Annotated in this window: 207 protein-coding genes and 2 riboswitches (1 of these 209 running past the window's edge); of the genes, 112 read left to right on the forward strand and 95 right to left on the reverse strand. The window is 62.7% G+C overall.

The annotated features are described in order from the left end of the window. The first annotated feature begins 131 nt into the window (after positions 1–131). Positions 132–1,646, forward strand: coding sequence for a CoA-acylating methylmalonate-semialdehyde dehydrogenase (locus KO538_RS11180; RefSeq protein WP_219328353.1), 1,515 nt, complete (start codon positions 132–134; stop codon positions 1,644–1,646). A gap of 9 nt (positions 1,647–1,655) precedes the next feature. Beyond that, positions 1,656–2,549, forward strand: a complete 894-nt coding sequence (gene mmsB, locus KO538_RS11185) for a 3-hydroxyisobutyrate dehydrogenase (protein WP_219328354.1) — start codon at positions 1,656–1,658, stop codon at positions 2,547–2,549. Here the strand turns inward: mmsB and KO538_RS11190 are convergent. Further along, positions 2,546–2,938 carry a DUF1090 family protein gene (locus KO538_RS11190; RefSeq protein ID WP_219328355.1) on the reverse strand — a complete coding sequence of 131 codons (393 nt, stop codon included), beginning with the start codon at positions 2,936–2,938 and terminating at the stop codon, positions 2,546–2,548. The two genes, mmsB and KO538_RS11190, sit on opposite strands and share 4 nt — an antisense overlap. A 134-nt stretch (positions 2,939–3,072) precedes the next feature. Here KO538_RS11190 and KO538_RS11195 point away from each other — a divergent pair, with 134 nt between their 5' ends. From KO538_RS11195 to KO538_RS11215, 5 genes are all read left to right on the forward strand, one after another. Then, a complete protein-coding gene (locus KO538_RS11195) occupies positions 3,073–3,699 on the forward strand; it encodes a tetratricopeptide repeat protein (protein WP_219328356.1) in 627 nt (208 codons plus the stop codon). Beyond that, the gene (locus tag KO538_RS11200) at positions 3,696–4,697 is read left to right on the forward strand and encodes a tetratricopeptide repeat protein (protein ID WP_219328357.1); all 1,002 of its coding nucleotides are present in this window, start codon (positions 3,696–3,698) and stop codon (positions 4,695–4,697) included. The genes KO538_RS11195 and KO538_RS11200 overlap by 4 nt, the downstream gene beginning before the upstream one ends. A 68-nt stretch (positions 4,698–4,765) precedes the next feature. Next, positions 4,766–5,980, forward strand: a complete 1,215-nt coding sequence (locus KO538_RS11205) for an AGE family epimerase/isomerase (protein ID WP_219328358.1) — start codon at positions 4,766–4,768, stop codon at positions 5,978–5,980. Beyond that, entirely contained in the window at positions 5,977–6,897 is a 921-nt protein-coding gene (locus KO538_RS11210) for a carbohydrate kinase (RefSeq protein ID WP_034757596.1), read from the forward strand. Before KO538_RS11205 ends, KO538_RS11210 begins: the two co-directional genes overlap by 4 nt. Before the next feature lie 199 nt (positions 6,898–7,096). Beyond that, entirely contained in the window at positions 7,097–7,549 is a 453-nt protein-coding gene (locus KO538_RS11215) for a hemerythrin domain-containing protein (RefSeq protein WP_235502044.1), read from the forward strand. Positions 7,550–7,568: 19 nt separating this feature from the next. Here KO538_RS11215 and KO538_RS11220 read toward each other — a convergent pair whose 3' ends face one another. Both KO538_RS11220 and KO538_RS11225 read right to left on the reverse strand, forming a co-directional pair. Next, the gene (locus KO538_RS11220; RefSeq protein WP_219328359.1) at positions 7,569–8,627 is read right to left on the reverse strand and encodes a LacI family DNA-binding transcriptional regulator; all 1,059 of its coding nucleotides are present in this window, start codon (positions 8,625–8,627) and stop codon (positions 7,569–7,571) included. After that, positions 8,611–10,524: a glucokinase gene (locus KO538_RS11225; protein ID WP_070304396.1), complete on the reverse strand. Its 1,914-nt coding sequence runs from the start codon at positions 10,522–10,524 to the stop codon at positions 8,611–8,613. Before KO538_RS11225 ends, KO538_RS11220 begins: the two co-directional genes overlap by 17 nt. Positions 10,525–10,869: 345 nt before the next feature. On the opposite strand from KO538_RS11225, the gene KO538_RS11230 reads away from it, so the two are divergent. The 5 genes from KO538_RS11230 to KO538_RS11250 all read left to right on the forward strand — a co-directional run bounded on the left by KO538_RS11230 (position 10,870) and on the right by KO538_RS11250 (position 16,675). Beyond that, entirely contained in the window at positions 10,870–12,189 is a 1,320-nt protein-coding gene (locus tag KO538_RS11230) for a carbohydrate porin (RefSeq protein ID WP_080698777.1), read from the forward strand. Between the two features lie 244 nt (positions 12,190–12,433). Beyond that, positions 12,434–13,687, forward strand: coding sequence for an ABC transporter substrate-binding protein (locus KO538_RS11235; protein ID WP_034757604.1), 1,254 nt, complete (start codon positions 12,434–12,436; stop codon positions 13,685–13,687). 112 nt (positions 13,688–13,799) lie between these two features. Continuing rightward, entirely contained in the window at positions 13,800–14,684 is an 885-nt protein-coding gene (locus KO538_RS11240; RefSeq protein ID WP_010397323.1) for a carbohydrate ABC transporter permease, read from the forward strand. Further along, complete coding sequence (locus KO538_RS11245; RefSeq protein ID WP_034757607.1) at positions 14,681–15,556, forward strand: carbohydrate ABC transporter permease; 876 nt, start codon at positions 14,681–14,683, stop codon at positions 15,554–15,556. The genes KO538_RS11240 and KO538_RS11245 overlap by 4 nt, the downstream gene beginning before the upstream one ends. Positions 15,557–15,565: 9 nt before the next feature. Further along, entirely contained in the window at positions 15,566–16,675 is a 1,110-nt protein-coding gene (locus KO538_RS11250) for an ABC transporter ATP-binding protein (protein ID WP_219328360.1), read from the forward strand. A 69-nt stretch (positions 16,676–16,744) separates the two neighbouring features. Here the strand turns inward: KO538_RS11250 and KO538_RS11255 are convergent, their stop codons facing one another. The 6 genes from KO538_RS11255 to KO538_RS11280 all read right to left on the reverse strand — a co-directional run bounded on the left by KO538_RS11255 (position 16,745) and on the right by KO538_RS11280 (position 23,483). Beyond that, positions 16,745–17,773, reverse strand: a complete 1,029-nt coding sequence (locus KO538_RS11255) for a ParB/Srx family N-terminal domain-containing protein (RefSeq protein WP_219328361.1) — start codon at positions 17,771–17,773, stop codon at positions 16,745–16,747. A gap of 99 nt (positions 17,774–17,872) precedes the next feature. Continuing rightward, on the reverse strand, positions 17,873–19,108 hold the full coding sequence (locus tag KO538_RS11260; protein ID WP_070303051.1) for a carbohydrate porin: 1,236 nt from the start codon (positions 19,106–19,108) through the stop codon (positions 17,873–17,875). Between the two features lie 91 nt (positions 19,109–19,199). Next, positions 19,200–20,333: an ABC transporter ATP-binding protein gene (locus KO538_RS11265; RefSeq protein WP_219328362.1), complete on the reverse strand. Its 1,134-nt coding sequence runs from the start codon at positions 20,331–20,333 to the stop codon at positions 19,200–19,202. A gap of 10 nt (positions 20,334–20,343) precedes the next feature. Further along, positions 20,344–21,183, reverse strand: a complete 840-nt coding sequence (locus tag KO538_RS11270; protein WP_046684851.1) for a carbohydrate ABC transporter permease — start codon at positions 21,181–21,183, stop codon at positions 20,344–20,346. An 8-nt stretch (positions 21,184–21,191) separates the two neighbouring features. Further along, positions 21,192–22,106, reverse strand: coding sequence for a carbohydrate ABC transporter permease (locus KO538_RS11275; protein ID WP_046685503.1), 915 nt, complete (start codon positions 22,104–22,106; stop codon positions 21,192–21,194). Between the two features lie 114 nt (positions 22,107–22,220). Continuing rightward, positions 22,221–23,483 (reverse strand): ABC transporter substrate-binding protein, encoded by a 1,263-nt coding sequence (locus tag KO538_RS11280; RefSeq protein ID WP_219328363.1) that lies wholly within the window; start codon positions 23,481–23,483, stop codon positions 22,221–22,223. A gap of 355 nt (positions 23,484–23,838) precedes the next feature. Here KO538_RS11280 and KO538_RS11285 point away from each other — a divergent pair, with 355 nt between their 5' ends. Genes KO538_RS11285 through KO538_RS11295 form a run of 3 tightly spaced genes read left to right on the forward strand, consistent with a single transcriptional unit; the run spans position 23,839 to position 27,311 of the window. Then, positions 23,839–25,167 (forward strand): ABC transporter substrate-binding protein, encoded by a 1,329-nt coding sequence (locus tag KO538_RS11285; protein ID WP_257620294.1) that lies wholly within the window; start codon positions 23,839–23,841, stop codon positions 25,165–25,167. Further along, on the forward strand, positions 25,142–25,855 hold the full coding sequence (locus tag KO538_RS11290; protein WP_034757625.1) for a response regulator: 714 nt from the start codon (positions 25,142–25,144) through the stop codon (positions 25,853–25,855). The genes KO538_RS11285 and KO538_RS11290 overlap by 26 nt, the downstream gene beginning before the upstream one ends. Continuing rightward, on the forward strand, positions 25,848–27,311 hold the full coding sequence (locus KO538_RS11295; RefSeq protein WP_219328364.1) for an ATP-binding protein: 1,464 nt from the start codon (positions 25,848–25,850) through the stop codon (positions 27,309–27,311). The genes KO538_RS11290 and KO538_RS11295 overlap by 8 nt, the downstream gene beginning before the upstream one ends. 12 nt (positions 27,312–27,323) lie before the next feature. On the opposite strand, the gene KO538_RS11300 is transcribed toward KO538_RS11295, so the two are convergent. After that, positions 27,324–28,544 (reverse strand): hypothetical protein, encoded by a 1,221-nt coding sequence (locus KO538_RS11300; RefSeq protein WP_219328365.1) that lies wholly within the window; start codon positions 28,542–28,544, stop codon positions 27,324–27,326. A 252-nt stretch (positions 28,545–28,796) separates the two neighbouring features. Between KO538_RS11300 and KO538_RS11305 the strand changes: the two genes are divergently transcribed. Beyond that, positions 28,797–29,171 (forward strand): type II toxin-antitoxin system RelE/ParE family toxin, encoded by a 375-nt coding sequence (locus KO538_RS11305; protein WP_219328467.1) that lies wholly within the window; start codon positions 28,797–28,799, stop codon positions 29,169–29,171. Next, entirely contained in the window at positions 29,140–29,475 is a 336-nt protein-coding gene (locus KO538_RS11310; RefSeq protein WP_257620297.1) for a DNA-binding protein, read from the forward strand. Before KO538_RS11305 ends, KO538_RS11310 begins: the two co-directional genes overlap by 32 nt. A gap of 15 nt (positions 29,476–29,490) precedes the next feature. On the opposite strand, the gene KO538_RS11315 is transcribed toward KO538_RS11310, so the two are convergent. Genes KO538_RS11315 through KO538_RS11325 form a run of 3 tightly spaced genes read right to left on the reverse strand, consistent with a single transcriptional unit; the run spans position 29,491 to position 32,399 of the window. Continuing rightward, entirely contained in the window at positions 29,491–30,513 is a 1,023-nt protein-coding gene (locus tag KO538_RS11315) for a Gfo/Idh/MocA family oxidoreductase (protein ID WP_070303056.1), read from the reverse strand. Between the two features lie 34 nt (positions 30,514–30,547). Next, positions 30,548–31,540, reverse strand: coding sequence for an inositol 2-dehydrogenase (gene iolG, locus KO538_RS11320; RefSeq protein ID WP_219328468.1), 993 nt, complete (start codon positions 31,538–31,540; stop codon positions 30,548–30,550). Then, entirely contained in the window at positions 31,533–32,399 is an 867-nt protein-coding gene (locus KO538_RS11325; RefSeq protein ID WP_034757651.1) for a MurR/RpiR family transcriptional regulator, read from the reverse strand. Before KO538_RS11325 ends, iolG begins: the two co-directional genes overlap by 8 nt. 248 nt (positions 32,400–32,647) lie before the next feature. Between KO538_RS11325 and KO538_RS11330 the strand changes: the two genes are divergently transcribed. The 16 genes from KO538_RS11330 (at position 32,648) to KO538_RS11405 (ending at position 60,004) form a co-directional block, all read left to right on the forward strand. Further along, positions 32,648–33,697, forward strand: a complete 1,050-nt coding sequence (locus KO538_RS11330) for a sugar ABC transporter substrate-binding protein (RefSeq protein ID WP_034757655.1) — start codon at positions 32,648–32,650, stop codon at positions 33,695–33,697. Between the two features lie 174 nt (positions 33,698–33,871). Beyond that, on the forward strand, positions 33,872–35,005 hold the full coding sequence (locus tag KO538_RS11335) for an ABC transporter permease (RefSeq protein WP_051991939.1): 1,134 nt from the start codon (positions 33,872–33,874) through the stop codon (positions 35,003–35,005). 3 nt (positions 35,006–35,008) lie between these two features. Continuing rightward, positions 35,009–35,794 carry an ATP-binding cassette domain-containing protein gene (locus tag KO538_RS11340; protein WP_034757661.1) on the forward strand — a complete coding sequence of 262 codons (786 nt, stop codon included), beginning with the start codon at positions 35,009–35,011 and terminating at the stop codon, positions 35,792–35,794. 8 nt (positions 35,795–35,802) lie between these two features. Beyond that, positions 35,803–37,749: a 5-dehydro-2-deoxygluconokinase gene (iolC, locus tag KO538_RS11345; RefSeq protein ID WP_072454590.1), complete on the forward strand. Its 1,947-nt coding sequence runs from the start codon at positions 35,803–35,805 to the stop codon at positions 37,747–37,749. Further along, positions 37,710–39,572, forward strand: coding sequence for a 3D-(3,5/4)-trihydroxycyclohexane-1,2-dione acylhydrolase (decyclizing) (gene iolD, locus KO538_RS11350; RefSeq protein WP_374106845.1), 1,863 nt, complete (start codon positions 37,710–37,712; stop codon positions 39,570–39,572). The genes iolC and iolD overlap by 40 nt, the downstream gene beginning before the upstream one ends. Then, positions 39,569–40,489 (forward strand): myo-inosose-2 dehydratase, encoded by a 921-nt coding sequence (iolE, locus tag KO538_RS11355; RefSeq protein WP_219328367.1) that lies wholly within the window; start codon positions 39,569–39,571, stop codon positions 40,487–40,489. The genes iolD and iolE overlap by 4 nt, the downstream gene beginning before the upstream one ends. Then, on the forward strand, positions 40,486–41,283 hold the full coding sequence (gene iolB / locus KO538_RS11360; RefSeq protein ID WP_072454587.1) for a 5-deoxy-glucuronate isomerase: 798 nt from the start codon (positions 40,486–40,488) through the stop codon (positions 41,281–41,283). The genes iolE and iolB overlap by 4 nt, the downstream gene beginning before the upstream one ends. Before the next feature lie 13 nt (positions 41,284–41,296). After that, a complete protein-coding gene (locus tag KO538_RS11365) occupies positions 41,297–42,796 on the forward strand; it encodes a CoA-acylating methylmalonate-semialdehyde dehydrogenase (RefSeq protein ID WP_219328368.1) in 1,500 nt (499 codons plus the stop codon). A 74-nt stretch (positions 42,797–42,870) separates the two neighbouring features. Then, the gene (locus KO538_RS11370; protein WP_070303064.1) at positions 42,871–43,509 is read left to right on the forward strand and encodes an ANTAR domain-containing response regulator; all 639 of its coding nucleotides are present in this window, start codon (positions 42,871–42,873) and stop codon (positions 43,507–43,509) included. Between the two features lie 157 nt (positions 43,510–43,666). Further along, the gene (locus KO538_RS11375) at positions 43,667–44,845 is read left to right on the forward strand and encodes a CmpA/NrtA family ABC transporter substrate-binding protein (RefSeq protein WP_219328369.1); all 1,179 of its coding nucleotides are present in this window, start codon (positions 43,667–43,669) and stop codon (positions 44,843–44,845) included. Between the two features lie 14 nt (positions 44,846–44,859). Continuing rightward, a complete protein-coding gene (gene cobA, locus KO538_RS11380) occupies positions 44,860–45,639 on the forward strand; it encodes a uroporphyrinogen-III C-methyltransferase (protein WP_219328370.1) in 780 nt (259 codons plus the stop codon). Positions 45,640–45,781: 142 nt separating this feature from the next. Further along, positions 45,782–48,820, forward strand: a complete 3,039-nt coding sequence (locus KO538_RS11385) for a CHASE domain-containing protein (protein WP_219328371.1) — start codon at positions 45,782–45,784, stop codon at positions 48,818–48,820. Positions 48,821–48,895: 75 nt separating this feature from the next. Further along, positions 48,896–52,315 (forward strand): exodeoxyribonuclease V subunit gamma, encoded by a 3,420-nt coding sequence (gene recC, locus KO538_RS11390; RefSeq protein ID WP_219328372.1) that lies wholly within the window; start codon positions 48,896–48,898, stop codon positions 52,313–52,315. Further along, positions 52,312–55,971, forward strand: a complete 3,660-nt coding sequence (gene recB, locus KO538_RS11395; protein ID WP_219328373.1) for an exodeoxyribonuclease V subunit beta — start codon at positions 52,312–52,314, stop codon at positions 55,969–55,971. The genes recC and recB overlap by 4 nt, the downstream gene beginning before the upstream one ends. Further along, on the forward strand, positions 55,961–57,937 hold the full coding sequence (recD, locus tag KO538_RS11400) for an exodeoxyribonuclease V subunit alpha (RefSeq protein ID WP_257620298.1): 1,977 nt from the start codon (positions 55,961–55,963) through the stop codon (positions 57,935–57,937). Before recB ends, recD begins: the two co-directional genes overlap by 11 nt. A 147-nt stretch (positions 57,938–58,084) precedes the next feature. After that, the gene (locus KO538_RS11405) at positions 58,085–60,004 is read left to right on the forward strand and encodes a methyl-accepting chemotaxis protein (RefSeq protein ID WP_219328374.1); all 1,920 of its coding nucleotides are present in this window, start codon (positions 58,085–58,087) and stop codon (positions 60,002–60,004) included. A 7-nt stretch (positions 60,005–60,011) separates the two neighbouring features. On the opposite strand, the gene KO538_RS11410 is transcribed toward KO538_RS11405, so the two are convergent. Continuing rightward, the gene (locus KO538_RS11410) at positions 60,012–60,911 is read right to left on the reverse strand and encodes a LysR family transcriptional regulator (protein WP_219328375.1); all 900 of its coding nucleotides are present in this window, start codon (positions 60,909–60,911) and stop codon (positions 60,012–60,014) included. A gap of 109 nt (positions 60,912–61,020) precedes the next feature. Between KO538_RS11410 and KO538_RS11415 the strand changes: the two genes are divergently transcribed. Continuing rightward, entirely contained in the window at positions 61,021–61,953 is a 933-nt protein-coding gene (locus tag KO538_RS11415; protein WP_219328376.1) for a DMT family transporter, read from the forward strand. A gap of 46 nt (positions 61,954–61,999) precedes the next feature. Here KO538_RS11415 and KO538_RS11420 read toward each other — a convergent pair whose 3' ends face one another. After that, positions 62,000–62,878, reverse strand: a complete 879-nt coding sequence (locus KO538_RS11420; RefSeq protein ID WP_034758101.1) for a serine hydrolase — start codon at positions 62,876–62,878, stop codon at positions 62,000–62,002. A gap of 416 nt (positions 62,879–63,294) precedes the next feature. On the opposite strand from KO538_RS11420, the gene KO538_RS29750 reads away from it, so the two are divergent. Together KO538_RS29750 and KO538_RS11430 are read left to right on the forward strand one after the other, a co-directional pair. Next, the gene (locus KO538_RS29750) at positions 63,295–64,557 is read left to right on the forward strand and encodes a histidine kinase (protein ID WP_219328377.1); all 1,263 of its coding nucleotides are present in this window, start codon (positions 63,295–63,297) and stop codon (positions 64,555–64,557) included. Beyond that, positions 64,554–65,303, forward strand: coding sequence for a LytTR family DNA-binding domain-containing protein (locus tag KO538_RS11430; RefSeq protein WP_034757697.1), 750 nt, complete (start codon positions 64,554–64,556; stop codon positions 65,301–65,303). Before KO538_RS29750 ends, KO538_RS11430 begins: the two co-directional genes overlap by 4 nt. 30 nt (positions 65,304–65,333) lie before the next feature. On the opposite strand, the gene KO538_RS11435 is transcribed toward KO538_RS11430, so the two are convergent. Beyond that, positions 65,334–65,552 (reverse strand): molybdopterin-binding protein, encoded by a 219-nt coding sequence (locus KO538_RS11435; protein WP_034757699.1) that lies wholly within the window; start codon positions 65,550–65,552, stop codon positions 65,334–65,336. A gap of 173 nt (positions 65,553–65,725) precedes the next feature. On the opposite strand from KO538_RS11435, the gene KO538_RS11440 reads away from it, so the two are divergent. Further along, the gene (locus tag KO538_RS11440; protein ID WP_219328378.1) at positions 65,726–66,211 is read left to right on the forward strand and encodes a hypothetical protein; all 486 of its coding nucleotides are present in this window, start codon (positions 65,726–65,728) and stop codon (positions 66,209–66,211) included. Positions 66,212–66,224: 13 nt separating this feature from the next. Here the strand turns inward: KO538_RS11440 and KO538_RS11445 are convergent, their stop codons facing one another. Continuing rightward, positions 66,225–67,343 carry a hypothetical protein gene (locus tag KO538_RS11445; protein ID WP_219328379.1) on the reverse strand — a complete coding sequence of 373 codons (1,119 nt, stop codon included), beginning with the start codon at positions 67,341–67,343 and terminating at the stop codon, positions 66,225–66,227. Between KO538_RS11445 and KO538_RS11450 the strand changes: the two genes are divergently transcribed. Both KO538_RS11450 and KO538_RS11455 read left to right on the forward strand, forming a co-directional pair. Continuing rightward, positions 67,342–67,497, forward strand: coding sequence for a hypothetical protein (locus KO538_RS11450; RefSeq protein WP_219328380.1), 156 nt, complete (start codon positions 67,342–67,344; stop codon positions 67,495–67,497). The genes KO538_RS11445 and KO538_RS11450 overlap by 2 nt on opposite strands. Positions 67,498–67,501: 4 nt before the next feature. Next, positions 67,502–68,650, forward strand: coding sequence for a LuxR family transcriptional regulator (locus KO538_RS11455; protein ID WP_219328381.1), 1,149 nt, complete (start codon positions 67,502–67,504; stop codon positions 68,648–68,650). 43 nt (positions 68,651–68,693) lie between these two features. Here the strand turns inward: KO538_RS11455 and KO538_RS11460 are convergent, their stop codons facing one another. Then, the gene (locus tag KO538_RS11460) at positions 68,694–69,749 is read right to left on the reverse strand and encodes a sulfate ABC transporter substrate-binding protein (protein ID WP_034757720.1); all 1,056 of its coding nucleotides are present in this window, start codon (positions 69,747–69,749) and stop codon (positions 68,694–68,696) included. A 301-nt stretch (positions 69,750–70,050) separates the two neighbouring features. Between KO538_RS11460 and KO538_RS11465 the strand changes: the two genes are divergently transcribed. Continuing rightward, positions 70,051–70,581: a GNAT family N-acetyltransferase gene (locus KO538_RS11465; protein WP_219328382.1), complete on the forward strand. Its 531-nt coding sequence runs from the start codon at positions 70,051–70,053 to the stop codon at positions 70,579–70,581. 65 nt (positions 70,582–70,646) lie between these two features. Here the strand turns inward: KO538_RS11465 and KO538_RS11470 are convergent, their stop codons facing one another. Next, a complete protein-coding gene (locus tag KO538_RS11470) occupies positions 70,647–71,459 on the reverse strand; it encodes a class II glutamine amidotransferase (protein ID WP_219328383.1) in 813 nt (270 codons plus the stop codon). A gap of 232 nt (positions 71,460–71,691) precedes the next feature. Between KO538_RS11470 and KO538_RS11475 the strand changes: the two genes are divergently transcribed. Further along, positions 71,692–72,528, forward strand: a complete 837-nt coding sequence (locus KO538_RS11475; RefSeq protein ID WP_070303075.1) for an EAL domain-containing protein — start codon at positions 71,692–71,694, stop codon at positions 72,526–72,528. 100 nt (positions 72,529–72,628) lie between these two features. Further along, entirely contained in the window at positions 72,629–73,378 is a 750-nt protein-coding gene (locus KO538_RS11480; protein WP_374106846.1) for a YcbK family protein, read from the forward strand. Between the two features lie 132 nt (positions 73,379–73,510). Here the strand turns inward: KO538_RS11480 and KO538_RS11485 are convergent, their stop codons facing one another. After that, positions 73,511–73,714 carry a DUF3460 family protein gene (locus KO538_RS11485; protein WP_070303076.1) on the reverse strand — a complete coding sequence of 68 codons (204 nt, stop codon included), beginning with the start codon at positions 73,712–73,714 and terminating at the stop codon, positions 73,511–73,513. Positions 73,715–73,796: 82 nt separating this feature from the next. Here KO538_RS11485 and KO538_RS11490 point away from each other — a divergent pair, with 82 nt between their 5' ends. Further along, the gene (locus KO538_RS11490; RefSeq protein ID WP_034757741.1) at positions 73,797–74,678 is read left to right on the forward strand and encodes a LysR family transcriptional regulator; all 882 of its coding nucleotides are present in this window, start codon (positions 73,797–73,799) and stop codon (positions 74,676–74,678) included. On the opposite strand, the gene KO538_RS11495 is transcribed toward KO538_RS11490, so the two are convergent. Next, positions 74,654–75,121, reverse strand: coding sequence for a PACE efflux transporter (locus KO538_RS11495; protein ID WP_070303078.1), 468 nt, complete (start codon positions 75,119–75,121; stop codon positions 74,654–74,656). The genes KO538_RS11490 and KO538_RS11495 overlap by 25 nt on opposite strands. Positions 75,122–75,303: 182 nt before the next feature. Here KO538_RS11495 and KO538_RS11500 point away from each other — a divergent pair, with 182 nt between their 5' ends. Together KO538_RS11500 and KO538_RS11505 are read left to right on the forward strand one after the other, a co-directional pair. Next, positions 75,304–75,762: a hypothetical protein gene (locus tag KO538_RS11500; protein WP_034757746.1), complete on the forward strand. Its 459-nt coding sequence runs from the start codon at positions 75,304–75,306 to the stop codon at positions 75,760–75,762. Positions 75,763–75,870: 108 nt separating this feature from the next. After that, positions 75,871–78,045, forward strand: a complete 2,175-nt coding sequence (locus KO538_RS11505; protein ID WP_307788882.1) for an EAL domain-containing protein — start codon at positions 75,871–75,873, stop codon at positions 78,043–78,045. Here KO538_RS11505 and KO538_RS11510 read toward each other — a convergent pair. The 13 genes from KO538_RS11510 to flgB form a co-directional block, all read right to left on the reverse strand. Further along, positions 78,030–79,130, reverse strand: coding sequence for a glycosyltransferase family 9 protein (locus KO538_RS11510; RefSeq protein ID WP_219328384.1), 1,101 nt, complete (start codon positions 79,128–79,130; stop codon positions 78,030–78,032). The two genes, KO538_RS11505 and KO538_RS11510, sit on opposite strands and share 16 nt — an antisense overlap. 150 nt (positions 79,131–79,280) lie before the next feature. Further along, on the reverse strand, positions 79,281–80,324 hold the full coding sequence (locus tag KO538_RS11515) for a hypothetical protein (RefSeq protein ID WP_070303082.1): 1,044 nt from the start codon (positions 80,322–80,324) through the stop codon (positions 79,281–79,283). Positions 80,325–80,329: 5 nt separating this feature from the next. Continuing rightward, entirely contained in the window at positions 80,330–81,241 is a 912-nt protein-coding gene (flgL, locus tag KO538_RS11520; protein WP_034757761.1) for a flagellar hook-associated protein FlgL, read from the reverse strand. A 10-nt stretch (positions 81,242–81,251) separates the two neighbouring features. Further along, entirely contained in the window at positions 81,252–82,613 is a 1,362-nt protein-coding gene (gene flgK / locus KO538_RS11525; RefSeq protein WP_219328385.1) for a flagellar hook-associated protein FlgK, read from the reverse strand. Between the two features lie 81 nt (positions 82,614–82,694). Beyond that, complete coding sequence (locus KO538_RS11530) at positions 82,695–83,087, reverse strand: rod-binding protein (RefSeq protein WP_034757766.1); 393 nt, start codon at positions 83,085–83,087, stop codon at positions 82,695–82,697. After that, positions 83,087–84,199, reverse strand: coding sequence for a flagellar basal body P-ring protein FlgI (locus tag KO538_RS11535; RefSeq protein WP_034757769.1), 1,113 nt, complete (start codon positions 84,197–84,199; stop codon positions 83,087–83,089). Before KO538_RS11535 ends, KO538_RS11530 begins: the two co-directional genes overlap by 1 nt. 9 nt (positions 84,200–84,208) lie before the next feature. Then, positions 84,209–84,871 (reverse strand): flagellar basal body L-ring protein FlgH, encoded by a 663-nt coding sequence (gene flgH, locus KO538_RS11540; protein WP_235194328.1) that lies wholly within the window; start codon positions 84,869–84,871, stop codon positions 84,209–84,211. Positions 84,872–84,882: 11 nt separating this feature from the next. Beyond that, complete coding sequence (flgG, locus tag KO538_RS11545) at positions 84,883–85,671, reverse strand: flagellar basal-body rod protein FlgG (RefSeq protein ID WP_167468652.1); 789 nt, start codon at positions 85,669–85,671, stop codon at positions 84,883–84,885. Between the two features lie 32 nt (positions 85,672–85,703). Next, positions 85,704–86,432 carry a flagellar basal body rod protein FlgF gene (locus KO538_RS11550; RefSeq protein WP_034757782.1) on the reverse strand — a complete coding sequence of 243 codons (729 nt, stop codon included), beginning with the start codon at positions 86,430–86,432 and terminating at the stop codon, positions 85,704–85,706. 26 nt (positions 86,433–86,458) lie between these two features. Further along, complete coding sequence (locus KO538_RS11555; protein WP_034757786.1) at positions 86,459–87,637, reverse strand: flagellar hook protein FlgE; 1,179 nt, start codon at positions 87,635–87,637, stop codon at positions 86,459–86,461. A 58-nt stretch (positions 87,638–87,695) separates the two neighbouring features. Next, entirely contained in the window at positions 87,696–88,349 is a 654-nt protein-coding gene (locus KO538_RS11560; protein ID WP_034757790.1) for a flagellar hook capping FlgD N-terminal domain-containing protein, read from the reverse strand. A gap of 3 nt (positions 88,350–88,352) precedes the next feature. Further along, complete coding sequence (flgC, locus tag KO538_RS11565; RefSeq protein ID WP_034757795.1) at positions 88,353–88,769, reverse strand: flagellar basal body rod protein FlgC; 417 nt, start codon at positions 88,767–88,769, stop codon at positions 88,353–88,355. Positions 88,770–88,777: 8 nt separating this feature from the next. Continuing rightward, positions 88,778–89,140 carry a flagellar basal body rod protein FlgB gene (gene flgB, locus KO538_RS11570; protein ID WP_034758109.1) on the reverse strand — a complete coding sequence of 121 codons (363 nt, stop codon included), beginning with the start codon at positions 89,138–89,140 and terminating at the stop codon, positions 88,778–88,780. A 281-nt stretch (positions 89,141–89,421) separates the two neighbouring features. Between flgB and flgA the strand changes: the two genes are divergently transcribed. Beyond that, positions 89,422–90,042 carry a flagellar basal body P-ring formation chaperone FlgA gene (gene flgA / locus KO538_RS11575; RefSeq protein WP_254671603.1) on the forward strand — a complete coding sequence of 207 codons (621 nt, stop codon included), beginning with the start codon at positions 89,422–89,424 and terminating at the stop codon, positions 90,040–90,042. A gap of 5 nt (positions 90,043–90,047) precedes the next feature. Here flgA and KO538_RS11580 read toward each other — a convergent pair whose 3' ends face one another. The 17 genes from KO538_RS11580 to KO538_RS11660 form a co-directional block, all read right to left on the reverse strand. Further along, on the reverse strand, positions 90,048–90,800 hold the full coding sequence (locus tag KO538_RS11580; protein ID WP_072454563.1) for a glycoside hydrolase family 73 protein: 753 nt from the start codon (positions 90,798–90,800) through the stop codon (positions 90,048–90,050). After that, positions 90,787–91,227 carry a flagellar export chaperone FlgN gene (gene flgN / locus KO538_RS11585; protein ID WP_034757807.1) on the reverse strand — a complete coding sequence of 147 codons (441 nt, stop codon included), beginning with the start codon at positions 91,225–91,227 and terminating at the stop codon, positions 90,787–90,789. Before flgN ends, KO538_RS11580 begins: the two co-directional genes overlap by 14 nt. Then, complete coding sequence (gene flgM, locus KO538_RS11590) at positions 91,224–91,514, reverse strand: flagellar biosynthesis anti-sigma factor FlgM (protein WP_034757812.1); 291 nt, start codon at positions 91,512–91,514, stop codon at positions 91,224–91,226. Before flgM ends, flgN begins: the two co-directional genes overlap by 4 nt. A gap of 16 nt (positions 91,515–91,530) precedes the next feature. Then, positions 91,531–92,592, reverse strand: coding sequence for a flagellar motor protein MotB (locus KO538_RS11595; RefSeq protein WP_051991897.1), 1,062 nt, complete (start codon positions 92,590–92,592; stop codon positions 91,531–91,533). Beyond that, the gene (gene motA, locus KO538_RS11600; protein ID WP_034757817.1) at positions 92,519–93,433 is read right to left on the reverse strand and encodes a flagellar motor stator protein MotA; all 915 of its coding nucleotides are present in this window, start codon (positions 93,431–93,433) and stop codon (positions 92,519–92,521) included. Before motA ends, KO538_RS11595 begins: the two co-directional genes overlap by 74 nt. Before the next feature lie 56 nt (positions 93,434–93,489). Beyond that, on the reverse strand, positions 93,490–94,233 hold the full coding sequence (locus tag KO538_RS11605) for a FliA/WhiG family RNA polymerase sigma factor (protein WP_046684903.1): 744 nt from the start codon (positions 94,231–94,233) through the stop codon (positions 93,490–93,492). A gap of 33 nt (positions 94,234–94,266) precedes the next feature. Further along, positions 94,267–94,731 carry a flagellar basal body-associated FliL family protein gene (locus KO538_RS11610; RefSeq protein WP_307788883.1) on the reverse strand — a complete coding sequence of 155 codons (465 nt, stop codon included), beginning with the start codon at positions 94,729–94,731 and terminating at the stop codon, positions 94,267–94,269. An 11-nt stretch (positions 94,732–94,742) separates the two neighbouring features. Continuing rightward, the gene (locus tag KO538_RS11615) at positions 94,743–95,906 is read right to left on the reverse strand and encodes a flagellar hook-length control protein FliK (protein ID WP_219328386.1); all 1,164 of its coding nucleotides are present in this window, start codon (positions 95,904–95,906) and stop codon (positions 94,743–94,745) included. Continuing rightward, a complete protein-coding gene (locus KO538_RS11620; protein WP_235194329.1) occupies positions 95,903–96,145 on the reverse strand; it encodes a hypothetical protein in 243 nt (80 codons plus the stop codon). The genes KO538_RS11615 and KO538_RS11620 overlap by 4 nt, the downstream gene beginning before the upstream one ends. Before the next feature lie 67 nt (positions 96,146–96,212). After that, on the reverse strand, positions 96,213–96,602 hold the full coding sequence (fliS, locus tag KO538_RS11625; protein WP_034757830.1) for a flagellar export chaperone FliS: 390 nt from the start codon (positions 96,600–96,602) through the stop codon (positions 96,213–96,215). Between the two features lie 51 nt (positions 96,603–96,653). After that, positions 96,654–98,066: a flagellar filament capping protein FliD gene (fliD, locus tag KO538_RS11630; protein ID WP_034757833.1), complete on the reverse strand. Its 1,413-nt coding sequence runs from the start codon at positions 98,064–98,066 to the stop codon at positions 96,654–96,656. An 88-nt stretch (positions 98,067–98,154) separates the two neighbouring features. After that, positions 98,155–98,592, reverse strand: coding sequence for a flagellar export protein FliJ (locus tag KO538_RS11635; RefSeq protein ID WP_051991901.1), 438 nt, complete (start codon positions 98,590–98,592; stop codon positions 98,155–98,157). 8 nt (positions 98,593–98,600) lie between these two features. Continuing rightward, on the reverse strand, positions 98,601–99,911 hold the full coding sequence (fliI, locus tag KO538_RS11640; RefSeq protein ID WP_034757837.1) for a flagellar protein export ATPase FliI: 1,311 nt from the start codon (positions 99,909–99,911) through the stop codon (positions 98,601–98,603). Beyond that, positions 99,908–100,597 (reverse strand): flagellar assembly protein FliH, encoded by a 690-nt coding sequence (gene fliH, locus KO538_RS11645; protein ID WP_034757841.1) that lies wholly within the window; start codon positions 100,595–100,597, stop codon positions 99,908–99,910. The genes fliI and fliH overlap by 4 nt, the downstream gene beginning before the upstream one ends. Further along, a complete protein-coding gene (locus tag KO538_RS11650) occupies positions 100,594–101,634 on the reverse strand; it encodes a flagellar motor switch protein FliG (RefSeq protein WP_034757846.1) in 1,041 nt (346 codons plus the stop codon). Before KO538_RS11650 ends, fliH begins: the two co-directional genes overlap by 4 nt. Next, complete coding sequence (fliF, locus tag KO538_RS11655; RefSeq protein ID WP_219328387.1) at positions 101,612–103,342, reverse strand: flagellar basal-body MS-ring/collar protein FliF; 1,731 nt, start codon at positions 103,340–103,342, stop codon at positions 101,612–101,614. Before fliF ends, KO538_RS11650 begins: the two co-directional genes overlap by 23 nt. A gap of 60 nt (positions 103,343–103,402) precedes the next feature. Further along, positions 103,403–103,741 (reverse strand): flagellar hook-basal body complex protein FliE, encoded by a 339-nt coding sequence (locus KO538_RS11660; RefSeq protein ID WP_034757853.1) that lies wholly within the window; start codon positions 103,739–103,741, stop codon positions 103,403–103,405. Between the two features lie 552 nt (positions 103,742–104,293). Between KO538_RS11660 and KO538_RS11665 the strand changes: the two genes are divergently transcribed. Genes KO538_RS11665 through KO538_RS11695 form a run of 7 tightly spaced genes read left to right on the forward strand, consistent with a single transcriptional unit; the run spans position 104,294 to position 110,605 of the window. Continuing rightward, the gene (locus tag KO538_RS11665) at positions 104,294–105,172 is read left to right on the forward strand and encodes a FliM/FliN family flagellar motor switch protein (protein WP_070303089.1); all 879 of its coding nucleotides are present in this window, start codon (positions 104,294–104,296) and stop codon (positions 105,170–105,172) included. 1 nt (position 105,173) lies between these two features. Then, a complete protein-coding gene (locus KO538_RS11670; RefSeq protein WP_034757866.1) occupies positions 105,174–105,539 on the forward strand; it encodes a FliM/FliN family flagellar motor switch protein in 366 nt (121 codons plus the stop codon). Then, the gene (gene fliP, locus KO538_RS11675; RefSeq protein ID WP_219328388.1) at positions 105,536–106,306 is read left to right on the forward strand and encodes a flagellar type III secretion system pore protein FliP; all 771 of its coding nucleotides are present in this window, start codon (positions 105,536–105,538) and stop codon (positions 106,304–106,306) included. Before KO538_RS11670 ends, fliP begins: the two co-directional genes overlap by 4 nt. Positions 106,307–106,309: 3 nt before the next feature. Then, a complete protein-coding gene (locus tag KO538_RS11680; RefSeq protein WP_034757874.1) occupies positions 106,310–106,582 on the forward strand; it encodes a flagellar biosynthetic protein FliQ in 273 nt (90 codons plus the stop codon). Positions 106,583–106,591: 9 nt separating this feature from the next. Next, positions 106,592–107,392, forward strand: coding sequence for a flagellar biosynthetic protein FliR (locus KO538_RS11685; RefSeq protein WP_034757878.1), 801 nt, complete (start codon positions 106,592–106,594; stop codon positions 107,390–107,392). Beyond that, on the forward strand, positions 107,382–108,521 hold the full coding sequence (locus tag KO538_RS11690) for a flagellar biosynthesis protein FlhB (RefSeq protein ID WP_034757880.1): 1,140 nt from the start codon (positions 107,382–107,384) through the stop codon (positions 108,519–108,521). The genes KO538_RS11685 and KO538_RS11690 overlap by 11 nt, the downstream gene beginning before the upstream one ends. After that, positions 108,518–110,605 carry a flagellar biosynthesis protein FlhA gene (locus KO538_RS11695; RefSeq protein ID WP_046684918.1) on the forward strand — a complete coding sequence of 696 codons (2,088 nt, stop codon included), beginning with the start codon at positions 108,518–108,520 and terminating at the stop codon, positions 110,603–110,605. Before KO538_RS11690 ends, KO538_RS11695 begins: the two co-directional genes overlap by 4 nt. 52 nt (positions 110,606–110,657) lie before the next feature. On the opposite strand, the gene KO538_RS11700 is transcribed toward KO538_RS11695, so the two are convergent. From KO538_RS11700 to KO538_RS11730, 7 genes are all read right to left on the reverse strand, one after another. Then, positions 110,658–111,758: a hypothetical protein gene (locus tag KO538_RS11700; protein WP_219328389.1), complete on the reverse strand. Its 1,101-nt coding sequence runs from the start codon at positions 111,756–111,758 to the stop codon at positions 110,658–110,660. A gap of 57 nt (positions 111,759–111,815) precedes the next feature. Continuing rightward, positions 111,816–112,691 (reverse strand): flagellin, encoded by an 876-nt coding sequence (locus tag KO538_RS11705; RefSeq protein ID WP_219328390.1) that lies wholly within the window; start codon positions 112,689–112,691, stop codon positions 111,816–111,818. A 181-nt stretch (positions 112,692–112,872) separates the two neighbouring features. Beyond that, on the reverse strand, positions 112,873–113,748 hold the full coding sequence (locus tag KO538_RS11710; protein WP_070303092.1) for a flagellin: 876 nt from the start codon (positions 113,746–113,748) through the stop codon (positions 112,873–112,875). A 243-nt stretch (positions 113,749–113,991) separates the two neighbouring features. After that, positions 113,992–114,867 carry a flagellin gene (locus KO538_RS11715; protein WP_070303093.1) on the reverse strand — a complete coding sequence of 292 codons (876 nt, stop codon included), beginning with the start codon at positions 114,865–114,867 and terminating at the stop codon, positions 113,992–113,994. Positions 114,868–115,008: 141 nt separating this feature from the next. Next, positions 115,009–115,737 (reverse strand): acetyltransferase, encoded by a 729-nt coding sequence (locus KO538_RS11720; protein ID WP_219328391.1) that lies wholly within the window; start codon positions 115,735–115,737, stop codon positions 115,009–115,011. Beyond that, positions 115,737–116,888: a DegT/DnrJ/EryC1/StrS aminotransferase family protein gene (locus KO538_RS11725; protein WP_175444536.1), complete on the reverse strand. Its 1,152-nt coding sequence runs from the start codon at positions 116,886–116,888 to the stop codon at positions 115,737–115,739. Before KO538_RS11725 ends, KO538_RS11720 begins: the two co-directional genes overlap by 1 nt. Beyond that, a complete protein-coding gene (locus tag KO538_RS11730) occupies positions 116,888–120,097 on the reverse strand; it encodes a tetratricopeptide repeat protein (protein WP_219328392.1) in 3,210 nt (1,069 codons plus the stop codon). Before KO538_RS11730 ends, KO538_RS11725 begins: the two co-directional genes overlap by 1 nt. A 274-nt stretch (positions 120,098–120,371) precedes the next feature. Between KO538_RS11730 and KO538_RS11735 the strand changes: the two genes are divergently transcribed. Further along, positions 120,372–121,034: an acetyltransferase gene (locus KO538_RS11735; protein ID WP_219328393.1), complete on the forward strand. Its 663-nt coding sequence runs from the start codon at positions 120,372–120,374 to the stop codon at positions 121,032–121,034. Positions 121,035–121,105: 71 nt separating this feature from the next. Here KO538_RS11735 and KO538_RS11740 read toward each other — a convergent pair whose 3' ends face one another. Further along, positions 121,106–122,782: an electron transfer flavoprotein-ubiquinone oxidoreductase gene (locus tag KO538_RS11740; protein ID WP_175444538.1), complete on the reverse strand. Its 1,677-nt coding sequence runs from the start codon at positions 122,780–122,782 to the stop codon at positions 121,106–121,108. A 264-nt stretch (positions 122,783–123,046) separates the two neighbouring features. Between KO538_RS11740 and KO538_RS11745 the strand changes: the two genes are divergently transcribed. Next, complete coding sequence (locus KO538_RS11745; protein ID WP_034752351.1) at positions 123,047–123,823, forward strand: SDR family oxidoreductase; 777 nt, start codon at positions 123,047–123,049, stop codon at positions 123,821–123,823. Here KO538_RS11745 and KO538_RS11750 read toward each other — a convergent pair. Continuing rightward, positions 123,820–124,386, reverse strand: coding sequence for a PAS and helix-turn-helix domain-containing protein (locus tag KO538_RS11750; protein WP_034752350.1), 567 nt, complete (start codon positions 124,384–124,386; stop codon positions 123,820–123,822). The genes KO538_RS11745 and KO538_RS11750 overlap by 4 nt on opposite strands. Before the next feature lie 147 nt (positions 124,387–124,533). Between KO538_RS11750 and KO538_RS11755 the strand changes: the two genes are divergently transcribed. Beyond that, the gene (locus KO538_RS11755; protein ID WP_219328394.1) at positions 124,534–125,235 is read left to right on the forward strand and encodes a CoA transferase subunit A; all 702 of its coding nucleotides are present in this window, start codon (positions 124,534–124,536) and stop codon (positions 125,233–125,235) included. Positions 125,236–125,255: 20 nt separating this feature from the next. Further along, the gene (locus KO538_RS11760) at positions 125,256–125,906 is read left to right on the forward strand and encodes a CoA transferase subunit B (RefSeq protein ID WP_072454554.1); all 651 of its coding nucleotides are present in this window, start codon (positions 125,256–125,258) and stop codon (positions 125,904–125,906) included. Positions 125,907–125,958: 52 nt separating this feature from the next. Here KO538_RS11760 and KO538_RS11765 read toward each other — a convergent pair whose 3' ends face one another. Both KO538_RS11765 and KO538_RS11770 read right to left on the reverse strand, forming a co-directional pair. Then, the gene (locus KO538_RS11765) at positions 125,959–126,369 is read right to left on the reverse strand and encodes a DoxX family protein (protein WP_219328395.1); all 411 of its coding nucleotides are present in this window, start codon (positions 126,367–126,369) and stop codon (positions 125,959–125,961) included. Between the two features lie 236 nt (positions 126,370–126,605). Next, positions 126,606–127,943, reverse strand: coding sequence for a dicarboxylate/amino acid:cation symporter (locus KO538_RS11770; protein ID WP_235194238.1), 1,338 nt, complete (start codon positions 127,941–127,943; stop codon positions 126,606–126,608). Between the two features lie 259 nt (positions 127,944–128,202). On the opposite strand from KO538_RS11770, the gene KO538_RS11775 reads away from it, so the two are divergent. Genes KO538_RS11775 through KO538_RS11785 form a run of 3 tightly spaced genes read left to right on the forward strand, consistent with a single transcriptional unit; the run spans position 128,203 to position 131,774 of the window. Then, complete coding sequence (locus KO538_RS11775; protein WP_219328396.1) at positions 128,203–129,084, forward strand: alpha/beta fold hydrolase; 882 nt, start codon at positions 128,203–128,205, stop codon at positions 129,082–129,084. A gap of 47 nt (positions 129,085–129,131) precedes the next feature. Further along, positions 129,132–129,482: a RidA family protein gene (locus KO538_RS11780; RefSeq protein ID WP_034752339.1), complete on the forward strand. Its 351-nt coding sequence runs from the start codon at positions 129,132–129,134 to the stop codon at positions 129,480–129,482. Between the two features lie 39 nt (positions 129,483–129,521). Next, complete coding sequence (locus KO538_RS11785; protein WP_034752338.1) at positions 129,522–131,774, forward strand: bifunctional (p)ppGpp synthetase/guanosine-3',5'-bis(diphosphate) 3'-pyrophosphohydrolase; 2,253 nt, start codon at positions 129,522–129,524, stop codon at positions 131,772–131,774. 60 nt (positions 131,775–131,834) lie between these two features. Here KO538_RS11785 and KO538_RS11790 read toward each other — a convergent pair whose 3' ends face one another. The 3 genes from KO538_RS11790 to KO538_RS11800 form a co-directional block, all read right to left on the reverse strand. Beyond that, complete coding sequence (locus KO538_RS11790) at positions 131,835–132,791, reverse strand: cation diffusion facilitator family transporter (RefSeq protein ID WP_219328397.1); 957 nt, start codon at positions 132,789–132,791, stop codon at positions 131,835–131,837. A gap of 118 nt (positions 132,792–132,909) precedes the next feature. After that, entirely contained in the window at positions 132,910–133,785 is an 876-nt protein-coding gene (locus KO538_RS11795; protein WP_219328398.1) for a pirin family protein, read from the reverse strand. Between the two features lie 75 nt (positions 133,786–133,860). Beyond that, a complete protein-coding gene (locus KO538_RS11800) occupies positions 133,861–134,460 on the reverse strand; it encodes an FMN-dependent NADH-azoreductase (protein WP_034752334.1) in 600 nt (199 codons plus the stop codon). A 126-nt stretch (positions 134,461–134,586) separates the two neighbouring features. Between KO538_RS11800 and KO538_RS11805 the strand changes: the two genes are divergently transcribed. Beyond that, positions 134,587–135,492: a LysR family transcriptional regulator gene (locus KO538_RS11805; RefSeq protein WP_219328399.1), complete on the forward strand. Its 906-nt coding sequence runs from the start codon at positions 134,587–134,589 to the stop codon at positions 135,490–135,492. A gap of 17 nt (positions 135,493–135,509) precedes the next feature. Here the strand turns inward: KO538_RS11805 and asd are convergent, their stop codons facing one another. Continuing rightward, positions 135,510–136,358 carry an archaetidylserine decarboxylase gene (asd, locus tag KO538_RS11810; protein ID WP_219328400.1) on the reverse strand — a complete coding sequence of 283 codons (849 nt, stop codon included), beginning with the start codon at positions 136,356–136,358 and terminating at the stop codon, positions 135,510–135,512. A 394-nt stretch (positions 136,359–136,752) separates the two neighbouring features. On the opposite strand from asd, the gene KO538_RS11815 reads away from it, so the two are divergent. The 6 genes from KO538_RS11815 to KO538_RS11840 all read left to right on the forward strand — a co-directional run bounded on the left by KO538_RS11815 (position 136,753) and on the right by KO538_RS11840 (position 143,883). Beyond that, positions 136,753–138,834, forward strand: a complete 2,082-nt coding sequence (locus KO538_RS11815) for a TonB-dependent siderophore receptor (RefSeq protein ID WP_257620305.1) — start codon at positions 136,753–136,755, stop codon at positions 138,832–138,834. A gap of 119 nt (positions 138,835–138,953) precedes the next feature. Continuing rightward, positions 138,954–140,192, forward strand: a complete 1,239-nt coding sequence (locus KO538_RS11820) for a DEAD/DEAH box helicase (protein ID WP_219328401.1) — start codon at positions 138,954–138,956, stop codon at positions 140,190–140,192. Between the two features lie 66 nt (positions 140,193–140,258). Continuing rightward, the gene (locus KO538_RS11825) at positions 140,259–140,876 is read left to right on the forward strand and encodes an LON peptidase substrate-binding domain-containing protein (RefSeq protein WP_219328402.1); all 618 of its coding nucleotides are present in this window, start codon (positions 140,259–140,261) and stop codon (positions 140,874–140,876) included. A 142-nt stretch (positions 140,877–141,018) separates the two neighbouring features. Further along, the gene (locus tag KO538_RS11830) at positions 141,019–141,762 is read left to right on the forward strand and encodes a DNA-binding protein (RefSeq protein WP_034752328.1); all 744 of its coding nucleotides are present in this window, start codon (positions 141,019–141,021) and stop codon (positions 141,760–141,762) included. Between the two features lie 128 nt (positions 141,763–141,890). Beyond that, entirely contained in the window at positions 141,891–142,883 is a 993-nt protein-coding gene (locus KO538_RS11835) for a chemotaxis protein CheB (RefSeq protein ID WP_219328403.1), read from the forward strand. A 52-nt stretch (positions 142,884–142,935) separates the two neighbouring features. After that, entirely contained in the window at positions 142,936–143,883 is a 948-nt protein-coding gene (locus tag KO538_RS11840; protein ID WP_219328404.1) for a cupin-like domain-containing protein, read from the forward strand. Here KO538_RS11840 and KO538_RS11845 read toward each other — a convergent pair. Next, positions 143,880–144,791, reverse strand: a complete 912-nt coding sequence (locus tag KO538_RS11845; RefSeq protein ID WP_219328405.1) for a DMT family transporter — start codon at positions 144,789–144,791, stop codon at positions 143,880–143,882. The two genes, KO538_RS11840 and KO538_RS11845, sit on opposite strands and share 4 nt — an antisense overlap. A gap of 51 nt (positions 144,792–144,842) precedes the next feature. Here KO538_RS11845 and KO538_RS11850 point away from each other — a divergent pair, with 51 nt between their 5' ends. After that, positions 144,843–145,400: a helix-turn-helix domain-containing protein gene (locus KO538_RS11850; protein ID WP_219328406.1), complete on the forward strand. Its 558-nt coding sequence runs from the start codon at positions 144,843–144,845 to the stop codon at positions 145,398–145,400. An 8-nt stretch (positions 145,401–145,408) separates the two neighbouring features. Here the strand turns inward: KO538_RS11850 and KO538_RS11855 are convergent, their stop codons facing one another. From KO538_RS11855 to trpS, 4 genes are all read right to left on the reverse strand, one after another. Beyond that, positions 145,409–146,140, reverse strand: a complete 732-nt coding sequence (locus tag KO538_RS11855; protein ID WP_219328407.1) for a bifunctional 2-polyprenyl-6-hydroxyphenol methylase/3-demethylubiquinol 3-O-methyltransferase UbiG — start codon at positions 146,138–146,140, stop codon at positions 145,409–145,411. Continuing rightward, entirely contained in the window at positions 146,137–147,378 is a 1,242-nt protein-coding gene (locus KO538_RS11860; RefSeq protein WP_219328408.1) for a voltage-gated chloride channel family protein, read from the reverse strand. The genes KO538_RS11855 and KO538_RS11860 overlap by 4 nt, the downstream gene beginning before the upstream one ends. 36 nt (positions 147,379–147,414) lie before the next feature. Continuing rightward, on the reverse strand, positions 147,415–149,004 hold the full coding sequence (locus tag KO538_RS11865; protein ID WP_219328409.1) for a pyridoxal-dependent decarboxylase: 1,590 nt from the start codon (positions 149,002–149,004) through the stop codon (positions 147,415–147,417). A gap of 119 nt (positions 149,005–149,123) precedes the next feature. Further along, entirely contained in the window at positions 149,124–150,200 is a 1,077-nt protein-coding gene (trpS, locus tag KO538_RS11870; RefSeq protein WP_217494627.1) for a tryptophan--tRNA ligase, read from the reverse strand. Positions 150,201–150,518: 318 nt separating this feature from the next. Between trpS and KO538_RS11875 the strand changes: the two genes are divergently transcribed. Next, positions 150,519–152,462, forward strand: coding sequence for a CocE/NonD family hydrolase (locus tag KO538_RS11875; RefSeq protein WP_219328410.1), 1,944 nt, complete (start codon positions 150,519–150,521; stop codon positions 152,460–152,462). On the opposite strand, the gene KO538_RS11880 is transcribed toward KO538_RS11875, so the two are convergent. From KO538_RS11880 to KO538_RS11895, 4 genes are all read right to left on the reverse strand, one after another. Continuing rightward, entirely contained in the window at positions 152,459–153,316 is an 858-nt protein-coding gene (locus KO538_RS11880) for a DMT family transporter (RefSeq protein ID WP_219328411.1), read from the reverse strand. The genes KO538_RS11875 and KO538_RS11880 overlap by 4 nt on opposite strands. A 7-nt stretch (positions 153,317–153,323) precedes the next feature. Then, positions 153,324–154,145: an ABC transporter substrate-binding protein gene (locus KO538_RS11885; protein ID WP_072454011.1), complete on the reverse strand. Its 822-nt coding sequence runs from the start codon at positions 154,143–154,145 to the stop codon at positions 153,324–153,326. A 100-nt stretch (positions 154,146–154,245) separates the two neighbouring features. Continuing rightward, positions 154,246–155,667, reverse strand: a complete 1,422-nt coding sequence (locus KO538_RS11890; RefSeq protein WP_083292700.1) for a TCR/Tet family MFS transporter — start codon at positions 155,665–155,667, stop codon at positions 154,246–154,248. Further along, positions 155,649–156,299, reverse strand: a complete 651-nt coding sequence (locus tag KO538_RS11895) for an HD domain-containing protein (protein ID WP_070303118.1) — start codon at positions 156,297–156,299, stop codon at positions 155,649–155,651. Before KO538_RS11895 ends, KO538_RS11890 begins: the two co-directional genes overlap by 19 nt. 330 nt (positions 156,300–156,629) lie before the next feature. Between KO538_RS11895 and KO538_RS11900 the strand changes: the two genes are divergently transcribed. From KO538_RS11900 to KO538_RS11910, 3 genes are all read left to right on the forward strand, one after another. Beyond that, on the forward strand, positions 156,630–157,121 hold the full coding sequence (locus KO538_RS11900; protein ID WP_034752308.1) for a chemotaxis protein CheW: 492 nt from the start codon (positions 156,630–156,632) through the stop codon (positions 157,119–157,121). Positions 157,122–157,359: 238 nt separating this feature from the next. Then, on the forward strand, positions 157,360–158,967 hold the full coding sequence (locus KO538_RS11905) for a methyl-accepting chemotaxis protein (protein ID WP_219328412.1): 1,608 nt from the start codon (positions 157,360–157,362) through the stop codon (positions 158,965–158,967). 81 nt (positions 158,968–159,048) lie between these two features. Further along, positions 159,049–160,686, forward strand: coding sequence for a methyl-accepting chemotaxis protein (locus KO538_RS11910; protein WP_219328413.1), 1,638 nt, complete (start codon positions 159,049–159,051; stop codon positions 160,684–160,686). A 54-nt stretch (positions 160,687–160,740) separates the two neighbouring features. On the opposite strand, the gene KO538_RS11915 is transcribed toward KO538_RS11910, so the two are convergent. From KO538_RS11915 to KO538_RS11940, 6 genes are all read right to left on the reverse strand, one after another. Continuing rightward, on the reverse strand, positions 160,741–161,253 hold the full coding sequence (locus KO538_RS11915; RefSeq protein ID WP_219328414.1) for a ribonuclease HI family protein: 513 nt from the start codon (positions 161,251–161,253) through the stop codon (positions 160,741–160,743). After that, positions 161,250–161,591, reverse strand: a complete 342-nt coding sequence (locus KO538_RS11920) for a hypothetical protein (RefSeq protein WP_072454006.1) — start codon at positions 161,589–161,591, stop codon at positions 161,250–161,252. The genes KO538_RS11915 and KO538_RS11920 overlap by 4 nt, the downstream gene beginning before the upstream one ends. A gap of 36 nt (positions 161,592–161,627) precedes the next feature. Then, a complete protein-coding gene (gene mgtA, locus KO538_RS11925) occupies positions 161,628–164,312 on the reverse strand; it encodes a magnesium-translocating P-type ATPase (protein ID WP_219328415.1) in 2,685 nt (894 codons plus the stop codon). Between the two features lie 379 nt (positions 164,313–164,691). After that, entirely contained in the window at positions 164,692–165,351 is a 660-nt protein-coding gene (locus KO538_RS11930) for an Asp/Glu/hydantoin racemase (RefSeq protein WP_070304002.1), read from the reverse strand. Next, a complete protein-coding gene (locus tag KO538_RS11935; protein WP_219328416.1) occupies positions 165,348–165,965 on the reverse strand; it encodes a TetR/AcrR family transcriptional regulator in 618 nt (205 codons plus the stop codon). The genes KO538_RS11930 and KO538_RS11935 overlap by 4 nt, the downstream gene beginning before the upstream one ends. Positions 165,966–165,990: 25 nt before the next feature. Beyond that, positions 165,991–167,208 (reverse strand): Bcr/CflA family efflux MFS transporter, encoded by a 1,218-nt coding sequence (locus tag KO538_RS11940; protein WP_219328417.1) that lies wholly within the window; start codon positions 167,206–167,208, stop codon positions 165,991–165,993. Positions 167,209–167,352: 144 nt separating this feature from the next. On the opposite strand from KO538_RS11940, the gene KO538_RS11945 reads away from it, so the two are divergent. Next, positions 167,353–167,520 carry a hypothetical protein gene (locus tag KO538_RS11945; RefSeq protein ID WP_175444571.1) on the forward strand — a complete coding sequence of 56 codons (168 nt, stop codon included), beginning with the start codon at positions 167,353–167,355 and terminating at the stop codon, positions 167,518–167,520. A 157-nt stretch (positions 167,521–167,677) separates the two neighbouring features. Here KO538_RS11945 and gcvP read toward each other — a convergent pair whose 3' ends face one another. The 3 genes from gcvP to gcvT form a co-directional block, all read right to left on the reverse strand. After that, positions 167,678–170,578: an aminomethyl-transferring glycine dehydrogenase gene (gcvP, locus tag KO538_RS11950; RefSeq protein ID WP_219328418.1), complete on the reverse strand. Its 2,901-nt coding sequence runs from the start codon at positions 170,576–170,578 to the stop codon at positions 167,678–167,680. A gap of 118 nt (positions 170,579–170,696) precedes the next feature. Continuing rightward, a complete protein-coding gene (gcvH, locus tag KO538_RS11955) occupies positions 170,697–171,077 on the reverse strand; it encodes a glycine cleavage system protein GcvH (protein ID WP_034752282.1) in 381 nt (126 codons plus the stop codon). Between the two features lie 73 nt (positions 171,078–171,150). Then, complete coding sequence (gcvT, locus tag KO538_RS11960) at positions 171,151–172,272, reverse strand: glycine cleavage system aminomethyltransferase GcvT (protein WP_219328419.1); 1,122 nt, start codon at positions 172,270–172,272, stop codon at positions 171,151–171,153. A 74-nt stretch (positions 172,273–172,346) separates the two neighbouring features. Further along, positions 172,347–172,452: riboswitch (glycine riboswitch) on the reverse strand. Between the two features lie 27 nt (positions 172,453–172,479). Next, positions 172,480–172,566: riboswitch (glycine riboswitch) on the reverse strand. Positions 172,567–172,735: 169 nt separating this feature from the next. Here gcvT and KO538_RS11965 point away from each other — a divergent pair. The 7 genes from KO538_RS11965 to def all read left to right on the forward strand — a co-directional run bounded on the left by KO538_RS11965 (position 172,736) and on the right by def (position 182,773). Beyond that, positions 172,736–173,308: an ATP-dependent Clp protease proteolytic subunit gene (locus KO538_RS11965; protein ID WP_219328420.1), complete on the forward strand. Its 573-nt coding sequence runs from the start codon at positions 172,736–172,738 to the stop codon at positions 173,306–173,308. Positions 173,309–173,442: 134 nt separating this feature from the next. Further along, positions 173,443–174,078, forward strand: coding sequence for a phosphatase PAP2 family protein (locus tag KO538_RS11970; RefSeq protein ID WP_235194236.1), 636 nt, complete (start codon positions 173,443–173,445; stop codon positions 174,076–174,078). A gap of 184 nt (positions 174,079–174,262) precedes the next feature. Further along, entirely contained in the window at positions 174,263–177,790 is a 3,528-nt protein-coding gene (gene smc / locus KO538_RS11975) for a chromosome segregation protein SMC (RefSeq protein ID WP_219328421.1), read from the forward strand. Further along, on the forward strand, positions 177,787–178,956 hold the full coding sequence (locus KO538_RS11980) for a cell division protein ZipA C-terminal FtsZ-binding domain-containing protein (protein ID WP_219328422.1): 1,170 nt from the start codon (positions 177,787–177,789) through the stop codon (positions 178,954–178,956). The genes smc and KO538_RS11980 overlap by 4 nt, the downstream gene beginning before the upstream one ends. Before the next feature lie 14 nt (positions 178,957–178,970). Beyond that, complete coding sequence (gene ligA / locus KO538_RS11985) at positions 178,971–181,322, forward strand: NAD-dependent DNA ligase LigA (RefSeq protein ID WP_219328423.1); 2,352 nt, start codon at positions 178,971–178,973, stop codon at positions 181,320–181,322. 24 nt (positions 181,323–181,346) lie between these two features. Continuing rightward, entirely contained in the window at positions 181,347–182,240 is an 894-nt protein-coding gene (gene galU, locus KO538_RS11990) for a UTP--glucose-1-phosphate uridylyltransferase GalU (protein ID WP_034752268.1), read from the forward strand. Further along, complete coding sequence (def, locus tag KO538_RS11995) at positions 182,237–182,773, forward strand: peptide deformylase (protein WP_219328424.1); 537 nt, start codon at positions 182,237–182,239, stop codon at positions 182,771–182,773. Before galU ends, def begins: the two co-directional genes overlap by 4 nt. Before the next feature lie 78 nt (positions 182,774–182,851). Here the strand turns inward: def and KO538_RS12000 are convergent, their stop codons facing one another. The 4 genes from KO538_RS12000 to map form a co-directional block, all read right to left on the reverse strand. After that, positions 182,852–183,616 (reverse strand): PilZ domain-containing protein, encoded by a 765-nt coding sequence (locus KO538_RS12000; RefSeq protein WP_219328425.1) that lies wholly within the window; start codon positions 183,614–183,616, stop codon positions 182,852–182,854. Positions 183,617–183,750: 134 nt separating this feature from the next. After that, the gene (locus tag KO538_RS12005; RefSeq protein ID WP_034752263.1) at positions 183,751–184,500 is read right to left on the reverse strand and encodes a pseudouridine synthase; all 750 of its coding nucleotides are present in this window, start codon (positions 184,498–184,500) and stop codon (positions 183,751–183,753) included. Positions 184,501–184,541: 41 nt separating this feature from the next. Continuing rightward, complete coding sequence (locus KO538_RS12010; RefSeq protein ID WP_219328426.1) at positions 184,542–187,109, reverse strand: [protein-PII] uridylyltransferase; 2,568 nt, start codon at positions 187,107–187,109, stop codon at positions 184,542–184,544. Positions 187,110–187,143: 34 nt separating this feature from the next. Further along, positions 187,144–187,956, reverse strand: coding sequence for a type I methionyl aminopeptidase (gene map / locus KO538_RS12015; RefSeq protein WP_035826955.1), 813 nt, complete (start codon positions 187,954–187,956; stop codon positions 187,144–187,146). A gap of 399 nt (positions 187,957–188,355) precedes the next feature. Here map and rpsB point away from each other — a divergent pair, with 399 nt between their 5' ends. The 17 genes from rpsB (at position 188,356) to KO538_RS12100 (ending at position 205,477) form a co-directional block, all read left to right on the forward strand. Beyond that, positions 188,356–189,108 carry a 30S ribosomal protein S2 gene (rpsB, locus tag KO538_RS12020; RefSeq protein WP_010397614.1) on the forward strand — a complete coding sequence of 251 codons (753 nt, stop codon included), beginning with the start codon at positions 188,356–188,358 and terminating at the stop codon, positions 189,106–189,108. Between the two features lie 158 nt (positions 189,109–189,266). Beyond that, on the forward strand, positions 189,267–190,178 hold the full coding sequence (gene tsf / locus KO538_RS12025; protein WP_034752260.1) for a translation elongation factor Ts: 912 nt from the start codon (positions 189,267–189,269) through the stop codon (positions 190,176–190,178). Positions 190,179–190,326: 148 nt separating this feature from the next. Then, positions 190,327–191,043, forward strand: coding sequence for a UMP kinase (gene pyrH / locus KO538_RS12030; protein WP_034752258.1), 717 nt, complete (start codon positions 190,327–190,329; stop codon positions 191,041–191,043). A gap of 302 nt (positions 191,044–191,345) precedes the next feature. Continuing rightward, entirely contained in the window at positions 191,346–191,906 is a 561-nt protein-coding gene (frr, locus tag KO538_RS12035; RefSeq protein WP_034752256.1) for a ribosome recycling factor, read from the forward strand. Between the two features lie 99 nt (positions 191,907–192,005). Then, complete coding sequence (gene uppS / locus KO538_RS12040; protein WP_034752255.1) at positions 192,006–192,773, forward strand: polyprenyl diphosphate synthase; 768 nt, start codon at positions 192,006–192,008, stop codon at positions 192,771–192,773. Beyond that, on the forward strand, positions 192,773–193,606 hold the full coding sequence (locus tag KO538_RS12045) for a phosphatidate cytidylyltransferase (RefSeq protein WP_034752252.1): 834 nt from the start codon (positions 192,773–192,775) through the stop codon (positions 193,604–193,606). Before uppS ends, KO538_RS12045 begins: the two co-directional genes overlap by 1 nt. An 8-nt stretch (positions 193,607–193,614) precedes the next feature. Continuing rightward, complete coding sequence (gene ispC / locus KO538_RS12050; protein WP_219328427.1) at positions 193,615–194,799, forward strand: 1-deoxy-D-xylulose-5-phosphate reductoisomerase; 1,185 nt, start codon at positions 193,615–193,617, stop codon at positions 194,797–194,799. Then, the gene (gene rseP, locus KO538_RS12055; RefSeq protein ID WP_219328428.1) at positions 194,796–196,157 is read left to right on the forward strand and encodes an RIP metalloprotease RseP; all 1,362 of its coding nucleotides are present in this window, start codon (positions 194,796–194,798) and stop codon (positions 196,155–196,157) included. The genes ispC and rseP overlap by 4 nt, the downstream gene beginning before the upstream one ends. Before the next feature lie 83 nt (positions 196,158–196,240). Further along, a complete protein-coding gene (gene bamA / locus KO538_RS12060; protein WP_219328429.1) occupies positions 196,241–198,577 on the forward strand; it encodes an outer membrane protein assembly factor BamA in 2,337 nt (778 codons plus the stop codon). 52 nt (positions 198,578–198,629) lie between these two features. After that, positions 198,630–199,148 (forward strand): OmpH family outer membrane protein, encoded by a 519-nt coding sequence (locus KO538_RS12065; RefSeq protein WP_051991282.1) that lies wholly within the window; start codon positions 198,630–198,632, stop codon positions 199,146–199,148. A 149-nt stretch (positions 199,149–199,297) separates the two neighbouring features. Then, a complete protein-coding gene (gene lpxD / locus KO538_RS12070) occupies positions 199,298–200,353 on the forward strand; it encodes a UDP-3-O-(3-hydroxymyristoyl)glucosamine N-acyltransferase (protein ID WP_219328430.1) in 1,056 nt (351 codons plus the stop codon). Further along, complete coding sequence (gene fabZ / locus KO538_RS12075; protein WP_034752234.1) at positions 200,350–200,844, forward strand: 3-hydroxyacyl-ACP dehydratase FabZ; 495 nt, start codon at positions 200,350–200,352, stop codon at positions 200,842–200,844. Before lpxD ends, fabZ begins: the two co-directional genes overlap by 4 nt. 1 nt (position 200,845) lies before the next feature. Continuing rightward, positions 200,846–201,637: an acyl-ACP--UDP-N-acetylglucosamine O-acyltransferase gene (gene lpxA, locus KO538_RS12080; protein ID WP_219328431.1), complete on the forward strand. Its 792-nt coding sequence runs from the start codon at positions 200,846–200,848 to the stop codon at positions 201,635–201,637. Then, positions 201,621–202,805, forward strand: coding sequence for a lipid-A-disaccharide synthase (lpxB, locus tag KO538_RS12085; protein ID WP_219328432.1), 1,185 nt, complete (start codon positions 201,621–201,623; stop codon positions 202,803–202,805). The genes lpxA and lpxB overlap by 17 nt, the downstream gene beginning before the upstream one ends. Before the next feature lie 37 nt (positions 202,806–202,842). Beyond that, positions 202,843–203,481, forward strand: coding sequence for a ribonuclease HII (gene rnhB / locus KO538_RS12090; RefSeq protein WP_070304017.1), 639 nt, complete (start codon positions 202,843–202,845; stop codon positions 203,479–203,481). Continuing rightward, positions 203,478–204,263, forward strand: coding sequence for an RNA methyltransferase (locus KO538_RS12095; RefSeq protein WP_058049460.1), 786 nt, complete (start codon positions 203,478–203,480; stop codon positions 204,261–204,263). Before rnhB ends, KO538_RS12095 begins: the two co-directional genes overlap by 4 nt. An 11-nt stretch (positions 204,264–204,274) precedes the next feature. Next, positions 204,275–205,477, forward strand: a complete 1,203-nt coding sequence (locus tag KO538_RS12100) for an aminotransferase class V-fold PLP-dependent enzyme (protein WP_219328433.1) — start codon at positions 204,275–204,277, stop codon at positions 205,475–205,477. A 35-nt stretch (positions 205,478–205,512) separates the two neighbouring features. Here the strand turns inward: KO538_RS12100 and KO538_RS12105 are convergent, their stop codons facing one another. Further along, a complete protein-coding gene (locus KO538_RS12105) occupies positions 205,513–206,361 on the reverse strand; it encodes a pyruvate, water dikinase regulatory protein (RefSeq protein WP_034752226.1) in 849 nt (282 codons plus the stop codon). Positions 206,362–206,513: 152 nt separating this feature from the next. Here KO538_RS12105 and ppsA point away from each other — a divergent pair, with 152 nt between their 5' ends. After that, complete coding sequence (gene ppsA / locus KO538_RS12110) at positions 206,514–208,946, forward strand: phosphoenolpyruvate synthase (RefSeq protein WP_219328434.1); 2,433 nt, start codon at positions 206,514–206,516, stop codon at positions 208,944–208,946. Positions 208,947–209,006: 60 nt separating this feature from the next. Here the strand turns inward: ppsA and KO538_RS12115 are convergent, their stop codons facing one another. Beyond that, positions 209,007–209,975 (reverse strand): IS1595 family transposase, encoded by a 969-nt coding sequence (locus tag KO538_RS12115; RefSeq protein WP_219328435.1) that lies wholly within the window; start codon positions 209,973–209,975, stop codon positions 209,007–209,009. Positions 209,976–210,159: 184 nt separating this feature from the next. On the opposite strand from KO538_RS12115, the gene KO538_RS12120 reads away from it, so the two are divergent. The 4 genes from KO538_RS12120 (at position 210,160) to KO538_RS12135 (ending at position 213,131) form a co-directional block, all read left to right on the forward strand. Further along, positions 210,160–210,657, forward strand: coding sequence for a Dps family protein (locus KO538_RS12120; RefSeq protein WP_034752224.1), 498 nt, complete (start codon positions 210,160–210,162; stop codon positions 210,655–210,657). 177 nt (positions 210,658–210,834) lie between these two features. Further along, positions 210,835–211,251 (forward strand): NfeD family protein, encoded by a 417-nt coding sequence (locus KO538_RS12125; RefSeq protein ID WP_219328436.1) that lies wholly within the window; start codon positions 210,835–210,837, stop codon positions 211,249–211,251. A 15-nt stretch (positions 211,252–211,266) separates the two neighbouring features. After that, positions 211,267–212,211 (forward strand): SPFH domain-containing protein, encoded by a 945-nt coding sequence (locus KO538_RS12130; protein WP_034752220.1) that lies wholly within the window; start codon positions 211,267–211,269, stop codon positions 212,209–212,211. A 611-nt stretch (positions 212,212–212,822) separates the two neighbouring features. Continuing rightward, a complete protein-coding gene (locus tag KO538_RS12135; RefSeq protein ID WP_010397665.1) occupies positions 212,823–213,131 on the forward strand; it encodes an H-NS family nucleoid-associated regulatory protein in 309 nt (102 codons plus the stop codon). A 305-nt stretch (positions 213,132–213,436) separates the two neighbouring features. Here KO538_RS12135 and smpB read toward each other — a convergent pair whose 3' ends face one another. Beyond that, positions 213,437–213,886, reverse strand: coding sequence for an SsrA-binding protein SmpB (smpB, locus tag KO538_RS12140; protein ID WP_034752217.1), 450 nt, complete (start codon positions 213,884–213,886; stop codon positions 213,437–213,439). A 93-nt stretch (positions 213,887–213,979) separates the two neighbouring features. Between smpB and KO538_RS12145 the strand changes: the two genes are divergently transcribed. From KO538_RS12145 to guaA, 4 genes are all read left to right on the forward strand, one after another. After that, complete coding sequence (locus tag KO538_RS12145; protein ID WP_034752216.1) at positions 213,980–214,411, forward strand: type II toxin-antitoxin system RatA family toxin; 432 nt, start codon at positions 213,980–213,982, stop codon at positions 214,409–214,411. Beyond that, positions 214,404–214,700, forward strand: coding sequence for an RnfH family protein (locus KO538_RS12150; protein ID WP_219328437.1), 297 nt, complete (start codon positions 214,404–214,406; stop codon positions 214,698–214,700). Before KO538_RS12145 ends, KO538_RS12150 begins: the two co-directional genes overlap by 8 nt. A gap of 124 nt (positions 214,701–214,824) precedes the next feature. Continuing rightward, positions 214,825–216,285 carry an IMP dehydrogenase gene (gene guaB / locus KO538_RS12155; protein WP_034752206.1) on the forward strand — a complete coding sequence of 487 codons (1,461 nt, stop codon included), beginning with the start codon at positions 214,825–214,827 and terminating at the stop codon, positions 216,283–216,285. A 66-nt stretch (positions 216,286–216,351) separates the two neighbouring features. After that, the gene (guaA, locus tag KO538_RS12160; RefSeq protein WP_035818203.1) at positions 216,352–217,962 is read left to right on the forward strand and encodes a glutamine-hydrolyzing GMP synthase; all 1,611 of its coding nucleotides are present in this window, start codon (positions 216,352–216,354) and stop codon (positions 217,960–217,962) included. 167 nt (positions 217,963–218,129) lie between these two features. Here the strand turns inward: guaA and KO538_RS12165 are convergent, their stop codons facing one another. The 4 genes from KO538_RS12165 to tssK are packed head-to-tail and all read right to left on the reverse strand — an operon-like array spanning position 218,130 to position 224,571. Continuing rightward, positions 218,130–218,567, reverse strand: a complete 438-nt coding sequence (locus KO538_RS12165) for a hypothetical protein (protein ID WP_034752203.1) — start codon at positions 218,565–218,567, stop codon at positions 218,130–218,132. A gap of 50 nt (positions 218,568–218,617) precedes the next feature. Then, positions 218,618–222,436, reverse strand: coding sequence for a type VI secretion system Vgr family protein (locus KO538_RS12170; protein WP_219328438.1), 3,819 nt, complete (start codon positions 222,434–222,436; stop codon positions 218,618–218,620). Further along, complete coding sequence (icmH, locus tag KO538_RS12175; RefSeq protein ID WP_219328439.1) at positions 222,436–223,215, reverse strand: type IVB secretion system protein IcmH/DotU; 780 nt, start codon at positions 223,213–223,215, stop codon at positions 222,436–222,438. The genes KO538_RS12170 and icmH overlap by 1 nt, the downstream gene beginning before the upstream one ends. 9 nt (positions 223,216–223,224) lie before the next feature. Further along, a complete protein-coding gene (gene tssK / locus KO538_RS12180) occupies positions 223,225–224,571 on the reverse strand; it encodes a type VI secretion system baseplate subunit TssK (RefSeq protein WP_219328440.1) in 1,347 nt (448 codons plus the stop codon). Positions 224,572–224,930: 359 nt separating this feature from the next. Between tssK and KO538_RS12185 the strand changes: the two genes are divergently transcribed. The 6 genes from KO538_RS12185 to tssF form a co-directional block, all read left to right on the forward strand. Continuing rightward, positions 224,931–225,512 (forward strand): M48 family metallopeptidase, encoded by a 582-nt coding sequence (locus tag KO538_RS12185; protein ID WP_257620308.1) that lies wholly within the window; start codon positions 224,931–224,933, stop codon positions 225,510–225,512. A 69-nt stretch (positions 225,513–225,581) separates the two neighbouring features. Continuing rightward, complete coding sequence (gene tssB, locus KO538_RS12190) at positions 225,582–226,091, forward strand: type VI secretion system contractile sheath small subunit (RefSeq protein ID WP_034752195.1); 510 nt, start codon at positions 225,582–225,584, stop codon at positions 226,089–226,091. Between the two features lie 4 nt (positions 226,092–226,095). Beyond that, complete coding sequence (gene tssC, locus KO538_RS12195; RefSeq protein ID WP_128139552.1) at positions 226,096–227,580, forward strand: type VI secretion system contractile sheath large subunit; 1,485 nt, start codon at positions 226,096–226,098, stop codon at positions 227,578–227,580. A 29-nt stretch (positions 227,581–227,609) separates the two neighbouring features. Further along, a complete protein-coding gene (locus KO538_RS12200) occupies positions 227,610–228,101 on the forward strand; it encodes a type VI secretion system tube protein Hcp (RefSeq protein ID WP_034752191.1) in 492 nt (163 codons plus the stop codon). 146 nt (positions 228,102–228,247) lie between these two features. Then, a complete protein-coding gene (tssE, locus tag KO538_RS12205; RefSeq protein ID WP_034752188.1) occupies positions 228,248–228,736 on the forward strand; it encodes a type VI secretion system baseplate subunit TssE in 489 nt (162 codons plus the stop codon). A gap of 2 nt (positions 228,737–228,738) precedes the next feature. Further along, positions 228,739–229,940, forward strand: partial view of a type VI secretion system baseplate subunit TssF gene (tssF, locus tag KO538_RS12210; RefSeq protein ID WP_219328441.1) — the 5' portion only. It continues 643 nt past the right edge of the window; the window shows 1,202 of its 1,845 coding nt (coding positions 1–1,202); the start codon lies at positions 228,739–228,741; its stop codon lies beyond the right edge, outside the window.

Consider the following 229,940-nt stretch of genomic DNA (forward strand, 5'->3'; position numbering starts at 1 on the left):
GCATAAGGCCGGGGTCAGTTCCTTCGGAATCGGAATTTCCCCCACTGGGGGAAATTCCCCCGCCGGGTCTGACCCCAGTACTCCGCTGCTCCGTCGAGTCCTATGAACATCGCACACCCGGAGCCTCAACCATGAACCAAGCCCTCACCCAAATCCCCGCCATCTCCCTGCACATCGCCGGCAAGCACCACGCTTCGACCAGCACCGAATGGCGTGACGTCATCAATCCGGCGACGCAGGAAATCGTCGCCAAGGTGCCGTTTTCCACGCCCGACGAAGTCAACCTGGCCGTCGCCACTGCCAAGGAAGCGTTCAAGACCTGGCGCAATACGCCGCTGGCGGCGCGCATGCGCATCATGCTCAAGTACCAGCACCTGATCCGCGAAAACATCGGTACTTTGGCCGAACTGATCACGCGCGAACACGGCAAGACCTTGCCCGACGCGGAAGGGGAAGTGATGCGGGGCCTGGAAGTGGTGGAGCACGCGTGCTCGATCGCCACCCTGCAGTTGGGCGAGATCGCGGAAAACGCGGCCACCGGCGTCGACGTGTATAACATCTACCAGCCGCTGGGCGTGGGCGCCGGCATCACGGCCTTCAACTTCCCCGTCATGCTGCCATGCTTCATGTTCCCGATCGCCATCGCCTGCGGCAATACCTTTGTATTGAAACCATCGGAGCAGGACCCGTCATCGTCGATGTACCTGGTCGAACTGATGTACCAGGCGGGCTTGCCGGCCGGCGTGCTGAATGTCGTGCATGGCGGCGCGGACGTCGTCAACATGCTGTGCGACCATCCCGACATCAAGGCCGTGTCCTTCATCGGTTCCACCCATGTGGGCACGCATGTGTACCGCCGCGCCAGCGAATCGGGCAAGCGCGCGCAGTCGATGATGGGCGCGAAAAACCATTGCGTGGTGCTGGCCGACGCCAACAAGGAACAGGCGATCAATAACCTGATCGGCGCCGCATTCGGCGCGGCCGGCCAGCGCTGCATGGCCAATTCCGTCGTGGTGCTGGTGGGCGAGGCCCGCTCCTGGCTGCCGGAAATCGTCACCCGCTCGCAAGCGCTGAAAGTGGGACCGGGCAGCGACCGCACGGCGGACCTGGGACCGATGGTGTCGAAAGCGGCCATGCAGCGGGCGGAAAAACTGATACAGGCGGGCGTGGACGAAGGCGCGCAACTGCTGCTCGATGGCCGCGGTCACAAGGTGGCCGGCTACGAAGGCGGCAACTTCATGGGGCCGACGATTTTCTCGAAGGTGGCCGCATCGAACTCCGTCTACACGCAGGAGATTTTCGGCCCCGCCATGTGCGTCGTCGAAACGGACACGCTGGACCAGGCCATCGCCTTCATCAACGCCAACCCGAATGGCAACGGCACCTCGATCTTCACCTCGTCCGGCTGGGCGGGGCGCAAGTTCCAGAACGAGATCGACGTGGGACAGGTGGGCATCAACGTGGCCATTCCCGTGCCCGTCGCCTACTTCAGTTTCACGGGCTCGCGCGCATCGAAACTGGGCGACCTGGGCCCGAACGGCAAGCAAGCCTTGTACTTCTGGACGCAGACCAAGACCGTCACGGCACGCTGGTTCGCCCCGGACGACGGCGGCAGCGGCGTCAATACCACCATCTCGATGAAATAAGGGGCCGCCATGGGCACCAATATCGTTTTCATCGGCCTGGGGAACATGGGACTGCCCATGGCGCAAAACCTCGTGCGGGCCGGCCATGCGGTGACGGGTTTTGACTTGGTGCCGGCCAGCGTGCGGCAGTTTGCCGATGGCGGCGGCCTGGTCTCCGATGACCAGGCGGCGGCGATCCAGGCCGCCGATATCGTCATCACCATGCTGCCGGCCAGCCGCCACGTGCTGGGCGCCTATCTTGGCGACGCGGGCATCCTGGCGCAGGCGCGGCCCGGCACCCTGCTGATCGACTGTTCGACGATTTCCACCGAGGCGGCACGCCAGGTGGGCCGCGCGGCGCAGGAGAAGGGCTTGCCCATGCTGGACGCGCCTGTTTCCGGCGGCACGGCGGGCGCCACCAACGGCACCTTGACCTTCATGGTGGGCGGCGAAGAGTCCGCGCTGGCGGCGGCGCGGCCCTATCTGGACGTCATGGGCAAGGCCATCTTCCATGCGGGCGGCTCGGGCTGCGGCCAGACGGTCAAGATCTGCAACAACATGCTGCTGGGGATACTCATGATCGGCACCAGCGAAGCGATCCGCCTGGGCGTGGCCAATGGGCTCGATCCCAAAGTGGTGTCGGACGTGATGGCGAAAAGCTCGGGTCGCAACTGGACCCTGGACGTGTACAACCCGTGTCCCGGCGTGGCCGAAAACGTGCCCGCATCGCGAGGCTACACGGGCGGCTTTGGTGTCGACCTGATGCTGAAAGACCTGGGCCTGGCCGTGGAAAGCGCGCTGGCCAGCGGAGCGAGCGTACCGCTGGGCGCCTTGTCGCGCAATTTGTACAGTTTGCACAGCAAGGCGGGATCTGGCGCGCTGGACTTTTCCAGCATTTATCAGCTATTGGGCGATAAAGCTTAAGGTTGCTGTGCCTGTAGGGCGGCCAGTTCCGCCTTGGCTTTTTCCAGCTTGCCTTCCAGCTTGGCGATCTTCTTCGGCTGTTTATTCGCTTCCTGGGCCAGGCGTAGCGAACGCTCCGTCTGGTTCACCTTGGCCTGCGCCTTGACGATTTTCTTGTTGTGGCGTTCGACCAGGCTGCTGTCGCGGCAGTGGGCATTGACTTCGTCGAGCGCGCGCGTGAGGCCCGCGACCTTGTCGGACAAGCCCTGTTCCTGCGCCTGGCGCAATTCGCTGCGGATGCTTTCGCGCTTGGCGGCGCAGCCGGCTAGCTGGGTGTCGGCGGCGCTGGCGGCTCCGCTTGCGGCGATGGCAAGGAGCAAGGCCAGGGCGGTTTTCGATAGATGGTTCATAGTGTTCCTGTATCAGTGGCGGGCCCGTGCAATGTAAGCCCGCCGGGGTGCCCTGTCAAACTTCCCGTACCGTGCGCGCCTTCCTGGCGAGCCATCGGCTACCATGCGTGTTTTCTTCTTTCCGACACCGCCGCATGCCCAAGAAATTACTCTGTCTGATTCCTTTTCTGCTGCCGCTGCCCATCCTGGCGCAAACCTCGCCCACCTTGCTCGACCTGCAGCTGCTCGCCATCAAGGCCAGGGCGGATGTGGCCAGCCATAGCCCGCAAAGTATCGCCGAATTTGCCGAGACCCGGCGGCTGGCGGAAACGGGCGACGTGGAGGCACAGCTGGACCTGGCGCGCATGCTGCAGCTGGGCGTGGGCGCGCCGCAAGACACGGCGCAGTCGATGGCCTGGGTACGCAAGTCGGCCGAGGGCGGCTATGCGCCGGCGCAATCGGCTTTGGGCCTCGCCTATACCGTGGGTGGCAAGGTGCCCATCGACCGCGTGCAGGGTGAATACTGGCTGCGCCAGGGAGTGGCGCAGGGCGACGCACTGGCGCAAACCATCCTGGCGCTGGAATTCATCAATGGCCGCAGCAGTGCCGAAGAACAGGCGCTGGCCATCACCTGGCTGAAGGCGGCGGCGAACGAGCAGCACTTTGTGCCCGCCATGCGGCGCATGGTCGATGTGTACGTCAACGGTGAACTGGGACAACAGGCGAATGCCGAAGACGCCGCCGAATGGCGCGGCAAATTGGCTGAAAAGGAAAACAAATGAAGACCATGCTGTTCATCTTGTGCCTGGCCTTGGCGCAGAGCGTGCTGGCGCAGCCAGCGTCCCTGCAAAAGCCGCGCCAGCATCCGGCGCTCGTGGAATTCGATATGTCCGGCCAGGACGCCATGCGCGCAAAGGTGCGGGCCGTGATCGACCGCCCGGCCGACCTGTCGCCGGACAAGGTCGCCGCCTTCGAGAAAGCGCGTATCGCTGCGGAAGGGGGCGATGCCGCTGCCCAGCTGGAACTGGCGCAGATGCTGCACGAGGGCGAGGGCACGCCGCGCAACCTTGACGCCGGCCTGGCGTGGATGAAGAAATCGGCCGAAGGCGGCTATGGTCCGGCGCAGGCCTTCCTGGGCGTGGCCTATACCTTGGGCCAGGGCATGGCCATCGACCGCAAGCTGGGCGAATACTGGTCGCGCAAAGGCGCCGCGCAAGGCGTCGAGCTGGCCAACTTCATGGTGGCGCAGCACTTTGAAAATATCCACAGCAGCCCGGAAGAGCAGGCGCACGCGCTGCACTGGCTGAAGTTTTACGCCGAGAATGGCTTCATCCCCGCCTACAATGAAATCGGCTACCGGTTGATGATGACGGCGAAGGACGACGCGCAGCGCAAGGAGGCGTTCGGCTGGTACATGAAGTCGGCCAAGGCGCTCGATCCGTCGGGCTTGAACAACGTGGCCTACTCGTATGAAGTGGGACAGGGCGTGCCGCAGAGCGACGAGGCGGCCCTGGGCTGGTACGAGATGGCAGCCATCGCCAAAAGCCCGCCGGGTCAGATGGGTTTTGCGCGGCTGCTGGAGCAGGGGCGTGGCGGCCCGACCCGGCAAGGGCCGGCTCCTGAACCGTTCGAGTTGTATCTGCTGGCCGCGAAGCAGGGCGACCTGGACGCCATCGAACGGCTGGTCAAGGTGTACGATAAGGGCGAGCTGGGACAGGCGGCCGACCCCGCGCAGGCCGCACTGTGGCGTGAAAAGCTCAAGCTGGCGAAGACTCCCTGAGGGTGCATGACGGCGCGGAAACGGCATGCTATCATCATTGTTATCGATAACAATATCATGAGAGAACCATGAATCCCGATTTCCGCTCCAAGGCGATGCTCGAAGCGCATATCCTGCACACGATGCACTTTTATCACCCGCGCGCCATTGACCCCAGCGGCGGCTTTTATCACTTCTTCCTCGACGATGGCACCGTGTACGACGCCAGCACGCGCCACCTGGTCAGCAGCACGCGCTTCATCTTCAATTACGCCATGGCGTACTGCCGTTTCGGCGGCGACGAATACCAGGCGGCCCTGCGCCACGGCGTGGCCTTTTTGCGCGACGCGCACCGCGACCCGGCCACGGGCGGCTACGCCTGGCAACTGTCGTGGAAAGACGGCGTCAAGACGGTGGAAGACGGCGCCAACCACTGCTACGGCCTGGCTTTCGTGCTGCTCGCCTATGCCCACGCCTTGCAGGCGGGGATGCCGGAAGCGCGCGCCTACCTGGACGAAACGTTCGAATTGATGGAACAGCGCTTCTGGCTGTCCGAACACGGCCTGTACGCGGACGTGGCCAGCGCCGACTGGTCTACTCTGGATGGCTACCGTGGCCAGAACGCGAACATGCATGCGTGCGAAGCGATGCTGGCCGCGTTCGAAGCGACGGGCGAGGCGCGCTATCTGCACCGTGCGGAAACCTTGGCGCACAACATCACCGTGCGCCAGGCGGGTCTGGCGAACGGCATGATCTGGGAACACTACACGCCCGACTGGGCTATCGACTGGGATTACAACCTGCACGACAAGAGCAATATCTTCCGTCCGTGGGGCTACCAGCCCGGCCACTTCACGGAATGGGCCAAGCTGCTGCTGATCATGGAGCGCCACGCCAAGTTCATGGCGGGTCCGTCCGACTGGCTGCTGCCGCGCGCGCGCGAACTGTACGACACGGCCCTGGCCAAGGCCTGGGATGGCACGCATGGCGGCATCCATTACGGTTTCGGCCCGCACGATGAAATCTGCGATGGCGACAAATACTTCTGGGTGCAGGCGGAAAGCTTCGCCGCCGCCGCCGTGCTGGCCGCGCGCACGGGCGACGAGGCCTACTGGCAAAGCTATGACAAGATCTGGGACTACAGCTGGAAGCACTTCATCGACCATGAACACGGCGCCTGGTACCGCATCCTGACGCCCGAGAACCAAAAAATCAGCAACAAGAAAAGCCCGGCCGGCAAGACCGATTACCATACCATGGGCGCCTGCTATGAAGTGCTGAACGCGATTGGCGGTGCGGCATGAGCACCTCTTTTCCAACTTTTGTGTCGGCTGGCGAAGCGCTGACGGACATGTTGCGCACGGGCCCTGACACGTGGAGCAGCCAGGTGGGCGGCTCGACCTGGAACGTGGCGCGCGTGATGGCGCGCCTGGGCGTGCCCAGCGCGTTTGCGGGCGCCGTCAGCCGCGACGTCTTCGGCGACGCGCTTGCCGCTGCCACCGACGTGGCGGGGCTGGACATGCGCTTCCTGCAGCGCCATGCGAAGTCGCCGCTGCTGGCCATCGTGCATGAACTGCATCCGCCCACGTATTACTTCATCGGCGACGATAGCGCCGACCTGCATTTCGACGCGGCGCGCTTGCCGGCCGGCTGGATGCAGGGCGCGCAATGGGTGCATTTCGGCGGCATCAGCCTGGCGCGCGAACCGCTGGCGGGCAAGCTGGTGGCCCTGGCGCAGGAGTTGAAGGCGGCTGGCGTGAAGATCAGCTACGACCCGAATTTCCGCATCATGATGGATGAACGCTACGACGCCACCCTGCGCCGCATGACGGAGCTGGCCGACGTGATCAAGGTGTCCGATGAAGACCTGGCCGGGCTGTTCCGCCACGGCGACATCGATGGCGCGTTTGCCATGCTGCGCAGCTGGAATCCGCACGCCACGTATTTATATACGCGCGGCGCGCAGGGCGCGGCCCTGTATCAGGGCGAACGGACGTGGCAGGCGGCGCCACCCGTCATCGAGGTAGTCGACTCGGTGGGGGCGGGCGACGCCAGCATCGGCGGCTTGTTGTACAGCCTGATGTACCGCCCGGATGCCGACGGCGGCCAGCACTTGCGCTTTGCCGTCGCGGCCGGCGCGGGTGCCTGCCTGGCGGCCGGCGCCGCGCCGCCTTCGGTGGAGCTGGTGCAGTCGCTCGAGACACGCACGGTCGTCAGTTAAGTCAGGGTTAGCCTGATCTGCATCAACAAGGTAGCCGCATTTACGCTTGGCCTACCTTGTTGTAAGCAATGCTCCTACATGGCTACCGCAGGGTGCTGCCTACAATGTCTATTTCGTGCTGACACTTGGAGACAACATCATGGCCACCCAATCACCTCAGGCAGCTTCCGTTTCCCAAACACAGGCAGGCATGCCGGACATGGACGCGATCGAACTGCTGACGCAAGACCATCAAACCGTAAAAGAACTGTTCGAACAGTATGAGGGCCTCAGCGACCGTTCGCTCGTCAGCAAGCGCAAGCTGGCCCTGAAAATCTGTGAGGAACTGAGCAAGCATGCGATGGTGGAAGAAGAAATCTTCTATCCCGCCGTGCGCGACGCCAGCCGTTCGAACGAAGACTTGATCGATGAAGCCACCGTTGAGCACGCATCAGCCAAGGAGCTGATCGCGCAAATCGTCGCCATGGCGCCCGGCGAAGACTTGTATGACGCCAAGGTCAAGGTACTGTCCGAGCAAATCGATCACCACGTGCTGGAAGAGGAGGGCGAGATTTTCCCGCGCGCGCGCGACGCGGAAATCGACCTGGAAGCCATGGGCAGCCAGATCGCGGCGCGCAAGGCGGAAATCGAGCTGCCCGACATGCAGGCGTGAGCGTCATGGATGCGCTTGGCTAGCGCGGGCGTCCCGTCGACGCGCGTTCCATCAAGGTAAACGCCATCAAATGATGTGTGGCCGTCGCCGTTTCCCCGGCGCGGCGCTGGCGGATTTCGTCGATGACGAGACTGACGGCGGCGCGCGCCATGTCGGCGATGGGCTGGTGGATGGTGGTCAGCTCGGGCCAGACCGTGGTGGCGACGGGCGTGTCGTCGAAACCGCACACGCTCAATTCCGCCGGCACCTGCAAGCCCATGCCGTGCGCCACGGCCAGGGTGGCGGCGGCCATGTCGTCGTTGCTGGCGAAGATGGCGCTCGGGTGCGGTGCTTGCGCCAGCAACTGGCGCGCCGCATCGAGCCCCGAACGATACGTAAAGTAGCCTTGCGCCACCCTGTGCGGCGCCACTGGCAAGCCCGCTTCCCGCATGGCGTCCTCGAAGGCCTGGCGGCGCAGCAGGGCGGGCGTGTGCGCCGGGTCGCCTTCGATGAAGCCGATGTCGCGGTGGCCCAGCGCGATCAAATGGTGCGTCATGGCCAGCGCGCCTTCGTAGTCGTCGATGCGCACGGCCGAGACGCCGGGCGAGGGGCGCGCCGTGGCCACGGCGATGGCGGGGATGCCCATCTGGTTCAGTTGCGCCAGTACCGCGGGCGAATCGCACAGGGGCGGCGGCACGAGGATGCCGTCCACGCCGGCGGCCACCAGGCAATCGATGCCGGCGCGCTGGCTGCCCTGGTCTTCGCAGCGTTCGAGCAGCAGCTGGCCGCCGCCCTGGCGGCACTGGTCCATGGCGCCGACGAGGAATTCGCTGAGGAAGGCGGCGCTGGGGTTGCTGTACAGGAGACCGATGCGCAGGGTGCCCGTGCGGGCGGCTCTAGCCGCCAGGTTGGGCTGGTAGCGCAGGCTGGCGATCGCCGCCTCGACCTTGTCGCGCGTGGCCGTGCTGACGCTGGCGCGCCCGTTGATCACGCGCGATACCGTCATGGCCGACACGCCGGCCACGCGCGCCACGTCGTGCACAGTGGCCCCGCTGGCGGTGTCTGGTGCGGCGTGCGCCGCCTTATTCGAGGTGGCCACCGAATTTCAGCTTGCCGCTGATGCGCATGCCGTGCAACTGACCTTCTTCCAGCTCGGCGGCGCTGGTGCGCTGCGCCGTGTCGCGCCGCGCCAGTCCCACCGACAGGATATCGAGCATCATCAACTGCAGCAGGCGCACGATCATGGGCACGAAATTGAGGTTGCCTTCCGGGTGGTTCAAGGTCAGCAGCACGTCGGCCAGCTTGGCCAGCGGCGAACCGCTGGCCGTGATCGCCAGCACGCGCGCGCCGCAGCCCTGCGCCACCTTGACGGTGCGCAGCAGGTCGGGCAGGGCGCCCGAGCGGGAAATGACCAGCGCCACATCGCCCGGTTTGAGCATGGCGGCGCTCATTTCCTGCGCCTGCGGGTCGGCAAAGAAGCTGCTGACGATGCCCAGGTTGAGCAGCTTGTGCTGCATGTCGTCGGCCACCACGCGGGCGCTTCCCACGGCCAGCAGTTCCACGCGCTGCGCGCCGCGCAGCAGTTCGATGGCCGCCGTCAGCGCTTTCACGTCGAGCATGTCGCGCATGGCCAGCGCGGCCGAGGCATTATTGCCCAGCACCTTGCGCGCCAATTCGGCGTCGGAGTCCGAGATCTCCACGTGGCAGTGGGCCACCGTGATGGCGCCGCCCGTCAGGCCGGACGCCAGCTTCAATTTGAAGTCGGCCAGGCCCTGTACGCCGATCGATCGGCAAAAGCGCATTACGGTCGGCTGGCTCACGCCCACCCGCTGGGCGATTTCGGCGATCGGCAGCGTGAGCATGGCGTTTGGTTCCTTCAGCACCCAGTCGGCCACCTTGCATTCCGATGGGCTCATGCGTCCGCGCGCCTGGCGCACGGATTCGAGCACGGGCGCGCCGGTATGGGCGCGCTTGAGCTTTTGCGCCAGGATGGCGGCGATGCCGAGAAACGTCGGCAGTTCGGCCGTGATCAGGAAGGTGGGAATCTGCGCCAGGTATTCGTTCAGGCGGCCCTTTTGCTCGAAGCGGGCGCGGAACTGCGACTGTTCGAACAGGGGACCCAGGCGCGGCACGATGCCCCCGCCTATATAGATGCCGCCCAGCGCGCCCAGGGTCATGGCCACGTTGCCGGCGATGGAGCCGAGGATGGCGCAAAAGCAGTCCACCGCTTCGAGGCACACGTCACATTCATTGTTCAGGGCGCGGCTGGTGATGTCGGCTGCCAGCAGCAGCGGCGCATCGGGCTTGCCGGCGCGCTCGGACAGGGCGCGGTAGATCAGTTCCAGCCCCCGTCCGGAAGCGAGGCGCTCGGCCGAGACGTGCGACAGCTCGCGCCAGGCGAAGGACAGCACGTCCATCTCGCGCTGGTCGCACGGAGCGAAGCTGACGTGGCCCCCTTCGCTGCCCAGCGCGATCCAGCGGTCTTCGGCGGGGATCATGCCCGACACGCCCAGGCCCGTGCCCGAACCGAGCAAGCCGATGACACTGTCGGCGCGCGCCATGCCGCCGCCGATCTGCTGGCGCTGGTCGGGCCGCAGATAGGGCAGGGCCATGGCCAGCGCCGTGAAGTCGTTCACCACCAGCAGGGTGTCGAGGCCCAGCGCGGCGCGCATCGCCTCGATCGAGAAGAACCAGTGATGGTTCATCATGCGGATATTGTCGTCGTCGATGGGATTGGCGATGGCGATGGCCGCATGGCGCACGCGCGCCGAACCGGCGGCGCGCGCCTCGTCGCTGTCAATATATGCGGTGATGGCGTCGAGCAGCGAAGCGTAGTCGTCGCAGGGCAGCACGGCCACCGCTTCCAGGTGGCCCTGGCGCGTTTCCAGCACGAAGCGGGCATTGGTGCCGCCGATGTCCGCCAGCAGGCGCGGGCCTTCACTGAAACGCTCCGCCGGATCACTGCCTGCTACTTCCATTTTTTCATCAATTTTCATGGCGGTGCCTAGTCTCGTATGCGTGCACGGTCGTGGCCGCGCACTGTCGTTATGGCAAAAACCAAGGATTTTAATTCGTATACGTGCCGCGTGCCGAAAAATGCGGGGTGCTTGCGCAAATGCCCGCCCACAGTGCCGGATGCTGCGGTGTCGGCGGGAAAAAGCAGGGCAGTCAACCCGTATATCGGTACGCAAATAAAGTGTCGCAGAGTAGTCGTAGGATTACAACATAATATGTTGATATTTGTTCGTAGTATAGTTACTATGTCCCTGCTGGAAAGAATTCTGGCCAGTACATTCGGCCACGAATGACTAGATAAAAAATAACTACTGAGGAGACTTACCATGCTGCATCGCAACATGTTGAAGGCCGTGTTGAAGACACTGCCAGCTGCCATCGTCTTAGCCATCGCCAGCGGTTCCGCTGCCGCCGATCCAATGTACCCATCCGACTCCGAAGGCTTCCACGGCTACCTGCGCGCTGGCGCCGGCAGCAATACGTCGGGCGACGGCGGTTCGCAAGGCTGCTTCGGCCTCGGTGGCAACACCATGAAATATCGTCTGGGCAATGAGTGCGACGCCTACACGGAGTTCGGCTACACCAAGTCCGTTGCCCAATCCGGCGGCGTGAACTTCCTGGCCACGATCTGGGTCAACGCTTACGCGCCAAACTCGGATTTCGGCGACAACAAACTGGGCATCGTCAAAGCCTATGTCGAAGCGCAGGGACTCGATTTCCTGAACGGCGGCACGGCCTGGGTCGGTAAACGCTTCTACTACCGTCCTGACATCCACATGCTGGACTTGCAATACATCAACATGAACGGCACGGGCGCCGGCCTGGACCGCATTCCGATGGGTCCCGGTAAATTCTCGTACGCCTTCTTCAAGGACAACGACATCGCCCAGCGCGATGACGACAAAGGCTCGCGCAGCGGCGTACCTGGCGCCTACCTGGGCACGAAATCGGCCGTGCGCCAGAACTTCATCTACGGCGAAATCCCCGTCAATGAAAACGGTACCCTGGACCTGGCCGCGACCTACATCATCGGCGAAGGCAAGGATGACGCCATCCTGGGCAAGCGCAATAACGGCTGGCAGCTGTCGGCATTCCACCGTCAAGCGAAAGTCTTCGGCGGCGGCAATACCTTCGGCGTGCAGTACGGCGTCGGTCCTGGCGTCGGCGGTGCCGGCAACGGCCAGTTCGGCGCTTCGGGCGACACCGGTTTCGGTTCGGACCGCAAGCGTACGCGCGTCTTCAATGACATGGCGATCCAGCCGATGGCCAACTTCGGCATGGAATTTGTCGCCCTGTGGCAAAAAGACGAGTCGAATGCTACCGGTTCCTCGACCTGGACCTCGGTCGGCGTGCGTCCTGTGTACGCGTTCACCAACAACTTCAAGCTGGTGGGCGAACTGGGTACGGACCGCGTGACGCAATCGGGCGGCCAGCCAGCCAAGCGCCTGACCAAGCTGACCATCGCACCGACGATCTCCGCCGGTCCTGGCCTGTGGTCGCGTCCTGAACTGCGCGCTTTCGTGACCTACGGCAAATGGAACGATGCGGCCACCGCCTCGGTCAATGCGTCGAACAACGGCGGCCCGATCTATAACAACAATACCAGCGGCACTTCCTACGGTTTCCAGGTAGAAACCTGGTTCTAAGTTTGCAGGCGTCGTAAGTCTAGATCAACCTGGCGCATCCTTCGCGGATGCGTTTTTGGCGCCGTCCCGTGATATAAATGCAATGTAGTCATGTCATGGATCACGGCGCCGTCTTTACACCAAGATGATGCCCGTTTACAAGCGGGTCTGAGCACAAGAGCGTCGATACAGGCGCAGATTTCACCTTTTTCGGCCCCCGTATGCCGAAGCCCCCTAAAAGCTTGATCAAAAAAGGAATGTGGAGATGAAACTGAAATTCAAGATTACCCAACTGGCCGCATTGACCACCCTGGCATTCGCTGGCAGCGCCTTTGCGACCGACGTGGAAGTGTTGCACTACTGGACCTCCGGCGGCGAAGCGAAGTCCGTGGGCCAGTTGCAGCAAATCGTGAAAGAAAGCGGCTTCGGCTGGAAAGACTTCGCCGTGGCCGGCGGCGCTGGCGAAAACGCCGCGACCGCGCTGAAAACCCGCGTCATTTCCGGCAACCCGCCGACAGCCGCCCAGATCAAGGGCCCATCGATCCAGGAATGGGGCGCTGAAGGCGTGCTGGCCAATATCGATGATGCCGCCATTCCAGGCAAATGGGATGCCGTTCTGCCGAAAGTCGTCGCCGACATCATGAAGTACAAGGGCCACTACGTTGCCGCTCCCGTCAACGTCCACCGCGTCAACTGGATGTGGGTCAATCCGGAAGTGCTGAAAAAAGCCGGCGTGGCCACCACCCCGACGACCTGGGATGCGTTCTTCGACGCAGCCGAGAAAATCAAGAAATCGGGCGGCATCGCGATCGCCCACGGCGGCCAGCCTTGGCAGGACGCCACCGTGTTTGAATCCGTCGCGCTGGGCGTGGGCGGCACGGAGTTCTACAAGAAAGCCATCCTCAAGCTGGACCAGAAGGAATTGACCGGCCCGACCATGCTCAAAGTGTTCGACACCCTGGGCAAGGTGAAGACCTACATCGACAAGGATGCGGCTGGCCGCGACTGGAATCTGGCGACCGCCATGGTCATCAACAACAAGGCCGGCTTCCAGTTCATGGGCGACTGGGCCAAGGGCGAGTTCACGGCCGCTGGCAAAGTGCCGGGCAAGGACTATCTGTGCGTGGCAGCGCCTGGCACGGACAAGGCCTACACCTTCAACATCGATTCGTTTGCCATGTTCACGCAAAAGGATGCGAATGCGAAGAAAGGGCAGATCGCCCTGGCCAACGCCATCATGAATCCGAAGTTCCAGTCGATCTTCAACCTGAACAAGGGTTCGATTCCTGTGCGTTCCGGCGTTTCGAAGGACAAGTTTGACGCTTGCGCCCTGAAATCGATGGAAGACATGGACGCCACCAACAAGTCCGGCGGCCTGGTGCCATCGTTCGCCCACGGCATGGCGCTGCCATCGGCCACGCAAGGCGCCGTGACCGACGTCATCGCCAAGTTCATGAACACCAACATGAGCTCGAAAGACGCGGTTGCAGCTTTGGCCAAAGCGGCAAAAGTGAAGTAATCACGACGGCGCCGGCACGCTCGCCGGCGCCCGCTGCATTGCATGCATCGCAGGCGTCCGCCCTGGCTTCGACCAGGCCGGCGCCACACGCAGTTCTCTCTACGGCTCTCCTATGTCCATACGCAAGCAATTCGACCGATGGATACCGCAGATGGTGTTGGGCCCCACGCTCATCGCCAGCTTGGTATTCGTCTATGGTTTTATCTTTTTGACCGGTTGGCTGTCGCTGACCGAATCGCGGCTGATGCCGAACTACGAGTTCGCCGGCCTGGTGCAATACGTCGAGCTGTTCGACAACGAGCGCTGGTGGACCTCGCTCAAGAACCTCGGCATCTTCGGTGTCCTGTTCATCGGTTGCAGCATCGCCATCGGCCTGTTCCTGGCCATCCTGCTGGACCAGAAAATCCGCGCCGAAGGCGCGCTGCGCGCCATCTACCTGTATCCGATGGCGCTGTCCTTCATCGTCACCGGCACGGCCTGGAAATGGATGCTCAATCCCAGCCTGGGCCTGGAAAAGGTCATGCACGACTGGGGTTGGACCTCGTTTACCTTCGACTGGCTGGTGAACTCCGACATGGCCATCTACACGGTGGTGATCGCCGGCGTATGGCAGTCGTCGGGCTTTGTCATGGCACTGTTCCTGGCAGGCCTGCGCGGTATCGATGACGAGATCATCAAGGCGGCGCAAGTCGATGGCGCATCCCTGCCGACGATCTACTGGCGCATCGTGATTCCCGCCATGCGTCCCGTGTTCTTCAGCGTGCTGCTGATCCTCGCGCATATCGCCATCAAGAGCTTCGACCTGGTCATCGCACTGACGGCTGGCGGACCTGGCAACTCGTCGTCCGTGCCGGCCATCTTCATGTACCAGTTTTCCTTCACCCGTGGCCAGCTGGGCCTGGGCTCGGCATCGGCAATGATGATGCTGGCCACCATCGTGGCCGTGCTCGTGCCGCTGATGTATCTGGAAACGCGCAGCGCAAAGGCGATGAGATGACACACACTCCTACACGTAACAACAAACTCACCCTGGGACGGGTGGTGTTATACCTGCTGCTGATTTTGTTCGCGGTGTACTACATCGTGCCCCTGTACGTGACCCTGTCGACGTCGTTCAAGTCGCTCGACGAGATCCGCAGCGGCAACCTGCTGGCCTTGCCGCACGTGTGGCAATTTGATTCCTGGTCCAAGGCCTGGTCTTCGGCCTGCACGGGCGTCACCTGCGACGGTATGCAGCCGTTCTTCTGGAACTCGATCAAGATGGTCATTCCCGCCGTGCTGATCTCGACCTTCCTTGGGGCCTTCAACGGCTATGTGTTCGCGCACTGGCGCTTCCGCGGTTCGGAAATCCTGTTTGCCGCCTTGCTGGTGGGCTGCTTCATTCCGTTCCAGGTGGTGATCCTGCCGATGGCGCGCTTGCTGGGCGAATTCGGCCTGGCCAATACCACCACGGGGCTCGTCTTCGTGCACGTGGTGTACGGCACGGCGTTCACGACCCTGTTCTTCCGTAACTACTACATCGGCGTGCCGGAAGAACTGATCAAGGCGGCCCGCATCGACGGCGCCGGCTTCTTCCTGATCTTCCGCAAGATCGTGCTGCCGATTTCGGGTCCGATTTTCGTCGTCTGCATCATCTGGCAATTCACGCAGATCTGGAACGACTTCCTGTTCGGGATCGTGTTCGCCAGCGGCGATTCGCAGCCGATCACGGTGGGCTTGAACAATCTGGTCAACACGTCCACGGGCGTGAAGGAATACAACGTCAACATGGCCGCCGCGGTGATTGCCGCGCTGCCGACCCTGCTGGTCTATCTGGTCGCAGGCCGTTATTTTGTGCGCGGTCTGACCGCAGGCGCAGTCAAAGGTTAAGGAAAGAATATGTCCAGTTTATCGATACGCAGCATCCGCAAGGTGTACACGAATGGCGTCGAAGTCCTCAAGGGCATCGACATCGAGATCAAGGATGGCCAGTTCCTGATCCTCGTCGGCGGCTCCGGCTCCGGCAAGTCGACCTTGCTCAACATGGTGGCCGGCCTGGAAAGCGTCACGTCCGGCGAAATCCTCATCGACAGCAAGGTCGTCAACGACTTGCCGCCGAAGGACCGCGACATCGCCATGGTGTTCCAGTCCTACGCGCTGTACCCGTCGATGACGGTGCGCGAAAACATCGCGTTCGGCCTGAACGTGAAAAAGGTGCCGAAGGCGGAGCAGGAAGAAATCGTCGCCCGCGTCGCTGAAACCCTGCAGATCACGCACTTGCTGGACCGCCGTCCGGCGCAGTTGTCGGGTGGCCAGCGCCAGAGGGTCGCCATGGGCCGCGCCATTTCGCGCAAGCCGTCGCTGTTCCTGTTCGACGAACCGCTGTCGAACCTGGACGCCAAGCTGCGCGTGGAAATGCGCGCCGAGATCAAGCTGCTGCACCAGCGCCTGAAAGCCACCATCGTCTACGTCACGCATGACCAGATCGAGGCGATGACGATGGGCGACCTGATCGCCGTCATGAAGGATGGGGTGGTGCAGCAACTGGGCACGCCGCAGGAAATCTACGACAATCCGGCCAACCTGTTCGTGGCCGGCTTCATCGGCTCGCCGTCGATGAACTTCATCACCGTCAAGCCTGTCATCGAAGGCAACGAGGTGTTTGTCGCCATCGAGAACGCAGGCAAGAGCTTGCGCCTGGCCTTGCCGTTTGCCGCCGACAAGCTGCGCAGCTATGCGGGCCGCGACGTGATCCTGGGCGTGCGTCCGGAGCAGATCACGGACATGAGCAGCGCACACGGCGACGTGGGCCAGGAACTCGGTTGTTTGATCGACCTCGTCGAGCCAACCGGTCCCGACACCTTGCTGACGACGCGTTTGAACGGCGCGGCCGTGACTTGCCGCACGCACCCGCGCGAAGCCGTGCTGCCGGGGCAGACCATGCAGTTGTCGTTCAACCTGTCGAAAGCGGCCCTGTTCGATCCGGCCAACGGCGAACGCATCGCCTAAGCAGCACCTGCAATAGAAAACGGCCCGCTTGTCGCATGACAGGCGGGCCGTTGTCGTTTACGCCGCCGTCTATTGCGCCAGCGATTTTTTATAGGCGATGGCGTGGCGCAGCTTGCCCTTGTCGTCGATCAGTTCATCGAACGCTTCCCGGTTGACTTCCCGCAGGGCACCCAGCTCGCGCGCGCTCTTGCCGCCGCTGACGATATCGTCCGGTTGCAGCGCCACCATCGCCTGCGCGGCCAGCAGGACCGCATTCGCATACGCGGTGGCATCGCGCAGGTCGACGCGCGCCAGGTCCAGCGCCGGCATGCGGCGCAGCCAGCCGGCCCAGTAAAACTCGAGAAATTCCGTGGCGTGCTCCGGCGGCTCGTAGCCGATCCCGCGCGTAAAGTAGACGAGCGAGCGGTACGGGTCGTCGCCCAGGGACTGCAGGCCGATGGCGGACGGCAGCTGCCGCGGCGTGATGGCCTGGTGGCGGCCATTTTTCAGCCACACCTTGTTTTCCTCGCGCATGCGGGTCCAGAACGCCGCTTCGCCCAGCGCGCTGAAATTGTCGCTGACCTTGACCCAGACTTTCATTTGACGATTGCGCCCGCCGTCGGCCTCCCAAAATGTGGAAAACGTGTGGTGGCCATCGGTCAGATACACGATGCCGCGCGGGCCGATGACGACGGTCTTCATGTCGTCCGGACGGCTGCCTACGGCCGCCTTGCAGCGGTAGCCGGCCGGCGGTGCGCTGAGCGTGGCGCCGGGCACATTGGCCGTGTTGGGCAAGACGTCGCCCTGGCCATTGGCTTCGCACAGGTCGGCGAATTTCTTTGGCTTGGCGATGTCGGCGATGTGTTTTTCTTCGGCCGCATAGCGTCCCAGCTTGTAATACACCTGGTCGTAGCCGATGGCCGGCTGGGTCGGATGCAATTCATCGAGGCGTACTTGCAGGATGCGCGGATGGGTGGCACTGCCCACGACGGTGGCCATCAGCGCCTGCTGGCGCGCGCTGAAGACCGGTGCCGGCGCGACGGCGGCGTCGCGGGCCCAGGCCATGCTGGTGAAAACGAGGGCCAGCGTGGCGGCGGCCCGGGGGAATGCGGCGTGCATGCGGCCTCCGAAGTGAGCGGTATGGCGTGCAGCATAGCGCGGCACGCGATTTCGCGCAGTCCGACAGGCGCATGCACTGCGCCATATCAAGACAGCATCTTAAAACCACGTCTCCACTTGCAGGCCGAACGAGGTGCCGCTGGTGGCGTTGCCATACACGGGACCCGATTCATTGGCCTTGTTGACGGCGGCCGTGGCGGCGTCGTTCCATTTGCCGTACGTGACGAAGGCGCGCAGCTCGGGGCGCGACCAGTAACCCTTGCCCGCCGTCAGGGTGGGCGCGAAGGTCAGCTTGGTCAGGCGCTGCGCGGCGCCGCCCGTGGGCGAGGTCACGCGGTCGGTGCCCAGTTCGAACTGCAGCTTGAAGTTGTCGTTGACGGCATACACGGGGCGCACGCCCAGGGTGGTCCAGGTCGAGCTGCCGCCCGTGGCGTCGGATTTGTCGCGCTGCACGATGGCGATCATTTCCGCGCTCCATTCCGGCGTCGGCTGTATCCACAGCGAATTGAAGATGCGCAAGCGCGTGACGTCGCTGCCGTTGCGGATCGAGCCCGTCGTGCCCATGCGGTCGCAGCACTGGCCGCCGGCGCCCGTGCCCGGCCCGACGCCGTACTGGATGCCGAAGGTGTTGGCGCCGCCCCATACTTTATCCTGCTTGTGCAGCACGGTGGCTTGCCAGCCGCTGTGCGAGGTGCTGTCCTTCTTGTCGGGCGTGATCAGGGTGGTCAGCACTTCCAGCGTGCCATCCTGGTTGATGGGGATGCCCTGGTAGACGAGGTTTTGCCGGATGGCCGAGTTGCCGGGCTTGTCGTTATCCTTGAAGAAACCATAGCTGATGCGGCCCGGTCCCAGCTTGTACTGGTCGATGCCGCCGCCCGTGCCGTTCATATTGATGTATTGCAAGTCCAGCATGTGGATGTCGGGACGCATGTAGTAGCGCTTGCCGATCCAGGCCGTGCCGCCGTTGAGGATTTCGATGTTTTTCGCTTCCACGTACATCTTCGACATGCTCAGGTCCGAATCGCTGACGGCGGAGCTGGGCGTATAGGCGGCCACCATGATATGGCCGACGAAGCTGACGCCGTTGGGCGACTTGGCCATTTCCTTCTGGTATTCGAATTCGCCATAGGTGTCGCATTCGTTGCCGAGCCGGTAGCGCATGGTATTGCCGCCCAGGCCGTAGCAGCTTTGCGGGCCGCGGCTGTCCGTGCTCGAGCCGAGGCCGGCGCGGAAGTAGCCGTGGTATTCGCCTTCGGCATCGCTGGCGTGGGCGGCGCCGCAGGCCAGCAGCATGGCGCAGGCCAGCGCCAGCGAGGTCTTCATCGGGTGTTGCATGGAGTCTCCTTGTCGTTATCAAAATGCGTGCTTGAGCACGTCGTACCGGATCGCTGCCGATCCAATCGGGGAACTGCCTGGGCAGAAAGGCTCAGGCGGCCAATATCTGTTTCGATGAAATCAGGTTGCCGGGCTGGCGCCGCGTGCGCGCCACGCCTTGCGCGTCGAACAAATGGAAGGCGCTGCTGGCGGCCGAGACCGTGAATGGCTGGCCCAGCGGCACGCGGTTGTTGCCGTCGCCGCGTATCACCAGTTCCTGGCCGTTGTCCAGCGCCAGGTAAATGAAGTTGGCTTCGCCCAGGTGTTCCACCAGGCTGACGACGCCCTGGAAGCGGGCGCTGCCGTCGCCGTTTTCGAGGATGTGTTCCGCCCGCAGGCCCACCGTGACGGCGTCGCCCGCATGCAGGCCGGCCGGGTCGACGAGGGCCGTGATTTCCTGGCCGCTGGCCAGCGCCACGCGCACGCCATCGTCCTGTGCGGCGACGACCTTGCCTTCGAAGAAATTCATCATCGGCGCGCCGATGAAACCGGCCACGAAGCGGTTCGCCGGCTGCTGGTACAGCTCCAAAGGCGTACCCGCCTGCTGGATATGGCCGCCATGCATGACGACGATCTTGTCGCCCAGGGTCATCGCCTCGACCTGGTCGTGCGTCACATACACTATGGTGGCGTTCAACTGGCGGTGCAGCTTGGCAATTTCCAGCCGCGTCTGCACGCGCAGGGCCGCGTCGAGGTTCGACAGCGGCTCGTCGAACAGGAACAGCTGCGGTTCGCGCACGATGGCGCGGCCGATGGCCACCCTCTGGCGCTGGCCGCCCGACAGTTCGCGCGGCAGGCGTTCCAGCAGGTGGTCGATCTTCAGAATGGCGGCCGCGTGGCGCACGCGCTGGGCGATGGCGTCCTTGCTGGCGCCGGCGATCTTCAGGCCGAACGCCATGTTGCGATACACGCTCATGTGCGGATACAGCGCATAGCTCTGGAAGACCATGGCGATGCCCCGTTCGGCCGGCGCCAAGTCGTTGACAACCTTGCCGCCGATGGACAAGGTGCCTTGCGAAATGCTTTCCAGGCCGCACAGCATGCGCAGCAAGGTCGATTTGCCGCAGCCGGAAGGGCCCACCAGCACGACGAATTCACCGTCGCGGATGTCGAGGTCGATGCCGGCCAGCACATTGTGGCGGCCGTCGTAGGATTTGGTCAGTTGTTGCAGGCTTACATGGGCCATGGCGCACCTATTATTTGACCGCGCCGGACGTCAGGCCGCGGATCAGTTGACGAGAGAAAATGACGTACATGACGAGCACGGGAATGACGGCCAGCGACAGCGCCGCCAGCACGGAGTTCCAGTCCGTCACGTATTGCCCGATGAATTGCTGCACGCCCAGGGTGACGGTCTTGGTACGGTCCGATGGCGCCAGGATCAGCGGGAACCACAGGTCGTTCCAGGCCGGAATCATGGTGAACACGGCCACCGTGGCGATGGCGGGGCGGATCAGGGGCAGGATCACCTGGAAGAAGATGGCGAATTCGCCCACGCCGTCGCAGCGCGCCGCATCCTTCAGTTCGCGCGGCACCTGGCGCACGAATTCGGACAGGATCATCACGGCCAGCGGCAGGCCCTGCGCCGTGTATACGAGCACCAGCGCCGTCAAGGTGTTGATCAGGTCGAGCCGCACCACCAGTTCCAGGATGGACACCGTACCCAGGCGGATGGGGATCATGATGCCCAGCGCCAGGTACAGGGTCAGCAGGCGATTGCCCGTAAACGTGTATTCGGACAAGGCCCAGGCCGCCATGGCGCCGAACAGCACGATCAGCAGCAGCGACAGCAGGGTGACGAACAGGCTGTTGCCGAAGTACAGCAGGAAGTCGGAATTGGCCAGCACCTTGTGAAAGCCCACGAGCGAAAAGGTCGAGGGCGTGGGCAAGGCCAGCGGATTGTCGAAGATGGCGGCCCGCGTCTTGACTGAGTTGATCAGGATCAAGACGATGGGAAACAGGGCGATGATGGTGTAGCCGGCCAGGATCGCATGCACGGCGGCGCGGCCCAGGGGGCGGGTGGAAACGTTGCGCATGGCGGCCCTTACAGTTCGTAGCGTGTCAGCTTGCGCTGCACGAAAAAGAAATACACGCCCACGCCCACGAGGATCACGAGGAACATCATGGTGGCCACGGCGGCGCCCATGGTGGGGCTGCCCAGCTGGGCCTGGTAACCGAAGAAGGTGCGGTAAAAGAAGGTGCCGAGGATGTCGGTGGCGTAGTTCGGCCCCGCCAGCGCGCCTTTCACGGAATACACGAGGTCGAAGGCATTGAAGTTGGCGACAAAGGTGAGGATGGTCACCAGCCCCAGGGTGGGCCAGATCAGCGGCAGCTTGATTTGCCAGAAGATGCGCATGGCGCTGGCGCCTTCCGCGTGGGCTGCCTCGATGATTTCCTCGGGCACGGCCAGCAGGGCCGCATAGATCAGCATCATGGGGATGCCGATATATTGCCAAACAGAAATGAGGGCGATGGTCAGCAGGGCCGTCGATTCCTGGCCCAGCCATGGCGCGAAGTAAGTGCCGATGCCGACGCCATCCATCAGCGACTGGCCCACGCCCCACAGCGGCGACAAGATCAGCTGCCAGATGAAGCCGATGATGACGACGGACAGCAGGGTCGGCAGGAAGATCAGGGTACGGTAGCTGCGCTCGCCCTTCAAACCCTTGAGGCTGAAGAGGGTGGCCAGCAGCAGGCCGATGGGGTTTTGCAGCAGCATGTGGATGAGGAAAAACTTGCAGTTGTTCCACATCGCATTCCAGAAACTTTGCGACCATTGCGGGTCGAACAGGATGGTGGCGTAGTTGGCCAGGCCGGCAAAATGGTGCTGGCCGCTCTCATCGGTCGTGTACAGGCCCAGGCGCAGGGTATCGGCCAGGGGCAGGGCGCTGAACAGCGAGTAAATGACCAGCGCCGGGGCCAGGAACACGAGGACGTGCCATGGGAAAGCTTTTTTCACGGCGAAACTCCAGACGAAGAAAAGCACCGGCGGCGGGGCCGCCGGCAAAACCGTGCCACCGGCTGCCGCATCGCACTGCTCAGGCCGGTTGCTCGGGGAGGGTAGACGTGGTGATTACTGTTGCGGCTTGTACCACTTGGCAAAGCCGGACTGGATCTGGCGCGCCGCGTCCTTCGGCGCCAGTTTGCCGTTCAAGACCTGGGCGTTGACGTTCCACAGCTCGTTTTCCATGCTCGGCTCGCCACGGTTGAGGATTTGCGCGTTCAGGCGGATGGTCGAGGCGCAACTGGCGCGCCAGCCATTCATTTGCTTGGCCAGCGGGTCCTTGATGGAGATCAAATGGTTCGACAGCGAGAAGAAGCCCGTCACCTTGTTGGTGTAGATGTCGGCGAATTCCTGCGAGCCGAGCCAGGCGAGGAATTTGTAGGCGTCTTCCTTGTTCTTCGACTTCTTGTTGACGCTCATGCCGATGTCCGTGTGGTCCGAGATATAGCACTTGTCGCCGGCCTTGCGCACGGGCGGGTTGAAGGCGCCCAGTTCCAGTTCCGGGTCTTGCTTGAAGTAGGCGATGTCCCAGGAGCCGGACGGGTAGATGGCGGCCTTGCCCAGCGCGAACTGGTTCTGGCTGTCGCCATAGGTTTGCGCGCTGGCGCCCTTGGACAGGTAGCTGCCCAGGCGGGCCTCATATTCCCAGGCGGCGACGAATTGCGGATCGGTAAATTTGGCCTTGCCGGCGATCAGCGCCTTGCGGCCCTCTTCACCCTTCCAGTAATTGGCGCCGATGCTGGTGAAGACCACCTGGTTCGCTTCCCACTGGTCGGCCGTGCCCAGGGCCAAGGGCGCATATTTGCCGCTTTTCCTGACCGTTTCCAGCACCTTGAAGAATTCCTCCTCCGTGGCGGGCGGTTGCAGTTTCAGTTCGCGGAAGATTTTCTTGTTGTACAGGAAGCCATGCATGACGGACGCGATCGGCATGCAGAAGGTGTCCTTGCCATCGTCCGTCTGCCACGCCACCTTGGCCGAGGCGGGGAAGTTCTCCATGCCGGCCTTGCCGTCGAGCTTTTCCAGCTGGCCCCGCTTGTACAGGGCCAGCGAGACATCGAACGGGCGGCAGGCCAGCAAGTCGCCGGCCGTGCCGCCGCTCAGGCGCGCGTTCAGGGTGGAATCGTATTCGGTGGGGGCCGTGGGCGAGAACTTGATCTCGATGCCCGGATGTTTTTTCTGGAAGGCGGGGATGAGCACCGTTTCCCACAGGGTCTTGTCATCCACGCGCCAGCTTTCGATGGTGAGCGTGCCCGCCTGTGCCGTGCCGCTGGCCAGCAGCAGGGCCAGCAATGTATTGCGCGCGGCCACGCCGCCTTTTGCATGCAGTTGCATGTCGTCTCCTTGTTGGTGTTGGTCTTGTTTGGCTGCCTGTTACGCTGCAGTTGGCGGACAGTAGCATCGGGGGAAATGTGACGCCAGCGTCCGGCATTGTGCCGGCGATTATTTCTTATCTCGTTGATTTAAAAGAAAAATATTGAAATTCGCGGGGGTGTTTGCTTACCTTTCCTTACCGTCGTCCGCTGCCGTGGCGCACCGCGCGGGGCGTCGGGCGCGCGGGGCTCCTTGTGCGGTGCGCAAGGTAGCGCAACAAAAGCTCACGTTTCTTTACAAATCAGGGGACTAAATTACCAACCTGCTGTTTTGTAGTTGGGCTATAGTTTGTCGCGACAAGAACAAGGGGACAGGATTGAAGACGCCGCCGCACAGCACCGCCGACCGCCATGCCGGGGCCGCCCGCCGTCGCGGCGTGGCGGCGCTGGCGCTGCTGGCCTTCATGTGCAGCAGCGTGCCGGCGCGGGCCGAAGCGCTGCAGGTGCTGCACTGGTGGACCTCGGCCGGCGAACGCCGCGCCGCCGACGTGCTGGTGGCGCGTCTGGCGCAGGAAGGCGTCGAATGGCGCGATGCGGCCATCGCGGGCGGCGCGGGCGTCGGCGCGGGCAAGGTCTTGAAGAGCCGCGTGCTGGCCGGCAAATCGCCGGAAGTCATGCAGCTGATCGGCTATACCCTGGGCGAGTGGAGCGACCTGGGTCTGCTGCTGCAGCTCGACAGCGTCGCCGCCAGCAACAACTGGCGCGCCACCATGTATCCCACCGTATGGGGCTTGCTGCAAAACCGCGGCCATACGATGGGCGTGCCGGCCGGCATCCACCGCATCAATACCCTGTTTTACAACCGCAAGATCTTCCAGCGCCTGGGCCTGGCCGTGCCGCGCAGCTGGAGCGACTTCGAGCGCGTGGCGGGCAAGCTGCGCCAGGCCGGCATCACGCCGCTGGCGCAAAGCAGCGAAGCGTGGCAGGTGGCGACCTTGTTTGAAACGCTGGTGCTGGCTGAATCGGGGCCCGCGTATTACCGCGCCCTGTTTGTCGACAAGAAAGCCGAGGCGTATGCGGACCCGCGCCTGCGCCACGCCTTGCAGCGCTTGAGATCGCTGAAGCAATGGATGGGCACGCCGCTGCGCGAACAGGGCTGGCCCGAGATGGCGCGCCAGGTGGGCGACGGCGAGGCGGCCATGTACATCATGGGCGACTGGGTCAAGGGCGAGCTGAATGCCTGGGGCCGCGCCACGGACGAGGTATTCGGCTGCGCCGCCGCGCCCGACACGGGCGACTACCACCTGTACAGCATCGATACGCTGGCCATGTTCGCCTCCGACTACACGCACCAGGGCGCGCAGGAAAAGCTGGCGCAGGTGGTCGCTTCGCTGCCCGTGCAGCTCGAATACAGCCAGGTGAAGGGCTCGATTCCCGCCTTGCGCCAGGCCGACCTGTCGCGCCTGGACAGCTGCGCGCGCGCCTCGGCGCAGGCATTCGCGCGCGGCGCCGCGTTCCAGGCGCCCAGCCTCGTGCACCGCATGGCCACAGATGAAACCAGCAAGGATGCCATCATCGCCGAAGTGCACCGCTATTTCCTCGATGAGACGATCAGCGCGGCCGACGCGCAACGCCGCATCGGCAGCATGTTGCAAGCGCTGAATAAAAAAGGACGAGACCATGTCACGCAAAATCCTCGTCGTTGACGACGATCAAAAGACCCGCATGCTATTGAAGGCCTACCTGGAAAAGAACCAGTACGAGGTGGGCCTGGCGCACGATGGCGCCACCTTCCTGGCCGAATTCCACCGCCACGTCGACAGCCTGTCGCTGGTGATCCTCGACGTGATGCTGCCCGACACGGATGGCTTTGCCCTGTGCAAGGTGGTGCGCGCCCGCTCGAACGTGCCCATCATCATGCTGACGGCCAGCTCCGACGAGACGGACCGGGTGGTGGGGCTGGAACTGGGCGCCGACGACTACATCGCCAAGCCCTACAGTCCGCGCGAATTGCTGGCGCGCATCAAGGCCATCCACCGCCGCACGGGCATCGACGCGGCCGCGCCGCCCCGCTATTACCGCTTCGTCGGTTTCACGCTCGATACGCTCGAGCGCACGGTGACGGATGCCGACGGCGAAGCGCTGCAGCTGACGGGTCTCGATTTCCAGCTGCTGCGCTACTTTGTCGAGCATCCGGGCGATATCCTCGACCGCAGCGTGCTGTGCGAACAGACGCGGGGGCGCGACGCGGGGCCGCTCGACCGCTCGCTCGATGTGCAGGTGAGCCGGCTGCGGCTGCGCCTGAAGGACGATGGCAAGCAGCCCATGCTGATCAAGACGGTGCGCGGGGCCGGTTATGTGTTCTCGGCCGACGTGAGCAGTGGGCATGCCTGAGCGGGGTGCGCGCCGGCTGCTCGAGCGCCTGCTGCCGCCATCGCTGCTGGGCCGCCTGTCCGTGGTGATGGTGGCCGGCGTGCTGGCCACGCAACTGGTGGGCAACCTGATCTGGGCCACGCAGCTGCGCCGCGACTCGGCCGTGGAGGCGCGCATGGCGTCGCAGCACCTGGCCCGCAGCGCCGCCAGCACCATCCGTTTCTTCCTCAGCCTGCCGGCCAACTACCGCCCCATCCTGATCCAGCAATTTCGCGAGATGGGCGGCACGCGCTTCTTTGTCAACGTCAACCAGGGGCCGCTGGCCATCCGTGAAATCGCCCCACACGCGCTGGCCGATACGGTGGTGGCCACGGTGGGCGCTGCGCTGAAGAGCGACTTGCCGCAACTGGCCGGCTACCGCGTGGGCTTCGCCTGGCCGAGCGACCTGGTGGTGGCCGACAGCGGCGCGCACATCGGCGACTTGCCGGAAAACTGGGTCCAGCACATCTTGCTGCTGAAACCGAATCCCGCGCCCGTCCTCGTGATCCAGGCCGAGCTGGAGCCGGGCAACTGGCTGTACCTGGCGGCACTGATGCCCAACCCGTATTTCTTGCAGAGCAGTAATCCGTGGACACTCGACCGGGTATTGCTGCAAGCGTTGTCGCTGGCGGCCGTGCTGCTGCTGTCGATCCTCGTCGTACGCTGGACCACACGGCCGCTGGCGGCCCTGTCGGACGCGGCCGAAGCGTTTGGCCGTGGCGAGACGCCGCCACCCCTGCCGCAGACGGGCAGCCGCGAGTTTGTGCAGACGGCGCGCGCCTTCAGCGGCATGCGCGAACGCATCCAGCGCTACCTGGAAGACCGCGAACGGCTGTTCGTCTCGATTTCGCACGACTTGCGCACGCCCATCACGCGCCTGAAATTGCGCACGGAATTGCTCGACGACGATGTGCAGCGCAACGAATTCCACGATGACCTCGATGAGCTGGACATGATGGTCAAGGGGGCGCTGCAATGCGTGAAGGATAGCGATATCCATGAAAACGCCACCGAGGTGCGCCTGGACCCTTTGCTGCAGCGCATGGTGCGCGGGACCCAGCTGGCCGGCCATGTCGTGCATTACGTCGAGACGGACCTGAGCGTGAAGGCCAAGCCCCTGGCCCTGAAGCGCGCCATCGGCAACTTGCTCGACAATGCCCTGTTTTACGGCAAGACTGCCCATTTGTCGGCGTGCCGCGAGGGCGCCAACGTGGTCATCCGCATCCGCGATGACGGCCCCGGCGTGGCCGAAGAGGCGTTCGCCAGCCTGTTCCAGCCCTATGTGCGCCTGGAACATGGCCGCGAGCAAAACGCGCATGGCATGGGATTGGGACTCGGTATCGCGCGCAGCATCGTCCAGGCCCACGGCGGCGAGCTGACCCTGGCCAACCACCGCGATGGCGGCCTGGAAGCGACCATCCGCCTGCCGGCCCAGTAAGCGACGTCAGCTTTACCCGGCCAGCAGTGCGCTGGGCACGCGCGGCGAGGACATCAGGTCGCGGAAGGCGGTCCAGTGTGCTGCGCGCGTCGCGCCTTGGCGCTCGACATAGGCTTTCGCCATGTCCTGGCCCAGGTTGTAATTGATGACGTACGCACCCATGGCGTCATAGAACTGCAGGCGCTGCGCGGATTTCTCGGCCGGGTACAGGCGCACGTTGACCAGCCATTCCAGCGCTTCTTCGCGGCTCAGGCTGCCTTCGAGGTATTGGCGCGCGATGTCGTTGTCGGCATAGCCGAGTTTGGTCAGCAGCCGGTTCAGCTGGGCATAGCGTGGCGCCAGCGCCGGGTCGAGGCCGGCCAGCGGGTACAGCACCTGTTGTTCGAAAGCCAGCCGTTCTTCGTCCGTAAAACTCAGTTCGATGCCGTAATTGGCCGTGCCTTCGGCGATCAACGATTGCGGCGAATACAGCGGATAGATGCAGTATTCCATCCAGCCCTTGCCACGCACCAGGTCGCGCTCGAGCAGCACGTTGTAGACGTGGTGGCCCGGATACGCTTCATGGCAGCCGAGATCGACGGCGCGATCGATGTACACAGGCAAGTTCGTATTGATCTGGATCACGCTCTGGTAGTTGCCCTTGTACCAGTTGTAGCCGCTCCACGGCTTGTCGGTAACAAATTCCAATATGAAATCTTCGCCTTCGGGCAGGGCGATGTAGCGCAAGGTGCGTTCGCGGCCCGCGCGGATGGCCGCATCCATGACGGCGTGCAGCTTGTCGGCGGGAATGATGAGCTGTGCGCGCAAGGCGTTGACCCTGTCGCTGACCGTGCCGTCGCCAGGCAGCAGCGCGTCGATCTGCGCCACCAGTGCTGCATAGTATGCGCGGCTGTGATGGGGCGAGACGGCGTCGTACAGGCGCGCGCTTTCCGTATCGAAATCGAGGCGCGATCCCTGCAGCATCTCCGCGCGCGCCATGACGGCTTGCAGCTGCTTGCGCAGGTTGAGGGCGCGCAGGCAGGGGGCGTCGGCCAGCAGGGCCAGCGCATTGTCCGTCGCGGCCTTGATGTGGCTCAAACTCAGTTGCTGTTCTAGCGCCTCCTGTTGCCATGCGGGCGGGCCGTAATAGGCGTCCACATACGAGTCATCGTGCTGGCCCATGGCCAGGACCAGCTTGACGTAGCGTTCGGCCACGCCGGCGAGAGTAGGAGAGTTGCTGTCGTTGTTCATCATGGTGGCCTGGTTTGTGCGGTTGGGCAGGCGCTTATTGTATAGCGCAACAGGTTGGAGCGAGGCACGGACACGGAGCACGGACGGGCGGCCTCATTTCCCTATAACAATTAGAAAAATGCATCTTGATATAGCTCAGTGAACCCGGCGTTCGCGGCCTGCGCGTGCGGGTTTGGTAGCAAGATGGCGTGGTCTTCTTTTTTATGTGTACACATGATTTTCCCCTTGATTTTTCTTCGTTTATGGACGAATATGATGTACGAGATCCGGCACTACCTGACATCATCGGGCAGGGATTTATATACGGAATGGCTGAAGCGGCAGCGCGACAATACGGCCAGGGTGGCTATCGTGCGACGCGTGCTGCGTATGATGCCCGGTAATTTTGGCGATCATAAATTTTGCCACGACGGCGTGTGGGAATTGCGCATCGACGTGGGGCCTGGTTACCGTATTTACTATGCCATCGACGAGGGCCAGATTATTTTATTGCTGTGTGGCGGAGACAAGCGCACGCAGTCGAAAGACATCGAATACGCCTGTGCCTGCTGGCACGACTGGAAGGAGAGAGGACATGAAAGAGGACGTGAAACAGGTCATGAGCAAACCACCAAGAGACCGCTCGCATGACGAAGCGATGGCCGAACTGTACCGCGATGATCCCGCCTTCGCCCTTGAACTGATCAACAATATCCTCGTCGACGGCGACCATGGCGAACTGCTGGCCGTGCTGCGCCAGTTGACGCGCGCCTTTGGCGGCGTGCCCGCCGTGGCGCAGGCGGCCAAGCTCAATCCTACCCAGCTGTACCGCACGTTGTCTCCCGATGGCAATCCCTCCCTGAGTACCTTGACGGCCATCCTCGATGCCATGGGCTTGCGCCTGGCCGTGGAACCCAGGCAGCCCGAACGTCCATTTTCCGCACCGGCTGCCTGAGTTCTTGGCACGCGGCTAGAATTCCACCGGGCGCGCTTCGCGCATCGCTTGCGTCATGGCCAGGCCGATGCGCGTCGCTTCTGTTGCGTCGTGCAAGGTCAGCGACAAGGTGCGCCGGCCCAGTGCCGCATCCGTAAACTCCTGCGCCTCGATCAAGAAGGCGTCGGCGAAGCGAGCATAGAAGTCTGGCGTGCACTCATTGCGCACGCCATGCGCATCCGAAATTTCCACCCTGTTCAGACGTGGATTGCTGCCCACGGCCAGGCGGCCGCCCGTGCCGAACACTTCCGTCAGGGTTTCATGGCCATGCGCCATGGTGCGCGAGGCCATGAAGCTGGCCATGCTGCCATCGGAAAATTCGACCGTTGCCAGCCCGTTGTCGACGTCGCCGAACGCCTGCAAGCCCGTGTGGATGGCGTTGGTGCCGCTCGCATACACGCGCTTGGGTGCGGGGTTGCCCAGCAGCCAGCGCGCCAGGTCGATATCGTGCACGCTGCAATCGAGGAAGATGCCGCCGCTGGTGGGGGCGAAGCGCATGAAGGCGCCGCTGGGGTCGTTCTGGTCGCAGGTTTGCGAACGCACCAGATACGGCTTGCCGATGAGGCCCTGGGCGATCTTTTGCTGCGCGTCATGGTAGCTGGCGTCAAAACGGCGCACGAAACCGATCATGATCGTCAACTGCGGGTGGCGCGCCGCTTCCGCTTCCACCTTCAGGCAATCGGCCAGGTCCAGCGACAGCGGTTTTTCGCAAAACACGTGCTTGCCGGCGCGCAGGGCGGCGATGATCTGGTCCGCATGCAGCGAGGTGGGCGTGACGAGGAAGACGGCGTCCAGGCCCGGGTGGGCCAGCAGGGCGTCGTAATCGGCATAGCCGGTCGTGATGCCGAGCTGGCTGGCGGCCCAGTCCAGTTCGGCTGGCACGGGACTGCAGGCGGCCACGACTTCGGCATTCGGCACGCGCTGCGCCAGGTTGATGGCGTGGCGCTGGCCCAGCCGGCCCAGGCCGACGATGCCGACTTTTAATGTTGGGGATGACATGGTGTCTCCAGATTTTTTATTGTTGTTTATAAAGTTACGACGCCAGGGTCACGACACGACCCTCGCGCCACGACAGGGTCGCCGCCTCGGCCAGTTCCAGCGCCTTCAAGCCATCGTGGACGGTCGTGCGCAGCGGCGTGCCGTGGGTGAGGGCATCAAAGAAGTGCGCCATTTCCTGCGCGTAGGCCACGCGATAACGTTCCAGGAAGAAATCTTCCGGCCTGTCGACGCTGACGTTCACAGCACCATAGGCCGTCACTTCCGTCGGCTTGTGGTTGCCCGCCTGCAGCATGCCGGCGTTGCCCAGTACTTCGAAACGCTGGTCGTAGCCGTAGGCGGCGCGGCGCGAGGCATTGATCTGGCACAAGCGTCCCTTGGCAGTGCGGATGGTGACGACGGCCGTGTCCAGGTCGCCCGCCTCGCCGATGGCCGGATCGACGAGGCAGCTGCCCGTGGCATGCACGCTGACGGCTTCATCGTCGAGTATCCAGCGGAAGATGTCGAAATCGTGGATCAGCATATCCTTGAAGATGCCGCCCGACACCTTGATGTAGCTGACCGGTGGCGGACCCGGGTCGCGGCTGGTGACGATGAGTAACTCCGGCGTGCCGATCTCGCCCGCTTCAATGCGTGTCTTGACGGCATTGAAAGTGGGGTCGTAGCGGCGCTGGAAACCCAGCATGCACAGCACCTTGGCTTCCTTGACGGCGGCGGCGCAGGCGCGCGCCCGGTCGATGGTCAGGTCGACGGGTTTTTCGCAAAAGATGGCCTTGCCGGCGGCGGCCGAGCGCAGGATCAGGTCCGCGTGCGTGTCCGTGCTCGAGGCGATGACGACGGCCTTGATGGCCGGGTCGGCCAGTGCCGCCTCGACAGTGGCGCTGCTGCCGCCATGCAGGCCCGCCAGCGCTGCGGCCGCTTCCTGGTTGACGTCGACCACGTACTTGAACTGCACGCCGGGTTGGGCAGCCAGGTTGGCCGCGTGGATTTTGCCGATGCGTCCGGCGCCGAACAACGCTACTTCAATCATCATGTTCTCCTGGGGTGTGGATTTCTTCGATGTCGAGCTCTAATTTGTAGGCCAGCGCGATGAACAGCGCCTGGCACAGGCAGATGGTGCTGGTCAGCGAGCGGAAGGCGAAGGCGCTGCCCTCGGTGACGGTGAGCAGCGCGTCGGCGGCCCGCGCGAGCGGGGCCAGCTTGCTGTCGGTAATCACGAGGACCTTGGCGCCCTTGTCTTGCGCCGCCTTGATGCACTGCTGGGTTTCCTTGCCGTAAGGCGAGAAACTGATGGCGATCGCCACATCGCGTTCGCGCACGCTGCGCATCTGTTCGCGGTGCATGCCGCCCAGTCCGCTAATCAGGTGCACGCGCTTGTCCGTGTGTTCGAGCGCATAGGCGATGTAGGAGGCGATCGGAAAGGACCGGCGCACGCCGATCACATAGATATTTTCCGCTTTCAGCAGCAGGTTGACGGCCGCTTCCAGTTGGGCGTCGTCGAGTCCTGCCGCCAGGTCGTCGAGACCGGCGCGGCTGGCGCCGACGAATTCGCGCGTCAGGTCGCCTGCGCTCAGGGCGGCGTCGCGCGTGGAGATCAGCTTGCGGATGCGCTGCTGGTAGTCGGGCGTGGCGCCGGCCTGGTCCGTATAAGCCTGGCGGAACACGTCCTGCATTTCGGAAAAGCCCGTGTAGCCGAAGCGCTGCGCGAAACGCACGATGGCGGACGGCTGCACGTCGCAGGCGGCGGCGATGTCGCTGATGCGTTCGAGCATCAGGCTGGCCCGGTGCTTTTCAATGTACTGGGCGATGACTTTCAACTGGCGCGACAGGTTGTCGTACTCGGCGGCAATGTGCTGCATCAGTTGTTCGATGGGGGCGGTGGCTGCCATGATTTTTTCCTTGGTGTACTTGCTGGGCCGCTGTCTCCGTGCGGCTGGTTCTGGCGAGAATTATAGGAGGGAATCTTAAAAATAGAAACGAATTTCTATTTAAATTTATTTTGAAAATTTTATTGCATTTGTCTTTTTTGTGGCCTAAGCTGTGCGCAGTGCATCGGTTCGTGTGCCGCAAGGCCAGGCCGTTGACACCCTTCATAAAAGCTCGCAACTATAAAAATTAATCCGTCTAGGAGACATTCATGCATAGCAATAAAAGCAAGGGTTTGATGAAGTGCCTGGCCATCGCCAGCCTGGGCCTGAGCCTGGGTTTGAGCACGGGCGCCAGCCATGCTGCCGGCGAGAAATTCGTCATGGTCAGCCACGCGCCGGACTCCGATTCCTGGTGGAACACCATCAAGAACGCCATCAAGCAAGCCGGTGAAGACTTCAACGTGTCCGTCGACTACCGCAATCCGCCGAATGGCGACCTGGCCGACATGGCGCGCCTGATCGAGCAGTCGGCCGCGCGCAACTATGATGGCTTGATCGCCGACATCGCCGACTTCAGCGTGCTGCAAAAACCGCTGGGTACGGTAGTGGCCAAGAAAATCATGCTCGTGACCATCAATTCGGGCACCATCGCGCAAAGCGAACAGTTGAAAGCCATCATGCACGTGGGCCAGCCCGAATATGACGCGGGCCTGGGCGCCGGCAAGCGCGCCAAGGAAGCGGGCATCAAGTCGTTCGTGTGCGTGAATCACTATGCGATGAATGCGTCGTCGTTCGAACGCTGCCGCGGTTTTGCCGATGCGCTCGGCGTCGACTTCAAATCGTCCACGCTCGACACCAATGGCGTCGACCCTGGCGTCATCGAAAGCAAGGTCAGCGCCTATCTGCGCAGCAATCCGAAGACCCAGGCCGTGCTGGCGCTGGGACCGGATTCGGCGCCGGCCGCCATGCGCGCCGTCGAGAAGCTGGGCTTGAAAGGCAAGATGTACTTCGCCAGCTTCGACTTGTCGGAAGAAATCGCCAAGGGCATCAAGGATGGCAGCATCCAGTTCGCCATCGACCAGCAGCCCTACCTGCAAGGCTACATTCCTGTCGCCGTGATGGCCATCATGAAACAGCAAAAGATCACTGACCTGGCCAAGGTCAAGGAAATCCTGATCGCCAATCCGAAATACCAGGCACGCCTGGCGGAATACGGCCTGACCCCGATCTACGGCCCACGCCACATCAGCTCCGGCCCCGGTTTCGTGACCAAGGAAAACATTTCCAAGGTCGAAAAATACGCGGGCCAATACCGCTAATCCACACAGTCGCCCCCGGGTTTGCCTAGCGCCGCACCGCTTCCCGCGGGCGGCGCATGGGAGGAACACGCCTGGCGCCAGCGATGCTGGCAGGAAAGTAATTGAAATTGGTAACAAGTATCACTGAAAGGACATCGTATGACTGCGCTCAAAACCAGCCTGGCCAGCCCCGGCATGAATCCTCCTCCGCCTCCCGGCGCCGCCAGCAAGCCAGTTGCCGCCGCCGACGAGCGCGTGGGCACGACCAGCTGGGTCAAACGGTTTTTTGGCCGCCCCGAGTTCGCCTCGATTTCCGGCGCGGTGCTCGTGTTTGCCTTCTTCGTCATCACGGCCGGCGACTCCGGCATGTTCAACCTCGATGGCGTCGTCAACTGGATGCAAGTGGCGTCCTACCTGGGCATCATCGCCATCGGTGCCTGCCTGCTGATGATCGCCGGTGAATTCGACCTGTCGATTGGCTCCATGATCGGCTTTGCCGGCATGATGATCGCCATCCCGACCATCTATTTCCACTGGCCACTGTGGGCCGCCATTATTTTCGCCTTCGCCGGTTCCATGGCGCTGGGCTGGCTCAACGGCTACATCGTCATCAAGACGCGCCTGCCATCGTTCATCGTTACCCTGGCATTCCTGTTCATCCTGCGCGGCCTGACCCTGGCCCTGTCGATCATGTTCGCCAACCGCACCATCGTCAGTGGCGTGGGCGACCTGGCGGCGCAGGACTGGCTGGCCAGCCTGCTGTTCCACGGCAATGTGGCCACTGGCCTGTTCCAGTGGATGGGCGCGCATGGCTGGATCGCCGTGCTCGACGACGGCTCGCCGCTGGTCAAGGGCATTCCGAAAGTCATCGCCTGGTGGCTGGTGCTGGCCGCCGGCGCCGCGTTCGTGTTGTCGCGTACCCGCTTCGGCAACTGGATGTTCGCCGTGGGCGGCGACGCCAACGCGGCCAAGAATGTGGGCGTGCCCGTGCGCAAAGTGAAAATTTCGCTGTTCGTTTTCACGGCCTTCTGCGCCTGCCTGTTTGCCACCTTGCAAGTATGCGACGTGGGGTCGGCCGCCGCCGACCGCGGCATGCAAAAGGAATTCGAAGCCATCATCGCGGCCGTCATCGGCGGCGCCTTGCTGACGGGCGGCTACGGTTCCGTCGTCGGCGCCTGCTTCGGCGCGCTGATCTTCGGTGTGGTGCAGATCGGCATCACTTATACCAACATCAATTCGGACTGGTTCCGCGTGTTCCTCGGCGTGATGCTGCTGATCGCGGTGCTGTTCAATAACTTTGTACGCTCACGCGTCACGGAAGCGAGATAAATCATGAGCGAGCATATTCTTGCCCTGGAAAATGTCAGCAAGCGCTTCGGCTCCGTGCTGGCCCTGCAAAACATCACCATGCGCCTGAAGGAAGGCGAAGTCCACTGTTTGCTGGGCGACAACGGCGCCGGCAAGTCGACGTTGATCAAGACCCTGGCCGGCGTGCACAAGCCCACCGACGGCCAATACCTGGTCGATGGCAAGCCCGTCGTCTTCAATTCGCCCAGCGAAGCGCTGGACATGGGCGTGGCCACCGTCTACCAGGATCTGGCGCTGGTGCCGCTGCTGTCCGTGGCGCGCAATTTCTTCATGGGGCGCGAGCCGATGAAAAAGCTGCTGGGACTGGTGCCCGTGATGGATATCGACTATGCGGCCGAGACGGCGCGCGACAAGCTGGCCGAGATGGGCATCATGGTGCGCGACCCGCACCAGGCCATCGGCACCATGTCCGGCGGCGAAAAGCAGTGCCTGGCCATCGCCCGCGCCATCCACTTCGGCGCCAGGGTGCTGATCCTCGACGAGCCGACGGCAGCCCTGGGCGTAAAACAGTCGTTCAATGTGTTGAAACTGATTTACAAGGCGCGCGAGCGGGGCATTTCCGTGATCTTTATCACGCACAATGTGCACCATGCGTATCCGGTCGGCGACTCGTTCACGTTGTTGAACCGTGGCAAGTCGCTGGGTACTTTCACCAAAGATACGGTGAGCAAGGATGCCTTGCTGGACATGATGGCGGGCGGCGCGGAAATGCAAACGCTGATGAGTGAACTCGACGGTGTCACGATTTAAGGATAGCCATGAATAATTCCACACAATTTGCCCAGGGCCGGGCGCTGGACGTGATCTGCCTGGGCCGCCTGGCCGTGGACCTGTACGCGCAGCAGATCGGCAGCACGCTGGAAGACGCGACGAGCTTCGCCAAGTACCTGGGCGGCTCGTCGGCGAACATCGCCTTCGGCACGGCTCGGCTGGGCTTGAAGTCCGCCATGCTGTCGAAGGTGGGCGACGACCACATGGGCCGTTTCCTCACCGACACCCTGTCGAAAGAGGGCTGCGACGTCAGCCACGTGGGCATCGACCGCGACCGCCTCACGGCCCTCGTCATGCTGGGCATCAAGGACAAGAACACCTTTCCCCTGATTTTCTATCGTGAAAATTGCGCCGACATGGCCATCGACGCATCGTCGGTGGATGCGGCTTTCATTGCGTCGAGCAAAGCGCTGTTGATCACCGGCACGCATTTCTCCACGGCTGCCATGCACGCCGTCAGCACGCAGGCGCTCACATTGGCCCGCGCCAACAAGGTGCGTACCGTGCTCGACATCGATTACCGGCCCGTGCTGTGGGGTCTGTCGGGCAAGGCCGATGGCGAAACGCGTTTCGTTTCGAACGAAGGCGTGACCAAACATCTGCAAAGCATCCTGCCGCAATTCGACTTGATCGTCGGCACGGAAGAGGAATTCATGATCGCCGGCGGCGGCGCGGATATCATGGCCAGCTTGCGCGCCGTGAGGGCCGCCACCCTGGCCACCCTCGTTGTCAAGCGGGGCCCTTTGGGCAGCGCCGTCATCGACAATGTGGTGCCGCGCAGCCTCGATGATGCATATAACTACCGTGGCGTGCGCGTGGAAGTGCTCAATGTACTGGGCGCGGGCGACGCGTTTCTGTCGGGCTTCCTGAAAGGCTGGCTGCGCGGCGAGGATTACGAAGCGTGCTGCCGCTACGCGAATGGCTGCGGCGCCCTCGTCGTGTCGCGCCACGGCTGCGCGCCGGCCATGCCGTCACCCGTCGAGCTCGACTATTTCCTCGCCAATGCGGCCAAGCTGACGCAGCCGGATCAGGACGCCACCTTGTCGCGCCTGCACCGCACGACGGTGGCGCGCAAGGAATGGAGCGAGCTGTGCGTGTTTGCCTTTGACCACCGTACGCAATTCTTTGAGCTGGCGCAACAGACGGGCGCGCCCGAGTCCGCCATTGCGGCCTTGAAGCAATTGATGGTGCAAGCCGTGGCGCAGACGGAAACGGCCTTGCAGCTGGCCGGCAAGACGGGCGTGCTGATCGACGGCCGCTATGGCGTCGATGCGCTCAACGATGCGACCGGGCGCGGCTGGTGGATAGGCCGTCCCGTGGAATTGCCGGGATCGAACCCGCTGCAATTCGACTGGGGCCGTTCCATCGGCTCGCACCTGCTCAGCTGGCCCAAGGAACACGTGATCAAGTGCCTGGTGCAGCTGCACCCGGACGACGCCGTGGAAAACCGGCTGGAACAGGAAGCGCAAATCAAGGCCCTGTACGACGCGGCGCAAGTGAGCGGTCACGAACTGTTGCTCGAAGTCATACCGTCGGAAGCGTTGCCGCACAGCGACGACACGGTCTTGCGCGCCGTCAAGCGCCTGTACAACCTCGGTATTTATCCCGAATGGTGGAAGCTGGAAAGCATGTCAGCCCAGCAATGGCAAGCCATCGATGCCCTCGTGCACGAGCGCGATCCGTATTGCCGTGGCGTCGTATTGCTGGGTTTGAACGCGCCGATCGCCGCCCTGGCCGACAGTTTTGAGCAAGCCAGTGCCAGCACCACGTGCAAGGGTTTCATGGTGGGCCGCACCATCTTCCAGGAACCGAGCCGCCGCTGGCTGGCCGGCGAACTCGACGATGCGGGCCTGATCGCCGCCGTGCGCGCCAACTTCGAACAGCTCATTGCCCTTTGGCAGCGTACACGCAACCGTCTGGAGCGTGCAGCATGAGTACGATTCGTTTAACCATGGCCCAGGCGCTGGTGCGCTACCTGGCCGCCTTGCGGGTGGAGGGGGGCGAACCTTTGTTCGGCGGCGCTTTTGCCATCTTTGGCCACGGCAACGTGGCGGGACTGGGCGAGGCGCTGTATCAGTACAAGGATGTGTTCCCCACTTACCGCGCTCATAACGAACAGGCGATGGCGCACTCTGCCATCGCCTATGCGAAAGCCCACATGCGCCGGCGCATGATGGCCGTCACCAGTTCCATCGGCCCGGGCGCGACCAACTTGCTGACGGCCGCCGCCCTGGCCCACGTGAACCGCTTGCCCGTGCTCTTGCTGCCCGGCGACGTCTTCGTCTCGCGCGCGCCGGATCCCGTGCTGCAGCAGCTGGAAGATGGCACGGATGGCAGCGTGTCGGTGAACGATGCGTTCAAGCCGCTGTCGCGCTACTTTGACCGCATCGTCTATCCGGAACAGCTATTGACGGCCTTGCCGCGCGCCATTGCCGCCTTGACGGACCCGGCCGCCTGCGGCCCCGTCACCTTGTCTTTGCCGCAAGACGTGCAGACGATGGCGTATGACTATCCCGTGGATTTCTTTGAACCGCGCATCGTGCGTTTCCGCTCCTTGCCGCCTATTGAGCAGGAACTGGAAGAGGCGGCAGCGTTGTTGAAGCACGCGAAGCAGCCGCTGATACTGGCCGGTGGCGGCGTGCTGTACGGAAAAGGCAGCGCCGCCTTGCAGGCGTTTGCCGAGCGCCATGGCATTCCCGTGGCGGAAACCCAGGCCGGCAAGAGTTCCTTGCCGTGGGACCACCCCTTGCAGCTGGGCGCCATCGGCGTGACGGGCTCGCCTGCGGCCAACAGCTTGGCGGCGGACGCGGACGTGGTGCTGGCCATCGGCACGCGCCTGCAAGATTTCACGACGGGTTCGAACTCCCTGTTTGCGCAGGCGCAACTGGTCAGCCTGAACGTCAACAGTTTTGATGCGTTGAAACGCCGTGGCCTGGGCTTGCAGGCGGACGCGACGCTGGGCTTGCAAGGCCTGTCGCGGCTGCTGGGCAGCTGGAATAGCGCGGGCCAGTGGATGGACCGGGCGCAGCAGGCAGGGAACGCGTGGCGCGAGACGGTCAAAAGCATCACCGGCAAGCGCGACGTGGCCGGCTTGCCGTACGACGGCGAAGTCATCGGCGCCGTGCAACGTTCTTCAGCGGACTCGACCAGCAACGATATTGTCGTCTGCGCGGCGGGCACCTTGCCGGCCGAGCTGCATAAACTGTGGCGCACGTCGACGCCGGGCGGCTACCACATGGAATACGGCTACTCGTGCATGGGTTACGAGATCGCCGGCGGCCTCGGCGTCAAGATGGCCAAACCCGATGCCGAGGTCATCGTCATGGTGGGCGATGGCAGCTATCTGATGATGAATTCAGAAATCGCTACGTCCGTCATGCTCGATAAAAAACTCATCATTGTCGTGCTCGACAACCGCGGTTATGGCTGCATCAACCGCCTGCAGCAGGCCTGCGGTAATCCTTCGTTCAACAATATGTTGCCCGACAGCGCACCGCATATCGACTTTGCCCTGCATGCACAATCGCTGGGCGCGCTGTCTGAGCACGTGGCCAATATCGCCGAGCTGGAACAGGCCATGCTGCGCGCTCGCGCCGCGCCACGCACCTATTTGATTTGCATCGATACGGACGACACGCGCACGACCGAAGACGGTGGTTGCTGGTGGGAGGTGGCAGTGCCCGAGGTCTCCACGCAACCCGGCGTGCAGCTTGCCCGCGCCCGTTATGAACTTGACCGCCAAGGACAACAACAATGAACGCACCGACATGGAATGTGAAGATCGGCATCAACCCGATCTCGTGGATGAACGACGATTTACCGAGCCTGGGCGGTGAAACGCCTTTGGAAACGGCGTTGAAAGAGGGCGCCGAGATCGGCTACGTGGGTTTTGAGCTGGGCAACAAGTTTCCGAAAGATGCCCCGGCCCTGAACGCGGTGCTGGGCAAGTATGGCCTGGCGTGCGTTTCCGGCTGGTATTCGGGACGGCTGGCGCACCGCTCGGTCGAAGACGAGATCGCTGCCGTAGCGTCGCATTTGCGGCTGCTGGCCGACAGCGGCGCCACCGTTATGGTCTACGGCGAAGTGGCCGACGCCATCCAGGGCGAAGCGCGGCCTTTATATAAACGCCCGCGTTTCCAGTCGCAGCAGCAATGGCAGGACTACGCCAACAAATTGACGGCCTTTGCCGCCCATCTGCTCGCGCACGGCGTGCGCCTCGCGTATCACCACCACATGGGTGCCTACGTGGAAACGCCGGCCGACGTGGACCAATTGATGGCCTTGACGGGATCCGAAGTGGGCTTGCTGTTCGACACGGGCCACATCACGTTTGCCGGCGGCGATGCGCTGGCGGTGCTCAACAAGCATATCGACAGGATTTGCCATGTGCATTGCAAGGACGTGCGCCCCAACGTCGTGAAACTGGCGCGCAATGGCCACTGGAGTTTCCTGCAGGCAGTCATCAATGGCGCTTTCAGCGTGCCTGGCGACGGCAGCATCGACTTTCCGGCCATCCTCACGCGTTTATATCTGCACGGCTACGAAGGCTGGCTCGTGGTGGAAGCGGAGCAGGATCCGGCCGTGGCCCCCAGCTACGAATACGCGAAGATGGGCCATGACTACCTGGCCAAGCTCGTCGAGGCCATCCCGCGCCTGGGCCGGGAGGCGGCATGAGCCCGCTATTAGTCAAAGCGAACAAGGCCGGCGGCAAGATCGTCGAGGTGACGCCCGAGTCGGCCGGCTGGACGCATGTCGGGTTCGCCGCGCACCGCCTTCAGGCGGGCGAGTCCTTGCTACTGGAGACGGGCGGCCGCGAACTGTGCATCGTCGTGCTGACGGGTACGGTCACCGTACAGGCCGGTGAACAGCAGTGGCGCGAGATCGGTCAGCGCCAAAGCGTCTTTGAGGACCGTTCGCCGTACGCCGTGTATGTCCCGCTGGATACAACGGTCAACATCACGGCAGTGAGCAATGCCGAGGTCGGACTTTGCAGCGCGCCCGCCACGACCCGCCGTCCGGCGCGCCTGATCGACCCCGCCACCATGACGCGCTCCGTGCGCGGCAAGGGCGCGAATACCCGCTATGTGTGCGACATCCTGCCGCAAACGGCCGAGGCCGATGGCTTGCTGGTGGTCGAGGTGGTCACGCCATCGGGTCATTCGTCGAGCTATCCGCCGCACAAGCACGACAGCGACAACGTGCCGCTGGAAAGCTCGCTCGAAGAAACGTATTACCACCGCCTCAATCCCGAGCAGGGCTTTGCCTACCAACGGGTCTACACGGACGACCGTTCCATCGATGAAGCCATGGCCGTGGAAAACCACGACGTGGTGATGGTGCCCAGGGGCTACCACCCCGTGACCGTGCCGTATGGCTACGACGGCTATTACCTGAACGTGATGGCCGGCCCGAAACGCGTGTGGCACTTTAAAAATGACCCGGCCCATGACTGGCTGATGACGAAATAACCAAGGACAAAAGATGACGACCCCGATGATTGGCCACTTTATTGGTGGCAACCCGATGGCTTCGCGCTCAGAGCGCACGAGCGATGTGTTCAATCCCGCCACCGGTGCCGTGACGGCGAAAGTGGCGCTGGCCACGCCGTCCGAACTGAACGCGGCCGTGGCGGCAGCCCACGCGGCGTTTCCCGCCTGGTCGCAAACCTCGCCGCTGCGCCGCGCCCGGGTCATGTTCAAGTTCAAGGAATTGTTGGAAGAGCACTCGGATCAACTGGCCGCCCTGATCACGGCGGAGCACGGCAAAGTATTTACGGATGCCAAAGGGGAAGTGACGCGCGGCATCGAAGTGGTGGAGTTTGCCTGCGGCATCCCGCAAATGATGAAGGGAGAATACTCGGAACAGGTGGCCGGCGGCATCGATGCGTGGTCGATCCGCCAGGCGCTCGGTGTGTGCGTCGGCATCACGCCATTCAACTTTCCCGTGATGGTGCCCATGTGGATGTTCCCGATGGCGATTGCCTGCGGCAATACGTTCGTGCTGAAACCGTCGGAGCGCGATCCGTCGGCCAGCCTGCTGCTGGCGCAACTGTTGACGGACGCGGGCTTGCCCGATGGCGTCTTCAATGTGGTGCAGGGTGACAAGGAAGCCGTGGATGGGTTATTGCACCACCCGGACGTGCGCGCCGTCAGTTTCGTCGGTTCCACGCCGATTGCCGAGTACATCTACGCCACAGGATGTGCGCAGGGCAAGCGCGTGCAGGCCCTGGGTGGCGCGAAAAACCACATGGTCGTCATGCCGGACGCGGACATTCCCCAGACGGTGGATGCCCTGATGGGCGCGGCGTTCGGCTCGGCCGGCGAGCGCTGCATGGCCATTTCCGTCGTCGTCGCGGTGGGCAATGTGGCGGACCAGCTGGTCGAAGCCTTGGTGCCGCGTATTGCCGCCCTGAAAATCACGCAAGGCATGGATCTGTCGGCCGAGATGGGCCCCGTCGTCACGCAAGTGCACAAGGACAAGATCGCAGGCTACATCGCCAAAGGTGTGGAAGAGGGCGCCAAGCTGGTGGCCGACGGGCGCGGTTTCGTGCTGCCTGGCCACGAGCAAGGGTTCTTCCTTGGCGGCAGCCTGTTTGACCACGTCACGCCGGACATGACGATCTACAAGGAAGAAATCTTCGGCCCCGTGCTGTGCATCGTGCGCGTGCCGGACTTTACGACGGCGCTGGACCTGGTCAACGCGCATGAGTACGGCAATGGCACGGCCATCTACACGCGCGACGGCAACACGGCGCGCGAATACACGCACAGGGTGCAGGTGGGCATGGTGGGCGTGAACGTGCCGATTCCCGTGCCGATGGCCTTCCACAGTTTCGGCGGCTGGAAGCGCAGCCTGTTTGGCGACCACCACGCGCATGGCCCGGAATCCGTGCGTTTCTATACGAAACAGAAGGCCGTGACCCAACGCTGGCCCGCATCGACGGCGGCCGGCGCCGAGTTTGCCATGCCGACCCTGAAGTAAAGTACCGTGTAAACCCGGCTGGTTCGCTTCTTGCTTACTGCAATGGTTGTGTTTAGCCATTGCAGATCGTTCCCATGACGTCCAGCCGTACCCAGCCTTTGCGCATCGTTGTCGTCAACACCATTGTCGAGCACGGCGTGCACGAGAACGCGGCCTTGGCTGCCCAGGTGCAGCGCGGCAATGCCTTGCGCATCGGCTTGCTGGAATCGGGCTTCGACATCGTCGCCTCGCTGCCAGCCGACCTCTACCTCCCCGAGCGAATCGCGCAACTGCAGCCTGACCTCATCATCATCGATGCCGAATCGGACGCGCGCGACGTGCTCGAGCACATCGTCATCGCCACGCGCGACGAGCGCCGCCCCATTGTCCTGTTTACCGAAGACGGCGCCACGGCCAGCATCGATGCGGCCATGGCGGCCGGCGTGTCCGCGTATATCGTGGCCGGCCTGCATGCCGAGCGCATCTTGCCCGTGCTCAATGTGGCCCTGGCGCGCTTTCGCCAGGAAGAAAAACTGCGCGCCGAATTGCTCGACACGCGGCACAAGCTGCTCGAGCGCAAGGTAATCGAACGGGCCAAGGGTCTGTTGATGACGCATCACGGCTTGACGGAAGACCAGGCTTACCAGCGCTTGCGCAGCATGGCCATGAACAAGAAACTCAAACTGGCGGACATTGCCCAGCGTATCCTCGACGTGGAGGACTTGCTGGGATGAAGCGGGCATTTCCTGACACATGCTGGTGCAGCGCACCATTCCGGTGCATTTTCACCTGCCTGGGACCGGGCATGCACAGGCACGGTCCTTGCTGCTGGATGGCTATGGCCTTGCCCATGTCGGCGCGGCAAAACAGTACTTATCAGCAAGGAATGGTATGACACAGCAAGCGGGCACGAGTGCCCATGCGATGCGCTCCATGCATCCGGAAAAACAGACGATACGCATCGGCTACCTGCCGCTGACCGATTGCGCCTCGCTGGTGATGGCGTCAAAACTGGGCCTCGATGAAAAATACGGCATCAAGATTGAACTGAGCCGGGAGATGTCGTGGGCCGGCGTGCGCGACAAATTGAACAACGGCGAACTCGACGCTGCCCACGTGCTGTACGGTCTCGTGTATGGCGTGCAGATGGGCATCGGCGGGCAACAGCACGACATGGCCGTGCTGATGAACCTCAATCACAGCGGCCAGGCCGTGACCCTGTCGGCGGCGCTGGCGCGCGAGGGCGCCCACGATGGCACCACCTTGGCGCGGCACATGCGCGCCGTGGCGCGGCCATTTGCGTTTGCGCATACTTTCCCGACCGGCAACCACGCGATGCTGCTGCAATACTGGCTGGCCGCGCACGGTATCGATCCGCTGCGCGACGCGCGCGTGATGACGGTGCCGCCGTCGCAAATGGTGGCCGCCTTGCGCGCGGGCCAGATGGATGGCTTTTGCGCCGGGGAACCGTGGGGTTACAAGGCCATCGTCGATGGCGTGGGCGTGACGGCCACCACCAGCGGCGCCATTTGGCCCCACCATCCGGGCAAGGTGCTGGGCACCAGCGCCGCATTTGCGCAGCAGCATCCGAACAGCTGCCGCGCCCTGATCGCCGCCGTGCTCGAGGCGGGACGCTGGATCGACGCCAGCGACACCAACCGGCTGGCCATGGCGGCCACCCTGGCAGAGCCTGCTTATCTGCATACGCCGCAGGAAACCCTGGCGCCGCGCATCCTCGGCCATTACCAGGATGGCCTGGGCAAGACCTGGGACGAGGCGCACGGCTTGAAGTTTTACGGCGATGGCGCCGTCAATTTCCCGTATTTGTCGGACGGCATGTGGTTCATGACCCAGCACCGGCGCTGGGGCTTGCTGCGCGACGAACCCGATTATCTGGCGGTGGCGCGCCAGGTCAACCGCATCGACCTGTACCGTCAGGCGGCGGAGATGACGGCCACGCCCGTACCAAAATCCCCGATGCGCAGCTCGACCCTGTGCGACGGCGTCGTATGGGACGGCAGCGCGCCGGAAGCGTACGCGGCATCGTTTGCCATCGGCCACTTTTTCTGATTGGAGAGTTCATCATGGCGCAATGTGGTAGCGTGACCTTGGTCGGCGCCGGTCCCGGCGACCCGGACCTGCTGACCTTGAAAGCCGTGAAGGCCATCGCACGGGCCGACGTGGTGCTGATCGACGATCTCGTCAACCCGGCCATCCTCGCGCATGCGGCTCACGGCGTGCGCTTGGTCGAAGTGGGCAAGCGGGGCGGCTGCGCTTCCACGCCGCAAGCGTTCATCGAGCGCCTGATGCTGGCCGAGGCGCGCGCGGGCCTGCACGTGGTGCGCCTGAAGGGGGGCGACCCGTATCTGTTCGGACGGGGCGGCGAAGAGCGCGCCTACCTGCGCAGCCACGGCGTGGCCGTCGAAGTAATTCCCGGCATCAGCAGCGGCCTGGCCGCGCCATCGTCCATTGGCGTGCCGCTCACGCACCGCGGCTGGAGCCAGGGCGCCATCTTCGTCACGGGCCACGGCAAGGATGCCGCGTCCGAGCCGAACTGGTCGGCCCTGGCGCAAAGCGGCTTGACGCTCGTCATCTACATGGGCGTGGCCAGGGTGGCCGCCATCCAGGCCGGCTTGCTGGCTGGCGGCATGGCACCCGGCACGCCAGTGGCCGTGGTGCAATCGGCCAGCCTGGCCGCCCAGCGCCAGTTGCTGAGCACCTTGCAGCGCTTGCCGGACGATGTGCTGGCCAGCGGCCTGGGCAGTCCCAGCATCATCGTCGTGGGCGACGTGGTGCGCTGCGCCGATGCCTGGGATGACCATGGCGTCGGCGCCTTGCTGGCCGGGGCACTGCGGGAAGCTTAAGCACCCGGTGTTTCCAGTGCAACCATCGTACGCGCTTTTTTTCTTCCACAAGCGCGTCGGGCATGAGCTTTGATAGTATCCTCGTACTTGCTGGGCGGCCGCAGCGCCGTCCATTCGAGGAAACCGGAATAAGCGATCGACAATGCACACTTTGAGCAAGGGCGGGGCGGGATCAGGTATCAGGATATGGGCGGGTGGCCTGCTGCTGGCCCTGGCGGTGGGCGGCGCCTTGTATGCGGGCGCGGCGCGCACGGTCAATGACGACGCCGAACAGCGTTTCGACAATCTCACGCATAGTGCCCAGCACAGCCTGATCACGCGCGTAAAAAGCTATTCCGACCTGCTGCGGGGCCTCGAAGCCCTGTTCCGCACCAGCGAGCACCTGACGCGGCGCCAGTTCCACGATTACGTGGCCGGCCTCGATATCGTGCGCCAGTTCCCGGCCATCGAATCGGTCAACTATGCGGCGGCCGTGCCATCGGCGCAGCGCGCCGCCTTCATCGAGTCCGTGCGCAAAGACACCAGCCTGGCGCCGCGCGGCTATCCTGCCTTCACCATCCGGCCTGCGGGGGAGCGGCCGGAATACACGGTGCTCACCTACCTGGAACCCGATTCCCTGCTGGCCGAACGCATGGGCGTCGATATCGGCGCCAACCCGCTGGTGGCGCAGTCGCTGGCGCAAGCGCGCGACAGCGGCAAGGTCAGTGCGTCGGGGCAGGTGATCATGATCAAGGGGCCGCCCGCGCATGTAGGCCTGGGCATGCGCCTGCCCGTGTACCGCAATGGCATGCCGCAGGGCAGCGTGGCCGAGCGCCGCGCCGCCTACCAGGGTTCCGTCGGCATCGGCTTTGGCGTGGCGCGGCTGGTGCACAGCGCGCTCGAACGCAGCGCCCTGGAACCGCTGCACCTGACCCTGTACAGCGCGGCCGGTCCTTTGCCGGCCAGCGGGGCCCTGTCCATCACGCCGCAGGACCGCCTGCTGTTCAACGATGACGGCGACCTGGCGGCGGCGCCGCCGCAACCGGGCAGCGATGCCGGTTATTTCGACCGGGTGCTGCCCGTCGCCTACCAGGGGGGCCTGTGGAAAGCCCATTTCCGCGTGCGCAAGGCGGAGCTGTACAGCCCCTTCGACCGCTACTTTCCATGGCTGGCGCTGGGCGTCGGCGTGGCCGGCACCCTGCTCATCTATGGCTACATCTTTACCTTGTACCGCTCGCGCCGCAACGCGGTGGCGCAGCGCACCCTGCTCGATACGGTGCTCGACAGCGTCGATGCCTACGTCTACATGAAGGATGCCGACCTGCGCTACCGCTACGTGAATGCGCGCACGGCCACCATCCTGGGCCGTCCGGTGGAGCAGCTGATCGGCCGCCAGGATGGCGAATTGATGCTGGGCGATGCGGCCGCCGCCGCGCAGCTGACCGAGCGCCAGGTGTTCGACAGCGGCGCCAAGTTCGTCGGCGAGGAGCGCTTCGTCGATGCGCAAGGGCAGGTGCACCACCTGTGGAGCGTGAAGGTGCCGCTGGGCTTGCCCGGTCCCGTCACGGGCCTGATCGGCCTGTCCACCGACGTGACGGAACTGCACCGCCTGAAAGAGCAGGCCGACGCGGCCAGCCAGGCCAAGAGCGACTTCCTGTCGAACATGAGCCATGAAATCCGCACGCCGATGAACAGCATCATCGGCATGGCGCACCTGGCGCTGAAATCCGTGGCCGACGCGCGCCAGCGCGACTATCTGCAAAAAATCTATCATTCGGGCCAGCATTTGCTGGGCCTGATCAACGATATCCTCGATTTTTCCAAGATCGAGGCGGGCAAGCTGGAACTCGAGGTGCTGGACTTCCGTCTCGACACCCTGCTGGCGAACATCGCCAGCCAGCTGGGCGACGCCGCCGCCGTCAAGGGCCTGGCGCTGCAGTTCGATATCGCGCCGGAGCTGCCGCAGCGCTGGCGCGGCGACCCGCTGCGCCTGGAGCAGGTCTTGCTGAACCTGACCAGCAACGCCATCAAGTTTTCCGACAATGGCAGCATCTTCGTGCGCGTGCGCCAGTCCGAGGAGCGCGGCAGCTACGCCATGCTGCGCTTCGAAGTGCAGGACCGGGGCATCGGCATGAACCAGGAAGAGGTGGCGCAGCTGTTCCGCTCCTTCCACCAGGCCGACCCGTCGACCACGCGCAAGTATGGCGGCAGCGGCCTGGGACTGGTGATCAGCAAGCAGCTGGTGGAGCTCATGGGCGGCAAAGTGGGCGTGTACAGCCAGCCGGGCCTGGGCAGCACCTTCTGGTTCACGGCGCGGCTGGAGAAAAGCGCGCAGGCGTCCGACGAGCGCATCGCCGAAGTCGAGCCGGAAGTATTGGGCGTGATACGCGGCGCATCCATCCTGCTGGTCGAAGATAACGTCTTCAGCCAGCAGGTGGGCTGCGAATTGCTGGAAGACGCCGGCGCCACCGTCTGCGTCGCCGGCAATGGCCGCGAAGCGCTGGAATTGCTGGCCCGCCAGCGCTACGACTGCGTGCTGATGGACGTGCAGATGCCGGAGATGGATGGCTTCGAGACGACGCGCCGCATCCGCGCCGACCCGAAACTCACTGGCCTGCTGGTGATCGCCATGACGGCCAACGCGGGCAGCGAAGATCGCGCCCGCTGCCTGGCGGCGGGCATGGATGAATTCGTGACCAAGCCGATCGCCCCGAATCTGCTGTTTCACCTGCTGGCGAAATGGTTCCGTCTGCGCGGCGGCATCGGCAACATCGGCCGCATGCGTGCAAGCGACAGGCTGGCGGCGGCGCCGGCAGCGCCGTCATCGGCCGCCGCGCCGGAATTGCGCGACACGGCCATCCTCGACCTGGCCACCCTGGCTCTCACGTTCAGCAATGACGCCGTGAAGATGCGCAAATACACCCAGCTGTTTCTCGACACGGCACGCGACGGCATCGCCGAAATGGAGCAGGCCATGGCACTGGAAGACCTGGGGCGCCTGGCCGACCTGGGCCACCGCAGCAAATCGTCGGCGCTGGCCGTGGGCGCCCATGCCTTCGCGGGCCTGTGCACGTCGATCGAAGGCTTGCGCGTGGGCGGCGACCTGCAGCAGGCGCGCGTCTTGCTGACAGCCCTGGGACCGGCGCTGGTGCAGGTGGCGGAACAAATTTCAGTGGAATTTGCCGCCAGCGACACCCCCTGACGCAAGCAGCGGCGATAATAGGCGTTTGACGTCTCCGGCCACCGGGCCGGAGACGCGGCAACCCATCGGATCAGCATGCATACACCCGTCACGCCCGGCCTCCTCATCCTGCACGGCAACCAGCTGGAACAGCTGCGCGCCGCCGTCTTCCAGTGGCTGCGCCAGCATCCGCTGGCGCCGCTGGAAACGGACATCTTCCTGGTGCAGTCGAACGGCGTGGCCGAATGGCTGAAGATCGCCCTGGCCGAGGAAATGGGCGTGTGCGCCGCCACGCGCATCGCGCTGCCGGCGCGCCTGCTGTGGGAAAGCTACCGGGGCATGCTGGGGCGCGACAGAGTCCCGCGCGTGTCGCCGTTCGACAAGTCCCCGCTGACGTGGCGTTTGATGCGTCTGTTGCCGTCGCTGCTGGCCGACCCCGTGTTCGCACCGCTGCGCTACTTCCTGGCCGATGGCGATTGCGAACGCCGGCTGCAGCTTGCCGAGCGCCTGGCCGACCTGTTCGACCAGTACCAGGTCTACCGCGCCGACTGGCTGGCCGATTGGGCGGCGGGGCGCGACCAGTTGCGCACGGCGCGCGGTGAATCCATCGTTTTGAAGGACGACCAGCGCTGGCAGGCGCAGTTGTGGCGCGCCGTGGCGGCCGACGTCGAGGAGTTCGAGCGCGACACGGGCCGCGCCGACATCCACGACGCCTTTCTGGCGGCGATTGCCGCCGGCGCCGCGCCGGTAGGCAAGCTGCCGCGCAGGGTCGTGCTGTTTGGCGTGTCGGCCTTGCCGTACCAGACCTTGCAGGCGCTGGCCGCGCTGGCGCGCCACACGCAGGTGGTGCTGGCCGTGCCCAACCCGTGCCAGTTCTACTGGGGCGACATCATCGATGGGCGCGACTTGCTGCGCGCGGAAAACAAGCGCCAGCGCCAGCGCAACGGCACCGACCTGGCCGGGATTCCGCTCGAGGAACTGCATGCGCACAGCCACCCGCTGCTGGCCAGCTGGGGCAGGCAAGGGCGCGATTTCATCCGCATGCTCGACGAATTCGACGAACACGCGCAAGCGGAAGGGCGCGACGACAGCCTGCGCATCGACCTGTTTGGCGAGGAAACGGGCGAGACCCTGCTGCAGCAGGTGCAGGTGGCCATCCGCGAACTGCGTCCGCTGGCCGAGCACGAGCAAATACCGCCCGACGCCGGCGACCGCTCGATCGAATTTCACGTGGCGCACAGCGTGCAGCGCGAAGTGGAAGTGCTGCACGACCAGCTGCTGGCCATGTTCGCGCACAGCGCCGAAACGGGTTTGCGTCCGCGCGACGTGGTGGTGATGGTGCCCGACATCGATACCTTCACGGCCGCCATCCACGCCGTCTTCGGCCAGTACCGGCGCAACGACGAGCGTTTCATCCCGTTCGAGATCGGCGACGTGAAAGACCGCAGCGTCAACCCGCTGCTCGTCGCGCTCGAGTGGCTGCTGCAGTTGCCGCAGCAGCGCTGCCGCCAGAGCGAAGTGCGCGACCTGCTCGACGTGCCCGCACTGGCCACCCGCTTTGGCCTGCAGCCGGACGACCTGGTCACCCTGGGCGCCTGGATCGAAGGGGCGGGCGTGCGCTGGGGCCTGGACCAGCATCACCGCAGCGGCCTGGGTCTGGGCGCGGCCGGCGAGCAGAATGCGTGGATCTTCGGCGTGCGGCGCATGCTGCTCGGCTATGCCAGCGGCGGTGGCGCCAGCTTTGGCGGCATCGAACCGTATGCGGAGGTGGGCGGCCTCGATGCGGCGCTGGCGGGCTCGCTGGCGCAGCTGGTCGAGGCGCTGCTGCACTGGCGCACCGTGCTGGCCGACGCGCGCACGCCAGCCGAGTGGGGCTTGCAGGCGCGCGCGCTGCTGGGCGCCTTCTTTGACGCCGACGACGAGGGCGACCGCCTGACCCTGGCGCAGCTGGAAGGCGCCTTGCAGGGCTGGCTGGAAACGTGCGAGCATGCGGGCTTTGTCGAGCCGGTGCCGTTGTCCGTGCTGCGCGTGGCGTGGCTGGGCGCGCTGGACGAGCCGACCCTGAACCATCAATTCGTCTCCGGCGGCGTGACGTTTTGCACCCTGATGCCGATGCGCGCCGTGCCGTTCCGCGTCGTGTGCCTGCTGGGCATGAACGATGGCGACTTCCCGCGCCGCGCGCAAAAGGCCGATTTCGACTTGCTGGCGCTGCCCGGCATGGCGCGTCCGGGCGACCGCTCGCGCCGCGACGATGACCGCTACCTGATGCTCGAAGCCTTGCTGGCCGCGCGCGACAAACTGTATGTGAGCTGGGTGGGGCGCAATGTGCGCGACAATTCCGAGCAGCCGCCGTCCGTGCTCGTGTCGCAGCTGCGCGATTACCTGGCCGCCGGCTGGTCGCTGGACCGGCACCTGGTCTCGCTGACCACCGAGCACGCGCTGCAGCCGTTCAGCCGCCGCTATTTCGAGGCCGATGGCTTGCTGACGTACGCACGCGAATGGCGCGTCGCGCATGCCGATGTGGAGGCGCAGTCCGGGGAACTGGCGCTGGGCCCCTACGAGCTCGATCCCGGCACGCGTTTGAAACTGGGCGAGCTGGCCAGCTTCTTGCGCCAGCCCGTCAAGTACTTTTTCCGCCGCCGCTTGAGCGTGCATTTCGCCGATGCGGCCATGCTGGGCGAGGATGAAGAACCGTTCGGCCTGAATGCGCTCGAGCGCTATCTGCTGGAAGACACCATGCTGGACGACGGCGGCGCCGTGGAAGCGTTGGACGACGTGCGCGCCAGCCTGGAAGCGCGCGCGGAAAAGCTGGCGCGCGAAGGCGTGCTGCCGATCGGCCTGATCGGCCGGCAAGTACAGGCGCAGCTGGTCGAGGCGCTGGTGCCCGTGCGCAGCGCCTGGTTGTCCTTGCGCGCCTCGTTCCCGTACGCTGCCGACAAGCGCGCCATCAACCTGCCGTTTGGCGAGGTGCAGATCGACGACTGGCTCGACAAATTGTGCAGCAACGGGCAGGAAACGGCCTGGCTGATGCAGATTTCCTCGAAGGTGACGGACAAGAATGGCCTGGCGCGCGGCGACAAGCTGATGCTGATGTGGCTGCGCCAGCTGGCCGCCGCCGCCCTCGGCTTTCCCGTCACCGGCTACCTGGTGGCGCGCGACGCCATCGTCAGCATGGCGCCGCTCGATCCGGCAGCTTCGCGCGACGCGCTGGCCACCTTGCTGGCGCTGTGGCGCGAAGGCATGAACCATCCGCTGCCGACGGCGTGCAAGACGGGGCTGGCGCTGGTACGGCAGGGCGACCCGCGCGCCGTGTATGACGGCGGCTTCGACATGACTGGCGAGCGCGCGGAACTGTGTCTGGCGCGCCTGTGGCCCGAGTTTTCCGCGCTGGCCGCTGAGGAAGCGTGGGAAGACTGTACGCGCGAGCTGTATGGCCCGCTGGCCGACTGGCTGCAGGAACACATCACGATCGACCCGATCAGCGCGCCCGATGAAGGCGCGGGAGAAGAACAATGACGAGCCATCTGCTCAACCCCCTGGCGTTTCCGCTGCACGGCTCGCGCCTGATCGAAGCGTCGGCCGGTACGGGTAAAACCTGGACCATCGCCGCGCTGTACGTGCGCCTCGTGCTGGGGCATGGCGACGGCGACAGCCGCTTTACGCGGCCGCTGCTGCCGGCTGACATCCTCGTGATGACATTTACCCGCGCCGCCACGCGCGAATTGTCGAACCGCGTGCGCGAGCGCCTGATCGAGGCGGCCGCTTATTTTCGCCACGAATCCGGCGGCAGCGACCCGTTTCTCGACGCCTTGCTCGAATCCTATCCGGACGAGAGCGAGCGGCAAAAGGCCGCGCACCGGCTGATGCTGGCCGCCGAGACGATGGATGAAGCGGCCATTTTCACCATCGACGCCTGGTGCCAGCGCATGCTGCGCGAGCATGCGTTCGACAGCGGCAGCCTGTTCGACGAGGAACTGGTCAGCGACGAGCAAGCCTTGTTCGAGGATGCGGCACACGATTACTGGCGCCAGCAAGTCTATCCCTTGCCGCCGCAGGCGCTTGACGTGCTGCTGGCCTGCTGGCCCGACGTCGGCGCGCTGAAGAAAGGCGCGCGCGAGCTGGCGCGCCGCGCGGACATCATGCGCATGGCCGACGAAGAGCCGTTGTCGGCGTTGATCGCGCGCGAACAGCGGGCGCTGGCCGCGCAGCTGGCCACCCTGAAGGCGGGCTGGGTCGAGCGCGTGGACCAGATGGCGATGTGGATCAATGACCACCGCGCCGCCAATCCCAAGTGTTTTAATGGCGTCAAGATGAAGCCGGAGAACCTGGCGAAGTGGTTCGACGGCTTGCGTAAATGGGCGCAAGACCCGCTGTTGCTGCTGCCCGCCATCACGGCCAAGGCGTGGGAACGCTTGACGCCGTTCGGCATCGAGGATGCGTTTGCCAAGAGTTTCACGGCGCAGGTGCCCGAATGCTTCGAGCATACGGAGGCACTGGGGATCGCCCTGGCGGGTATCACGCCGCTGGCGCACAAGCTGCACCTGCATGCGGCGGCGGCCATCGCGCGGCGCATGGATCAGTTAAAACGCCAGTCGCGCCAGTTCGGTTTTGCCGACATGCTGCAGCGCCTGCACGACGCGCTGGCCGGCGAGAATGGCGCGGCCCTGCGCCAGCGCATCATCGACCAGTATCCGCTGGCCATGGTCGATGAATTCCAGGATACGGCGCCCGCCCAGTACCAGATTTTCAACCTGCTGTACCGGATTGCCGACAACGATCCGGCTCTGGGCCTGTTCCTGATCGGCGACCCGAAGCAGTCGATCTACGGCTTTCGCGGCGCCGACATCCAGAGCTACCTGGCGGCGCGCCGCGCGACCACGGGACGCCACTACCAGCTGGGCACCAACTACCGTTCGACGGCCCCGCTGGTGGCGGCCGTCAACCAGCTGTTCCTGCACGCGGAGCGCGACGAGGTGCCGGCCGGCGCCTTCCGCTACCGTAAAGGGGGCGAGAATCCGCTGCCGTTCGAGGCCGTCGACGCCAAGGGCCGCGCCGAACACCTGGTGAACGTCAGCGGTCCGCTGCCGGCCCTGCTGGCCGCCTGCGCCAGCGATGAAGCGCTGCGCGGCGACAGCTACCGCGAGTATTTCGCACAGCACTGCGCCGAACACATCGTCGCCATGCTGGGCGACCCGCAGGCCGGTTTTACGGGCCCCGATGGTTTTACGCGCTTGCAGCCGGCTGACGTGGCCATCCTCGTGCGCGACCGCAAGGAGGCGGCCGCCATCCGCCACGCACTGGCGCGCCGCCGTGTCGCCAGCGTCTACCTGTCCGACAAGGATTCCGTCATCGACAGCGAGGAAGCGCAGGACGTGCTGCGCTGGCTGGCGGCGCTGGCCAACCCGCTCGACGGGGGACTGGCGCGCGCCGCGTTTGCCACGCGCACGATCGGCCTGTCGCTGGGCGAGCTGGCGCGCCTGTCGAGCGATGAGCTGGAATGGGAACGCAGGATCGAGCAGCTGAAGGCTCTGCACCTGATCTGGCAGCGCCAGGGCGTGCTGGCCATGCTGCGCCGTTTTATCCATGAATTGCAGCTGCCGGCCATGCTGCTGCAGCAGACGGGCGGCGAGCGGCGCTTGACGAATCTGCTGCACCTGGCCGAATTGCTGCAATCGGCCAGCCGCCAGCTCGATGGCGAGCAGGCGCTGATACGTTGGCTGGCCGAGCAGATCGCCGGCGAAGGAGAAAACGGCGACGAGCGCGTGCTGCGCCTGGAAAGCGATGCGGAGCTGGTGAAGGTCATCACCGTGCACAAATCCAAGGGGCTCGAATATCCGCTCGTGTATCTGCCGTTCGCCGTCACGGCGCGCAAGGTGGATAAACGCAACCGCAGCTTCTTCGAGTATGCGGGCGACGATGGCGAACGCCGCCTCGACCTGTCCTTGTCCGACGAGGCCATGGCGTTTGTGGAAGAAGCGCGCATCGAGGAAGACTTGCGCCTGCTGTACGTGGCCCTGACGCGGGCGCGCCACTTCCTGTGGCTGGGCGTGGCCGCCCAGGCGGCGCGCAAGGCGGGCGAGAACACCTTGCACGAATCGGCGCTCGGCTACCTGCTGACGGGCGGCGACAAGCTGCCGTTCGACCAGCTGCTGCTGCGCTGGCAGCAGGTGGCGGGCAGCTGCGACGCCATCTATGTCAGCACCTTGGGGCAGCCCGACGCCTGCACGGTGCTGGACCGGGTGGAGCGGCGGCCCGAGTTGCGTCCCGCGCCCGTGTTCACGGGCGAATTCGAGCGCGACTGGTCGGTGGGCAGCTTCACGTCGCTGACGCGCCAGATCGGCGCCGTGGCGGCCGCGCACGTGCCGCAGCGGGCGCTGGAAGAAACCTTGCTGGAAGATGGCACGGCTGTCGCCGTGGTCACGCCGATGCACATGGGCGACGCGCCCTGGCACCGCTTCCCGCGCGGCTCCGTGCCCGGCAATTTCCTCCACGAGCAGCTTGAGTGGATGGGCAGCGAAGGGTTTGACAGCGTCCACGATGACAACTTCGACACGCGCCTGGCCGCGCGCTGCGAGCGCTCGGGCTGGGGCCACCGCCAGGACGACGCCATCGCCTGGCTCAGGGAAATCGCCATCACGCCGCTGCCGCTGCTCTATGCCTCGCTGTCGCAGTTGGACAGCACCCTGTCCGAGATGGAGTTCTGGTTCCCCAGCGAGCATCTGTCCACGGCGGCGCTCGACCAGCTGTGTACGCGTTTGCTGCTCGACGGCACACCGCGTCCCGTGCTGCCGCGGCGCCAGCTGCACGGCATGCTGAAAGGCTTTGCCGACCTGGTCATCGAACGGGATGGCCGCTACTGGGTGCTCGACTACAAGTCGAATGCGCTGGGCGCCAACGACGCGGCCTACCATAAGCAGGCGCTGGCGGCCGGCATGGCGCAGCACCGCTACGATATCCAGGGCGCCATCTACATGCTGGCCTTGCACCGGTTGCTGAAAAGCCGCTTGGGCGACGCCTACGATCCGGCCGAGCACCTGGGCGGTGCCATCTTCCTGTTTTTGCGCGGCATCGCGAATGCGGACACGCATGGCTGCTACTGGCTGGCGCCGCAGCTGGAACTGCTGGACGGCCTCGATCAACTGTTAGAAGAAACGGAACACCATGCAGCATAACGCGCAGTTGGATACCCTGCAGATGGATGCCTTGTTCAGCCATATCGACGGCGTTGCCGAGGCGGGGCACCTGCGCCGCCTGAGCGCCGCGTTTGCCCGCTTCATCGGCACGCTGGACGAGGGCGCGCCGAATGCGTCCGCCGTGGCCGTGGCCTGCGTCGTGCTGTCCGAGCTGGAAGGGCGGGGGCACAGCTGTCTGATGCTGTTTGAGCTGGCCAGCGAACCGTCGCAGCTGCTGGGCTGGAGCGAAGAGCTGTGGCATGGCGTGCTGGCCGTCTCCGGTCCGCTGCCAGGCAGCGTCGAGGGCTGGCGCGCGCTGCTGGCCGGCGCGCCGCAGGTGTGGACGGTGGGCGAGGACGACGTGCGCCAGCCGCTGGTGCTCGATGGCGACCGCCTGTATTTGCGCCGCTACTGGCGCGACGAAACCCTGGTGGGTGAAAAAATCGCCGCGCGTGCACAGGATTTGACGAATCCGCCGCTGGCGCAGGTGCGGCAATGGCTCGACATCCTGTTCGACCAGCCCACGCAGGACGGTGGGCCGGACTGGCAAAAAGTGGCATGCGCCATCGCCTTGCGCGGCAAGGTGGCCATCATCACGGGCGGCCCGGGGACGGGCAAGACCTACACGGTGGCCAGTTTGCTCACCTTGCTGTTTGCCGTGTCGCCGCAGCCGGAGCAGCTGCGCATCGCGCTGGCCGCGCCGACCGGCAAGGCGGCCGCGCGGCTGAAGCAGTCGATCGACAAGGCCCTGGAAGGCTTGGCTGCCAAGGCGGGCGATGCGCTGCCCCTGCTGGAACTGGCGCGGCGTATGGGCGCGGCGCGCACCCTGCATAGTTTGCTGGGCGCGCGACCCGATACGCGCGCCTTTGCCCACCACGCGGGCAATCCGCTCGACGTCGACGTGCTGATCGTCGATGAAGCGTCGATGGTGCACCTGGAAATGATGGCGTCCGTGCTCGACGCCTTGCCGCCCACGGCGATCCTGATACTGCTTGGCGACAAGGATCAATTGGCGTCCGTGGAAGCGGGCGCCGTGCTCGGTGACTTGTGCCACGACGCGCAGGCGGGCGGCTACACGCCGGCTACCATCGCGTATGCGCATGCGGCCAGCGGCGTGGCCATTCCGCCCGACTTCGCGGGGGCCGCTGGCGCGCTGGCGCAGCAGACGGTGATGCTGCGCCACAGCCACCGTTTCAGCGGTCCGATCGGCGAGCTGGCCTTGGCCGTGAATGGCGGCAGGCCCGATCTTGCCAGGGCCTGTTTCGCCAGCGACAGCGGCGGCCAGCTGGCGTGGGGCGTGAGCGCGCAGCCGGACGAGGTGCTGCGCCTGGCCTTGCGTGGCCGCGCGGACGCGCCGGGCGGCTACCAGCCCTACCTGGCACTGGTGAATGCGGGCGAAGCGGCGTACGCGCAGCATGACGACTGGGTGCGCGCCGTGCTGCATGCGTTTGAGTCGTTCCGCATCCTGTGCGCCGTGCGCGAGGGCGAGTGGGGCGTGGCCGGCTTGAACACGGCCATCGAACTGCGGCTGGAAAAGGAAGGCTTGATACGTCGCAGCGAATGGTATGTGGGCCGTCCCGTGATGGTCACGCGTAACGATTACGGTACGGGCGTGTTCAATGGCGACATCGGCTTGACCCTGCGCGATCCGGCGCGGCCCGGTTCATTGCGCGTGTACTTCCTGGAAGGCGAGAACGTGCGCAGCGTGCTGGCCACGCGCTTGCGCCATGTGGAGACGGCGTTCGCCATGACCGTGCATAAATCGCAGGGTTCGGAATTCCGCCACACGGTGCTGGTGCTGCCCCAGGAAGGCGGCGCCATGCTGGCGCGCGAACTGGTCTACACGGGCATCACGCGCGCGCGCGACTTCTTTACCCTCGTCTCGCCCACGCAAGCCGTGCTGTTCGACGCGATTCTGCGCCGTACGCAGCGGGCCAGCGGCTTGAGAGGGCTGATCGGCGGATAGGGTTTGACAGGTTTCCATGTGGAAATATATGTGTTGCATTCCGAATATTGATGATAATTGTTCCGATTTTTGTGTGAAAATGCTTTCATAGAGAAAGTAGTGCAAAGCACTGTTTCTCGTCACTCAAATCGAAACGAGGAGTCCATCATGTTGTCTTCCCTTCGCACGCGGCTGGTGCTCATCTGCGTGGCCATCGTCGTATTGTCCATGCTCGCCTTGTCGGTCGCCAATTACGTCACCACACGCAGCAGCATGCTGGCGTCATCGGACCAGCAGATGCAGCAGCTGCTGCAAAGCCAGTCGGCCGTGCTGGCGCAATGGGTCGATGGCAAGAAAAAGGTCATGGCGTCCGTCGTCATGTCGGCCGAGACGCCCGATCCGCTGCGCGCCTTCGAGATCGCGGAAAAGGCTGGCGATTTTGCGGAAGTGTTCATCGGCTACGCGGACAAGCGTTCCGTGTTTACCCATCCGGGCCGCCCGGCCGATTTCGACCCCACGGCGCGCGCCTGGTATACGGACACGGTCAAGGCGGGCGTGCCGATGCTCACGCCGCCGTATGTGGACGCGGCCAGCCACAAGCTCGTGGTGTCGTTTACGGCGCCCGTCGGGCCGAAACAGGCATTAGTGGGCGTGGCGGGCGCGGACGTGCTGCTCGATACGGTGATCGCCAACGTGGTGGCGATCAAGCCGACGCCGCACAGCTTTGCCTTCCTCGTCGACCAGAGCGGCATCATCATCGCCCACGCGAACAAGGACCTGAGCTTGCAGCCGGTGGCGAAACTCGATGCGTCGCTGTCGGCCGCACAGGTCAACCGGCTGGAAAGCGCGCGCACGAGCGAGGCCGTGCGATTGAACGAGCGCGACGGCAAGCTGTACGTCACGCGCGTGGCCGGCACCGACTGGCTGCTGGCCGTGGTGCTCGACCAGCAGGAAGCCATGCAAGCCTTGCAGACGATGCTGACGACGGCCACCGTCACGGCCGCGCTGCTGACCGGGCTGGCCGCGCTGCTGCTGTCGCTGCTGGTGTTCAAGATGCTCAAGCGCCTGGAACTGGTGCGCGACGCGCTCGACGATATCGCCTCGGGCGAGGGCGACCTGACTCTCCGCCTCGACGCTTCCGGCGTGGACGAACTGGCGCAGATCGCCGGCGCCTTCAACCGCTTCATCGACAAGATCGCCGCCGTGCTCGTAAAAATCCGCACGGCCAGCGAGTCGGTCAAGGTATCGTCGTCGGAAATCGCCGCCGGCAACCAGGACCTGTCGTCGCGCACGGAGCAGCAAGCGAGTTCGCTGGAAGAGACGGCCGCCTCGATGGAGGAGCTGACCAGCACCGTCAAGCAAAATGCCGACAATGCGCGCCAGGCCAACCAGATGGCGCAATCGGCATCCGGCGTGGCGAGCAAGGGCGGCCAAGTGGTGGCGCAGGTGGTCGATACCATGGCCTCGATCAACGATTCGTCGAAGAAGATTGTCGACATCATCAGCGTCATCGACGGCATCGCCTTCCAGACGAATATCCTCGCGCTCAATGCGGCCGTGGAAGCGGCACGCGCGGGCGAACAGGGACGGGGCTTTGCCGTGGTGGCGACGGAAGTGCGCAGTTTGGCCCAGCGTTCCGCAGGGGCGGCCAAGGAAATCAAGCTGCTGATCGACGATTCGGTGGGCAAGGTCGATTCTGGCGCGCGCCTCGTCGACGAGGCCGGCGCGACGATGCAGGAAATCGTCGACAGCGTGCGCCGCGTCACCGACATCATGGGCGAGATCACGGCCGCCAGCGTCGAGCAAAGTTCGGGCATCGAACAGGTGAACCAGGCGATCGCGCAGATGGACCAGGTGACGCAGCAGAACGCTGCCCTGGTGGAAGAGGCGGCCGCCGCAGCGGAAAGCCTGCAAGACCAGGCCAGTACCCTGGCGCAGGTGGTGGGCGTGTTCAAGCTCGATGAAGGGCAGGCGCCGGCGCCTGTCAAACCGGTGGCGCGGGCAGCCATCGCGCCGCGCATCGCCAGCCGGCCAGCACCGGCGCCCGCCGCCAAGCCGGAACGCAGCGAGGAGTGGGAAACTTTCTAAGTAGCGTTCAAGCGCGCCGTGGCGCCAGGGTCGGCGCCATCTGTTTCGCCACCTCGAAAAAAGCGTTGGTGGCCGGCGTGTTCTGGCGCCGGTCGCGCACGGCCAGGCCCACCTTGCGGCTGACGGGGGGATTCAAGGGCAGGGCGACCAGCTCCGGATACTGCTCGCGCAGCCGCTGGGGCAGGGCCAGTTCTGCCACGATGGACAGGCCGTCGCCGCGGCTGACCATGTCGAGGATGGTGATCACCTGGCTGATGCGGTAGGGCACCTGCGGCTGCAGCCCCGCGTTGGCGAACAGCGGCTCGATCAGGCAGGCGCAGCCCGCCTCGGACATGATGAACGGCCCTTCGCACAATTGGGCCAGGGTGATGGACGTTTCGCTGGACAGTGCATGGCTGCGCGGCACCAGCGCCATCATCTGGTCTTCCACCAGCGGCGCCGTATCGAAACGTTCGTCGGGCAGCACGACGAAGCCCACGTCGACCCGCCGCTCGCGTATCCACTGCACCACTTCATGGTCGGCGCCTTCGTCGATGCGCAGGTCGATGCCCGGATAGCGCAGGCGGAATTGCGCCGTGATGGCCGGCAGCAGATTCAGGGATGACGTGGGGCCGAATGAGCCGATACGTAGGCTGCCCTGGCGCTGGCCCAGCACGTCGGCCGCTTCCTGGCGCATGGCTTCGGATAGCCCGAGGATTTCGCGCGCGCGGACCAGCAGCTGGCGGCCCACGTCGGTCAGCTCGGCCGAGGCCTGGTGGCGCACGATCAGGTCCACGCCCATCTCCTTTTCCAGCGCCTTCAAGGCGTGCGAGACGGCCGACTGGCTGATGCCCAGCTGCGCGGCGGCGGCGGAAAAGCCGTGCAGTTCAGCCACCAAGGTAAAAATTTCCAGTTGCGTGAAGGTCATGGTGTGGTTTCTTTGTGCTATGAGTATTTACTCATTATTTCATGAGTTGATATTAGTATTAATATATATCTGCAGCATCCGCTGCACAAGCGACATCATAGGACTTTCCATGCGCACTACCGCCATACCTTCCGCCGCCTTGCCTTCCGTGCAATCGCCGCTCGTCTACCTGAAACTGATTTTCGTCGCCCTGTTCTGGGGCGGCACTTTTATCGCGGGGCGCGTGCTGGCGCAGCAGATGCCGCCCATGACGGCTGCCAGCGGACGCTTCGGCGTGGCCGTGCTGTTGCTCGTCGTGCTGGCCTGGAAACTGGAAGGGGGCTTGCCGAGCCTGGACCGCAAGCAGCTGATGACGACGGCGGCCCTGGGCCTGACGGGCATCTTCTTGTACAACCTGTGCTTCCTGGCCGCGCTGTCGCGCATGCCGGCGGGGCGCACGGCTTTATTTGTCGCGCTGAACCCCATCGTCACGGCGCTGGCCTCGGCCATGCTGTTCCGCGAACGGCTCGGATCGTTCAAGTGGCTGGGCATCATGCTGGCGTTCTGCGGCACGGCCATCGTCATCACGCGCGGCGACCTTGCCGGCGTGCTGCACGGTAACGGCGGCGGCATCGGCGCCGGTGAAATCTTCATGTTTTGCGGTATTTCCAGCTGGGCCGCCTACACCCTGATCGGCCGGGTCGCGCTGAAGGGCTTGTCGCCGATCGCCGCCACCACGTATGCATCGATGTGGGGCCTGGCCTTTTTGCTGGTGGGGGCGGCCGTGGAATTTCCGAGCGTGCCATGGCACAGCTTCGGCTGGCAAGTGTGGGCCGCCATTGGCTACCTGGGCGTGTTCGGCACGGTGATCGGCTTTGTCTGGTATTACGAGGGCGTCAAAGCGCTGGGGCCGTCGCGCACGGCCGTGTTCAACAACCTCGTGCCCGTGTTCGGCATCGTGCTGGCGGCGGCGCTGCTGGGCGAGCCGGTGCTCGCCTCGATGCTGGTGGGCGGGGCGGTGACGATTGCCGGCGTCATCATGACCAACCGGCAAGCGAAATAGTTCCGGGGGCAGACCCGTCGGGTCTGACCCCAGCATTCAGCCGTGCTTAACGGGCGCGGCGGCGCTTCGATGGCTTCGCCGGCGCTTTTTTATGCCGGCTGACCGAGGCGCGCATCACCTTCGGCTCTTCGATGCCGTTCTCGGCCGCCAGCATGCGGCGGATGTTGACGGCGTCCATGGCGCGCACGGAATTGGCGCGCGCGTTGAGCAGGATCATCGTGGCGAACTTGCCGGCCGACTTGATGCGCATGATCAGGCAGCGGCCCGCTTCATTCGTGTAGCCCGTCTTCGACAGGCCGATGTCCCAGCCCTTGGCGCCCACCAGGCGGTTCGTGTTGTGGTATTCCACGTCGCGGCCCTTGATCTGGATGACGTCCTTCGAATCCGTGGTGATGCGGCTGATTTCCGGGTAGCGCGAGGCGGCCACGGCCATCTTGACGAGGTCGGCCGCCGTCGACTGGTTGTTCGGCGACAAGCCCGTCGGTTCTTCGATCACGGTCTGGCGCATGCCCAGGGCCTTGATCTTGGCGTTGACGGCCACGGCAAACGCCGTCGGGCCGCCGGGGAAGGTACGCGCCAGCGAGGCGGCGGCGCGGTTGTCGGATGACATCAGCGCCAGTTGCAGCACGTCGTGGCGGCTCAGGGTGGCGCCCACGGGCACGCGCGAGGTGCTGTGCTTCAGGGTATCGACGTCCTCGCGGTCGATGCTGATCTCTTCCTCCATGTTCGCCTTGGAGTCGAGCACGACCATGGCTGTCATGAGTTTGGTCAGCGAGGCGATGGGCACCACCACGTTGGAGTTTTTTTCAAGCAAGACTTTGCCTGTACCGTCTTCGACCACCAGTATCGACTGGGAACCGAAGGGCACGGCGATGGCCGCTGTCGAAAGCGTCATCAGCACCGCGGCGAACATTTTTTTGAGCATGGGATTGTATGTGGAAAAGCAGTTTTGGGGCGCCATCGTGGGCGCTGCGCGCAAATCCGGAACGGGGTCGCGCGGGGACGCGGCGTGTATCTCGGATGCAATATTTGCCAAGCTTAGACAATACCATTAAAGATCAAGCGATGTCTACGGTACAGGCCCGTAACAGGCGGCGTTGCGGCCAATTTGGCAAATAAAAACGGCTATTCTTGCCGTAGTGAAAATTGTTACGCAATTATTGATTTCACCTTGGAAACTTCGTATGATTTGAGCAATATTGATGACGAGGGCCAGGCAGGCGCCGCACGCTTCGTCGTTGATGCCTGCCGCTTCGTGCTTCGTCGCCCCGCGCTATGCCCTGCAACAGGGGCGCCGTAGACTGCGTTCATGCCTGAATCACAGACCACGGAGAACGCATCGTGTTAAAAAAATATACGGACTGGTACCGCAGTGTCGATGAGGAATCGCTGCTGGTGCTGAAACACCCAGAGATGGCGGAGCAGGTCCAGGGACGGATGCGCCGCTACATCGCCATGAAGCTGGTCAAGCTGACGCCGATCGAGCGCCAGCAGTTGCACGATTTCCTGCTCAAGTACCGCGGCGCCGGTTTTTACATCGCCGCTTTCAAGCTGATGCTGTTGTTCAGCGCCATCGGCGTCGCACTGCACTTGCTGCTGCCAGCCAAGTTCGAATTGCTCAAGGCCCTGGTCTTCAGCAACGGCCTGGGGTTTGCGCTGGCGTGGGGCCTGGTGGGCGTCTGGTTCAATTACCGCAGTTCCGTGCGCAACAAGCTCAAGAAACTCTTGCTGATCGTGTCGACCTGCGTGGCCGGCGTGGCCGTTGGCGTGCTGATGGCCGGCCTCAGCGATACCGGTTCCATGGACATGGCCTTCGAGCGTTTGCTGCGCGTGGGCGGCACGGCCTTGCTCGTGGCTTGCCTGTTTTACATGGTGCCGCTGGCGATCGTGACCACCTGGCGCAACCGCCAGTACGAAGCGCTGACGGTGCAGCTGCAGCAGGATGCCGAGCGCGATCGTCTGGCACGCGAACTGAGCGAATCGCAGCTGCGCCTGCTGCGCGCGCAGATCGAGCCGCATTTCCTGTTCAATACCTTGGGCGCCGTGCAACAGCTGGCCGAACAGGGCGCGCAAGGCGCCGGCAAGGCCGCGGCATTGACGGCCGACCTGATCGCCTTCCTGCGCGCCAGCCTGGCGGAGATGCGCAGCGAGCAAGTGCCCTTGCAAAGCGAGTTCGACATGGTGGCGGCGTATTTGCGCGTGATGCAGGCACGCATGGGCTCGCGCCTGCGCTATGCGCTGGACCTGCCGGCCGAGTTTGCGCACGCGACGATACCCAGCATGATCTTGCTGACCTTGGCGGAAAACGCCATCAAGCACGGTATTGAACCATCGTTGCGCGGCGGCGAGATCCGCCTGTCGGCGCTGCGGGTGGACGGCATGCTGCGCCTGCGCGTGCAGGATACGGGCATGGGTTTGCCTGCCAGCGGCGCCGACAGCGCACAGGGCGGCGGACTGGGCCTGGAAAACGTGCGCAGCCGGCTATTGCTGTCCGATCCGTCCGCCAGCCTGAGCCTGCACGACGACGGCGAGGAGGGCGGCGTGACCGCTGAAATATTGCTACCCATCAAAATTGCATCGAGCCTGAAAGACCCTGCCGCATGAATCCCACCATCCTGATTGCCGAAGACGAACCCCTGATGCGCGAGCGCCTGCAAATGCTGCTGGCGCAAGCCTGGCCCGAAGCGCACGTCGTGCTGGTGGCGGAAAACGGCAACGATGCCTGGGACGGTTTCCTCGAGCATGAGCCGGACGTGGTCTTTCTCGACATCCGCATGCCGGGCCTGTCGGGCCTGGAAGTGGCCGAGCGCATCGGCAAGCGCGCCCATGTGGTGTTCGTCACGGCCTACGACCAGTACGCCGTCGACGCGTTCGACGCGGGCGCCGTCGACTACCTGCTCAAACCCGTGCAGGCCGAGCGCTTGCAGCGGGCGCTGGCACGGCTGCGCGACAAGCTCGGCGCCCAGCCTGCCGACATGGCCAATTTACTGCAGTCGCTGCGTGCGGCCTTGCCGGCGCCGCCGCGCGACAAGTTGAAATGGATCAAGGCCAGCGTGGGCAAGCAGATCCGCCTGATCGACATCGACGACGTGCTGTTCTTCCAGGCCGACACCAAGTACACGCGCGTGGTGCTGGCCGGTTCGGAAGCGCTGGTGCGCACGCCATTGAAGGATTTGCTGGGCGGCCTCGATCCGGAACAGTTCTGGCAAATCCACCGCGGCACCATGGTCAACGTGAAAGCCATCGAGGCGGCTGAACGCATCGACGCCGAGCGCATGCAGGTGCTGGTGCGCGGCAGCACGGAAAAGCTGCCCGTCAGCCGCACGTTTACGTATCTGTTCCGCGATTAGCGATTAGCTGGCAAGGCAAACGCCGCGCGCTTACTGGATCTTGGCGATCGACACTTCCGTCGATTTGACCAGCGCGATGACTTCGCTGCCCACTTTCAAGTCCAGGTCCTTGATCGAGCGCGAGGTGATCACCGACGTGACGATGCCGTGCGGCGTTTCCACGTCCACTTCCGAAACCACGGGTCCAAAGATGATTTCCTTGATCTTGCCGCGAAACTGGTTGCGTACATTCACTTCCGAGATAGCCATGATATTTCCTTTGTGCCCGTAATACGCCATGCGGCGCGACAAGGCCAGAGTACGGCCCGCGCACGCTTTTGACCACGAATCGATGCGCATATCGATATGCGCAAAGCGTGCGCCAGCACTGACGCTAGCACTTTATTCGCCTATACTTGGCTGCAACATCCTGGAGGTTTGCCATGCGTCCATTGCCCTTGCTGCTGCTCTTGCCCTCATTTGCCGTGCTGGCGCAACCGGTCGCGGCGCTGCAGCCGATGGCTTTCCTGGCCGGGCATTGCTGGAAGGGCGAGTTTGCCGGTGGCAAGCAAACGGATGAGCACTGTTTCCAGTGGCTGTACGGCGGGCAGATGCTGCGCGACGTGCACACGGTGCGCAGTCCCGACAAGCCCGACTACGTGGGCGAAACCACGTATTACCACGATCCCGCCGCAAACAAGGTCGCCTTCCTGTATCTGGAAAACAGCGGCGGCCATAGCCGCGGCACGATGCAGCCGGTAGACGACGGGCTCGACTTTCCCGCCACCGACTATGTGGGCGCCAAGGGCAAGACCTTGACCTACCGCGTGCGCTGGACACCATCGGGCGATGCCTATGAGGCCGCCAGCGAGATGCTGCTGGACGGGCGCTGGGTGCCGCAGTTCAAGCTGCTGCTGAAGAAGCAGTAAGGCTGGTTTCCCCTTATTCCAGTTCCGGCTTGGCCTGCGTGGCATCCCTGTGGCTGTATGGATAAGCAGTACCCGGGAGCAAATCCACCGCCAGTACCGACTTGCATTGGTCCATGACTTCCTTGTAGTGCTGCCACATTTCCACATACTTCTTCGGATGATTGATAAAGGTGATGCACATATCGGTCAAGTGCCCCTTGTTCAAGATCATCTTGACGATGTCGGTACTGGCCCTGGCAAGGTATTCTGCCGTTCCTGCATTGATGGTACTGGCACCGGGCTGGCTTTGCGCCAGCTTGTCGGCCAGTTCCTCTTCGAGCGCGACACGCTCGGCCTGTGCTTGCGCCAGCCCCGCGTTCGTCTCCACCTGCCCGGCCTTGCCGTCCGTGGCGCTGGCGGAACTTGCACCTTCCTGGGCGGTCTTAAGCATGACGACTTCCTTGTCCGTGGTGGCCAGGGCCGTTGGTTTGACTTGAACGGCGGCATCGGCATTGGCTTGCAGGGCTTGTTCTTTTTTGATGGCAAGATCCAGTTTCGCTTGCGTTGCCAGGGCATCCTGGGATGCCTTGAGGCGCCGTTGTGCCTCTGCGGTTATGTCGGTATGGTCTGCCAGCACCGGCTGGCGCGCCACCACGGCGCCAGTCAGTTGCTCGATGGCCAGGATACCCAAGGTCAGGTCTTGCGAACGCTCCATGAGCAGCATGACGTCAGCATCGTTGAGCCATTTGTTTTGCGCGTATTCGCAGATATTGAACAGTTGCTGACGCATCAGGGTGATGCTTTGGGAGTGCAGGCCCACGCTGGCTGCATTGGCGCGCAGGGCATTCGAGACGGCGGCGCTGTCGGGGCCGGCGCTGAGGGTGCCGCCGAAGGAGGAGGCATACGATTGCAGGGCATCGGGTGTCGGCTCGGCACAGGCTTTGCCATCTTGCGTGACATGAATGACGCGCTGGGCCGCATCGAGGTGGACGGCCATGCCAGCGCCTGGCAAGTCGGTCGTGCGGTGGATGGTGTGCAGGTTGGCACAGGCCGATAGCGCCAGCAGGAGGGAAGCGCTCGCGGCCATGCGCAAGGGCTTGTTGCCTGCATGGATCAACTGGAGAGTGTGGCGACCGGTATCGATTGAAGGCATGATGCTGCTCCTTGATGAGAACGAGGTTGGGGAGAACACTGGCGATGGCATGCGCATGGCGGCAGCCGTCGATGCCATGGTGCGTGCCGGCCCGTTGCCACGCATCCTTCAAGTGAAGGATGCGGTACTGGTTTGCCGTTTTTTTTACAGGTAGGGCAATGATGGACAAGGAAGGCGCGGATCCCGTTATCGCCGCCTTTTACCGGGCGGCATTGGAACCGCCGCAGTGGAGCGTGGCCATGCGCGCGTTCGCCCGGCTGGCGGGCGGCGATGTGGCTTGCTGTTTCCTGAAGGCGGAAACGGGCGAGGTGCCGTCGCGCGGCTATGTGACCGGGCTGGACCAAAGCGCCTGGGAGGACGGCTACCGGCGCTACTACCATGCGCTTGATCCCGGCTATGCGGTGCTCACGCGCGGGCCGCCCGGGCGCATGCATCTGATGCAGGATTATTTCAGCGAGCAGGCCGTGGCGCGCAGCGAGTATTTCCAGGATTTCTATTTGCGCGCGGGCGTGCGCTATTCGTGCAGCGGCGTCGTGCGCGACAACGGCGCGCTCACCATCCTGTCCGCGCACCGTGCTGCGGGCCAGGGCCCCTATGACGCGAACACGCGCGCCCAGCTGCAGCGCGTGCTTGACCATCTGCCGAATGTTTTTTGCCTGCGCGATACGGCGCAGCAAGCCCAGGCGCATGGCGCGCTGGCCTGGGAGGCGCTCGATGCCTTGCCGCGCGCCATCTTGCTGGCCGATGCCTGCCTGCGGCTGGTTTTCATGAACCTGGCGGCGGAGCGCTTGCTGGCCGCGACGTCACCGCTCGCCTCCGTGATCACCTTGCATGGCGGTAAGGTGGCTGTGCGCGTGAGCCAGCTGCAACAGCAACTGGCGCAGCGCGTGCGGCAGGCTTGCGTCGGACTGGCGTGCCACCGTCCCGCTCCCTTGTATGCGAGTGACGCAGACGGCCGGCCGGCGCTGGAAATCGGCATCCTGCCGCTGCCCGTGCGTATCGGCCCGGCAGACGGGGAGGGCGCCAGCCTGGCCATGCTGTCCTTGCGGCCACTGTTCAGGAGCGCGCGGCGGCATTGGCCCGGCGCGGCCGAGCGGCCATGCGGCTTGACGGGCGCGGAGTGGTCGCTGGCGCTGGCCCTGGCCGACGGCATGGAGCCAGCCGAGTACGCGCAGCGCCAGGGCGTGTGCATCAGTACCGTACGCAGCCAGATCCAGGCCATCCTGGCCAAGACAGGCACGCACCGCAGCAGCGAGATCGCCAGCCTGTTCAGCGCGCTTGAATGGCACGCTGGCGCGCAGCCATAAAAAAACCGGGACATGTCCCGGTTTTGTGCTGGTATGGCGAAGATTACTTCTGATAAATCTTGTCGAACTCGCCGCCATCGTCAAAGTGTTTCTTTTGCGCTTGTTTCCAGCCGCCAAACACGTCATCGATGGTGAACAGCGTGATCGGCTTGAAGCTGGCCGCGTATTTCTTGGCGACTGCGGCCGAACGGGGGCGCAGATAGTGCTTGGCGACCAGTTCCTGGCCGGCTTCCGAATACAGGTATTGCAGGTAGGCCGTGGCTTCCTTGCGGATGCCGCGGCGGTCGACGACCTTGTCGACGACGGCCACCGGGGACTCTGCCAGGATGGAGATGCTTGGATACACGACTTCGAAGTTGTCGCCGAATTCGGCGCGCACCAGTTGTACTTCATTTTCAAACGTCACCAGCACGTCGCCGATTTCACGCTGCGTGAAGGTAGTTGTGGCGCCACGGCCGCCGCCGTCCAGCACGGGTACGTTCTTGAACAGCTTGGTAACGAGGTCGCGCGCCTGCGCTTCGCTGCCGCCTTTTTTCACGGCATAGCCCCATGCCGCCAGGTAGGTGTAGCGGCCATTGCCCGAGGTTTTCGGGTTCGGCACGATGACCTTGATGCCGGGCTTGGCCAGGTCGTCCCAATCCTTGATGCGTTTCGGGTTGCCTTTGCGCACCAGGTACACCATGGTCGAATAAAACGGCGCCGCATTGTTCGGGAATTTCTTGGCCCAGTCGGCCACCACGAGTCCGCGGTCGACGAGGATATCGATGTCATTGGCCTGGTTCATGGTCACGACGGACGCTTCCAGGCCATCGGCGACGGAGCGCGCCTGCTTGCTTGAGCCGCCGTGCGACTGCTTGATGGTGATGGTTTCGCCCGTTTTGGCTTTCCAGTCAGCAATAAATGCGGGGTTCACATCCTTGAACAGTTCGCGCATCACGTCGTAAGAGGCGTTCAGCAAGACCACGGGTTCGGCGGCGCTGGCCGCCATGGGCAGGCTCATGGCGGCAGCGGACGCGGCCAGGGCGCTGGCCAGGAACCAGCGGCGCGAGCGTTGGGTGAGCGTCGCTGCGGTGGTCGATACGGCGTTGGAATGGGTCATGTTGAACTCTTGTTGTGAGAATAGATAGACATAGTCTAAAATTCCGGCCGGAAAAGAAACGAATTTTTCGTAATATGCTTAGATTTGATTCCCGTTTACGCTAAAAAACAGATATCGATTTTTGGAAACATTCGTGGGCAAGGCGCGCACCAGCACTTAGTCTGCAGGCATGGCGCCATAGGCAAAACCGGTCTGTGGCGTGCGGCAAAAAACCCGATTGCGCCGCTTGGTGTATAGTCGAATCGCACGATACAGGGGTAAAACCGCCTGCATCGGCAACTGGAATATTTTGTGAGCGTACATGAGTCTTGAAATTCGTATTGCAACACCGACCGACGCTTTCGAGGCGTGCAACGTATTACGACGCTCCATCGTCGAATGCTGCAGCCTCGATCATCGGGACGATCCGGCCATCCTGGAAGCCTGGCTGGGCAATAAAACACCGCAGATGGTGGCGTGCTGGTTCGCGTCGCCCACCAATTTTTCGCTGGTCGCAGTCGAGGCGGGCGCCGTGGTCGGCGTCGGCTTGCTGACGCGCGCCGGCAAGTTGGCTCTGTGCTACCTGCTGCCCGAGGCGCAAGGCCGCGGCGCGGGCAAGGCGCTGGTGGAGCAGCTGGAAGCGCAGGCGCGCGAGTGGGGCATCAAGGCCCTGCAGCTGCACAGCACTGCCAGCAGCCAGGCCTTTTTCGTCAAGCGGGGCTATGTCGAGGCGGGCAATGTGCGTTCGCCATATGGCGTGGAAACGATTTTTTGCTGGAAACAGATTGATCCCGCTGGCATTGCCAGTGGCGACCCCAAGCGCAAGCGCTTTTGCAACTGCAATTCGGCCTGACGGCTATCCTGCATTTCAGCCCGCCCATCCGGCGGCGGGCCTTTCCTTCCTTTGAATAGTTCCCCTCAATAACTGATCTGGATATACACGCCTGGTTGCGCGCGATCGTTTGCCGGTAGCAAGGTGCCGCCGGCAAACAGTTTCAGTTCGCCGGGCGCGAAGGCCAGCCAGTCCTCGTTTTGCGTCAGCGGATGCGTGGCGATGACGGCGATGCGGTCGTCCAGATGGTTGTGCTGGCGAAAGTCGATGCTGCGCTTGCAGTCGATCAGTTGCGCTACGGAAAAAGGGTATTCGCGTATTACATAGTGCAGATGCGTGGAGCAGTGGGCAAACAGCAGCTCGCCGTCCGACAGGATGAAATTGAAGCTGCCGTGCGCGGCGATGTCCTTGGCGACCTCGGCGATGGCGGCGCGCAAGTCGGCGCGCGCGGGTTCACCGAGGGGAAACTGCGTGCGCAGGCTGGCCAGCAGGTGGCAAAACGCCTGCTCGCTGTCCGTGTCGCCGCTGGCGCGGTAGTGTGCATTGGCGGGCGCGCGCCACGTTTTCAAGTCGCCATTGTGGGCAAATGACCAGGTCTTGCCCCACAGTTCGCGGGCGAACGGGTGGGTGTTTTCCGGCGCGATGCGGCCCTGCGTAGCCTTGCGGATGTGCGCGACGATGTTTTTCGCCTTCACGGGATGCTGCTTTACCTGGGCCGCCAGCGGCGAATCGATGGCGGCCAGGTGATCCGTCACCAGGGTGCAGCCGCTACTGGAATGGTAGGCGATGCCCCAGCCGTCGCGGTGCTCGTCCGTGCGTCCGCCCCGCTCGGCAAAGCCGGCAAAGGAAAATCCCAGCGCGGCCGGCTTGCTGCTGTTCATTGCGAGTAACTGGCACATGGCGGCCCTTCCTGATGGTATCGGTACATGCGCACAGTAAAGGCGGGCGCCGGGGGCGGGAACGAATGTTTCCGACTATCGTTATGCGCTGGCCGTCGCAATCCTTATGTGCTGGGCGCATATCAAATGGCGAAACCATTCGTTCTCCTTTGCTTGGCGCTGCCTTACTCTGCACACTTTGGCGCCGTCTTCCCCATGAGGGCAGCTGGCGCAGCCCGATGAAGGAGCACGTATGCCATTTCCCGTCCTGAAAAATTACCTGGCCCGCCTGTCGCACCAAACCCAGGCCGGCACCAGCGTCTGGCTCGACGGGGAGGGCAGGGCGCTGGGGCGCTTTTTCAATTGCACCATGACGAGCGCCTTCCAGCCGCTGCGCGAACTGGACAGCGGCAAGCTGGTGGCGTTCGAAGGGCTGGCGCGCAGCGTGTCGAAGGCGGACGAGGGCTTGTCGCTGTGGCGCTTGCTCGACCACGCGGCCAGCGACGACGAATCCGTGGAGCTGGACCGGTTGTGCCGCATGCTGCACGCGATCAATTTCTTTCGCCAGGGCGAAGCGGAGCAGTCGGACCTGTACCTGAACGTGCATGACCGCCTGCTGAGCGCCGTCAGCAGCAATCACGGCCACGCCTTCCAGCGCATCCTCGACGCGCTGGGCTTGCCCATCGAGCGCATCGTGCTGCAATTGCCGACGGTCACGACTAACCAGGGCTGGCTGCTCAATTACGTGGCCGACAATTATCGGCGCAACGGTTTCCGCCTGGCCATCAATGTGGCCAGCGTGCAGGAGGCGACCGGCATGCTGGAGCGCTTGCACCCGCATGCGTTCAAGCTCGACGCGGGCAATCTCAGCGACGAGCAGGCCGTCGCCAGCTTCGTTACTCTCTGCCATGCGGCGAAGATCCGCGTCATTTTCAAGCGCCTCGATACGCCGCCGGCGCTGGCCGCGCTGCAGCGGGTTGCCGCCATCACGGGCTTGCCCATCGTGGCCCAGGGATATTTATTGGACAAGCCGTTGACGGCGCTGGCGCAGGCAAGCCGCCACGTGGCGGCCAGCGCGGCCGCCGCATAGGGCACCGAATACCAAAAATGAGGGTGACACGATAGGCATTGAGGGTTTTTCTTCGCAGCACAATACGCTATAGTATTCCCATCGTTAAATTGGACTGACTATGGCATCGCGCAGAAATTTTCTACATCACGGTATGGGCCTGGCCGCGCTGGGCCTGGTAGCCACTCCTCTCATCGGCTGCGCCTCGCGCACGGCCGCTCCGGCCTCGGCTTCGGCCAGCGCCAAGCCGCGCGCACCGCGCACGGCCGTGCCGCCGCAGCCGACGCAACTGGCCAGCGTCGACCGCTCGATCACGTCGCAGTCGCGCCAGGCCATCACCGAGATGGAACCGCCGCCCGACATCTTCGACGCGCAGGCGCTGGACCTGGAATTCTGGCTCAAGCCCCGCACCCTGGAAGTGGTGCGCCCGGCGAGCAATGAAAAAGCCAAGCTGCTGTACTGGAAAGATGGCGAAGTCATCGATTCGGCTTACCAGGAACTGTGCCACTTGCTGCGCGACGTGAACGGCAAGAAGACGGCGCCGATCGACCCGAAACTGCTGGAAACCCTGTGGGGCACGCAAGCGTTCGTGGCTCGCTACGGCATCGAGCAGCCGCTGGAGATCCTGTCGGGCTACCGCACGGCCGAGTCGAACAGCCGCCTGCGCGAAGCGGGCGTGCCGGCCGCGCGCCAGTCGCTGCACATCTCGGGCCGCGCCGCCGACATCCGCGTGGCGAATCTGAACGCGGAAGTGCTCGGTTCGCTCGTGCGCAGCTTCAAGCAGGGCGGCGTGGGCTTCTATTACCGCAATGGCCCGCGCGGCGGCTGGATCCATGCGGATACGGGCCTCCAGCGCGTCTGGAAAGGTTAAACGAAAGATTAAACACCTGACAAAACCGTCGCGAGCGGTAGTGATTTGTGGCCGAGACGCGCAGCCGTACGAAGGTACGGCGAGCATCGCAGGCCGCAAGGCGCACCGCGCAGTAGGTTTGGTCAGGCGTTTTTAGTCGTAGTGGTAGGGCGGCTCCGGCACGCTGTCGGCGTGGATCAGTTCCAGTTCGCGCAGCTTGGCGGGGCGTTCCCACCAGATGCGCCAGCCACGCCGCTGGTTTTCCAGTACTTCCGGGTGCGTCTGCAGATAGCCGTCGATAAAGCGGGTAAAGTCCGAGACATAGCCGCTGCGGCGGTACGGTAGTCGATGGCGCATGCGCGTCCTCCCATGGTTTTTCCTTTTGACCGCCCTGGCGCGCAAAAGTGCCGCACTTTCCACCGCACTTTCCATATTCCCCATGAAACTGTCCAGCCATAACATCGAACTGTTCCTGGCCGTCGTCGATGGCGGTTCGTTCTCGGCCGCCGCGCGCGCCTTGCGGCGGGCGCCATCGGCCGTCAGCATGGCGATGGCCAATATCGAGGCGGAACTGGGTATCGCCCTGTTCGACCGGGGCGCGCGCGAAGCCGTGCCCACGCCGGCCGCCATGGCGCTGCTTCCCCACGCGCGCCTGATCGCCGAGCAGTTGAAGCAGTTGCACCTGCACGTGCAGGAATTGTCGCAGGGATTGGAAAGCCGCATTTCGCTGGGCATCGCGGCCGAGCTCGACCATACGCCCTTCCTGGCCGCCGTGCGCGCGCTGTCGCAGCGCCATCCGCTGCTCGACATCGAAGTGTTGACGGCGCCGCAGGACGATGTGCTCGACATGCTGCACCGGGGCCGCATCAGCGCCTGCATGGCTTTTGCTGGCGGGCGCATCAATCACGAGGAACAGTTCCAGCTGGTGGGCAGCGATGCCTTGCTGGCGATTATCTCCACCCAGCATCCGCCCGACGCGGCGGGCCGGCCCCTGTATATCGAGGAATTGGTGAATTTGCGCCAGATCATCGTGGCCAGCCGCGAACTCGACCTGGCCGACGCGCGCCCCGTGGTGGGACTGTCCTACTGGCGCACGGACAGCTTGCCGATGGCGCTGGCGATGGTGGAAGCGGGACTGGGATGGGGTAATTTTGCCGCCTCGGCCATCCAGGATTCGCTGGCGGCAGGGCGGGTGCGCTGCGTGGCATTCAAGAATACGGGCAATGGCCTCGTCGTGCCCATCCACCTCGTGTGGATGAAGGACCGGCCGCTGGGCATGGCGGCGCGGTCCTTTCTTCAGTTGCTCAGCGAAGCGGCCTGAATGTCGGCCGGCTCTTCCTTCGGCTGCTGCGCCGACAGGGGCACGCCGAACAGGCCGTCGAAGAAATAGTTAAAAATGAAGCTGTAGCACGGGATGATCAGCATCAGCGCGAAATCGAGCACGAACGCTTGCCACAGGCTGATGTCGAGCCACCAGGCGATCAGCGGAATCAGGTAGATGACCAAGGTGATCTGGAAGCCGATCGCGTGCAGGATACGGCGCCAGACGGTGCGCGTGCGCGACACCTGGCGGATTTCCCAGTATTCGAACGCCGTGTTGTAGAGCAGGTTCCAGATCACGGCGATGGTGGTGATCATGATCGCCAGCGGTCCCGTGCTGGTGGGCGATTCGCCCGAAAGCAGGGTCAGCCATGCCGTGGAAATAGCCATGCCGATGATTTCAAAGGCGGTGACGTAGACGATTTTGCGTTTGATGCCTTGCATGTAAAGCCTGTAAAGAAGAGATGGCGGCTATTTTAAGTCAGGTGTGCTGACGTTTAAAGTCGATAGCTGTCAGTTTTTCTGATTGATTCGGTGTGGGAATACCATGCGCGCCGTGAACGGTGGATAATGGCGGCTGGCGGGCAACCGGTTCCGCCGCATCACCGCAGAAAAGGTCAACGAGCATGCAAGGCGCAGCAGACAGCAACATCCCCGACGTTCCCGATACTCCCGCCAGCCCGGAAGAGCGTCCCCGTTTCCGTCCCCGTCCATGGGAGCACCTGGAAACGCCATACGACGTGGAAGTGTGGATCGAGGAACATAACCGCAGCATGCAGGACAATATCCGCGCCACGGAAACGGGCGTGGGTATCTGCTTTACCCTGGCCGAAGGGGGCGATATCTATATGCAGACGAGCGCCGACGGCGCCGTCGTGCTCGACGTGACGCCGGACGCGGCCTGGGTGTCGCCGCTGATCAGCGCGGCCACGGGCTGCGAGGCGCCGGATTCGTCCTTGTGGGTCTTGCCCGACGATAAGCTGATCCAGCTGATCGTGGGGCTGTCGAGCCTGGTGGCGAGCACCTTGCTGGTGGTCGGCCATGATTTCGGCTTGCGCCGGCACCGTATGGGCATGGGCCGCTGAGCGGCCCTGTTGCAGAAACGGCATCCATGGCTCGACACTGCGCGTGGCGCGTGCTAGTCTCGCTACTGCACCCACCTGTTTTTCAGGGCGGCCGTGCCAAGGACAGCCATGGATACACCACCGCAAGCGGTACCTGCTCTGGATTCCTCCCCGCCCGGCCACGACGGCGTGCCGCGGCACGTCGCGCCCCTGCTTGACGATGGCGTCTTCAGTCCGGAACGGATGAAGGCCGAACGCGAACAAGCGTATTTCAACGATTTATACCTGCTGGCGCCCGTCGCCTATTTCGTGCTGGGCCTCGATGGCGTGATCCTGCAGGTCAACCTGGTGGCGGCCGAACTGTTCGGCCTGGCGCGCGGGCGTCCCGGCCACGTGCTGTTCCGTTCTTTTGTGCACGAGGCGTTCCGCCGCGATTACGAACAGTTCGTGGAGCGCGTGCTCAATAGTAGCGAGCCCGAGCGCATCCAGCTGCAGGTGCAGCTGCCCCCGCCGCGTCCCGGCGTGCGCGAGGCGGGCTTGCCCGTCAGCCTGCTGGGCAGCGCCGATCCGAACGGCCAGGCGCTGCGGCTGGTGCTCGAGCAGGCCGAGGGCAAGCTGGCCGCGCTCGAACGCAGCGAAGAGCGCTTCCGGCGCATCGTGCACAGCGCCGAAGAGGGCATCTGGGAAATCGATGCGCAGGCGCTGACCAGCTTTGTCAATCCGAAGATGGCGCACATGCTCGATTGCCAGATCGAGGATATGCTGGGCCAGCCGCTGGCGGCCTTCATGGATGAGGAGGGGCGCGCCATCCTAGAGCGCAACATCGCGCGGCGCCAGGACGGCATCGTCGAGCGCCACGAATTCAAGTTCCTGCGGCGCGACGGCAGCACCTTGTGGGCCACCCTGGCCACCAATCCCATCTTCGACTCCAGCGGCACTTACCTGGGCGCGCTGGCGCTGGTCAGCGACATCACGGCGCAGCGCGCCGCGTCCGAGCGCATCTGGCGGCAAGCCAATTTCGACCAGCTGACGGGCTTGCCGAACCGCCACATGTTTCTCGACCGCTTGCAGCACGAGGCGGCCCACGCCAAACGCGAGGGCGCTTGCCTGGCCCTGCTGTTCATCGACCTCGACCATTTCAAGCAGGTGAATGACAGCCTCGGTCACGAGAAGGGCGACATGCTGCTGCGCCAGGCGGCGCGGCGCATCAGCGAACGCGTGCGCGCTACCGATACGGTCGCGCGCCTGGGCGGCGACGAGTTCACCGTCATCCTCGCCGGCGTGGGACAGCTGGGCGGCATCGAGCGCGTGCTGCAGGAATTGACGGCCGCGCTGGCCCTGCCGTTCGTGCTCGACGGCGACACGGCGCAAGTGTCGGCCAGCGTGGGCGTGGCCCTGTATCCGGCCGACGCCGAGTCGCCGGACACCTTGCTGCGGCACGCCGACCAGGCCATGTATGCGGCCAAGAGTGCGGGGCGCAACGGCTACAGTTATTTCACACCGGCATTGCAGCAGGCGGCCGAATTGCGCCGCAGCACGGTGCGCGAGATGCGGTTGGCGCTGGCGCAGGATCAGTTCGAAGTGCATTACCAGCCCATCATCCGCCTGTGCGACGGCAGCATCGAACGGGCCGAGGCGCTGCTGCGCTGGCGCCATCCGCTGCGCGGCTTGCTGGCACCGGCCGATTTCATCGGCTTTGCCGAGGCGAACGGCCTGATCATCGATATCGGCGAGTGGGTGTTTCGCCAGGTTGTGCGCCAGGCGCGGCAGTGGCAAGACGAGCATGGCACCGCGTTCCAGATCAGCATCAACAAGTCGGCGGTGGAATTTCGCTGCGACGCCGCGCTGTACCAGGACTGGGGCGGGCATCTGGCGCGCCAGGGCCTGGCGCCGGGCGCCATCGTCATCGAAACAACGGAAGCGGTGCTGCTCGACGAGGCGCGCCAGGTGGTCGACCGGCTGCGCCAGTTCCGCGCCATGGGTCTGGCGCTGGCGCTCGACGATTTCGGCAGCGGCCAGGTGTCGCTCGCGTGCATCCAGAAGGCCGATATCGATTTTCTCAAGATCGACCGTTCGCTGGTCGGCGAACTGGGAAGCGATGGCGCGGGGCAGGGCCTGTGCGAAGCGATCATTGCTCTGGCGCAGCGCCTGGGCCTGAAAGTCGTGGCCGAGGGCGTGGAGACGGCGTCGCAGCGCGATCTGCTGCGTGCCGCCGGCTGCGACTATGCGCAGGGGTATTTCTTTTCGCGCGCGCTGCCGGTGGGGCAGATGGACCGCCTGCTGGCGTCTCAGCCGGCGGCCTGAACTGTCTCCTGCGCCGGGCCGGCGCCTTCCATCAGGTCTTCCACGGCGGCCAGGGTCTCGGCATCGCTGACCGAGACCAGGGTCAGGCCTGGGGCCAGGATGACGCGGTAATGGCGGCTGGCCGGGTAAAACCAGCGGTAGTTGTCGGTGCGGATGTAGTAGCCGACGATTTTCTTGTCATACGCCGAGGCGATGTGGATCACCGACGTGTCGGGCGACAGCACCAGTTCGCAGCGGCGTATCAGGGCCGCCAGCTCCAGGATGTGGCCGGTGGGCGGCGCGCTCATCACGTTGGCATGGCCGGCGCCGCGCACGATCTCGGCGGCGCGCGTCTCGGTGCCCGGCGCGGCGATCACCAGCAACGCATGGCGCGGATAGCGTGCCGCCAGGGCGGCGCAGCAGCGCTGTGCATCGGCCACGCTGACCGTGCGTTGCGCATTGCTGCCCTGGAAATTGAGGCAGAACAATCCGTCATGCGTGCGCAGCAGGCTGTCGCAGGCGGCGTCGACCCGTGCCGCGTGCGCGTCCACACCGAACAGTTCATAGCGCATATCGATGTCTCGCAGGCCAAACTGCTCGAACGTGGCGAAAAAGCTGTGCAGGATGTGGCGGCTGCGGTCGCAGGGCACCGTATGGTCGAACATGCCCAGCTTCGCCGTCGAGGTGCCGTACTTGGGAATGGCAAAGCCCGTCAGATAGCGGGCGCCCAGCCATTTGATACGCAGCAGCAAGGGAATCGAAAAGCGGTTGTAGGGGTTGAAGATGACGTCGTAGCGGCGCCGGCGCAGGTCGGCGATGGTGGTGCGCACATCGCGCAGCAGCGGCTGCTTGTCCCAGATGAGGATCTCGTTCACATGCGGGTTGCCGGCGATGACATCGCGGTTGGCGCTGCTGGCGGCCACGTCGATCTGCCAGTGCGGATAGTTTTTCTTCAGCTCGCGCAGCAGGGCCGACGTGACGATCATGTCGCCGATCTTGTCGTTGCGCAAAATCAGCACCTTGCGCACCTTGGCGATGTCGAGGGGCTGCTTGCCGGATTTTCCCAGCAGGGCGTAGCTGATCAGCCGGGCGGCGGTTTTTATCAAGGGAACTCCGGAGGTGGATGATGAAATGCGCTGGCGTAGTGGTGAATCGGCCAGCGACAGCAGCATCTTACGGATTTCCACCGTCCTGAGCTAGGGGGCATGCCCCTTTTATTGCCGCGTGCGCCAGGGCGGCGCACGCACGGGAAGCGGTTATTCCAGGCCCAGCAGGGCGACAACGCGCTCGCGGCTGATGCCGACCAATGCCGAGCTGATCGCCAGCAGCGATTCATAGCCAGGTTCGCTGGCCTTTTGCGTGAAGTTTTCCGCCAGGGTATCCATGCTGACGTTCACTTGCACCGGTTGCGCGCGGGCAACCCGTCCCGTCGCTTGCGCCAGGGCCAGGCTGACGGAGCTGCGCGCCGCCTGCAACTGCGCCAGCGCCTGCACCACTTGCTGCAAGGTGGCGCGCAGGGCTTCCACGTCGCCCGTATTCCATTCTTCCGGGGCGATGGCGGCCGGTTCCGCATCCGTGCGCACGCGGCTCATCTGGCCGGTCGGGTAGCGGATGCCGCTGCCGCGCACGGACAGGCTGTCGCGTACGTTGGCCCAGGCCGCTTCCGATGTGCTGAACACCAGTTCGCCATTCTCGCCCAGCTTGACGCCGATGCCTGATGGCATCAAGGCACGGTCGAAGCGCGAGACGATTTCATTCGCGCTCAGGCCAGGTTCGATATTGACCGAACGCAAGGCCTGGTTCGCGCCGCCGACGGAAAACGCCAGCACTTCCTGCGGGCCTTCCTGCAGGCTGGCCATGGTCAGGCCGCGGATGCTGAAGTTCTGCTGCGCCGCCTGCGGGCTCGTATAGCCGAGCTGTGCGTCGAGCGTGCCGCCCGAGGCGCTGGCGCGCTGGCGCCAGGTATTGCTGAACTGGCGCACTCTGGCCTCGACTTGCCCTTCGCGGCCCTGGCGCGCGGCCAGCTTGGCTGCCAGTTCGCTTTTCAGCGCTTGCAGCTGGCTGCTGCTGCGTTCCAGGTAGTCGAGTGTTTGTTGCGCGTTGGAAATCTCCCCCTGCAGCTGGTGATCCCAGTTGCTCAGGCCCCGCTGCAGGCTCGCCGTCGACCTCTTCGCCGCTGGCGCCTCGCTGCGCGCACTGGCGCTGCCGTTGATGGCGGCGGATGCGTCATCGACGACGCGGGCTGTGCCAGCGCCTTTGGCATTGACGCCGGAAGAGGAGGAGGTCTGAACGATTTGCATGATGGTCAGAGAAGATCAAACAGGGAAAGGGTGCCCACCTTGGCGTATGCCTTGTATGTTGCCTGCAGGGCCGTCTGGTAGCCGGTCAGTTCAATGGCGGCCGCGCCCATGTCGGTCTTTTTCAGGTCCAGCAGTGCCGAATTGTTCGACAGCGAGACATTCGACAGGTTGCCCGACAGCGTGGTGAGGATGTTTTGCGCGCCGCCAAAAATGGCGATCTTGCCGGAGAGCAAATCCATGCCATCATCGGTGCCGCCGAGGCCATCGTTTACGATGGCGCGCACGGCCGGGTCGTTCGGGTTCACGCCCGGCGTGCCGAGGGTGGTGACGACCTTGTCGATTTTGTTGAGCCACACTTCCAGGTCCTTCACGTCGACGTTGGCAGCCTGCGTCACGCCATTGCCGACCACCACGGTCTGCGTGTCGGTATTGCCGACGTAGCTGTAGCGCGAACCGACAGCTGCCGCCGGGTCGTATTTGATCGCAGGCTGGTCGGTTGCCGTGCCGGAAAACATATAGCGGCCTTCCTGGTCCTTCAGGTTGGCCGTGTACAGCACGCTGTCGCGCATGGCTGTCAGCGATTGCGTCATCGCGTTCAGGTCGCCGGGTGTATTGCTGCCGTCGGCGGCCCACACGAGCAGGTCGCGCGCCTGGCCCATGTCGGTAACCATGCTCGACAGGTAGTTTTCGTTCTTCAGCAGGCGCACTTTTACCGTGGCGATATTGTCCTGGTACTGGGTGACCATGGCTTGCTCGCGCGTCAGGCGCGAAATGCGCACGTTGCCGATCGGATCGTCCGAAGGCAACTGGATGCGCAGGCCCGAAGACATCTGCTGGGTCAGGAAGTTGATGCGTTCCTGGTTTTGCTGAAGCGAAATATTGATCAGCGATTGGTACTGGCTACTGGCGACACGCATGATCTTCTCCTTAACCCATCATTTGCAAAGTGGCGTCAAACAGGCTATTCGCCACGGAAATGACTTTCATGTTTGCTTGATACATATTCTGGAATTCGACCAGGTTCATCGCTTCTTCGTCCTTGTTCACGCCGCTGGTGGACTTCCAGTCGTCGATCGCTTGCGAGCGCACCGTATTGGCCGTCTTCAGCAGGGCCTGGTTCTGCTGGCTGTAGATACCGAGCTTGCCGACCAGCTGCGTGTCCGCGTCGCTCATCAGGACGGAACCGACCCAGCTGACAGTGATCGGTTGATTCTTGATCTCGATTAATTTTTGCAAGTTGCCGCTATCGCCGGCCTGGCCCGTCAGCGACAGGGCCAGATCCTTGGCGTTGAAGCCGGGGGTAATGCTCAGCTTGCCATTCGCATACACCAGCAGGGGGCCGCCCGGCGCGCCGGCCATGGTTTTTCCCAGTGCCAGCTGCGCGTTGACCTTGTTGGTCAACTGGGTCGCCATGTCTTGCAGCGACTGCTGCAGCGGTTTCAGGGTATTTTGCTCGAACTCGCCCAGGCCGCCCATCTGGCCGCCGATGGTGACCGGGTCGAGCTTGTACGAGGACTTGGCGAAATCGAGGCTCAGGGTTTGCTCGCCCGTGTTCGTCATGTTGCTGCTCAGGGTACCTGCCATGCTGCCGATGACCAGCGGCTGGCCCGATTTCAGCGAGACATTGCGCGACCCGTCCGCCTGGTCGAGCACCTCGATGCCCATTTGCGCGGCCAGGCCATCGATCAGCTGGTCGCGCGCATCCATCAGCGACGACACATTCGTGCCCGCGGCCGTGGAGGTGCTGATACGCTGGTTCAGCGCGGCGATATTGGCCAGCGCGGTATTGGCCTGCGGCACGATCGCTGCCCGTTGCTGCTGCAACGACAGCAGCTGGTTGCCCATGACGGTGCTGATGCTGTTGAAGCGCTGCGCCATGGCGTCGGCGGAGGTGACGATCTGCTGGCGCAGCGGCGTCGACGTCGGGTCGACGGCCGAGGCATTGAGGGCGGCGAAAAAGCCGTCGATGCCGTTGCTGATGCTCGACGCATCGTCGCCCATCACGCGCTCGAGCTGGGTCAGATAAGGCTGGGTCTGCGAACGGGCGCCCTGGTCGGACGCGGCGCGCCACATTTGCTGGCTTTTATAAGCATCGGCAAAGCGCAGCAGGGCCGACACTTCCACGCCATTGCCGGCCGAGCGCACGCCCACGCCTGCGCCAAGCGAGGACAACAGTACGCCCTGGCGCGTGTAGCCCGCCGTTTGCAGGTTGGCGATGTTCTGGCTGGCCGCATTGAGTGCGGCCTGGGCGGCGATGCTGCCTGACAATGCATTGCTGATGATGCTCATTGGGCAAGTTTCTTTCGTGAAGAGTGTGGCGCGTGCGGGTGGGCAGGCATTGAATCGATATTACCTTGTACAGGCGACGCTTCAGACGGATTTATTAAGCGGCGCTGCAATATTGTCGGTCTTGACGGCGCTTTTGGCTGCCACGGGGGCGCCGGCCGCCGGCAGCAGCTGGCGCAGGATGGCGTCGGCGATGCCGAAGGCGCGCTGGCCGGCCATCTTGTCGGCCACCAGATTGTCGGCCATTTCCAGCATGTCGCTGTTGACGGGATCCTTGAAGACGCTGTCTTCGCCCGCCATCTCGCGCGTGCCCGAACGCATCTGGCGCAGCATGTGCGAGATGAAGAAGGCTTCGAACTTGACGGCCGCCTCGGTGGCCTTGGCCGCATAGCGGGGATCGGCCGGCGTGGCGGCGGCAGGGGACTTGTCGTCGAGCGCCGAAGGCAGGGCGCTGCTGCTGTCGTTGATATTAAGCATCAGATAACCACCAGTTCGCCTTCGATGGCCCCGGCTTGGTCCAGGGCTTGCAGAATTGCCATGATGTCGTCGGGCGAAGCGCCCAGGCTGTTGACGACGTCGATGATGGCCTGCAGCTTGGCGCCGGCCGGCCATTTGAACATATTGCCGTTGCCCTGGTCGACGGACACCTTCGATTGCGGCGTGACGGTGGTCTGGCCGCGGCCGAACGGCGCCGGCTGGCTCACTGCCGAGCTTTCGGAAATGACCACTTTCAGCGAGCCGTGCGTGACGGCGGCCGCTTTTACGCGCAAGCCTTCGGCGATGACCACGGTGCCGGTGCGCGAATTGAACACCACTTTCGGCGTATCGACGCCGACATCGACGGAGAGCGCTTCCAGCTTGGCCATGAAGGCCACGCGCTGGGTCGGGTTTTCCGGCGCCAGCACTTCCACGCTGGTGGCGTCGCGCGTGGTGGCGACGGCGCCAAAGCGGCGGTTGACGGCTTCGACGATATTGATGGCCGTCTCGAAATGCGGGTGGCGCAAGTTCAGGGTGACGGTCGGCTTGGTCGAAAAATCGCTGAGGATTTCGCGCTCGATGTTGGCGCCGTTGGGAATGCGGCCCGAGGTGGGCGTGTTGACGGTGACGGACGAGCCGCTCTTGCCGGTGGCGTTCAAGCCGCCGACGACGACGTTGCCTTGCGCCAGCGCATACGTTTCATTGTCGGCCGCGCGCAATTGCGTCAGCAACAAGGTGCCGCCGCGCAAGCTTTTCGCATCGCCCAGGGACGAGACGGTGACGTCGATGGCCTGGCCACGGCGGTATCCTGGGGGAAACACGGCGCTGACCATGACGGTGGCGACGTTCTTGCTTTTCGATTCGGCGCCGTCCGGCATCTTCACGCCGAACTGCTTGAGCATGTTGACCACGGACTGGCTGGAAAATTTTACTTGGGTGGTGTCGCCGCTGCCGTTCAGGCCCACGACGAGACCGTAGCCGACCAGCGGGTTGTCGCGCACGCCCTCGATGCTGACCAGGTTGCGCAGCACTTGCGCGGCGCTGGCGGGCAGGGCAAAGCCGGACAGCGCAGCGAGCATGGCTGCCAGGGGCAGGGCGGAACGAAATTTCATGAGCTCACCTTAAAACGGCATCCATGGGCCGACGAAGAAGCGCGTCAGCCAGCCTGGTTTGTTGGCTTCGGCCAGGGTGCCCTGGCCGGAATAGGCGATCTGCGCATTGGCGATGCGCAACGATGACACCTGGTTGTTCGAATCGATATCGGCCGCGCGCAGGTAGCCGCGCAGGCGCACGAATTCCTCGCCCTGGTTCAGGGTCAGGGTTTTCTCGCCTTGCACGCGCAGCAAGCCGTTCGGCAGCACTTCCTGCACGATCACGGTGATGGCGCCGGACAGCGCATTTTGCTGCGTGCTGGTCGAGTCGCCGGCGAAGTTGCGGTCGGCCGACAGGTCGATGCCCGTCTTGGGGAAGGTCTTGCCGAGGATGTTGGCCGCCTGCACGCCGACGGACGAGCCCTTGTTGAACGAGGTGCCGGCCTTCTTGCTGGCCTGCGTGGTTTCCTGCAGCGCCACCGTGACGACGTCGCCGACGCGGAAGGCGCGGCTGTCGGAAGTCAGGGCCAGGCCCGCGTCGGGATTGAAGACGCCGCCGCTCACGCCGCCTTGCGCAGCGCTGCGCGGCGCCACGGGCAGCGGCGTATCGGAAAAGCTGGGCGCCAGCGGCGCCATAGGCTGGCTGGCGCAACCGGCCATCAACACCAGCAGCATGGCGGCCGTGGCTTTCATGGCGGCTGTCATCAGCGTGCCGCTTGCGCCAGGTATTGCAGCATATTGTCGGCGGCCGACAGCACCTTGGTGTTCATTTCATAGGTGCGCTGGGCAGCGATCATGTCGACCATCTCTTCGACCACCTGCACGTTTGAGCCTTCCAGCGCGAACTGTTTCAGCTTGCCCAGGGCGCCTTCGCCGGGACGGCCTTCCGTCGGCGTGCCGCTCGATGCCGTTTCCTGGAACAGGTTTTCACCGAGTGCCAGCAGGCCCGTCGGGTTGACGAAACTGGAAAGGTTCAACTGGCCCAGTTCGGTACCGGCGACATTGCCCGGCACGGTGGCCGTGACCATGCCGTTTTCGCCGATGGTGATCGCCGTGGCATTGTTCGGCACGGTGATCTGCGGCACCAGGGGCAAGCCCTGGGCGTTGACCATCACGCCGTTTTCATTGATGCCCAGCTGGCCGGCGCGCGTGTAGGCCGCTTCGCCGTTCGGGCGCAGCACTTGCAAAAAGCCGTTGCCGGTGATGGCGACGTCGAATTCGCGGCTCGTCGTTTGCAGGCTGCCGGTGGTAAACACCTTTTGCGTGCCCACCATGTGGGTACCGTTACCCAGCTGTACGCCCGATGGCGAGAGGGTATTGTCGGCGCGCTGCGTGCCCGGCTGCTGCTCGACCTGGTAAAACAGGTCTTCGAAGACGACGCGGTCGCGCTTGAAACCAACGGTATTGACGTTGGCCAGGTTATTCGCGATGGCTTGCAGTTTGGCATCTTGTGCCTGCACGCCGGTCTTGCTGATCCACATTGCTGGATTCATGATTTACTCCTGGTAATTGGTTGGCGTTGGGCTTAGGCGCCCAGCAGGCGGTTGCCGGATTCAGTCATCGCGTCGCTGGCCTTGAAAATTTTCATCTGCATCTCGAAACTGCGATTCAGGCTCATGGTGGCGACCATTTCCTCGACGGCCGAGACGTTGCTGCCTTCCAGGTGGCGGTCGCGGATGCGTACCGCCGGGTCGGCCTGCAAGTCTTCGCCGCTGCGCGCCACGATCAGGCCCGCTTCGTTCTTCGTCAGCTCGCCCGATTCCGCATTGACCAGCTTGAGCTTGTCGACGGTCTGCATTTGCGCGGTGCCCGGCACCTGGATGGAAATCGTGCCATCGCCGCCGATCGACAGGCTGGTGTGCTCGGGAATCGTGATGGGTCCGCCTTCGCCCAGCACGGGCCGGCCGTTGATGGTCAGCGCGCCCGTTTCATCGAGGTCCATGGCGCCGGCGCGCGTGTAGGCTTCGCCGTTTTGCCATTGCACCGCGAGAAAGCCGGGGCCCGTGACGGCCACGTCGAGCTCGCGCCCGGTTTCCTTGATGGCGCCCGTGCGCGTGCCGATGGCGCTCGACTGCGTCTGCGTCATGTGACGGTCGTCGTAGCCATAGCCGTTTTGCAGCGGCTGGGCAGTGGACACTTCCAGGTTGGCGCGAAAGCCGCCCGTCTCGATATTGGCCAGGTTGTTGGCGTGTACCTGCTGTGCCCGCAGGGCACGGTCGGCCCCGCTCATGGCGGTATAAATCAGCGCATCCATTGCTCTTTACCTTTGCGTATCGTGGATTACAGCGCTTGCATCAGCGATTGCAGCATGGCGTTCTCGGTCGAGATGACCTTCGAGTTGGCCTGGTAGTTACGCTGCGACGTCATCAGGCCCACCAGTTCGGAGGTGATGTCGACGTTCGACTGTTCCAGCGAGCTCGTTACCAGTTTGCCGGCCATGCCGACGCCCGGACGGTCATAGATGGGGGTGCCGGACGTGGTCGAGGCGACCCAGCTGGTATCGTTGACGGCCGTCAACGCGCCTTCGTCGGGGAAGGTGGCCAAGGCGATCACGCCGATGCTCTGCTTCTGGCCATTCGTGTATTTCGCCACGACGGAGCCGTCATCGGCCAGTTCCACGCCCGTGTAGGTGCCCGAGGAATAGCCGTCGGCGCGGTCGGTCGAGGTCGTCGCTTCGCCGGCGTACTGGGTGGTGCCCGTGTAGTCGATGGCGATCGCCAGTGCCGCGGCGCCAGCCGGCGTCGGCAGCGCTGGCGCGGCGGCCGTGCCGGTCACCAGCTTGCCGTTCGTGTCGAAGGTCATGCTCGTCACCGGTGTCACATCGGCGTTGTCGAAGGTGTAGTGCACGTCCACGCCCGTTGTCGTCTTGACGAAGTACTGGCCCAGCGAGTGCTTGGCGCCCAGCGAATCGTAGACGATCGAGGTCTTGGCGCTGTTGTAGCTCAGTTCGTTGGTCTTGTTGAAGGGCACAGCCTTGATGGTCCATTCGGACGACATGTTGGCCGCATACGCCAGCTTGGTCGACGCCACGGCGGGAATCTGGCCCGTCGGAATGATCATGTCACCCATGGTGCCCAGGGTGGTGCTGCCCTTGACGGCGGCGTAGCCTTGGACCAGGCGGCCGTTCGAATCGATCAGCTTGCCTTCATTGCTGGCCGAGAAGATGCCGACACGGCTGTAGCTCATGGTGTTTTGCGCATCGCGTGCGACGAAATAGCCGCGGCCGTCGATGGCTGCGTCGAGCGCGCGGCCCGTGTTCAGCACGCCGCCATTGAGCGACATGCTTTGCGTGATCGAGCCGATTTCCGTACCCGTGGCGCGCGAACCGGCGTACATGGCCGAAAAGTTGGCGCGGCTGCTCTTGAAGCCGTAGGTGCCGGCGTTGGCGATATTGTTACTGGTGCTGTTCAACTGTTGGTTGATGGACTGGATACCGGACAGGGCGATGTCGAAACTCATGTTGATTTCCTTTAGTGAAGGACGAGATTAGTGTGCAGGAAACGAAGGGGCGAGCGGATCAGGCCGTCTTGCCGTTAAAGCCGGTGATCGCGCCAGGGTTGACTTCGCCCAGGTTCGACACGCTCAGTATCATGCTGCCGCCGGACGACAGGCGCACGCTGTTAAGCTTGCCTGCGATGTCGACCGTCGGTTTTTCGGCGCCGCTGGTGGTGACCTTCATGCTGTAGGTGCCGGCAGGCAAGCCCAAGGCCACGGGATCGATGCTGAACGGCACCGTACCGGCCGACTTGGCGCCCAGTTCGATCTTGTATTCCTTGTCGTCCAGCCCTTTCAGGGTCACCGTGGTCTTGGTGGTGCTGGCGGCCAGCGCGATGCTGCCGCTGACCTTGCTCTTGTCGAGCTGCACCGTTTCACTGTTGACCATCACTTCGGAACCCACTTGCGCGCCCAGGGCCAGTACTTGCATCGATTGCAACACGCTGGCATTGGCGCTGGTCAGCGACGACAGGTTTTGCATCGCTTCCGTCTGCGCCTGCTGCGTCAATTGATTGACGAACTGGCTCGGGTCGGTCGGTGCGAGGGGATCCTGGTTCTTGATCTGGGCGACCAGCAATTTGGTGAACATATCCTGGGTGGCATTGCTTTGCGACTTGACGGCATTGTTGCTGCTGCCGCTGCCGCTGGTATTGTTTGTAAAGAGATTGGTTTCCATGGATTATGCTTCACCTAATTTGAGGAGCGATTGCTGCATCGATTTGATGCGGCCCAGAACTTCGACATTGGTTTCAAAGGCGCGCGAGGCCGACATCATGTCGGTCATTTCGGCTACCTGGTTGACGTTGGGGTAGAACACCATGCCGTCGGCATTGGCCATCGGGTGGCCCGGTTCGTACACCTTGCGCAGCGGCTCGTCGCTTTGCACCACGTCGAGCACCTGTACTCTTCCGCCGGCACCGCTGGCGCCGGGGCCATCCATCACGGCCGCAAACACGGGTTTGCGCGCGCGGTAGGTTTCGCCTTCGGAACCGGCAACGGAATCGGCATTGGCCAGGTTGCTGGCGATGGTATTGAGGCGCACGGTTTGCGCCGCCATCGCCGAACCGGCGATCTTGGAAATATCCTGGAAGCTCATGCTGATCCTTATTGTCCGGAAATGGCCTTGGACAGACCCTTCAGTTTCATGTTGACGAAAGTGAGGCTGGTCTGGAAGTCGGTGGCATTCTGCGAGAACGCCGCCTGTTCGACGCCGATTTCGACGGTATTGCCGTCGCGGCTGGGGTGGTAGGGGACGCGGTACAGGGCGCTGGCATCGTCATCGGTCGACAGCAGGCCGGCCTCGTTGTCCTGCAACTGCTGCAGGGCGCTGCCGAAATCCATGTCCATGGCCTGGAAGCCGGGCGTGTTTTCATTGGCGATGTTGGCCGCCAGCACGCGCGTACGGTCGGCACGCAGCGCGAGTGCATCGGCGTGCACACCCAGCGCATCCTTGAAATTAATCCCCATGGTCATCCTTTGTGTTGAATTCGATCGTGCTTTTTGCGGTTCGGGCCAGAAAACAGGTGGTGCAGAGGTAAAATCCCAGCCAGGTCATGTTGACGCATGGTAAGGTCATGCCGCTTCAGTATCTTTGATTAAGGTTAGCAATGATTTACTTTGAGAACTATTCCGTGATGTGGAACAAGGCGCAATGTCGTCAAATACTGCTTCCAGGCATCTTTTTCCTGGCCAGCCTATATAGTAGTGCAGGTCGCGCAGAATTGCCAGCCGACAATATATTTTCACGTGTGGAACAGTTGGCGCGTGAGCAATTGGCGCAGCAGGCGGCCACGGCGGGACTGCTGGAACCGCAGTTTCAGGTGACCGTCGTGAAAAGCACGCGCCCCGTGCCCGCGTGCGCGGCGCCCGTCGCGCTGGAGACGGCGGATAGCCGCTCGGCGCAGCGCATGCGCTTTATCGCGGTGTGTCCTGGAAGCAACGGTTGGCGTTACGAAATGCTGGCGCGCGGCAGTATCACGGCCCAGGTGGCCGTCACCAGCGTGCCCGTCACGGCCAATACGCCGTTGCAATCGGGCGACGTGACGTTGGCACGGCGCGACGTGACGATGGTGCCGGACAGTATTTCTGCCTTGCCGGGCGCGATAGGCCTGTCGAGCCGGCGCAGCTTGCGTGCCGGCGAAGTGCTGCGCCAGGGGCAACTGGCGTCGCCCGTGCTGATCAAGCGGGGCAGTGCGGTCAGCATCGTGGCGCGCAAGGAGCAGGTGGAAGTGAGCATGGCAGGCGAAGCGATGGATCCGGGCGCGCTGGGCGAAGTGATCCGCGTGCGCAACGCCACCAGCGGCACGGTGATACGTGCCAGGGTGGTCGATGCGGGCGTGGTGGAACCGGCCGATATTGCCGGCCGTTGAGGAGATCAGTCTGCGGCGGCCGTGCGCTGCAGGCGTGTCGCCAGCTGTGTCAGCTTGGCGGCGTAGTTGGGATCGGTTGCATAGCCGCCGCGCGCCAGGCCTTGCGCGAAGGCGCCCGCGTCGGCACCCGTGTTCAGGGCGGCGCGGTAGCGCGGGTTGTCGAGCAACACTTGCGCATAGTCGCGGAAGGCGCTGGCCTGGTCCGGGTAGCTGCGGAAACGCTCGGTTTTCTTCAGGGCCGTACCGCTGCCCGCCTCGTATTCGGTGGTGACATTGCTGGCCACGTCGCCCTGCCATTTGCCGCCGGCCTTGATGCCGAACAGATTATTCGTGTCCGCGCCCGTGCCCTGGCGCAGCGGACGCTGGCCCCAGCCCGATTCCAGCGCCGCGTGGGCGGCGACGATTTCCGGCGCCACGCCCAGGCGCGCGCCCGTTTCTTGCGTCCATGGCTTGATCGAGGCGAGGAATTGCTGCTGCGTTTCGCCGATCTCGCCGCCCTGGTTGATGCTGCCCAGCACATTGACGGGCTGGCTTTGCTCCAGGTAGGCGCGTCCTTGCGGGCTCAGGCTGGTGGCGTTGCCGCCGCCCTGTTCGATGAAGCGGGCCACTTCGCCCTGCACTTGCTTGAACACGCTGCCAAAACTGCCAGTGGCCACCGTGGCAGGGGTGGCGTGCATATTGCTCTGCACGGCCATTGTCGCCGCCGTCGATGGCGTCGCCGCCGTGGCGCGGGTGGTCAGGAAATCAGCCTGGCGCATACGTATCTTCCTCGCCATGCAGCACGCGCTGCATGATGCTGTACTGCTCTGTTAATAAATCGCTGTTGCGGGCATTCAGGCGCTTGCATTCGAGCACCATCTGTTCGAGCGCGGCCCAGTCGCGCTGGGCGGTCGTACGCGCGTCTTGTTGCAACAGCGTAAACAATTGCGCCATATCGCCTTGCGGGCCCAGCAGGGCAGTGACGAGGCTGACCCGCTGGCGGCGGCGCGCATCGAGCGGTTCGACAGCGGCGATGACCTGGTCGGCCAACGCCGTCAGCCGGGCGCTCTGGTGGTGCAAGGTGGCCTGGAATTGCTCTTCCAATAAGGTTTGCAGGGCCGCATAGCCGGCGCGGTCCTCCGTCATGCCTTGCAGTACGCGGCGCACGGCTTCCTGGCGCGTGATGCCCTTGCGCGGCGCGGTCACGATTCGCCGCCGTGGAAACGCTGGATCAAGCCTGCCAGTTTCGATGGATCGAACGGCAATTCGCCCTTGGCCAGCGCATCGCGCAGCATGGCCACTCTTTCATGGTCGATCTCGGGCATGGCACGCAGGGCGGCCATGGCCGGTTGCAGCACGGCCGATTGCAGTTCCGCCCCGGCCGACGAGCCGCCCATGGCGCCTGCGGCGCCCGCGTTCTCGGCGATCGCCTCGGCAGGCGCGACGGCGCTGCTGCGCACGGCAGCACCGGTATTGCCGGAGGAGATTTTCATACGTTGTCCCTTGCCCTTAATTTGCATGCTCGTCCCGATCTTTCTTTGCGGGCAGGCCCAGTTTTTCGCGCAGCCGCTGCAGGGTACCGGAGTCCGGTTCACCCACCTGCAATTCGTCGCCTTGCGGCTTTTGTCCGGCCATGCCGAACATGGCGGCGATGCTGTCGGCCTGGCCACGCGTCAATATTAACAGTTCGATGCGGCGGTTGATGCCGGCGCTGGCATTTTTCACGTCCAGCGGCGCGCGGTCGGCCATGCCCACCACTTGCAGCACGCTGTCCGGACTCATGCTGCCGATCAACAATTGCGCGCGCGCCGACATGGCGCGGTTGGCCGACAGGGTCCAGTTCGAAAAGCCTTCATAGCCCGTATTGGCGTACTGCATCGAGTCCGTGTGGCCGACGATCAGCATCTGGTTTTCCATTTGCGCAAACACGGGGCCCATCTGGCGCAGCAGCTTGCGGAAGCGGTCGGTCGGCACGGCGCTGCCGCGCACGAACATGCCTTGCTTGTCCGTATCGTGCAGCATGACGCGCAAGCCGTACGGCGTGATCACCGACTGCAGGTTGCTCTTCAGTCCCGCTTCGTCGCTGAGCTTGTCGAGCGCGCGCGACAGCGACAGCAAGTCTTCCGGCGACTGGTAGCTGACCTTGGTCTGGTTTTGCGGCGCGGCGCCGGCCTTGCCATCCTGCATCTGCTTGCCTTCCGTGCGCGTGTCGCCCGAACCCTTGCGGGGCATCGGAAAACGCTCGATCAGGCTGCCGCGCGGACCGCCGCTCTGTTCCGGCATGACGCCCTGGCCTTCGCCCTGGCGGCTGCTGGCCGACGCATCCATCATGATTTCCTTCATCGCCTGCTGCTCGCGCGCGGCCATCAGCCACAGCACGAGGAACAGCGACAGCAGGGCCAGGCAAAAGTCGGCGAACGCTACTTTCCAGGCGCCGCCATGGCCATCGTCGTCGTGCTTGCGTCCCGCACGCTTGATGATGGCCTGTTCATGTTTCTCATGCGGCTTTAGCACGGCGGCCTCCCCGGCCTTGGCCTTGCTCTTGTTCGGCGCCGCCATCTTCCAGCGCATTGATCCAGCTTTCCAGCTGGGCGAAGCTCGGCTTGATGTTCAGCTGCACCAGGCGGCGGCCCGCATCGATGGCCAGCAGCGGCGGTTTGCCCGCCACGTGCGTGACCAGCACGACCTTCACGCATTCCATGGTCGAGCCTTCCTCGCCCACCAGCTGTTTCATCATGTTGCACATCGGATCGAGCACGCCGTAGCAGAAGAAAATACCGATGAAGGTACCGACCATGGCGGCACCCACTTTTTCCGAAATTTCCGCCGCATCGGCGCCGTCGGCCACGGAATTCATGGCCATCACGATACCGAGAACGGCGGCCAGAATACCGAAACCGGGCATGGCTTCGGCGATCTTGTGCAAGGACTTCGACGGTTGCAGCAGTTCGTCGTGGATGGCTTCGAGTTCCTGCTCCAGCACGCCTTCGAGTTCATGCGCGTTGATCTTGCCCATCGCCATCAAGCGGAAGTTGTCGACGATGAAGGCCAGCAGTTTCGGCTCTTCCAGCACCAGCGGGTAGCGCTGGAACAGGGCGCTTTCGCGCGGCGCCTCGACGTGGGCGTCGAGCGCCTTCAGGCCGCCGGCGGCCGTTTGCAGCAGTTCATACATCAGCAGCAGCAACTGGCGCTGGAATTCCGAGCCTTGCTTCTTGTGCGTGACGATCTTGCGCATCTGGTGCAGCATTTCACCGAGTACATGCTTCGGGTTGCCCAGCACCAGCGCGCCGACGGCGGCGCCGATGATGATGATCAGCTCGACCGGTTGCCAGATCGCGTGGACGGTGCCGCCCATCAGGGCGAAGCCTCCGAATACACACCCCATCACGATTAAGATACCGATAATTACCATGTCAACTGCCTTTCTGCGTCATTGTGCTGCGTCAATTTGATGGATAGTGCTGAAACTTATGCGTCTTGCAGCATGGCTTTCATCTTGCCCAGCGCCGTCTTGTTGAGCTGGCAGACGCGGGCGTCGCTCAGGTCCAGGACGGCGGCTATTTCTTTGTAGCTCAGTTCGAATTCGTAATACATCTGGATCACGCGCTGCTCGCGTTCGTCGAGCGCGCGCAAGGCCTGCTCCAGGCTGCGCCGCACCATCAATTGCTCTTCCGGGCTTGGTGCGCTGTCGGCCTGTCCCAGGCTTTCTTGCAGCACTTCGTCGAAACTGGCGATCAGCTCGGCGTTTTCCGCCAGCTGGTATTCCTGGAAGGCTTCCGGCGTCAGCTTCAGGGCGGCCATGATTTCCGCGTCCAGCGGCTCGCGTCCCAGGCGGCGGGTCAGGGCGCGCACGCTGTCGCGCAGGCGGTGGCTTTCCTGGCGCACGGCGCGCGGACGCCAGTCCTGGCGCCGCAGTTCGTCAAGGATGGCACCACGGATGCGCAGGCTGGCATAGCTGCCGAAAGACTGGTCCGGCACGCCGTAGCGGCGCAAGGCTTCGAGTAAACCCATCAGGCCGATCTGTTCCATGTCGTCGCGGTCGATGGCGCCCGACACCTGCGAATTGAGCTGGCGCACGATGCGTTTGACCAAAGGGGAGTACGCCACCAGATGTTGTTGCTCTTCAGCAACGCTGAGCACGGCCGCGCAAGCGCTGGCGGCGGCATATTCGCCGGCGCCGTACGCTTCCTGGTATTGCTCTACATAGGCCAAGGGATCTCCCACTAGGTCGGCTGGCGTGTTGGCTTATTCAATGATCAGCTTGCCGACCATGACTTCGGTGAACGGTTTTTCCATTTGTTCGCGCTCGTAGCTGACGTTGAAGGCCTTGTTGATCTGCTCGGCATATTGTTCCACGGTCATGGTCTGCGCCTTGTCCAGCGGAAAGCTCGACAGGGTGCTGACGGCGATCGAACGCATCAGCGGCAAATGGTCCTTCGTCAGTTTTTCCTTTTCCTCGGTGGTGGCGATCACCAGGTCGGCCGACAGATAATGCGTTTCGCCGTCGCCTGGGCCGCGGCGCAGCATCACGATGACTTTGTCGAGCGTGAGGAACTTGCGTGCCTTCTTGCCCGTGGCCGGCGGCGGCGGGGCTTTCGCTTCGGCGGCATCGGCATGGCCGGCGACCGGCTTGGCCAGATACCACATGGCGCCGCCAGCCGCGCCAGCGGCCAGCACGGCCACGCCGACAAAGCCGGCTATCAGTTTCATTTTCATATTCATCAGGCGCTCTCTCGCTCGTGCATGGCGTAAGTGGTGGCGGCAGTGCTGCCGTCGGACAGGGCGCGGCCCGGCTCGGCATCATCGTGCTGGCGGCCCGGTTGACGCTGGCCGCGCGCGTCGCCCTCGGCAAACGCCTGGGCGGCGGGGCTGCGCGGGGTGGCGCTGATATTGACGGCCACGTCGGTGTACTGGCGCTGCGCCAGGTCGCTGCGCATGTTTTCGCCGATGCCTTGCAATTGGCGCAACACTTCCGAGTTCGATGCCGTGACGTTCACCTGCAGCGTGCCGGCCGTGTGGCGGATGGAAATTTCAATGCGTCCCAGCATGGGCGGGTCGAGGCGGATCGTCGCGTGTTCGCTGTTGCGGCCGATCTGCGTCTGCAGGCGTTCGCCCAGCGCTTCGCGCAGCGGTTCCTGCCATTGCTGGGCTGGGCCGTTGAGCTTGATGGTGTCGCCGGCCGCGGCCGCCGTGGCCGTATTGCCGACCGCGCCCGCCAGGCCCAGGTTGGGCGTGGCTGGCGCCACATTCGCGGCGCCACGTTCGCCTTCGCGCGCGGCAACGGCAGGGGCGGCGACGGCCGTGGCCGGAGCGCTTTGCTGCAGCAGCGATTCGAACGGCTGTGCCGGCGCGCTGCCTTTGGCGGGCGCCGCCGGATTGGCGGCGGCCAGCGGCTCGCGCGTGTCGCGGCCTGGCGCTGGCGCCGTTGCCGGCGCGTTCAAGGTGATCGCCGCCGGATGCAGGCTGATGTTGAGCGCAGGGTTGGCTTGCGCCACATTTGCCTGCACTTGTGCCTGTGCTTGAGTCTGTACTTGCGCCTGCGCGTAGGCGCGTGCTTCGGCCGCGGCGGCGTCCGCCGGCGGCAGCATGCTCACCGGCAGGCCGATGACGGGCGCGGCCATGGCTGGCAGGCTGCTGTCGGTCTGGCTGTCGCTATCGCCGTCCTTGGCGGGCGCGGGCGTGCCGGCGTCGGCCGCCTCCCCGCCCGTCACATCGAGCACCTGCGCAAACAGGGGCAGGGCGGAAGGGGCGGCGCCATTGGCGGCATAGCCCGGCGTGCCAGGCAAGGCAGCGGCTTGTGACGGCGCTGGCGCCGGTGCTGGTGCGGATGCCGCAGGGGCCGCCGGTGCCGGAGCGGCCGGTGCCTTGTTGAAGTTCATGATCATGCTTGATTCCCGTCCGAGTCGTATTCGCCGAGCGCGGCGTAGGCGACCCAACCTTCCTTATTTGCCTGTAATGCACCCAGGTGTTGACCCAGGCGTTCTTTTTCCTCAGAGCAAATTTTAACCGCTTGCGCGTGAATTTTGCGCAAATGCAACAATTCTGTTTGTTCCAGCGCATTCCATGCGCCACGTTCGGCCAGCAGCGGGATGTTTTTCGCCAGGCTGGCCGAGAGTTTTTCCATCGCATCCCAGTCCGGCTGAGCGACTGCCGCGCTCAATTGCCGGCTCAGCTGCTGCAGCGCCGCGCGCCTAGGCATTGTTGGCCTGGACGCCCACCCAGCCGCGCTTGATGGTCGTCATCAAGGTCGTCACTTCGTCGATCAGGGTAGGGTCCAGCTTGATGCCGGCCGTGTACAGGCGCGCCACGCAATAGTCGTACAGGCGCGCCAGGTTGACGACCACTTCGCCGCCATTGTCGAAATCGAGCGAGCTCGACAAACCGTTGATGATTTGCGTGCACTTGTCCAGGCTGATGGCCTTTTGCTCGTAGCGCTTGCCCACGATGTGCCCGCGCGCGCGCGCCAGTTCTTCCAGCAGGCCGTCCGTCAGCACCAGTACCAGCTCGACCGGTGTGGCGCGGGCGGTCTGGGAATCCAGGTTGACGGCGTGGTAGCTGCCGTAAGCTTCATTGTTCAACATTATTATCTTCTCGCTATGTTAACGTGGCGCGGTGCTGCAGGCACGCTCGCCTTAGGATTTGTCGTTGCCGAACATGGCATCGAACATGTCGGAATTGCGCGTCATTTGCTCTTGCAATACCTGCAGGCGGGAAAACTGGTCCAGGAAGCGGTTGTACGCCGTGTTGTACTGATTGGTCAGGCGCTCGCTGCTCTGGGCCAGGCTTTTCTGCAACTTGTCCGTCGCTGCCATGCGTTGGGTGATCTGGCCTTTGGTGACATTGCTCCACTGTCCCAGCACCTTGTCCAGACCGCCGAGCACGCCGGCTGGCGCCGACAGGCTGTTATTGCCGAACAGTTTGTCCAGGCCGCCAGGATTGTCCGCCAGCTTGGCCGTCAGCTTGGCGGTATTGAGGCTGATCGTGCCGTCGCGCTGGGCGGTAATGCCATACGCCACCAGCGATACACCATCGACGCTCAGGCGCAGGGCATCGCCCATGCTCGAGCGCAGGGCGTTCAGGCCGGAGTCGTGGGCAAAGAGGCCGGCGGCGATGTTCTTTTCCGGATTGCCGGGACTGGCCAGGCCATCCATCACGCTTTTCAGCTTGTTGTAGGCGTCGACGAAAGCTTGCACATTGGCGATGGTGCCCGTGCTATCGGTGCCGACGGTCACGGTGACCGGGCTCTCGCCAGCGCTCATGGCCTTGGTGAACGTCATTTTCACGTCGGGCACGTTGGTGAAGGTATTCGATGCCTGGGTGATTTTGGTGCCGGTGCCTTGGGCGCCCAGCCAGACGATGGCATCCTTGGGCTCGACGAGGGTTTTCTTGTCGCTCTGCAGCGCTGTCTGCAGCCCCGAATCCGTCACGCTGCTGGTGTCGATCGAGACGGCATTCGCGGCGCCGGTGAGCGTCGACGTCAGCACTAGTTGCGCCTGGTTACCGATATTGATGACGGAAGCGGTGACGCGCGCATTATTCTTGCTGTTGCCATTGATGGCGGCGGCTATTTCCTGCGGCGTCAAATAGGCGTCGCCATCCTTGTTGGCGGCGGCCAGGTCGATGTCGAAGGCGTTGTCGGCGGTCACGGCGGCCAGCGGGTCGCCGATGCGGATGGTCATGGCGCCGCCGTTGGCAGGCATGGTGTTGCTCAAGCCGCCATACGAAGTCTGGCCGGCCGTGGCCAGTTGTTCCACAAAGAATGCGTAGCTGCCCGGCGCCGCCTTGATGCCGGCCGTGCCCGTGCCATACGCGGTATTGCTGAAGGTGGCGGACTGGCTCAGCACGGATTTGCTGGACGTCATGGACGACATCGCCAGCTGGAATGCCGAGATGGCCGATTTCAGGTTACCCAGCGCGCTGGAGGTATTGCTGGCCAGCGCGGTCTGCGCAGCCAGGGCGGCCTGTTGCGCCGCTACCGACTTGGTCGCCAGATTTTTTGCGGTGACGATCGGATCGTATTGCGGTGCAGTAATTACGTTTGCCATGCCAGACTCCTGAATAAAGGGATATACCGGTACAAGGCGACCCCCATTCCCGTTTCGTGAAGTTTTCCTGAAAGAAACTTACACAAACTCATTTTACCTGTCCGCGGAACCAGAATTGCGTCGCCAGTTCGTCTTGTCGCTTGGCATCGACACGTTGTTGCTCGTTTGCAACATGCTTTTGTTTTTGTGTCAGCACCTGGTCCAGCACCTCGCGCTTGGCCCACGCCGTATTCAGCGCGCGTTGCGAAACGGCCATGTTGGCTTCGTGCAAATGCAAGTCGGTACGATGCTGGTCGGCCATCTGCATGACGGCTTGCTTGAAGTTGCCGCAATTGACGGACAGGGCCAGGGGCAGGGCGCCGCTGGGGCCGCTATCCGTGTACAGGCCCGTCAGGCGCTCCAGGTTTTTCTGGTAGCGCTCGCGCACGGCCGTCTGCGCCGCCATTTCGCTTTGCAGGCGTTCCACTTCGGTGCTGCGCAGGCCGACCAGGGTGGTCAGGTTGCGGATGGTATGCGCGTTGCTCACGTATGCTCCTAGCCCATGATCTGTTCAAGTTGTTCGATGCACGGCGCCATCGGCGCTTCTTCCTTGGTGCCTTGGCACAGGAACGCTTCGATGGGCGCGTGCAACTGCACGGCGCGGTCGGTGATCGGGTCGGCGCCGGGCACGTAGGCGCCCAGCGGGATCAGATCGCGCACGCGCGCATGGCGCGCCATCGACGCTTTCAGCGCGCGCGACGCCTGCATGTGGGTGGGCGTGATCACCTGGGCCATGCAGCGGCTGATCGAGGCGGCGATGTCGATGGCGGGGTAGTGGCCCCGCTCGGCCAGTTCGCGCGTGAGCACGATGTGGCCGTCGAGAATTGCGCGCGCCGTGTCGACCACCGGGTCCTGCTGGTCGTCGCCTTCGGCCAGCACCGTGTAGATGGCGCTCATGCTGCCTTCCGGGTGGGCGCCATTGCCGGCGCTTTCCACCAGTTGCGGCAAGTTCGAGAAGACGGACGGCGGATAGCCGCGCGTGGCCGGCGGCTCGCCCAGGGCCAGCGCCACTTCGCGCAAGGCCATCGCATAGCGCGTCAGCGAATCGACCAGCAGCAGCACGTGCTTGCCCTGGTCGCGGTAATGGGCGGCGATCGAATGGCACAGTTCGGTTGCCATGATGCGCATCAGCGGCGATTCATCGGCCGGCGCGATCACCAGCACGGCCTTCTTGAGACCTTCGGCGCCCAGCGACTTTTCCACGAATTCGCGCACTTCGCGGCCCCGTTCGCCGATCAGGCCGACGACGACGACATCGGCCACCGTCTGGCGCGTGATCAGGCCGAGCAGCACGCTCTTGCCCACGCCGGAACCGGCCATCAGGCCCACGCGCTGGCCCTTGCCCAGGGTCAGCATGCTGTTGATGGCGCGTACGCCCACGTCGAGCGGTTCGACCACCGGTTGTTTCTTCAGGGGATTGACCTTCGGCGGTGTCACTTCCAGGATGTGTTCGCCACCGAGGCGGCCTAGGTCGTCGATCGGCTCGCCGAGGCCATTGACCATGCGGCCCAGCCACGACGGGCCGATCTGCAGGCTGGCCTTGTCGGGTAGCGGCAATACACGCGCGCCCGTGGTCAGGCCCGTCGCCTTCTTGAACGGCATCAGGTAGGACAGTTTTTCGCGGAAACCGACGACTTGCGCATCGAGCCACTCGCCGCTCACAGTTTCAATTTGACAACGCTGGCCCGTGTGCAGGCGGCAGCCGGCGCTTTCCAGCAGCAGGCCGGAAGCGCCGACCAGGCGGCCGGTCGGTGTCGCGACCGGGATATCGCCGATCTCGAAGCTGCGCAGCGTGTCGGCGATCATGCAGGCGCGCCGTGGTCAGCGTGTTCGGCGGCCAGCGCCAGGTGGCTGCTGACCTGCTCCATGCAGGCCGACAGGCGCTGATGGCAGCCCGCGTCGACTTCATTGTCGCCCGCCTTGATGCGGCATTCGCCCGCGTCGAGGCGCGCGTCGGCGATCAGGTTCCAGCGTTTGGCGCGCTTCGGATCGAGTTCGCTGATGCGTTTCAATTCTTCCGGATTGAGGAAGACGTCGATTTCCTCGCGCGTGGGCGGCATCGAGGCCAGGGTCTCGTCGACCAGGGCCAGCAATTGCACAGGCTGCAGCGCCAGTTCCGCGCGGATCACCTGGCGCGCCACCTTGGCCACCAGGTCGACCACTTCCTTGCGCTGCGCTTCGCGGTAATCGGCGCGTACTTTTTTCAGGTCGCGCAAGATGGCGTCGACGGGGCGGGCCAGGCGGTCCAGCGCCACCAGGGTTTCATTGCGGCCTTCTTCGCGGCCCTGCGCCATGCCATCGTTGCGTCCGGTGTCGTAGCCGTCTTGCTGGCCTTGCACGAGGCCCACTTCGTAGCCGTCGCGCTGGCCTTGCTCGAAACCTTCCGAGACGGACGCCTGCCACTGACCATCCGTGTCCTCGTTGGAGGCACGCTGGCCGGCGGCGATGAATTGCGACAGCGGCGGGAAACGATACGAGCGGAAGTGTTTCATTCGATCACCGCTTCAGCAAACAGTTGCACTTCGATCTCGCCCGCATCGGCGAGGCCCTTGACGGTGGCCATGATTTCCTGGCGCGTCTGTTCGATACGCGACAGCGGCACGGGGCCGGAACGGCGCATCATGTCTTCGAAGCTCTGTGCCTGGCGGCGCGGCATGGTTTTCAGCACGGCGTCGCGGATCGACGGTTCCGCGCCCTTGAGGGCGATCGCCCATTGTTCCATCGGCACGTCTTCCAGGATGCGCGTGAGCGTGACATCGCTCTGCGTGGCCAGGATCAGGAAGTCGTACATGCTCAGTTCGATTTCCGACACGACGTCCGGGTCGTGCGCTCGCAGCAGTTCGACCAGCGCGGCGCGGTTGCCCGGCATGCGGTTGAGGATCTCGGCCGCCTGGCGGATGCCTTCCACGCTGGTGCTTTGCGTGTCGAGCGTGCCCAGGCAGCGGCCCACCAGTTCGTCGAGCTCGACCAGCAGGTCGCGGTCGATCTCGTCCAGGCGCGCCAGGTTCAGCAAGACCAGGTCGCGGCCTTCGACGGGCAGGGCGTCGAGGATCTGGCCGGCCAGCGCGGGTGGCAAAAAGGCCAGGAACACGGCTTGCATCTGCACGTGCTCGTTGACGATGTATTCGGCCAGCCATTTCGGCGAGGCCCACTGCAGGCGCGCCATTTTGGGGCGGATCGCATCGCCATAAATATTGTTCAGCACGCTATTCGCGATATCGCTGCCCAGCGCCATGTCCAGCGAGCGCTTCAGGTAGCTGCGCGAGGCGCCATGCACGCCGCTTTGCTGGCGGTAGTCGTCGAAGAAGGTCTGCATGGCCGTTTTCACGGATTCGACCTTGATGCCGCTCATGCGCGACATCACTTGCGTGACTTCCAGCAATTCTTCACGCGACAGGCAGCGCAGCACGTTGGCGGCCTGTTCTTCGCCGATGCTCAGCAGCACGATGGCGGCCTGTTCCACGGGGGTCAGACTGGCGCTTTCGTATTCGGCGCCGTCGGAGGGATTACTGTTGTTGAGTTCGGCCATTTTTCTGCATCCATTGTTTGACGACTTCGGCGACACGCTCGGGTTCTTTTTCCGCCAGCACTTTCAGGTGGTCGACCATCACGTCGACCGCCGAGCCTGGCGGCGGCAAGTCATAGTTTTCCAGCAGCGGCACGACCGGCATGTTGCCGGCGCCGGCCTCGCCTTCGAGCGCCAGCGGGTTGCCGTTCACGCCCAGGGCCGGCGCGGCGGCAACGGCTGCGCCATTCGTACCGGCGGCGGGGCTGCCGCCCAGCGCCAGGGCTGGATCGAGCTGTTTCAGTGGCGGCGGCACCAGGCGCGAGGTCAGCAGGCGCAGCAGCGGACGCAGGATCAGGAAGTAGCCGAGCACGGCGCCCAGCGCGTACAGCAGCCAGCTGCTGAAATCGACGACGGTGTCGCGCTCTTCCCACCATTGCGCGACAGGTGGCTTGGCAGGGAATGCCAGCGCCGTCAGGCTCAGGCTGTCACCGCGCTGGGCGTTGATGCCCAGGCCGCTGGTCAGCATTTTTTCGATATTGCCCAGTTCTGCAGGGGTCCAGCCTGTTTTCGGATTCGGTGCGGCGGCGCTGTTGAGGACGACGGCCACGCTGAGTTTTTCCAGGCGGCCACGGCTGCGCTTGATCTGCGTGATGCTGCGGTCATACGCGTACTGGCGCGTGGTGGCGTTCTTGCGGGCCGTGCCATCGTCGGACGGCTTCGGTGCGCCATCGGCCGGTGCGGCGCCGGCGGCGTCGGCCGGTGCCGGCACGGCGGCCGCTGGCGGACGGTTCGACAGGCTGCCGGGAATGCCGGCCACGGTGCGGTTGCGTTCCTGCTCTTCGCGCATCGCCTCGCTCGTCACTTTCGGGGCTTCGCCGTATTTTTCCAGCGTTTCATCGACGCGGTCGTTGTTCACGGCGGCCGTCACGCTGAGCTTGAAGTTGTCTTCGCCGATGACGGGACCCAGCAAGCCCGTGACGTTGCGGCGGATCTCATCCTGGAAGCGTTTCGCGCCTTCATTGCCAGCGGCCGAAGCGTCGAAGCCGTCCGTCAGGTCGACGTGCGAGGACAGCAGGTTGCCGCCCTGGTCGACCAGGCTCACGCGCGTAGGCGCCAGGCTGGCGACGCTGCCGGCCACCATGTTGATGACGGCGGCGATCTGTTCCGGCGCCAAGGTGCGGCCCGGTTTCAGCGCCACGACGACGGAGGCAGACGATTTGTCGCCATCGCTGGCGACGAACGATGTCGACTTGGCGATCGACAGATGGACGCGCGCCGAAGCGATCGCGTCCATCGTCATGATGCTTTGCGCCAGCTCGCCTTCCAGGCCGCGGCGGAAGCGCACGTCCTGCACGAACTGCGACACGCCCAGCGGGTCATTCTTGTCCATCAGCTCCAGGCCGGCCGGCAGCTGCGCCGTCACGCCTTTCGAGGCGAGCAGCATGCGCACTTTGCCCAGCATGGCGTCGGGCACCAGCACCTGGCCGCTGTCCGGATGCAAGCGGTAGGGGATGTGCTCGGCGTCCAGGGTGGCCATCATGTCCGTTACGGCCACTTTTTCGCGCGCGCCAAACACCGGCTTGTAGTTGGCCTGGTCGCGCCATGCGTACATGGTCACCATGGCGGTGATGCCGATGGCCAGCACGACGATGGGAACCAGGTTTTTCAGCAGGGCGGGCGGGATGGCGGGCTGGGCGCCAGGGCGCCAGCGCGCAAATGCGGACTTCATGGTGGTAATCACTTGGGGTAACTTTCGCTGGGAGGCTGGGCGTGGATCAGGACGTGAAGATTACAGAGGCAGTTTGATGAGTTCGTCGACGGCGCCCATGACCTTGTTGCGCACTTGCATCAACATGGAGAAGGACAGGCTCGCTTCCTGGCTGGCCAGCATGGCGCCGACCATGTCGTCGCTCTTGCCGCTGTCGACGTCGCTCATTTTCTGCGCGGCCAGGCGGTCGTCGCCGTTGACCTTGCCGATGGCGTCTTTCATGCTTTGTGCAAACGAGAAGCCGGATTGTTCCGGTGCGCCGAACTGGGCGGCGGGAGCGATGCTGGCGCCCAGGGCGCGCGCGTCATTGCTCAGTGCTGCCAGATCGGCCTTGATCAGACCTGCGAGTTCGTTGCTCATCTTGCCCTCTACTTTCAATATGCGGTGACGTATCAATCAGAAATTACTGGTTTGCCATTCCGGCAGGCATTACATCGAATGCCATCTTGCCCGGCCCGATTTCAATTGGGCCCATCAGTTTTATCAGTTGCCACACCATCCGCTCAGCAGATTCAAACAAACCCGGCAGACCTGCGCCGACATGATTTACATGGCCATGACAACTAATGATTATCTGATAAAAGTTTCTTCTGGTGGCAATAAGAGGAGCTGGAAACTGCCATAAAAACCGGAATCAGGTAAGCGGAATGGCGCACTGCAAATCACTATTTTCTCGCTATAAGCTTACCTCGGGGCAACTATAAAGTAAAGAGAGGATTGCCTCAAGGAATATTGATACATGGCAATATTTGGCTTTTTCATGTATTGTTCAGCACCGTAGCCATCGAGCATGCGATACGATGCGCAATCGTTTGCTTGCAGACCTGTCGGCAAGGCCAAGATGATGCTGTATTTAATTTCGGGCGATCCGTATAATTTGTTCTGCCACCGCAATACCGACATGACCACTACATGACAATCATTACCAAGACAGATCAAACTGTGCGCCATCAAGTCCTCGATTCCTGTCTGCTTGGACGCCCTGTCCATTTGCTGCATGTATTCGGCGCACAGCTGCGCGACGACCTGGCCGTGGCCCTGCGCCAGCCGATGAGCCGTCGCTACTGGGGCAATTTCCAGATCGACGCCGTGACCTTGTCGCGCGTGGAGAACGAAGACAGCGTGAACCGCTGGCTGAGTTTTTCCACGCCGGCCGGCCAGCCGGGCTTTGCGCTCGAACGGCAGATACTGTTGAGCGTGCTGAACTATCGCTACGGTAGTGCCGGCGCCAAGGGCGCGCTGCCCGATCCGGCGCAAGTGCGCGTGACGGCAACGGAAGAGCGCCTCGCTGTGGTGCTGGGACAACAGTTGGTCCACAGTTTGTTCACCCGCATCCACAAGAACCTGCAAACCCTGGGCAAGAGCAGCGACATCGACACCACTGCCGAGGTCGCCGTGCAGTCCGGCGTGCATCCGGCACGCGGCAGCTGGATCGTCACCGTGGCGCTCAGCGACGTCGAAGCGGGGCAGAGCGGCCAGTTCTGGTTCTCGCTGGACAAGCGCCTGATGGCCGACGTGCTGCGCGGCCTGCTGCCCGAGCGCGCGCAAGCGAAGAAAGCCTTGCGCGGCAGCGTACGCCCGCTCGCTTCGCGCCTGCAAGTGACCCTGGAAGGCCGGCTCGTCAGCAAGCAGGTGCAGCTGGGCGCCTTGTTCGACCTGCGCGTGGGCGACGTGATTCCAGTCAGCCTGAGCCGTACCGACGTCATGCTTGACGACTCCCGTTTATTTACAGCGGCTGTTTCCGAACACAAGGGCAAGCTCTGTTTAACCTCATTTGAAGATGTCGAATAATATGAATATCACCGATACCAACCAGAGCGAAACCCTGCTGGAAGACCTGGGCGATGACATGATCATCGACCAGGGCGACGTCTCCGACGTGGCCAGCACCCGCGCGCGCCGCGACATTCCGCAAATGATGCGCAAGATTCCCGTCACTCTGACCCTGGAAGTGGGCTCGGCCCGCATCTCGCTGGAAGAGTTGATGGCCATCGGCCCGGAAAGCGTGATCGAACTCGACATGCTGGCCGGCGAACCGCTGGTGATCAAGGTCAACGGCACACCGATCGGCCGTGCCGAAGTGGTGGTGGCCGGCGAGAACTATGGCCTGAAAGTCATCGACCTCGACGGCCTCAATCTCGACCTGATGACAGCATGAAGCTGGTGGTACCCGGCTTGAGCCGGCGCCGCGGCGCGCTGGCTGCCGCGCTGGCTGTCCCTGTTCTGATGCTGTGCTGCGGCGCGGCCGGCGCGCAGGACCTGCTCGCCGGCGTGGTGCCGGGCGCGAAGACCGACCTGTCGGTGAAGATGCAGATCCTCGTCGTCATGACCCTGCTCGGGCTGCTGCCCGTGATGGTCATGATGATGACCAGCTTTACCCGCTTCGTCATCGTGCTGTCGCTGCTGCGCCAGGCCCTCGGCCTGCAGCAGGGCTTGCCCAACCGTATCGTCACCGGCATCGCCCTGATTCTCACCTTGCTGGTCATGCGTCCCATCGGCGACCAGGTATGGAAGGAAGCGTTCGTGCCTTATGACCGCGACCAGATCGGCATGCAGGAAGCCTTGAAAATTGCCGAAGTGCCCATTTCGCGCTTTATGCTGGCGCAGACGAGCAAGGCCGCGCTGGCGCAGATCGCGCACCTGGCCGGCGAACCGTCGAGCATGCGCCCGCAAGACCATAGTTTCACGGTCAAGCTGGCCGCGTTCGTATTGTCCGAACTCAAGACGGCGTTCCAGATCGGCTGCATGCTGTTCATCCCCTTCCTCATCATCGACCTGGTGGTGGCGTCCGTGCTGATGGCCATGGGCATGATGATGCTCTCGCCGCTCGTCATCTCGCTGCCGTTCAAGCTGCTGCTGTTCGTGCTCGTCGATGGCTGGACCCTGACCGTCAACACCTTAGTTACCAGCATACAGGGCTATTGACCGATGTTTACCCCTGAAGTCGCCGTCGACCTGATCATCGAAGCATTGCATGTCGTCATGCTGCTGGTGGTGATCCTGGTCGTGCCGGGTTTGCTCATGGGCTTGCTGGTCGCGCTGGTGCAGGCGGCCACATCGATCAATGAACAGACCATGAGTTTCCTGCCGCGCCTGCTGGTCACCCTGCTGGCCCTGATCCTGGCCGGACGCTGGATGGCCGGTTACCTGATGGATTATTGCGTGTCCATTTTTCAGCGCGCCGCCACCCTGGTCGGATAGCACCGCGCCATGGATCAGATTTTCAATCAGGTGCTGCCGTTTCTGCTGGCCGTGTGGTGGCCGTTTTGCCGCATCCTGGCCATGCTCAGCGCCTCGCCCGTGATCGGCGACGCGATGGTGCCCGTTCCCGTGCGGGTGCTGCTGTCGCTGGTGCTGGCGATCCTGATGCTGCCCGTGATGCAGGCGTCTGGCGTGTCGCAGGAGTTGCTGAAGATCGATCCGTTTTCTCTGCACGCCCTCGTCGCCACCCTGGAGCAGGCCATCATCGGCTTCGTCCTGGGCCTGGCTTTCCACTTCGCCATGTCCGTCATGTCGGTGCTCGGCTACCTCGTGTCGAGCCAGGTGGGCTTTTCCATGGCCGTCATGAATGACCCGCTCAACGGTACCTCGTCGGACGTGATCACGGGTTTGCTCACCATCATGTGCATGATCGTGTTTTTCGCCATCGATGGCCACCTCGTGCTGACGGGCGTGATCGGCGCCAGTTTCACGGCCTGGCCCGTGGGACAGGGCTACGGGCCGCTGCTGCTGCAGACGGTGGCGTACAACGTGGCATGGATCTTTGCCGCCGCCATGCTGCTGGCCTTGCCCATCGTCTTTTCCACCATGGTGGTGCAGCTGGGCTTTGGCTTCCTGAACCGGGTGGCGCCGTCGTTGAACCTGTTTTCGCTGGGTTTTTCCATGATCACCATGTTCGGCCTGCTGATGCTGATACAGATCGTGCGCTTTATCCCGGAGCACTATGTCGCCATGACGAACCGCGTGCTCGACATGATCCAGGAACAAATGCGGGTGGCCCATGGCGGATAGCAGCACTGGCGACAAAACAGAAAAGGCTTCAGCACAGAAGCTGAAGAAATCGCGCCAGGAAGGGCAGGTGGTGCGTTCGCGCGACCTGTCGACGGCGCTGGGCATCCTGATCAGCATGAAGGTCTTCATTTACCTGCTGCCCGGTTATCTGGTCAGCTTTCGCGAACTGTTCGCCATGTCCTTCATGCCGCTCGACAGCAAGGGCGCGCTGGAAAATGCCATGTCGATGGCGTTTACCACGTCGGTGGGCTTGCTGATCAAGATGATCGTGCCGCTGTTCTGCGTGCCTTTGTTCGTCGTGCTCGGCTCCTTGATCCCTGGCGGCTGGGTCATCAGCACGAAGAACTGGGCGCCGAAGATGGAGCGCCTGAGCCCGGCCAAGAACCTGGGCCGCCTCGTGTCGCCCAAGCACGGCTTTGAATTCGGCTTGTCGATCGCCAAGGCCGCCGTGCTGGGCATGGTACTCGTGCACGTGAGCCGCTCCAGCCTGACGCAGTACGTGGATTTGCAACACCGGCCCCTGCAGCAGGCCATGCTCGATGGCTCGGCGCTGATGCTCGACGGCCTGATGGCGCTCATTTCCGTCTTCGTGCTGTTTGCCATCATCGACGTGCCGGCGCAGGCGTTTTTCTTTGCCCGCAACCAGCGCATGAGCAAGCAGGACGTCAAGGAAGAACATAAAAGCAGCGAAGGGCGGCCCGAAGTGCGCCAGCGCATCCGCCAGCTGCAGCAGCAGATCGGCCGGCGCAGCGTGCGCAAGACCGTGCCCGACGCCGACGTGGTGATCGTCAATCCCGAGCATTACGCCGTCGCATTGAAGTATGACCAGGACCGCGCCGAGGCGCCGTTCGTCGTTGCCAAGGGCGTCGACGAGATGGCGCTGTATATCCGGCAAGTGGCGAAGGAACACAATATCGAAACGCTGGAGTTGCCGCCGCTGGCGCGCGCCATCTACAACACCAGCCAGGTGCAGCAGCAGATTCCCGTGCAGCTGTACCAGGCCGTGTCGCAGGTGCTTAACTACATACTGCAGCTGAAAGCATTCCGTACTGGGCAGCGCGCCGCCCAGCCCCCATTTCCCACCGAGGTGGTCGTGCCATCTCATTTGAGCGAGGTAGTACCTTCATGAATTTCCTGAACCGGTTGGTTGCCGAAATGCGCCGCCACAAGTTCGCCACGCCGCTGTTCCTGCTGGTGATCCTGGCGATGATCATCTTGCCGCTGCCGCCCGTGCTGCTCGATATCTTGTTCACTTTCAATATCGTGCTGGCACTGATCGTCATCCTCGTCAGCGTGTCGGCCAAGCGGCCGCTCGATTTCTCCGTCTTCCCGACGGTGATCCTGGCCACCACCATGCTCAGGCTGACCCTGAACGTGGCGTCGACGCGCGTGGTGTTGCTGCACGGCCATACGGGCGCGGATGCGGCCGGTAAGGTGATCGAGGCGTTTGGTAACGTGGTGATCGGCGGTAACTTCGTCGTCGGTATCGTGGTCTTCGTGATCTTGATGATCATCAACTTCGCCGTCGTTACCAAGGGTGCCGAGCGCATCTCGGAAGTGTCGGCGCGCTTTACCCTCGATGCCTTGCCGGGCAAGCAGATGGCGATCGACGCCGACCTGAACGCCGGCCTGATCAACCAGGAAAAAGCCCAGATCCGCCGCAAGGACGTGGCCGCCGAAGCGGATTTCTATGGCGCCATGGACGGCGCGTCGAAGTTCGTGCGTGGCGACGCCGTCGCCAGTATTTTGATCTTGATCATCAACATGGTCGGCGGCGTGGCCATCGGCTCGCTGATGCACGACCTGTCGTTCGGCGACGCCTTCCGTCAATACGCACTGCTGACCATCGGTGATGGCCTGGTGGCGCAGATCCCGGCGCTGCTGCTGTCGGCCGCGGCCGCCATCCTGGTGACCCGTATCAGCGATTCGGGCGATTTCGAACAGCAAGTGGCAGGCCAGGTGCTGACCTCGCCAACGGTGATCTACAGCGCGGCCGGCATGATGGTGGCGCTGGCCTTGATTCCGGGCATGCCGTGGTTCATGTTCATGACCTTTGCGGCCGTGCTGGCCTTCGTGGCCTGGCGCCTGACCAAGCGCGTGAAGGGGCCCGATGCGGCCGGCATGGCGGCCATCGAGGCGGCCTTGCGCGATGACAAGCCTGCCGAACTCGAGTGGCAGCAATTGCCGGCCGTGCAGCCGCTGATGGTGATGCTCGGCTACAAGCTGGTCGGCATGGTGGATAAGACGCAAGGCGAACCGCTGAACAAGCGCGTCAAGGGCGTGCGCCAGAGCCTGTCCGAATCGATGGGCTTGCTGCTGCCGAATATCGGCGTGCGCGACGACCTGGCCCTGAAGCCGTCGCAGTACGCGATCGTGCTGTCGGGCACCGTGGTGGCGCAGGCGGAGGTGCAGGCCGACCGCCTGATGGCGATCCCGTCGCCGAACGTGTATGGTCAGCTCGACGGCATTCCCGGCATCGAGCCGGCCTACGGCATGCCCGTCACGTGGATCGAACCGGGCGAAAAGGCGCATGCGCTGGGCCTCGGCTACCAGGTCATCGAGGCGCCCAGCGTGATCGCCACGCACTTGTCGAAGATGGTGCGCGAATACCTGCCGGAACTGTTCCGCCACGAAGACGTGTCGAACATGATGGAGCGGCTGACGGCCCTGTCGCCCAAGCTCGCTGGCGCGCTGGACAAGGCGCTGACGCATACGCAGCTGCTGCGCGTATTCCGCGTCTTGCTGGCGGAAAATGTGTCACTGAAGGATATCGTGCCCATCGCCACCACCTTGCTCGACAGTTCGGAAACGACCAAGGATCCGATCCTGCTGGCGGCCGAAGTGCGCTGTGCGCTGCGGCGCCAGATCGTCAGCGGCCTGTTCGGCCAGAAGATGGAAATGCAGGCGTTTAACCTGGGCGGCGAACTGGAAAACATGCTGCTTGGTTCCCTTAACCAGGCGCGCCAGTCGGGCAAGGTGACTTTGGACAACTATCCGATCGACCCGCATCTGCTGTCGCAGCTGCAAGTGAACATGCCGGTGGCGCGCGAGCAGATGAAGCAGCAGGCCACGCCGCCGCTGCTGCTGGTGCTGCCGCAGATCCGTCCGCTGCTGGCCCGTTATGCGCGCCTGTTTGCGCCTGGCCTGCACGTGCTGTCGTATAACGAAATCCCGGAAAACCGCGAAGTGAGCATCATCGGCACGGTGGGGTAAATTGCTGGAACGAAAAAAAACGGCGCTTCGAGCGCCGTTTTTTTATGCCGCGTCAATCCTGCTCGTCGATGGGCGGCATCAGCTCGTGCTCCTGGCCATCGGCCAGCAGCAGCACGGTGGCGCCTGGCGCCGTGTCTTCCTCGTCGCCATAGTCGTAACCGAACGGCGCCGCCACTTCCTTCGAGACGATGACGGGCTCCTCCTCGGTTTCAGCGGCGGGGGCTTGGGGCGCATCGGGATCGGCCGCCACTTCCGCTTCCGGCTGCGTCAGCAGCAGGGCCACTTCGGCCATGGCGCGAAACAGGGGCAGCGACAGCGAGGCTGCGCCCGCCTGCATCGGGTAATTGCCGTGCACGCGCTGTGCATGCAACTGGCGGTTCAGGCGGCAGCGCACCAGGCGCAGGCCCGCGCGCCGCACGGCGTCGGCGATCTCGGGCAGGGCCAGGCGCAAATGGCGCAAGGCGGCTTCCTCGTCGGCGGCCAGTTCCAGCAGCACGCCGTCGCCGGACGGTTCCATCTGGATCACGACCCGGCCGATACCGATGATGATCAGTTCGACGCGCAGCGCCACCTTGCCGCGCCGCCTTGGTGTTGAATCTTCGTCTTCGTCGCTGGCCAGCACGCGCAGCAGCAGGCGCTGGCCGCCCCAGCCATACACGGCAAAGCGCCACGCTTCGCTGTCGACCGTCAAGGGCGGACGGGCGCCTTCGCGCAGCAGGGCCGGCTGCTGCTCGGCCATGAACAGGCTGCCCGGCACATGCTGGCCGCGCGCCTGTTCTTGCAGGGCCGCATATTGTTCGCCATACGTGCGCACCATCACGCGCCACGACGCGGCCAGCTGCGCAGCGTCGGGCGGCTGCCATATGAGCTGGCGCGTGAAGAACAGCTGGTTGACCTGCATGGCGCTGCTGTCGCGCGGCAGGGCGCCGCCCGTACCATCGGCATTGGGTTTGATGAGGGACGCCAGGCTGTCCTGTCCCTTTTGCTGCAGCTGGGCGGGCAGGGTGCCGGCGTCGGGCGCGGGCGCCATGTAGGGGCCGATCGGCACCAGCGGCTGCACCACGCCAGGCACCATCGGCGTAGCGGGGCTGACGTCGAAGCGCTGGGTAATCAGGGGCACCGGGTTGCCCGATGCAATGCGGTCTATCGCCATGCCATTGCTTCCTGCTGATACATATTCATCCGATCCGCCATCGCGTCCTGCCGGTAATTATTGTAATAAAGAAAGAATCAGCTTGCTCATGCTCTGGCTTTGCTTGAGCATGGCCGTACTCGCTTGCATCAGCATTTGCGCCGACGTCATGTTGGCGCTTTCAGCCGCGTAGTCGACGTCCATGATGCGGCCGATGGCGGCCTTGGTGTTGGTGACCATGTTGGACAGGTTATTGTAGATGTGTCCAAGCCGGTTCGCGGTGGCGCCCAGCGCCGAGCGCACGCTGCCGACCTTGTCGACGGCCGCCGCCAGCATGTCGATCATGCCATTGGCGCTGCTGTTGCTGGCAAATTCGCTGCCGGCGGTGGCGCCTGGCGCGAAATTGACGGAGATCGCCTGTAGTGCCGCGTTGAGCGCGCCCATGTCGCCCGCCACGCTGAACTGCATGGTCTCGCTGCCGGTGGCGCCGATCTGGAACGTCATGGCTTGCGACAAGGTACCCATGCCGGCGCTGCCGTTGCCCAGCAATAGAGTGCCGCCGTAGCGGGTGTTCGTCATGACGTTGTACAGCTCGGCGCCCAGCGCATCGTATTCGCCCTGCATGGCGTCGCGGTCTTTCTGGTTCGACGAGGCGTCCGCCGCCTGGGTGGCCAGGTCCTTCATGCGCACCAGCATGCTGGTGACTTCGCCAAACGCGCCTTCGGCCGTCTGCAGCAGGGAAGTACTGTTTTGCGTGTTGCGCATGGCCACCGCCATGCCGCTGGTCTGGGCGCTCAGCCGGGTAGCGATCTGCAAGCCGGCCGCGTCGTCCATGGCCGAGTTGATGCGAAAGCCCGTGGAGAGGCGCGTCATCGACGTCGACAGCATTTGCTGTGCCCAGCCCATGGCCCGCTGGGCTGACAGTGCGGCAGTATTGGTATGAATGCTCAGCACGCGGCGGCTCCAGTGGACGATTGTTCGGTGTTCTACCTTGTATAGGCGACTATGCCGGCAACATCGTTAAACGTGATGGCAATTTAGTTCAATATGCCGGAAAGACCAGGAACCGCAGACGAAAAAAAAGCCAGACCGGAGTCTGGCTTCGATGAACTGGCCGCAAGCGGCCAAGTCGATATTATTGCAGCAGGGACATGACCATCGAGGACATGCTGTTGCTTTGTTTCAGCATCGCGGTACCAGCTTGCAGCAGCATTTGCGACGACGTCATGTTCGAGCTTTCGGTAGCGAAGTCGGTGTCCATGATGCGGCCGGTAGCGGCTTTGGTGTTGGTGGCGATGTTCGACAAGTTGGTGTTGACGTGGTCCAGACGGTTAGCCGTCGCGCCCAGTGCCGAACGCACGGTGCTGACGCTGTCGATGGCGGTAGCCAGCAGGCCGATGGTGGCGTTGGCGGTGGCGGTCAGTTCCGTTGCGCCCGTCGATGCTGCCGACGAGAAGTTTTTGCTCAGGCCGGTCAGGGCTGCGTTCAGCGCGGTCAGGTTGCCGGAAACGTCAAAGCTCATTTTTTCCGTCGAGCTTGCACCGATCTGGAACGTCATCGACGTCGACAGCGTGCCGGAGGCGGCAGCTGCGCCGTCGCCCAGCAGCTTGGTGCCGCCGAACGTGGTGTTGGTCATCACGTTGTACAGCTCTTGACCCAGTGCATTGTATTCAGCTTGCATGGCGGTCTTGTCGGCGCCGGTCGACGAAGCATCGGAAGCCTGGGTTGCCAAGTCTTTCATGCGCACCAGCATGTTGGTGACTTCAGCGAAAGCGCCTTCAGCCGTTTGCAGCAGCGAGGTGCTGTTTTGCGTGTTGTTCATCGCAACGGTCATGCCGCTGGTTTGTGCTTTCAGGCGGGTGGCGATTTGCAGACCGGCAGCGTCATCCATTGCCGAGTTGATACGGAAGCCGGTGCTCAGGCGCGTCATCGAAGTCGACAGTTTGGATTGGGTATTCGAGATCGAATTTTGTGCCGACAGGGAAGCAGCGTTGGTGTGAAGGCTCAGCATGGTGTCATTCCTAATTGGGTGGTTACGGTGAGGAGCGACGGTTTATCTGCTCCTATCAGTACAAGACGACCGTGCCGCCACCTTAATTAAATGCTTTAAGGAAATTTTTTAAAATAAATGGTATTTGTTGCTTCGCCGGCCTGTTTTGCTGGTGTTGCGACATGCTTGTGCCAGCCGCAGGCGAAAAAAAAGCCAGACCGGAGTCTGGCTTCGAGAGACTGGCCGCGAGCGGCCAAGCCGATATTATTGCAGCAGGGACATGACCATCGAGGACATGCTGTTGCTTTGTTTCAGCATCGCGGTGCCAGCTTGCAGCAGCATTTGCGACGACGTCATGTTCGAGCTTTCGGTAGCGAAGTCGGTGTCCATGATGCGGCCGGTAGCGGCTTTGGTGTTGGTGGCGATGTTCGACAGGTTGGTGTTGACGTGGTCCAGACGGTTAGCCGTCGCGCCCAGTGCCGAACGCACGGTGCTGACGCTGTCGATGGCGGTAGCCAGCAGGCCGATGGTGGCGTTGGCGGAAGCGGTCAGTTCCGTCGCGCCGGTCGATGCGCCGCTCGAGAAGTTCGCGCTCAGGCCGCTCAGGGCAGTGTTCAAGGTCGACAGGTTGCCCGATACGTCGAAAGTCATTTTTTCGGTCGAGCTTGCACCGATCTGGAACGTCATCGACGTCGACAGCGTGCCGTCGGCAGCAGCGCTACCTTTGCCCAGCAGCTTGGTGCCGCCGAACGTGGTGTTGGTCATCACGTTGTACAGCTCTTGACCCAATGCATTGTATTCAGCTTGCATGGCGGTCTTGTCGGCTGCGGTCGACGAGGCATCGGAAGCCTGGGTTGCCAGGTCTTTCATGCGCACCAGCATGTTGGTGACTTCAGCGAACGCGCCTTCGGCCGTTTGCAGCAGCGAGGTGCTGTTTTGCGTGTTGTTCATCGCAACGGTCATGCCGCTGGTTTGTGCTTTCAGGCGGGTGGCGATTTGCAGGCCGGCAGCGTCATCCATTGCCGAGTTGATGCGGAAGCCGGTGCTCAGGCGCGTCATCGAAGTCGACAGTTTGGATTGGGTATTCGAGATCGAATTTTGTGCCGACAGGGAAGCAGCGTTGGTGTGAAGACTCAGCATGGTGTCATTCCTAATTGGGTGGTTATGGTGAGGAGCGACGGTTTATCTGCTCCTACCAGTACAAGACGACCATCGCTTCCACTTTATTAAATGCCGTGCGGAAATAATTTTTTACTTGCCTGAATGGCAAGCTGCGCAAGTTCAATCCACCGCGCCGCCGTGTTCCGCTTCCCATTGCCGGCGGCTGCTTTTCAGGATATCGATGACCAGCAAGGCCTTCGCTTCGTCGGCGCACAGGTCTTCCATGAACATGGCGTTATTGTTGCGTACCCATTCCAGTGGCATTTCCCACCAGGCCAGTTCCAGCAGCGCGGCACGGACTTTTTCCGTGAAGCGGTAGCGGATCAGGCGCGCCGGCGAGCCCGCATAGATGCCATAAGGTTCCGAGCGGAAATTCGGCGGCAGCAGCGAGCGCGCGCCGATGACGCAGCCGTTTTCGATCACGCTGCCGCCCAGCACCATCACTTCGTCGCCGATCCACACATCGTTCTTGATCACCGTGTCGGCATACTGTGGCGGCGGCGTATTTTTCAATCCGCCGCCAAGGATCGACAGCATGAAGGTCGAGACCGTGCGCATTTCATGCTGGCCATTGAGGATGAAACTCAGGCGCGAGCCACCGGCTACATAGCGTCCGACGCACAGGCTTTGCTGTCCGCTGTCATATTTCACCAGCGAACCGACGCCGAAACAGGAGCCGCGCCCAATATAAAAGTGGCCGTTCTCCGGTTCCTGGTCCAGCCAGTTGCGGAAAAATTGATGGGGCAGGGTGCTGATGGCGCCATCCGCGTAGCCCAGCACCGTGAATTGGCCCGACCAGGCATGGTTCTCCGCTACGCCGGAAAAATTGGTTTCGGTGGAAATTTGCATCAGGCGATGTTCCGTATCACTTCTTGTTGCAGTGCTGGCGCGGCGATCATGGCGATAATGGCGTCCACGGTCGCCATCTCCAGATCCGGATAGATGGGCAGGCAGATCACTTGCGATGAGGCGAGCCGCGCCACGGGCAGGTTCGCGTGCGCGGCGGACGGCATGCCGCGGTACATGGGGAAGTCGCTGATGAGCGGGTAAAAATAGCGGCGCGCATAGATTTCCTGGTCGCGCAGGCGCTGGAACAGGGCGTCGCGCGACAGCGGATAATCGGGGCCGACCAGGATGGGGAAATACGCGTTGTTGGCGGCCTCGGCATCGCCTTGCTGCACGCAGGTGATGCCATCGATGCCAGCCAGTTGCTGGCGGTAATGCGCATCGATCGCCTTGCGTTTCTGGCGCGCGCCGTCGATGCCCTTGAGCTGCAGCAAGCCGAAGGCGGCATTGATTTCGCTCATCTTGCCATTGATGCCGGCGGCAACGACCGTGACCTCATCGACGAAGCCGAAGTTTTTCAGGTGGTCGATCCGTTGCTTGGTCTTGGCGTCGGGGCAGACGATGGCGCCGCCTTCGAAGGTGTTGAAGATCTTGGTGGCATGAAAGCTGATCACGGAAAGGTCGCCGTGATTGAGCACGCTGCCGCCCCGGTGGCGCACGCCAAACGCATGCGCGGCATCGTAGATCACCTTCAGGTTGTAGTTGTCGGCAATTTTCTCGATGGCTTCGATATCGCATGGCCGGCCGTAGCAATGCACGGGCATGATGGCGGTGGTCTGCGGCGTGATGGCCGCCTCGATTTTGCTCGGGTCGAGGTTCAGGCTGTGCGGCTCGATGTCGGCAAAGACGGGCTTGATGTTATTCCACAGCAGCGAATGAGCGGTGGCGACAAACGAATACGGCGTCGTGATGACTTCGCCGTTGATGCGCAGCGCCTGCAAGGCCGTCATCAATGCCAAGGTGCCATTGGCGAACAGGCAGATGTGCTTGACGCCCAGGTAGTCGCACAGCGCCTGTTCCAGTTGCTGGTGGAACGGGCCGCCATTGGTCAGGATCTTGTTGTTCCAGATCGTTTCCAGATACGGCAGGAAATCCTCCAGCGGCGGCAGCAGGGGCTGGGTGACATACACGGGTTTGTTTTTTTGAGCGCTCATCATAATCCGATCGGCGGGTTGGGTACGGCCACGGGTGCTTCGAACGAGATGGGCGGCAAGCCCTCGCACCAGCGTTGCCAGATGATGCGCAAGCCATTTTCCAGGCCTTCCGTAATCAGCTTGGGTTTGCCCAGGACCGAGCGTTCCAGGCGGTGCCGCATGCTGAAGCGGTAGGCGCCCAGCAGCATGGGGTTGGCCGCCATGGCCACGCTCTTGCGCACGAGATCATCTTCGTCGGTGGCAATAAAGTCATCGAGTTCGACCTGGCGCATGATCATGTTGCCGGCGCGGCTAGGCATGGTCGGGCCTGCTGTCGTGAGGGTGGGCACGCCCATCCACAGCGCATGCAGCGTTGTCGTGCTGCCGCAATACGGGAAGGCGTCGAGGCAGATATCGATGCGGTGATGGATGGCCATGAATTGGGCCATGCCCGTGCGTCCTTCGAAGGTCAGGCGTTCCGGCGCAATGCCTTCTTCCGCGAACCAGGCCGCCAGTTGCGGCGGCGCTTCCGATTTCGGCATGGCCGCCACGATCATCTTGGAATCGGGGACGGCGCGCAGCACCCTGGCCCAGCGCGCGATGACCTGGCGATTGATTTTATTGGTACGGTTGAAACTGCCAAACGTGATGTGGCCATTGGTCAATACGGGCGCGGGCTGGACGCTGGGCGCCAGCTTGGACGGCAGGAAGGGCACGCAGGCGGGCAGCAGCAGCAGTTTCTCGGAGAATTGGTCGCCCAATTCGTCCGGTGGCGTGAAGTGCTGATCACCCAGATAGTAATCGATCGATTGCAGTCCCGTCGTGAGCGGGTAGCCGATCCAGCTGGCCTGGACAGGGGCCGGCTTGGCGGCAAACATGAGCAGCCGGTTCTTGCCCGTGTGGCCGGACAAATCGATCAGGATGTCGATGCCATCGTCGCGGATCAGCTGGCCCAGGTCAGGATCGGACAGGTGTTCCACCTGGCGCCAGTGGGGAATGACTTCCCGCAGGCGCTCCGTGATGTCGTCATTGCACGGATTGTTGTGGTAGGCATACAGCGACAACTGGGCGTCATCGGCGATATTTTCCAGTATCGGAATGAGAAAGTGCGGCACCGGATGGTTGTGCAGGTCGCCCGACACGAAGCCGACTTTCAAGGTGCGCAGCGGGTCGCGGCTGTTGCTGTGCTCCCCGCGTCCTTTGGCGATATGCGTTTCAAAGGTGTCGCTGAAGCGCTGATGCTCGGCAAAGAGCGCCTGGGGATCGATCTCGGTGCTATGCGACAACAGGAACAGGTAGTTGCTGAACAGGGTTTCCCACAGCGGGCAGACGGCCAGGCCCTTGCGGCAGGTTTCAATCGCTTCTTCTATCCTGCCGATATTGCTGAAAGTGGCGCTGATATTGACGTAGGCGTCACGATAGTCGGGATTGATTTCCAGTGTCTTGTGGTAGCAATCGAGTGCCAGCAGCGGCTCGTTCATGAGCACGTAGCAATTGCCGAGCGCAAAGTAAGCGCGCTCGAATGCGGGGGCGATAGCGAGCGCGGCCAGATACGTCTGCTTTGCGTGTTCCAATTGTTTCTGCGCCTGGCGCGTCGAGCCCAGGTTGCACAGCGCCGAGATGTTTTTCGGTTCCAGTTCCAGTGCGCGCTCATAGGCGGCGGTGGCTGCGTCGTATTGCTCCAGTTCTTGCAGGGCGACGCCCATGTGGTTGTGCGTTTCGCTATCGTCGGAATCGAGTTCCAGGGTGCGGCGGTATGCCTCCACCGCGAGCGGATAGCGCTTGATGGTGCTGTAGTAATCGGCCAGCTGCCTGTGGTTCGCGGCGTTGCCGGGAGCCAGGTCGATGGCAAGCTTGAAATACTTCAAGGCATTGTCATGGTCTTCGGCCGCTCCGTAGGCGATGGCGAGCTGGCCGCAGGCTTGCGCATCGTCCGGCTGCAGGCGCAGCACTCTTGCGCAGTACTCGATGGCCGCCGTGTAATTCTTCTGTTTGCATTGAAGCAATCCCAGATTGCTCAGCGCCTGGGTGAAATCGCTATCGAGCGCAATCGCCTGCTCGTACGCGGTGATCGCTTCCTCCGGCTGCTCCAGCGACTGGAGGGCGCGTCCCAGGTTGTTGTGCAGTTTGGCGTCGTCGGGATGCAGTGCGATGGCGCGGCGGTAGCTGGTCACGGCGCCCGCGTAGTCTTGGGCTCCATGCAGCGCCGCGGCCAGATTGGCATGCGCCGCCGTGGTCTGGGGCGCTAATTGCAGTACGGCCCGGTAGCTGACGATGGCCGCTTGCCATTGCTGCAGGTCTTGCTGGGCGTTGCCCAGATTCAGATAGATGTCGGCGTCGCCCGGTAGCAGGGCCAGCGCGCTTTGATAGCAGGCGATGGCTTCGGCGCTGCGCTGCATCGCTTGCAGTGTATTGCCGAGATTGAAGTGGCCCTTGGCGTAATCGGGACGCAGTGCCAGCGCTTGCCGGTATGCCTGTTCAGCCTGCTCCAGCTTGCCTTGCGCCTGCAGGGCCGCCGCCAGGTTGCCATGCGCTTCGACAAAGTCCGTATTCAGTTCCAGCGCCCTGGTATAGCTGTCGATCGCCTGGTCGTACATGCCTCGTTCCTGCCATGCGGTACCCAGGTTGCCATGCGCTTCGGCATCGTTGGGCGCCAATTGCGCGGTTTTTTGCAAGGCCTCGAACGCATCCTTGCCCTGCAATTGCAGGGCGGTGCCCAGCACGCTCCAGGCAAAATCGGAGTCGGGATAGCGCTGCGTCAGGGCGTGGCTGGCCATTTCCAGTTCGGCATGGTGGCCGGCTTGATACAGTGCAATGACGTGCTGCGTTTCCTGCGCAGTGGGCGTGCTGGCGATCGCCGTTTCAATGCGGCTGCGCAAGCCTTGCGACTGTTCGTTGTCGAGCCCGCGCGCGATGGCCGCCGTCACGATCTCCAGCGCCTGTTCGCGTTCGCCCGCCTTGAGCAAGCCATCCGCATACGACAGCCAGAACTGGCCTTCGTCGGGGTTCACCGACAGCGCCTTGTGCAGATACGGCAAGCCGGCCTCGTATTGCCCGACCTGTCCCGCCAATAAACCCATATTGTGGTTGGCGATGGCGTGATACGGCTGCGCTTGCAAAATCGCCAGGTAAAGCTCTTCCGCCTCGGCAAAACGGCCAGCCTGGTGTTCGGTAATTGCCTGCTGCAATTCGGCGTCGAGGGGCACTGCGGGAAGGGCGTTTGCGTTCATGGGCGGGCGGAAGGGGAAATGGTTAGCAGAGGGAATTGTAACTGGTGAAAGTGCTTCTGAGAAACTTTCCAGGTGGAATTTATCCAGGAATGCTGTCGCAATGCAAACTTGGTGTTGCTGGCTGGTCAAAGCGCGGGGAAAAGTGGCTGTTTTAAAAACCTTGCAGGCGGATGGGCGGCATGCCTTGTGCCGGGCTGCTGGTATGATGCCCGTGAATTGGCGCCTTCCTTGCCGGGCGGTCGCTGTCCGATATCGTTCACTTTTCAGCTGGGATATGCAAAACATTTTAATCATTGGCTCGTCGGGCCATGCGAAGGTCGTCATTGACGTGGTCGAACGCCAGGGGGTCTTTCATATCGCCGGCTTGATCGATGCGTTCCGGACGATCGGTGAGGAAACCTCGGGCTATCGCGTCCTGGGCGCCGAGTCCGATCTACCGGTCCTGGTGGAGCAGCTGGCCGTGGCAGGATTACTGGTGGCCATCGGCGACAACTTCGTGCGGGCAAGCGTGACGGCCCGCGTGGCGGCATTGTGCCCGCAACTGCCATTCGTCAGCGCCGTGCATCCGCAGGCCTGTGTCGCCAGGACCGTGCACATCGGTGCGGGCAGCGTGGTGATGGCAGGGGCGGTGATCAATCCCGGCTGCGACGTCGGGCATGGCTGTATCGTCAACACGCGCGCCTCGCTTGATCACGATTCCGTGATGGAGGCGTTTTCCAGCCTGGCGCCTGCCGCTGCGACAGGCGGCAGTTGCTTCATCGGCACGTGCAGCGCCCTGGGCATGGGCGCCTTGCTGCTGCAGCGCATGCGCATAGGCAGTCACTGCGTGGTCGGCGCCGGTGCCGTGGTGACGCGGCCCGTGGCCGATTTGTGCGTCAGCTATGGCGCGCCGGCAAAAATGATACGCAGCCGCGTGGCCGGCGACAAGTATGTGTAAGCTCGCGGCAGCCGCAGCGCGGCAGCGCTGCCGACTGCGGTAGCGCTGCCGCTGCGTGCCGGGCGACCGGCTTACATATTCGGATAGTTCGGCCCGCCGCCGCCTTCCGGTGTCACCCACACGATGTTCTGCGTCGGGTCCTTGATGTCGCAGGTTTTACAGTGCACGCAGTTTTGCGCATTGATCTGCAGGCGTTCGGCGCCGTCGTCGTTCTTTACGAACTCGTACACGCCGGCGGGACAGTAACGCGCTTCCGGCCCCGCATACGTGGCCAGGTTGACGTCGACGGGCACGCTGGCGTTCTTCAACGTCAGGTGGATGGGCTGGTCTTCCGCGTGGTTCGTGTTCGAGATGAACACGGACGACATCTTGTCGAAGGTCAGCTTGCCATCGGGTTTCGGATACACGATCTTTTTCGACTGGGCTGCCGGTTTCAGGCATTCGTGGTCGCCATGCGAGTGGTGCAGGGTCCACGGCGCCTTGCCGCGGAAGATCAGCTGGTCGATGCCCGTCATCAGGCTGCCCAGGTACAGACCTTTCGACAGCCATGGCTTGACGTTGCGCGCCACGTGCAGCTCTTCATGCAGCCAGGATTTTTCAAAGGCGACAGGGTAGCTCGTCAGTTCGTCGTGCTGGCGCTGTTCGCCCAGCGCGCCAAACGCCGCGTCCGCCGCCAGCATGCCGCTCTTGATGGCCGCGTGGCTGCCCTTGATGCGGCTCATGTTCAAAAAGCCCGCATCGCAGCCGATCAGCGCGCCGCCGGCAAACACCAGTTTCGGCAACGATTGCAGGCCGCCGGCCGCGATCGCGCGCGCGCCGTAGGAAATACGCTTGCCGCCTTCGAAGAACTTGCGGATTTCCGGATGCGTCTTGTAGCGCTGGAATTCCTCGTACGGCGACAAATACGGGTTTTCGTAGTTCAGGCCCACCACGTAGCCCACCATCACCTGGTTGTTTTCCAGGTGGTACAGGAAGGAGCCGCCATAGGTTTTCGTGTCCAGCGGCCAGCCGCTCGAGTGGATTACCAGGCCAGGCTTGTGCTGGGCCGGGTCGATTTCCCACAATTCCTTGATGCCGATGCCGTACGATTGCGGATCCTTGCCGGCGTTCAAGTCATACTTGGCCATCAATTGCTTGCCCAGGTGGCCGCGCGCGCCTTCGGCGAACAGCGTGTACTTGGCGTGCAATTCCATGCCCAGCTGGAAGTCGGGACCGGGCTCGCCATCGCGCTTGACGCCCATATTGCCGGTCGCTACACCTTTCACGGAGCCGTCGTCGTTGTAGAGGATTTCCGCGGCAGGGAAGCCGGGGAAGATTTCCACGCCCAGGTTTTCCGCCTGCTGGCCCATCCAGCGCACCACATTGCCCAGCGAGACGATGTAGTTGCCGTGGTTTTCAAAGCAGGCCGGCACGGCGAAGCCTGGCGTTTTATACGCTTTCGTTTCGGTCAGGAACAGGATGCGGTCTTCCGTCACTTCCGTGTTCAGGGGCGCGCCCAGTTCTTTCCAGTTCGGTATCAGTTCGGTCAGCGCTTTCGGGTCCATGATGGCGCCCGACAGGATATGCGCGCCCAGTTCGCCGCCTTTTTCCAGCACGCAGACGGACACTTCCTGGCTTTTTTCAGCGGCCAGCTGCTTCAGGCGGATCGCCGCGGCCAAGCCTGCGGGGCCACCGCCGACGATCACCACGTCATACTCCATGGTTTCGCGCGGTCCGTACTGTTCAACTAAGTTATTAGGCTGTGTCATGGTCTCGATTGTCAGTCACTCAATTAGGTAGCAAGGATAGGGAATAAAGCATCATCGGGGAAATTTAAGCACGAGTGTGCTTGTTTTTGGCGAGGATTGCAACTTTGGCGCCATTTTGCGTGACATTGCCCCTCGCCGCAATCTAAATCCGGCCATTTTGTGTAATGATGGCGTTTACTTTTGCTCGAGTGCGCTGCGGGGGAATTTGCCCGATTGCCATAGGCACGGCGTAAAGTGTTGTCTAAAATAAAACAGGAGTAGCTCGTGGGCATAGAAGTCAATTTCGAGGGCAAGATTGCCCTGATTACCGGCGCATCGAGCGGCCTCGGCGCGCGCTTTGCAAAAGTGCTGGCCCAGGCCGGCGCACAGGTGGTGCTGGCGTCGCGCCGCACCGAACGCCTGAAGGAATTGCGCGCTGAAATCGAAGCGGACGGCGGCGCCGCGCACGTGGTGTCGCTCGACGTGACCGACTTCGCCAGCATCAAGTCGGCCATCGCGCATGCGGAAACGGAAGCGGGCCCCATCGATATCCTCGTCAATAATTCCGGTGTCTCCACCACGCAACGCTTGGTCGACGTCACGCCCGAAGATTACTCGTTCGTGATGGACACCAATCTGCGCGGTTCGTTCTTCGTGGCCCAGCAAACGGCCAAGCGCATGATCGCGCGCGCCAAGGGCGACCCGAAGAAACAGCACCGCATCATCAATATCGCTTCGATGGCGGGCTTGCAGGTGTTGCCGCAGATCGGCGTGTATTGCATGAGCAAGGCGGGCATGGTGCATATGACGCGCGCCATGGCCGTGGAGTGGGGCAAATACGGCATCAACACGAACGCCATCTGCCCCGGCTACATTTCCACGGAAATCAACGAAGATTATTTCGCCACCGAGCAGGGCAAGAAGCTGATCGAAATGCTGCCGAATAAACGTCCGGGCAAGCCGGAAGACCTCGACGGCCTGCTGCTGCTGCTGGCGGGCGAGGATTCGCATTTCATCAACGGCGCCATCATTTCCGCTGACGGTGGCATGAGTACCTTCTAGCGCTGCAGCTGCAGTCCCACCAGCTTGTGCACGAGCTCCGATGATGTCGATGCAGCGAACTTGCGCATCAGCTTGGCGCGGTGCATTTCCACCGTGCGGGGGCTGAGGTCGATTTGGCGGGCGATGACCTTGCTGGTCTTGCCCTCCACCAGCAGGGCGGCGATTTCGCGTTCGCGCGGAGTCAGTTCCGCCGTCACGGGACGTTTCTCGCTGACATCCTCGAACGTCCAGATGCCCGGCCCCAGCGGTTCCTGCGGCAGCATGGCGTGGCCCGTGACGTGGCACCAGAACAATTCCCCATTACTGCGGCGCATGATGCGCTCGTCCGAATAGCGTCCCCTGGCGTTCATGATGGGGATGATGCGGTCACCGGTGCGCAGGAATTCGTCGTGCGTGGGGTAGAGTACTTCGAACGACTGGTCGTCCAGCTGGGCGCGCGCATAGCCGAACATGGCCGCCAGCGCTTCGTTGCAGCTACGCATGATACGGTTTTCCGACATGCACATGCCCACGGGCGCGTGCAGGAAGATGCTTTCATAATCGATGGCTGACGCGGCGTTCATCTGATACGTATCACTCTCACAGGGGGATTGCCGGCACGGCGCCGGTAGTTCTACGGTATTGTACTTTCCACTCGCGTATTTTATGCTGAGTCGCTGCCTGAGTCATGGACTCAAGACCAAAGCTTAACAAAAGATAGAGGGACACCCATGAATAAAGTTTATCCTGACGCCGCCTCGGCGCTGGCCGGTATCGTCCAAGATGGCCAGACCATCGCCGTCGGCGGCTTCGGCCTGTGCGGCATTCCCGAAGCCCTGATCGGCGCCTTGCGCGATTCGGGCGTGACGGGCCTGACCGCCATTTCGAATAACGCGGGCGTGGACGGCTTCGGCCTGGGCCAGCTCTTGACCACGCGCCAGATCAAGAAGATGATCGCCTCCTACGTGGGTGAAAACAAGGAATTCGCGCGCCAGTACCTGGCCGGCGAACTGGAACTGGAATTCACGCCGCAAGGCACCCTGGCCGAAAAACTGCGCGCCGGCGGCGCCGGCATCCCGGCCTTCTTTACCAAGACGGGCGTGGGCACCATCGTTGCCGACGGCAAGGAGCTCCGCGAATTCGACGGCGAGCAATATGTGATGGAACGCAGCCTCGTGGCCGACGTGGCGCTGGTCAAAGCCTACATGGCCGACCGCGCGGGCAATTTGGTCTACCGCAAAACGGCGCGCAATTTCAACCCGAACGTGGCCATGGCCGGCAAGATCACCATCGTCGAAGTGGAAAAACTGGTCGAAGTGGGCGAGATCGATCCGGACCAGGTCCACACGCCGAGCATCTTCGTGCACCGCATCGTGGTCAACGCGAACCCGGAAAAACGCATCGAGCAGCGCACCGTGCGCAGCGAAGCATAAAACAGAATACGGAGATTACTATGGCTTGGACACGTGACGAAATGGCCGCGCGCGCGGCAAAGGAATTGCAGGATGGCTTTTATGTGAACCTGGGCATCGGCTTGCCGACCCTGGTCGCCAACTATGTGCCGGACAACATCGAAGTATTCCTGCAGTCGGAAAACGGGTTATTGGGCATCGGCCCGTTCCCCACCGACGCGGAAGTCGATGCCGACCTGATCAACGCCGGCAAGCAGACGGTGACGGCCTTGCCAGGCGCCGCCTACTTCAGCTCGGCCGATTCCTTCGGCATGATCCGCGGCGGCAAGATCAACCTGGCCATCCTGGGCGCCATGCAAGTGTCGGAAAAGGGCGATCTGGCGAACTGGATGATTCCAGGCAAGATGGTCAAGGGCATGGGCGGCGCGATGGACCTCGTCGCCGGCGTCAAGCGCGTTGTCGTGCTGATGGAACACGTGGCCACGGCCAAGGATGGCACGACGTCGCACAAGCTGCTGAAACAGTGCGACTTGCCGCTGACGGGCGTGGGCGTGGTCGACGTCATCATCAGCGACCTGGGCGTGATCGACGTGACGGAAAACGGTCTGAAGCTGGTGGAACTGGCGCCGGGCGTGACCAAGGAGCAAGTGCAGGCGGCCACGGGCGCGGAACTGGACGTCTCCGCCGTGTAAGCCAGGCGTAGCGTCGTATCGAAGCAGGGCGGACAGCGATGTCCGCCCTTTTTTATGCGCTTGCCTTGCCGCGCAATGCGTCCAGGCTGTAGGCGCCAGCGCCCGCTGCCGCGAAGTACAGGAAAGTGAAGCAATACATCACGGCCATTTCGCCGCCGTTCAGGATCGGCAGGAAACCGGCCGGCGCGTGCGCCATGAAATAGGCAGCCGCCATCTGGCCCGACAGGATGAAGGCGACGGGGCGCGTGAACAGGCCCACCAGCAGCAAGCTGCCGCCGACCAGCTCGATGACGCCGGCCGCGCCCATCACGGAAAACAGTTGCAAGCCGTCGAACATGGCCACGTGCGGCGCGCCGAACAGCTTGGCCGTGCCGTGTTGCAGGAAGAGAAAGCCGAGGATGATGCGCAGCAGGCCCAGCAGGCGTGGGCTCCAGGTGGCGTAAAAGGCGGGCGAGAGGGACATGCGTGCTCCATTCAAAAGTGAGGATGGTTCGGTGTCAGGCTTGCATTAACGCAATGTCATTATGCGGGAGCTTGACGGCGAACAGGTGACAGTACTGTAATGGTTTTTCATTCATTGATCATCGTGCTAAATATTGATGCATAATTTACTGCGTGTTGATGATGCGAGAATCCCAGGCGCAATGAAAAAAGCCCCGCAGATCGCTCTGCGGGGCTTTCAATGGTGAGTAGTACGGCTTACTTGACGATATTTACGGCCGGGGCGACATACGCGTCGTCCGTCGGGTGGGTGGGGTGGGCCAGCTCGCTGTGCAGCTTGTCCATGTCCAGTTCTTTTTCCCATTTCGACACGACGATGGTGGCCACGCCGTTGCCGACAAAATTCGTCAGCGCGCGGCATTCGCTCATGAAGCGGTCGATGCCCAGGATCAGCGCCATGCCGGCCACAGGGATCGTCGGCACCACGGCCAGGGTCGCGGCCAAGGTAATGAAGCCGGCGCCCGTGATGCCGGACGCGCCTTTCGAGGTCAGCATCGCCACGCCCAGGATGGTCAGCTCTTGCCAGATGGTCAGTTCCGTGTTGGTGGCTTGTGCCACGAACAGGGCGGCCATGGTCATGTAGATATTGGTGCCGTCCAGATTGAACGAGTAGCCGGTCGGCACGACCAGGCCGACGACCGGCTTGGAGCAGCCCAGGCGCTCAAGTTTTTTCATCAGGGCCGGCAGGGCCGATTCCGACGAGCTGGTACCGAGCACGATCAGCAGTTCTTCCTTGATGTACAGCAGGAAGCGGCCGATCGAGAAGCCCGTGTACTTGGCGATCAGACCCAGCACGACGAAGACGAACAGGAAGCAGGTCAGGTAGAACGAGCCCATCAGTTTAGCCAGCGGAATCAGCGAAGCCAGGCCGTATTTACCGATGGTAAAGGCCATCGCACCGAACGCGCCGATGGGAGCGACTTTCATGATGATGTTGACCATGCCGAAGATGGCATGCGACAGTTCGTCGATCAGCTTGGTAACGGGACGGCCGCGTTCGCCCAGCAGGGACAGCGAAAAGCCGAACAGGATGGCGATCAAGAGCACTTGCAGGATGTCGCCCTTGGCGAAGGCGTCAACGAAGGTCTTCGGGATGATGTTCATCACGAAGTCGATGGTCGACATGCCTTCGGCGTGCGTGTATTGCGCGATCGACTTGGCGTCGAGGTGGGCCGGATCAGCGTTGAAGCCGGCGCCCGGTTTGAGGATGTTAGCAACCAGCAAGCCGATGGCCAGCGCGAAGGTGGAAACCACTTCAAAGTACAGCAGCGCCTTGCCGCCCACTCGGCCGATTTTCTTGACGTCCTGCATGCCAGCGATGCCGGAGACCACGGTACAGAAGATCACCGGGGCGATGATCATCTTGATCAGTTTGATAAAGCCGTCGCCCAGCGGTTTCATGTCGACGGCGTTCGATGGGTAGAACACCCCCAGCAGCACGCCGGCCACGATGGCGAACAGCACCTGTACATACAGGATTTTATAGAATGGTTTTTTCACGAGTGGTCTCCTCTTGCGGGTTGATGCTGCGATCATCCGCGCATTGCCAGGCCGGCTCAATTGTGGATAACCGCAGATATGCATTTTCGCTATATCGGGTATTGCGCCATGGCGAGCGTGCCAGTAGTGTGCTGCGGCGCAGCATTTCAGCCGCGCGCTTGGAGCATTGCCCGCGCTGCGCTACACTGCCGTAGCGTCGCGCGCGAGGCAACCGGCAAATCGCCGGTTTCTTTATTTTTTACTACCAAATAACGACGCCGGACAAAACCGTAGCTCCGGTGTTATAAGGAATCGCATGATCGAAGCGAGCATCAAATCCGTGCAGTGCATCTCCCCCGCAGGCTTGCATACCATGTCGTACAAGGAGTGGGGCGCTGCCGATAATCCGAACGTGCTCGTCTGCGCCCATGGCGTGACGCGCGTGGCGGACGACTTCGACAACCTGGCGCGCGCCATGGCCAGCGATTACCGCGTGATCTGCCCCGACGTGGTGGGCCGCGGGCGCTCGGGCTGGCTGGCCAATCCCCAGTTCTACCGCGTGCCGCAATATGTGAGCGACATGGTGACCCTGCTGGCGCGCGTGCTGGCCAATGGCGAGCGCCAGACGGTGGACTGGTTCGGCACGTCGATGGGCGGCTTGATCGGCCTGGGCCTGGCATCGCTGCCGCACAGCCCGATCAGCAAGCTGGTCCTGAACGATATCGGCCCGACCCTGGCGCCCGAAGCCTTGCAGCGCATCGGCGACTACATCGGCCAGGACTTGCGTTTCGAGACGTTCGAGCAGGGCGCCAAGTTCGTGCGCGACGTGTCCGCCAGCTTCGGCCCGCACACGGATGCGGAATGGCATAAACTGGCGGTGGATGTGTTGCGGCAAGATAAGGATGGCCACTGGCGCCGCCACTATGATATGGGACTGGCCATGCCGTTCCGCTCGGCCACGCCGGAATCGGCGGCCAGCGACGAAGCCATGCTGTGGGCCGCATATGATGCCGTGCGCTGCCCCACCTTGCTGGTGCGCGGCTCGGAATCCGATCTGCTGTCGCACGAAACGGCCACGCGCATGCTCGGTCGCGGCCCGAAGGCGGAACTGGTGGAAATCGCCGGCGTGGGCCATGCGCCCACTTTCGTCCACGACGACCAGATCGCCATCGCCCGCAAATTTTTGCTGGGCAAGTAACACAGGTAATACGCTGTACAGATTTTGAAACAACCGAAAGAAGAAGCATGGAAATTACACGACTGCACGTAGGCAAACGCCTCTCCGAAGTAGCGATACACAACAACACCATCTACCTGGCTGGCCAGATCGCCGAAGACACCACGCAAGGCATCGTCGGCCAGACGCGCGAAGTGCTGGGCCACGTCGACCGTTTGCTGATGGAAGCGGGCAGCGACAAGACTTGCATCCTGTCGTGCCAGATCTACATCGCCGACATGAAGGATTTCCCCGGCATGAATGAAGTGTGGGATGACTGGGTCGCCTCCGGCCACACGCCGCCGCGCGCCACGGTGGAAGCGAAGCTGGCCAATCCGGCATGCCTGGTTGAAATCGTCGTCATCGCTGCAGAACGTTAAGTTTTCAAGTTGTTCAGTCATTAAGTTTAAAGGTAATACATGGTTTCCATCTCGGCCCCGAATAGCGCCACATCGGAACAACTGGTAGAGGGCTTGAGTGCGCCGGACTGCGCGCGCGTGCTGGACGCGCTCGCGTATGCCACCGAAGCATATGGCGACAAGCAGACCTTTGCCGGCCGCTCCGCGCTGGAGTTCGCCATCGGCGTGGCCACCACCCTGGCTTTCCTGCGCAGCGATGCGGAAACGCGCATCGCCGGCCTGATGTTCGAGCTGACCTTGCTGGAACCCGATACGGCGGCCGACATCGAACCCCGCTTCGGCAAGCAGGTGTGCGACCTGGCAACCGGCGTGCGCCAGCTGATCCGCTTGCGCGCGCTGACTCAGGCGCAGCACGGCAGCGCTGGCGGGCGCGGCAAGAATGCGGCGCAGCAAGCCGTGGCCCAGGTGGAAACCTTGCGCAAGATGTTGCTGGCGATGGCTTCCGACATGCGTGTCGTGCTGGTGCGCCTGGCCGCCTGCGTGACGACCTTGCGTTACTTTGCCGACTTGAAGCTGTTCAACGAAATGACGTGTGAATACGGCAAGGAAACCCTGGACCTGTACGCGCCGCTGGCCAATCGCCTCGGTATCTGGCAGCTGAAGTGGGAACTGGAAGACTTGTCGTTCCGCTTCATCGAACCGGAAGCGTATAAACGCATCGCCAAGATGCTGGAAGAAAAGCGCATGATGCGCGAGGGCTTCGTGTCCTCGGCGATTTTGCGCCTGCAGACGGAACTGGCTTCGGCCGGTATCCAGGCCGAAGTATTTGGCCGCCCGAAACACATTTACAGCATCTGGAACAAGATGCGCGGCAAGGAGCTCGATTTCACGGCCCTGTACGACGTGCGCGCCTTCCGCGTCATCGTTGCCGACGTGAAAACCTGCTACACGGTCCTGGGCGTGGTTCACAATATCTGGACCCCCATCCCGAAAGAATTCGACGATTACATTTCACGGCCGAAACCGAACGGTTACCAGTCGCTGCACACGGTGGTGACCGCCGAAGATGGCCGTCCGCTGGAAGTGCAAATCCGCACCAATGAAATGCACAGCTTTGCCGAATACGGTGTGGCCGCGCACTGGCGCTACAAGGAAGAGGGCGGCTCGAACTTTGCCGGCCAGAAATACGACGAAAAGATCGCCTGGCTGCGCCAGCTGCTGGCCTGGAAAACGGAGGTGGCCGACGCCGTCGTGGGCCAGGAAGAAATCCAGCGCGAGTGGGTGGAAAAGTTGAAATCCGCCACCCTGGATGACCGCATCTTCGTCATGACGCCGCAAGCGCGCGTGCTGGAATTGCCCGTGGGTGCCACGCCCGTCGATTTTGCCTATCACCTGCACACGGACGTGGGCCACCGCTGCCGCGGCGCCAAGGTCGACGGCATCATGGTGCCCTTGAATACCCAGCTGAAAAACGGCCAGACCTGCGAAATCATCACGGCCAAGGGCGCGCCGGGCACGGCCGGGCCGTCGCGCGACTGGCTCAGCGCCGGCTACGCCGTCAGCACGCGCACGCGCTCGAAAATCCGCGCCTGGTTCCACGCGATCGACATGCAGGAAACCCTGGCCCACGGCCGCGCGCTGGTGGAAAAATCGTTGCAGCGCGAAGGCAAGACGGCCGTCAATCTGGAAGCGCTGGCGCAAAAGCTGGGCTTTGCGAAAGTCGACGAGCTGTTCCTGTCGGTGGGCAAGGATGAATTCAGCCTGCGCCACGTGGAGCAGGCGCTGCACGACAATGGCGAAGTGGTGGTGCCGGAAGACGCCGTGCTCGTCGGCAAAAGCCGCGCTTCCAGCGTGGAACAGGGCGCCAAGTCCGGCGTGCTGGTGGTGGGCACGGAAGGCTTGATGACCGTGCTGGCCAAGTGCTGCAAGCCGGCGCCGCCGGACAGCATCGTCGGTTTCGTCACGCGCGGCAAGGGCGTGTCGATCCACCGCGCCACCTGCAAGAATTTCGAGGAAATGCGCGCCAAGTCGCCCGAGCGCGTGATCTTCACGGAGTGGGGCAGCACGGGCGGACACGACACCGTGTATCCGGTCGACATCTTCATTCTTGCCGGCGACCGTCAGGGCTTGCTGCGCGACATCTCCGAAATCTTTTCGCGCGAAAAAATCAACGTCATCGGCGTCAACACCCAAAGCGCCAAGGGCCAGGCCCGCATGACGTTTACGGCCGAGATCAGTTCGACGGCGCAGCTGTTGAAGGCGCTGAATGTGATCAAGGATGTCAGTGGCGTGCTTGAGGCTCGGCGTAGCTAGTCTTTGCACCCCAAGGACAGATGCTGGGGTCGTACCCCGAGGGTACGACCCCAGTCCTTGCTAGTGGGTTTTGTCACCCGCATGCAACCCCGCCATCGCCGCCGTCTCCGGCTGCAGAGTGATGTGGTCTATCCCATGCTTACTCAGTAACATCTTCTTGATCGCCCGCAATACCTTCGGCCAATGGTCGAGGTGTTCGATTTCCACGTGGCCGATCAGGGCCGGCTGGCCGGGCGACATGTCCCATACGTGCAGGTCGTGCACGGAAATCACGCCGTCCACCTCTTCCACGTCCGCGCCCACCTGGATGTAGTCGATGTGCATGGGCACGCCTTCCATCAGGAAGTGGTACGACTCTTTCAATACCCCGAACGTGGATTTCAGGATCAGCAGGGACACCAGCACGGACAGCAGCGGGTCGATCTGCATCCAGCCCGTAAAGTAAATCACGGCGCCGGCCACGATGGCGGCGACCGAGCCGAGCAAATCGCCCATCACGTGAACAAGGGCGGCGCGCGTGTTCACGCTTTGCTTGTCTTTCGACAAGACCCACGCCACCACCAGGTTGATCGCCAGGCCGATGAAGGCGACGATGAAGACCATGCCGCCTTGCACGGTTTGCGGGGCGGAAAAGCGCAGCACGGCTTCATAGCAGATCCAGCCCACGACGCACAGCATGGCCAGGCCATTGACGAAGGCGGCCAGCGCTTCGGCGCGGCCAAAGCCGAACGAGTGGCGTGGCGACGGCGGGCGGCGCGCGATGAGCTGCGCCAGCAGGGCCAGGCCCAGCGCGGCCGCGTCCGTGACCATGTGGCCCGCATCGGAAATCAGGGCCAGCGAATTGGACAGGAAACCGGCGATGACCTCGATGCCGGCAAACGACAGGGTCAGCCCCAGCGCCCACGCGAGGATGCTCTGGCTGCGCCCCTCGAATGAGTGGGTGTGCTTGGCGTCGCCTTTCAGGTGGGCGTGCAAATGGGTGGCGTCGTGTTCGGTGTTGTCGTGCGTGGGATGCATGGAATGCTTTGTGGAATGATCTTGTCGTCAGTGTAATTGAAAAGCAACAAAACAGTCGGCGCGTAAAAAAACCTGCAGGCCGCGAGGCACTGCAGGTTTTACCTGGAGCAAATAAATTTTACTGTGCCGCCGTCTCGCCAAACTTTCCTTCACGGAAATCCTCTACGGCCTGGAACACTTCCGCCTGGGTATTCATGACGAACGGGCCGTACTGCGCGATCGGTTCATTCAAGGGCTGGCCGGCGACGAGGATCACGCGGCCGCCTTCGGGCGCCTCGATGCGCACGCCGTCGCTGCCCGGCGTGTTGGCAAAGATCGCCATGCGCAGGGCGGGCACGGCCTTGCCGTCGACCTGCACTTCGCCACGAAACGTGTAGATGAAAGCATTATGGCCTGGCGGCAAGGGTTGCTCGAAGCTGGCACCGGCCGGCAAGTCGATATCGAGGTACAACGGTTCCGTCAGTTCGCGCTGCACGGCGCCCGTCACGCCATGGCTCTCGCCGGCGATCACTTGCACGGCCACGCCAGCGTCCGTCGTGTAGCGGGGGATCTCGCTGCTCGTGAAATCGCGGTACCACGGCGTGCGCATCTTGTCGCGCGCGGGCAGGTTCAGCCACAGCTGAAAACCTTCCATCACGCCTTCTTCCTGCTCCGGCATCTCCGAGTGGATCACGCCGCTGCCGGCCGTCATCCATTGCACGCCGCCCGACGTCAGCAAGCCTTCGTTGCCCGCGCTGTCCTTGTGGCGCATGCGCCCCGTGATCATGTACGAGACCGTTTCAAAGCCGCGGTGCGGATGCTCGGGGAAGCCGGCGATATAGTCGTTCGGCTTGTCGCTGGCAAAGTTATCAAGCATCAGGAACGGGTCGAGACGGCGCTGCAACTGCTGGGTCAGCACGCGGTTGATCTTCACGCCAGCGCCATCCATGACGGCCTGGCCGGCGATCACGCGCTCGACGGCGCGTGGCTTGTTGACGGTGGTGGTATCGCTCATTGTGTTCTCCTGTTTGGGGTCAGACCCGCCGGAACTCGGCGTCCCCGTCTGACCCCTTGTTGCGGCAGTCAGCTATTACACCAGGATCGCGTTGATCTCGGCGTCCGCCTGGGCTTGCGCCTTGGCCACGGCTTCCGGACCCATGCCCATGCCTTCCGAATACACGTATTGCACGTCGGTCATGCCCAGGAAGCCGAACATGGTGTTCAGGTAAGGCACCTGGCTATCGTTGGCGCTGTCGCGGTGCAAGCCGCCGCGGGACAGGCCCACATAGACTTTCTTGCCGCTCAGCAGGCCAACTGGGCCGTTTTCCGTGTACTTGAAGGTGACGTTGGCGCGGGCAATTGCGTCGAACCAGCTTTTCAGTTGCACGGTGATGCCGAAGTTGTACATCGGCGCGCCGATGACGATCACGTCAGCCGCTTGCACTTGCGCAATCAGCGCGTCGTCCAGGGCGATGCGGGCCGCTTGCTCCGGCGTGCGTTTGTCGGCCGGCGTGAACAGCGCTTGCAGGGTCGGTTCGTCGAGCACGGGGTGCGGTGCGGCAGCCAGGTCGCGGCGGACGAGGGCGGCACCAGGGTTGGCCGCTTCTACGCGGGCGACGATGGCGTCAGCCAGGCGGGTCGAGGCGGAACCGGTGCTGCGGGCGCTGGAATTGATTTGCAGGATGTTCATCTTGTTTTCTCCGTTGTGAGGTGTCTTGCGATGGATGAACTATAGCAATTCCAAAATTGATGCGGAAGCCGTTAAAATGGATAAAATTAATCCATAAATGGAACAATCGAGTGTAAAGGTCAACATATGGATATCGATCCCGGAGATTTGCTGCTGTTTGCCAGAGTCGTCGAATGCGGCAGTTTCAGTCGCGCCGCCGTGCGCGTGGACTTGCCCAAATCGACCCTGTCGCGGCGCATCTCGCTGCTGGAAGCGAAGTTGGGCGAACGATTGCTGCTGCGCACGACGCGCAAGCTGGCGCTGACGGAGTTTGGCGCCAGCCTGCTCGAGCATGCGCGCAAGGTGGTCGAGGAAACGGAGGCGGCCGGCGCCCTGGCACAGCACCGCCAGGCGGGGCCCAGCGGCTTGCTGCGCATTTCCATGCCGGCCGATTTCGGCGACACCCTGATGCGCCAGGTGCTTGCCGAGTTCGTGCGCCGCTATCCGGCCATTTCGCTGGAACTGGACTTGTCGGCGCGCCGCGTGGATTTATTGGAAGAGAACTTCGACCTGGCCATCCGCATGGGCAATTTGCCCGACGACGCCAGCCTGTCAGCGCGCCGCGTGGCGTTCAGCACCCTGGCGTTGTATGCCTCGCCGAAATACACGAGCGTGCACGGCTTGCCCGAGCATCCCGACGATCTGTACGGCCACGATCTGCTCAGCTTGCCGCGCGCCGTGCATGGCCTCGTGCACTGGACTTTGATCCGAGGCAAGACGACGTGGGAGCGCGATCTGCCCGTGCGCCTGTTGGCCAATTCGCCGGAATTGCTGGTGCGCATGGCGTGCACGGGCGTGGGCATCGCAGCCAGCACGGACCGCTTTGCCAAGGCCTATGTGGCGACGGGGGAATTGGTGCGCGTGCTGCCGGAGTGGTGTTTCCCGCTGGTCACGGGCTGGGCCGTGTTTCCCGGCCGGCGGCTGATGCCGGCCAAGACGCGCGCGTTCCTGGACTTGATGGAAGAAATGTACAAGACCGACGCGCCCGTGTAGGCGCGCGTCCCGTTGGCTTACTTGGGCAGGTTGCCCATGACTTCGCCCAGCTGCACGGGGCCGGCCGGTTGCCAGCTGGCGTTGAATTGCACGGTGTCTTTCGGGAACAGCATGACGACGGTGGAACCGAGCAGGAAGCGGCCCAGTTCTTCGCCCTGTTTCAGCACGACATTGTCGTTCGCATAGCTCCAGTCGCGCACCTGGCCCGTGCGGGGCGGGTTGACGACGCCGTGCCAGACGGTGGCCATGCTGCCGACGATGGTGGCGCCGACCAATGTCATGACGAAGGGGCCGTTGGCCGTGTCGAATACGCAGACGACGCGCTCGTTGCGGGCGAACAGGCCGGGAATGCCGCGCGCCGTCGTCGGGTTGACGGAAAACAATTCACCGGGCACATAGATCATGCGCGTCAGACGGCCGTCGCACGGCATGTGGATGCGGTGGTAGTCGCGCGGGCTCAGGTACAGATTGGCGAAGCTGCCGTGTTCGAACTGGGCCGCCAGGGACGCGTCGCCGCCGACCAGGGCCGTGGTGCTGAAGTTATGGCCCTTGGCCTGGAAGATCTGGTCCTTGTTGATCGTGCCGAACTGGCTGATGCGGCCATCGACGGGGCAGATGTAGTCGGCCTGGGCCAGCGGACGGGCATCGGGGCGCAGCGCGCGCGTGAAAAAGTCGTTGAAGCTAGTGTAGTGCGTGATGTCCGGGTCCAGCGCCTCATCCATGTTGACGTTGTAGCGGCCGACGAACCAGCGGATCAAACGCGTGGTCATGGCGCCGCCTTTGGCGCCGGCGATCCGGCCGGCAAAGTTGGTCAACGCTCCTTTTGGAAGCAGATATTGAGGCAGGACGGCAAGACGGTCAGACACGATGGGAAGCCTTTGACGGGATGATGGGAACAATGGTGAAAACGCATTATAGCGGCGATGTGGCGCGCAATGATATGCGCCGTATGCAAGGGTGCGTATCGCAGTCCGCCGCCGAATTTAATTTGCTGTAAGAAATATTTTCGGGAAACTGCGCCACTCGGAAAAAATTGCAGCACAATACGGCGGCCTGTTTTTTAGCTTTTAGCCATTTTTATTCAGCCAACTTTTTTTCAGCCAGGTCATGATGCCACGCCGTTGCCTCCGCCTTACCGTCCTTTGTTCAGCCGTTTTACTTGCCTGGAATGCCCAGGCCCAGCAATCTGAAGCGCCAGCCGACACGGCCGCTGCCGCCACCACTGCGCCGCCGAAGGCTGAAAAGCCCGCCGCACCGGCCATGCAAACCGTCGAAGTCAAGGGCAGCGGCTACGATCCGCGCCGCGACGATACGGCCAGCAAGATGGTCGTGGGCAGCGAGGAAATCCTCAAGTATGGCGACACGAATGTCACCGACGTGCTCAAACGCTTGCCCGGCATTACCGTCTCCGGCGCGGCCGGACGCTCGGGAGGCGAAATCCGCATGCGCGGGCTGGGTAGCGGCTACACGCAGATACTGCTCAATGGCGAGCGGGCGCCGGCCGGTTTCTCGCTCGACACCCTGTCGCCGGACGTGATCGAACGCATCGAGATTCTGCATGCGGCCAGCGCCGAATACAGCACGCAGTCGATCGCCGGCACCATCAATGTGGTGCTCAAGAAAGCCGTGAAGACGGCGCAGCGCGAGCTCAAGCTGGGCGTGCAGGGCAGCGACGTGAGCTTCTCGCCCAGCGTCAACGTGCAGCTGTCCGACCGCGACGGCAATTTCTCGTATTCACTGGCCGGCTCGCTGTTCCGCTACGACTACCATTACGACAATCCCGGCCTGGAACTGGGCTACGCGCCCGATGGCCGGCAAAACCTGCTGCGCCGCACGAATGGCACGGGCGATGGCCGTCCGGAAGGCATCAATCTGTCGCCGCGCCTGAACTGGGTGCTGGCCAATGGCGACAATGTGACGGCGCAATTCTTTTTCAATGGCGGGCGCTCGAATCACCGCAACTTCAGCCGGGCCGAAACGGAGCAGGGCGTGCGCCCCGACTACGACACCAATACGGGCAGCTCAAGCAACCACAACGCCTTCGGCCGCAGCGACCTGACGTGGATGCACAAGCTGGCCGGCGGCGCCAAACTGGAACTGAAAATCGGCGCCTCGGCCGCACGCAATACGTCCGACAGTCTGCAGCAAGGCTTTGTCGATGGCAGCGACCTGGCGCTTGAACGCAAGGTGGGCGTGAAGGCGACGGAAAACGGCGTCAGTTCGACGGGTAAATATTCGTCGCCCTTGCTGCCCGGCCATGCCTTGTCGATGGGCTGGGACGGCGCCTACACGGAGCGCGACGAAACGCGCCGGCAGCGCGAAGCGGCACTGGCTGCCTTGGGCGCGCGTCCGCCCGTCAACAGCGACGAAGGTTTCGACGCCACCATCAAGCGCCTGGCCCTGTTTGTGCAGGATGACTGGGAAATCACGCCGCGCTGGTCCATGTATGCGGGCGTACGCTGGGAAGGCATCGATACTCGCAGCGCGGGCGATACCTATGACGAAGTGAACCAGCGCACCAGCGTGTGGAGCCCGCTGCTGCAAACCCTGTGGAAGTTGCCCGATACCAAGGGCGACCAGCTACGTCTGGCCCTGACGCGCACCTACAAGGCGCAACCCACGGCAAGCCTGATACCGCGCCGCAATACCTCGACCAACAATAGCCAGACTGACCCTGACCGCGAAGGCAATCCCTACCTGAAACCGGAGCTGGCGCTGGGCATCGACGCCTCGTACGAGCACTACTGGGCTGAAGGCGCATTGCTCAGCGCGCGCGCCTCGGCCCGCCGTATCGATGGCTATACGCGCCAGGGTTTGCTATTCATCAATGACCGCTGGGTATCGACGCCCGTCAACGATGGCCGCGCCAATACTCAGACATTGGAACTGGAAGCGAAGTTCCCGCTGCGCGCCGTGATGGCCGCGCCCGTGCCAGCCATCGACTTGCGCGCCAGTATCAGCCGCAACTGGTCGCAGGTGGACCAGGTGCCGGGACCGAACAACCGGCTCGACCAGCAAACGCCCGTCAGCGGCAACTTCGGTCTCGACTACAAGACGCCAGATGGCGTCTTGACCACAGGCGGCAGCTTCAACTTCCGTAATGGCGGCCCCGTGCGCATCACCGAGCGCCAGAGCGCCTACACCTCGCCGCGGCGCGACGTCGACATTTATGCGCTGTGGAAATTCGATGCAAAGAACCAGCTGCGTCTGGCCGTGTCGAACTTGCTGGCGCAAGACTTCGAAAGCACCACCACGTATGCGGACGCCAGCGGCACGATAGCCCGCAACAGTATTTCGCCGAGTTCGCCGCAGGCGCGCGCGACCCTGGAAATGAAGTTCTGAGCGCGCTGTTTCTATACTGAAAACCCCGGCCGGCATCCCCGCTGGCCTATAATCTCGGCAATTGCGCGCACGGTCAGTCCGTGCGCGCCACCTTTTACTTTGCCAAGATTGCTTTCCCCATGACGTTTTTCTCCCTCGGCCTGATCGATCCCCTGGTCCGCAAACTTGACGAGCTCGGCTATGCCAAGCCCACGCCCGTGCAGGCGCAAGCGATTCCTGCCGTGCTGGCCGGGCGCGACCTGATGGCCGCCGCCCAGACGGGTACGGGCAAGACGGCCGGTTTCGCCGTGCCGCTGCTGCAGCGCCTGACATTGGAAGGCGTGGTGGCGCCCCAGTGCGTGCGCGTGCTGGTGCTCGTGCCCACGCGCGAACTGGCCGAGCAAGTCTATGCCAGCTTCCGCAGCTATGGCGGCAACTTGCCGCTGCGCAGCTTTGTCGCGTATGGCGGCGTGCCCATCGAGCCGCAGATCAGCAAATTGCGCAAGGGCCTCGACGTGCTGGTGGCCACGCCGGGCCGTTTGCTGGACTTGCAGACGCAGGGCGCCGTCAAGTTCGAGCAAGTGCAAACCCTGGTGCTGGACGAGGCCGACCGCATGCTGGATCTGGGCTTCGAGCGCGAGCTCGATATATTGCTGATGACCATGCCCAAGCAGCGCCAGACACTGCTGTTCTCGGCCACCTTCTCGGACGCCATCCGCGCCATGGCGAAAACCATGCTGAAGGATCCCGTCTCGGTGGAGGTGAGCGCGCGCAACAGCACGGTCAAGGCCGTCAAGCAATCGGTGATCGTGTGCGACAAGAAACGCAAGCCGGAACTGTTTTTGCACTTGCTGAAGAAAAAGCGCTGGGGCCAGGTCCTGGTCTTCGTCAAGACGCGCAAGGGTGTCGAGCTGCTGGTAAACACCTTGCTGGAGCAGGGTGTGCGCGCCGATTCGATTCACGGCGACAAGACGCAGCCGAACCGCCTGCGCGCGCTGGCCCGCTTCAAATCCGCCGAAGTGCAAGTGCTGGTGGCTACCGACGTGGCCGCCCGTGGCCTCGATATCGACCAATTGCCCGTCGTCGTCAATTTCGACTTGCCCACCGTGGCGGAAGACTATATCCACCGCATCGGCCGCACGGGCCGCGCGGGCGCTTCGGGCGAAGCGATCTCGCTCGTCTGCGCCGACGAGGTGGAATTGCTGTCGGCCATCGAAGCGCTGACGCGGCAAACCCTGAAACGCAATGAGGAAGCCGGTTTCGAGGCCGAGCACCGCGTGCCGGGCACGTCCGCCGGCGGCACGATCCAGAAAAAGGCCGTGAAAGTGCTGGCGCCGAAGGCGGCGGAGCGAGCCAAGAAAAGGCGCTTCTACAAATAACCGGCGCAGTTAAGCTGACAAGGCAAAGCGCGCTGCACGGATATGCCATTCGTGCCATCATGCGCCATGACCTCGATACCTTTGTTCCCGCTCAATACGGTGCTGTATCCCGACGGCTATCTGCCCCTGCAGATCTTCGAGGTACGCTATCTGGACATGATACGTCAGTGCATCATGGGCGAGCAGCCGTTCGGCGTGGTGCAACTGCTGGACGGTGCGGAAGTGCGCAAGCCGGGCCAGCAAGAGACCCTGGCGCCCGTGGGCACCCTGGCGCGCGTCGTCGACTGGGCCGCGCCCCTGTCGGGCTTGCTGCAAATCAAATGCATGGGCATGCAGCGCTTCCACATCGTCTCCAGCGAACAACTGAAGCACGGCTTGTGGATGGCGCAGGTCGACACCTTGGCGCCCGATAAAGCCATCCCCATCCCGCAAGAGCAGCAGAACGTGGCCGACGCGCTCGGCGCCCTGATCCGTACCTTGCAGGAGCAAAAGATCCCGCCCGATCAGATGCCCCTGCAGCCGCCATACCGCCTCGACGAGTGCGGCTGGGTGGCGAACCGCTGGTGCGAACTGTTGTCCTTGAGCGCCATGCAAAAACAGCTATTGCTGAGCCAGGACAATCCCGTGCTGCGCCTGGAACTGGTGCAGGATATGCTCACGGAAAATGGTCTGCTCGAAGAGTAAAACATCCCAAGCCGCATGTTTGCACAACGTTCTGTTGTGCAATTGCAATCACTATTGAGAAATACTTTACGCTTTGCCGCCGCTGGCATAAGATAATGCCCCTGGGCAAGATTGCCCTGGGCAACATTCAAGAGCACACGACATGGCAAAAGTAAGCGCGGAACAGATCAATGCGGCAATGGAAGCGATGGCCGGCGAAGGCCAGTCCATCACGGTGCGCGCCTTGCGCGAACGGCTGGGCAACGGCGCCTGTCTGGGCACCATCAGCAAGCTCTTGCAGCGCCGCAAGGCCGGTGCGCAGCGCCAGATCGCTGCCGCCGCCGAACTGTCGCCCGTGCTGCAGCAAGCCATCCTCGATTATGTAGGACAGGAATTAAGCGCCAGCCACAGCGCGCATGAAGCCGAGATGAACGACAATCAACAGGAATTGATGGACCTGGCCAGCGAGAATGAGCGCCAGCAAGAACTGCTCGACCTGCAGGCGGGCGAGCTGGAAACCTTGCGCGAGGAACTCGAGCGCGAGCGGCAAGTGGCGAACCAGGCCCGCACGGACCTGGCCAAGGCGCAGCTGCGCCTGGAAGGCTTGCCGCGCCTGGAAGAGGCGGCAGAGCAGGCCCGCATGGACCTGGCCAAAGCGCAATTCAAGCTCGAAGGCATCCCCCGTCTGGAAGAGGCCGCCGAAGCGGCGCGCGCGGAACTGATCCAGGCCCAGCTGAAGCTGGAAAGCCTGACACGCGTGGAAACGGAACTGGCGGCCGCGCGCCTGGAACTGGAAGCGGAACGCGAAGAGCTGGGCGAAACGCGCGCCGAGCTGGACGAAGAGCGCACCTTGCGCATCAAGGCGCAGCAGTTCATCGTGGATCCCATCTTCAAAACCCCAGTCTGAGGACGCCTGACCAAACCTGCTGCGCGTCGTCCCTGAGCTGACGCTTCTTATAGTGTTAGTCGGCGCACTGAATCGTGTTACCAGGCGCGGCAAAATAGTTCAGTGATCCGGGCGCGAAAGGGGCAGGCATGGAAACGCTGATCGTCATGGGGGCCTCGGTGGGCGGCGTAAGCGCGCTGTCCACCATCTTCGCCACCTTGCCGGCGGACCTGCCCGCGGCAATCCTGGCCGTCATGCATGTGGGGGCGCGCAACAGCGTGCTGCCAGAGATCCTCGGCAAAACCTCCGCCTTGCCCGTGCGCTTTGCCGAAGAGCGCGAACCCGTGCGCGCGGGACGCATCCTGCTGGCGCCGCCAGACCGGCACATGCTCGTTGCCAACCTGGCCGGCCAGGCGATGGTCGAGCTGACCCGGGGTCCGAAGGAAAACCATACGCGTCCCGCCATCGATCCCCTGTTTCGCAGTGCCGCCGCCGCTTTTGGGCCGAAGGTGGTGGGCGTGGTTCTCAGCGGCTACCTCGACGATGGCACGGCGGGCTTGCAGGCCATCAAGGCCTGCGGCGGCAAGGCGCTGGTGCAGGAGCCGCAGGACGCGGTGGCGCCGTCCATGCCGCAAAGCGCGATCGACCATGCCGGAGTGGACTGGTGCCTGCCGTCCACCGAGATCGGGCCGGCCCTGCTGGCGCTGGCCAGCGGCGCGCCGGCGCCAGCCGTCGCTGCACAGTCCTTGCCGTCCGTGCCCCAGTGGGTTGCCGTGGAAAACCGTTTTGCGCGGGGAGTGGGAAATATGGAGCAACTGGAAAAAATTGCCACGCCATCGACGTTCACCTGTCCCGAATGCCAGGGCACGCTGTGGGAGCTGCATGGCCAGAAGCCGCAGCGTTTTCGCTGCCATACGGGTCACAGTTTTACGGCGCAGACGCTTGGCGAGTTGCAGCATGAAAAGGCGGAAGACGCCATCTGGGCCGCTGTCAGGGCGCTGCAGGAAAAAGAAAAACTGTACCTGAACCTGGCCGCCAAGGCCCAGGCCTGGTTGCATCCGGGCACGGCCAGCGAGTATGCAGCCAAGGCGCGCCAGGCAGGCGAGCAGGCCGATATGCTGAAACGGGCCTTGCTGGCTTAAAATAGCGCACTGTCGCGCCATGCCGCGCGGCGCCTGATCGCAAAGAAGGTTTATGTCCGCAGAAAAAAAAGAGCCGCTCCCGCTTGCGGCAGCCCCCGTATTGCCACGTGCACTGCCGCCGAGGCCGCCAGCCGAATTCAGTTCGCCTGAAGCGGCCCTGGCCCGCAAGCAGGCGCGCGAAGACAAGGATGCGCAGGTGCGCGGTGTTACCTCTATCGACGCCATGCGCGAGGCTATCAAGCAGGGGGCGCGCGACTTGCCTGCCATCACCGAGGTGCCTCGCCTGGCCATGCTGGACGCCGCCGCCTTCCGCGCGCGCGCCGCGCAGGGCTTGCCTTTCCTGATGCGCGGGCTGGTGCGGCGCTGGCCCCTGTCGGCATTGGGTCCCGAAGTCTTGCGCGAGCAGTTCAGCCATGTGCCCGTGCGCGCACGGGTAGGCGACTACATCAACACGGCCTTTGCTGCCGATCGCGCCATGCAGGATATGTCGATGGGGCAATATCTGGATCTGGTGGCAGAGGGCAAGTATGTGCTGCCGCCCTACCTGGGCAACCTGGAATTACGCGAGCTGAACCGCCTGTGCCACTGGCCCACGTATTTCGACAAGATGGGCCCGCCGCGTTTCTGGGTGGGGCCGGCCGGCACGGTGACGCCATTGCACTGCGATTACGATGACAATATCTTCGCCCAGGTGTGGGGACGCAAGCGCATCATTTTGTCGCCGCCGCACCACGACGCTTTTCTTTATCCTAGCGAAGCGAACGCCATCCTGTTCGGTTCGCCTTTCGACCCGGAAGCGCCCGATTTCCAGCGTTTTCCCCTGGCACGCCAGGCGACGATGATCGAATGCATCGTCGAGCCGGGCGACATGCTGTACGTGCCCGCTGGCTGGTACCACCAGGTGCGTGCGCTGACGTTTTCGCTGTCCTCGAACCGCTGGGCCAGGGCCGTACCGCTGGCCTTGCATGGGGATACGGCGCTGCGGCGTACCGAAGCTTAATCTGATGATACAATGGCCTTGCCGTCGGCGCGCAGGCGTTTCGGCCGCCACTCGCTGAGGATGCCCGCACAAATGATCAATATCGCGCCCACGATGGCCAGCGCCGGCAGGCGCTCGCCGGCGATACGTCCGATCACGCCAGCCCAGACAGGTTCGCCCGCATAGATCAGGGTCGCCTTGGTGGCGGAGATGCGCTTTTGCGCCCAGTTCATCACATATTGGATCAGCGCGCTGGCGCAGCCCAGGGCCAGCACGCTGAAAATGAACGTCTTGCTGATGACAGGTGGCGCTTCGCCCATGACGGGCATCAGCAGCAGGGCGATCAATGATGCCGTGGCCAGTTGCACGATGGTCACGCGCAAGATGTTCAGCTGCGGCGAGACGCGGCTGATGAGGATGATTTCCAGGGCGATGGCGATGGCGCCCACGGCCGTGATCAGCTCGCCCGTGCCGAAGGCCATGCTCAAGCCATCCGTGCCGGTAAGCAGCAGCAAGCCGACGAACGCCAGCACGACAGCCGCCCACACGGCAGGGTGAGGCCGCTGCTTGAAGACCAGCCACTGCACCAGCGGCACGATGGGCACATAAAAGGCCGTGATGAAGGCGGATTTGCTGCTGGAAATATGCATCAAGCCATAGGTCTGCAGCGCGTAGCCGCCAAAGATGCTCACGCCGATGGCCATGCCCGTCAGCAACTCCGCCTTCGTCAAGTGGCGCAACTGGCCCCGGCAAATCAGGGCGCCGATGCTGGCGGCCACGGCAAAGCGGGCGGCCACGAAGGCCAGCGGGCCGCTGACCGTCACGGCATGTTGCACGACGAGAAACGTCCCGCCCCAGATGAAGGTGATGGCGATCAGGGCCAGTTCGGGCAGGCCGAGGGCGGGCGGGGGACTTGCATGTGTTTTCATGGGGCGCTATGCTATGAGCAAAATATTTCCCATCATCATAGGAGCAATATATTGCGCAGTCAAGCCGAGGCCGGTGGCGTGCTGGCACACCTGGCCACCAATCTGCGGCGCTTGCGCCTTGCCGCCGGCCTTAGCCAGGAGGAACTGGGGCGCAAGTCTGGCCTGAGCCGGCGCATGGTCAACGGCGTCGAGGCGGGCAGCACCAATATCAGCCTGGCCAACCTCGACCATGTGGCGGCCGCCTTGAATGTGGCCTTTGTCGACCTCGTCCAGCCGCCGCAGCAGCCGCACGACAGCCTGCGGGTGCTGATGTGGCAAAGCGCATCGCAGGCCAGCCAGGCCGTGCTGCTGGGCGCGGCGCCCGCCAGCCGCCAGGTGGAACTGTGGTCGTGGACCCTGGCACCAGGCGAGCGCTACGATGCGCAAGCCGATCCGGCCGGCTTCAGCGAAATGCTCTACGTGCTGGAAGGAACGTTGCAGCTTGTGCTGGCGGCGGAAACCAGGCAACTGGCCACGGGTGAATTTTTTGTCTTCAGCAGCGCGCAAGCGTATGCCTACGTGAATACGGGCGCGTCGACCTTGCGCTTTACGCGCAATGTGGCCAGCTGACGGCGCGGTTACTTGAGGCCACACCCCACCAGCAACAGCATCGGCCGCTCGCGCTCTTCGGCCAGGGCCGGTTGCTGCGCGAGCTGTTCGTCGCTGGGTCCCCATTCTTCCATGTGGTCCAGCTGGAAACCAGCGCGTAGCAAAGCATTCAAGGTCGTGCCGAGGGTGCGGTGCTGCTTGATCACGCCTGGCGCCAGCCAGTCCGACATGCGCGGGCCTTGCTGCTGGTAGCTGTCGACGGGCCAGGTCTTGCGGCCCTGCGCATCCGTCAGCCAGCCGGGCTGGCGCGGCGCCATGAAGATCGGGTGCTCGATGGAAAACACCAGCTTGCCGCCAGGCTTCAAGCCGTGGCGGATGGCGGCCAGCAGGGTGTCGAAGCCTTCGATGTAGTGGAACGCCAGCGAACTGTAGACGAGGTCGTAGCTGGCTGGCGGCAAGGCCAGTTGTTCCAGATCAAGCCGCGCATAGCTGACCGCCGGGTGTTCTCCCATGGTGCTTGCCTGCGCCAGCATCTTTTTCGACACGTCCACGCCCAGCACGCGCGCCGCGCCAGCCTCGGCAGCCCAGCGGCAGAACCAGCCATAGCCGCAGCCCAGGTCCAGCACGCTTTTTCCTTGCAACCCGGGCAGCATGGCGCGCAGGGCAGGCCATTCGGGTGCGCTGTCGAGGCCGCCGACAGAGCGCGGCAGCTGGCTATAGGCCGTGAAGAAGGCGTCGTTGTCGTAGATATTCTGTGTCATGCGTCGATGTCCTTGGGGGGCGTGCGCTTGGCATGCCCGCCCCGTTGCGCCCGGTAGATGCCCGCGTGGCCGGAAAACAGGTAGGCCACGACGCAGGCGATGGCCGCGTACACGCCGATCTCGGCGCCGAACAGTTCCATGGCCATCAGGGTCGAGGCGATCGGCGTGTTGGCCGCGCCCGCAAAGACGGCGACAAAGCCGATGGCCGCCAGCAGGGTGACGGGCTGGTGCAACAGCGGGCCCAGCGCATTGCCCAGGGTCGCGCCGATGTAGAACAAGGGCGTCACTTCGCCGCCCTTGAAACCTGTGCCCAGTGAAACAATGGTAAACGCCATCTTGCCGAGAAAATCCCAGGCGGGCAGCGGTTCCTTCAGCGCGTCGGCGATGGTGGGAATGCCCAGGCCGATATACTTGTCCGTGCCGATCAGCCACACGGCGGCAGCGATGATCACGCCGCCGGCCAGCGGACGCAGCGGGGCGTAGGCGATCCAGCGCTTCATCAGGCCGCTCAAACCATGCGTGGCTTGCGCAAACAGTTTACCGGTCACGCCGAACAGCACGCCGGCGAGCACCATGGCGCACAAGGTCCAGGCGGAGAGGGCGGGGATCAACGGCACGGCGTAATGCGTATGGTGGACTCCCCACAGCAAGCCCACCTGGTCGGCGATGACGGCGGCAGCCAGGCAGGGCAGCATGGCTTCGTAGCGCAGGCGGCCGATGGCCAGCACCTCCAGGCCGAAGATGGCGCCTGCCAGCGGCGTGCCGAAGACGGAGGCAAAGCCGGCGCTGATGCCGGCCATCAGGATGATGCGGCGGTCTTCGTTGTTCAGGCGGAACAGGCGCGTGAGCTGGTCGGCCAGCGCGCCGCCCATCTGCACGGCCGTGCCCTCGCGTCCGACGGAGGCGCCGAACAGATGCGAGATGACGGTGCCGCCCAGCACCAGCGGCGCCATGCGCAGCGGAATGATTTTTTTCGGGTCGTGGATTTCATCGATCAGGAGATTCGCGCCGCCTTCGACGCTGCTGCCGTAGCGCAAATACAGCCAGCCGACGGCAAAGCCCGCCACGGGCAGCAGCCAGATCAGCCAGGCGTGCGCCATCCGCGTGCGCGTGGCCCAGTCGAGGGCGAACAGGAAACCGGCCGAAGCCGTGCCGGCCAGCACGGCCACGACCAAGGCCAGCAGCAGCCATTTCAACAGATGCTGTAGTAGATCGGTGAGGGCGCTAAGACGCTGCATCGTGCATCCATTCAAAACTGATGGGTGGGGGATTCCTTACAGGCCCAGTTCCGCCACCAGCACCAGGCCGATAGCGCGCTGTTCGGCCAAAATGGCGCGCAAGTGGTGGGGGCGCGTCTTGACATTCGTCATGACCACGCGCAGCACGTTGGTCGGGCCAGGGTAGCGCGTCGATTCCAGCACCGTGCGCGAAACAAAGCTGTGGCCCTGCGCCTTTTGCCGGTTTTGCAGCTTGGCGTTCAAGGTGTTCAGTTGCTTGTTCAGTTCGGTGGCAGCGTCCACCTGGCCGCCGGCCAGCAAGGCCTCCATGCGCTGGCGCAAGTGCGCGGGCACGTAGCGGTAGGTGAGAATGAACGTGTCCGAACGCGTGACCAGTTCGAAATCCTGCTGGTCGGCCAGTAAATCTTGCAACTGGCCGGACAGGGTGGCCGCCTGCTGCAGCAAGGTCGTGTAGCCGGACACGCCGAGCACCTTGAACGAGGTCCACAGTTTCAAGGCATCGAAGCGGCGCGAGCCTTCCAGCGAAGTCTGGCCCAGGTCGCCCGAGTTGTCGCGCAAGATGTAGTTGGCGTTGTGCTTCAGCAAATTCAGGCTGGCGCTATCCTTGAACAGCACCATGCTTTGCGCCATCGGTACCCATAGCAGTTTATGCCCGTCGATGACGACGGAGTCGGCCAGGGCAATCCCGTCGTACAACGCGCGGTACTGTTCCGCGATCAAGAGCGCACCGCCCCATGCCGCATCGACGTGGAACCAGATGCTTTCTCGCGCGGCAATGGCGGCCATGGCGGCCAGCGGGTCGATGGCACCCGTTTCCGTCGTGCCGGCGATGCCGATCATGGCGACGACCTTGATCTTGCGCAGTTTTAAATCGGCAATGGTCGCTTCCAGCGCGGCGACGTCGATGCGGTTGTCGCGGTCGACGGCCACCAGCTGCAAGGCGTTTTCGCCGAGGCCCAAAGTTGCCAGCGCTTTTTTCACGGAATAATGGCTGCGCGCCGAGCCGATCACGGCCAGCCCCGCGTAGCCCGATTCCTGCATGGCGGCAAACAGGCCCCGCTTGCGCGTGCCCGGTAATTGTTTTTCCAGCGCCACGGCCAGCGCCGTCAAGTTGCCCATGGTGCCGCCGTTGACGACATTGCCCAGCGCGCCGCTGGTGGCGGCCATGGCCTGTGTGTAGACGGCATCGGGCTGCTGGTAGACCTGGCGGTGCAGCCAGCCGAGGATCTGTTTTTCGATCAGGGTCGACACGTACGCCGTCTCGATCTTGACCTGGTTCTGGTTCAGGGTGGCTGTAAACGCTTCGGCCAGCACGCTGATCCACGGCAGGGCCTGCGTCATGTGGCCGATGTATTGCGGGTGGTTCAGCTGGGCCGTATTGGCCAGCACGGTGGTGTCGAGTTCTTGCAGGAAATCCGCCACGGGCATGCCGTGCGCGGGCAGGCAGGTGTCGGACAATTGCGTCAGCAGTTCCGCATACGGCGTGTGCGGATAGGGCGTGTCGCGTTCGGCGGCCAGCCAGCCGCCCAGCATGCCCAGCGCCTGCTGCAGGGGCGCGGGTGCCTGCTGCAGCGCATCGATGGAAAAATGCTGCTGCAGCAGCTGTTCGATAGGGGTATCGGTCATGGCGCGTTGTCTTCTCTACGGATTGCTGGTGCCACGGTGACACAAATGCATCGCGCCCAGGCGGAAGCGGGATTTTACCCGACTCCGCCTGAGCGCATCAGTTTGCTGACTGTCTGTGATCAGAAGTAGTTGAGGCCCAGCGCCGACTTGACTTCATCGGCCGTGCGGGCCGCCACTTCGCGTGCCTTGAACGTGCCTTCCTTCAGCATCTGGATGACTTGCCCCTTGTCCTTGGCGAACTCTTCACGGCGGGCGCGGATCGGTGCCAGCATTTCCTGCAAGACCACGTCCAGGCGCTTCTTGACGATGCTGTCGCCCAGGCCGCCGCGCACGTAATGGGCTTTCATTTCGGCCAGCGCCGCTTTTTCCGGATCGAAGGCGTCCAGGTAGGTAAAGGCGATATTGCCTTCCAGGTGGCCCGGGTCTTCCACGCGCAGATGCAGCGGGTCGGTATAGACTTTTTTCACGGCGGCCGTGATTTCGGCCGAGGTCGCGCCCAGGTTGATGGTATTGCCCAGCGACTTGCTCATCTTCGCCTTGCCGTCGATGCCGGGCAGGCGGCCGATGTCCGGTACCAGCGCCTTGCATTCCATCAGCACTTCGCGGTTGTACATGCGGTTGAAGCGGCGCACGATTTCATTCGTTTGCTCGATCATCGGGATCTGGTCTTCGCCCACAGGCACCACGCCCGCCTTGAAGGCCGTGATGTCGGCCGCCTGGCTGGCAGGGTAGGTCAAAAAGCCCGCTGGAATGTCGCGCTCGAAGCCGCGCAGGCGGATTTCTTCCTTGACGGTGGGATTGCGCTCGAGGCGCGCCACGGTGACGATATTCAGGTAGTAAAAGGTCAGCTCGGCCAGTTCCGGGATTTGCGACTGGATGAACACCGTGGTTTTCGTCGGGTCGATGCCGACGGCCAGGTAGTCGAGCGCCACTTCGACGACATTGCGGTGCACCTTGTCGATGTCGTCCATATTGTCCGTCAGCGCCTGCGCGTCGGCCAGCATGATGAATTGCTTGTAGCTGTTCTGGTAGCGGACCCTGTCGCGCAGGCTGCCCACGTAATGGCCCAGATGCAAGGGACCGGTCGGGCGGTCGCCCGTCAGGATCACGGATTGCGAAGCGATGGCGGCGGGCGACAGCGGTGCTGCCGGTGCGTCATTCTGGTCTTGGGTATCTGGGGTGTTCGGCAAGCTCATCAAGTTTCCTTTTGAGCCGCCTGCATCGGGGATGATCCAGGCTGAGCCTGTTACGCCACCGATCGAGGCGGCGTGGATCTAATTCACATCACTATACAGTGGCCGCGCGAAAGTGAGCGGGACCACCAATTCAAGCAGGCGTGTTGTGAAGGGATAAATTTCATGGCGTTATGGTTGCAGTTTGGGCGCGTTCTGTCAAGTTTGCGGCCCGATTTATCTGCTGTGCTGCGTCAGAGGCTAGCCTACTGTGGAACTTGCTTTCCGGGTATTATTGCCATTCGGCCACTTTTGCGTGGCATGAATCCATTGGAGAACAGTATGCGCGTGTCGTCCCCCGTCCGGCTCACCGGCCTGGCCCTGGTTATCAGTTCCCTGTTTGCTGCGCCCGCGATGGCGCAAACTCCGCCGATGGCGCCCGATATCGGCGCCAAGCTGGTCATGCCCGACGTGAATGATTACGTCAAGCGCGTGGTGATGATTCCCATGCGCGATGGCGTCAAGCTGTACACGGTCATCGTCGTGCCGAAAGACGCCAAACGGGCGCCTATCATGCTCACGCGCACGCCCTATAACGCTGCCCGCCGCGCCCAGCGCGCCACCAGCGCCAGCATGCTGGCCACCTTGCCGCAAGGCGACGACACCCTGGTGGAAAACGGCTACATCCGCGTATTCCAGGACGTGCGCGGCAAGCATGGCTCGGAAGGCGATTACGTGATGACGCGCCCCGTGCGCGGCCCGCTCAACAATACCAAAGTGGACAATGTCACGGATGCGTGGGATACCATCGACTGGCTGTCGAAGAATATCCCGGAAAGCAATGGCAAGGTGGGCATGCTTGGTTCCTCGTACGAAGGGCATACGGTGCTGATGGCCCTGGTCGACCCGCATCCGGCGCTGAAGGTGGCCATTCCCATGAGCGCCATGGTCGATGGCTGGCGCGGCGACGATTGGTTCCATAACGGCGCCTTCCGCATGCCGAGCTTGTCTTACCTGGCATGGCAGACGAGCGTGCGCGGCAGCGGCGAGGCGCCCGTGCTGGGCGCCTACGACGATTACGATGCGTATCTGCGCATCGGCTCGGCTGGCGACTTTGCAAAGAAATTCGGCATCGACAAGCTGACCTATACGAAAAAGCTGTTCGAGCACCCGGCTTACGACAGTTACTGGCAAGAACAGGCGCTCGACAAGATCCTCGCCAAGCGCCCGCTGATCGTGCCCACCATGCACGTGGTAGGGCAGTGGGACCAGGAAGACATCTATGGCCCCTACGCCAGCTACTGGGCGATGGAAGGGCGCGACACGCGCAACAATCTCAATTACCTGGCCATCGGCCCGTGGCGCCACAGCGGCGTCAACTACGAAGGTTCCAGCCTGGGGGCCCTGAAGTTTGACGGCGACACGGCGCGCCAGTTCCGTGAAAAAGTCATGCAACCATTCCTCAATCAATACCTGAAGGATGGCGCGCCGGAAGCGAACACGGCACCCGTCGTGTCGTACCAGAGCGGCACGAACCAGTGGCAGCGCCTGCAGCAGTGGCCGCTGGCCTGCGAGACCTGCGACACCAAGCTGACGCCGATCTATCTGCAGGATGGCTACAAGCTGGGCTTTGCCGCGTCATCGGCCACCGCCGATGCAGCCAGCGGCGCGTTCGATGAATACGTGGCCGATCCGGCGAAACCCGTGCCTTTCGTACCCCGTCCCGTGCGCCTGAACGATGCAGACGTGTGGAAGCCATGGCTGGTCAGCGACCAGCGCGGCTATGCGGACCGTACGGATGTGCTCAGCTATGTCTCGGAACCGTTGAAGACGGCCGTGCGCATCGCCGGCGCGCCGATGGTCAACCTGTTTGCCGCCACCAGCGGCACGGATGCCGACTGGGTGGTGAAGCTGATCGACGTGTATCCGGACGAAGTGCCGTCGCAGCCGGCCATGGGCGGCTACCAGCTGGGCGTGGCGATGGACATCTTCCGCGGCCGCTACCGTGACAGCCTCGAACATCCGACCGCGATTCCTGCCGGCAAGATCGAGCGCTACCGTTTTGCCTTGCCGAACGCCAACCATGTGTTCCTGCCCGGCCACCGCATTGCCGTGCAAGTGCAGTCGAGCTGGTTCCCCCTGTACGACCGCAATCCGCAAACCTTCGTGCCGAATATCTTCCTGGCCCAGCCAGGCGATTATAAAAAGGCGACGCAGCGCGTGTACCACGCGGCAGGGGCGGCCAGCGCCATCGAGTTGCCGATCGCGCCGCTCGACGCCCGCTAGGCCATTCGCATGAGCACGGCGCCTGCCGCGATCAGGCCGATGGCCAGATAGCGGCGGGGGCTGATTTTTTCGCGCAGGAACAGCGCGGCAATGGCGATGGCGAACAGGATCGACGTTTCGCGCAGGGCCGCGATGGCGGCCACGGGCGCTTGCGTCATGGCCCACAGGGCCAGGCCGTACGAAGCGAGCGTGCCGAAACCGCCAAAGGCGGCCAGGCGCCATTGCGTTTGAGCATAGTCAAGCAGGTCGGCGGGGCGGCGCAACGCCGTCCACAGCAGCAGGCCCGTTCCGTTCAAGACAAAAATCCACATGGTGTAGGCGGCCGGCGCGCCGGACAGGCGCACGCCAATGCCGTCGATCAGGGTATAGCTGGCGATGACGCAGGCGTTGCCCAGCGCAAAGGCGGTGGCGCGCCCTGTTTGTTTCGTGGTGCCAGCCGTGGCGGGCCGGCGCGCGGCAACATACAGGCCGAGGATGCCCGCGCAGATGCAGGCGACGGCGCCCATTTGCATGGCGGACAGGCGCTCGCCGATCAGCGGCCAGCTGGCCAGCGCCACGATGAGCGGCGCGCTGCCGCGCATCAATGGGTAGGCATGGCTCATGTCGCCGGCCTTGTAGGCAGCTGCCAGCAGAGAGTAATAGGCCAGCTGCGCCACGGCCGAGGCGGCCAGCCAGGGCCAGCTGGCGGACGCGGGAGAGGTGACGAAGGGCAGCACGGCCAGCGAGATCAGGGCCGCGCCCACGGAGACAAGCACCGTGCTGAGAAAGGTATCCTTGCCCGACTTGACGATGGCGTTCCAGCTGGCGTGCAGCAGCGCGGCAAACAGGACGATGGCGACGACCAGACCGGACATGCGGGCCTTAGCGGGGGCGTATGCTCTGCGACAACAATTCCTGGCGGTGGTGGCGCTGGAAACCTTCCATCAGGACGCCCGAGCGGCCCGCCTTTTCCAGCAGTTCGCGCAAGGTGGCCTGATCTTCCGTCGTCAGCGACTTGCGCGACAGGTAGGCGCCGCTCATGCCCCACGGCAATTCCGGCAGCGCTTCCAGGCGCAATCGGTCGGCCAGGCCATACACGCGCGCATCGTTTTGCGCCACGCCGGCGAGGATGGTGGGGGCCATGATGGTGGCATCGATGAAGCCGCTTTGCATCAGACGTGCCACGGAGAGCGCGTCGACTTCGTAGAACAGGCGTCCCTGGCTGCTCAATTCCTTGGCCAGTGCCTGGTAGGACACGCCATAGTCGTAGCCGCGCACGAGCGCCACGCGCAATTCGCGCCGGTCGATCAGTTCCTGCATGGTGTTGATGGGTGCGCGCGTGCCCTGCAGCGAGATCAGCAGCGGACGGCTGCCCATCAGCGGGATGAACAGGCCATGCTGGTCGCGCCGCGGCGTGCTGCTGGCCGGGATCAGCAGGTCGGCCTTGCCCGCTTCGAACATCGCTTCCAGGCGCGCGCGGGGCACGGCCGTGAAGACAAAGTTGCAGCCGAGCTTGGCGCCCATGCTGCGCAGCAAGTCGGGATAGATGCCGCTGATCGTGGCGCCACTGACGACCACGCTGGCGCCGATCGCCGAGACGGGCACCTGGATGTCGCGCGAGCATTGCGCGCCCGCCAGGGACGGCAGCGCCAGCGCCAGCATGGCCATGGTTCGGCGCCAGGCGCTGGAATAAAAGTCAGTCATACCCATCCTTGCTTGCCATCGAATGCCGGGCGTCGGTAACGCCCCGCTGATTATCCCATTCTCGCCTATTTATTTCTCAAATACAATATTATCCCCGCGGCTACTTTGTGGTGGAAACCGCAAGTCTGGCCAGGCGCTGCGCCTTGAAGTAGCGCCAGGCCACCAAGATGCCCAGGGTTTGCATGATGGCGCACAGATAGAAGGTGCTGCCGATGCGCCAGTCCTGCGGCGGCAAATGGCTCACTTCACCGAGGATCATGCTGCCCAGCAAAGGCATGAGGATGATGCCCAGGCTGCTGATCGATTGCAGGGAGCCCATCAGTTCTCCCTGTTCGCTGGCGTTCGATGATTTCGAGATGATGCCTTGCAGGGCCGGGCCGGCGGCAAAGGCCAGCAGGTTGCACAGGATCAGCGCATACATCATCCAGCCTTGCGTGGCCAGTCCGTACAGCAGGTAGGTGAGGGCGCCCGACGCCATGCCCAGCAGGGATAAGCGTACTTCGCCAAAGCGTTTGATGAGTATGCCCAGCAAGCCCGCCTGCACGACGGCCGCGCACAGGCCCACGCAGAACAGGGCGATGCCATTCTGGCGCGGCGTCCAGTCGAAGCGGAAGTGCGTGTACAGCACCCACGTGGTGTTGAGCATCATTTGCGCAAACGTCATCAGGCCGAAGGCGAGCACCAGGCCGCGGATTTCCACGCGGCGCACCAGTTTCAGCAGCGCGGCGAACGGGTTGATGCGGGCCAGGGTGAACGGTGCGCGCGGGCCCGGCTGCAGCGATTCGGGCACACAGAAATAGCCGTAGATGAAATTGGCCGCCGACAGGCCAGCCGCCACGTAAAACGGCAGGCGCAGATCGATTTCGCCCAGCAGGCCTCCCAGCATGGGCCCGCAAATGAAGCCCAGGCCGAAGGCGGCGCCGATCTTGCCGAAGCTCTTGGCCCGGTTGTCGGGCGTGGAAACGTCGGAGGCATAGGCGGACGCGACCGACATGCTGGCCGACGAGACGCCGCCGATGACCCTGCCGATGAACAGGCAGGCCAGGTTCGGCGCCCAGCCCGTGGCGAGAAAGTTGATGCCCATGCCGGCCATCGAGTACAGCAGCACGGGACGGCGTCCCACGCGGTCGCTGATGGCGCCCAGCATGGGCATGAAGATGAACTGCAGCAAGCCGAAGAGGGCCGCCATGATGCCGTACCAGAATGCTTGGGCATCCTTGCCGTCGACAAAATTGCCGATCAGGATGGGAAGCACGGGCACCACGAGGCCGATGCCCAGCATGTCGATGAAGACGCAGACGAGGATGAAATTGAGGTTGCCGGCGCGCGCGGGCGCGGCGGGCGATGACGGGGAATGGCTGTCGGGGCTGGTTTGATCGGACATGCATGCTTTCTGCGCGTTGGTATTGCGCCGGCGTCTTGCAGTTTTCTGCTGACGCGCGGCGCGATAGCTGAGGCTTGCATTATAGATAGCATGCGTGCTGCTGGCTATCGCCACCAGGCTTATGTGCTCATTCCCCATTCGTCAGCGAAGGCGGCGCGGAAATCCGTCAGCACGGCCAGCCGCTGTTCGGCCAGCGCGCGGCCCGCCGCCGTCTGCATCTTGCCGGGCAATTTGTCGAGCTTGGTGACGATATGGTCGAGCGCGTAGGCCTTGTCGTCGAGCGGGCGATGCGCGGCCAGCGGATCCGTGCCGTGCGCGAGCGCGCTATCCATGCGCGCGGCCGTATAGAACAGGCGCGCCAGTCCCACGGCGCCCAGCGCGTCGATGCGGTCGGCGTCCTGCACGATCTGCGCTTCGATCGTGTGCGGCGGCAGGTTGGCGGAAAAACTGTGCGTCTCGATGGCGTGGGCCACGCCGGCCAATTTTTCTGCCGGGAACTCCAGTTCCGCCAACTGGCGGCAAGCCAGCGTTGCCGCCTGGCGCGAGGCCAGATGGCGCTCGGGATGGTTTTTCGGCAAGTTGACCAGGTCGTGCAGGTAGCACGCTGCCATCACGGTGAGGGCGTCGGCCTGCGCATATTCTTCCAGCAGGACGCTGGCATTGCGCCAGACACGGTGCAGATGGTTGATGTCGTGGGCGCTGTCATCGCCCAGGCCGGCCGTGGCCAGCGCCAGCAGACGTGGTTGCCATTGGGAAAGCAAAGAATGCATGGTTCAAAGTCGTAAAAAAGCAGGGGCCGCCAGTGTGGCATAAAACGCCGCCGCGTGGGGCGGGGCGCCCGGCACTTCGGCGTGCCGTATTTGCCACATAAATTGTATTTTTGAAAAGCATTGGTCAGACGAATGCTCTTTTTTAGTGCATGTAAAATTTACATGGGGTAACATTGCCGCACGGAAATTAGAAGCATAAGCTAATTGCGAGAAAGTATTTGCAAAAACATACAAGTGACAGCCATTCCATCGTGCTTGGCGCGTCACATCCAGGGCTTGCATGCAGCGCGCCCTGGCCTGCGCCCCAGGCGAGTTAACGAAAGGATTATCATGAACACCAATTCCAGCGATACTGGCGCAACCGTTGCCAAGGCTGCCGAATACCTGGCCTTTACCCTGGGCCAGGAAGAATATGGCATCGACATCCAGAAAGTCAGCGAAATCCGCAGCTACGAAACGCCGACCCGCATTGCCAACGCCCCCGAGTTCGTCAAGGGCGTGGTCAACTTGCGCGGCATCATCGTGCCGATCGTCGACATGCGCATCAAGTTCAACCTGGGCACGCCCAGCTATGACCAGTTCACCGTCGTCATCATCCTCAACATCGGCAACCGCGTCGTCGGCATGGTCGTCGACCGCGTTTCCGACGTCACCACCCTGATGCCCGAGCAGATCAAGCCGGCGCCGGACATGGGCCGTTCGATCAACACGGAATACGTAATCGGCCTGGGCACCATCGACGAGCGCATGCTGATCCTGGTCGATATCGACCAGCTGATGTCTAGCGCCGACATGGGCTTGATCGAAAAATTGGCCGCTTGATTTTTCCCCGCCGGTCATTTTGATTGGCTTTGTCGGAAACAATTGACTCTCGACATTGCTTGGTTTTTCTGCAAGGCGCACGCTAGCGCCTTTCCTGGCGCACGGTTCAGCCGAACCGTGCGCCAGTTTCACTTTGGTTTCACTTTTCATGCCCGCCTTGATAGCGCAGCCACGCAGCGCGTCAATGGATGCCATCAGCCGTTCGGCGCGCTGCATCAGGGCTTTTTAGGATAGTCACATGAATGTATTACGCAACGTCAGCATCGGCGTCCGCCTCGGACTCGGTTTTGCCGTGATCTTGCTGTTTTCTATGCTTATTACCGGCATCAGCGTCTGGCGCCTGCACGACGTGGCCAGTTCCACGCGCGTCATGATGGAGCAGCCGCTGGCCAAGGAGCGCTATATTTCCGACTGGTATGGCCGCATCGACAGCGCCGTGCGCCGTACCATCGCCATTGCCCGCAGCAGCGATACCTCGCTCAGCGGCTATTTCGCCGAAGAATCGAAAGTGTCGTCGTCCAGCTCGGCTGAACTGCAAAAGAAAATCGAGGCGCTGATCGACAAGCCGGAAGAAAAAGCCATGTTCGCGGGCTTGCTGGAACAGCGCAAGGTGTATATCGGTTCGCGCGACCAGGTCTACAAGCTGAAGGGCGAAGCGCAGGTCGATGCCGCCAACGAGGTGTTTGAAAAGACCTTCGTGCCGGCCGCCGCCAAGTACCAGAAGATGGTGCTGGACTTGCTGGAACACCAGCGCGCCAGCATCGACACGACGGCGCGCGAGATCGACGCCGTCGCCACTACCAGCCGCAACCTGCTGCTGGTGCTGGCCGTGCTGGCGCTGGGCTTTGGCGTCGTCTGCGCCTGGCTGTTGACGATGGGCATCGTGCGTCCCTTGCGCACGGCCGTGGAGATTGCACGCAAGGTGGCCGATGGCGACTTGACGGCGCAGATCGACGCCAGCGCCAACGATGAAACGGGGCAATTGCTGCAAGCGCTGAAGGACATGAACACGAGCCTGCTCAACATCGTCGGCGAAGTGCGCAGCGGTACGGACAGCATCGCGACCTCGTCGACACAGATTGCCGCAGGTAACCAGGACCTGTCTTCCCGCACGGAAGAGCAGGCCGGTTCGCTGGAAGAAACGGCGTCGTCGATGGAAGAGCTGACCAGTACCGTGAAACAGAATGCGGACAATGCGCGCCAGGCGAACCAGCTGGCGGCATCGGCCGCACAAGTGGCCGTCAAGGGTGGGGAAGTCGTGGCGCAAGTGGTGGGCACGATGGAATCGATCAACGCGTCGTCGAACAAGATCGTCGACATCATTTCCGTCATCGACGGCATCGCTTTCCAGACGAATATCCTGGCGCTGAACGCGGCCGTGGAAGCGGCCCGTGCGGGTGAACAGGGCCGCGGCTTTGCCGTCGTGGCGTCCGAAGTGCGCAACCTGGCCCAGCGTTCAGCTTCTGCCGCGAAAGAGATCAAGACCCTGATCGGCGCTTCTGTGGAGCAAGTCAACGCGGGCAGCATGCTGGTGGCGCAAGCCGGTTCGACCATGACCGATATCGTTGACAGTGTGCAGCGCGTGAGCGACATCATCACGGAAATCACGGCAGCGAGCAGCGAGCAAAGCGTGGGCATCGACGAGATCAACCGCGCCATCGGCCAGATGGATGCCGTCACGCAGCAAAATGCGGCCCTGGTGGAAGAGTCGGCCGCCGCCGCCGAATCGATGCAGCACCAGGCGCATAACCTGGCGCAAGTCGTCAGCGTCTTTAAATTGAATGGCCAGCAGACGCTGAGACGCCCGGCAACTTCGCAAACCGCCTTGCGCATCGGCACACGCTGATGGCGCCGCGGCTGCCCCGTGCAGCCGCTTTCTGCTGTTCCCCTTTTATATAGTCTGGTTCCGCTTTTTTAGGATATTCACATGAATTTGTTAAGAAACGTCAGTATTGGTGTGCGCCTCGGCCTGGGTTTTGCCGTGATCTTGCTGTTTTCCATGCTCATCACGGGCATCAGCGTGTGGCGCTTGCATGACGTGGCCACGGCCACGCGTTCCATGATGGAATTGCCGCTGACGAAGGAACGCTATATTTCCGACTGGTACGCGAAAATCGACAGCGGCGTGCGCCGTACCACGGCCATCGCGCGCAGCAGCGATACGACCTTGGGCGCATATTTTGCGGAAGAGGCCAAGCAATCGTCGGTGGTTTCGGGCGAATTGCAAAAGAAAATCGAAGCCTTGATTTCCAGCCCGGAAGAAAAGGAACTGTTCCGCCTCGTGAGCGAACAGCGCAAGGTTTACCTCGATTCGCGCGCGCAAGTATCGAAGCTGAAGGCGGATGGACAGGAAGCGGAAGCGGAGCAAGCGTTCCAGGGCATCTTCGTGCCCGGTTCGACGAAGTACCTGAAAGTGGTCAACGACATGCTGCAGCACCAGCGTGCCAGCATCGATAAAACCGCGCGCGAGATCGACGAGGTCGCCAAGACGAGCCGCAACTTGCTGCTGACCCTGGCCGTGCTGGCGCTGGGCTTTGGCGTCGTCTGCGCCTGGCTGTTGACGATGGGCATCGTGCGTCCCCTGCGCACGGCCGTGGAGATTGCCCGCAAGGTGGCCGATGGCGACTTGACGGCGCAAATCGACGCCAGCTCCAAGGATGAAACCGGGCAATTGCTGCAAGCGTTGAAGGATATGAACACGAGCTTGCTGAACATCGTCAGCGAAGTGCGTACGGGCACGGACAGCATCGCCACCTCGTCGACGGAAATCGCCGCCGGCAACCAAGATCTGTCTTCCCGCACGGAAGAGCAGGCCGGTTCCTTGGAAGAGACAGCGTCGTCGATGGAAGAGCTGACGTCGACCGTGAAACAGAATGCGGACAATGCGCGCCAGGCCAACCAGTTGGCGGCATCGGCCGCGCAAGTGGCCGTCAAGGGTGGCGAAGTCGTGGCGCAGGTGGTGGGCACGATGGAATCGATCAACGCTTCGTCGAACAAGATCGTCGACATTATCAGTGTCATCGACGGCATCGCCTTCCAGACGAATATCCTGGCGCTGAACGCGGCCGTGGAAGCGGCACGCGCCGGCGAGCAGGGCCGTGGCTTTGCCGTCGTGGCGTCCGAAGTGCGCAACCTGGCCCAGCGTTCCGCTTCGGCGGCGAAAGAGATCAAGACCCTGATCGGCGCATCCGTGGAGCAAGTCAACGCGGGCAGCATGCTGGTGGCGCAAGCCGGTTCGACCATGACCGATATCGTCGACAGTGTGCAGCGCGTGAGCGACATCATCACGGAAATCACGGCAGCGAGCAGCGAGCAAAGCGTGGGCATCGACGAGATCAACCGCGCCATCGGCCAGATGGATGCCGTCACGCAGCAAAATGCGGCGCTCGTGGAAGAGTCGGCGGCCGCCGCCGAATCGATGCAGCACCAGGCGCATAACCTGGCGCAAGTCGTCAGCGTGTTCAAACTGAATGGGCAGCAGGCCAGTGTCAGCGGTTTGAAGGGGGCCAAGCGCCCGGTGGCGAAAGAGCAGAAGGATGCGTTGCGGATCGGTCGCGCTGCTTAAGTTGCTTACCCCGTAAAAGCTGGGGTCGTACCCTGGAGGGTACGACCCCGGTATTTAGGACTCTGGGGTAAGGTTTGCAACCGCCATCTGCGACAGTTTGTCCGCCTCGCCATTCCTGTGGCGCGGCAGCCAGCGCAAGCTGACCTCATTGAATTGTTCCAGCAGGGCCACTACGGTGGCCCTCTGCGTTTCCAGTCCTTTGGCGCCGACCGGCGTCGTTCCCAGCACGTCGTTGATCACCACCTGGCTGTCGCCGTACAGCAGCAACTGCACGGGCGGCGGGCGCACGGCTAGCGCCGCTTGCAGCACGGCCGTCAGGGCCGCGTATTCCGCGTCGCTGCTGCTGCCATACCCGGCCGCCTCGCTCACTTCGATGCGCTCGCCATTCGGCCCCAGCAGCAGTGCACCTATGCCCAGCTTGCCTGGATTCGGGTGGGCGGAACCGTCGAACCAGCCGCGCCAGGCCAGCGGACCGCCATGGTCCTGGCGGCTGAGCGCTAGCTGCGCGCGGCGCGCCTGCATCTTGGCTTCCTTGCGTGCTTTGCGCGCCTGCGCTTCCGCCGTCATGGCTTGATCAGGAAGGTGTCGATGAGGCTGGCTACCCAGCACGCCACCAGGACGCCCACGGCCACTGTCATGGCCGGGCCGTCATTGGCGGACAGCGCATCGACCTTTTCCACGATCAGCTGCACGTCGAGAGGCAGGGCGCCGCTGTCGATCTGTGCCATTACCTGGTCCAAACGTGCCATGATCTGGCGTAATACGAGCACCAGCGCGACCAGGGCCGGCACGAGGAAGAGGCAGCCGCGCGCCTTGCGTTTCAATACAAAATGCCCGCTGCCGGGAAACACGAGACCCGACAGCAGCAGGGCGAGATTACGTTTGGAAAGGGGGGAGCCGCTCATGCGTGCCTTTGTGAGAAGAAAGAGCGGTTCATCATACTATTGCCAGCCGAATTTGCGCAGATACACGCGCTTCATGAACGTTGTCAGCACCGTGTAGCAGACGAGGATGCCCAGCAGCCATGGGAAATATCCGAGCGGCAAGGCTTGCAGCTTGAAGTAGGTCGCCAGCGGACCCATCGGCAGGAAGACGCCCACGGCCATGATGGCGGTGGTGGCCACCAGCAGGGGCACGGATGCGATGCTGTCGATGAACGGCAGCTTGGGCGTGCGGATCAGGTGCACGATCAAGGTTTGCGTGAGTAGCCCCACGACGAACCAGCCGGACTGGAACAAGGTTTGCTGTTCGGGCGTATTGGCGCCAAACACATGCCACATCAGGATAAACGTGCTGATGTCGAAGATCGAGCTGATGGGACCGAAGAACACCATGAAGCGGCCGATGTCGCGCGGATTCCAGCTCAACGGCTGCTGGATCAGTTCGGCGTCGACATTGTCGAACGGGATGGCGATCTGCGACACGTCATATAACAGATTTTGCACCAGCAAGTGCAGCGGCAGCATCGGCAGGAACGGTAAAAAGGCGCTGGCCACCAGTACGGAAAACACATTGCCGAAGTTCGAGCTGGCCGTCATGCGGATGTATTTGAGCATGTTGCTGAAGGTGCGCCGGCCTTCCAGCACGCCTTCTTCCAGCACCATCAGGCTCTTTTCCAGCAGGATGATGTCGGCCGCTTCCTTGGCGATATCGACGGCCGAGTCGACGGAAATGCCGATGTCGGCCGCGCGCAGGGCGGGCGCGTCGTTGATGCCGTCGCCCATGAAGCCGACGATATGGCCATTGCCGCGCAGCGCACGCACGAGGCGCTCCTTGTGCAGCGGGCTGAGCTTGGCAAACACGGTGTTGTCCTCTGCCGCCTGCGCCAGGGTGGCGTCGTCCATGTCATCGAGCTGCTGGCCTTGCAGCACGCCATGCACGGCCAGGCCCACTTCGCGGCAGATCTTCGCCGTCACGAGGTGGTTGTCGCCCGTCAAGACTTTCACGGTCACGCCGTGTTCGGCCAGCGCGCGCAGGGCGGGTGCCGTCGATTCCTTCGGCGGATCGAGGAAGGCCACGTAGCCGATCAGGGTCAGCGCCGTTTCATCGGCCACGCCATACACGGTTTTATGCGGCGGCACTTCCTTGACTGCCACTGCCACGACGCGCAAGCCTTCCGCATTGAGGCCATGCGTGGTTTCCAGCACCTTGTCCAGCAGGGCAGGATCGAGCGGAATATTCACGCCACCGAGGCGCAGATGGCTGCAGGCGGCGAGGATTTCCTCGACGGCGCCCTTGCAGATCAGCTCATGATGATCATTTTTTTCGGAAACGACGACGGACATGCGGCGGCGCACGAAATCGAACGGGATTTCATCGACTTTCACGTAATCGCGGGCCAGCTGCATTTCCGTCTGCAATTCCACATGGTCGAGCACGGCGCGGTCCAGCAGATTTTTCAGGCCGGTCTGGTAGTGGCTGTTCAAATAGGCAAATTGCAGCACTTCATCGGACGGTTGGCCGAACACGTCCGTGTGACGCTCAAGCACGATCTTGTCTTGCGTCAAGGTGCCCGTCTTGTCCGTGCACAGCACATCCATGGCGCCGAAGTTCTGGATCGCATCGAGGCGCTTGACGACGACTTTCTTTTTCGACAGTTTCACGGCGCCCTTGGCCAGGGTGCTGGTGACGATCATGGGCAGCATTTCCGGCGTCAGGCCGACAGCGACAGAGAGGGCAAACAGGAAAGCTTCCATCCAGTCGCCCTTGGTCCAGCCATTGATCAGGAACACGAGCGGCGCCATCACGAGGGCGAAGCGGATCAAGAGCCAGCTGACGCTGTTCACGCCCGCCTCGAACGCCGTCGGCGTGCGCTCGGTGGCCGTCACCCTCGTGGCGATGGTGCCAAAATACGTGCGGTTGCCGGTCGCCAGGACCAGCGCCGTGGCCGCGCCCGAAATCACGTTCGTGCCCATGAACAGCAAATTGGCCAGTTCCATGGGATCTTTGCCATGGGCGTCGGCCAGCTCGGCCATCTTTTCCACCGGCAAGGATTCGCCCGTCATGGCGGCCTGGCTGACGAACAGGTCTTTCGCGGACAGCAGACGGCAGTCGGCGGGGATCATGTCGCCGGCCGACAGCACGATGATGTCGCCCTGCACCAGCTGGCGGATCGGCAGTTCGATCTGCTGGCCGTTGCGCAGCACGGTGGCCGTATTGCTGACCATGGCTTTCAGGCGCTCGGCGGCGCGGTTCGAGCGGCCTTCCTGCACGAAACGCAGCAGGGTCGACAAAATCACCATGGTGCCGATGACGATGGTCGCCTTCGGATCTTCTGTCAGGTAGGACACGATGGCCAGCACGGTGAGCAGCAGGTTGAATGGATTCTTGTAGCACAGCCACAGGTGCTGGTACCAGGCCAGCGGTTTTTCATGCTCGACCTCGTTCGGGCCCGTTAGCGCGCCGATGACTTGCGCCTCGGCATCGCGCAAGCCTTCGATGCGCGTGTGCAGGCGGTTCAGCGCGCTGTCGAGCTCTTCATGGGCGGCGGCCAGCAGCTGGCGCGCCAGATGGTCGGGCACGGGGCGGGCCGTGCTGTTTTCCAGCGGCATGGCGCGGCGGCGGAAATGGCCGGACGTATGGCGTTTGCGCAGGAACGATTCGAATAAGCGGGTGAAGAGGTTCATGGCTCTTCCTTTCACGGCGAGGTGTTGACGGGCGGCGCAGCCGCAGGCAAGACTTGCGTGCCGCCAAGGCAACATGACGAATCATGACGCTGGCGGGCAATCCGGGTCAGTAGCCGGTCGCGATCGGAAAGAGGGGGAGGGCGCGCAGCCGGACTGGCCGCACGAGACACCGCACCTTGCTCAGCAAGGCACGGAGGAAAGAGAGTTCCGCGTTGCTTGCTGTTTAGCTGCCGAGGCAATCACCGATACAAGATCGGCTACTGTCACTAGAACAAGTACCCACGTGGGACTCCGTAAATGAATAATGAGGGCATCTTATGGATGGGCTGCAAGAGTGTCAACTGAAGAAATCTTAGGTTTCCAAAGTGTAATGTTGACGTCAAGGTGCCTGCAATTGCGCGAGCGCCCGCGCCACACCGAGCGATGGGCTCGACAGCACCGGCACGCCCAGTTCCTGCAGTGCCTGCGCTGCCGGCGCCATCGACGCTTGCGCCAGCACGATCACGTCGGCCGCCGGCGTGGCTGTCATTATGCAGCCGGTGATGGCGCCGATATACGCCGCGTGATCGCCAGCCTGGAAGTGCGTCCACGCGCCTTCGGCCAGCAGCGACTGCAACTGGATAGGCCTGTCCAGCGCGGCAGCCGATTCCTGCAACAGGCGCGTGGTGGGCGCCAGCGTGCTGGCCAAGGCCGCCACGACCAGGATGCGCGGGCCTGCCAGCACGGCGGTATCGGCCATGGCGCGGTCGATGCGCATGGCGGTGTAGCGTCCGCCGGTCGGCGTGCGTTCGGCGGCGGCTCCGATGGTGGAGCACGTGCAGACCACGACGGCCGCCCCGTTGGCAGCGGCAGCCGCCATGGCGGCGTGGATGCGCCGTTCCAGCGCGGCCTCGTCGGCGCCGGCTTGCTGCGCCGCCGCCAGCAACGCTTCATCCACATGGTGTTCGGCGACCATGCCTGGCGCCTGCGTATCGAGAAGGCGCGCGAAGCTGGCCACATGCACGGGAGACGTGTGCAGGAAGGAAATGAATGATGTCATGAGGAAGGCGTAGCCGTTTGCGTCATCGCCAGTGAATCGGACAATATCTGCCACAGGGCTGCATGGCGCTGCTGCAGCGCGGCGCCGCCCGCGTAGATCAGTTCCACGTGCAGGCTGTCGACGATGCCCAGGTAGGCTTGCGCATACAGGTCGACGCGCTGCGGCGCCAGGGCAGGCGCCATGCGGCCCAGGCTGGCCACGTAATGTCGCTGCAATTGCGCAAGCAAGGCTTCATAGCCCGTGCCGACTTCGATGCGCAAGGGCGCGGGCGGTAAATATGCCGTGCGCAGCAAAAAGCGCAGGTGGGCCGACTCCGCGTAGCGCTGCGCCATGCGGTCGCAATACAGGGCGCCGGCCTGCAGGCCGCCGGGCGCCGTCAGCGCCGCTTCGTCGGCGAAGCAGCTATCCATGAACGCTTGTTCCTCGGCCAGCGCGTCGGCAAACACGTCGAGGAAGAGGGCGTCCTTGCCGGCGAAGTGCGAGTACAGCGAAGCCTTGCGCATGCCCGCCTGTTCGGCGATGTCGCTGAGCGACGAGGCGTCGTAGCCGTGTTCGGAAAAATGCACGACGGCGACGGCGCAGATGTTATCGGCCGAGGCCGAGCGTTTCTTCATATGAGGCTAGTGGTTGGGTGAAGCGTCAGTGCGCTCCCAGGCTGCCGGCATGGACCGGATGGATGCGCGCAGTGGCCAGGGTCAGCCATGATACCAGCAGGCCGGCCACGGTCAAGAACAGCAGCCAGGGCAGCGGCCCCCATTCGGACAGGCTGGCCGCCAGCGGCGTGGCCAAGGACGACAAGGTCATCTGGATGGCGCCCAGCAGGGCGGCCGTGGAGCCGAGTGCGCGCTGCTGCGAACCCATGGCCATGGCCATCAGCGCCGCTTCCGCGATGCCGAGGCCAAACAGGGCCACGAACATGCCCGGCACGACGGCGGCGATGCCCGCTCCCGCCCACGCGCCGAGCAGGGCCAGTGCCGCGCCGCCCAGCATGGCCACGCTGCCCGCCAGGCTCAAGCGCGCCACGCCATGCTGTTCCACCATCCGGCCGCTGGCCATGGCGCCCAGCAGCACGGCCACGCCCGTCGCGCCAAAGACGAGGCCGAAACTGCTGGCGGACAGGCCGAAGTCGCGCTGGTACACGAGCGACGCGCCGCCGATATACGCGAACAGGAAAAAGAAAGTGGCGGACAGGGCCAGCGCGGGCAGCAGGAAGGCGCGGTCCAGTGCGATGCGCGCATAGGTACGGTGCATGCCTCGTGGCGAAACGCGGCGGGCACGGGGCAGTGTTTCCGGCAGGAACAGCGCGCTATTGAGCAGGGTCAAGGCGCCCAGCGCGGCCAGGGCCAGCATCACGGCGCGCCAGCCGTAGTGCGCGTCGAGCAAGCCGCCCACGGCGGGCGCCAGCACGGGCGCCAGACCGACAATGGTCATCAACAGGGCAAACAGCTGCGCCGCTTTGACCCCATCGGCCACGTCGCGCACCATGCTCATCACCACGACCAGGGTCAGCGCCGCGCCCAGGCCCTGCAAGGTGCGCGCCAGCAGCAGGGTGCTCAATTGATCCGCCTGCGACGCCCATACGGCCGCCACGATGTAGACGGCGATGCCGGCCAGCAGCGGACGGCGCCGGCCCAGCATGTCGGTGAGCGGCCCGCACAGCAATTGGCCTGCGCCGAGTGCCAGCAGGAAGAAGGTCAGGCTCAGCTGCACATTCGCATACGAGGTGTGCAGCTCGCGCGCCATGGCGGGCATCGAGGCCAGGTACATGTCGATGCCTGCCGGACCAAGCACGGCCACGAGAGCCAGGGAAGCCGCCAGCCCGAGACTGGCGGCGGGGAGAGTGGTTTGCTGCTGCATTGCGATTCCTTTTATCGTCAAAAAACAGGGCATGGACGCCGCCGTGTTTTTTATTGTACACTTACTGCCTACCGGTAGGTAGCTTGTTCAATCAATGAAAAGGATGAGAGCGATGAAGGAAGAGACAATGACGGGAGAGCTGGCATGACGGAAGTGGGAATTTCGCTCAGCGGCGTTGCCGTGGCGCTGCTGTTCGCCGCCTGGAGTTCGCACCGCGCCCGCTGCGAGCGGCGCGACGTCATATTGCTGACGATACTCGGCACGACCCTAGGGCTGCCGGGCGCCGTCCTGCTGGCGTTGCCGCTAGCGTAGGTCGGATTAGCGGAGCGTAATCCGACGTCACCATATACGCCAACCATGTTGTCGGATTACGGCCCTTCGGGCCTAATCCGACCTACGATAAAAAAAAGCAGGCCGCGTGGCCTGCCTTTCTGTCGCTGACATGCCCGCCTAAGCGGGCGCGTGGCGCTTACTCTTCTTCGTACGAACTGATCGGTGCACAACCGCAGAACAGATTGCGGTCGCCGTACACGTTGTCGGCGCGGCCGACCGGTGGCCAGTATTTGCGCTGGCGCAGGGACGCGACCGGATAGGCCGCGATTTCACGGCTGTACTTGCGGCCCCAGCTGTCCGACATCAAGACTTGTGCCGTGTGCGGCGCGTTCCTCAAAGGGTTGTCGTCGTGGTCGAATTCACCGCTGGCGACCTTGGCGATTTCCGCGCGGATGGCGATCATGGCGTCGATGAAGCGGTCGATTTCCACTTTCGATTCGCTTTCCGTCGGCTCGATCATCAGCGTGCCCGGCACGGGGAAGCTCATGGTCGGCGCATGGAAACCGAAGTCCATCAAACGCTTGGCCACGTCTTCGTTGCTGATGCCGGTGGCGTCCGTGATCGGGCGCAGGTCCAGGATGCACTCGTGCGCGACCAGGCCGTCGTGGCCCGAATACAGCACGGGGTAGTGCGGCGCCAGGCGGCGCGCGATATAGTTCGCCGCCAGGATCGCCGTCTCGGTGGCCGCCGTCAAGCCTTCCGCGCCCATCATGGCGATGTACATCCACGAAATCGGCAGAATGCTGGCCGAGCCGAATGGCGCGGCGCTGACGGCGCCGATGCCGGCGGCGTCGCGCTGGTAGCCGCTTGAACGCTGGTTCGGCAGGAATTTCGCCAGGTGGGCGCCCACGCCGATCGGGCCGACGCCTGGTCCGCCACCGCCGTGCGGGATGCAGAAGGTTTTGTGCAGGTTCAGGTGCGACACGTCGCCGCCGAACGAGCCGGGAGCGGCCACGCCGACCAGTGCGTTCATGTTGGCGCCGTCGATGTAGACCTGGCCGCCGTGCGCGTGGATGATTTCGCACAGTTCCTGGATGCCTTCTTCAAACACGCCGTGGGTCGATGGGTAGGTGACCATCACGCAAGCCAGGTTGGCGCTGTGCTTTTCCGCTTTCGCTTTCAGGTCGGCCAGGTCCACGTTGCCGTTGGCGTCGCAGCTGGTGACGACGACCTGCATGCCGACCATGTTGGCCGATGCCGGGTTGGTGCCGTGCGCCGACGATGGAATCAGGCAGATGTTGCGGTGGCCTTCGCCGCGCGATTCGTGATACGCCTTGATCACCAGCAGACCCGCATATTCGCCCTGCGAGCCGGCGTTCGGCTGCAGCGAGACGGCCGCGTAGCCGGTCAGCGCGCACAGCATCTCTTCCAGCTGCGAGATCATTTCGCGGTAGCCAACCGTTTGTGCATCCGGCGCGAACGGGTGGATGTTCGAGAACTCTGGCCAGGTGACGGGAATCATTTCCGACGTGGCGTTCAGCTTCATCGTGCACGAGCCGAGCGGGATCATGGTGCGGTCCAGCGCCAGGTCCTTGTCGGCCAGGCTGCGCAGGTAGCGCAGCATTTCGTGTTCCGAATGGTAGCTGTTGAAGACCGGGTGGGTCAGGTAAGCGCTCTCGCGTGCCAGCTTGGCCGGCAGTGCGCTGGTCACAGTTGCTTCAACGGCGTCCAGGTCCGGGGAGGCAGGCGCGTTGGCCAGGCCGTGCGCGAACACTTTCCACAGCAGCGCGATATCGTCGCGCGTGGTGGTTTCGTCGAGCGACACGCCGACATGGGTGTTGTCGATCTTGCGCAGGTTGACGCCGTGGTGCATGGCCGTCGCGTGCAGTTGCGCCGCATCGGCGACGTTGATGGTCAGGGTGTCGAAGTAGCTCGCGTTGACGACGCCATAACCGAGCGTCTTCAGGTTGGCCGCCAGCACGCCCGTAAAGCGGTGCACGCGCTGGGCGATCTGCAGCAGGCCGGCAGGGCCGTGGTAGACGGCGTACATCGAGGCCATCACGGCCAGCAGCACTTGCGCCGTGCAGATGTTGGACGTCGCTTTTTCGCGGCGGATATGCTGTTCGCGCGTCTGCAGGGCCAGACGATACGCCTTGTTGCCTTGCGCATCGACGGTCACGCCGACCAGGCGGCCCGACATATTGCGCTTGAATTCATCGCGCGTGGACAGATAGCCTGCGTGCGGGCCGCCGAAACCGAGCGGCACGCCGAAGCGCTGGCTGTTGCCGACGACGACGTCAGCGCCCCATTCGCCCGGTGGCGTGAGCATGGTCAGGGCCAGCAGGTCTGCCGCGACGATGACCATGGCGCCATTCGCATGCAGTTTTTCCACGCCGGCGCGGTAGTCGCGCACGACACCGTTCACGCCAGGGTATTGCAGCAGCACGCCGAAACAGGCGTCGAGCGACTCGATTTCAGCCGGGTCGAACGTACGCACCTCGATGCCGATCGGCTGGGCGCGCGTCTGCACCACTTCCAGGGTTTGCGGCAGCACGTCGTTGGCGACGTACAGCACGTTCGACTTCGACTTACCCACGCGCTGGATCAGCGTCATCGCTTCGGCGGCGGCCGTGCCTTCGTCCAGCATCGATGCATTCGAGATGCCCATGCCGGTCAGGTCCGTGATCACTTGCTGGAAGTTTAAAATCGCTTCCAGGCGGCCTTGCGAAATCTCTGGCTGGTAAGGCGTGTACGCCGTGTACCAGGCCGGGTTTTCAAAGATGTTGCGCAACACGACGCCAGGGGTGAACGTGTTGTAGTAGCCCTGGCCGATCAGGGATTTCAGCACCTGGTTCTTGCCGGCGATGGCTTTCAGGCGCGACAGCGCTTCCTGTTCCGGCATCGGCTGCGAGTACGCGCCCAGGGGCAGGGCGCCCTTGTTGCGGATGTTGGCCGGTACCAGGGCGTCGATCAGCGCTGCGCGCGATGGATAGCCGAGGGTCGCCAGCATGGCTTGCTGTTCGGTGGCGGAAGGGCCGATGTGGCGGGCGATGAAGGCATCGCGTGCTTCGAGTTGGGTCAGGCTGGTGCGGGTCATGATATAGAGGCCAAAAAAGACTGAAAAACCGGGATGCGGCGCGCGGGCGCGGCGCCGGGGCATAGCTACAAAATTAAATGCAAACGGGCCGCAAACGCGGCCCGTGAGTCAAACGCGATTACGCGCTGGTGGTGGCGCCATAGGCGGCAGCGTCGAGCAAGCCGTCCAGGGCCGACACGTCGGCTGGCTTGATCTTGAACAGCCAGTTGGCGTAGGCGTCGGCGTTGATCGATTCAGGCGCATTGACCACGTCGTCGTTGACGGCCACGACTTCGCCCGACAGCGGCGCATAGATGTCGCTTGCTGCCTTGACCGATTCCACCACGGCGGCGTCGTCGCCGGCGGTGAAGGTGGCGCCGACGTCAGGCAGTTCGACAAAGACGATGTCGCCCAGCGCATCCTGCGCGTACTCGGTGATGCCGACGGTGATCGTGCCGTCGGCTTCCAGGCGTACCCATTCGTGGGAAGCGGTGTACTTCAGGTCTGCAGGAATGTTCATGTGTGGCTCCAGATGGTAAATGTTCGTTATTGATTATGGTTGTACGGTCTTGCGGGCGGCTCTATAAATACGCTTACGCAGCCAGGATTTTACCGTTACGCACGAAAGGCAGCTTGACTACCGAGGCGGCCAGCTGCTTGCCGCGGATTTCCACGTGCACGGTGTCGCCCACGTTGACGCCGTTGGGCACGCGCGCCAGGGCAATTGCTTCCTGCATGGTCGGGCTGAAGGTGCCGCTCGTGATTTCGCCTGTTTGCTCGTTACCGGCGATGATGACTTTTTGATGGGCGCGCAGCACGCCGCCTTTTTCACGCAGGATCAGGCCGACGAATTGCGCGTTCTGGCCTTTGGCCAGCAGGGCGGCCTTGCCGATGAAGTCACGCTCGCTGACCAGGTCGATCGTCCATGCGAGGCCCGCGTCGAGCGGGTTGACGGTTTCATCCATGTCCTGGCCGTACAGATTCATGCCCGCTTCCAGACGCAGGGTGTCGCGCGCACCGAGGCCGGCCGGCTTGACGCCAGCGGCGATCAATGCATTCCACAGCGCTTCCACCTGGGTGGCGGCCACGCCGATTTCAAAACCGTCTTCGCCCGTGTAGCCGGTGCGCGCCAGCATGACTTCGCCGAAAGCCGTGTCCTTGACGATGACGACGTTGAACGGCTTGATGGCTTCGGACGCGGCTTGCGTTTCTGGCAGCACTTGCCACACCTTGGCGCGCGCGTTCGGGCCTTGCACGGCCACCAGGGCCATGGCGTCATTGCCGTCGCGGCGCTGCGTGATCGTCAGGCCGCTGTTGGTGCCGGTATTTTGCTGCTGCATCCAGGCCACGTCTTTTTCAGCCGTGCCCGCGTTGACGACGAGGCGGAACCAGTTTTCATTGAAGAAGTAGACGATCAGGTCATCGATGACGGTACCTTCGGCATTCAACATGCACGAGTACAGGGCCTTGCCCGACACTTGCAGCTTGTCGACGTTATTGGCCAGCAAGCCGCGCAGGAAGGCGCGCACGTTCGGACCTTCGATATCGACCACGCACATATGGGACACGTCGAACATGCCGGCGTCGCCGCGCACGGCGTTGTGTTCTTCGATTTGCGAGCCGTAGTTGACAGGCATGTCCCAGCCGCCGAAATCGACCATGCGGGCGCCGAGGGCACGGTGGGCGTTGTTGAGTGGGGTCGCTTTGAGCGTCATGGATTCCTCGGGACGAAGGTAAAGGGGGAGTTAACAAAACATAGAATAGCCAAACACGGCTTTCCAGCGTGATCACTGACCCCCCTGTCCTTTGTACCTGAGAGATTACGGGGGCTTGCCCCGTGCGCCCCTTCGGTGGGCCGCCGGCAATAGCCGCGGCCGCTCTCCAGAGTTGAGCTAAAGATGTCGCCAAAGCAACAGCTTCAGTCCGCCTGATCGGTCCTTTTGCCTGAGAGTTTTTGGGTAGTGCCCCTTCGGCGGCAACGCTGGGTTGCCCTCTCCCGATCAAGTGGGAGGAATATATGCCAGCAGGGTGTTTCTGTCAATCTGAAAAGACGTTGCCAAATTGCAGCAAAAGCCCCGGTTTGCGGGGCTGGGAGGGGCGCTGGCCCGGTGCAAAAGGGCGCCCGGCCGCGCGGGAATGCGCTATGATGAAATCCTGGCTTTCTTGCGGGTGCCTGCCATGAACACGACACAAAGCGAGACACAAAACAACACCGAGCAGCACGGTTACTTTACCCTCTCGGGCGACGTCAACAGTGACATGGTGCGGCGCGTCTTCAACGCCGTGGCCGACATCACGGAAGACAAGCTCACCACCGCGCACATTTTGATCCAGTCCAACGGCGGCTATGTCAGCGATGGCATCTGTCTGTACAACTTCCTCAGCAAGTTGCCGCTCGACATCATTACCTACAACGCGGGCGCCGTGGCGTCCATCGCCGTCACCCTGTTCCTGGCGGGGCGGCAGCGCCACGCCAGCGACACGGCCCGCTTCATGGTGCACAAGTCGCATGCGACGGCCTCGCCCGGTTCGCGTCCCGATGCGCTCAGCATCATCGTCGAGGGCTTGCGCGCCGACGACATGCGCACCGAGCGCATCCTGCGCGGCCACGTCAACCTGACGCAAGAGCAGTGGCAGGTGCATGCGTATTCCGACCTGCACCTGACGGCCGACCAGGCGCTGGACGTGGGCATGATCGGCTCGATCCGCGACTTTGCGCCGCCCAAGGGCAAGCGCCTGACGAATATCTGACGCCCAGGCGGCTGGTCTTGACGAGGAAATTTTGTAATCGAATGTAATTCTTCGCTGCAGCACAGCAAAAGCCGCGCGGAACAAGGCAGAGTCGTGGCATAGTGCAAGCTGATCATGAAATAAGCGCATGCACGATGACTTGGTGGAATGGGATTTCTTTTGCGGCCGACATGTCCGTGATGGGGCCGGCTGGCGTGGCGATTGCCCTGTGGCTGCTCGTGTCGCGCCAGTGGCGTTTGGTGCTCAGCTGGAGCTTGTGGTACGGCGGCGGCCTTGCCCTCGTGGTGCTGTCGAAGCTGGCCTTCATGAGCTGGGGCGTGGGCAGCAGCACGCTCGATTTTACGGGTTTCAGCGGCCACGCCATGCGCGCCGGCGCCGTATTCCCCGTGCTGATGTATGTGCTGTTGCAGCGGGCCGAGCCGCGCTGGCGCCATGCCGGCGTGCTCGTCGGCGTGGCCTTTGCCGTGCTGGTGGCCATTTCCCGCGTGGTCGTGCATGCGCACAGCGTGTCGGAAGCCGTCAGCGGCTGCGTGCTGGGCCTGGCGGTGGCGCTGGGCTTCATGTGGAATGCCCGCGGCGCCGTCAATTTCGCCGTCAGCCATGCGCTGGCCCTGGCCAGCCTGGCGTTGATGGTGGTGCTGAGCTTCAAGGCCGAACCCATGCCGACCGAACAATGGCTGCAAAAACTGGCCCTGGTGCTGTCCGGGCACGAGCGCGTTTTTTCGCGTGCGGACTGGAAACTGGCGCAGGATGGCCGTCCTGCCCGCTGATCCGCTGCCAACCGGCGCCTGGCGCCGCTGTTTTTTGGCCAGAAAAGCATCAGGAAATGGTATGATGAACCACTTTTTTTGCGGTGCATGGCCAGACAGCCGTCGCGATGCTGCATCTGAACTGAATATGAACCGGGTTCACCCATAATATAACCGCCAGCATAGGCCAGGAACTCTAAAACACGTGCGTCTCTCTTCCATCAAGTTGTCGGGATTTAAGTCTTTCGTCGATCCCACCAATTTCCAGGTGCCAGGCCAGCTCGTGGGCGTGGTCGGACCGAATGGCTGCGGCAAGTCGAACATCATCGACGCCGTGCGCTGGGTGCTGGGCGAATCGAAAGCGTCGGAATTGCGCGGCGAATCGATGCAGGATGTCATTTTCAACGGCTCCACCCACCGTAAACCAGCCGGGCGCGCTTCCGTGGAACTGGTGTTCGACAATAACGATGGCAAGGCGTCCGGCCAGTGGGGCCAGTACGCCGAGATCGCCGTCAAGCGCACCCTGACGCGCGACGGCACGTCCACCTATTACATCAATGGCCAGCCCGTGCGCCGGCGCGACATCCAGGATATCTTCCTCGGCACGGGCCTCGGTCCGCGCGCCTACGCCATCATCGGCCAGGGCATGATTTCGCGCATCATCGAATCGCGCCCCGAAGAATTGCGCGTTTTCCTCGAAGAAGCGGCTGGTGTCTCCAAATACAAGGAACGCCGGCGCGAGACGGAAAACCGCCTGCAGGACACGCGCGAGAATTTGCTGCGCGTGGAAGACATCTTGCGCGAACTCAATGCCAACCTGGAAAAACTGGAAGCGCAGGCGGCCGTGGCCACCCGTTTCCACGCCTTGCAGGCGGACCAGGAAGAAAAGCAAAAACTGTTGTGGCTGCTGCGCAAGAACGAGGCGCAGAACGAACAGACGCGCTATTTCCGCGAAGTGGAACAGGCGCAGACGGACCTGGAAGAGCAGACGGCCAAGCTGCGCAACGTGGAACTGACCCTCGAGCAGATGCGCCAGGCGCACTTTGCCGTGGGCGACCGCCTGCATACGGCGCAAGGCCATCTGTACCAGACGAATGCGGAAATCGGTAGCCTGGAAGCGCAGATCAAGTTCGTCATCGAATCGCGCGCCCGCCTGCAGGCGCAGCTGGCCACATTGACGGCCCAGCGCGACCAGTGGACGCAGCAGGGTAGCGAATACCAGGAGCAGATCGAAGAGGCGGAATTCCACCTCGAAGAGCTGGCCGCGAAGGTTGAGCAATCGCAAATGATGGCCGAGCAGAAGGGCGAGCAATTGCCCGAACTGGACGCCGCCTGGCGCGCGGCGCAAAACAAGAGCACGGAATCGCGCGCGCGGATCATGCAGGCCCAGCAGCAGCTGGAACTGGAATCGGCGCACCAGCGCAACGCCTCGAACATCCTGGCCAGCCTGTTGACGCGCCGCGAGCGCCTGCAGCAGGAAAAGAACAGCCTGAGCCTGCCCGACAGCAGCCACCTGGAAAACCTGAAACTGCAGCTGGAAGAAAAGCAGCAAACCCTGGAAGAGCAGGGCTTTTACCTGGAAGAGGCGCTGGAGCAGCAGCCCAAACTGGAGCAGGAACGGATGGAGGCGCAGGCGCAGGTGAATGCCGAAACGGCTGCCAACGCCCAGCTGGAAGCGCGTCTTTCCGCCTTGAAACAATTGCAGGAACGGGTACAAACCCAGGGCAAGGTTCAGCCATGGCTGAAAAAGCACGAACTCGACACCTTGCCGCGTTTGTGGCAAAAGCTGCAGATCGAAGCGGGCTGGGAAGCGGCCATGGAATCGATCTTGCGCGAGCGTACGTCGGCTCTGCAACTGTCGAACATCGACTGGGCCAAGGCCTTCTTTGCCGATGCGCCACCGGCCAAGCTGGCCTTGTACGCGCCGTCGACCGTGGCGCCGCTGCCGCAACCGGAAGTGCCGGGCCTCAAGCCTTTCCTGAACTTACTCAAACTCAACGATCCTGGCTTGCGCGGCTTGCTGCAGGATTGGCTGTACAACGCCTATGCCGTGGAAGACGCGGCCGAAGCGCTGGCCGAACGTAGTAAATTGCCGCCGGGCGGCTATTTCGTCACGCGCGCCGGTCACGTGGTCACGGCCACCAGCGTGCGCTTCTATGCGGCCGATTCGGAGCAGGAAGGCATGCTGGGCCGCCAGCAGGAAATCGAGAATATCGGCAAACAGTTGCGCGCGCAGCAATTGCTTGCCGAAGAGGCGCGCGCCCGTTCCGTGCGGGCCGACGCGGCCGTGGGCGCTTTGACGCGCAACCTGTCCGACTTGCGACTGCGCATACAGCAGCTCACTTCCTCCGTGCATACCTTGCAGCTGGACGTGGTGAAACTGTCGGAAGTGGAAGCGCGCTTCAACCAGCGCAGCACGCAGATCGGCGCCGACCTGGCCGAAATCGCCGCACAGGAAGCGGAACAGCAGCAGATCAAGGCGGAATCGGAAGAGAAATTCGAACAGCTGGACATGGAACTGGGCAACTTGCAGGAAGCCCACGAAGACGGCCATACGGACTTCCTGCAAAAGGAACAGCGCCTGGCCGAAGCGCGCGAAGCCTTGCGCGACCTGGAGCGGGCCGCCAAGGATACGGAATACGCGGAAAAAGCCCACCGCGCGAAGATTGAGGAGTTGCGCCGCAATATCGCCACGGCCAGTACGCAGGCCCAGCAAGTGACGGCCAGCCTGCAGGCGGGCGAACTGGAACTGGCCAACCTGGAAAGCGGCGCGGCCGCCGACGGCTTGCAGGATCTGTTAGAACGCCGCACCACGCAGGAGCGGGCGCTGGCCGACGCGCGCCACGAACTCGATCAAATTACGCAGCAGCTGCGCCTGTCCGAAGATGCGCGCACGCAATCGGAACGCAGCTTGCAGCCGCAGCGCGACAAGATCATGGAAATGCAGCTCAAGGAACAGGCCGCGCGCCTGAACCAGGAGCAATTCGCCCAGCAATTGCTGGAATCGGGCGCCGATGAAGCGGCCCTGACGGAAAAGCTGCATCCGGACATGCGCCCGTCGTATCTGCAGGGCGAAGTCACGCGTCTGACCAATGCGATCACGGCCCTGGGCGCCGTCAACCTGGCCGCGCTGGACGAGCTGGCACAGGCATCCGAGCGCAAGAATTTCCTCGACGCCCAGAATGCCGACCTGACGGAAGCGATCAACACGCTGGAAGACGCGATCCACAAGATCGACAAGGAAACGCGCGACTTGCTGCAAGACACGTTCGACAAGGTCAACCATCACTTTTCCGAGCTGTTCCCGATCCTGTTCGGCGGCGGCCAGGCGAAACTGACCATGACGGGCGACGAGATTCTCGATTCCGGTGTACAAGTCATGGCGCAGCCTCCCGGCAAGAAAAATGCCACCATCCACCTGTTGTCCGGTGGAGAGAAGGCGCTGACCGCGACCGCATTGGTGTTTTCCATGTTCCGCCTGAATCCGGCGCCGTTCTGCCTGCTCGACGAAGTCGATGCACCGCTGGACGATTCGAACACGGAACGCTTCTGCCGCATGGTCAAGCGCATGTCCGACCAGACCCAATTCCTTTTCATTTCGCATAACAAGATTGCGATGGAAATGGCCCATCAATTGATCGGTGTGACGATGCAGGAGCAGGGCGTATCGCGCATCGTGGCGGTGGACATGGAGTCCGCCGCAAATTTTGCAACCGAGGCACAAGCAGCATGACAGACCTTCAAATTACCTTGTTCGGCGCCGGCGGCGTCTTTATCGTCGGCGTTTTCTCGTACAACAAATGGCAGGAATACAAGGCCAAGAAAAGCGTGGAACGGGCTTTTTCCACCGACCACGACGACGTGCTGATGCGCGAAGGCGATGCGCCCGCAGTGGAAGCCCAGGAGCCCGTGCTGCGCCAGGAGCCGCGCTTTGACGCCGCGCCCGCCGCCAAGGCCGAACCGTCGTTCGGCGCACCGCCAGCGGCGCCCGTGCCCGACGCCCCCGTGCATGCGGAACCATCATTGGGTGGCGCCGGCATCGAAGCGCCTGCCGCCGCCCCTGCCGCGCCGGTACAGCAAGAAGTCAGCGCCGCCAGCGAACAGGCGACCAGCCTGGTCGACCCGCTCATCGATTGCCTGCTGCCTTTGTCGCTGGAAGCGCCCGTGCGCGGCGACAAGATCCTGCCCGTGCTGCAAACCCTGCGCCTGGTGGGCAACAAGCCCGTCCACTTCATCGGCTTGCACGTGAATGGCGACTGGGAACCGATCACGCATGGCGGTGTCTACACCAAGATGCAGGGCGGCGTGCAGCTGGCCAGCCGCAGCACGGCCTTGAATGAACTCGAATACTCGGAACTGGTCACGCGCCTGCGTGGCGTGGCGGACGAGATCGGCGCCGAGCCGGAAGTGCCGGACATGATGGAAGTGATGGCCGAAGCGCGCAATCTGCACCGTTTCGTTGCCGGTCACGATGCCCAGCTGGGCGTGAACCTGCACACGAATGGCGCGCCATGGGCCATTTCCACCTTGCTGTTCGCGCTGGAAAAACAGGGCTTTGACGTGCGTCCGGACGGCCGCTTCGTCATGCCTGACGGCGAAGGCGGCTATCTGTTCTCGCTGTCGACGAATGTCACCCTGGCCGAGGAAACGACGCCCCGTTTGACGCTGCTGCTGGACGTGCCCTGCGTGGCGCCTGCGCGCGACGGTTTCGGCGCCATGGTCGCTTGCGCCAAGGCACTGGTAGGCCGCCTCGACGCCACCATCGTCGACGATTACAACCAGGCCCTGTCCGATGCGGCGCTGGCCGAGATCGCGGGCCAGGTGCAAGAGTTTTACCAGGAAATGGACGCGGCCGACATTCCGGCCGGTTCCACCCGCGCCCTGCGTTTATTTAGCTGAAGAATCCCGCAACAATGACTGATCCGATCAACCAGGACGCCGCCGCCCGCGTCCTGGCACTCACGGCCGAACTCAATCGGCATCTGCACGCCTACCACGTGCTCGACAATCCCACCATCCCCGACGCCGAGTACGACAAGCTGTTCGTCGAACTGCAGGTGCTGGAAGCGACCCATCCCGACTTGCGCACACCCGACTCGCCCACCTTGCGCGTGGGCGCGGCGCCGTTGCCGCAATTCGAGCAAGTCACGCACACGGTGCCGATGCTGTCGCTGAACAATGGTTTTTCCGATGACGATATCGTCAATTTCGACCGCCGCGTGCGCGAAGGCCTGGGCCTCGATGCGCAGGACGTCGCGTATGCTGCCGAAGTGAAATTCGATGGCCTGGCCATCAACCTGCGCTATGAAAACGGCCTGTTCGTGCAGGCGGCCACGCGCGGCGACGGCGCCACGGGCGAGGACGTGACGGCGAATATCCGCACGATTTCCGGCATCCCGCTGCGCCTGCATGGCGACAAGATTCCAGCCTTGCTCGACGTGCGCGGCGAAGTCATGATGTTCAAGGGCGATTTTGCCCGCCTGAACGAACGCCAGCGCGAGGCAGGGCAGAAGGAATTTGCCAACCCGCGCAATGCGGCCGCCGGCAGCCTGCGCCAGCTCGATTCGCGCATCACGGCGCAGCGCAAGCTGCGTTTCTATGCCTACGGCATCGGCGCCCTCGATGGCGCCGCCATGCCGGCCTCGCATTCGGCCTTGCTGGACTGGTACGAGACCCTGGGCATCCCCGTGTCAAAAGAGCGCAAGGTGGTGCGGGGTGCGCACGGCTTGCTGGCCTACTACGCCGATATCGGCGCGCGCCGCCCCGCCTTGCCGTATGAAATCGACGGCGTCGTCTACAAGGTGAACGCGACGGAAGACCAGCAGGAGCTGGGTTTTGTCTCGCGCGCACCGCGTTTTGCGCTGGCGCACAAGTTTCCCGCCGAAGAGGCGCTGACACAGGTGCTGGGCATCGATATCCAGGTGGGCCGCACGGGCGCCATGACGCCCGTGGCGCGCCTGGCGCCCGTCTCCGTGGGCGGCGTGACGGTGACCAACGCCACCTTGCACAATGAAGATGAAGTGCTGCGCAAGGATGTGCGCGTGGGCGATACCGTCGTCGTGCGCCGTGCCGGCGACGTCATTCCTGAAGTGCTGAGCGTGGTACTGGAAAAACGCCCGGAACCTGCGCCGCTGCCGTTCAAGATGCTCGAAGCATGCCCCGTCTGCGGCTCGCACGTGGTGCGCGAAGAGGGCGAAGCGATCGCCCGCTGCTCGGGCGGCTTGTTCTGCTCGGCGCAGCGCAAGGAAGCGTTCCGTCATTTCGCGGGCCGCCGCATGATGGACATCGAAGGCTTGGGGGAACGTTATATCGATACCCTGGTCGAACTCGAATACGTGCATGGCCTGGCTGACCTGTATAGCCTGACCCTCGATAAATTGCTGGAAATGAAGTTGCGTGCCGACGAACGTGACGGTTCGACGCCAGAAACTGTGCAACAAGGCAAGATTCCCACCAAGTGGGCGGAAAACCTGCTGGCGGGCATCGAGGCGAGCAAGCGCCCGCCGCTCGAACGTTTCCTGTTCGCGCTGGGCATCCGTCACGTGGGAGAATCGACGGCGAAGACCCTGGCCGAGTGGCTGGGCAGCCTGGCGTATGTGCGGCAAGCGCCGGCGGCCTTGCTGCGCGTGCTGCCCGACATCGGCGGTACGGTGGCCGAATCGATTGCCGATTTCTTTGCCGAAGAAAAGAACCAGCAGGCGCTGCAGGCATTGCTGGACGCTGGCGTCACGCCGCAGGGCGAACACGCGCCTAGCGCCAAGCTGCGCACGCAGCTCGAGGAAACCAAATTGCTGGCGGCCATCGGCATCCCGAAACTGACGGAGCCGCGCAGCAAGCAACTGGTGGAGCGGGGCGTCACCTTGGCCAGCCTGGCGGCGCAAGGCGCCAGCTTCCACGCGGGCTTGCCGGCTGCCGTGGCCGAAGCGCTGGCGCAGTGGTTGGCCGATGAGAGCAATGTCAAGCTGCTTGGTCAACTGGACGCCCTGCGAAATGAATTAATGTCACAATTGCCTGAAATGCCAGCCGCTGGCGGCAAGCTGGACGGCAAAACCTTCGTCTTGACGGGCACGTTGCCCAACATGAGCCGCGACGAAGCTGCGGAGCTGATCGAGGCTGCCGGCGGCAAGGTCAGCGGTTCCGTGTCGAAGAAAACCGGTTATGTCGTGGCCGGATCGGATGCTGGCAGCAAGCTGGCCAAGGCCCAGGAAATGGGCGTGGCCATACTCGACGAGGCTGGTTTGCTGGCCTTGCTCGCGCAAGACTAATCATTTAAATATTACAGAAGACCCATGAAAAAAATCAGAAAAGCAGTCTTTCCCGTCGCCGGCCTGGGCAGCCGTTTCTTGCCTGCGACCAAGGCGCAACCGAAGGAAATGTTGCCCATCGTTGACAAGCCATTGATCCAGTACGCGGTGGAAGAAGCCGTGGCGGCGGGCATCACGGAAATGATCTTCATCACGGGCCGCAACAAGCGCGCCATCGAAGACCATTTCGATACGGCCTATGAGCTCGAGTCGGAACTGGAAGCGGCCGGCAAGCGCCAGTTGCTCGAGATGGTGCAAAACGTCATTCCCAAGCATATCAACTGCATTTACATCCGCCAGTCGGCGCCGCTGGGCCTGGGGCATGCCGTGCTGTGCGCCCGTCCCGTGATCGGCGACGAGCCGTTTGCCGTCTTGCTGGCCGACGACTTCATGGACGTGGAAGAGGGCGTGCGCCCCGTGCTGGCGCAGATGACCGATGTCTTCCAGTATGAAAATTGCTCGCTGCTGGCGGTGCAGGACGTGCCGCGCGCGGAAACCAAGCAGTACGGTATCGTGTCGGCAAAGAATTATCAGCCTGACCTGGAACTGGTCTCGGCCATCGTGGAAAAGCCCTCGCCGGAAGAGGCGCCATCGACCCTGGCCGTGGTGGGCCGTTATGTGCTGACCAGCCGTGTCTTTAATCACCTGGAAAATATCGGCACGGGCGCCGGCGGCGAGATCCAGCTGACGGACGGCATCGCCGCCCTGATGCGCGAAGAGCGCGTGCTGGCTTACCGCTACCAGGGGCAGCGTTATGATTGCGGCTCCAAGCTGGGTTATCTGAAGGCAACGACGGCAATGGGCATGAAACATCCGGAAACGGGTGCGGCCTTCCGCACCTACCTGCAAGAACTGCAATCGGCACTGGAAGCAAAATGACCGTACGTGAAATCCTCAAGATGGGCGATCCGCGCCTGCTGCGGATGGCCGAGCCCGTGCGTGAATTCGATACGCCCGAACTGCATGCCTTGATCGCCGACATGTTCGACACCATGCATGCGGCCAATGGCGCGGGCCTTGCGGCGCCGCAGATCGGCGTCAACCTGCAGCTGGTGATCTACGGCTTCAAGCAAAATCTGCGCTATCCGGACGCGCCGCAAGTGCCGGAAACCGTGCTGATCAACCCTGTGCTGACGCCTTTGTCTGAACGCAAGGAAGAGGGTTTCGAAGGCTGCCTGTCCGTGCCTGGCCTGCGCGGCAGCGTGCCGCGCTGGAGCGAGCTGCACTACGAAGGCGTGGACCAGTTCGGCCAGCCCATCAGCCGCGATTGCGACGGCTTCCATGCGCGCGTGGTGCAGCATGAAGTCGACCATTTGCACGGTATTCTGTATCCGATGCGCATCGTCGACTTCACGCAGTTCGGTTATACGGAAGTCATGTTCCCGGACATGGACCCAAACGACGACGACTAGGCGCCGCATACCTGTCGACGATAAAACAATGGCCGCGCAGCATAAGCTGGGCGGCCATTTTTTATATGCGAAGCAAACCTAGCGCACCTTGCGGCTGCTGCCCAGGTTATCGAGCAAGGCTTTCAATTCATCCTGCATGGCATCCGTCAGGTTCAGGAAGCGGCAGCCGATCTGCACCTGTTCGCCCAGCAGGAAGGAGCGGAAGGTGCGCGACAGGCGGATTTCCAGGTCGGCGATCATGACCTTGTTCGGCCCCAGTTCCAGGCGCACGCGCGACAGCTTGCGGCCCACGTACAGGCCGACCGTGTCGCGCGGATGGGCGCGCATGCCGATGCCGCCGGCCGAGAAATCGTACAGCTGCAGCTCATACGGACGCCCCTCGAGCACGAAAGCGGCCAGGTAGTACACGCCCAGCGGCGTTTCCAGGCGCGTCGATTCGCGCCGTTCCAGCACCAGGCAATGACTGGGGAAGTTCGTCAGGTAGACGTTGGGACGGTCGGGATACGCTTGCCATTCGCCATTGATGGTAAATTGCAGCTTGGCGCTTTGCACCCACGACACAAACGTGGCGGCACCGTCTGGCAGGGTCGCGCCTTCATTGAGTTCCAGCACGAATTGCGGCAAGTCATCGTCGACGGACAGGATGCGCGCCAGGATGACGTCTTCGCCGCCCGCCGGGTAGATGGAAATGGCGTCGCCGTTGTCAGCCAGGCTGCACAGGGTTTCACCGATATCCCATGGATCGCTCATATGGTGCGGCTTGGTGCCGGGGGCCATCGGCTCGGCCACGTCAGCCAGACTGGGCGCGCCCTTGCGCAGGGGATTGGGAATGGGATCGTTCACGACAGCGTATCTCTTCTGTTCTAATGGGGAATAGTGTATAGGTTTAAGGCAATATTTACTAAGTAAATCACAATAATTGATTTTATATCACTATATTCCTGTTGCTTATGTGGCCTGGCATGCCAGGCGGGCGCTTAGAATTGCTCGTCAGCGCTCAGGTAACGCCATTGGCCGGTCGGCAAGTCGCCCAGTTTGACCTTGCCGATGCGTACGCGTTTCAATCCCAGCACTTTCAGGCCGACGGCTTCGCACATGCGGCGGATCTGGCGTTTCTTGCCTTCGCGCAGGGTAAAGCTCAGCTGGTCTTCGTTTTGCCAGCGCACCTTGGCCGGCAGCAGCGGCTTGCCGTCGAGCCACAGGCCGTGGTTGAGCTTTTTCAGTTCGCTGTCGGGCAGGGTGCCGCCCTTGGTGTAGCTCACGCGCACCAGGTATTCCTTGTCGATATCGGTATCGTGGCCGATCAGCTGCTTGGCCACGCGGCCGTCCTGCGTCAAGACCAGCAAGCCGACGGAATCGATGTCCAGGCGGCCGGCGGCCACCAGGCTGCGCAGCTGGGTCGGGTGGAACTGTTCCGGGCTGCGGTCTTCCGCCCAGCGGTTTTCCGCCTTGATCAGGGCCACGGCGGGCGTGTAGCCGTCTTCGGCCTGGCCGCTGACGTAGCCGACCGGTTTGTTGATCAGCACGGTGACCCGCTTCGATTGCTCGGCCGCCGCCTGGCGTTCCACGGTGACTCTCTGGCTCGGGTAGACCTTGCTGCCCAGCTCGGACACCACCTTGCCATCCACGCGGACCCAGCCGCGGGCGATCCATTCATCGGCTTCGCGGCGCGAGCACAGGCCCAGTTCGGACATGCGTTTGGACAAGCGTAATAATTCTTCGGTCATGTTGTTTCAGTTTCAGTAAGGGTAGGCGTTGCGCGGAAAGCTTACACTTTCAGCGCATCGAGTAAATCGGTTTCCAGCAATATCTGGTTGCGGGCATTGTTGAGCGCGGGACCGTCGACGAGGAAGACGTCTTCGACCCGCTCGCCCAAGGTCATGATCTTGGCCGTGTGCAAGTTGATGCGGTACTTGGTCAGCACGTTGGCGATCGCATACAGCAGGCCCGTGCGGTCGTTGGCCGCCACCGACAGCAAATAGTACTGGCCCTTCTCATCGGGCCGCAAATCCACGGTCGGCTGGAAGGGGAAGGTGCGTGACAGGCGCGACAGCCGTCCCTTGCCCGGCGGCGGCAGCGGTGTTTGCGACTGCAGCAGCTCGCCCAGTTCATGCTCGATCAGGCTGATGATGTCGCGGTAGCTTTTGGCAAAATTCTGCTCGGTGACGAGGAAGGTGTCGAGCGCATAGCCGTTTTTCGTCGTGTGGATCTTCGCGTCGAGGATGCTGAAATTCTTGCGGTCGAAATAGCTGCAGATGCGCGCGAACAGGTCGGGCTGGTCGGGAATGTACACGGCCACCTGCAAGCCTTCGCCGATGGGCGCCAGTCGGCATTTTACCACCGGCAACTTGCTGTCGAGCTTGTCATAAAGCGAGCGCGTCTGCCAGGCGATGTCGGACGCGTCGTGGCGCAGGAAATACGCCACGTCCAGCTGCTGCCACAGTTTCAGGTGCGCATCGGGCGGCAAGCCGTACAGGCGCAGGGTGGCCAGCGCTTCCTGCTGGCGGTTTTTCAGCTCGCGGTCGGCCGTGTGCGGCTCGCCGCCGAGCACGCGCAGGGTGATCTTGTACAGGTCTTCCAGCAGCTTGCCCTTCCACGCATTCCACACTTTCGGGCTGGTGCCGCGGATGTCGGCCACCGTCAGCAGGTACAAGCCCGTCAGATGACGCTCGTCCTTGACCACTTTCGCAAAGGCGGCGATGACGTCGGGATCGGACAAGTCCTGCTTTTGCGCCACTTGCGACATGGTCAAATGATTTTCTACAAGGAATGCCACGAGTTCCGTGTCTTCTTGCGACAGGCCGTGGTCCTGGCAGAACTGGGTGGCGTCGGCCACGCCCAGCTTCGAGTGGTCGCCGCCGCGGCCCTTGGCGATGTCGTGGAACAGGGCCGCCACGTACAGCAGCCACGACTGCGAGAAGTCGGCCATCAGCTGGCTGCAGAACGGGTATTCGTGTGCGTGTTCGCTCATGGTGAAGCGGCGCATGTTGCGCACCACCATCAAAATGTGCTGGTCGACCGTGTACACATGGAACAGGTCGTGCTGCATCTGGCCCACGATGCGGCGGAAATTCGGCAGGTAGCGCCCCAGGATGCTCATCTCGTTCATGCGCCGCAGCGCATGGATGATGCCGACAGGCGCCTGCATGATGCGCAGGAAGAGGGCGCGGTTGACGGGGTCCAGGCGGAAGGCGGCGTCGATCTTGAAGCGCGCATGCCACAGGGCCCGCGTGGCGCGCGAGGTCATGCCCTTCAGGGCCGGGCGCTCCGTCATCAGGACAAAAATTTCCAGCATGGCCGACGGATATTGTTCGAACGTATCGTCGGCGCTGATGTCGATCAGGCTGTTGACTTCATTGAAGCGCTCGTTGATGGGCACGGCCACGTCGTCTTGCGGAAATAGCCGTGCCTCGATGTTTTGCAGCAAAATCGTGTTGAGCTGGGTCACCGTCTTGGCGGCCCAGTAGTAGCGCTGCATGAGGAATTCGCTGGCGCGGCGCATGTGCGGCCCGCTGCCTGTCGCTTGCAGGCCCAGCGATTCGGCGATCGCCGTCTGCACGTCGAACACGAGGCGGTCTTCGCGCCGGCCCGCGTGCAGGTGCAGGCGCACGCGGATATCCTTGAAGGCGCGCTCCTTTTCCATCAGCTGGCGCGCTTCCGTCAGGGTGATCAGGCCGCTTGTGGCCAGGGTGCGCCACGAGTTCGCCAGGCCGGCCGCCTTGGCCACCCACAGGATGACCTGCAGGTCGCGCAGACCGCCCGGGCTTTCCTTGCAATTCGGTTCCAGGCTGAAAGCCGTGTCTTCATATTTGGCATGGCGCTGGCGCATTTCCGCTGTTTTTGCCTGGAAGAAGGCTTGCGGGTCCATGGCCGCGTCATAGCGTTGCTGCAATTGCGCGAACAGGTCCGCGTTGCCGCACACGAGGCGCGCTTCGAGCAAGCTCGTTTGGACGGTGATGTCGGCCTTCGACTCGACCATGCATTCATCGACCGTGCGGATGCTGTGGCCGATTTCCAGGCCCAGGTCCCACAGCAGTTGCACCAGTTCCTCGAGCTTTTCCTGCGTGGCGGCGTCCGGCGCCTGTTGCAGCAGGATCAGCAGGTCGACGTCGGAATACGGAAACAGTTCGCCGCGGCCATAGCCGCCCACGCCCACCAGCGCCGTGCCGGGCGGCAAACCCGCTTCCTGCCAGGCACGCGCCAGCACGCCGTCGACGCTGTGGCGCAGGCTGCGCAGCAGTTTTTCAGGCTTGCCGTCGGCCTGGAAGGCCGCAATGACGACCTGACGGTCGGCTTTCAGTTGCTGTTTCAGCTGTTCCCGAACTTGCTTTTTCATCTGGGCCCTGGGTGGCGGTGCGTGGGATGGAAGATCAGGCTTTGTTCAGGATCAAGGCGGGCGGTGGCGGCATGCCGGGCGAGACGGTCAGCACTTCATAGCCCGTTTCCGTTACCAGCACCGTGTGTTCCCATTGCGCCGACAGGCTGCGGTCCTTGGTTTTGATGGTCCAGCCATCGTTCATTTCGCGGATTTCGCGGCGGCCCGAGTTGATCATCGGTTCGACGGTGAAAATCATGCCCGCTTCCAGGCGCTCCAGGGTGCCTGGTTTGCCGTAGTGCAAGACCTGCGGTTCTTCATGGAAGACCTTGCCGATGCCGTGGCCGCAGAATTCGCGCACCACGCTGTAGCCGGCTTTCTCGGCGTGCTGCTGGATGGCATGGCCGATATCGCCGAGGTGGGCGCCCGGCTTGATCTGGTCGATGCCCAGCCACATGCATTCATAGGTGATTTCCGACAGGCGCTTGGCCAGGATGGTCGGCGTGCCGACGAGGAACATGCGGCTGTTGTCGCCGTGGTAGCCATCCTTGATGACGGTGATGTCGAGGTTGACGGAGTCGCCGCTTTTCAGGACCTTGTCGCCGGGGATGCCATGGCAGATGACGTCGTTGACGGAGGTGCAAATGGCTTTCGGGTAAGGCGTGTAGCCGGGCGGGCAGTAGTTCAGCGGGGCAGGGATGGTGCCTTGCACGTTGACCATGTATTCATGGCACAGGCGGTCCAGTTCGCCTGTCGTGACGCCGACCTTGACGAACGGGGTGATGTAGTCGAGCACTTCGGCGCCGAGCTTGCCGGCAACGCGCATGCCTTCGATGTCGGCGGCGGTATTGATACGGATGGTGGACATGGTGTAATTCGCAATCTGCAAGAATTCAGGTGAAAAGCACAGACGATCCCTGCTGTATGGGAAAAGTCTGCAAATATGTCGAAATTATAAACGAGGCGCCCTCAATCCGCCGCCTCCTTCCTAGGGCCGGAAGGGGATTTGTGGGGAGAAAGCGGATGAAAAGGCGGCGCGGCCACGCCTTGCACCATGGTGGTGCGCTGGGTGTTTCCGCCGGGCGCGCGATTTGCGGCGCGGACTTGATGCGGCAGGCATTTCAGTGTAGAATCCCGGGTTGCTTGAATTCTCTTTTAAGCAATGCAGTAAAACAGTGTCTTTAATTTATATAAACACGCGAATCCGGTCGACAAGGGTGCCTGTATGGTGACTGATCGGATTCCAGACCCAACCCTGGAGTTAATAATGTCCGTAACAATGCGCGAAATGCTGGAAGCCGGTGTCCACTTTGGTCACCAAACCCGTTTTTGGAATCCAAAAATGGCACCGTTCATCTTCGGCCATCGCAACAAGATCCACATCATCAACCTGGAAAAAACCATGGCGATGTACCAGGACGCAATGAAGCACGTGCGTCAACTGGCTGCAAACCGTGGCACCATCCTGATGGTTGGCACCAAGCGTCAAGCTCGCGAAATCATCGCTGCTGAAGCACAACGCGCTGGCGTGCCTTTCGTTGATCAACGTTGGTTGGGCGGCATGCTGACCAACTTCAAAACGATCAAAACCTCGATCAAGCGTCTGAAAGACATGGAAGTGATGATCGAAGACGGTTCGATCGAGAAGCTGTCGAAAAAAGAAGCGCTGATGTTCTCCCGCGAAATGATCAAGCTGCAAAAATCGATCGGCGGCATCAAGGACATGGGCGGCATTCCTGACGCAATCTTCGTCGTCGACGTCGGCTACCACAAAGGTGCGATCACCGAAGCAGCTAAACTGGGTATCCCGGTCATCGGCGTTGTCGATACCAACCACTCCCCAGAAGGCGTGAACTTCGTGATCCCAGGTAACGATGACTCCTCGAAAGCCATCATGTTGTACGCTCGCGGTGTTGCTGATGCAATCATCGAAGGCCGTGCAGCTGCCGGTAACGAAGTTGTTGAAATGGTTAAAGCAGCCGCTGGCGACGAATTCGTCGAAGTTAACGAACAGGCTTAATGGCCAGGCTATCGCAAGATAGCCGTTTGTAAGCACAGCAGTAAGGGAAAAGGGGTGGCAGCAGCTCCCCCTTTTTTTTAACAAAAAAACGATAGTGACCGCTGGCGAGGCATGCATGCCCGGCCGCGACTATCGACTCACCGAATCAGGAGAAACACATGGCAGCGATTACAGCAGCGATGGTAGGCGAATTGCGCGGCAAAACCGACGCACCAATGATGGAATGCAAAAAAGCACTGACCGAAGCCGAAGGCGACATGGCTCGTGCGGAAGAGATCCTGCGCGTCAAACTGGGCGGCAAGGCATCGAAGGCATCGGCACGCATCACCGCTGAAGGCGTCGTGGCAACCTACATCGCCAACGGCGTAGGCGCCCTGGTCGAAGTGAACTCGGAAACCGACTTCGTTGCGAAAAACGACGATTTCCTGGCACTGGCCAACAACGCTGCCCGTCTGGTAGCGGAACACAACCCTGCTGACGTAGCTGCCCTGCTGGCCCTGCCACTCGATGGCAAGACCCTGGAAGACGTGCGCGCTGCCCTGATCGGCAAAATCGGCGAAAACATGACCATCCGCCGCTTCCAGCGTTTCGAAACCAGCGCCAAGCTGGCTTCGTACCTGCACGGTTCGCGCATTGGCGTGATCGTCGAATTCGACGGCGCCGATGAGCAAGTGGGCAAAGACGTGGCCATGCACATCGCTGCCATGAAGCCAGTGTCGCTGTCGTCGAACGAAGTTCCAGCGGAACTGATCGAAAAAGAGCGTTCGGTTGCACAACTGAAAGCCGAAGAAGACGCAGCCAAAGCGGCCGCCGAAGGCAAGCCAGCGCAATCGCCGGAAATCCTGGCCAAGCGCCTGGAAGGTTCCGTACAGAAGTTCCTGAAAGAAGTTTCCCTGCTGAACCAAGCTTTCGTGAAAAACGACAAGCTGTCGGTTGAGCAAATGCTGAAGGCGGCTAACACCAGCGTCAAAGGTTTCGCCATGTACGTAGTGGGCGAGGGCATCGAGAAGAAGCAAGACGACTTCGCAGCAGAAGTCGCAGCACAGATGGCTGCCTCCCAGGGAGCGTAAGTAAAGCGGGCCGAGAGGCCCGTTTTTTTGGCCCGCCCGCACCTGTCGTGCCGGGCGGCGGCATGGGCAGCTTCCTCCCGCCTATCCGGCGCTGCAAGGCGCTGCGCCATGTCATACTCGAATAACCTCATTTATGGAGCCCCAGCTCATGTCAAAACCAGCCTACAAGCGCGTCCTCCTCAAGTTGTCCGGCGAAGCCCTGATGGGCGATGATCCCTACGGCATCAACCGCGCCACGATCGAGCGCATGGTGGCCGATGTGGCCGAGGTGGCGAAGTTGGGTGTGGAACTGGCAATCGTGATTGGCGGCGGCAATATCTTCCGCGGCGTCGCGCCTGGCGCGCAAGGCATGGACCGTGCCACCGCCGACTACATGGGCATGCTCGCCACCGTGATGAATGCACTGGCCCTGGCCGATGCCATGCGCCACGTCGGCATTACCGCGCGCGTCATGTCGGCCATCGGCATCGAACAAGTAGTCGAGCCGTACGTCCGCCCGAAAGCCCTGCAATACCTGGAAGAAGGTAAAGTGGTCGTCTTCGCCGCCGGTACCGGCAATCCGTTCTTCACCACCGACACGGCAGCCGCCCTGCGCGGTTCCGAGATCAGCGCCGAGATCGTCCTGAAGGCCACCAAGGTCGACGGCGTCTACACGGCCGATCCGAAGAAGGATCCGAACGCCACCCTGTTCCACACGATTACGTTCGACGACGCCATCGCCAAGCACCTGCAAGTGATGGACGCCACCGCTTTTGCCCTGTGCCGCGACCAGAAACTGCCAATCAAGGTGTTTTCGATCACCAAGCCAGGCGCGCTGATGCGCGTCATCATGGGTGAAGATGAAGGCACGCTGGTTCACGTATAGAAATAAGGAGCACCGAGAAACCGTCCATGGCTGCGTTGCAGCGCCTCGCCGTACTATTCGTACTGCCTTCGGCGCTGCGCCTTGCCCTGAACGGTTTTCGGCACTCTTGACGGGCGCCAGCCGCTCGTTATATGGATGTAATTGCAAGATTAATTTATCACTAACAACGCCTGACAAAACCGTCGCGAGCGGAAGGGAGTTGTGGCAGAGAAGCGCAACCGTACGAAGGTACGGTGAGCATCGCAGGCCGCAAATACCGACGCGCAGCAGGTTTTGACAGGCGTCACTACAGGAGTACAGTAATGTCCTTAGCTGACGTTAAAAAGAATGCCCAGGAACGCATGACGAAATCGCTGGAAACACTGCGTGCCGACCTGGCCAAAGTGCGTACCGGCCGCGCCCATACGGGTATCCTGGACCACGTGATGGTCGACTACTACGGTTCGCCGACGGCGCTGACCCAGGTTGCCAACGTGACCCTGATCGACGCGCGCACCATCGGTGTGCAGCCGTATGAAAAGAAAATGGCCTCGACCATCGAAAAAGCCATCCGCGACGCCGACCTGGGCCTGAATCCATCGGCACAGGGCGACCTGATCCGCGTTCCGACGCCGCCGCTGACGGAAGAGCGCCGCAAGGAAATGGTCAAGCTGGTCAAGAGCGAAGCGGAAGACGCGAAGATTGCCGTGCGTAACATTCGCCGCGATGCGAACGAGTCGCTGAAGAAGCTGGTCAAGGAAAAAGCCTGCTCCGAGGACGATGAGCGCCGCTCGTCGGAAGAAGTGCAGAAGCTGACGGACAAGTTTATTGCCGACATCGACAAGATGGTTGTCGACAAAGAAAAAGAAGTGCTGACGGTCTAGTTTTCAGTCCTTTTGACGCTGCCCGGGAAAGCATGGCTTTTCCGGGCAGTGCTATTTGGAGCATAATAGTTATCTTTTATTTTTGGTATTCGTGTTTTCATGATCTATTCGAGTTCGACAACGGCAGTACCTGAGGTGGGCACGGTGCCGCGCCATGTGGCAATCATTATGGATGGCAATGGCCGCTGGGCAACCAAGCGCTTCCTGCCGCGCGTGGCTGGCCACGTCAAGGGCGCCGATACCGTGCGCCGTGTCGTCGAGACCTGCCTCGAACGCGGCGTCGAATACCTGACCCTGTTTGCCTTCAGCTCGGAAAACTGGCGCCGTCCGGAAGAAGAGGTGTCGATGCTGATGCGCCTGTTCGTCACGATGCTGGAACGCGAAGTGGTCAAGATGCATGCCAGCGACATCCGCCTGAAGGTGGTGGGCGACCTGTCGCGCTTCAATGGAGAGCTGCAAACCCTGATCGCCAATGCGGAGCGCAAGACGGCGAACAACACGCGCCTGACGGTGTCCATCTGCGCCAACTACGGCGGCCGCTGGGACATCATGCAGGCAGTCAATAAAATGACGGCCGAGGCTGGCGCCAATGGCCAGCCTGCCGGGCACGCTTACACGGAAGAGCAATTGGCGCCGCACCTGGCCATGGCCTACGCGCCCGAGCCCGACCTGTTCATCCGCACGGGCGGCGAACAGCGCATTTCCAATTTCCTCCTGTGGCAACTGGCGTACACTGAGTTGTTTTTCACCGAGACTTTCTGGCCCGACTTCAATGACGAGTGCCTCGACGCGGCAATCGCGTCTTACCAGCAGCGCGAACGGCGCTTTGGCCGTACCAGCGCGCAATTAACTGAAAAGACAAACTGATGCTGAAAACACGGATAATCACCGCCCTGGTCCTCCTGGCGGTCTTGCTGCCCGTTCTGTATCTGAATTATTTCCCCGCCTTCGCCGTGATCGCCACGGCGTTCTTCGGCGCCGCCGTATGGGAAAGCTTCCGCATCTTCAAGAATCGCCAGGCGCTGCTGATCGCCGCCGTCTGGACTGCCGCCTTCGCGTATACGTTCTTTGTCGGTAATGGCATGGCGCAGCTCAATTTCTGGTTCGCCCTGTGCGTGGCCATCTGGCTGATCCGCTTCGTGCCTTCGCTGGCGACAGGCTTGCCGCCGACCGAAGGCCTGGGCAATACCTTGCTCAGCCTCGTGTACCCGGTGACCATCGTCGGCTGCTTCGTTGCCATCATCGCCCTGTTCCTGCATAGCCCGTTGTACCTGCTGTCCGTCATGGCCCTCGTGTGGATCGCCGATATCGGCGCCTATTTCTCGGGCAAGGCGTTCGGCAAGCGCAAGCTGGCGCCAAGTATTTCCCCAGGCAAATCCTGGGAGGGCGCCATCGGCGGCGGTATCGCCGTGCTGCTCATCTCTGCCATCACGATTATCGCCGCGCCATCGCTGCCGGTCTTGCAAGATACCTTCGCCGTGCAGCTGCAATTGCGCCGCGGCTGGCTCGTGGCCTTGCTGGTGCTGTTGCTGATCGTCGCCGCCAGCATCGTCGGCGACCTGTTCGAATCCCAATTGAAGCGCCGCGCCGGCATCAAGGACAGCAGCAACCTGCTGCCTGGCCATGGCGGCGTACTCGACCGCATCGACGCGTTGATCCCGGTCCTGCCATTTGCCGCCCTCGTGGCCAGCTGGCTTTAAGGAAACTCATGCAATACATCACCATCCTTGGCGCGACCGGCTCGATCGGCGTGTCCACCCTGGACGTGCTCGCGCGTCATCCAGAGCAATACAGCGTATATGCGCTGAGCGCGCACAGCCGCGTGGCCGAACTGGCCGCCCAGTGCCTGCAATTTCGTCCCCAGCGCGCCGTCGTCGGCACGGCGGACGCGGCCCTTGAACTGACGCGCTTGCTGCGCGGGCAGGGCGTGTCTACGGAAGTCGAGTATGGCTTGGAAGCCCTGTGCGCCATCGCCAGCGCGCCGCAGGTGACGGGCGTGATGGCGGCCATCGTCGGCGCGGCCGGCCTCGCGCCGACCCTGGCGGCGGCGCGTGCGGGCAAGAAAGTATTGCTGGCCAATAAAGAAGCGCTGGTCATGTCCGGCCAGCTGTTCATCGATGCCGTGCATGACAACGGCGCCGTGCTGCTGCCGATCGACAGCGAACACAACGCCATCTTCCAATGCATGCCGCACGCGCATGGCCGCGCGCCAGGCGCCGCGGGCGTGGCGAAAATCGTGCTCACCGCTTCCGGCGGTCCCTTCCTCACGCGCGACGTCGAGACGCTCGACGCGGTCACGCCGGACCAGGCGTGCAAGCATCCGACCTGGGCCATGGGGCGCAAGATTTCCGTCGATTCGGCCACCATGATGAACAAGGGCCTGGAAGTCATCGAGGCGCACTGGCTGTTCGGCGCGCCGGCCGACCAGATCGAAGTGCTGATCCACCCGCAAAGCGTGATCCATTCGATGGTGTCCTACATCGACGGTTCCGTGCTGGCCCAGCTGGGCAATCCGGACATGCGCACGCCGATCGCCCATGCGCTGGCGTATCCGCGGCGCATCGCTTCCGGCGTGGCGCAGCTGGACCTGGCCCAAGTGGCCACTCTGCAGTTCGAACGTCCCGATTTCCGCCGTTTCCCCTGCCTGGCACTGGCGTTTGACGCCCTGCGCGCGGGCGGCACGGCGCCGGCCCTGCTCAACGCGGCCAATGAAGTGGCCGTGCAAGCGTTCCTTGACGAGCAGATCGGCTTCCGCCAGATCGACCGGGTCATCGCGCACGTGATCGAGACGGTGCCGCACGGCGCCGCTTCCAGCATCGAAGCCGTGATGGAGCAGGACCGCCTGGCCAGAGCGGCCGCGCAAGCGTACATTGCCCAAAGGCTGGCTGCATGACGCTCATCACCACCTTGCTGGCTTTTATCGTTGCGCTGGGTTCGCTGATTACCCTGCACGAGCTGGGCCACTACCTGGTGGCGCGCTGGTGCGGCGTGAAGGTGCTGCGTTTCTCGATCGGCATGGGAAAAGTGGTGTATTCGCGCAAGTTTGGCAAGGACCAGACGGAATGGGCGATTTCCGCATTGCCGCTGGGCGGCTATGTGAGCATGCTCGACAGCCGCGCGCAAGACCTCAGCGACTTGCCAGAAAGCGAATTGCGCCGCGAATTCACGCGCCAGAGCGTGTGGCGCCGCATCGCCATCGTGGCCGCCGGCCCGCTGGCCAATTTCCTCGTCGCCATCGTGCTGTACGCGGGTCTGTTCATGCATGGCATCGAAGAACCGTCGAGTAAACTCGGCCCCGTGGCCGAACAGACTGCCGCCTATGCGGCCGGCCTGCGCAGCGGCGATACCGTTGAAACAGTCAACGGCAAGGCCGTGGCCAGCTGGTCCGAGCTGCGCTGGGAACTGATCCAGGCCACCCTCGACAAGCAGCCGGCGCGCATCGAAGTGCGCCGTCCTGACCGTGGCCAGCAGGAGGCGACGTTGCCGACGGCCAGCCTGACGGAGACGGACCTGGAAGGCGACGTGCTGGGCAAGCTCGGTCTGACCCTGGCCCGTTCCGCGCCCACGCTGATGGAAATCATGCCCGATGGCGCCGCCGCGCGCGCCGGCCTGCAGAAAAACGACCAGATTCTCGCCATCGACGACCAGCCCGTGCACGACGTGGCTGCCGTCATCGCCACCCTGAGCCAGGCGCCGGGCAAGACCTTGCAATTGCAGCTCTTGCGCCAGGGCCAGGACCTCACCCTGCCCATTACGCCGGACGCCGTGCCGGGCGCCGGGGCGGAGGGAGCTGTAACAGTTGGTAAGATACAAGCAAAGCTGGGACAGGTGCCGGATATGATCACCGTGGCATCGGGACCGTTTTCTGCCGTGGGCAAGGCGTCCGCCAAGGTCTGGGATACCAGTGTCATGAGCCTGAAAATGCTGGGCAAGATGATCACCGGCCAGGTGTCGCTGAAGAATGTGACGGGGCCCATTACCATCGCCGATTACGCGGGCCAGACGGCGCGCATCGGCTTGGTAAGCTACCTGAGCTTCATCGCCTTCATCAGTATCAGTCTGGGCGTGATGAATTTGCTACCCATTCCTGTTCTGGATGGCGGGCATTTGCTGTATTATTCGCTGGAAGTTTTGACCGGACGCCCCTTGCCGGAGCGCGTAGGCGAGATTGCCCAGCGCCTGGGGATCGGTTTGTTGCTGACCTTGATGGTGCTTGCCGTCTTTAATGACGTGTTGCGATTGCTGAATTAGGGCGGTGGTTGATGCCATTGCGTGAGTCGCACAAGCAATCTTTTGTGTATGTTGTCCATTGATTTACCCATTGAATAACCCCAATGAAATTACATTCTGCTCGTTTTGCCTTGCCTTCCTTTCGCCGCACCCTGATCGGCGCCGCCGTCATGGCCTTCTGTTCCGGCCATGCGCTGGCCGTCCAGCCATTTACTGTCAAGGACATCCGGGTCGAAGGGATCCAGCGTACTGAAGCGGGCACCGTGTTTGCCTACCTGCCGGTGCGGGTCGGCGAAACGTTCTCCGACGAGAAGAGCGTTGCCGCCATCAAGGCCCTGTATGCGACGGGCATGTTCAAGGATGTGCGCCTGGAAGCCGATGGCGACGTGCTGGTGGTGCTGGTCGAGGAACGCCCGGCCATCGCTTCCGTGGCATTTACCGGGACCAAGGAATTTGAAAAGGACGTGCTGGTCAAGGCGCTGAAGGAAATCGGCGTCGGTGAAGCCAAGATTTTCGACAAGGCGTCCGTCGACCGCGCGGAACAGGAACTCAAGCGCCAGTACCTGTCGCATGGCTTGTACGGCGTGAAGATCACCACCACCGTCACGCCGATCGAGCGTAACCGCGTCAACGTGGTGTTCGCCGTCGACGAGGGCGACGTGGCCCGCATCAAGCAGATCAACATCGTCGGCAACAAGGCTTTCACGGACAAGGAACTGCGCGAGCAGCTGGCCCTGAACACGGGCGGCTGGTTCAGCTGGTACACCAAGGCCGATCAGTATTCGAAGACCAAGCTGACGGGCGACATCGAGTCGCTCAAGTCCTATTACCTGGACCGCGGCTATATCGAGATGCAGGTCGATTCGACGCAAGTGTCGATCACGCCCGATAAAAAAGATATCTACCTGACGATCAACATCACCGAAGGTGAGAAGTACAAGATCGCCGGCACCAAGTTCGAAGGCGAGATGTTCGGCCGTGAAGAAGAACTGAAAGCGCTGAACTTGATGCGCGAAGGCGACATCTACTCGGGCGCACGCCTGACGGCCACGAACAAGCGTATCCAGGACCGCCTGGCCACGTTCGGCTATGCGTTTGCCAACGTCAACGCCAATCCGGAAATCAACCGCGAAAAGCATGAAGTCGGCTTCACCTTCTTCATCGATCCGGGCAAGCGCGTCTACGTGCGCCACATGAATATCGCCGGCAACACCACCACGCGCGATGAAGTCATCCGCCGCGAATTCCGCCAGTTCGAATCGTCCTGGTACGACAGCAACAAGATCAAGCTGTCGCGCGACCGTGTCGACCGTCTCGGCTACTTCAAGGACGTGACCATCGACACGCCGGAAGCGCAGGGCACGACCGACCAGGTCGACGTCAACGTGACGGTGGTGGAAAAACCAACCGGCAACTTCCTGATCGGCGGCGCCTTCTCGCAATCGGAAAAATTCACGCTGTCGGCATCGATTTCGCAGGCCAACTTCGCCGGTAGCGGCAACACGGTCGGCATCGAACTCAATACCAGCCATTACAGCCGCACGATCGCGTTTTCGCAAACCAATCCGTACTACACGGACGATGGCATTTCGCGCAGCTTTGAAGTCTACCTGCGTACGACGGAACCGCCGGCGCTGAACATCGGCAGCTACAAGATCAAGCAGACCGGTGGCCGCGTCAGTTTCGGCGTGCCGTTCTCGGAAGTCGACACCGTCTTCTTCGGTATCGGCGCCGAGCGTTCGCGCATCGAAACCGACGTCACCAGCCCGATCCGCTTCAAGCAGTACGTGGTCGACAATGGCGGCCCGTCCGACGGTATCGGTTCGGCCACGACGAATTCCATCCCGCTGACGGCGGCATGGCAGCGCGACAGCCGCGACAGCGCACTGACGCCATCGATCGGCCGCTACCAGCGCGTCAACCTGGAGGCTGACCTGATCGGCGACCAGAAATACTTCCGTGCCATTTATGAGCACCAGTATTTCCGTCCGCTGTTCAGCAAAGTCACCCTGGCGCTGAAGGGCGAGCTCGATTACGGCCACGGCATCGGCAATCACGTCTATCCGGTCTTCAAGAACTTCTACGGCGGCGGTATCGGTTCGGTGCGCGGCTACCTGAGTTCCTCGCTGGGCGCGGTCGAACCGAGCACCAACGATGCACTGGGCGGCGCTTCGCGCCTGATCGCGAACGCGGAACTGCAGATGCCATTCCCCGGTTCGGGCAATGACCGCAGCTTGCGCTGGTTCGGTTTCCTTGACGGCGGCCAGGTCTACCAGGAAGGCGAAAAAATGCGTCTGTCGCAATTGCGCTATTCTGCTGGCTTGGGCATCAGCTGGATTTCGCCGGTGGGCCCGCTCAAGCTGAGCTACGCCAAGCCGCTGAACGCCAAGCCGACGGACCGCCTGGAGCGCTTCCAGTTCCAGATGGGCACCGGTTTCTGACCGGGCCATCTGAACGGGGGCGACAGCTTTTACTTTTTGACCATGGAGTATCATGAACACCGCATCCGCTACCCTGCCCAAGACCCTTGCCGTGATCGCATTGTGCTGGAGTTCGCTGTTGCCGGTGCAGGCGCAGGCTCAGGAGTCGAAGATCGCCTGGATCAGCAGCGAACGTATTTATAACGAGTCGAGGCTGGCCAAGCTGGCCAGCGCCAAGCTGGCCGAAGAGTTCCGCTCGCGCGAAAAAGCCGTGCAGGAACTGGCGGCCCGCTTCAAGGTGGCCAACGAGGCCCTGGAAAAGGACATGCCGACCCTGAGCGAGGCGGAGCGCGCCAAGCGCCAGCGCGAGTTTTTCGAGCTGGACAAGGAATTGCAGCGCCGCCAGCGCGAGTTCCGCGAAGACCTGAACCAGCGCACGAACGAAGAGCGCAGCGCCATCGCGGAAAAAGCCAACACCATCATCCAGCAGATGGCGCATATCGAAGGATATGACATCGTGCTGCAGGAAGCCCTGTGGGCCAGCCCGCGCATCGACATCACCGACAAGGTCTTGAAGGCGCTGGATAAGTAACAGTAACGGTTTCAAGCCTGGCAGTGCCGTAGCGAGCGGATGTGAGTTGTGGTTGAGAAGCGGAGCTGTGCGAATGCACAGTGAGCATCGGAGACCGCAAATCGCGCCGCGCAGTAGGCATAGTCAGGCGTTTTTATAAGGGTATATCGATGGGCACTCGACTAGGTGAATTGGTCGAACGCTTCGGCGGACAGTTGGCGGGCGATCCCAACCTGGAAGTTTCAGGGATCGCGCCGCTGGCTGACGCCGGCGCTTCGCACATCAGCTTTCTCAGCAATAGCAAATTCCGCGCACAGGCGGCCCAGAGCGGCGCCGCGGCGCTGATACTCACGCCGGCCGACGACGCGCTGATCGGCGGCGACTACGCCGGCGCGCGCATCGTCACACCGAATCCCTATGTGTATTTCGCGCGCGCGGCGCAGTACTTCGCCGCCCTGGCCGAGATCAAGGCGCCCGTGGGTATCCACGCCAGCGCCATCGTCGATGCCAGCGCGCGGGTCGACGCCACTGCCTCGGTCGGACCGCGCGCCGTGATCGAAGCGGGTGCCGTGATCGGCGCCGGCTGCGTCATCGGCGCCGGCTGCGTGATCGGCCGCGACGCCGTCATCGGCGCCGGCACCCAGCTGTTCGCCAACGTGACTTTCCATGCGCGCTGCGTGATCGGCCAGCGCGGCATCATCCATTCGGGCGCCGTGATCGGCACCGACGGATTCGGCTTTGCCAACGAAGGCGGCGTGTACATCAAGATTCCGCAGACGGGCAGGGTGGTGATCGGTGACGATGTCGATATCGGCGCCAATACCACCATCGACCGCGGCGCACTGGCCGACACCATCATCGAAGATGGCGTCAAGCTCGATAACCAGATCCAGATCGGCCACAACTGCCATATCGGCGCCCATACGGCCATGGCCGGCTGCGTCGGCGTGGCCGGCAGCGCCATCATCGGCAAGTACTGCACCTTTGGCGGCGCCGCCATGGTGCTGGGGCACCTGACCATCGCCGACCGCGTCCATGTGGGCTCGGGCAGCATGGTCTCGCGTTCGATACTCGAAGCGGGCCAGTACACTGGCTTCTATCCGCTGGCGAAGAACGCCGACTGGGAAAAGAGCGCCGCCATCGTGCGCAACCTGTCAAGCATGCGCGAGAAAATCCGCGCGCTTGAAAAAACAATTAAAACACTGACCACGCAAGACGAAAAATGACTACTGAAAAAAAGACCCTCGACATCCTCGCCATCAAATCGCTGCTGCCGCACCGCTACCCGCTGTTGCTGGTTGACCGCGTGCTGGACTGGGAAGCGGACAAGACCATCACCGCCATCAAGAACGTGACGGTCAACGAAGAGTTCTTCCAGGGCCATTTCCCGCATAAGCCGGTGATGCCTGGCGTGCTGATGATCGAAGCGCTGGCGCAGACGGCGGCCCTGCTGTCGTTCCTGTCGATGGGCGTGAAACCGGACGAAAATTCGGTCGTGTACTTCGTCGGCATCGACAATGCGCGCTTCAAGCGTCCTGTCGAACCGGGCGACCAGCTGAAGATGGATGTGGAAATCCTGCGCGTCTCGCGCGGCATCTGGAAATACAAGGCCGTCGGTACGGTCGACGGCAAGCTGGCGGTGGAAGCGGAACTGATGTGCACCATCCGCAGCGCGCAAGATGCGAGCCAGTCTGCGAGCCAGCCAGCGGGACAGTAACATGGCGGCCATCCACTCCACGGCAGTCATCGATCCGAAGGCCGAGCTCGACAGCTCGGTCGAGGTGGGTCCGTACACCATCATCGGTCCGCACGTGCGCATCGGCGCTGGCACCAGGGTTGGCCCGCACGTGGTCATCGACGGCCACACGACGATAGGCTCCGACAACCACCTGTTCCAGTTTTCCTCCATCGGCGCGCAGCCACAGGATAAAAAATGGGCGGGCGAGGCGACGCGCCTGGAAATCGGCGACCGCAACACGATCCGCGAATTCTGCACCTTCAACACGGGTACCGTGCAAGGCGGCGGTGTGACGCGCCTGGGCAATGACAACTGGATCTCGGCGTATGTGCACCTGGCGCACGACTGCCTGGTGGGCAACAACACGATTTTTTCGAACAACGCGCAGCTGGCGGGCCACGTGGAAATCGGCGACTGGGTCATCATGAGCGGCTTCGCCAATGTGCACCAGTTCTGCAAGATCGGCGCGCACGCCTTTGTCGGCATGAGTACCAGCCTGACGCAGGACGTGCCACCATTCGTCCTGTTGAACGGCAATCCGGCGCAGGCGCATGGCGTCAATATCGAAGGCTTGAAACGCCGCGGCTTTACGCGCGAACAGATCAACGGCATCCGTACCGCGTATAAACTCATCTACCGCGCGGGACTGACCCTGGAAGAATCCAAGGCAGCCCTGTTCGAAGAAGAAGCGGCAGCGTCGCCCGAGGTGGCGGAACATATTCGCGCCATGCGCGAATTCCTTGGCGTGGCGTCGCGTGGCATTGTCCGCTGACCATGCCAGCGACCTGCCGGTCGCTAATGTCGCCATCGTCGCCGGTGAGGTGTCGGGCGATCTGCTGGCCAGCCGGCTGCTGTCCGGCCTCGTGCCGCAGCTGCCCGGTGCGCGCTTCCATGGCATCGGCGGCGAGCACATGGCCAAGCAGGGTTTTGTGTCCGATTGGCCGCTCGACAAGCTGACCGTGCGTGGCCTGTTCGAGATCATTCCCCGCTACCGCGAGATCAAGGGCATCCAGAACGCGCTGCGCGACCAGCTGCTGGCCGAGCGTCCCGCCGTCTTCATCGGCGCCGACTATCCGGGTTTTAACCTGGGACTGGAACAGCAGCTCAAGGAAGGCGGTATCCCCACCGTGCATTACATCGGGCCGCAGATCTGGGCCTGGCGCGGTGGCCGCATCAAGAAAATCATCAAGGCCGTGTCGCACATGCTGGTGATCTTCCCGTTCGAGGAAGAGATCTACCGCAAGGCGGGCGTGCCCGTCACCTATGTCGGCCATCCGCTGGCCGAGATGATTCCGTTGCAGCCCGATGAAGCGGCCGCGCGGCGTGTCCTGGGCTTGCCGGAAGACGCGAATGTCGTGACCCTGATGCCGGGCAGCCGCATGGGCGAACTCAAATACAATACGGTGGCTTTCGTGACCGCCTGCAAATTGTTGCTGGCGCGCGACCGCTCCTTGCGTTTCGTCGCCCCCATGGCCGGCGAAAAGCAGCGCCAGTATTTTCTGCAATTGATAGCGGAAGCGGGCTTGCAGGACGTCGAGATATTGCTCACGGACGGCGGCTCGCACACGGCCATCTGCGCCGCCGATGCGGTGCTGGTGGCGTCCGGCACGGCGTCGCTGGAAGTGGCGCTGTACAAGAAGCCCATGGTCATCGCCTACAAGATGATGCGCGCCTCGTGGGAAATCATGCGCCACATGGGCTACCAGCCGTGGATCGGTTTGCCGAACATCCTGGCGCGCGATTACCTGGTGCCCGAGCTGCTGCAAAACGCGGCCAGCCCCGAAGCGCTGGCCGAGGCCATGTGGCAGCAGCTGAGCAACGTGCCAGGCCGTTTGCGCCTGGTACAGCGCTTCACGGACATGCACCACAGCCTGCTGCGCGACAGCGCGCAGGAAAGCGCCAACGCCGTCATGCAGGTCATTGCCGCCAACCGCAAGTGAGCACCGTTTCAATCGCAGTTCCTACCAAAGATTCAACGTGAAAAATATCTATCCCGGCCTGTTTGACGACTTGCCATTCTCGCTCGATGAAATCATCTGCGGCGTCGACGAGGCAGGCCGCGGTCCGCTGGCCGGCCCCGTGTTCGCCGCCGCCGTGATCCTCGACCCGAACCAGCCCATCGACGGCTTGCGCGATTCGAAAAAACTCAGCGAAGCCAAGCGCGACCTGCTGGCGCCGCAGATCAAGGCCAAGGCCCTGGCCTGGGCCATCGCCGAAGCGTCGGAAGAAGAGATCGACCGCCTGAACATCCTGCAGGCGTCGATGCTGGCCATGCGCCGCGCCGTCGAGGCCCTGGCCACCGTGCCGACCCTGGCCTTGATCGACGGCAACCGCTGTCCCGTGATGCCGATACGCGGCATGGCCATCGTCGGTGGCGACGACAAGGTCGATTCGATTTCCGCCGCCTCGATCCTGGCCAAGACGGCGCGCGACGCGGCCCTCGTGCACCTGCATGCGGCCTATCCCGAGTACTGCTTCGACCAGCACAAGGGCTATGGCACCAAGCTGCACCTGGAGCGTTTGCACCTGCACGGCGCCTCGCCCGTGCATCGCCGCTCGTTCGCGCCCGTACGCAATGTGATCGCGCTGTTTGGCGGACAGGAGGTGGCGGCATGAAGACGATCACTTCGCGCGACAATGCGCAATACAAGGATCTGCTGAAGCTGGCGGGCAGTTCGCAGGCGCGCCGCAAGTCCGGCCGCACCCTGCTCGACGGCGTGCACCTGTGCCAGTCGTACCTGCAGCTGCGCGGCATGCCGGAGCAGTGCATTGTCAGCGAAAGCGCCTTGCGCAATCCGGAAGTGGCGGACATCGTCGGCCAGCTGGAAAGCCAGCGCGCGCATGTACTGGGCTTGCCCGATGCGCTGTATAACGCCGTGAGCCAGGTCGAACACGGCGTAGGCGTGATGTTTCTCATCGAGACGCCGGAACGGGCCGTCACGCAGCCACTGAGCGTGTCGGCCGTGCTGCTCGATAACCTGCAAGATCCGGGCAACGTGGGGTCGATTTTGCGCAGCGCGGCGGCCGCCGGCATCACGCAGGTCTACTGCAGCGCCGGCACGGCCTTCTGCTGGTCGCCGAAGGTGCTGCGCGCGGCGATGGGCGCACACTTCGTGCTCGATATCTTTGAAAACGTCGACCTGGCCGCGCTCGTTGCGGGCGCCAAGGTGGCGACCCTGGCTACCAGCGGCTACGCCACAAAGCAGCTGTACGACGTCGACCTGCGCCAACCGGTCGCCTGGCTGTTCGGCCATGAAGGGCAGGGAGTGGCCGACGACCTGCTGGCTATGGCCACGCACCAGGTGGTTATTCCCCACCTGGGCCAGATCGAATCGCTGAACGTGGCCGCCTGCGCCGCCGTCTGCTTCTTCGAGCAGCTGCGCCAGGGCCAGTCCTGAACAGGGTAGCCATGTCTTTTCCTCCGCTTGCCGATGGTGCCGCACGTGACGAGGCCTGGTGGCGCCAGGTAGCCGCGTTGTATCCCGCGCCGCCGGACGCCATCGTCAATCTCGAACATGGCTATTTCGGCGCCATGGCCGCGCCCGTGCAAGCGGCGTTCGAACAGGCCGTGCGCTACACCAACGAGCAACTGAGCCCTTTCGTGCGCGGCGAGTTCACGCGCACGCATGTGGATATCCTGCGCCAGCGCGTCGCCGCGCTGATCGGCGCGCAGCCGCACGAGATCCTGCTGACCCGCAGCGGCACCGAATCGATGCAGGTGCTGATCACGCAATACCACGCCCTGGCGCCCGGCGATACGGTGCTGTGGAGTAATCTCGATTATCCGGCCATGCGCACGGCCATGCGCTGGCTGGCGCAGCGCCGTGGCGTCACCAGCACGCAAGTCACATTGAGCCTGCCCATCAGCGATGACGAGATCATCGCCCGTTACGCGCAAGCCATGCGCCAGGCCGTCAATCCAAAATTGCTGCTGCTGTCGCAGGTGACGCCGGCCAACGGCCAGCAACTGCCGGTCAGGGACATCATGGCGCTGGCGCGCGAGCACGGCATCGACGTGCTGCTCGACAGCGCCCACGCGCTGGGACAGGTCGACGTGGACATGCAGGCCATGGGCATCGATTTCGCCGGTTTCAATCTGCACAAATGGCTGGGGGCGCCGGCGGGACTCGGTGTCGTGTATATCCGCGCATCGCAGCTGCACAAGATCGAGCCGCACTACGGCGACGATGATTATCCGCTGGACGATATCCGCAGCCGCCTGCACATGGGCATGCCGCCGATCGGCGCCATCCTGGCCGCGCCTGCCGCGTTGGATTTCCATGCGCGTCTGGGCGGCACGCCGGCCAAGAACGAACGCCTGGCCTGGCTGCGCAATTACTGGGTCAGCCGCGCCGCGCAACTGCCCGGCGTGCATATTCTGTCGCCGCTCGATGCCAGGCGCGGCACGGCGCTGGTCGCCTTTGCCGTCGACGGCATGAGCGCGCGCGAGTTGCAGCAAGCCTTGCTGCAGCGCTTCGGCGTCTTTACCGTGCAGCGCAATATCGGCGATGCCGATGTGGTGCGCGCCACCGTCGCCATCACGACCACCACCGGTGAACTCGATCAGCTGGTGGCCGCGCTGACGGTGCTGTCTACAGAAACGCGCACCTGACAAAACCGACGCGCAGCAGGTCTGGTCAGGTGTTCTCAGTATTCGCGGCGGTTCGGCTTGATCTCTTGCAAGATGGTCGTGGAGATTTCCTCGATCGACTTGGTGGTCGACGACAGCCAGCGGATACCTTCGCGTTTCATCATTTTTTCCGCCTCGTTGACCTCGTAACGGCAATTTTCGATGGCCGCATACTTGCTGCCAGCGCGTCTTTCGTTGCGTATTTCCGACAAACGTTCGGGCGTAATGCTCAATCCGAAAATTTTATTCTTAAATTCCAGCAGGGCCGACGGCAGCTTGTCGCGCTCGAAATCGTCGGGAATCAGCGGATAATTGGCCGCCTTGATGCCATATTGCATGGCCAGATACAGGCTGGTCGGGGTCTTGCCAGAGCGTGAAACACCCACCAGAATGACATCGGCCGATGACAGGTTCTTGTGCGACTGGCCGTCGTCGTGCGCCAGCGAATAGTTGATCGCCTCGATGCGGTTCTTGTACTCCTCGCTATCGACGATGTTGTGCGAGCGGCCGATGGTATGGGTCGACATCACGCCCAGTTCCTGCTCCAGCGGGGCGACAAAGGTCTGGATCAGGTCCATGTGCATGCCGCTGGACTTGCGGATCACGGCCGACAGGTCGTTCTTCACCAGGGTGGAGAAAATGATCGGACGCTGGCCGTCGCTGGCAAACGCTTCGTTGATCTTGCGCGCCGCCTCATGGGCCTTGTCCATGGTGTCGATGAAGGGCAGGCGGATCTGGCGGAAGCGCAGATCGAACTGCGTCAGCACCGAGTGGCCGAACGTCTCGGCGGTGATGCCGGTGCCGTCGGAAACGAAGAAGACGGTGCGGGCCGCGGAGGGCAGAGGAGGGCGTGGTTCTTGTGTCATGGGTTTTCGGATCAAGATTGTGCGTCGTCAATTTGCGCCGCACAAGGTAAAATGGCTGCAACGGTATGATTGTGCTGCACGACGCCAAGAATAACAAGAAGACTGTCTGTGCGCCGCGCGTAAAGATTTCTATCATCAGTAAGGGTGTCATTATGACCAACGCAGTATCGCAACAGCAGGAAGACAAGGACGCGGTGTATGTTGCCTCGTTCGAGCATTTGCGCATGACGGATGTCGAATCCGTCGGCGGCAAGAACGCCTCCCTGGGCGAAATGATCAGCCAACTGGCGGAAGCCGGCGTGCGCGTGCCCGGTGGCTTTGCCACCACGGCGCAGGCATTCCGCGATTTCCTGTCGTATAGCGCCAACGGCGGCTTGCCGCTGGCCGAACGCATCGCCCAGCGCCTCGAAGGGCTGAATATCGATGACGTACGTTCGCTGGCGCAAGCCGGTGCCGAGATCCGTCAATGGATCGTGGAAACGCCATTTCAGCCACGCCTGGCCACTGAAATCGACCAGTTCTACGCCAAACTGGTGGCCGATTCCGATACCGAAATGTCGTTTGCCGTGCGCTCCTCCGCCACGGCGGAAGACTTGCCGGACGCTTCTTTTGCTGGTCAGCAAGAAACCTTCCTGAACGTGGTCGGCATCGATAATGTGCTCGAGGCCATGAAGCAGGTGTTCGCGTCGCTGTACAACGACCGCGCCATCTCGTACCGCGTACATAAAGGCTTTACGCACGCTGAAGTGGCCTTGTCGGCCGGCGTGCAGCGCATGGTGCGTTCCGACCTGGGTGCGGCCGGCGTGATGTTCACCATCGATACGGAATCGGGCTTCAAGGACGTGGTCTTCGTCACCTCCAGCTATGGCCTCGGTGAAACCGTGGTGCAGGGCGCCGTCAACCCAGACGAATTCTATGTGCACAAGCCGATGCTGGAAAAAGGCAAGTCGCCTGTGATCCGCCGCAATATCGGCTCGAAGCTGCTGAAGATGGAATTCACGAACGAAGCGAAAGCTGGCCGTTCCGTGAAAACCGTCGACGTGCCCGTCGAAATGCGCAACCGCTATTCGCTGAACGACAGCGAAGTGGTGGAGCTGGCCAAATACGCCGTCATCATCGAGAACCACTACGGCCGTCCGATGGACATCGAGTGGGGCAAGGATGGCCGCGACGGCAAGCTGTACATCCTGCAAGCGCGTCCTGAAACCGTCAAGTCGCAGCAAAAGGCGACCGACGTGCAGGAACGTTTCAAGCTGAAAAGCACGGGCACCGTGCTGACGTCCGGCCGCGCCATCGGCCAGAAGATCGGCGCCGGCCCCGTGCGCGTGATTCACGACCCGGCCGACATGGAGCGTGTGCAGCCAGGCGACGTGCTCGTTGCCGACATGACGGACCCGAACTGGGAACCTGTCATGAAGCGCGCATCGGCCATCGTCACCAACCGTGGCGGCCGTACTTGCCACGCTGCAATTATTGCCCGTGAACTCGGCGTGCCTGCCGTCGTCGGCTGCGGCGACGCGACCGACGTGCTGAAAGACGGCACGTTCGTCACCGTCGTGTGTTCCGAAGGCGACGAAGGCAAGATCTACGATGGCTTGCTGGAAACGGAAGTGTCGGAAGTGTCGCGCGGCGAATTGCCGAAGCTCGACACCAAGATCATGCTCAACGTCGGCAATCCGCAGCTAGCGTTCGACTTCCAGTCCGTGCCGAATGCGGGCGTGGGCCTGGCGCGCCTGGAATTCATCATCAATAACAATATTGGTGTGCATCCGCGCGCGATCCTCGAGTACCCGAACATCGACGCCGACCTGAAAAAGGCCGTGGAATCGGTGGCCCGTGGCCACGCTTCGCCGAAGGCGTTCTACATCGACAAGCTGGCAGAAGGCATCGCCACCATCGCCGCCGCGTTCTGGCCGAAAAAAGTCATCGTGCGCCTGTCCGACTTCAAGTCGAACGAGTACAAGAAGCTGATCGGCGGTTCGCGCTACGAGCCGGACGAGGAAAACCCGATGCTGGGCTTCCGCGGCGCGGCGCGCTACCTGTCTGCCGACTTCTCCGAAGCGTTCAACATGGAATGCGAAGCGATGAAGCGCGTGCGTAACGACATGGGCCTGACGAACGTGGAAATCATGGTGCCATTCGTGCGTACCCTGGGCCAGGCCGAGAAAGTCATCGACCTGCTGGCAAAGAATGGCCTGAAGCGCGGCGAAAACGATTTGCGCGTGATCATGATGTGCGAAGTACCGTCGAACGCCATCCTGGCCGACCAGTTCCTCGACCATTTCGACGGCTTCTCGATCGGTTCGAACGACCTGACCCAGCTGACCTTGGGCCTGGACCGCGATTCCGGCATGGAATTGCTGGCCGCCGACTTCGACGAGCGCGATCCTGCCGTGAAAGCCCTGCTGGCCCTAGCCATCAAGGCTTGCCTGGCACGCGGCAAGTACATCGGCATTTGCGGCCAGGGTCCTTCGGACCACCCTGACTTCGCCGTCTGGCTGATGGAGCAGGGCATCGAATCGATGTCCCTGAATCCCGACTCGGTGATCGATACCTGGCAAAAGCTCGCTGCGCTGAAAGCGTAAGCATCTTTACCGCCGTCTGAAAACCCGCTGCCGCTCACCCGGCAGCGGGTTTTTTTTAGGCTATGTCACCGTCAGGTGTGGGAATGCGCCCAATGTTGCTTTCAATAACGTTTCAGGCGACCGGATACGCCCGGCGTCGAGTATCCAGCGCCATCCCAGGTAGTTCGGCAGGTAGCGCGTCGCCACGCCATGAAACGGCCCCAGCCATTGCCGCAAACGGCTGTGATACGCATTGACGTTTTGCACGTGGGCGGCGCCCTGCACGCGGATGCCGGCGCGCAAGTTGACGGCCTGGTGGCTGATACCCGCTTCCCGAGCAAAGGCCCGGTAGGCCGCATGGCCGTCGGTGACCAACAAGACATCCTTGTCGATCATGGGTAACAAACAGTGGCGCAACCGCGCCTTGGTCAGCGCCCCTTTGCCCGTGACGAAATCGAGAGTTTGTCCCGTGCGGTCGCGCGCCACCAGAATGCAGACCTGTTCATTCGATATGCCGCGCTGGTGCGCATGACCGCCCCGGCGGCGCGCCGGACGCGTCATCTGCCGCGCTCCCTTTTCCGATTCCAGCAGATATAACTCGTCGGCCTCGGCGATACCGTGCAGACCATGGGGCCCGTCCGCCTTTGCCAGCGACAAAAACCGGTGGCGCCAGCGAAACGTGGTGTTGCGGTGTGCGCCCAGTTGGCTCGCCGCCTTGCGCACGGAATCCGATGCCAGCATGCAATCGGCATACTCAACCCACAGCGATTTATGGCGCAAACGGGCCAGTGGCGTGCCGGTGAGCGCATTGAAGGTACGCCCGCACGGCACGCAGCGGTAGCGCTGCAGTCCGTGCGCATGGCCATGGCGGTGCAGGTGAGACGAGTGGCAGGCGGGACAGGCCAATCGCGGCTGCGCCACACTTTCCAGCAGCGCGACGGTCGCGTCGTGTGGCGCGTTGCCATGCAGCAGGGCAATGCCTGCCTGCCGCTGGCGTTGGCTCAAGTGAGCAAACTGCGCAATCAAGGTGATCCATTCGGCTGGCCGCATGATCTGCTCCTGCAGGGTGAGTATGCAGAGTCAGACAGCACAACCAAGGGAAGATTCGGCATTTCCCCTATTTGCCGATGACAGAGCCTTTTTTATGCCTGCCAGGCGGCGCACGGCAGTATTCGATGGGCTTGCGCCAGATCAGCTAAAATGATTCCACCAATACATTGAAACGGGAGTTCACATGGCAAGCAAGAAACCGAGCAAAGTTGCAAAGATCGACATCGGCATTTCCGAGGCGGACCGCGCGAAGATTGCGGAAGGCCTGTCCGGCCTGCTGGCCGACAGCTACACCTTGTACCTGATGACCCATAATTTTCACTGGAACGTCAAGGGACCGATGTTCAATACCCTGCACCTGATGTTCATGACGCAATACACGGAGCAGTGGGCCGCGCTGGACCTGATCGCCGAGCGCATCCGCGCCCTCGGCTATCCGGCGCCGGGCACCTACAAGGAATTCGTCAAGCTGGCTTCGATCAAGGAAATCGACGGCGTGCCGCCGGCGCTGGACATGGTCAGCCACCTGGTGTCGGCACAGGAAGCGACTGCGCGCACGGCGCGCCGCCTGTTCCCGCTGCTGGAAAAAGCCAATGACCAGCCGACGGCCGACCTGATCACGCAGCGCCTCGATTTGCATGAAAAGACGGCGTGGATGCTGCGCAGCCTGCTGGAAGAGTAATTGCCGGGCTGGCGGCGCTAATTCGCCCCAGGCTATTGACGCCACCCGGAATTGCGTTAGACTGCTTGTATATAGGTGTTTGGCAAGAATAATATCAGGCAGTACAGCGCATTAAACCCCGTCGCTTATATAGGCTGCGGGGTTTTTTATTTTCGGATTCACAAAGATGGAGGCATCATGGCTGAATGGGTAGGCTGGTTTGTAGCGGCTGGCGCGGTATTGATCCTGGAGCTGTTTACGGGCACGTTTTATCTGCTGATGATCGCCATCGGCGTCAGTGCGGGCGGATTGGTGGCGCTGGCGGGCGGAAATGGCAGCTGGCAGGCCCTGACGGCCGCTATTGTCGGCGTGGCGGCCACCCTGTTATTGCGGCGCAGCCGTTTTGGCAAGGCGGCGCGGCGTGATGCGGCGCAGGATCCGAATGTGAATCTCGATATCGGCCAAAGCGTGGCGGTCGCGCACTGGGTCGATGGCGCGGCGCGCGTCATGTATCGCGGCGCCTTGTGGGATGTGGAACTGATTCCCGGCAGCGATACGCAGGCCGGTCATTACACCATACGTTCCGTGCGTGGCAGCCGTTTGATTGTTGGATAACCTGGAGAATAAATTATGGAAGTAAGTATCGGAAGCGTGTCGCTGATCTTGTTATTGCTGGCGTTGGTATTTGTCTTCAAGACGGTCAATGTCGTGCCACAGCAGCATGCCTGGGTGGTGGAGCGCCTGGGCAAGTTCCATGCGGTATTGGGCCCCGGCCTGAATATTGTCGTGCCTTTTGTTGACCGTATCGCTTACAAGCATGTGCTCAAGGAAATTCCGCTCGACGTGCCGCCGCAGGTGTGCATCACGCGCGACAATACGCAATTGCAGGTCGATGGCATTCTGTATTTCCAGATTACCGATGCCATGCGTGCTTCGTATGGTTCGTCGAATTATATTGCCGCCATTACGCAATTGGCGCAAACGACCTTGCGCTCGGTAATCGGTAAAATGGAGCTCGACAAGACATTTGAAGAACGCGACCATATCAATACAGCCATCGTGAATGCCATCGATGAATCGGCGGCGAATTGGGGCGTCAAGGTATTGCGTTATGAAATCAAGGATTTGACGCCACCCAAGGAAATCCTGCATGCGATGCAGGCGCAGATTACGGCCGAGCGCGAAAAGCGCGCGCTGATTGCCGCTTCGGAAGGGCGCAAGCAGGAGCAGATCAATATCGCCAGCGGAGAGCGCGAAGCGGCTATCGCCCGTTCCGAAGGCGAAAAGCAGGCATCGATCAACCGCGCCGAAGGCCAGGCCACGGCCATCGTCGCGCTGGCGCAGGCCAGCGCCGAGGCGCTGCGCCAGGTGGGAGCCGCCATCCGCGAGCCGGGCGGCGAAGATGCCGTCAACCTGAAAGTAGCCGAGCAGTATGTGGGCGCCTTCGCGCAATTGGCGAAAACGAATAACTCGATTATCGTGCCGGCCAATCTCGGTGATATGAGCGGTTTGATCGCCACGGCGATGCAGGTGGTGAAAACGCAGAAGCCGAAAGGCGGCGTGGCTATTCCCTGATTGCCTGGCGAATAGCAAACTGGTAGCAAGTTTGCCGTCAAAACTGCCCGCCATATGGCGGGCAGTTTTCATTTGCGCTACCGGAATATGTGGTGGCAGCAGGGATCGAGTATCTGCGCTTGAACCAGTAACGTTGAAAATATTTTCTTTATGCTATGCTGTGCGCACTTTCGGGATTATATGCTGTCGTGCGACGCTTATCTTTTTGATTGAAGTAGAATCTGCTGCACCGATGTCCGCTACGGATGCCGGTGCGGGGTTTGGGGCGGATGGGCGATGGCCGATAGTATTGGCCTCATGTATATTTTGAATTGCAATTTAGAATTACTATAAATTGCAATGAAACAAAAAATACTGCAGAATAAATGCGGCCGATGGCGCTGTATTGAATCGCCGCCGCACAAAACAGAGGTGCTTGCGCAGACGGTCCGTGTGTGATGTCCGCCCCACTTGGTTGAAGACAGCATCGCTTGAAAGCCGGGGGGAGTAGGATTTTTGGTAAAAGAATTGTAAAAAACAATCAAATCTTCAAAAAAATCACCTCAGTCGCGTTACAATTGGATAGAATTTAACTGTTCAGTTATATTTTTCAACTCACACAAGGAAATATCATGGATCTGTCCAGCTTATCCCTGTCCGAACTGCGCACCTTGCAGGACGACATCAAGAAGCAAATGAAGAAACGCGAACAGGACGATCTGTCCAAGGCGCGCGAACAAATCCTGGCGATCGCTCAGAGCGTCGGCGTTTCCGTGAAAGATCTGGTTGGTACGGGTATCCGCGCTAAAACCGGCACGGTTGCAGTGCGCTATCGCAATCCGGATGATGCGACGCAACAATGGACTGGCCGTGGCCGTCAACCGAAATGGGTCAAAGAATGGACCGATTCGGGCAAGTCGCGTGATCTGCTGAAGGTGTAATGTAATACGCCATTCATTCGGATGCTTGTCCTGTGGAGTAGTGCAGGGGTAATACCAGGCAGCACGCAAGCATCCGGAACTTTCCTCGTGATCGTCTTTGGCCAGGCAGGCAAAGCTGATTCACATCGCTTATCTTCCCGGTATTTTCGTCAATACCAGTCTTATTTCCGCCGTATCTCTTCCTTTCCCTGTTTTTATCCCGTTACGTTGTGCATTTCCGCTTGCCGCAGGCAATCGGCAAAATAAAACCCGGCATATAGCCGGGCTTGTTGGTATTGGCGCAGCACGCTGCGCGCAGTGCCGGATCAGCGGCGGTGCGATTTCATTGCCGCTTGCACTTCGCGCGCGCCATCGCGGTCGCGTTCCGCAGCCCGTTTGTCGTGCTGCTTCTTGCCTTTGGCCAGGCCGATTTCGCATTTCACGCGGCCGCCCTTGTAGTGCAGGTTGAGCGGGACCAGGGTGTATCCGGAGCGTTCCACCTTGCCGATCAGTTTATCCATTTCCGTGCGGTGCAGCAGCAGCTTGCGCGTGCGTACGGCTTCCGGATGGATGTGGGTGGAGGCGGTCGGCAGGGCGCTGATGTGCGCGCCGAACAGGAAGAGTTCATCGCCGCGGACGACGACGTAGGCTTCCTTGATTTGTACGCGGGCGTCGCGGATGGCTTTGACTTCCCAGCCTTCCAGCACGATGCCCGCTTCGTAGCGATCCTCGATAAAGTAGTCGTGGAAGGCTTTTCTGTTGTCTGCTATGGTCATGAGATGGTAAATGTGCGCGGGTCGGTTAAACTACTGTCTCGCGCAAGCGCGATAAAATCAAATGTATCCAACATCATAGCAAATGGTTCTTCAATGGCAGTAGTACATAAATCAGTTTTTCTCGGCTATAGCGCCGAACAAATGTTCGCGCTGGTGGCGGCGGTGGAGGATTATCCCAAATTCCTGCCCTGGTGCGGTGCGGTCGAGATTCGCGAGCGGGGCGAGAACACGGTTGTCGCCAGCGTGGGCATACATTACCACGGCGTTCGCCAAAGCTTCACCACGTCCAACGAGAACGTGCCGCCGTCATCCATCAAGATGAAGCTGGTGGACGGCCCTTTCAAGACCCTAGATGGCGTGTGGACCTTCAAGGCCCTGCGTGAAGATGCCTGCAAGATCGAACTGGACCTGCACTACGAGTTTTCCAGCCGCGTACTCGAGCAGATCATCGGCCCCGTCTTCGGCATGATCGCCAACAGCATGGTCGATTCCTTCTGCAAGCGCGCGGAGACCGTGTATGGCTGACGCCAGCATCCACGTGCAAGTCTGCCACGCCTTGCCGGATAGCAGCTTCCTGCGCGCCTTGACGGTGCCTGCAGGCACCACCATCGAACAGGCGGTGGCGCAGAGCGGCTTGCTGCAGGCCATCCCCGGCATCGACCTTGCCGTCAATATGGTGGGCATTTATGGCAAGAAGAAGCCGCTCGATACGGTATTGCACGAACATGACCGGGTGGAAGTGTACCGTCCCTTGCAGGCGGACCCGAAAGAGGCGCGCCGGCGCAGGGCTGGCGGCAAGCCTGCCAAGGGCTGAGCGGGCAGGGTGGCCGCTGCCTGGCGCGCGCCATTTTTGGCTATTTTCAAATATCTTTTCTATGCTGCAAGGACGGAGGGCGCTTTTTTCTGTATAATCTGCTTTTGCGCCAATAGGAAATGCTATGCGTCTACTTCAAAAAGCACTCACATTCGATGACGTGCTGCTCGTCCCAGCCTACTCCAACGTTCTGCCCGCCGATACGTCCCTCAAAACTCGCCTGACCCGCAACATCACCCTGAATATTCCCTTGCTGTCCGCAGCCATGGATACGGTGACGGAAGCCCGTCTGGCGATCGCGATGGCCCAGGAAGGCGGCATCGGCATCATCCACAAGAATTTGAATCCGAAGGACCAGGCACGTGAAGTGGCCCGCGTAAAGCGTTTCGAAGCAGGTGTGCTGCGTGATCCGATCACGATTCCGCCGGAAATGAAAATCCGCGACGTGATCGCGCTGACGGAACAATACGGCATCAGCGGTTTCCCTGTCGTTAAAGGCAAGGAAGTCGTCGGTATCATCACCAACCGCGATTTGCGTTTTGAGCAGGAACTCGACGCGGAAGCTTCCGCCAAGATGACCCCGCGCGAAAAGCTGGTGGTCGTCAAGGAAGACGCCGATACGGCCGAAGCCAAGCGCCTGATGAACAAGCACCGCCTCGAGCGCGTGCTGGTCGTCAACGACGCGTTTGAGTTGCGCGGCCTGATCACCGTCAAGGATATCCAGAAGTCGACCTCGCACCCATTCGCGTCGAAAGACAGCCAGGGCAAACTGCTGGTCGGCGCTGCCGTCGGCGTGGGCGCCAAGGATGAAGAGCGCATCGACCTGCTGGTCGCTGCCGGCGTCGACGTGCTGGTGGTCGACACGGCCCACGGCCACTCGCAAGGCATCCTCGACCGCGTACGCTGGATCAAGACCAAGTATCCGCAAGTCGAAGTGATTGGCGGCAATATCGCTACGGCCGCTGCCGCCAAGGCGCTGGTCGAATACGGCGCCGATGCGGTCAAGGTCGGCATCGGTCCTGGCTCGATCTGCACCACGCGTATCGTCGCTGGCGTAGGCGTGCCGCAAATCACGGCCATCTCGAATGTGGCCGAAGCACTGGAAGGCACGGGCGTGCCATGTATCGCCGACGGCGGTATCCGCTTCTCGGGCGATATCTCGAAAGCGCTGGCCGCTGGCGCCTCGACCGTCATGATGGGTTCGATGTTTGCCGGTACGGAAGAAGCACCGGGCGAAGTGATCCTGTACCAGGGCCGCAGCTACAAATCGTACCGCGGCATGGGTTCGCTGGGCGCGATGTCCGATGGTTCGGCTGACCGCTATTTCCAGGACGCCACCATGAAGGCCGACAAGTTCGTGCCTGAAGGTATCGAAGGCCGCGTCGCCTACAAGGGCAGCGTGCTGGCGATCATTTTCCAGCTGGTGGGCGGCGTGCGTCAATCGATGGGTTACTGCGGTTGCGCCACCATCGACGAACTGCGCGAAAAAGCGGAATTCGTGGAAATCACCTCGGCCGGCATGCGCGAGTCGCATGTCCATGATGTGCAGATTACCAAGGAAGCGCCGAATTACCGTTCCGAGTAAATAGCGACACACCAGACCGGCGCCTAGTGCGCCGGTTTTGTAATGACCTCAGATAAAGTCCCCATCATGCATTCTAAAATCCTCATTCTCGATTTCGGTTCCCAAGTCACCCAGTTGATCGCCCGCCGCGTGCGCGATTCCGGCGTGTTTTCCGAAGTCTTCCCGTATGACGTCAGCGACGAGTTCGTGCGCAACTACGGTGCCGCCGGCGTGATCCTGTCGGGCAGCCACAATTCCACCCTGGACGGCGACTCGCCGCGCGCGCCGCAAGCCGTGTTCGAGCTTGGCGTGCCCGTGCTGGGCATCTGCTACGGCATGCAAACCATGGCGGCTCAATTGGGCGGCAAAGTGGAAAACGGTCTGGTGCGCGAATTCGGCTACGCCGAAGTGCGCGCCCGCAGCCATACCAAGCTGCTCAACGGTATTGCCGACTTCGTTACCGACGAAGGCCATGGCATGCTGAAAGTGTGGATGAGCCATGGCGACAAGGTGCTGGAAATGCCGCCAGGCTTCAAACTGATGGGCAACACTCCGAGCTGCCCGATCGCCGCCATGGCCGACGAAGAGCGCCAGTTCTACGGCGTGCAATTCCACCCGGAAGTGACGCACACGGTGCAGGGCAAGGCCATGCTCGGCCGTTTCGTGCATGAAATCTGCGGCTGCAAGTCGGACTGGAACATGCCCGATTACATCAGCGAAGCGGTGGAAAAGATCCGCGCGCAAGTGGGCACCGACGATGTCATCCTGGGCCTGTCCGGCGGCGTCGATTCCTCCGTCGCGGCAGCGCTGATCCACCGCGCCATCGGTGACCAGCTGACCTGCGTCTTCGTCGACCACGGCCTGCTGCGCCTGGACGAAGGCAAAATGGTGATGGACATGTTCGCCAAGAACCTGGGCGTGAAAGTCATCCGCGTCGATGCGGAAGAGCAGTTCATGGGCCACCTGGCCGGCGTCACCGATCCTGAGCAAAAGCGCAAGATCATCGGCCGCGAATTCGTCGAAGTCTTCCAGGTCGAATCGGGCAAGCTGGTCAACGCCAAATGGCTGGCGCAAGGCACGATTTACCCGGACGTGATCGAATCGGCCGGCAAAGGTAAAAAAGGCCAGACCATCAAGAGCCACCACAACGTGGGCGGCTTGCCGGACACCATGAAGCTGAAATTGCTCGAGCCGCTGCGCGAACTGTTCAAGGACGAAGTGCGTAAACTGGGCGTGGCCCTGGGCTTGCCGCATGACATGGTCTACCGCCACCCATTCCCGGGCCCGGGCCTCGGTGTGCGCATCCTCGGCGAAGTCAAGAAAGACTACGCCGACCTGCTGCGCCGCGCCGACGCCATCTTCATCGAAGAGCTGCGCAACACGCCGTATGAGCCGGTCGTGGTTCCTGGTTTCGACCAGGATAGCGTTCCGACCAACTGGTACGAAGCGACCAGCCAGGCGTTTGCCGTCTTCCTGCCCGTCAAATCGGTGGGCGTGATGGGCGACGGCCGCACCTACGAATACGTGGTGGCCCTGCGCGCCGTGCAAACGCAGGACTTCATGACGGCCCACTGGGCACACCTGCCGCACAGCCTGCTGGGCAAGGTCTCGAACCGCATCATCAATGAAGTGCGCGGCATCAACCGCGTCGTCTACGATATCTCGGGCAAGCCGCCGGCGACCATCGAGTGGGAATAATTTCCCGTCCGGCAGCGTAAGGTAGCGCCGGCCAATGAAACAGCCAAGCCCCTGATTTTTCAGGGGCTTTTTGCTTTTGTAAGGTACGGGCCACCGGCCAGCACATTGCCGTCAGACCGAGACGAGCATGGCGGGTCATGCAGTGTCTGTCATCGCAGCCTATCGTCTCACTCCTCTTTTTCAAAGATGCGGATCTTCGCGCCGCCCTGGTAGTCCTGCAGCTCCGTTTCGCCATCGATGCGTATGTCGCCCTTCAATATCACCTCCACGCTGATATCGACTCTTTTGATGCGAAACGTTTCAATGTCGGTTGGGTGTATATCGATTTCCATGGAAATCGAGGCGCCTGGCGCGATCGTGGTGAATTTCGTCTTCAGCGCCGGATTGGCCAGGCCGCGGCGGGCGTAGGTAACGGCGCCGGTATCGGTGTCGATGAATTTGACGATCGGGCCCGACTTGCGCAGGTAGTCGAGCGGAAAACCGATATCGCGGCTGCCATCGTTGCGGATGGTGACCAGCACGTCGATCGGCTTGCGCTCATAGACGCAGCCAGCGTTGCCCAGGCATTGCAGGGAGATGGAGAGGGGCGCGTGGGTGCTCGTCATGGTGTTTGCTTTCAATGGTAGTGCCATCAGCATGGCATAGATAAGGAGGCTCAGACAATATCGCATCGTATTTTCCTGCCAATTTTTTTGCTCAATAATTCCTGCGCTTCAATCGCGATATTCCAGCCGTGGCGTTTCAGGATCAGCGCGCCTTCCGCATACGACATGATCGATTGCGTCAGGTCTTGCGGCGAGGTGCCGTTGACGTGGCAAACGATGGGCGCGTCGAGTGTGCCGTCCGGCTTGAAATAGCGTACCGTTTCTTCGAACTCCGTGTACGAGTATTCGTCGGGCATGCCGACGCAATGTCCGAATTCATGCGCATACGTGGTCAGTTCCGTTGCCAGCGACACGTTCATCACGTCGCCGGTCACGTTTTCGCGGTCATAGCGCTTGTGGATCTGCAGCGTGTAGTGCTGATTCTCGTCAACCCAGAGGACGCGGAAAACCACGGGCAACACCTTTTGTCCGCATTGCGGATCATTGATTTCAAGCCGGAACTTGTTGTTCCAGTTGCCTTCGATGCCGGCCGTCGCGTTTTTCTGCGCCAGCGCCACCACGTAGGCGCGCTGCTTGACGCGCAGCGCCGCCGATTCCGTGCCCTTGTCGCTCTCTTCCAGCGCCTGTCCTGCAGCGTCCAGTACCGTGATGGCCTTGAAACGCACTTCCACCACCACCGGACCGTCCGATTTTGCCGGCACGTACAGCTTGAACCAGATCTTGTCCCTGTATTTGTGCGGCGTGCCGTCGTGCTGGTAAGGCTGGGCATAGCGGCCATACGAGGGACCGGCGATTTCCTTTTCATAGTCCGCGATCCAGCAGGCCGGCAGCTTGACCAGCACTTCCTTGCGGCGCTTGTTGTCCACCGGCGTCGTGCTGGAGTCGCCTGCCGGCTTGTATTTCGGTTCCGGCGGGGTGCTGGTTCTGGCTGCCGGCTGCCCTGGCGAACCTGGTACCGGCGCCGGCGCCGGCGCTGTAGAGGGGGCAGGGTCGGGTGCCGGTGCCGATGCCGAACCCTGGCCGCCCATCGTTTTCAGCAGCTCGATCACCAGCGCCTCGGCGGCCGCCGCTGCAATCACGTGCGTCAAGCCCTTTTCGTCGGTCATGCCGCTCTCATAGCTGCCATCTTCGCGCTTGATGCGGTAGGGCTGGCGCGGCATCGGTTCGCCCGTGTCGCGGTCGCGCAGCACAAAGCCTTCGTCGAACAGCTTGATGCGCGTGTCCGGCAGCGCCGGCAGCACGCCGGCCGCGCTGGCGGCGCCGTTGAGCACGTGCTGGCCGCCCTTGACCGTGAAATTGCCGGGACAGGTAAACGTGATATTGCCGCCTTCAAGCGTGATCGACGATTGCCCGGCCTGCAGCGTGATCTTTTGATTGGCCTTGATGTCGATGCAGTCGTTGACCGAGAGTACGGTAATGGCCTTGTCGGCCAGGATTTCCAGTTGTCCCGTATGCGCCTGCAGCGATACGGGGCCGTTGGCGGCAATCGCCTGGATGCCGCCGGTGTGGCTAAACAAGCCATGTGCACTGGCCGACACGGACGAATAAGTGTGGCCGGCCATCATGTGCAAGTCCGACTGCGTCGTCCACTGCAGCTGCTGGGCGGCAAATAGTACGGTCGAGCCTGGCGTAGCCCAGTTGATGCTGGCGGGCGCTTCCATCACGACCAGCGGCTGGCCGAATTTTTCCACCGGCTGGTCGGCAGCCAGCTTGCGCTCGCCCGCGCTGGCCTTCAGCGCCTCCTGCCCGCCCACGCTGGCCTGGTATTTGCCATCTTGCTGGGGATCGATCTGCTTGATCAGGTCCAGCTGGGCCTGTTTCGCGTCCTGGCTGAACAGGGCGGTTTGTTGTTGCGCGGCCTCGGCCAACGACTTGTTCAGTTCGGCCGCGCCTTTCAGCTGGGCCAACGCTTCCGTGGTGTCGAGCTGGGTAGATGCAATGCCCGCGCCAGTCTGTGCGCGGGCTGTGGTCGAGATGAGCACGCCTTCGCCGCCGCGCAGTACGGTCCAGGCGTCGGTGCGCAGTTCGAAGCCGCTGCCGCGGTAACTGCCGCGCTGCGCCGTGTTGGGTCCTTGCTGTACCAGGTAACCGAGGTTCAGCTGCGTGGCCGCGCTGCTCGTCGCCAGGCGGGTGCGCAACTGGCCCGGCGTGTCGTCGATGACCCACTGGTTATAGCCGCCGCCATCGAAATTGTGGCTGTGGATGCCGGAAATCACGCCCGCGTGATTGACGTCCGAATCGACGCCGGCCGCATAGGGCGGCGCGTCGCTGCCGGTATAGAGCTGGGCCACTACCAGCGGACGGTCCATGTCGCCTTCGATGAAGTCGACCAGCACTTCGGTGCCGATGCGCGGCGTAAATTGTGAACCCCAGTTCGGGCCAGCCAAGGCTTCGGCAACGCGCACCCAGGTGCCTGACACTTCGTTGCCGGGCGCGTTGCCCTGCTGATCCGTGTTGTGCGCCATGCCGCCGGGATTGGCGGCGGCGCCCCGTTGCCAAGCAAACTGGATGCGTATCTGATGGTCGCGCCCGGTGGTCGCCACGCTGTCGGGCAGGCCGACCACCAGCGCCGTTTGCGGCCCCAGCGCGCTGCTGGCCTGGCGCGCGGCGGTAGCGAGCGGCACGATGGCCACGCTGGTACGCGCGCAAGCGAAGGTATTGCGGTAGGTGCCCGCCTCGAGCTGGCCGGCGAGCAGGCTGGCGACATCGCCCAGGCTGGCCACTGTCGATAATTTCGACAAGAGCGTCGTCAGCGCGCCGCCAGCCGGGCCCAGGTTGTTGCGTGCCTCGTGCTCGACCCAGAGCACGGTGAACTGGTTGGCGCCACCGGCATACTGTTCGTGCTGCAGCAGCTCAAAGGCGTGGCCGGCCGCCATGCGCCGCACCGCGCCAGCGCCCGTGAACTGCTTGTTCTCCAGTTCCAGTGCCTGCAGCATGCGCAAGCCGTGCGGATCGGCGGCAGCACTGTCGGCATGGCGCCGTTCGCCGGAGCCGTCGTACAGGGGCAGGGGGGGCAGCTCGCCCGCCTGCAGGCTCGAGCTGTGTTCGGCGGCCGGTGCCACCAGTTGCTGCGGGTCCCAGCTGCTGATGCCGACCGCATTGGCCCGCACCTGGCGCCGCGCGCTGAAGCTGTCGATGGCGTCATCGGTATCGCTGGCGCGCACGCCGTGAAAGCGCAAGCCAGCCACGCCCGGCGTCGGCGGCGCGACTGCCTTGCTGTCGAAAATCACCAGCTTGTGCTTGGCCTGCTGCGCGTTCTGTTGTTCGCCTTGTTGCGCCGCGCCATCGTCTTGCTCGTGCTCGAAGCGCCAGCTCAGGCCTTCTAAGGCGAGCACGCGGGTCAGGAAGTCCAGGTCGCTTTCGCGGTATTGGGTCCAGACGGGGCGCGGTGTCAGTTCCTGGCTGACATCGAATTCGAAGCGCACCTGCGGATAGTCGGCGAGCAGCTCCGTGATGAGGTCGCGCGCATTCTTGTCCTGGAAGATATAGCTGTCGCGGCGCAAGCCCAGCAAGGCCAGGGCAGGCTCGAGGCGCAGCCGGTAGCGCGCCACGCCGCCGTCGGCGCCGGCAAAGCCGCAGTCGGTGCACAGTCCGTGCCAGGCGCGCCAGCTGCCGTCGGGCTGCAGCAGCTTGAGCGTGATTTCCTCACCGAGAAAGCTGGCAAGGTCCAGGCCCGCCGCCGTGCTCAAGGCATCGACCTCGAAGCGGAACAGCTCGTTGACCGCCTCGCGGCCCCTCATGCGCTCGGCCATCAGCGATTCGGGCAGGTTCGATTCCTGCGCCGTGGCCAGCGTGATCAGCCGCGCATGCTGCGACAGGCCGGTGCCGAACACGCCCTGAGGAGCTTCTGTCGTTGCCGGGCCGCTCATTACGGCAACGTGATGGTCAGGTTGGCCGTGCGCGGCGCCAGCTTGACGATATCGCTGTAGGCGTTCATCTGCTGTTCGGTGTTTTTGGCCAGCATGGTGCGCAGGCCCAGGTAGCCCAGTGCGCAGATCAGCGCGAATACCGAGCACAGCACCCACAGCGGCACGTCGTTGCGCAACTTGTGCGCGATCTGGTCGGGGCGTTCCGCATGTGGCGCAAAGCCCGCCTTCTTGCCCTTCATCTGGGCGATCTCGTCACCCAGGCGGGCCGTCAGGTAGGCCAGTTTTTCCGAGCCTTCGAGGATGTAGCGACCCTGGAAACCCAGCAGCAGGCACATGTGGAACACTTCCAGCGCCTGCAGGTGCGCGCTGCCGCGCGCGCGCAGCGCTTCAAGCCGGATGAAGAAGTTCTCGCCGGCCAGCTGGTCGCCGAACAGCACCAGTTGCAGCGGGCGGCGCGCCCACTCGTCGCGGATGGCATAGGGCGAGCGCAGGATGATTTCATCGACAGCCGCGCAAAATGCATACTTGGCCGCATCGATATCATCGGCCGAGGCAGCATGTTTTTTCGCCGCGTGCCCGAACTCGTCGAGAAACTGCGTCATCTTTCTGATGAAGTCGGCATTGTCTTGCGGGCCGCTGCCGTTTTTCAGCATGAACAGCGCGTAGAAACCGTCGTACATCAGGTCCGTCAGCGTGTGTTCGGTACCCGGGCCGGCCGGTACGCTCGATGCGTAAGCGGCGGAGCCGCCGGACATCAGGGAGGGGGCGTTTGTATTCATCGTTTATCTTCAGGAAGTGATGGCGACAAGTTCAAGTTTCAGATCCCGCATGCCGGACGGAACGTAGATGGAAATCGACTGGGCCTGCAGCATGCGGTCGTACATCTGGCCCTTCGCCTCGATGGTGAAGTAATAGGTATCGGGCCGCACCGGCACGGCGGCCGGCACCTGCGGCGTGTGCTGCAGGCGCACGCCGGGCAGGGCCGACAGCACGAATTTTTCCACATCGTCGGGTGCGCCGATCTTGAAGCGCAGCGGCACCACGTCCACCAGTTCCACGCCCGGCAAATCGGCCGAGACGCCCAGGTAAAACGCCGTCTTGTCGTCGATCTTGCCCGAATCGAGCTTGCCGTGATGGTAAGACGGCTTGACCTCGGTCAATGCAATGGCGAAATATTTTGAAGAGATCACCGTATCGAGCAGTTCGCGGATGATCGCGTGCAGGCGTGCGAACGACGGCCCGGGATCGGAATGCTGGTAGGCCGGCAGGTCGGCCAGCGCATGGGTTTTCGAGAACGTCATCAGCGCGCCGGCCAGCGCCAGCAGTGCTTCGTACAGGCGTTCCGGGTGCAGCGCCGGATGATGGAAATAATGACTGAGCGAGGCGAACGCCGAACTGGCCGTGTGCAGCAGCCAGAACGAGGACATGTCGCCGGAGCGAAATTCGATCACATTCTTGCTCGGTTCGCGGTGGTGGCCGTACAGGGCGTTGACCTTTGCCTGCAGCGCATCGATCAGGCGGCGCAGTTGCAGGAACAGCAGCGGGGCGCTGCGGATCGACAGGCTAGGCGGCACGAACGACGGATCCGGCTCGAAGCCGCCGGTCGACAGGCGACGCAGGCGCAGCAATGGAAAATTCACATACGAATCGCGCGGTTCCGATTCGGCCACCAGGCGCAGCGATTTTTGCAGGTAGGCCAGTTCGGCCTGCGCCGCATGGGTGTACAGGTCGGGCGTTTCCAGGTTGGTCTGGCCGTAGCGCGCCGCACCGTTGGGCTGGTCGGGCGCGGCAAAGTTGCCGCCGAAATGCTTGAAGGCGGGCAGGGCGGCATAGAACGTGACGGTTTGCTGCGATTGCAGCAGCTTGCTCAGGTCCAGGGCCTCGGGCAACTCATCGGCGCCGGGAGCGTTGTAGATTTCGCCGTCCTGGAACACCAGCGACAGTTCCAGCAGCCGCAGCGTGTTATTGCTCAGCGCATCGCGGTCGATCTGCACGTGGTTGACACCCCAGGCGTAGGGATGCAGCGCCTTGATGCTTTCGTGCAGGCGATGCTCATGGTACTGGTCTTGCTGCTGGAAGTGCTGGGGGCGCAGAAACAGACCTTCACCCCATAACAATTTGCTTGTAATGCTCATCGATTGCCCTTTTTTCCGAAGAAGTAAAAGCGCGGAGAACGCTGCCGCTCCCGGGTTATTTTGAAGCGCGATCGGCGCGTTGCCGGAGCGTCCGATCATTCAATCTTTGCAATAGGAAATTATGTGCTTTTTTCGCAACTGCAACAACATTAACATTATCTTGAAGAAAGGTGCGTACGGTACGTTTCCCGCATGGTGCCTGCCTTTGCGGGCGGTTGAAATGTGAGTTTTCGCGTATTTTCTATTGAACGGAGTCAATATTAAATCCATGTTAGTCTCGGCAAAAATACGAATTTAGCAACTATAAATTGCAAGTTTTTTAATGACCGCGTCATCTTTTTTTTGAGGGAAATCAGACCATGTCTCGCCAATTCACATTGCATTTTTTTGCCGCTGTTGCCTGCGCATTGACGCTCAGCGCCTGCAGCACCGCACCTGCGGTCAAGTCGGCGCCGCCGCCGCCCTCGCTTGACGAACTGATGGCAAAGGCGACCCAGGCCGCCAGTTCGGGCAACAACGAAGCGGCCATGGGTTTGTGGAAACAAGCCGCCGTCGAATTTCCAGCCGATAAGAATCCATGGGTACGCATGGCGCAGACCCGCTATGAGGCGGGCCAGTACGGCGACGCCATCATCAATGCCCAGGAAGTGCTGGTGCGCGACCCGGCCGACAAGCTGGCCAACAGCGTCATTGCGATCAGCGGACTGCGCCTGTCGACGCGTGCATTGGCCGACTTGAGCCGCCAGAATAATCTGTCCGGCCCGCTGCGCACCGAATCGCAGGACCTGGCCAAGCTGTTGCGCGAAAGCCTGGGCGAAACCGTGCTGGTACCGGCCCCGGCCGCAGCGCAGGTACGCGACAAGCCGCCGGTGCGTTCGCAGCGCAAGGGACAGAGCAAGACTGCTGACAGCAGTGCCAATCCCTTCGATGGTTTGAAGTGAAGCTGAAGCAGTAAGGCGATCTACCAGGGGCATCGCGGATGCCGCCCATTACTCGTGAAGGGATGTGTCATGTCAAAAAAAGAAAGTGTTCAAAAACGCCTGCAAAAGGTCCGGCCGCCACGCGTGCAGATGACGTATGACGTGGAAATCGGCGATGCGATTGAAAACAAGGAACTGCCCTTCGTGATGGGCGTCGTGGGCGACTTCGGCGGCAATTCCGAAGTCGAGCAAAAACGGCTGAAGGACCGCAAGTTCATCGGCATCGACCGCGACAATTTCGATGAAGTGCTCAAGGGTGTCGAGCCGCGCGCGGCGTTTGGCGTAGCCAACGAGCTCAGCGATGAGGGCGGCCAGCTGCGCGTCGACCTGCGCTTCAAGTCGCTCAACGACTTCCGTCCCGAGGCGGTGGTGGAACAGGTGGCACCGTTGCGCCGCCTGCTTGAAGCGCGTACCAAGCTGGCCGACCTGCGCAACAAGCTGGCCGGCAACGACAAACTGGAAGATATCCTGAACGACGTGCTCAACAGCACGGAGAAGCTGGCCCAGCTGGAACAACAATCCACCGCCAAGAAAGACTGATCCCATGTCCGCTCAACTGACCCCCGCGTCCGGCGCCGCCGCGACCACCGATATCGGCTTGCTCGACCAGATCGTCGAACAAAGCAAGGTTGCCAAATCCAGCGTCGAGCATGCGCGCGCCAAGGACCTGATTTCAGAACTGGTCAGCCAGGTGATGGAGGGCACCGTGGTGGTGTCGAACAACCTGGCGGCCACCATCGATGCGCGCGTTGCCGAGCTGGACAGACTGATTTCACGCCAGCTCAGCGTCATCATGCATGCGCCCGAATTCCAGAAGCTGGAAAGCAGCTGGACGGGCCTGCATCACCTGGTCGACAACACGCCCACCGGCACCAACCTGAAGATCAAGCTGCTCAACGCCACCAAGCGCGAGCTGGTGCGCGATTTCCAGAGCGCGCTGGAATTCGACCAGTCGACCATGTTCAAAAAAGTGTATGAGGAAGAGTTCGGCACTTTCGGCGGCGCTCCGTTCGGCGCGCTGCTGGGCGACTTCGAGTTTACGCGCCAGCCCGAGGACATGTATTTCCTCGAACAGATGTCGCATGTGGCCGCTGCGGCCCACGCACCCTTCATTTCGGCCGCATCGCCCGAACTGTTCGGTCTTGAAAGCTATGCCGACCTCGGCAAACCACGCGACCTGGCCAAGGTGTTCGACACGGTCGAATACGCGAAGTGGAAGTCGTTCCGCGAATCGGAAGATGCGCGCTACGTCGGCCTCACGCTGCCGCGCTACCTGGGGCGGCTGCCGTTCAACCCGGCCGATGGCGCCACCGTCGACGGTTTCAATTTCGTCGAGGACGTCGATGGCACCAACCACCAGAAATACCTGTGGTGCAATGCCGCCTATGCCTTCGGCGCCAAGCTGACGGCGGCTTTCGACGACTACGGCTGGTGCGCGGCGATCCGCGGCGTGGAAGGCGGCGGCCTGGTCGAAGACTTGCCGACGCATACCTTCAAGACCGACGAAGGCGAAGTGGCGCTGAAATGCCCGACCGAGATCGCGATTACCGACCGGCGTGAAAAAGAGTTGAGCGACCTGGGTTTCATTTCGCTGGTGCATTGCAAAAACACCGATTACGCGGCGTTTTTCGGTGCCCAGTCGACGCAGAAGGCCAAGAAATACAACACCGATTCCGCCAATGCGAATGCGGTGCTGTCGTCGCAGCTGCAATACATCTTTGCCGTCTCGCGCATCGCCCATTACATGAAGGCAATGATGCGCGACAAGATCGGCAGCTTTGCCGCCGCGTCCAACGTCGAAGATTTCCTCAACCGCTGGCTGATGCAATACGTGCTGCTCGACGATAACGCCAGCCAGGAGCAGAAGGCCCAGTTCCCGCTGCGCGAAGCGTCGGTGCAGGTGTCGGAAGTGCCGGGCCGTCCCGGCGTCTACCGCGCCATTTCCTTCCTGCGTCCCCATTTCCAGCTCGATGAGCTGTCCGTTTCACTCCGTTTGGTCGCGGAGCTGCCGCAATCGACCAAATCCTGATTTTTTCATCAACAACCGAAAGGAATGACATGGCAATCGACGTTTACTTGCAAATTGATGGTATCAAAGGCGAATCCACCGACACCTCCCATAAAGATTGGATCGAATGCAAGTCGGTCCAGTGGGAAGTGCTGCAGCCGAAGTCCGCCACCGCATCGACCGGCGGCGGCCATACCGCCGAACGTACCGAGCACAAGGATATCGTGGTCGCCAAGCTGGCCGACCTCGCCACGCCTCTGCTGCTGCAAAATTGCTCATCCGGTAAAACGATCCCGAAAGCCAAGTTCGAATTCCTGCGCGCCGACGGCCAGGGCGAGCGCATCAAGTATTTCGAGATCGAGCTGGAAAACGTGCTGATCAGCAGCGTGGCGCCGTCCGTCGCCGCTGGCGACATCCTCGGCGAGAACGTGTCGATCAAGTATTCCAAGGTCAAGTGGAAATACACGCAGCAAAAAGTCGGTGGTGGCTCGGGCGGCAATACCTCTGGCGGTTGGGATCTGTCGGCCAACAAGACGATTTGATCGACAACGGCCCTTGCCGGATGACGCCGTTCCGGCTAGCCGCCGACGGTGACTCCGGCTTGTGCCTGCGTGACTGATGCTTCTGAATCAAAGGGCCGCCGCAGGCCGCCCTTTTGTTCCTTCCCACCGCCAACGACAGGATACCGATGAAGGGTTTTACGCCGGGGTTGTTCGACCGCCTGATGGACACGCCCGTCCAGGGCGCTTCCAGTAGCACCGTCTCGCGCCTGTCGCTGGAGGATTTGAAAGATACCGTGGCACGCGACCTGGAGGCGCTGCTCAACACGCGCACCGTGATACCGGAGGCGCTGCTGAAAAAATTTCCCGAATGCGGCCGTTCGATCGTCACCTACGGCCTCAATGATTTCGCCGGTCTGAGCTTGTCGAGTTCCGACGACCGCGCGTATATCTGCCAGTGCCTGGAAAAAGCCATCGCGCGCCATGAACCGCGCCTGCGCAGCGTGCGCGCTTCGCTGGAAATCCAGGAAGGCTCGATCAACCGCCTCAATTTCGCCATTACCGCGCTACTGGTGGTGCACTCGGCCCAGGAACCTGTCAACTTCGACGCCATCCTGCAGCCGTCCAGCCTGCATTACACGATCAGCAAGGCGCGCCGTACGGCGCAAGGAGCCTGAACTTGGAAGAATTATTGCCGTACTACGAACGTGAACTGGGTTTCCTGCGCCGCTATTCGCGCGAGTTTTCCGAGCGCTACCCGAAGATCGCGGGACGGCTGCTGATCGGCGGCGAAGTCTGCGAAGACCCGCATATCGAGCGCATGATCCAGTCCTTCGCGCTGCTCAATTCGCGCATCTCGAAACGCCTCGATGACGACTACCCGGAATTCACCGAGGCGCTGTTCGAGGTACTGTATCCGCATTACCTGCGGCCATTTCCTTCGTGCTCGATCGCGCGCCTCGACTACAGCGGCGCGGCGGCGCAGCTGACGGCCGCCACCGAGATCGCGCGCGGCACCGAGCTGGCGACACGCCCCGTCAAGGGCGTCGCATGCACCTTCCGCACCGCGTATCCGGTCACCGTGGCGCCGCTGGCGCTGACGCATGCGGCGTTTGCCGCCATCATCGACGCGCCCGAGCAGGTGCAACTGCCACCAAACGCCACTTCCAGCGTCAGCATCGTCCTCGAAGCGACCGCCGATCAGATCAGCCTGGCGCAACTGGGCGTCAGAAAGCTGCGCGTGTTCATCGACGGCGAGCCGTCGTTTTGCGCTGCGCTGCGCGACGCGCTGTTCATGCGCACGGTCAAGGCCTATGTGGAAGCGGACGACGGCGGCCGCTGGAACGCGCTGGCGCAGGTTCCCGTCAGCACCGCAGGCTATGCCGAGGACGATGCGCTGATCCCGTTTTCGGCCCGTTCGCATCCGGCCTACCGGCTGCTGACCGAATATTTCTGCTTTCCCGAAAAATTCAATTTTTTCGACATCGACCTGGCCGCGCTGTGCGCGCCGCTGCCGTCCGGCTGCCGGCGCATCACCTTGCACCTGGCCCTGGCCGGCCTGCGCACCGATTCGAATACGGCGCGCATGCTGGGCACCATGACGACCAATAACCTGCTGCTGGGCTGCACGCCGGTGGTCAACCTGTTCCGCCAGCGCGGCGAGCCGATCCGGCTGACGCACACGGCCGCCAGCTATCCGGTGCTGGCCGATGCGCGCCGCGCCTATGCCTTCGAGGTGCAGGCCATCGAATCGGTCAAGCTGGTGCGCCAGACGCCGCAAGGGGAGTCGGTCACCGAATTTCGCCCGTTCTATTCGCTGCGCCACGGCCAGATGCCGGCCAAGGACGGGCATTACTGGGTGATGCGGCGCGATGACACCGT

This window comes from Janthinobacterium sp. NKUCC08_JDC, assembly GCF_019345575.1.
Classification (GTDB): Bacteria; Pseudomonadota; Gammaproteobacteria; order Burkholderiales; family Burkholderiaceae_D; genus Janthinobacterium; species Janthinobacterium aestuarii.

Bases quoted from the DNA above. Each gene is read 5' to 3' on its own strand.
- KO538_RS11180 (WP_219328353.1), top strand. From the start codon at position 132: ATGAACCAAGCCCTCACCCAAATCCCCGCCATCTCCCTGCACATCGCC.
- mmsB (WP_219328354.1), top strand. From the start codon at position 1,656: ATGGGCACCAATATCGTTTTCATCGGCCTGGGGAACATGGGACTGCCC.
- KO538_RS11190 (WP_219328355.1), bottom strand. From the start codon at position 2,938: ATGAACCATCTATCGAAAACCGCCCTGGCCTTGCTCCTTGCCATCGCC.
- KO538_RS11195 (WP_219328356.1), top strand. From the start codon at position 3,073: ATGCCCAAGAAATTACTCTGTCTGATTCCTTTTCTGCTGCCGCTGCCC.
- KO538_RS11200 (WP_219328357.1), top strand. From the start codon at position 3,696: ATGAAGACCATGCTGTTCATCTTGTGCCTGGCCTTGGCGCAGAGCGTG.
- KO538_RS11205 (WP_219328358.1), top strand. From the start codon at position 4,766: ATGAATCCCGATTTCCGCTCCAAGGCGATGCTCGAAGCGCATATCCTG.
- KO538_RS11210 (WP_034757596.1), top strand. From the start codon at position 5,977: ATGAGCACCTCTTTTCCAACTTTTGTGTCGGCTGGCGAAGCGCTGACG.
- KO538_RS11215 (WP_235502044.1), top strand. From the start codon at position 7,097: ATGGACGCGATCGAACTGCTGACGCAAGACCATCAAACCGTAAAAGAA.
- KO538_RS11225 (WP_070304396.1), bottom strand. From the start codon at position 10,524: ATGAAAATTGATGAAAAAATGGAAGTAGCAGGCAGTGATCCGGCGGAG.
- KO538_RS11230 (WP_080698777.1), top strand. From the start codon at position 10,870: ATGCTGCATCGCAACATGTTGAAGGCCGTGTTGAAGACACTGCCAGCT.
- KO538_RS11235 (WP_034757604.1), top strand. From the start codon at position 12,434: ATGAAACTGAAATTCAAGATTACCCAACTGGCCGCATTGACCACCCTG.
- KO538_RS11240 (WP_010397323.1), top strand. From the start codon at position 13,800: ATGTCCATACGCAAGCAATTCGACCGATGGATACCGCAGATGGTGTTG.
- KO538_RS11245 (WP_034757607.1), top strand. From the start codon at position 14,681: ATGACACACACTCCTACACGTAACAACAAACTCACCCTGGGACGGGTG.
- KO538_RS11250 (WP_219328360.1), top strand. From the start codon at position 15,566: ATGTCCAGTTTATCGATACGCAGCATCCGCAAGGTGTACACGAATGGC.
- KO538_RS11255 (WP_219328361.1), bottom strand. From the start codon at position 17,773: ATGCACGCCGCATTCCCCCGGGCCGCCGCCACGCTGGCCCTCGTTTTC.
- KO538_RS11260 (WP_070303051.1), bottom strand. From the start codon at position 19,108: ATGCAACACCCGATGAAGACCTCGCTGGCGCTGGCCTGCGCCATGCTG.
- KO538_RS11265 (WP_219328362.1), bottom strand. From the start codon at position 20,333: ATGGCCCATGTAAGCCTGCAACAACTGACCAAATCCTACGACGGCCGC.
- KO538_RS11270 (WP_046684851.1), bottom strand. From the start codon at position 21,183: ATGCGCAACGTTTCCACCCGCCCCCTGGGCCGCGCCGCCGTGCATGCG.
- KO538_RS11280 (WP_219328363.1), bottom strand. From the start codon at position 23,483: ATGCAACTGCATGCAAAAGGCGGCGTGGCCGCGCGCAATACATTGCTG.
- KO538_RS11290 (WP_034757625.1), top strand. From the start codon at position 25,142: ATGTCACGCAAAATCCTCGTCGTTGACGACGATCAAAAGACCCGCATG.
- KO538_RS11295 (WP_219328364.1), top strand. From the start codon at position 25,848: ATGCCTGAGCGGGGTGCGCGCCGGCTGCTCGAGCGCCTGCTGCCGCCA.
- KO538_RS11300 (WP_219328365.1), bottom strand. From the start codon at position 28,544: ATGATGAACAACGACAGCAACTCTCCTACTCTCGCCGGCGTGGCCGAA.
- KO538_RS11305 (WP_219328467.1), top strand. From the start codon at position 28,797: ATGTACGAGATCCGGCACTACCTGACATCATCGGGCAGGGATTTATAT.
- KO538_RS11310 (WP_257620297.1), top strand. From the start codon at position 29,140: ATGAGCAAACCACCAAGAGACCGCTCGCATGACGAAGCGATGGCCGAA.
- KO538_RS11315 (WP_070303056.1), bottom strand. From the start codon at position 30,513: ATGTCATCCCCAACATTAAAAGTCGGCATCGTCGGCCTGGGCCGGCTG.
- iolG (WP_219328468.1), bottom strand. From the start codon at position 31,540: ATGATTGAAGTAGCGTTGTTCGGCGCCGGACGCATCGGCAAAATCCAC.
- KO538_RS11325 (WP_034757651.1), bottom strand. From the start codon at position 32,399: ATGGCAGCCACCGCCCCCATCGAACAACTGATGCAGCACATTGCCGCC.
- KO538_RS11330 (WP_034757655.1), top strand. From the start codon at position 32,648: ATGCATAGCAATAAAAGCAAGGGTTTGATGAAGTGCCTGGCCATCGCC.
- KO538_RS11335 (WP_051991939.1), top strand. From the start codon at position 33,872: ATGAATCCTCCTCCGCCTCCCGGCGCCGCCAGCAAGCCAGTTGCCGCC.
- KO538_RS11340 (WP_034757661.1), top strand. From the start codon at position 35,009: ATGAGCGAGCATATTCTTGCCCTGGAAAATGTCAGCAAGCGCTTCGGC.
- iolC (WP_072454590.1), top strand. From the start codon at position 35,803: ATGAATAATTCCACACAATTTGCCCAGGGCCGGGCGCTGGACGTGATC.
- iolE (WP_219328367.1), top strand. From the start codon at position 39,569: ATGAACGCACCGACATGGAATGTGAAGATCGGCATCAACCCGATCTCG.
- iolB (WP_072454587.1), top strand. From the start codon at position 40,486: ATGAGCCCGCTATTAGTCAAAGCGAACAAGGCCGGCGGCAAGATCGTC.
- KO538_RS11365 (WP_219328368.1), top strand. From the start codon at position 41,297: ATGACGACCCCGATGATTGGCCACTTTATTGGTGGCAACCCGATGGCT.
- KO538_RS11370 (WP_070303064.1), top strand. From the start codon at position 42,871: ATGACGTCCAGCCGTACCCAGCCTTTGCGCATCGTTGTCGTCAACACC.
- KO538_RS11375 (WP_219328369.1), top strand. From the start codon at position 43,667: ATGACACAGCAAGCGGGCACGAGTGCCCATGCGATGCGCTCCATGCAT.
- cobA (WP_219328370.1), top strand. From the start codon at position 44,860: ATGGCGCAATGTGGTAGCGTGACCTTGGTCGGCGCCGGTCCCGGCGAC.
- KO538_RS11385 (WP_219328371.1), top strand. From the start codon at position 45,782: ATGCACACTTTGAGCAAGGGCGGGGCGGGATCAGGTATCAGGATATGG.
- recC (WP_219328372.1), top strand. From the start codon at position 48,896: ATGCATACACCCGTCACGCCCGGCCTCCTCATCCTGCACGGCAACCAG.
- recB (WP_219328373.1), top strand. From the start codon at position 52,312: ATGACGAGCCATCTGCTCAACCCCCTGGCGTTTCCGCTGCACGGCTCG.
- recD (WP_257620298.1), top strand. From the start codon at position 55,961: ATGCAGCATAACGCGCAGTTGGATACCCTGCAGATGGATGCCTTGTTC.
- KO538_RS11405 (WP_219328374.1), top strand. From the start codon at position 58,085: ATGTTGTCTTCCCTTCGCACGCGGCTGGTGCTCATCTGCGTGGCCATC.
- KO538_RS11410 (WP_219328375.1), bottom strand. From the start codon at position 60,911: ATGACCTTCACGCAACTGGAAATTTTTACCTTGGTGGCTGAACTGCAC.
- KO538_RS11415 (WP_219328376.1), top strand. From the start codon at position 61,021: ATGCGCACTACCGCCATACCTTCCGCCGCCTTGCCTTCCGTGCAATCG.
- KO538_RS11420 (WP_034758101.1), bottom strand. From the start codon at position 62,878: ATGCTCAAAAAAATGTTCGCCGCGGTGCTGATGACGCTTTCGACAGCG.
- KO538_RS11430 (WP_034757697.1), top strand. From the start codon at position 64,554: ATGAATCCCACCATCCTGATTGCCGAAGACGAACCCCTGATGCGCGAG.
- KO538_RS11435 (WP_034757699.1), bottom strand. From the start codon at position 65,552: ATGGCTATCTCGGAAGTGAATGTACGCAACCAGTTTCGCGGCAAGATC.
- KO538_RS11440 (WP_219328378.1), top strand. From the start codon at position 65,726: ATGCGTCCATTGCCCTTGCTGCTGCTCTTGCCCTCATTTGCCGTGCTG.
- KO538_RS11450 (WP_219328380.1), top strand. From the start codon at position 67,342: ATGATGCTGCTCCTTGATGAGAACGAGGTTGGGGAGAACACTGGCGAT.
- KO538_RS11445 (WP_219328379.1), bottom strand. From the start codon at position 67,343: ATGCCTTCAATCGATACCGGTCGCCACACTCTCCAGTTGATCCATGCA.
- KO538_RS11455 (WP_219328381.1), top strand. From the start codon at position 67,502: ATGATGGACAAGGAAGGCGCGGATCCCGTTATCGCCGCCTTTTACCGG.
- KO538_RS11460 (WP_034757720.1), bottom strand. From the start codon at position 69,749: ATGACCCATTCCAACGCCGTATCGACCACCGCAGCGACGCTCACCCAA.
- KO538_RS11465 (WP_219328382.1), top strand. From the start codon at position 70,051: ATGAGTCTTGAAATTCGTATTGCAACACCGACCGACGCTTTCGAGGCG.
- KO538_RS11470 (WP_219328383.1), bottom strand. From the start codon at position 71,459: ATGTGCCAGTTACTCGCAATGAACAGCAGCAAGCCGGCCGCGCTGGGA.
- KO538_RS11475 (WP_070303075.1), top strand. From the start codon at position 71,692: ATGCCATTTCCCGTCCTGAAAAATTACCTGGCCCGCCTGTCGCACCAA.
- KO538_RS11480 (WP_374106846.1), top strand. From the start codon at position 72,629: ATGGCATCGCGCAGAAATTTTCTACATCACGGTATGGGCCTGGCCGCG.
- KO538_RS11485 (WP_070303076.1), bottom strand. From the start codon at position 73,714: ATGCGCCATCGACTACCGTACCGCCGCAGCGGCTATGTCTCGGACTTT.
- KO538_RS11490 (WP_034757741.1), top strand. From the start codon at position 73,797: ATGAAACTGTCCAGCCATAACATCGAACTGTTCCTGGCCGTCGTCGAT.
- KO538_RS11495 (WP_070303078.1), bottom strand. From the start codon at position 75,121: ATGCAAGGCATCAAACGCAAAATCGTCTACGTCACCGCCTTTGAAATC.
- KO538_RS11500 (WP_034757746.1), top strand. From the start codon at position 75,304: ATGCAAGGCGCAGCAGACAGCAACATCCCCGACGTTCCCGATACTCCC.
- KO538_RS11505 (WP_307788882.1), top strand. From the start codon at position 75,871: ATGGATACACCACCGCAAGCGGTACCTGCTCTGGATTCCTCCCCGCCC.
- KO538_RS11515 (WP_070303082.1), bottom strand. From the start codon at position 80,324: ATGCAAATCGTTCAGACCTCCTCCTCTTCCGGCGTCAATGCCAAAGGC.
- flgL (WP_034757761.1), bottom strand. From the start codon at position 81,241: ATGCGTGTCGCCAGTAGCCAGTACCAATCGCTGATCAATATTTCGCTT.
- flgK (WP_219328385.1), bottom strand. From the start codon at position 82,613: ATGAGCATCATCAGCAATGCATTGTCAGGCAGCATCGCCGCCCAGGCC.
- KO538_RS11530 (WP_034757766.1), bottom strand. From the start codon at position 83,087: ATGCTTAATATCAACGACAGCAGCAGCGCCCTGCCTTCGGCGCTCGAC.
- KO538_RS11535 (WP_034757769.1), bottom strand. From the start codon at position 84,199: ATGAAATTTCGTTCCGCCCTGCCCCTGGCAGCCATGCTCGCTGCGCTG.
- flgH (WP_235194328.1), bottom strand. From the start codon at position 84,871: ATGAAAGCCACGGCCGCCATGCTGCTGGTGTTGATGGCCGGTTGCGCC.
- flgG (WP_167468652.1), bottom strand. From the start codon at position 85,671: ATGAATCCAGCAATGTGGATCAGCAAGACCGGCGTGCAGGCACAAGAT.
- KO538_RS11550 (WP_034757782.1), bottom strand. From the start codon at position 86,432: ATGGATGCGCTGATTTATACCGCCATGAGCGGGGCCGACCGTGCCCTG.
- KO538_RS11555 (WP_034757786.1), bottom strand. From the start codon at position 87,637: ATGAGTTTCGACATCGCCCTGTCCGGTATCCAGTCCATCAACCAACAG.
- KO538_RS11560 (WP_034757790.1), bottom strand. From the start codon at position 88,349: ATGGAAACCAATCTCTTTACAAACAATACCAGCGGCAGCGGCAGCAGC.
- flgC (WP_034757795.1), bottom strand. From the start codon at position 88,769: ATGAGCTTCCAGGATATTTCCAAGATCGCCGGTTCGGCGATGGCGGCG.
- flgB (WP_034758109.1), bottom strand. From the start codon at position 89,140: ATGGGGATTAATTTCAAGGATGCGCTGGGTGTGCACGCCGATGCACTC.
- KO538_RS11580 (WP_072454563.1), bottom strand. From the start codon at position 90,800: ATGCGCCAGGCTGATTTCCTGACCACCCGCGCCACGGCGGCGACGCCA.
- flgM (WP_034757812.1), bottom strand. From the start codon at position 91,514: ATGAAAATCTCCTCCGGCAATACCGGTGCTGCCGTGCGCAGCAGCGCC.
- KO538_RS11595 (WP_051991897.1), bottom strand. From the start codon at position 92,592: ATGCGCTGGAAGATGGCGGCGCCGAACAAGAGCAAGGCCAAGGCCGGG.
- motA (WP_034757817.1), bottom strand. From the start codon at position 93,433: ATGGTAATTATCGGTATCTTAATCGTGATGGGGTGTGTATTCGGAGGC.
- KO538_RS11610 (WP_307788883.1), bottom strand. From the start codon at position 94,731: ATGAAACTGATAGCCGGCTTTGTCGGCGTGGCCGTGCTGGCCGCTGGC.
- KO538_RS11615 (WP_219328386.1), bottom strand. From the start codon at position 95,906: ATGATCATGAACTTCAACAAGGCACCGGCCGCTCCGGCACCGGCGGCC.
- KO538_RS11620 (WP_235194329.1), bottom strand. From the start codon at position 96,145: ATGGAAAAACTCTCGGCCAGCCTGGCGAAAAACATCCCGCTGCTGGCC.
- fliS (WP_034757830.1), bottom strand. From the start codon at position 96,602: ATGTTGAACAATGAAGCTTACGGCAGCTACCACGCCGTCAACCTGGAT.
- fliD (WP_034757833.1), bottom strand. From the start codon at position 98,066: ATGGCAAACGTAATTACTGCACCGCAATACGATCCGATCGTCACCGCA.
- fliI (WP_034757837.1), bottom strand. From the start codon at position 99,911: ATGATCGCCGACACGCTGCGCAGCTTCGAGATCGGCGATATCCCGGTC.
- fliH (WP_034757841.1), bottom strand. From the start codon at position 100,597: ATGAAACACTTCCGCTCGTATCGTTTCCCGCCGCTGTCGCAATTCATC.
- KO538_RS11650 (WP_034757846.1), bottom strand. From the start codon at position 101,634: ATGGCCGAACTCAACAACAGTAATCCCTCCGACGGCGCCGAATACGAA.
- fliF (WP_219328387.1), bottom strand. From the start codon at position 103,342: ATGAAGTCCGCATTTGCGCGCTGGCGCCCTGGCGCCCAGCCCGCCATC.
- KO538_RS11660 (WP_034757853.1), bottom strand. From the start codon at position 103,741: ATGAGCAACGAACTCGCAGGTCTGATCAAGGCCGATCTGGCAGCACTG.
- KO538_RS11665 (WP_070303089.1), top strand. From the start codon at position 104,294: ATGACAATCATTACCAAGACAGATCAAACTGTGCGCCATCAAGTCCTC.
- KO538_RS11670 (WP_034757866.1), top strand. From the start codon at position 105,174: ATGAATATCACCGATACCAACCAGAGCGAAACCCTGCTGGAAGACCTG.
- fliP (WP_219328388.1), top strand. From the start codon at position 105,536: ATGAAGCTGGTGGTACCCGGCTTGAGCCGGCGCCGCGGCGCGCTGGCT.
- KO538_RS11680 (WP_034757874.1), top strand. From the start codon at position 106,310: ATGTTTACCCCTGAAGTCGCCGTCGACCTGATCATCGAAGCATTGCAT.
- KO538_RS11685 (WP_034757878.1), top strand. From the start codon at position 106,592: ATGGATCAGATTTTCAATCAGGTGCTGCCGTTTCTGCTGGCCGTGTGG.
- KO538_RS11690 (WP_034757880.1), top strand. From the start codon at position 107,382: ATGGCGGATAGCAGCACTGGCGACAAAACAGAAAAGGCTTCAGCACAG.
- KO538_RS11695 (WP_046684918.1), top strand. From the start codon at position 108,518: ATGAATTTCCTGAACCGGTTGGTTGCCGAAATGCGCCGCCACAAGTTC.
- KO538_RS11700 (WP_219328389.1), bottom strand. From the start codon at position 111,758: ATGGCGATAGACCGCATTGCATCGGGCAACCCGGTGCCCCTGATTACC.
- KO538_RS11710 (WP_070303092.1), bottom strand. From the start codon at position 113,748: ATGCTGAGCCTTCACACCAACGCTGCTTCCCTGTCGGCACAAAATTCG.
- KO538_RS11715 (WP_070303093.1), bottom strand. From the start codon at position 114,867: ATGCTGAGTCTTCACACCAACGCTGCTTCCCTGTCGGCACAAAATTCG.
- KO538_RS11720 (WP_219328391.1), bottom strand. From the start codon at position 115,737: ATGCAAATTTCCACCGAAACCAATTTTTCCGGCGTAGCGGAGAACCAT.
- KO538_RS11725 (WP_175444536.1), bottom strand. From the start codon at position 116,888: ATGAGCGCTCAAAAAAACAAACCCGTGTATGTCACCCAGCCCCTGCTG.
- KO538_RS11730 (WP_219328392.1), bottom strand. From the start codon at position 120,097: ATGAACGCAAACGCCCTTCCCGCAGTGCCCCTCGACGCCGAATTGCAG.
- KO538_RS11735 (WP_219328393.1), top strand. From the start codon at position 120,372: ATGCAAAACATTTTAATCATTGGCTCGTCGGGCCATGCGAAGGTCGTC.
- KO538_RS11740 (WP_175444538.1), bottom strand. From the start codon at position 122,782: ATGACACAGCCTAATAACTTAGTTGAACAGTACGGACCGCGCGAAACC.
- KO538_RS11750 (WP_034752350.1), bottom strand. From the start codon at position 124,386: ATGAACGCCGCGTCAGCCATCGATTATGAAAGCATCTTCCTGCACGCG.
- KO538_RS11755 (WP_219328394.1), top strand. From the start codon at position 124,534: ATGAATAAAGTTTATCCTGACGCCGCCTCGGCGCTGGCCGGTATCGTC.
- KO538_RS11760 (WP_072454554.1), top strand. From the start codon at position 125,256: ATGGCTTGGACACGTGACGAAATGGCCGCGCGCGCGGCAAAGGAATTG.
- KO538_RS11765 (WP_219328395.1), bottom strand. From the start codon at position 126,369: ATGTCCCTCTCGCCCGCCTTTTACGCCACCTGGAGCCCACGCCTGCTG.
- KO538_RS11770 (WP_235194238.1), bottom strand. From the start codon at position 127,943: ATGATCGCAGCATCAACCCGCAAGAGGAGACCACTCGTGAAAAAACCA.
- KO538_RS11775 (WP_219328396.1), top strand. From the start codon at position 128,203: ATGATCGAAGCGAGCATCAAATCCGTGCAGTGCATCTCCCCCGCAGGC.
- KO538_RS11780 (WP_034752339.1), top strand. From the start codon at position 129,132: ATGGAAATTACACGACTGCACGTAGGCAAACGCCTCTCCGAAGTAGCG.
- KO538_RS11785 (WP_034752338.1), top strand. From the start codon at position 129,522: ATGGTTTCCATCTCGGCCCCGAATAGCGCCACATCGGAACAACTGGTA.
- KO538_RS11790 (WP_219328397.1), bottom strand. From the start codon at position 132,791: ATGCATCCCACGCACGACAACACCGAACACGACGCCACCCATTTGCAC.
- KO538_RS11795 (WP_219328398.1), bottom strand. From the start codon at position 133,785: ATGAGCGATACCACCACCGTCAACAAGCCACGCGCCGTCGAGCGCGTG.
- KO538_RS11800 (WP_034752334.1), bottom strand. From the start codon at position 134,460: ATGAACATCCTGCAAATCAATTCCAGCGCCCGCAGCACCGGTTCCGCC.
- KO538_RS11805 (WP_219328399.1), top strand. From the start codon at position 134,587: ATGGATATCGATCCCGGAGATTTGCTGCTGTTTGCCAGAGTCGTCGAA.
- KO538_RS11815 (WP_257620305.1), top strand. From the start codon at position 136,753: ATGCAAACCGTCGAAGTCAAGGGCAGCGGCTACGATCCGCGCCGCGAC.
- KO538_RS11820 (WP_219328401.1), top strand. From the start codon at position 138,954: ATGACGTTTTTCTCCCTCGGCCTGATCGATCCCCTGGTCCGCAAACTT.
- KO538_RS11825 (WP_219328402.1), top strand. From the start codon at position 140,259: ATGACCTCGATACCTTTGTTCCCGCTCAATACGGTGCTGTATCCCGAC.
- KO538_RS11830 (WP_034752328.1), top strand. From the start codon at position 141,019: ATGGCAAAAGTAAGCGCGGAACAGATCAATGCGGCAATGGAAGCGATG.
- KO538_RS11835 (WP_219328403.1), top strand. From the start codon at position 141,891: ATGGAAACGCTGATCGTCATGGGGGCCTCGGTGGGCGGCGTAAGCGCG.
- KO538_RS11840 (WP_219328404.1), top strand. From the start codon at position 142,936: ATGTCCGCAGAAAAAAAAGAGCCGCTCCCGCTTGCGGCAGCCCCCGTA.
- KO538_RS11845 (WP_219328405.1), bottom strand. From the start codon at position 144,791: ATGAAAACACATGCAAGTCCCCCGCCCGCCCTCGGCCTGCCCGAACTG.
- KO538_RS11855 (WP_219328407.1), bottom strand. From the start codon at position 146,140: ATGACACAGAATATCTACGACAACGACGCCTTCTTCACGGCCTATAGC.
- KO538_RS11860 (WP_219328408.1), bottom strand. From the start codon at position 147,378: ATGCAGCGTCTTAGCGCCCTCACCGATCTACTACAGCATCTGTTGAAA.
- KO538_RS11865 (WP_219328409.1), bottom strand. From the start codon at position 149,004: ATGACCGATACCCCTATCGAACAGCTGCTGCAGCAGCATTTTTCCATC.
- trpS (WP_217494627.1), bottom strand. From the start codon at position 150,200: ATGAGCTTGCCGAACACCCCAGATACCCAAGACCAGAATGACGCACCG.
- KO538_RS11875 (WP_219328410.1), top strand. From the start codon at position 150,519: ATGCGCGTGTCGTCCCCCGTCCGGCTCACCGGCCTGGCCCTGGTTATC.
- KO538_RS11880 (WP_219328411.1), bottom strand. From the start codon at position 153,316: ATGTCCGGTCTGGTCGTCGCCATCGTCCTGTTTGCCGCGCTGCTGCAC.
- KO538_RS11885 (WP_072454011.1), bottom strand. From the start codon at position 154,145: ATGACTGACTTTTATTCCAGCGCCTGGCGCCGAACCATGGCCATGCTG.
- KO538_RS11890 (WP_083292700.1), bottom strand. From the start codon at position 155,667: ATGGGGAATGAGCACATAAGCCTGGTGGCGATAGCCAGCAGCACGCAT.
- KO538_RS11895 (WP_070303118.1), bottom strand. From the start codon at position 156,299: ATGCATTCTTTGCTTTCCCAATGGCAACCACGTCTGCTGGCGCTGGCC.
- KO538_RS11900 (WP_034752308.1), top strand. From the start codon at position 156,630: ATGAACACCAATTCCAGCGATACTGGCGCAACCGTTGCCAAGGCTGCC.
- KO538_RS11905 (WP_219328412.1), top strand. From the start codon at position 157,360: ATGAATGTATTACGCAACGTCAGCATCGGCGTCCGCCTCGGACTCGGT.
- KO538_RS11910 (WP_219328413.1), top strand. From the start codon at position 159,049: ATGAATTTGTTAAGAAACGTCAGTATTGGTGTGCGCCTCGGCCTGGGT.
- KO538_RS11915 (WP_219328414.1), bottom strand. From the start codon at position 161,253: ATGACGGCGGAAGCGCAGGCGCGCAAAGCACGCAAGGAAGCCAAGATG.
- KO538_RS11920 (WP_072454006.1), bottom strand. From the start codon at position 161,591: ATGAGCGGCTCCCCCCTTTCCAAACGTAATCTCGCCCTGCTGCTGTCG.
- mgtA (WP_219328415.1), bottom strand. From the start codon at position 164,312: ATGAACCTCTTCACCCGCTTATTCGAATCGTTCCTGCGCAAACGCCAT.
- KO538_RS11930 (WP_070304002.1), bottom strand. From the start codon at position 165,351: ATGACATCATTCATTTCCTTCCTGCACACGTCTCCCGTGCATGTGGCC.
- KO538_RS11935 (WP_219328416.1), bottom strand. From the start codon at position 165,965: ATGAAGAAACGCTCGGCCTCGGCCGATAACATCTGCGCCGTCGCCGTC.
- KO538_RS11940 (WP_219328417.1), bottom strand. From the start codon at position 167,208: ATGCAGCAGCAAACCACTCTCCCCGCCGCCAGTCTCGGGCTGGCGGCT.
- KO538_RS11945 (WP_175444571.1), top strand. From the start codon at position 167,353: ATGACGGAAGTGGGAATTTCGCTCAGCGGCGTTGCCGTGGCGCTGCTG.
- gcvP (WP_219328418.1), bottom strand. From the start codon at position 170,578: ATGACCCGCACCAGCCTGACCCAACTCGAAGCACGCGATGCCTTCATC.
- gcvH (WP_034752282.1), bottom strand. From the start codon at position 171,077: ATGAACATTCCTGCAGACCTGAAGTACACCGCTTCCCACGAATGGGTA.
- gcvT (WP_219328419.1), bottom strand. From the start codon at position 172,272: ATGACGCTCAAAGCGACCCCACTCAACAACGCCCACCGTGCCCTCGGC.
- KO538_RS11965 (WP_219328420.1), top strand. From the start codon at position 172,736: ATGAACACGACACAAAGCGAGACACAAAACAACACCGAGCAGCACGGT.
- KO538_RS11970 (WP_235194236.1), top strand. From the start codon at position 173,443: ATGACTTGGTGGAATGGGATTTCTTTTGCGGCCGACATGTCCGTGATG.
- KO538_RS11980 (WP_219328422.1), top strand. From the start codon at position 177,787: ATGACAGACCTTCAAATTACCTTGTTCGGCGCCGGCGGCGTCTTTATC.
- ligA (WP_219328423.1), top strand. From the start codon at position 178,971: ATGACTGATCCGATCAACCAGGACGCCGCCGCCCGCGTCCTGGCACTC.
- galU (WP_034752268.1), top strand. From the start codon at position 181,347: ATGAAAAAAATCAGAAAAGCAGTCTTTCCCGTCGCCGGCCTGGGCAGC.
- def (WP_219328424.1), top strand. From the start codon at position 182,237: ATGACCGTACGTGAAATCCTCAAGATGGGCGATCCGCGCCTGCTGCGG.
- KO538_RS12005 (WP_034752263.1), bottom strand. From the start codon at position 184,500: ATGACCGAAGAATTATTACGCTTGTCCAAACGCATGTCCGAACTGGGC.
- KO538_RS12010 (WP_219328426.1), bottom strand. From the start codon at position 187,109: ATGAAAAAGCAAGTTCGGGAACAGCTGAAACAGCAACTGAAAGCCGAC.
- map (WP_035826955.1), bottom strand. From the start codon at position 187,956: ATGTCCACCATCCGTATCAATACCGCCGCCGACATCGAAGGCATGCGC.
- rpsB (WP_010397614.1), top strand. From the start codon at position 188,356: ATGTCCGTAACAATGCGCGAAATGCTGGAAGCCGGTGTCCACTTTGGT.
- tsf (WP_034752260.1), top strand. From the start codon at position 189,267: ATGGCAGCGATTACAGCAGCGATGGTAGGCGAATTGCGCGGCAAAACC.
- pyrH (WP_034752258.1), top strand. From the start codon at position 190,327: ATGTCAAAACCAGCCTACAAGCGCGTCCTCCTCAAGTTGTCCGGCGAA.
- frr (WP_034752256.1), top strand. From the start codon at position 191,346: ATGTCCTTAGCTGACGTTAAAAAGAATGCCCAGGAACGCATGACGAAA.
- uppS (WP_034752255.1), top strand. From the start codon at position 192,006: ATGATCTATTCGAGTTCGACAACGGCAGTACCTGAGGTGGGCACGGTG.
- KO538_RS12045 (WP_034752252.1), top strand. From the start codon at position 192,773: ATGCTGAAAACACGGATAATCACCGCCCTGGTCCTCCTGGCGGTCTTG.
- ispC (WP_219328427.1), top strand. From the start codon at position 193,615: ATGCAATACATCACCATCCTTGGCGCGACCGGCTCGATCGGCGTGTCC.
- rseP (WP_219328428.1), top strand. From the start codon at position 194,796: ATGACGCTCATCACCACCTTGCTGGCTTTTATCGTTGCGCTGGGTTCG.
- bamA (WP_219328429.1), top strand. From the start codon at position 196,241: ATGAAATTACATTCTGCTCGTTTTGCCTTGCCTTCCTTTCGCCGCACC.
- KO538_RS12065 (WP_051991282.1), top strand. From the start codon at position 198,630: ATGAACACCGCATCCGCTACCCTGCCCAAGACCCTTGCCGTGATCGCA.
- lpxD (WP_219328430.1), top strand. From the start codon at position 199,298: ATGGGCACTCGACTAGGTGAATTGGTCGAACGCTTCGGCGGACAGTTG.
- fabZ (WP_034752234.1), top strand. From the start codon at position 200,350: ATGACTACTGAAAAAAAGACCCTCGACATCCTCGCCATCAAATCGCTG.
- lpxA (WP_219328431.1), top strand. From the start codon at position 200,846: ATGGCGGCCATCCACTCCACGGCAGTCATCGATCCGAAGGCCGAGCTC.
- KO538_RS12095 (WP_058049460.1), top strand. From the start codon at position 203,478: ATGAAGACGATCACTTCGCGCGACAATGCGCAATACAAGGATCTGCTG.
- KO538_RS12100 (WP_219328433.1), top strand. From the start codon at position 204,275: ATGTCTTTTCCTCCGCTTGCCGATGGTGCCGCACGTGACGAGGCCTGG.
- KO538_RS12105 (WP_034752226.1), bottom strand. From the start codon at position 206,361: ATGACACAAGAACCACGCCCTCCTCTGCCCTCCGCGGCCCGCACCGTC.
- ppsA (WP_219328434.1), top strand. From the start codon at position 206,514: ATGACCAACGCAGTATCGCAACAGCAGGAAGACAAGGACGCGGTGTAT.
- KO538_RS12115 (WP_219328435.1), bottom strand. From the start codon at position 209,975: ATGCGGCCAGCCGAATGGATCACCTTGATTGCGCAGTTTGCTCACTTG.
- KO538_RS12120 (WP_034752224.1), top strand. From the start codon at position 210,160: ATGGCAAGCAAGAAACCGAGCAAAGTTGCAAAGATCGACATCGGCATT.
- KO538_RS12125 (WP_219328436.1), top strand. From the start codon at position 210,835: ATGGCTGAATGGGTAGGCTGGTTTGTAGCGGCTGGCGCGGTATTGATC.
- KO538_RS12130 (WP_034752220.1), top strand. From the start codon at position 211,267: ATGGAAGTAAGTATCGGAAGCGTGTCGCTGATCTTGTTATTGCTGGCG.
- KO538_RS12135 (WP_010397665.1), top strand. From the start codon at position 212,823: ATGGATCTGTCCAGCTTATCCCTGTCCGAACTGCGCACCTTGCAGGAC.
- smpB (WP_034752217.1), bottom strand. From the start codon at position 213,886: ATGACCATAGCAGACAACAGAAAAGCCTTCCACGACTACTTTATCGAG.
- KO538_RS12145 (WP_034752216.1), top strand. From the start codon at position 213,980: ATGGCAGTAGTACATAAATCAGTTTTTCTCGGCTATAGCGCCGAACAA.
- KO538_RS12150 (WP_219328437.1), top strand. From the start codon at position 214,404: ATGGCTGACGCCAGCATCCACGTGCAAGTCTGCCACGCCTTGCCGGAT.
- guaB (WP_034752206.1), top strand. From the start codon at position 214,825: ATGCGTCTACTTCAAAAAGCACTCACATTCGATGACGTGCTGCTCGTC.
- guaA (WP_035818203.1), top strand. From the start codon at position 216,352: ATGCATTCTAAAATCCTCATTCTCGATTTCGGTTCCCAAGTCACCCAG.
- KO538_RS12165 (WP_034752203.1), bottom strand. From the start codon at position 218,567: ATGACGAGCACCCACGCGCCCCTCTCCATCTCCCTGCAATGCCTGGGC.
- KO538_RS12170 (WP_219328438.1), bottom strand. From the start codon at position 222,436: ATGAGCGGCCCGGCAACGACAGAAGCTCCTCAGGGCGTGTTCGGCACC.
- icmH (WP_219328439.1), bottom strand. From the start codon at position 223,215: ATGAATACAAACGCCCCCTCCCTGATGTCCGGCGGCTCCGCCGCTTAC.
- tssK (WP_219328440.1), bottom strand. From the start codon at position 224,571: ATGAGCATTACAAGCAAATTGTTATGGGGTGAAGGTCTGTTTCTGCGC.
- KO538_RS12185 (WP_257620308.1), top strand. From the start codon at position 224,931: ATGTCTCGCCAATTCACATTGCATTTTTTTGCCGCTGTTGCCTGCGCA.
- tssB (WP_034752195.1), top strand. From the start codon at position 225,582: ATGTCAAAAAAAGAAAGTGTTCAAAAACGCCTGCAAAAGGTCCGGCCG.
- tssC (WP_128139552.1), top strand. From the start codon at position 226,096: ATGTCCGCTCAACTGACCCCCGCGTCCGGCGCCGCCGCGACCACCGAT.
- KO538_RS12200 (WP_034752191.1), top strand. From the start codon at position 227,610: ATGGCAATCGACGTTTACTTGCAAATTGATGGTATCAAAGGCGAATCC.
- tssE (WP_034752188.1), top strand. From the start codon at position 228,248: ATGAAGGGTTTTACGCCGGGGTTGTTCGACCGCCTGATGGACACGCCC.